Genomic DNA, 230,114 nt, shown 5'->3' with positions numbered 1-230,114 from the left:
GCAGTCGCGCCGATCGCTGGGAGCACAAGGTCGACAAGGCGCTGGAGCTGGTGCCGGCGCAGGTGATCTTGAGCGGGCTGATGTTTCTGCGCGGCCCGCAAACCGTCAACGAGCTGCTGACCCGCAGCGGCCGCATGCACGAGTTCGAAGACGCCGAACAGGTCGTGCATCAGCTCGAGCGCCTGATTGCGCGCGGTTTGGCGGTGCTGATCCCGCGTCAGGCCGGCCAGCGCGAAGACCGTTACACCCATGCCCTGGGCGATCCGGCGGACATCGAGGCGATCATCGCCGCGCGGCAGAATCCGGTGGAGCGCTCGGTGAGTGGCGTTTCGGTGGAGCGCATCGAAGAACTCGAAGCACGGATCGCCGCACTGGAAGAGCGCCTGGCGCGCCTCGAATAAACAGCACCGATCCCATTGTGGGAGCTTGCCTGCAAGCGATGAGGTCCGCCCCGCCACCGCAAGACTTAATCAGCTACGCGCAAACGCTACCGCCGCGGCAAACTGCGCTTCATTCGGGCGCACGCCGGTGTACAGCACAAACTGCTCCAGCGCCTGGATCGCAATCACTTCCAGTCCGGTGATGACCCGTTTGTCCTCGGCCCGAGCGCGCACGATCAACGGCGTTTCCGAGGGTATCGCCACCACATCGAATACTGTCTGCGCAGACTTGATGACTTCCGGCTCAAACGCCAGTTGCCCCGCTTCCGGCCCGCCGTCCATCCCGACCGGGGTCACGTTGATCAACATCTGCGGGCGCTCCTCGCCCAACTCTGCCTGCCAGCGATAGCCCAGCGAGTCCGCCAGCGCACGCCCGGCGCGCTCGTTGCGGGCGACGATCAGGCCGTTCTTGTAGCCGCCGTCGCGCAAGGCACTGGCCACCGCTTTGGCCATGCCACCGCTGCCACGCAGGGCGAAGGTCGATTCCTTGGGCACCGCATGGCTCTGCAGCAACTGGGCGACGGCGATGTAATCGGTGTTGTAGGCCTTGAGGTGGCCGTTGGTGTTGACGATGGTGTTGATCGACTGGATCGCTGCTGCCGAGGCGTCCAGTTCGTCGACCAGCGCAATGCAGGCTTCCTTGAACGGCATAGATACGCCGCAACCACGAATGCCCAGTGCGCGAATCCCGCTCACGGCGCCGGTCAGGTCTCGACTGCTGAAGGCCTTGTAATAGAAATTCAGGCCCAGCTGTTCATACAAATGGTTATGGAAACGCAGACCGAAATTGCCGGGCCGCCCCGACAGGGACATGCACAGCTGGGTGTCTTTGTTCGGGTTCATCTGCATGAAACTTCTCCTTCAAACGCACTTTCGGATAGACGGGATTAGCCAGCCCTGCGGGTTCTGAACGATCATGGGCCGTGTTTTAGAGGGCTTTCGCGGCGATCGTTCAACCGGGTAAAGAAACCGCTACAGACCTTACACAAAATTTACCCAGCGGCTGTGCTGATTTTGCCGATTTCACTGTCTCAGATGTATCCCCGCGACAATTGTGGGCCTGGTGCAGGCCCTGCCGCCGGGTCGAAGAACCGAGGATTTATCATGATTCGTAAACTTCCCATTATGGCTTTGTTGATCGGCGCGCTCGCGGTCACGGGTCAGGCAGAAGCGGGTGGTGGCCACGGCTGGCAAGGCCCTGCAGTGTTTGGCGCGATCGTCGGCTCGGCCATCATCGGCTCGGCACTGATCAATCAGGATCGGCCGGTGTATGTGCAGCAACCGGTGTATGTCCAGCCGCAGCCGGTTTATGTGCAGCAGCCGCCACCACCGGTTTATTACCAGCCGGCGCCGGTTTACGTGCAGCAACCGGTTTACGTGCAGCCCGCTCCCGTTTATTACGGCCCGCCTCGCGGGTATTACGGTCGGCCGCATGGGTATTACGGCGGTCCGCGCTGGTAACCGATACACGGAGCCCCGCTTTTTCAAGCGGGGCTTTTTTGTGGAGAGTGTGCGATCGGCTTTGGATTTGCGGTGGATTCGCCCCTCACCCCAGCCCTCTCCCCAAGGAGAGGGAGCCGATCTTCGTTGGCTTCGAATTTTGCGTTCGGCTCGGCATCTCGCATCGACGCATCTCTCGCATCCGCTTCGGTATCTCACGTCTACGTACCTCTCGCATCCCCCGCGATCAGTCCCCTCTCCCTCTGGGAGAGGGTTAGGGTGAGGGGCTTTTGATCTTTGACGGCGCACTTGCGATGGGCATTCGACCATTCGTCGCCCAACGTCTGAAAAAAATCTCGCCAAGGTCGCTGCGAGAACAGTTTATGCAGCTAAAGTCGGCATGATTGACTCGACCGTCATGGGCATTTCCACGAAACGGTCATGGTTTTGTCATGACGGAGCCGCAATCTGAATCCGTCCGCAAACAACAGGTTGATAACAACAAGGACGAGAATATGCCAACACAAAACCCGCACCGCATTGTCGGCCTGTGCACCTCGAGCAAGGTGTACAGCGCGCTGACCGAGCTCAAGCACCTGGAAGGTCACCGCTGCGCCAAGTTTCTTTCGCTGCTGGCGGAGAATCTGGTGCACAAAGGCTTGCTCAATGAGCGCGAAGTCATGCACATGCTCGATCAAGTGGTCGATTGAGGCAGTCCTCAACCGCATCAATGACCACTATCGAAAGCGTTGATTGTCCGTAGCAGCGGCGAATCTCTAAGGTAGCTCCATTGTTGAATGGAGGTACAGGTCATGGCTCAGGTTCAAATCATGTCGGTGGTCGGCAGCGCGGTTCCCGCTTCGCTCAGGGCGTCGGGGTTGCTTGCCTGCTGGTATCTGATGCGCGACGGCGAGGCGATCAGTGGTCCGCTCACCTCGTTACCCGCCGCACAAGCCTTGTCGCAGAAGATTGTCAGCGCGTCGTTCAATGCCTAAGGCAGTTGCACCTTGGGTTTGGTCTCGACGAACAACGCCCAGCTCGACAGGAACAGCGCGGCGATCAACGGGCCGATGACGAAGCCGTTGAGGCCGAACACCGCGAGGCCGCCCAGGGTCGAGATCAGGATCATGTAATCGGGCATTTTCGTGTCCTTGCCCACCAGGATCGGGCGCAGGACGTTGTCGACCAGGCCGATCACGAAAACCCCGAACAAGCCCAGCACCACGCCTTGCCAGATCATGCCGCTGAGCAGGAAGTACACCGCCACCGGCGCCCAGACGATCCCCGCGCCGACCGCTGGCAACAACGACAGAAACGCCATCAGCACCGCCCAGAGCAACGCGCTGGGAATGTCGAGAAACCAGAAAATCGCCCCGCCCAGTGCACCTTGCGTCACCGCCACCAGCACGTTGCCTTTGACGGTCGCACGCACCACCCGGTTGAATTTCAGTTGCAGGCGACGCTTGTGGTTTTCCTCCAGCGGCACGGCAGTGCGCATCTTGCGCGCCAGTTCCGGCCCGTCACGCAGGAAGAAAAACAGCAAGTACAGCATGATGAAAAAACTCACCACGAATTCAAAAGTGCCCTGGCCGAAACTGAACGCCTGAGTCGCCAGCACCTGACTGCCCTGCATGGCGGCCTTGACGATTTTCTCGCGCAGGCTGTCGAGTTCGCCCATGCCGAAACGGTCGAGCAGATGCTGAAAGTACGGCGGCAGGCTGTGCTTGAATTGGGCCAGATAGGCGGCAATGTCCAGCTCACCGCTTTCAATATTCTTGTAAACCGTGGCCCCCTCCTGCACCAGCAAAACGCTGACGATGATCACCGGCAGAATCGCGATGATCAGGCACAGGCTCAACGTACACAGCGACGTCAGGTTGCGCGGCCAGCCGAATTTGATTTGCAGCCTGCGCTGCACCGGCGCAAACAGAATGCCGAGAATCACCGCCCAGAACACCGCGCCATAGAACGGCAGCAGGATCCAGATGAAGGCCACCGTGACCAGCACCAGCAGCACTGTCAGGGATTTGAATTGAAGACTCTTTTCGTTCATGTCCGGTCCATGTCTGTCAGGCGTCACGCACGCCCCGAACCTTAGTCACCCGCGACGTGCGCGAGTGCCCTGTTTATTCGTTGAGCATAGATCCAGATCAATAAACCCTCGCTGCGCCTCGCTTACCCTGCCGCGCTTTTGCGACCGCCATCATGCACTCGACCCTCAGCGCCCCCGAACTGCTCGCCCCCGCCGGCACCCTGAAAAACATGCGTTACGCCTTCGCCTACGGCGCCGATGCGGTGTATGCCGGCCAGCCGCGTTACAGCCTGCGCGTGCGCAACAATGAATTCGATCATGCCAATCTGGCGCTGGGCATCCGCGAGGCGCAGGCGCAGGGCAAGCGCTTCTATGTAGTGGTCAACATCGCCCCGCACAATGCCAAGCTGAAGACTTTCCTCAAGGATCTTGCGCCGGTGATCGAGATGGCGCCGGATGCGCTGATCATGTCCGATCCGGGGCTGATCATGCTGGTGCGCCGGCATTTTGCGCAGATGCCGATTCACTTGTCGGTGCAGGCCAACACGGTGAACTGGGCGAGCGTCGAGTTCTGGCAGCAGCAAGGCGTCAGCCGGGTCATCTTGTCACGGGAATTGTCGCTGGAAGAAATCGGCGAAATCCGCGAGCAAGTGCCCGGCACGGAGCTGGAAGTGTTCGTCCACGGCGCGCTGTGCATGGCCTACTCCGGACGCTGCCTGCTCTCCGGCTACCTGAACAAGCGCGACGCCAATCAGGGCACTTGCACCAATGCCTGTCGCTGGAAGTACTCGGCACAGCAGGCCACGGAAAATCAGCTCGGCGAGATCGTGCAAACCTTCCAGCCCGAGCCGACCCTGGGCCTCGGCGCGCCCACCGATCAGGTGTTTCTGTTGCAGGAAGCCAATCGCCCCGACGAATTGATGCCAGCCTTCGAAGACGAGCATGGCACCTACATCATGAATGCCAAGGACCTGCGCGCCGTGCAGCACGTCGAACGCCTGACGCGCATGGGCGTGCATTCATTGAAGATCGAAGGCCGGACCAAATCGCATTTCTATTGCGCCCGCACCACTCAGGTTTACCGCCGCGCCATTGACGATGCAGTCGCCGGCCGGCCGTTCGACCGCAGCCTGATGAGTGACCTCGAATCACTGGCCCAGCGCGGTTACACCGAAGGTTTTCTGCGCCGGCATGTGCATGATGAATATCAGAACTATCAGCACGGCAGTTCGGTTTCGGAACGTCAGCAGTTCGTCGGCGAACTGACCGGTGAACGGCGTGAACGGCTGGCCGAGGTCAAGGTGAAGAACCGTTTTGCCGTGGGCGATCATCTGGAACTGATGACGCCCAAGGGCAACTTTCATTTTGACCTGCACGAACTGCAGAACCTCAACGGCGAAGGCATCAATGTAGCGCCGGGAGATGGGCACACGGTTTATCTGCCGATACCGGACGCGGTGGATCTGCGCTTCGGCTTGTTGATGCGCGATATCCATACGACCTGAGATCCCCGAGCAAACCCGATTCCCTGTGGGAGCGAGCCTGCTCGCGAAGCGGCCAGCCAATCCACCATCAACCTCAAGGCTCAGCGCCGATCATCCGACAACGGCGTCGGCTCATCCGCCGGCGGCACATTTTCCTCAGCGGCAGGGTCTTTCCAGTCTTCCGGCCGGTCAGCATCGCTCAAGGGATCGCGCCCCGGGTCCATGCCCGGCGGCGCGTCGTGATCGCTCAGGGTCGGCTCGTCGGTGCCGGGAACGCGGTGGGTCTGGTCGGTGGGCGCAATGCCGCCCGGAAACAGCGAATCGTCAGCCATGGTGCACCTCACAAAAACAGCGCCGGAACGTCCGGGCGTATTGTTTGGAGGCCCTTAATATGGGCGGCGTGCTACGCAGCAGACCAGCGGCATTTAACCCTGCGCGGAAAAGCGATCACGGCTGTTGGTCAGGTGCAGCCACATCGCCGCCCGCGCCGCTTCCGGGTCCTGACGCTTGATCGCGTTCAAAATCGCTTCATGCTCCAGATTGGCCAGTTGCCCGAGCTTGCTCAGATCCGCCGCGCCCCGTTCGGCCGCGTTGAGGCGGGTACGCGGAATCATCGCGCTGCCCAGGTGCTGCATGATCTCGCTGAAGCAGACATTGCCGGTGGCCTCGGCGATCAACAGGTGGAAGCGCCGATCCGCCTCGACACAACTGTCGTTGTTGTCCAGCAGCCGCTGATAGTCATCCAGCGCCTGACGCATCTGCAGCAGTTGCGGCTCGCTGCGCCGTTGTGCCGCCAGTGCGGCCGCCTGGGTTTCCAGACCGAGGCGCAGTTCGAGCATGCTGCGCACGCCCAGCGCCGTGTCGACATTCAAACGCAAGCCCTGCTCCGGCGCGCGTTCGATGACGAACGTGCCGATGCCGTGGCGGGTTTCCACCAGCCCCGACGCCTGCAATTTGGAAATCGCCTCACGCACCACCGTGCGGCTGACGCCGTGCTCCTGAACGATGGAATTCTCCGACGGCAACTTGTCACCCGGCGTCATCTGGCCGAGCAGAATGCTCTGGGTAAGCTTTTCCACCAGATCGTGTGCGAGGTTGTGGGCACGTTTGCGGGCGGGGGCGTCGAAGTCTTCTTGCATGATCGGGTCCGGTGATCGGGGCTTGCCGATCGTAGCACCGCGCGTGGCGTTGGCGGGACTGATTTTGCCCCTCTAATGCTACCAACTTGTATGACAACAGCAAAAAAACATCCGGAATATTCATCAAGCCTTCCGTCACCCAGCCGCGCTTTGAAAAGGCTAACAACGATGTACCCGCCGCGCAAAGACCAATAAATTCGGCTTAAACGGAGCAAAAAGCATAAAAACCACCTTACCAAGACGAAATTAATCACCCCACCCCACTTGTAGGACAAAAATTTTCAGTTGTATGATGTCTATCAACAACGCAGCACCCAAACCTACCCGCATAAAAATAATCAGTGGGAGAAAACCAAGTGAAAACCTCCGTCTCGGGGATGCACGAGGGTGTCGAGCCGACGCTCGCCTCGGCCATCTCGAAAGTCAAACGCCACGTCCTGCCGCTCTTCGTGATCATGTTCATCGTCAATTACATTGACCGGGTGAACATCGGTTTCGTCCGCACCCACATGGAACACGACCTCGGTATCGGTGCAGCCGCCTACGGCTTCGGCGCCGGGCTGTTCTTCATCGGTTACGCACTATTCGAAGTCCCTTCCAACATGCTCTTGCAGAAAGTCGGCGCGCGTATCTGGCTGACCCGCATCATGTTCACCTGGGGCCTGGTCGCCGCCGGCATGGCGTTCATCCAGAACGAAACCCACTTCTATATCCTGCGATTCCTGCTGGGTGTGGCAGAGGCCGGTTTCTTCCCCGGCGTGATCTATTACTTCACCCGCTGGCTGCCCGGCGCCGAGCGCGGCAAGGCGATTGCGATTTTCCTCAGTGGCTCGGCCGTGGCGTCGTTGATCTCCGGGCCGCTGTCCGGCCTGCTCCTGCAAATCAACGGCTTGGGCATGCACGGCTGGCAGTGGATGTATTTCATCGAAGGGATGTTCTCGGTGTGCCTGTGCGTGTTCGTCTGGTTCTGGCTCGACGCCAAGCCCCACGATGCGAAATGGCTGACCCGCGCCGAACAGGACGCCCTGGTCACGGCCATCGACGACGAACAAAAGGCCCGCGAAGCGGCGACCCCGATTCGACCGTCGCTGGGCAAATTGCTCAAGGACCGGCAGATCATTCTGTTCTGCCTGATCTACTTCTTCATTCAGTTGACCATCTACGCGGCGACGTTCTGGCTGCCGAGCATCATCAAGAAAATGGGTGAGCTGAGCGACGTGCAGGTCGGCCTGTTCAACTCGATTCCGTGGCTGCTGTCGATTGTCGGCATGTATGCGTTCGCCTCGCTTTCGGCGAAGTGGAAACACCAGCAGGCGTGGGTCGCCACGGCGCTGTTGATCGCTGCGGCAGGGATGTTCATGTCCACCACTGGCGGGCCGATTTTCGCTTTCGTGGCGATCTGCTTTGCGGCGCTGGGGTTCAAGTCGGCGTCGTCGCTGTTCTGGCCGATTCCGCAGGCTTATCTGGATGCCCGAATTGCTGCGGCAGTGATCGCGCTGATCAACTCGGTAGGCAACCTCGGCGGCTTCGTTGCGCCGACCACCTTCGGCTTGCTCGAAGAACACACCGGCTCGATTCAGGGCGGCCTCTATGGTCTGGCCGCGACCTCGATCATCGCTGCGATCATCGTCTTCGCCGCCCGCACCACACCAAAACCTGTTGCTGAAAACGCCGTGGCCGACGCCACGCCGAAACACGCCTGAATTCGTCTGCAAAGGAAAACCACAATGAGCGTACACGACACCGCCAAAGCCCCGATCATCACCGACATGCAGGTCATTCCAGTGGCCGGTCACGACGGCATGCTGCTGAATCTGAGCGGCGCCCACGGGCCGTTTTTCACCCGCAACATCGTCATCCTCAAAGACAACGCCGGCCACACCGGCGTCGGTGAAGTGCCCGGTGGCGAGCGCATTCGCCAGACCCTGGAAGATGCGCGCAATCTGGTGGTCGGCAGCCCGATCGGCACGTATCAGAAGATCCTCAACCAGGTGCGCAAGACCTTCGCCGACCGCGATGCCGGCGGCCGTGGCCTGCAGACGTTCGATCTGCGCATCACCATCCACGCTGTCACCGGCCTCGAAGCCGCCCTGCTCGACCTGCTCGGTCAGCACCTCGACGTGCCAGTGGCAGCGCTGCTCGGCGAAGGCCAGCAACGTGACGAAGTGAAGATGCTTGGCTATCTGTTTTACGTCGGCGATCAACGCGAAACCGACCTCGCCTATCGCAGCGAACCGGAGGCCGACAACGACTGGTTCCGCGTTCGTCACGAAAAAGCCATGACCGCTGAAGCCGTGGTCCGTCTGGCCGAAGCGGCGCATGCCACGTACGGTTTCAAGGACTTCAAGCTCAAGGGCGGCGTGCTCAGCGGCGATGCTGAAATCGAAGCGGTCACCGCCCTCGCCGAGCGCTTTCCCGATGCACGCATCACGCTTGATCCGAACGGTGCATGGTCGCTGAAAGAAGCGATCCGCCTGTGCCGCGATCAGCACTACGTTCTGGCCTACGCCGAAGACCCGTGCGGTGCGGAGAACGGTTATTCCGGGCGTGAAGTGATGGCCGAATTCCGTCGTGCCACTGGCCTGAAAACCGCGACCAACATGATCGCCACCGACTGGCGCGAAATGGGCCACGCGATTCAGCTGCAGTCAGTAGACATTCCGTTGGCCGATCCGCATTTCTGGACCATGCAGGGTTCGGTGCGCGTCGCCCAGATGTGCCACGAATGGGGCCTGACCTGGGGCTCGCATTCCAACAATCACTTTGATATTTCGCTGGCGATGTTCACCCACGTCGCCGCTGCCGCACCGGGCGACATTACCGCGATCGACACCCACTGGATCTGGCAGGACGGCCAGCGCCTGACCAAGGCGCCGCTGCAAATCGTCGACGGCTGCGTGCAAGTGCCGCAAAAACCGGGGCTGGGGGTCGAGCTGGACATGGATCAGGTGGCCAAGGCCCACGAACTCTACAAAGGCATGGGCCTCGGCGCGCGGGATGACAGCGTGGCGATGCAGTTTTTGATTCCGGGCTGGAAGTTCGATAACAAGCGGCCGTGTCTGGTGCGTTGAACGGAAAACCTGCGTTGAACAAGATTTTTTGCTTTGACAGATGAACCTGTGGGAGCTGGCTTGCCAGCGATTGCGGTGGGCCTGCCAGCATCAATGTGGGCCTGCCAGCATCAATGTTGGCCATGCCGGCCCCTTCGCTGGCAAGCCAGCTCCCACAGGGAATGATGTGAGTCAGGCAGAAATGTGTAACAGCCAGTTTTTGAACGCCATCATCGCCGCCGACTCGGGGCGCGACTGCAACCGCGTCAACCAATAGCTGCCGGTGGTGATCTCGACCGCAAACGGCTGGCAAATCACCTCTGCCGCCAGTTGCCGAGCGAACATCAGGGGCGGCGCCAACGCCACGCCACCTCCCTGAATGGCTGCCTCCATCATCGCCAATGACGAATCGAACATGATGCTTTGCGGCGGCGCGGCATGAGTTGCCAAGCCGGCTGCCTGAAACCACTGCGGCCACTCATCGGTGCGATAGGAACGCAGCAAGGTCTGCTGCAACAGGTCCGCTGGTGCATGCAATTGTCGAGCGATCTCCGGCACGCACAGTACCGACAGCGGCGCCTCGAGCAAACGCGTCGCCTCGATGCCATGCCACGCCCCCGCTCCGAAGCGAATCGCGTAATCCAGCCCTTCCGCCGCGACGTCCACGCGGTTGTTGTTGGTCGACAGCCGTAAATCTATGAGCGGATGTTTCGCCCGGAAGTCCGCCAGCCTCGGCAACAGCCAGCCCACCGCGAACGTGCCGACCGCGCCGACGGTCAACGTTTCGCGATACTGCCCACCGGCGAGGCGTTCGAGGATCTGTGCGATGTGATCGAAGGACGTGTTCAGCACCGGCAACAGGGTTTCACCTTCGCTGGTCAGCATCAGCCCGCGGGGCAGGCGTTTGAACAGGCTGACGCCAAGCTGCGCCTCAAGGCTTTTGACCTGATGGCTGACCGCGGCTTGCGTCACGCACAATTCCACGGCGGCGCGAGTGAAGCTCAAATGGCGCGCCGAGGCTTCAAAGGCGCGCAGTGCGTTCAGCGGCAATTGCGGTCGAATCATGCCCTACCCCAAATTTTTCTAATGGCTCGTGCGAGTTTTCATCGTTTGTCGTCGGCTGCCGAGCTGACTAGATTGGCGGCGCTGATCACCGACCTCACGAGAAAATCGTCCGCAGTGTAGCGGGATAACAACATCAACACTCATGGAGAGTGGTTCATTCATGTCATCCATCACTTCAAGCAAAGCCTTTTCCTGCGCAGCGTTCAGCCTGTTTTTCGGCTCTACGGCCTGCCTCGCCGCCGTACCTGACGATGCGCAGCTGCAAGCGCTGGTCAATGCAACGGTGACGCCGATCATGCAGCAGCAGAACATCGCCGGCCTCACCGTAGCGCTGACCGTCAATGGCAAGCCGCATTACTTTAACTACGGCGTCACCGCCAAAGACACCGGGCAAAAAGTCAGCGAGAACACCCTGTTCGAAATCGGTTCGATCAGCAAAACCTTCACCGCCACCCTCGCAGGTTTCGCCCAAGCCACCGGCAAGCTGGACCTGTCGACCAAGGCCAGCACACTCTGGCCTGAACTGCACGGCAGCGCCTTCGACAACATCAGCGTGTTGCAACTGGGCACTTACAGCGCCGGCGGCTTGCCGCTGCAGTTCCCGGCCGATGCGGATTCGCCTGAGACCATGCTCGGCTACTTCCAGCAGTGGAAACCGACCTGGCCGGCCGGCAGCCACCGCCAGTATTCCAATCCGAGCCTCGGCCTGTTCGGCTACCTGGCGGCAAAAAGCCTCGGCCAGCCGTTCGATCAAGCGATGACGCAAACCCTGCTGCCGATACTCGGTTTACAGCACACCTGGCTCAGCGTTCCCGCCGAACAAATGAGCCTGTACGCGCAAGGCTATGACAAGGACGACAAACCCGTGCGCGTCCGCCCCGGCGCCCTCGACCTGCAAGCCTACGCGGTGAAAACCAGTGCCGTGGACCTGCTGCGTTACGTGCAGGCCAATCTCAAACCTGAAACCCTGGCGTCCCCCCTGCCCCAAACCATCGCCAACACCCACACCGGTTACTACCGCGTCGGTGATATGACCCAGGGCCTGGGCTGGGAAATGTACCCCTACCCGATCAGCCTCGAACGCCTGCTCGCCGGCAACTCCACGGAAATGGCCATGCAGGCGCACAAGGTGCAATGGCTGAACCCACCGCAGCCACAACCCGAGAACGTACTGATCAACAAGACAGGTTCTACCGCAGGTTTTGGCGCGTACGTGGCGTTTGTACCGAGCAAAGACGTGGGCATTGCGATCATGGCCAACAAGAACTTTCCGATCGCGGAGCGGGTGAAGATTGCGCACAGGATTTTGAGTGCTGTGGCTGATTGAGCAGGAAAAAATCGTGGGAGCGAGCCTGCTCGCGAATCCCGGTGTGTCAGCCACCGATCAGGTGACTGACAGACCGCAATCGCGAGCAGGCTCGCTCCCACAGGGGATAGGGTTTATTCAGTTGAGTGCGTGATTAATCATCCGGCATTTCCGGCGGCTTGCTCGGTTTCGCCGGCTTGCTCGGCTTGGCGCCTTTCGCGCCTTTGGCAGGCTCCGGTTCGGCAGCGGCCGGGGCGGCCTGAGCGGCGGCTTCCTTTTCGGCCATCGGCATGGCGTCGATGGTTTCGAAAATTTTCGCCAGGCTCAAAGCCTTGGCTTCGTCACCCGAGGCGGAGAGTTTGGTCTCGCCGTCCTTGCCCACCAGAAACACTTTCGGATATGCCCCGGCGCCCAGTTTGAGCGAGCGCAGCAGCGCCATGGTGTCCTGTTGGCCCATGTCCTTGCCGTCGAGTTGGCCAGACATGTTGAGGATGGTGTAGACCTTGATGTTGCGGTCGGTGACGCCCTTTTTGTTGGCCGGGTCCTCCAGCGACTTTTTCAGGCTGACCCACACCGGGTCGACGGTGCTTTGTGCGATGACGACCAGCGGTCGGGCCCGGCCAACATCGCCGGCCAGCGGCGAATCGCTGTCGGCGGCGAACAAGGGACCGGCCATCGCCAGCAAGAATGTCAGGGTCAGTGACCTGATGAGCATGCGCATCTCCTTTTGATATCCACGCTCTACTGATTGCGCATCGCGGCGATTGTTCCGGTGCAGTCGGGCAAATATGTTTCGCCTTTCCCGAAGCTTAGGACAGACACGACATTGCGCAACCGTGAAGAGCGGCATGATCACCGCACGGATTTGCTTACCTGCTGTGGGCGCATTAGGGTGGCTGTTTTCGCTGATGAAATGGAGTTCACACGCATGCACATCGATTACTTATGCGATCACCCCGAATTGATTGAAGAACTGGCGACACTCAACTTCAACGAATGGGGCGAGTTTCGTCCGGGGCAAACCGTCGAGGACCGCATCGAACACATGCGCGAGTCGTGCGGCAAGGGCACCATCCCCAGCGTTGTGGTGGCGCTTGAAGGCTCGCGACTGCTCGGCGGCGCACTGCTGATCGAAAGCGATCTGAAGCTACGCCCGGAACTGACGCCTTGGTTGGCAGGGGTTTACGTAAAGACTGAAGAGCGTGGACGCGGTGTCGCCTCGCAACTGGTCAACCGGGTGGTTGAAGAAGCGACCGCGCTAGGCGTGCCGCAATTGTATCTATACACCGATGCCTCGCAGTCGCTGTACGCGCGACTGGGCTGGGAGGTGGTTGGAGATCTGGAGTACGAAAACCTGCCGGTGACGGTAATGAAGTTCGTCATACAGCACTGACTGTGCCGAGGCGATTGAGCCTCACTCCAGCGCTGAATCAAGCGCTGAGAGCAACTGCGCAGGATCCACCGCCCGGCTGCCGAGCTTGAGTGCACCGCTGACCAGTTCAACACTCAGCGTGACAGAAGCCCGGTCGCCGGGGTACTTGCGCAACAGCAGATCGATGCCATTGGCCGTCTCGTTAGCGGTTCCGATCAAATCCCACAGGCTGCCCGTCAGATCCAGCAGCACTTGCTCGCGCTGCCGATCGACCATGAGCGGCGCGTACAGCCAATGGCTCATGCGCATCTCACGCGGCTCAACGGTGATGACGAGGCGACCCTCGCAATGGACGGTGGTTTCAGTCATGGCTTGATCAAAACGCCAACTTGTACCCGATCAGCACCAGCATCGTCGCCAGGCATGGGCGCAGGACTTCGTCGGAGATGCGTCCGGTCAGGTGGCTGCCGAGCCAGATGCCGGGCAGCGAGCCGACCAGCAGAAAGCCGAGGACGCCCCAGTCCATGTTGCCCATGCTCGCGTGGCCGAGGCCGGCGACCAGGGTCAGGGGGACGGCGTGGGCGATTTCGGTGCCGACCAGGCGGCGGGTCGGCAGCAACGGGTAGAGGATGAACAAGGCGACCGTGCCGAGGGCGCCGGCGCCGATCGAGGTCAGGGCGACCATGGTGCCGAGGATCAGGCCGGTGATCACCGTCATCACATTGAGGCGCGTACCGCTGGGGTTGTAGTTGCCGCCGGCGCGTTTGTGGGCGAACTCGAGCAGACGCTTTTTAAAGAAGATCGCCAGCGCGGTGGCGAACAGCACGAAGCCCAGCGCCTGTTTGATGATCGCGTTCATCGCCTCGGGCGCGGTGTGCAGGGTACTGAGAAACCACAGGGTCATGGCCACCGCCGGCACGCTGCCGAGGGTCAGCCAGCCGGTGATGGCCCAGTCGATGTTCTTGTTTTTCCTGTGGACGAGGACCCCGCTGGATTTGGTAATGGCGGCGTACAGCAGGTCGGTGCCCACTGCGGTTGCCGGGTTGATGCCGAACCACAGCAGAATCGGCGTCATCAACGAACCACCGCCGACACCGGTCATGCCGACGATAAAACCCACCACCAGCCCGGCAATCACCAGGCCGAAATTTGCCAATTCCATTAAACCGTCCAGAAAAACGACAGGAAAAATCTGGCCCGCAGCATAGCGATTTTTCTTATAACCACATATATCGATGCGGTCTATCGTTATGCCATATCGAATCCACCGCCGATTTCCCTCTGTGGGAGCGGCGTTTTCCAAGATCAATGCAGCCGCCGCCCCGCCTTGAAGCTGTGGTTTCTGTTGCACCACACCGTGGCCAGGGCGATCAGCGACAGGATCAGCAGCGCCCACGGAAACGACATCGCCCCGGCCCGGTCCAGCAACACGCCGCCAAACAGACCACCGCCGGCAATCGCGACGTTCCATGAGGTGGTGAGCATCGCCTGCACCACGTCGACGTGGTCGCCCGCCGAGTCCGCTGCCGAGGTCAGCAACAACGTCGCCGAACCGCCGAACGACAGCCCCCACACCGCCATGCAGGCGTAAACAACCAGCGGTGATGGAGCGGCCAGCGCCAGCACCAGCGCCGTCACAGCGAACAGCGCGAGGCTGATCAGGGTCAGCTTGCGCAACCAGCGATCGACCAGCAGGCCGATGATCCAGATGCCCACCAGCGAGCACAGACCAAACACCAACAGCACCAGATCGACCCGGTCCGCCAGACCGGCCTGAGCCAGGAACGGCGCGATGTAGGTATACAGAATGTTGTGCCCGAGCATCCACGTCAGCACTACGAACAGCACCGGCCGCACACCCGGCAAGCGCAGCGATTCGAGCAAGGGCAGGCGTTCATCGCTGGCCTGGCCCGGACGATCCGGCACGGCGATGACGATCCACGCGGCCAACACCAGCGCCAGCGCCGACATGATCCCGAACGAGGCGCGCCAGCCGATCAGATTGCCCAGCCAGGTCCCGGCCGGCGTGCCCAGCGACAGCGCCACCGGGGTGCCGAGCATGGCAATCGCCAGCGCCCGCCCCTGCTGATGCACCGGCACGATACCGCGCGCGTAGCCGGCCATGATTCCCCATGACAATCCTGCCGCCATCCCGGCAAGGAAACGCGACGCCAGCGTCAGGCCGTAGTGAGTGGAAAACGTGGTCACCGTGTTGAACAACAGAAAACCGCCGACCGTCATCAGCAACACCCGCCGCCGTGGCCAGCCGCGCGTGGCCACGGTGAGCGGAATCGCTGCGACGATCGAACCCAGCGCGTACAGCGTGACGAGTTGCCCGGCGAGCACTTCGCTGACGTTGAGGCCGGCGCCGATTTGCGGCAGCAGTCCGGCCGGCAGGGTTTCGGTGAGGATGGCGATGAAACCGGTCATGGCGAATGCCAGTAACGCGGCGATGGGCAGTTTGTCGGCGCGGACGCTGGGGTCGACGCGGCTGAAATCGGCGCTCGCGGGGTCGGTCATGACGGATGCAGCTCCATTTGGATCAATCGAGGCGAGCGATTGTATACAAATTTTATTGCCGCGCCGCCATCCCTGTGGGAGCTGGCTTGCCAGCGATGGCGGTGGATCAGGCACTAAACATATTGACTGACCCGGCCCCATCGCTGGCAAGCCAGCTCCCACAGGGTTTGATGTGTAGGCTCATCACCGCGCTCACTGCACCGGCAAGAAATTCAAAAACAGCAAACTCTGCGCGTAATTCAAACCGATCCTGCGATAGCGCTCGTCGAGCATCTGCGTCAGCAGATCCAGACGCGCCACAATCTTGCTGAACTCGGTGGCGAAGCTCAGGTTGGTGCCCTCTTCCGAGATCTCATTGGAAAACAGCAGCGGCTGACCTTCCTTGTTCTGGCGCTGGGACAAAATCCACGTGGCTTTTTCGATATTGCGTGCAGCGTTGTGAACGAAGGTCGGGTTGATCGCGTCAGTCATGTAGAACTCGGTGCGATTGCCGTGCGCGGTGACCAGCATGCTGCCGATCGCATAGATGAACGCGCCGACGCGGTCGCCGAGAAATTCCGGGCTCATTGCGTAGCTCAGCGCGGCGAGGTCCTTGCGCCCGCCGAGCACCGGCAGCGGCTGTTGCTGCTCGACGGCCAGGCGCACTTGTTTCACCGCGGTATTGATGTTGAGAAAACCCGATTTGCGCAGCTCTTCAGGGTTGCGCAAGTACAGCTTGCCCATCAGGCGATAGAGGCTGTTGAGGTTGTCGCGCATGGCCAGCGTGGCCATGCGGTCGACGCTGGTCTGCAGAAATTCCTGCGGTTGACCCTCACGCATCTGGGTGATGAAGCCGTTGCCGTTCTGGTGGCTGCAACCGCTGAACAGCAGCGACGACAGGCAAGCCAACAGCAGGCAGGGCCGACGAAACAGAGAGACGATCAGGTTAAAAGCGCTCGGCATGAATTCTCGAACTGGCACATTCCGGTGCGACGGGAGTCACCGCATCCTGGCCATGGATAGAGCCGCCGATTGCGAAAAAGTGCAGTGCCCGGCGCGTGAACCGACCTTCGGCCAATCACACATCGCCAATTAGTCGGACTTTATATTTGCATTCACCATGATGTCGGCTATAAATCCTCTGTTAATTTTCCAATAGCATGACTAATTGCAGATTTCGAAAACAACAACAAAAAGGAAGGTCAACCATGCTTCAATCCCGTCACCTGCTTTCCGGCCTCGGACTGTCCCTGATGATCACTACCCTCTCTGCCAACGCGGCGGGCCTGACCGCCGAACACAAAGCCTTCGGCAAAACCAACGACGGCACCCCCGTCGAGCAATACATCCTGCGCAACAGCCACGGCATGCAAGCCACGGTCATCACGTACGGCGCGACCCTGCAATCGCTGAAAGTCGCCGACAAGCACGGCAAGTTCGACGACGTGGTGCTCGGTTTTGACGATGTGCAGGGCTACCAGAAAGGCACCGCGTATTTCGGCGCGACCATCGGCCGCTTCGGCAATCGCCTGGCCGACGGCGCTTTCGAACTGGACGGCAAGCGCTATCAAGTGCCGCAGAACGACAAGACCAACGCGCTGCATGGCGGCACCCAGGGTTTCGACAAGAGAGTCTGGAAAGCCGAGGAAACCAAGGACAAGGATTCGGTCGGCGTGACCCTGACCTATCTGTCGGCAGATGGTGAAATGGGTTTCCCCGGCAACCTCACCACCGAAGTGACCTACCGTCTGACCGATGCCAACGAGCTGCGCATCGATTACAAGGCGACCACCGATAAACCGACGGTGCTGAACCTGACCAACCACAGTTACTTCAACCTCGCCGGCGCCGGCAATGGCGACATTCTCAAACAGGTCGCTACGCTCAACGCCAGCCATTACACCCCGGTCACCGCCAAGCTGATTCCGACCGGCGAACTGGCGCCCGTTGCGGGCACGCCGATGGACTTCACCAAGCCGACGCCCATCGGCACGCACATCAAGGCTGACCATCCGCAACTGAAATTCGCCGAGCCGAAACAGGGTGGCTTCGACTTCAACTGGGCGCTGGACACCAAGGGTGATATCAGCAAAGTCGCCACCGAAGTCAGCGATCCGCAATCGGGCCGGCATCTGCAGCTGTTCACCAGCGAGCCGGGTGTGCAGTTCTACACCAGCAACTTCCTCGACGGCACGGTCAAGGGCAAGGGCGGCAAGGTGTATCCGCACTGGGGCGCGTTCACCCTCGAGACCCAGCACTACCCGGACTCGCCGAATCAACCGAACTTCCCGAGTACCCGCCTCGACCCGGGGCAGACTTATACCCAGAGCGTCGTGCTGAAGTTTTCCGCTAAATAACACCTCCCCAGATCGTTCCCACGCTCCCGCGTGGGAATGCAGCCGGGGACGCTCTGCGTCCCTTCTCGAGCCGGAACGCAGAGCGTGGGAACGATCTGGACTATCCTGCTGCCCCATTAAAGGAATCGACACACTCACATAAGGAGGTTTGCATGCGTACCCTCGAGTTGGCCGGCGTGCAGGTGCCGGTGATTGGCCAGGGCACCTGGCGCATGGGCGAGGACCGCTCGGCGCACAAGCGTGAAGTGACGGCGTTGCGCAGCGGCATCGAGCTGGGCATGACGCTGATCGACACCGCCGAAATGTACGCCGAGGGCGGTGCGGAAACGGTGGTTGGCGAGGCCATCACCGGTCTTCGCGATCAGGTGTTTCTGGTCAGCAAGGTCTACCCGCACAACGCCAGCCATAAAGGCATCCCGCAGGCCTGCGAGCGCAGCCTGCGCCGGCTCGACACCGATTACATCGACCTCTATCTGCTGCATTGGCGCGGCCAGTATCCGCTGGAAGAAACCGTCGAAGCGTTCGAACGCCTGCGCGAGGACGGCAAGATCGGCCGGTGGGGCGTGTCGAATTTCGACGTCGACGACCTCGAAGAACTCTCCAGTTCGCAATGCGCGACCAATCAGGTGCTCTACAACCTCGAAGAGCGCGGTATCGAATTCGATCTGTTGCCGTGGTGCCAGCACCAGCGCATGCCGCTGATGGCCTACTGTCCGATCGGCCAGGGCGGTGCCATGCTCGCCGAGCCGGTGCTCAAAGACATTGCCGCTCGTCACGGGGTCACCCCGGCACAGGTTTCGCTGGCGTGGATTCTGCGTCAGGATGGCCTGATTGCGATTCCCAAGGCTGTGCGCCCGGAGCACGTGCAACTCAATGCCCAAGCCGCGCAGCTGCAACTGGAGGCCGGGGATCTGGCGGCGCTGGACCAGGTGTTCCAGGCGCCACAACGCAAGCAGCGGCTGGCCATGGTCTGAGCCGCTGCGACTGGCGAGGGCTTCGCGATGAGAAGCACGGATCAGCACGACCCGTTCAACCTGCAACGTTTCATCCAGGCGCAAGACCCGGTGTTCGAGCGCGTCCAGCGTGAGCTTGGCGAGCGGCCGCAAGCGCAGCCACTGGATGTGGTTCATCTTTCCGCAGTTCGCCGGGCTGGGCGGCAGTGAGATGGCGCGACGTTTTGCCATTGGCTCGGCCGAGGAAGCGCAGGCTTATCTGATGCACGACTTGCTCGGCGCACGCCTGCGCACCTGCGCGCAATGGGTGCTGGCCGTGCAGCAGCGCTCGATCAACGAGATCTTCGGTCATCCCGATGATTTGAAATTCCACTCCTCGATGACCCTGTTCGCCCAGTTCGCTGGCGCGGACAGTGTGTTCGATCAGGCACTGGAGCGGTATTTCCACGGCATTCTCGATGAGTGGACGCTGCAACTGCTCGACTCAAAACAGGCCCAGTTGCCCGCCGATCAGGGTTGAGAAATCGTCATCGACGAACGGCAGAATCGCATCCGCCACCGGTTGCAGTTGCCGAGTGATGTAGTGGTCGTAATCGATGGCGGCGCGGCGCACTTCCAGCGGCTCCGGGCCGGCCAGCGTGATCACGTAGCTGATCCAGCCGCCGTTCTGGTATTGCCGCGGGCGCCCGTGCTCGGCGTTGTAGTCATCGGCAAGGCGCGCCGCGCGCACATGCGGCGGCACGTTGCGTTCGTAATCGTCGAGGGTGCGGCGCAGGCGTTTGCGATAGATCAGGCGATCATCGAACTCACCGGCCAGCGTCTTGCGCACATAGTCGCGCACGTAATCCTGGTATGGCTTGCGCTGGAAAATCCGTTGATACAGCTCCTGCTGAAATTGCCGGGCCAGCAGCGACCAGTCGGTGCGCACGGTTTCCAGGCCCTTGTAGACCATTTCTTCGCTGCCATCGGCGCGGGTGACAAGGCCGGCATAGCGTTTCTTGCTGCCCTCCTCCGCGCCGCGAATGGTCGGCATCAGAAAGCGTTTGTAGTGAATCTCGAATTGCAATTCCAGCGCACTTTCCAGCCCATATTCCTTGCGCACATGCTCACGCCACCAGTCGTTGACGTGCTGCACCAGCGCATGGCCGATCTGCGCTGCCTCCTCCTGGCCGTGCGGGCGCCGCAGCCAGACGAAGGTCGAGTCGGTGTCGCCATAGATCACCGCGTGGCCCTGCGCTTCGATCAACTGGCGGGTGCGCAACATGATCTCGTGGCCGCGCAAGGTGATCGATGACGCCAGTCGCGTATCGAAAAAACGACAACCGCTGGAGCCGAACACGCCATAGAACGCGTTCATGATGATCTTCAGCGCTTGCGACAGTGGCGCGTTGTGCTCGCGCTTGGCGGTCTCGCGGCCCTCGGCCACCCGCGAGACAATCGACGGCAGGCAGTGCCGCGTGCGTGAGAAGCGTGCGCCGCGAAAGCCCGGCACCGAATCGGCGTCGTCCGGGTGCTGCAAGCCTTCGATCAGCCCGACCGGGTCGATCAGAAAGGTGCGAATGATCGACGGATACAGGCTCTTGTAATCGAGCACCAGCACCGATTCGTAGAGCCCCGGCTGCGAGTCCATGACAAAGCCGCCGGGGCTGGCCTGCGGCGGATTGGTGCCCAGATTTGGCGCAACGAAACCCTGGCGGTGCATCAGCGGCATATACAGATGAGTGAAGGCCGCCACCGAACCACCGCTGCGATCCGCCGGCAGGCCAGTGACGCTGGCGCGTTCGAGCAAAAAGGTCAGCAGCTCAGTCTTGGCGAAGATCCGCGTGACCAGTTCGCAGTCCTTGAGGTTGTACTTGGCCAGCGCCGGTTTGTCCTCGGCGAACATGCGGTTGATTTCGTCCATGCGCTGGTATGGGTTATCGATGGCCTTGCCTTCGCCGAGCAGGGTCTGCGCGACGTTTTCCAGACTGAACGACGGAAAGCTCCAGGTCGCCGAACGCAGCGCTTCGATGCCGTCGATGATCAGCCGCCCGGCCGCTGAGGCGAAATAGTGATTGCGGCTGCCGTGCTCACGCCACTGCATTTCCTCGCCGCCACGGCCGATTTTCAACGGCACCCCGAGGCGTCGCGCATGCTGGTGCAGGATGCGCAAATCGAATTGCACGACGTTCCAGCCGATGATTGCGTCGGGATCGTGCTGCGCGAACCACTCGTTGAGCTTTTTCAGAAGCAGAGTGCGCGAATCGCAATATTCGAGATCGAAGTCGACGATGCTGGCGTCACCGTTCGGCGCGCCGAGCATGTACACCTGGCGCTGACCGCAGCCTTCCAGCGCGATTGAGTACAGCTCGCCGGTTTCCGTGGTTTCGATGTCCAGCGACACCAGGCGCAGCGTCGGCCGGTATTTGGGATCGGGTTTGAGCTGGGCATTGAGCAACATCCCGTCGGCATCGGCTGTACCGCTGAACACGACCGGCGCGGTGATGAAGCGCTCCATCAGATAGCGCTCCGGCGGGCGCACATCGGCTTCGAACACATCGACGCCGGCGCGGCTGAGGGCGGTTTCCAGGCGCATCAACTGGCCGTGTTGCTGGCAATACAGACCCAGCACCGGACGATGCTCGAAATCCTGCAGGGCCAGCGGGCGCAGTTCGACGTTCTTTTCGTCGTGCAACAAGCGCTCGGCGGCTTCGCGCTGCTCGGCGGGAATGAACGCCACCGACGGCTGATGCGGCAAGCGCACACGGCGCGGCCCGGCGTCGGTCGCCAGCCAGAACTCGACTTCGGTGCCGGCCGGCGTATCGCGCCAATGCCGGGTCAGGACGAAGCCCTGCGGTAAATCCACCACTGCAACCTCGGAATCTGGATAGACCGGCATTCTACCCGGCATTGCCGGAAATGACCTTGGCGATAAATCAGCGCTTGAACCGCAAAAACCCGGCAAATGGCGTTTTTTGCACGCTATCTGCCGCTTTGCCACCTTGCCCTGCGCGGCTGCGTCTACGATGCTTGGTGAACAACGACAACACCTGAGTAACCGCCATGAAGACCGTCGCCCAACTGCTCAAGCTCAAAGATCAGAAAAATCAGCAAGTGCATCAGGTCAGCCCCAATGACATGGTGTTGCAAGCGCTGGTGAGGATGGCCGAGAAAAACGTCGGCGCCCTGCTGGTGGTAGAAAACGCCAAGGTGGTCGGCATCATCAGCGAGCGCGATTACGCGCGCAAACTGGTGCTGCACGGTCGCTCATCGGTCGGCACGCCGGTGCGCGACATCATGGTCAAGGATGTGATCACCGTGGACACCAAACAAACCGTCGACACCTGCCTGGGCATCATGTCCGACAAACGCCTGCGTCACTTGCCGGTGGTCGAGGACGGCCAGTTGATCGGCCTGCTTTCGATCGGCGACCTGGTCAAGGAAGCAATTGCCGAACAGGCCGAGCTGATCAAACAGCTGGAGCAGTACATCCGCGGGGAATGATCCCTCCAGCATGATCGTTCCCACGCTCCGCGTGGGAATGCAGCCGGGGACGCTCCGCGTCCCAAAGCGTGACGCCGAGCGTCACAAGAGGCATTCCCACGCAGAGCGTGGGAACGATCAGGTTGCTCAGGTTGGCCAGTGCCGCGCAAACACCGGCGCCAGCACCGGGTGGCGGTCGATGCGTTGCAACCATGCGTAAAACCCCGGCCGCGTCTGCCGCAAATGCTCGCGGCTACCCTCCCAGCGTGTCACCACCGCCGCCAGCACATCCAGCGCCCCCGGCGTCTCGTCGTCCAGATACAGCTCGCCGGAGAACTGGTCGGCAAACAATTCCCAGCTGAAGTGCAAACGCCGGCGCGCGCCGTCGATCAGGTTCTGCCGTGCGCCTTCGTCGGGCGTGATCAACCAGCGCTCGGGGTAATCGATGATGCCGATGGCCGCATAACAATTGCTGACGATGTAGGCCAGGCCGCGAATTGCCTGGTCACGATCCGCCGCCTCGGCGGGCAGCAGACCGGATTGGGGAAACGTCAGCCCCAGGTGGATCAGAATCGCCGCGCTCTCGGTCATCGCGCTGCCGTCGGGCAGTTGCAAGGTCGGAATCTGTTTCAGCGGATTGAGTTTGGCCAACGCCTCGGCGGCCTCCGCACTGGCTTCGTTATCAATGAAGCGATAAGCAATCTGGCATAACTCCAGTGCCGCCTCGATCGCCGCGGCGCCAGAATTCTTGTGCCCATAGAGCTGGTACATAGCCAATCCCCCCGAAAAAACCTTTGCCACAGCGTAGATGCCCGTGGCCCGGGTGTAGAAATAATCTGCCGGTGTAACGGTTCTGGCACGGTTTTCCCATGCACTGCCGACTTGCGAATTCATACTTCGCACAACAGCGCTGGCGGTGCCCATCCCGCACCAAGAGCAATCATCGAACGCTATCCGCGTTCTTGTAAGGTGCGATACCGAACCAAAAGTTCGCGTATCCGGGCTGGCAACAAGGAGTTCACCGCGTGAATCTTCAAACGTTCTGCCGTATCACTCGCCACTATTATCTGTGCGCTCCAGGCCCGGTTCATCCGAACAGCCGCCCTGCTTACTTTATTACCTGACTTCAACTGCACGTCGTACTCGGCCATCTACTGGTTGGCCGACAGCGCGGTGCTATTTATTTTTAAATATGACGCAGCTGTACGAGGCGGTAATCGGCGCAACTACAGAATTGTCGAACAATAACTTCCAGCTAATTACCACTGCACCAAAAGCGTTCCAGCCGAATAACCAGACCAGCACTAGTGCATCGGTTTCCGTTAAACAAAAACAAGGAAAACAGCCTGTGACCCGCTAGAACATTGACCCGCACCAAATCAGTCCGCCGCGCACCAGCACGTGCACCGGCCGGCAGCCGCGCAACCGCTCTGTTCCGCTATTTAGCGCAATAAAGCGACAAGCCCGACTCGCCTTTGAAAAAGCCCCGCCCGACGGGGTAACGGCTCACTGCGCGCCATGACAAACGCCTGGTCATGAGCAAACTTATATAAATGCGACATGCGTAACAGCAGCGAAATAAGCGCGCTACGTTTGAGCAACATCTGGCACAACGGTTGCAATATGTAACAGGCATGAGACACCCAGCTGTGTTTTGAGCAATAGAACAACAACCATGGAATGGCGAATGAACAATCGAAGTCGAATGGCACTGAGCCAGTAAGTTTGCACAAGCCTTGTTAATTGGATAGTTCCACTATCGGCTTCTGCACACCTTGAAGAAAGTTGCATTCACCCACTCGAACATTCACCCGATGTTCGGACGGCGGCTTATTGCCCTTCATCTACCCGAGGGAGCTTTAATGAACGATGCGGTAAAGCACAAAACCCTGCCGGGGCCGTTGCGGGAAGCGCCGGTCCCGCCGCCAACGGGCAGGCCGGCCTTCACAGCCAATACCTCACGACCCGGCGGTCTGAATAAACAGCAGATGGTCTTGCTGGTGGCCGTGTCGGCGCTGATACACGGGGCTGCCTGGTGGTTTCTCCAGCAGTCCCGCACCGAGCCATTACCGACGCCGCCGCAGATTCCGGAAATGACCGTCGAGCTGACCAGCCCGACGCCACCGGCACCGCCGACTCCGGAACCGCCACCCCCGCCGCCTCCGCCACCACCGCCAGAGCCTGAACAACCGGTGGAAGACGAGGACGCGGTCAAGCCACCGCCCAAACCGGTGGAAAAGCCCAAGCCGATCGAAAAACCGAAACCGGTCGAAAAGCCCAAACCGGTGAAAAAGGTCGAGCCCGCGAAAGCGCCGCCGGCCCCGCCACAACCGGCCGCCCCTGCTGCACCGGCGACACCGAGCGCGCCGCCGGCACCCGCCGCCCCGCCCGCGCCAGTAAAAGAGTCGGCAGCGATTTCCGGCCTCGCCAGTCTGGGCAACCCACCGCCGGAATACCCGTCGCTGGCATTGCGACGCAATTGGGAAGGCAGCGTGGTGTTGCGCATTCAGGTGCTGGCCAACGGTCGCGCGGGTTCGGTGACGGTGACCAAATCCAGCGGCAAGCCGCAACTCGATGACGCCGCCGTCGCTGCGGTGAAGAACTGGAAGTTCATTCCGGCCAAGCGCGGTGACACACCGATCGACGGCTTCGCCACCCAGACCATCGATTTCAAATTGCCGCAATGACGGCGCAACCGACTCATAACTGATTAACGCAAGCGAGGTGTAACCATGAACGATTTGTCTTCGATGATTGTCCCCGGTGTCCTCTGGGGGCTGGTGCTGTTTTCCGTGGTCAGTTGGGCGATCCTGCTGGTCAAGTCGGCGCAGTACCTGCGCCAGAAAGCGCAGAACAAACAGTTCACCAAAGCCTTCTGGAGCGCGCCGGACCTGCTCACCGCCGCCGAACACGCCAGCCAGTATCCGGGTTCGCTGGCGCGCATCGCCAGCAGCGGTTTCGAGGCATTGCTGGTGGAAGAGTCGCCGCGCACCACGCAACAACTGGCGCACACCATCAACCGCTCTGATCGTCTGGAACGCAACCTGCGCCAGCAGATCCAGAAGGAACGCCGCTCGCTGGAAAACGGTCAGGCGATTCTCGCCAGCATCGGCAGCACCGCGCCGTTCATCGGCCTGTTCGGTACGGTGTGGGGCATCATGGAAGCGCTGAAAAGCATCGGCGAAACCGGTTCGGCCAGCCTTGAAGCGGTCGCCGGGCCGATCGGCCACGCGCTGATCGCCACCGGGGTAGGTATCGCCGTCGCGGTGCCGGCAGTGCTGATCTACAACTTCTTTCTGCGGCGCCTGAAGCTCGCTTCGGCGGACATGGATGACTTCGCCCACGACTTCGACGCCCTCGCCTCGCGCAGCGCGTTTTCCATCAGCCGTCAGGCCATTGCCAGCAAAATCACCAGCGCCGTGCGGGAGGCCAGCTGATGTCTTTCTCGACTCAAGACAGCGATGAAGTGCTCAGCGAAATGAACGTCACGCCGCTGGTCGACGTGATGCTCGTGCTGCTGGTGGTATTCATCGTCACCGCGCCGCTGATGACCAACGCGATCAAGGTCAACCTGCCGAAAACCGACGCCGTCGCCCCCGCCGAAAAGAAAGACCCGGTGGTGGTCAGCGTCGATCAGGACGGCAAGTTCTATCTGGCCAAGACTGAGCTGGCCCCCGAGTCGCTGGAAGCAAGCCTCAAGGAGGTCAAGGCCAAGGACGCCGACGTCCGCGTGCAATTGCAGGCCGACGCCGCCGTCAATTACGGCCAGGTGGCGAAAGCCATGGCCTCCATCGAGCGCTCGGGCATCAGCAAGATTTCGGTGATGACCACCCATTGAATGCGGTGCCGCGCGTGACTTGAACGTCGCACGCGGCACCGCTGAGCGAATCCCGTCGTAATCGGCCGACCGAAAAAACGCTACGCGTGTTCGGAGGGGATCGGCTTGCTTGAAGAAAGTGGTTTTCCGCACGCGGTATCACCGGTAGCGGAGCAATGAGCGGCTCACAAGGCCATTTCGATAACGTCTGATAAAAGTCGGAAACAACCATGCTGATGAACACTCCACGCTTCACGCTCAAACCCTTGGTGGCCACGATCTCTCGCCATCGTTTCGTTCCGCTGTATCTGGTGGCCATGGGCATGGGCGCCAGCACCGTGCAAGCGGCCGAGGACGACAATGCCAGCGCTCCGGCGGCGGCAGCGGTCGTCGCGCCCACCACGCAACTGCAACGGGTAGAAGTGACCGGTTCGGCGATTCGCCGGGTCGATGCGGAAACCGCGGTGCCGATCACCATTCTCAAGGCCGATGAGCTGCGCAAACAGGGCGTGACCACCACCGCCGAACTGGTCCAGCGCATCACCGGCAGCCAGTCGATCAACAACAGCGCAGGCTCCGTGGGCGCGGCGACTGGCGGCGCCTCGTTCGCCGACATGCGCGGCATCGGCGCGAACAAGACGCTGGTACTGCTCAACGGCCGGCGCCTGGCCAACAACGCCTTGTCGGGCACCAACTCGGCGGGCGGCGCTGTGGATCTGAACATGATCCCGTTTGCCGCCATCGAGCGTGTGGAAGTGCTGCGCGACGGCGCCTCGGCGCTGTACGGCACCGATGCGATCGGCGGCGTGATCAACTTCATCACCAAGAAATCCCTCACCGACGGCGCGTTGACCCTCGGCGGCGAAACCCCGACCCACAGCGGCGGTGGCGCGACCAAAGACATGAGCGCCAGTTGGGGTTACGGCGATCTGGAAGAAGACCGCTTCAACGTCCTCGGCGTGTTCAACTACAACAAGCAGCAGAACCTCGACGCCAACGACCGCTCGTTCGCCACCGACTACGCCCCCGGTCGCGGCCTCGATCAGACCTCCGGCACCGCGTTCCCCGGCAACTACAGCCAGAACGGCAACGCCACCAACCCGTTGGCCGCCAGCAACTGCAACGGTCCCAATCTGATCGCCCGCGACGGCTTGTGCCGCTTCAGCACCCGTGAATTCATCGACCTGGTGCCACAGACCGAGAAGACTTCATTCTTCGGCAAGACCACCGGCAAGCTCGGCGACGACCATAACGTCAACCTCGAATATTTCTGGTCGCGCAACAACAACGCCACCGCCGTCGGCCCGGCGCCGTTGACCGGTCTGAGCCTGGATTCGTCGTCGCCCTACTACCCCGGCAACGGCATCACCCCGGCGCCGACCGAGTTCGCCCTCGACCCGACACAACCGGTCGACGTCAACTGGCGTGAAACCGCCGCCGGCCCGCGTGAATCGAAGGATCAGAACACCAGTCAGCGTTTTCTGCTGAGCTTCGATGGCCTGGTCGCCGGTTGGGATTACAACGTCGGCGCCTCGTACAACCAGAACAAAATCGTCTCCAGCGTCACCAGTGGTTATGTCAGCGATCAGGCGATGATCGATGGTCTGGCCAGCGGTTTGCTCAACCCGTTCGGCCCGCAATCGGCGGCTGGTCAGCAGTACATCGATAACGCCGCGTATCACGGCGCCTATTCCACCGCGGTTGGCCGCGTGGCCGGGTTCGACGGGCGCATCAGCCGCGAGATCGGCGACTGGTTCGGCGCCGGCCCGTCCGGTCTGGCCTTGGGTGGCGAGTACCGCAAAGAGAAATTCCACCAGGACTACGAACAGTTTGCCGGCGACATCCAGAGCCTCGGCATCGACCCCAACGGCAGCGTCGAGGGTGACCGCAGCGTCAAAGCCGCCTACGCCGAAATCAACGTACCGGTGCTCGACAGCCTCGAACTGTCCGCCGCCGTGCGCCACGACAAATACAGCGACTTCGGCAGCACCACCAACCCGAAATACTCGTTCCGTTATCAGCCATTGAAAGAGTTGGTGGTGCGTGGCGCCTACAGCGAAGGCTTCCGTGCACCGTCGCTGTACGAACTTTATTCGCCGCGCAGCATCACCTTCACCCAGGGCTACTACAACGACCCGGTGCTGTGTACCGGCGGCGTGGTGCAACCGGGCGGCAACGGTGGACGCGATTGCGGTCAGCAGTTCCTCAACCAGATCGGCGGCAACGAAGACCTGGCCCCGGAAAAGGCGCGCAACGTGACCCTGGGCTTCGTCTATCAGCCGATCAGCAACCTCTCGGTGGGTCTGGATTTCTGGTGGATTCATATTTCCAACCAGATCCAGCCGTTTCCGGAATCCACCGTGTTCGATCAGGCCGGTTCCTATCAGGATCGCTTCGTGCGTAACGCCGACGGCACGCTCAATTACATCGTCACCGGCAACGCCAACCTCGGCATCGTCGAAACCAACGGCGTCGATGTGTCGCTCGACTATCGCTTCCCCAATACGCCGTACGGTCAGTTTGGCCTCGGCCTGCAAGGCACTTATGTCGATGAGTACGACTTCCAGAGCACCATCAAAGGCCCGTTCACCGACAAGGTTGGCGACTTTCAGGGTGACGGCGTAATCGCGCGCTGGAAGCACAACCTCACCGGCAGCTGGAGCCTGGGCGCGGCGCGGGCAGCGCTGACCAACCGCTTCACCACCGGTTACAACGACTACGACCGCGACACCCATTCGCGCGTGGCGTCGTATTCGGTGTGGGACCTGTCGGCCGGCTACACCTTCAACAAGGTGCTGGATGTCGATGCCGGGATGAAGAACGTCTTCGACCGCAACCCGCCGTTCTCCAACCAGGCCTACAACTTCCAGAGCGGCTATGACCCGCGCTACACCGACCCGCTGGGGCGCACCCTGTTTGCGCGCATGACGTACCACTTCTAAAGAACGAGCACCGCAAAACCCTGTGGGAGCTGGCTTGCCAGCGATGGCGGATTGTCAGTGAAATGAATGTTGACTGACTCACCGCTATCGCTGGCAAGCCAGCTCCCACAAGGGTTCCGTGACCATTCAGGGATTTTGGGGAGTGACTTCATGAGATTCATGCGCAACATCGCCGCCCTGCTGCTTGGCAGCGCGCTGCTGTGCTCCGGCCCCTCGGCGCTGGCCGCCGGCAGCCATTCGCTGACGGTGTACGGCGAGGCGCCGAAGTATCCGGCGAATTTCCAGCATTTCGATTTCGTCGATCCCAAGGCGCCCAAGGGCGGTTCGCTCAGCCGCGCGTCGATGGAAATCGGCCAATACAACTACATCACCCCGTATGCCGATCAGGGCATTTCCGTGGTGCAGGTCAACGACTGGGTGTATGCGCCGCTGGCGTTTCGCTCGCTCGATGAGCCCTACACCGTTTACGGTCTGGTCGCCGAGCAGCTCGAGCGCGATCCCGACGGGCTCTGGGTGCGTTTCACCCTCAACCCCAAGGCGCGTTTTGCCGACGGCACGCCGATCACCGCCGAAGATGTGCGCTACACCTTCAACCTGCTGATGACCAAGGGCAGCCTCAGTTATCGCCAGCAGTACGCCGATGTGCAGGACGTGCTGATCGAAGGCCCGCGGCAAGTGCGGTTCACCTTCAAGAACAACCTCAACCGCACGCTGGCGCTGGATCTGGCGACGATGCGCGTGGTGCCCGAACACTGGTGGAAAACCCGCGACTTTGCCAACGGCGGCGGTTTCGAGCCGCCGCTCGGCAGCGGCCCGTACCGGGTGAGCAAGGTCGACGCCGGGCGCAGCATCAGTTTCCAGCGCGACCCGGACTGGTGGGGCAAGGACCTGCCGGTCAGTCGCGGCCTGTACAACTTCGACACGCTGACGGTGAATTTCTACGGTGACACCGACGTCGCCCGGCAGCTGTTGCAGGCCGGCGCGTTCGACTACAACCGCGAGTTCTCCTCGTCCGGTTACGTCGTCGGCTACGACAGCCCGGCCCTGCGCGACGGGCGTCTGCAGCAAGCAATCCTCGCCCCGGAAAAACCCACCGCCGCCCAAGGCTTCGTGTTCAACCTGCAAAACCCGATCTTCAAGGATCGCCGCGTGCGTCAGGCGATCAGCCTGCTGTGGGATTTCGAATGGACCAACAAGCAGATGATGCGGGGCTTCTACGTGCGCCAGAACAGCTTCTGGCCGAAGAGTGAAATGGCCGCCACCGCCCTGCCCGACGCCGAGGAATTGCAGATCCTCGAACCGCTGCGCGGCAAGGTCCCCGATGAGGTTTTCACCACGGTGTATCAAGCGCCGAAAACCGACGGCAGCGGCTACATCCGCGACAAGCAATTGCAAGCGCTGAAACTGCTCGCCGAAGCCGGCTGGACGCCGCAACACAATCGCCTGGTCAACGCTGCCGGTGAGCCGCTGGAATTCACGTTTCTTGACGGTCAGGGCGGCTTCGATCGGATGCTGCTGCCGTTCAAACGCACCCTCGCGCAGATCGGCATCACCCTCAATCTGCGGCGCATCGATTCGGCGCAATACATCAACCGTCTCAACGCCCGCGACTACGACATGATCGTCACCAGTTTTCCGCGCAGTGGCGATCCGATCGTCTCTCCAGGCCGCGAGTTGTACAGCCTGTACGCCTCGCAAAGTGCCACGCAGGTCGGCAGTTCGAACTCGATGGTGCTGGCCGATCCGGCGGTCGATCAACTGATCGACGGGCTGGTCCAGGCCAACAGCCGCCAAGCCATGGTGCATTACGCCCGCGCCCTCGACCGGGTGCTGCAATGGGGTTACTACATGATTCCCAACTACTACTCCAAAGGCACGCCGACGGTATTTCAAAACCGCTTTGGCATGCCGGCCGTGCAACCGGCGTACGACGAAGGCCTCAACACCTGGTGGGAAGTCTCGGCCAGGCCGCTGACCACCCAGCAGATGCGCGCTCAGCTCGCGGGAGGCCAGTGACATGTTGCGTTATCTGAGTCGTCGCTTGCTGCTGATCATCCCCACATTGCTGTGCATTCTGGTGGTGAATTTCCTGATCGTGCAGGCCGCGCCCGGCGGACCGGTGGAGCAAGCCATTGCACGTCTGCAAGGTTTTGGCGGGCACAGCATGGGCGGTGGCGGCGAAGTCACCGCGGTGGGTGGCGCGGGCCGCAGCAGCCGTGGTCTGGACCCGGCGCTGATCGAAGAAATCAAACACCATTACGGCTTCGACAAACCGCTGCACGAACGCCTGTGGCTGATGCTGAAAAACTACGCGCAGCTGGATCTGGGCAGCAGTTTCTTTCGCGGCGCCAAGGTCACCGACCTGATCGTGCAGAAGCTGCCGGTGTCGCTGTCGCTGGGCTTGTGGGCGACGCTGATCACTTACCTGATTTCGATCCCGCTGGGCATTCGCAAGGCAATCAGAAACGGCAGCGCCTTCGATGTCTGGAGCAGCACGGCAATCATCGTCGGCTATGCGATGCCGGCGTTTCTGTTTGCCATTCTGCTGATCGTGGTGTTCGCCGGTGGCAGCTACGTCAACTGGTTTCCGGTGCAGGGGTTGGTCTCGGACGACTTCGACCAACTGAGCACGCTGGGCAAGCTCGGCGATTACCTCTGGCATCTGGTGTTGCCGGTCACCGCGCTGGTGATCGGCGGCTTCGCCACCCTGACCATTCTGACCAAGAACAGCTTTCTCAACGAGATCAGCCGCCAGTACGTGATCACCGCGCGGGCCAAAGGCCTGACCGAGCGCCGCGTGCTCTATGGCCACGTGTTTCGCAACGCCATGCTGCTGGTGGTGGCCGGGGTGCCGTCGGCGCTGATCGAGGTGTTCTTCGCCGGCTCGCTGCTGATCGAAACCATCTTCAACCTCGACGGCCTCGGGCGGATGAGCTACGAAGCGGCGGTGTCGCGCGACTACCCGGTGGTGTTCGGCGCGCTGTTTCTGTTCACCCTGTTCGGCCTGTTGATCAAGCTGATCGGCGACCTCTGCTACACCCTGCTTGATCCGCGCATCGATTTTTCGGCGAGGACTGCCTGATGTTCACACTGTCTCCTCTAGGCCGGCGCCGCGTCGCGCAATTCAAGGCCAATCGCCGTGGACGCTGGTCGCTGTGGCTGTTTGTCGGGCTGTGCCTGATTTGCCTCGGTGGCGAGTTGATCGCCAACGACAAGCCACTGGTGATCCGCTACCACGATGCCTTTTACTTTCCGATTCTCAGTGATTATCAGGAAACCGATTTCGGTGGCGAGCTGCCGTTTCAGCCGGATTACGCCAGCAATTACGTACACAAGCTGATCGAGGATCAGGGCGGCTGGATGCTGTTTCCGCCGATCCCGTTCAGCTACGACACGGTCAATTACGACCTTGCCGAACCTGCACCCAGTCCGCCCTCGGCGAGCAATTGGCTGGGCACTGACGATCAGGCCCGCGATGTGTTGGCGCGGGTGATTTTCGGCACGCGGATTTCGATTCTGTTTGCGTTGATCCTCACCGCCATCAGTGCGTTGATCGGCATCGTCGCCGGGGCGTTGCAGGGTTATTACGGCGGTTGGGTCGACCTGCTCGGGCAACGCGTACTGGAGATCTGGTCGGGGCTGCCGGTGCTGTACCTGCTGATCATTCTGTCCGGTTTCGTCTCGCCGAGTTTCTGGTGGTTGCTGGGGATCATGGCGCTGTTTTCCTGGCTGGCGCTGGTCGACGTGGTGCGCGCCGAGTTCCTTCGTGGGCGCAATCTGGAATACGTGAAAGCCGCGCGGGCACTGGGCCTGACCGATAACGAACTGATGCGTCGGCACATCCTGCCCAATGCGATGACCTCCACCCTCACCTACCTGCCGTTCATTCTCACCGGCGCCATCGCCACCCTGACCGCGCTGGATTTTCTTGGCTTCGGCATGCCCGCCGGCACCGCCTCGCTGGGCGAGTTGATCGGCCAGGCCAAGCGCAATCTGCAGGCGCCGTGGCTGGGGCTGACGGCGTTTTTCGCTTTGGCGTTGATTTTGTCCTTGTTGGTTTTTATTGGTGAGGCCTGCCGCGATGCGTTCGATCCCCGGAGCTGACATGACTGACAACCTGATTGAAATTCGCGACCTGCGCGTGGCGTTCGCCGGGCAGCCCGTGGTGCACGGGGTCAACCTCGATATTCGCCGTGGCGAGTGCCTGGCGCTGGTCGGTGAATCCGGCTCGGGCAAATCGGTGACGGCGCATTCGATCCTGCGCTTGCTGCCGGGCAACAACCTCAGCAGCAGCGGTTCGATCCGCTACAACGGCGTGGATTTGCTGCACGCCAGCGAGCAGCAGATGCGCGGCTTGCGTGGCAATCGCATCGCGATGATCTTCCAGGAGCCAATGACCTCGCTCAACCCGCTGCACACGGTGCAACGGCAGATCAGTGAAGTGCTGGAAATTCACAAAGGCCTCTAGGGCCGCGCCGCCCGCGCACGCACGCTGGAGCTGTTGGAACTGGTCGGCATCCGCCAACCGTTGCAGCGTTTGAAGGCCTATCCGCATCAGCTCTCCGGCGGTCAGCGGCAACGGGTGATGATCGCCATGGCGCTGGCCAACGAGCCGGAGTTGTTGATCGCCGATGAGCCGACCACGGCGCTCGATGTCACGGTGCAGCAGAAGATTCTCGAACTGCTGATCGAGCTGCAGCAACGCCTCGGCATGTCATTGCTGCTGATCAGCCACGACCTCAATCTGGTGCGGCGCATCGCGCAGCGCGTGTGCGTGATGCGTCACGGCGAGATCGTCGAACAGGCCGATTGCGCAACGCTGTTCAACGCACCGCAGCATCCTTACAGCCGCTTGCTGATCGAGGCCGAGCCGAGCGGCGCACCGGTGCCGAGTCAGTACGAGCACAACCTGCTCGAGGTTGATGATCTGAAGGTCTGGTTTCCCCTGCCCAAGGCGTTTTTCAGTCGCCAGCAGGACTACATCAAAGCCGTGGACGGGGTCAGTTTCACTCTGCAACGCGGCAAGACCCTGGGAATTGTCGGCGAGTCTGGTTCGGGCAAGTCGACGCTGGGGCAGGCGATCCTGCGTCTGGTCGAATCCGAGGGCAACATCCGTTTCGGCAACAAGCAACTGAGCCTGCTCAACCAGCGCTTGATGCGGCCGTTGCGGCGGCAGATTCAGGTGGTGTTTCAGGACCCGTTCGGCAGTCTCAGCCCGCGCATGTCGGTGCAGCAGATCATTGCCGAGGGCTTGCTGACCCATGGCATCGGTACCGAAGCCGAGCGTGAAGCCGCGGTGATCCGCGTGCTCGAAGAGGTCGGCCTCGACCCGCACAGCCGTCATCGCTATCCCCATGAATTTTCCGGCGGCCAGCGCCAACGCATCTCCATCGCCCGCGCGCTGGTGCTGGAACCGGCGCTGATCCTGCTCGACGAACCGACCTCGGCGCTGGACCGCACCGTGCAAAAGCAGGTGGTGGAATTGTTGCGGCAATTGCAGATCCGGCATGGGCTGACCTACCTGTTCATCAGCCATGATCTGGCGGTGGTGCATGCGCTGGCGCATGACTTGATGGTGATCAAGGATGGCAAGGTGGTGGAGCAAGGATCGTCGCGGGAGATTTTCGCCGCACCGCAACATCCCTACACCCAGGAACTCCTCAACGCCTCGGGCTTGAAGCCCGCTAAAGATTCCTGTGGGAGCTGGCTTGCCAGCGATGGCGTCGTGTCAGCTGACATTGCCGCCTCTGACCCACCGCTATCGCTGGGAAGCCAGCTCCCACAAGTTACAAGGTGAGCAAAAAAAAATTCAGGCACTGCATCCAATCGCCTCCGCCACGGGTAGTCCCTGTAACAGCCCACTTTTGTGCTGTCAGCGCTCTACCCTTTTCGGAGAATCATCGGATGAACATCACCCAGCTGATTGGCTTCACCGGTTTGCTCGCCGTCACCTCGACGACTTTTGCCCAGAGCAGTTATCCCGACACCATCAAAGTGCCGGACGGCCACAAGATCGCCATGGAAACCACCGGCGTCGGCGAGATCACTTATGAATGCCGCGACAAGCCGAACATGGCCGGCCAGACCGAGTGGACCTTCGTCGGCCCGAAAGCCGTGCTCAATGACCGCAGCGGCAAGCAAGTCGGCACCTACTTCGGCCCGCCAGCGACCTGGCAGGCCAAGGACGGTTCGAAAGTCACTGGCACGCAACTGGCCGTGGCGCCTTCGAGCCCGGGCAACCTGCCTTATCAACTGGTGAAAGCCAACCCGGCTGAAGGCAAAGGCGCGATGAGCGGCGTGAGCTACATCCAGCGCGTCGCGCTCAAGGGCGGCGTAGCCCCGGCCAGCGCCTGCACGATGGCGAACAAGGGCAAGCAGGAAGTGGTGAAATATCAGGCTGATTATATCTTCTGGGCGGCGAGCTAATCTTCAAAAGCACTGAAGATCCACCTGTGGGAGCGAGCCTGCTCGCGAATGCGCCAGGTCAGACAGAAATGCTTCGACTGACACTCCGCCTTCGCGAGCAGGCTCGCTCCCACAAGTAACAAGGCGTCTGGATGTTTGGGGAATGTCAGCTAGATTGCACACCATGCCTTTAGCCGAAGCCGATTTCGATTACCAAGCCCGTCTCGCCGCCTGTGCCCGCGGCGAGCGTGCGGCCCTGCACGATCTGTACGTGCAGGAAGGTCCGCGCCTGCTCGGCGTGGCCAAGCGGCTGGTGCGCGACACGGCACTGGCGGAGGACATCGTTCATGAAGCATTCATCAAGATCTGGAACGGCGCGGCGGGGTTTGATCCGGCGCGCGGTTCGGCGCGTGGCTGGATGTTCAGCGTGACCCGCCATCTGGCGCTGAACCTGTTGCGCGATCACGGTCGCGAAACGCCGTTCAGTGCCGAGCACGAAATGGCGGTCGAAGATCACGGCTTGGATGCCGCCGCACATTCGGCGCGCATCCACCGTTGCCTGGAACAACTGGAGCCGCAGCGGCGCACCTGCATCCTGCATGCGTATGTCGATGGCTACAGCCACGCGCAGATTTCGGCGCGCCTCGGCACGCCGCTGGGCACCGTTAAAGCGTGGCTCAAGCGCAGCCTCAATGCGTTGCGGGAGTGCATGGGATGAGCGGCGAATCGGCGCAGGAACGTGATGAACTGGCCAGCGAATACGTGCTCGGCACGCTGTCGTTCGAACAGCGGATCGAGGTGCAGCGACGCTTGCCCAACGAGCCCGAGCTGCGCGCGGCGGTGGACGCCTGGGAGCGGCGCCTGCTGGAACTGACCGATCTGGCCGAACCGCAGCAACCGTCGGCCCTGCTGTGGCCGCGCATCGAACGCAGCCTCAATCGTCTCACGCACAAAACCCCGGCAACGTCGTGGTGGAATCGGTTGCCACTGTGGCGCGGCTTGAGTGCGGCAGGCCTTGCTGCGACCTTGATATTGGGCACTATCCTATTGACCCAGACCCCGCCGAAACCGAGCTATCTGGTAGTGCTGGTGGCGCCGCAGGACAAGGCGCCGGGCTGGGTGATTCAGGCCAGCAACTCGCGAGAAATCCAGTTGATTCCGCTCGGCGTGGTCGAGGTACCGGCAGACAAGGCCCTGGAGTTCTGGACCAAAGCGGACGGTTGGCAAGGGCCGGTGTCGCTGGGGCTGGTCAAACCGGGCGAGGCCTTGTCGGTGCCGCTGGATAAACTGCCGCCGCTGCAACCGAACCAGCTGTTCGAGCTGACGCTGGAGGGCGCCAATGGCTCGCCGATCGGCAAACCGACCGGGCCGATTCAGGCAATCGGCCGCGCCGTGAAGGTGCTTTAAGGCTCTATCCCGCGGCTTGCAGCTACCATCATCGGCATCGATGTTCACCATCACGGCAATGAAGTTCTCAGAAAAAATTCCGGGCGTAACATCAGCTCCATACCAACCAACAACACCCCGGAGCACACCATCATGAAACGCCAGACTCTTCTCAGCATCGCTTTCTCGGTTTTCGCAGTTAACGCTTTTGCCGCTACCCCGGCCCACACGATGATCGCCGCCGACGGCTCGGATCGCCTGTACCAGAACGCTGTCGCCGCTGATGGCTCTGATCGTCTGCAAGGCAACACCGTCGCCGCTGATGGCTCCGATCGTCTGCAAGGCAACACCGTCGCCGCTGATGGCTCCGATCGTCTGCAAGGCAACACCGTCGCCGCTGATGGCTCCGATCGTCTGCAAGGCAACACCGTCGCCGCTGATGGCTCCGATCGTCTGCAAGGCAACACCGTCGCCGCTGATGGCTCCGATCGTCTGCAAGGCAACACCGTCGCCGCTGATGGCTCCGATCGTCTGCAAGGCAACACCGTCGCCGCTGATGGCTCCGATCGTCTGCAAGGCAACACCGTCGCCGCTGATGGCTCCGATCGTCTGCAAGGCAACACCGTCGCCGCTGATGGCTCCGATCGTCTGCAAGGCAACACCGTCGCCGCTGATGGCTCCGATCGTCTGCAAGGCAACACCGTCGCCGCTGATGGCTCCGATCGTCTGCAAGGCAACACCGTCGCCGCTGATGGCTCCGATCGTCTGCAAGGCAACACCGTCGCCGCTGATGGCTCCGATCGTCTGCAAGGCAACACCGTCGCCGCTGATGGCTCCGATCGTCTGCAAGGCAACACCGTCGCCGCTGATGGCTCCGATCGTCTGCAAGGCAACACCGTCGCCGCTGATGGCTCCGATCGTCTGCAAGGCAACACCGTCGCCGCTGATGGCTCCGATCGTCTGCAAGGCAACACTGTTGCAGAAGGCGGTGCTGATCGCTTGAACGAACTGCGCAACGCTTGAATGAAGGGCGTCACGCGCAACACCGCAGAAAAACCCGGCTCCCTCAGCCGGGTTTTTTATGTCTGGCGGTTTTACCCGGCCTTGGCCATGCAGCGTTTGTAGCGCTCGTCCACACGCTTGGCGAACCACGCGGTGGTGAGTTTGCGAGTGATCTTCGGACTTTGCAGCACAATCCCCGGCAATACCGCCCGCGGCAATGGCTTGCCTTCAGCCTGCTCGGCCAGTTCAAAAACCCGCTTGTAGAGTTTGGTCTCTTCGAATTCCAGGGTTTTGCCCTTTTCCAGTTGATCGCGAATGCTCGGGTTGCGCATGCCCAGTGATTTGCCGAGTGCGCGCACCGCCAGTTCCGTGCCGCCGGGCATGATCGAGTCGTAGCGGATCAGGTCGCCATCGAGCGCCAACGGGATGCCCGAAGCGCGGCTCACGGCATTCTGGAACGCCGCGTTGCGGCTGGCGTACCAACCGGCATTGAAATCGGCGAAGCGGTACAACGGCTCGCGGTAACTGACCGGATAACCGAGCAAATGGGCGATACCGAAGTACATGCCGCCGCGCCGACTGAACACTTCGCGGCGGATCGTGCCGTCCACCGGGTACGGGTAATCCTTGGCGTGCTGTTCGGCAAATTCGATGCTGACCTGCATCGGTCCGCCGGTGTGCACCGGGTTGAAGCCGCCGAACAAGGTGCGACCCATCGGCACCATGCCAATGAAATCATCGAAAATCGCACTCAGCTCTTTCTCGCTGCGCGCCGCATTCAGGCGTTCGCTGTAGCTCTTGCCGTTGGGCGAACGTACTTGCAGAGCACCGCTGACCAGCAGGCTGGGGATGTGCACTTTGGCGGCGCGGCGGTCGATTTCGTCGCGGGCGATCTTGCCCAGGCCCGGGACTTTCGGGTCGGCCTGAAAGGTCGACTCCTGCTCGGCCACGGCCAGCACTGAACACAGGTTCTGCGTGGTCGGGCTGATGTCCTGTGCGGCGAAGGCGGCGTAAATGTCCGTAGCCCAGCCCTGGCGGTCGGGGATTTTCGCCGGCAGCAGCCGGACGATTTCGGCCTTTACCTCGGCGGGTGGGCGTGGCAGCGGTTCGCCGCCACGCTGGCTGGCGCAACCGGCCAGTGCCAGCAAAGCCACGAGGGTGATCAGTAAGCGAGGGGTGTGCATGTTGCGGTATCCAGTCCGTTGAGGCGCCACCACCATACACAATCGCCGTCAAAACGTGGGCCGCGACCGGCGCGGACATACTGATTGCAAAACGTTACTGCGAACCTCTATCATTCGCGCCTGGAGTCGTATTAGCGCAAGGAGTTCCCGCGCCGCCCTTATTTTTTCCAACCGGCCGCGCGCCTCCAGGAATCGAACATGCCCACTCCAGCCCGACTCAGCGTGCCTTTTCGCCCGACGCTGCTCGCCCTGCTGTGCTCCCTGACCATCACTGCTTACGCCGCTGAAGGCGACAACAAAGCGCTGGTACTCGACGACGTCAACGTCAATGCCCAGGCTCCGGCACTGAATGCCCTGCCGCCGGTTTACGCCGGTGGGCAAGTCGCCCGCGGCGGCCAGTTGGGCGTGCTGGGCAATCAGGACATGATGGACGTGCCGTTCAGCGCCGCGTCCTACACCGAGCAACTGATTCAGGATCAACAGGCGGAAAACGTCGCCGACGTGCTGCTCAACGATGCCTCGGTACGCCAGGCCTCGGGTTTCTCCAACCAGGCCCAGGTGTTCATGATCCGCGGTCTGCCCCTCAATGGCGACGACATTTCCTATAACGGCCTGTACGGCGTGTTGCCGCGGCAGATCATTTCCACCGACGCTCTGGAGCGCGTGGAAGTGTTCAAAGGCCCGAACGCCTTCATCAACGGCGTGACCCCGACCGGCTCCGGTATCGGCGGCGGCGTCAACCTGCAACCCAAGCGCGCCGGTGACGAACCGTTGCGCCGCTACACCACCGACATCAACAGTGAAGGCCGCATCGGTCACCACTTCGACATCGGCCAGCGCTTCGGCGCAGACAACCGTTTCGGCGCGCGAATCAACCTGTCCCAGCGCGAAGGCGACACCGGCATCGACCACGAAAACCAACGCTCGAAACTGTTCGCCATCGGCCTCGACTACCGCGGCGATGCGCTGCGCCTGTCCGGTGATTTCGCGTACCAGAAGGAACGCGTCAACGGTGGTCGCAGCTCGGTCAACCTCGGCACCGCCACGCACCTGCCGGACGCGCCATCGGCTGACACCAACTACGCGCCGAAGTGGGGCTTTACCGAGATCGAAGACACCTTCGGCATGCTCCGCGCCGAGTACGACCTCAACGACAACTGGACCGCGTACGCCGCCGGCGGCGCCAAACACACCCGCGAAGTCGGGCGCTACAACTCGACCACCCTGGTAGGCAATAGCGGCGCGTCGTTCACCACCGGCTCGTTCGTGCCCCATGATGAAGACAACACCAGTGTCATGGCCGGCCTCAACGGCAAATTCAACACCGGCCCGGTCAGCCACAAACTCAACTTCGGCCTGACCGGTATCTGGGCTGAACAGCGCAGCGCTTATGATTTCGACCTGACCCGCTACGCCAACAACATCGATCACCCGATCACCACACCGGCGCCGGTCGGCAACTTCGCCGGCGGCGACCTGAATGATCCGGGCATCGTCGGCAAGACGTTCAACCGCAGCGTGGCGCTATCCGACACCCTCGGCTTCTTCGACGATCGCCTGCTGGTCACCGCCGGTCTGCGTCGTCAGCAACTGGTGGTGCAGGGTTACAGCTACGCCAGCTATGGCAGCGGCCCGCGTTCGTCGAGCTACGACGAATCGATCACCACGCCGGTGTATGGCGTGGTGTTCAAGCCGTGGGACCACGTGTCGTTCTACGCCAACCACATCGAAGGCCTCGCGCAGGGCCCGACCTCGCCGACCAGCTCCGGTGGCTTGCGGGTGACCAACGGCAACGAAGTCTACGCGCCGGCGCGCTCCAAGCAGACTGAAGTCGGGGTCAAGGTCGACATGGGCACCTACGGCGCTAGCCTGGGTGTCTATCGCATCGAGCAACCGAGCGATGGCTACTGCGAAATCACCAGCGCCAGCACCTGCACCTACGTGCGCGAAGGCGAGCAGGTCAACAAGGGCGTGGAAATGAATGTGTTCGGCGAGCCGATTCAGGGCCTGCGCCTGATCAGCGGCCTGACGCTGATGAACACCGAACTGAAAAACACCCTCAACGGCGCCAACGATGGCAATCACGCGATCGGCGTGCCGACCTTCCAGTTCAACGCCGGCGCCGACTGGGATGTGCCCGGCCTGCAAGGCGTCGCGCTGAACGCGCGGATGCTGCGCACTGGCGGTCAATACGCCGATGCGGCGAACAACCTCAGCCTGCCGACCTGGAACCGCTTCGACGCCGGCGCGCGGTATGCGTTCAAGGTGTCGGAGAAGGACGTGACGTTGCGCTTTGGTGTGGAGAACCTGGCGAACAAGCGCTACTGGGAATCGGCGCAGGGCGGCTACCTGACGCAGGGTGAACCGCGGGTGGCGAAGTTGTCCGGCACGATTGATTTCTGACCGCCACCGGAAGATCAACAGCCCCTCACCCTAGCCCTCCCGAAACGTCGGACCGCCCAGAGGGAGAGGGAACTGACCGAGGTGTGTTTGCGAATTGCGCCGGCCTGACATATCCAGCCGGACTCAGGACTTGAAAAGCCCCCGCCCAGCCCTCTCCCTCGGGAGAGGGCTGGGCGGGCGGCGTTCCGATGAGGGGCCCGGTCCTAATTCGCGCCACATACTCCCCGCCATACGCCAGGACAGCGCCCTCTTCGATCCCGTCCAGCCGACCAGACTGGCCTCCCTCCCCCGCTGATCCATACTTGCTCCACAGCAAAAAGAGGACAGCGCCATGAACCGCAGCGACGTTCTGATCATCGGCGCCGGCCCCACCGGGCTGGTGCTGGCCCTGTGGCTGAGCAAACTTGGCGTGCGAGCGCGGATCATCGATAAAACTTCAGCCCCCGGCACCACTTCGCGGGCGCTGGCGGTGCAGGCGCGCACGCTGGAGCTGTATCGGCAACTGGACCTCAGCGAGACCATCGTGCGCAACGGCCATCGGGTCGCGGCGGCGAATTTCTGGGTCAACGGCAAACCGCTGGCGCAGCTGCCGCTTAAGCGCATCGGCGAAGGCCTGACGCCGTACGCCTTCGTCGAAATTTTCCCGCAGGATGAACACGAACGGCTGTTGATCGAGCGCCTCGAAGACTATGGCATTGCGGTCGAACGCGACACCACGCTGGAAAGCTTTGCAGAAACTGGCGACGGCCTTACCGCACATCTGCGCCTGCCCAACGGCGAGCAGGAAATCTGTCAGGCCTGCTACCTCGCAGGCTGTGATGGCGCCCGCTCGGTGGTGCGCAAGAGCCTCGACAGCGGTTTCCCCGGTGGCACCTATCAGCAGGTTTTCTATGTCGCGGACGTCAAGGCCAGCGGCCCGGCAATGAATGGCGAGCTGCACCTGGACCTCGACGAAGCGGACTTTCTCGCGGTATTTCCGCTGGCCGGCGCAGGCCGTGCACGGCTGATCGGCACCGTGCGCGACGAGCGTGCGGATCGCGCCGAAACCCTGCAATTCAGCGACGTCAGCCGCCGCGCCATCGAGCATCTGAAGGTGCACATCGAAGACGTCTACTGGTTCTCGACCTACCGTGTGCATCACCGTGTCGCCGAGCACTTTCGCAGTGGCCGCACGTTTCTGCTCGGTGATGCCGCGCATGTGCACAGCCCGGCCGGCGGTCAGGGCATGAACACCGGGATCGGCGACGCGATCAACCTGGCCTGGAAACTTGCCGCGGTGCTCAGCGGCGGCGCAGAGGCAAGCCTGCTCGACAGCTACGAAACCGAACGCATCGCCTTCGCGCGGCGCCTGGTATCGACCACCGACAAGGTCTTCAGCTTTGTCACCGCCGAGGGGCGGCTGGCGGATCTGCTGCGCATGCGTGTGGCGCCGTTTCTGATCCCGAAAATGGCCTCGTTCGAAGCCAGTCGCGAATTCCTCTTCCGCACCGTGTCGCAAGTCACCCTCAACTATCGCGGCATGCCGCTGAGTTCAGGCGCAGCCGGGCATGTCCATGGCGGTGATCGCTTGCCGTGGGCTCATGATGGTGAGGGGGATAACTACGAACCGCTACGCCAGCCGTGCTGGCAGGTGCATGTCTACGGCGACACCAGCGACGAAATGATCGCCTGGTGCACTGAACATCATTTGCCGCTGCATATGTTCGACTGGCGCCCGGCGTTTGAAACGGCGGGACTGGCGCGCAACGGGTTTTACCTGCTGCGCCCGGATACGTACGTGGCGATTGCCGAGAACAGTGCCGATCCGAAGGTGATCGAACGGTACTTCCACGATCACGGGATCCGGCCGTTCTTCAACTGCACTTGACAAGGAACACCATGAATCCTGTGGGAGCTGGCTTGCCAGCGATAGCGGTAGATCAGTCAGCATGATTTTGTCTGTGCCGACGCCATCGCTGGCAAGCCAGCTCCCACAGGTTATGCGGTGTTGTTCAGATCCCGGCCAATGCCAGATCCATCGCGAAGTAGGTAAAGATCAGATCCGCACCCGCGCGCTTGATCGCGCCAAGGCTTTCGCGCACTACGCGATCTTCATCGATGGCGCCGGCCTGGGCGCCGAACTTGATCATCGCGTACTCGCCACTGACCTGATACGCCGCCAGCGGCAGGTTCGACGCCTGACGAATGTCGCGGATGATGTCGAGGTAGGCGCCGGCCGGTTTGACCATCAACGCATCGGCGCCTTCCTGTTCGTCGAGCAGCGACTCGCGCAGGGCTTCACGGCGGTTCATCGGGTTCATCTGGTAGCTTTTGCGGTCGCCCTTCAGCGCGCTGCCACCGGCCTCACGGAATGGCCCGTACAGCGCCGAGGCGAATTTGGTCGAATAAGCCATGATCGGAATCTGGGTGAACCCGGCCGCGTCCAGCGCCTGACGAATCGCCCGCACCTGGCCGTCCATCGCGGCCGATGGCGCGATCACGTCGGCACCGGCACGCGCTGCCGCCACGGCTTGTTTGCCGAGGTTGATCAGGGTCTGGTCGTTGTCGACTTCATGGTTGTGCATCACGCCGCAGTGGCCGTGATCGGTGTACTCGCAAAAGCACGTGTCGGACATGACGATCATTTCCGGCACGGCGTCCTTGGCGATGCGCGACATGCGCGAAACCAGGCCGTCTTCACGCCAGGTGTCGCTGCCGTTGCTGTCCAGATGATGCGAGACGCCGAAGGTCATCACCGACTTGATCCCGGCGCGCGCGTAACGCTCGATTTCGCTGGCCAGCTTGCGCTCGGGAATGCGCTGCACACCGGGCATGCTGGTGATTGGCACGAAGTCGTCAATCTCTTCTTCGACGAAGATCGGCAGGACCAGATCGTTCAGGCTGAACTCGGTTTCCTGGAACAGACTGCGCAGGCTCGCATTGCGGCGCAGACGGCGGGGACGTGCTTCGGGGAACTGACTGGACATGGGGCCTTTCCTGAAAACGGCGGGTGAGACGAAAGTCGTAGGGGGCGAAGCTTATGCCTTGCGGGTGTTGGGGTACAAACCTGGATCAATCAAGAGAGCGTTACCGGGTTCGCAATAATCTTCAGAACACACCTTCATTCCTTGTGGGAGCTGGTTTGCCAGCGATGGCGTCAAGTCAGTCACCCTTTATGTCGACTGTGCCGGCCCCATCGCTGGCAAGCCAGCTCCCACATGGGATATGTGAACACCTCAAAGTCAGGAGGGAATGGTGAGGCCGCGGACAACAGCAGGACGGGCGACAAACCGCTCCAGCACCCGCGTGACATTGGGGAAGTTCTCAATCCCTACCAGATCACCCGCCTCGTAAAAACCGATCAGGTTGCGCACCCACGGGAACGTGGCGATATCGGCGATCGTGTAACGCTCGCCCATGATCCAGTCACGCCCTTCCAGGCGCGTATTCAAGACGTTGAGCAGGCGTTTGCTTTCATCGACGTAACGGTCGCGCGGGCGCTTGTCTTCGTAATCCTTGCCGGCAAATTTGTTGAAGAAACCGAGTTGGCCGAACATCGGGCCGATCCCGCCCATCTGGAACATCAGCCACTGGATCGTCTCGTAACGCAGCGCGCCTTCCTGAGCCAGCAACTGGCCGCTTTTGTCGGCCAGATAGATCAGGATGGCGCCGGACTCGAACAGCGGCAGCGGCTGGTCGCCAGGGCCATGCGGATCGAGGATCGCCGGAATCTTGTTGTTCGGGTTCAGCGACAGAAACGCTGGCGAGGTCTGGTCGTTGGTGTCGAACCCGACGCGGTGCGGCTCGTACGGCAGGCCGATTTCTTCGAGCATGATCGAGACTTTCACGCCATTGGGCGTCGGCAGGGAATAGAGCTGAATCCAGTCAGGGTACTGCGCCGGCCATTTTTGGGTGATCGGGAACGCGGACAGATCGGTCATGGGAAGCATCCAGTCACAAATTAGAAGCCGATCATAAAACAGGCCCGCCGCAGCGCCTACACGAACCGTAACATCCTGTCGCTAACCTGCGCCCAAGCCCGCAAAGTCAGCCGTTAAAGTGCCGCGCGGCGGGCCGAATCGAACCAAACGGCCCAGGATGACTCTGAGCTATGCCTTTTTGCAGAGGACGCTGTTCACGACATGGAAAACACCCGGCGCCGGCAGCCTGCGGTGTAAAGGTTTGTCAGCCCTAACTGAATTTGCTGAAGAACTCTTTATTTCATGACGAACCTTATGCGTTTCGCCAAACGATTCAAACACCGTGCATACGTGGCCCTGCCCTCGCTGCTGGCCGTGACTGCGCTGGCGCTGTCGCTGGAGTCCAGCGAGAGTCGCGCGCAGCCGGCGGACGGCACGCAGACTCTGGTGTTCCTGCGCCACGCCGAGAAACCCGAAGGCGGCTTGGGTCAATTGAACTGCCAGGGCCTGAACCGCGCCATCGACCTGTCGACGCTGTTGCCGGAAAAATTCGGCAAGGCCGACTACGTGTTCGCCGCCAATCCGACGCGCAATGTCGAGGAAGGCGAGCTGGACAATTCCTACAGCTACATTCGCCCGTTGATGACCATCAGCCCCGCCGCGATCAAGCTCGGCCTGCCGGTGAACATCGAGTTCTCGGCCAATGACACCAGTGACCTGGCCCGCGAACTGCTGGACGAGAAGTACCACAACTCGACGATCTACACCGCCTGGTCACACGGCTATCTGCCGGAGCTGATCAACAAGGTCGCGGGCAACGCGGTCGGCAAGAAACAGAACATCACCGAAGACTGGGCGGGCAATGATTTCGACTCGCTGTATGTGCTGACCCTGACCTGGCACAACGGCAAAGCGAGCCTGCAGAGCCACAGTTACAAGCAGGGGCTGGATCATGGCAAGGACACTTGCCCGACCTGAGTTTGGTATCGCCTGATCTTGCCCTATCGCTGGCAAGCCAGCTCCCACAGGGTATGAGGGTGTGCATGAATGACCTGTACACCCACAATACCTGTGGGAGCGGGCTTGCCCGCGATGGGGCCAGCAAAAGCGCAATCAGACCCTCTGACTCACCCGCTCGCGCAAATAATCAATCACCGCCCCCGCTCCCCGGCAAACTCGATCCGCCCGCCCTTCTTCTCGCGCTGGAACACATACATCGGGTCGTAATACTCGCGCAGCAAGCCTTCGATCCAGCCGCGATGCAAGTCCACCGCGCCGCTGCGGGCCTGCTCGGCCAGTGCGTCTTCCATCATCAGAAACAGGCGTCGATGGCGCTCGCCACCCAGACGTTTCTGCACGTTGTTCAGGCTTTCGAGCAGGCGTTCGGCGAACAGCGTGAAACCCTCCTCGCCGTGGACCGCTGAAAACTCCGCCGCCAGATCGGTGACGTAATCACGCAGGATCCGCTCGACGCGATCCTCGAAGCGGTCCTCCAGCCAGACCATCGGGTACTGCTGCATGCCTTGATACAGCGGCAGCGGCAAGGCGCAGCTGCCGACCACCCGGCTCTCGTCCTCAAGCACGAACTGCTCGATACCGGCATCGCGTTTTTTCAGGATGTCGATGGCCAGACGGTTTTCGAAATCGATGTTCGACGGCTGCCCGGTCGCGCGTTTGCCGAAGCTCGAACCGCGATGATTGGCGTGCCCTTCCAGGTCCAGACCATTGCGCAGTTGCACCAGCACTTCGGTCTTGCCGGTGCCGGTCATGCCGCCGAGCAGAACGAAATCGCACTGGGCGATGGCCTGTTCAAGGGTGTCGATCAGAAAACTGCGCATCGCCTTGTAGCCGCCACCGACGCGCGGATAGTCGATGCCGGCCTCGTCGCGCAGCCATTGCTGGGTGATCTGCGAGCGCAGGCCGCCACGAAAACAATAGAGATAACCATCAGGATGCGCCCGGGCGAAATCGGCCCAGGCCTGGATACGCTCGGCCTTCACTGAGCCGGATACCAATTGATGGCCCAGTTCGATCGCCGCCTGCTGGCCGTGCTGCTTGTAGCAGGTGCCGATTTTTTGCCGTTCGGCATCGTTCATCAGCGGCAGGTTGACCACGCCGGGGAACGCGCCCTTGTGAAACTCGACCGGCGCGCGAGCGTCCATCAGCGGCCGGTCGTTGAGGAAAATGTCACGGTAGTCGGTGCAGTCGCGGAGCATCAAATCACCTCGACTGCGTTCGTCTGTCGCTCGACCAGCTCGCCGATTGGCGCAAGGCTCAGGCCCAGTTCGGCGGCAACCGCGAGGAATTCGTCGTTGCCCTCCGGCGTCACGGCGATCAGCAGACCGCCACTGGTTTGCGGGTCGCACAGCACGCGTTTGTGCAGCTCTTGCACGCGGCCGACCTGTTTTGCGTAACTGTCGAAATTGCGCAAGGTGCCGCCGGGCACGCAGCCCTGATCGAGGTAATACTCGACGCTGTCCAGACGCGGCACGCGGTCATAGGCGATGCGCGCGGTGAGCTGGCTGCCGTCCGCCATTTCCACCAGATGCCCGAGCAGGCCAAAACCGGTGACGTCGGTCATCGCGGTGACGCCGGCGAGTTTGCCGAAACGGCTGCCGGGCTTGTTCAGGGTGCACATCCAGTCGCGGGCCACGCCGACGTCGGCGGCGCGCAGCTTGCCCTTTTTCTCGGCGGTGGTGAGGATGCCGATGCCCAGTGGTTTGGTCAGGTACAGCAGACAACCGGCGGTGGCGGTGTCGTTGCGCTTCATGTGGCGCTTTTCCACCAGACCGGTTACCGCGAGGCCGAAAATCGGTTCGGGCGCATCGATCGAATGCCCGCCGGCCAGCGGAATGCCCGCCGCGTCGCAGACCGAGCGGCCACCGCGAATCACTTCCCGCGCCACTTCCGGCGCCAGCACGTTGACCGGCCAGCCGAGGATCGCGATCGCCATCAGCGGATCGCCGCCCATCGCATAGATATCGCTGATCGCGTTGGTCGCGGCGATGCGGCCGAAGTCGAACGGATCATCGACGATCGGCATGAAAAAATCCGTGGTCGACACCACACCGCGCTCGGCATCGATCTCGTACACCGCCGCGTCATCACGCGAGGCATTGCCGACCCACAGTTTGGGGTCGAGGTTCTGTGCGCCGCTGCCGGCCAGAATCACTTCCAGCACCTGCGGGGAAATCTTGCAGCCGCAACCGGCGCCGTGGCTGTATTGGGTCAGACGAATCGGCTCGCTCATGGGAGGGTCTCTGGCAATGAATGGGGCGGATTCTAGCAGAGCGCGGCGAGGGTCATCGGCGCAGGCGTCTGCCAAACGTCCTGGCGAACACCCTCGCTGCTAAAGAATTCTGTGCGGGTACACGTATCTGATCGATCCGTCATGAAATACCGCGAAAGCTCCGACATTTCAGCGCCTTGCCAAATCTGGTACGCCTTGTGCAAACGTTTGCTTGTCACCCATGCCAGCGTTTTCGTGACAAACCGTAATCGCCCACGGAACTGCGGGCCCGGATCCACAAAAAGGACTTTGCATGCACCTCGCCTCGTCTCATCGCGCACCGTTTTTGCGCACTTGCGCTGTTTCCTGCTACTGACCGGCGTTACCGGATTTCTCAGCCTCAGCGCTCTCGCGCAACCGGCGCCCGCCGAAGAATCCGCTCAGGGCGAGACCCTCAGCCCCGAGGCCAGCCCACCGAAAAAAGGTGCGTACCTGTCGGACTGGTACAACCAGGACCTGACCCTGATCGGCAGCAAGGACATCAGCTTCGGCCCGCAACCGGCCGACGACATTTATCTGGAATACGAGTATTTCGGCCGCAAAGGCCCGTTCGAACTCTACGGTTATGTCGACGTGCCGAAGATCTTCAACATCGGCAACAGCCACGACAAAGGCGTGTGGGATCACGGTTCGCCGGTGTTCATGGAGCACGAGCCGCGCATCTCCATCGACTACCTCGCCGGCCGCAGCCTGGCCATCGGTCCGTTCAAGGAATGGTACGTGGCGTTCGACTGGATCTACGACCACGGCAGCCGCAAGGAAAACCGCGCCAACACGCTTTACAGCGGCTTCGGCACCGACATCGATACGCACTCGCGGGTCAATCTGTCGGCCAACCTGTACGGTCGCTATCAGTGGGAAAACTACGGCGCGAGCAATGAGTATTCGTGGGACGGCTACCGCGCGCAGCTCAAATACATCATCCCCATCGATAAATTCAGCAACGGCGCGTCGCTGACCTACATTGGCTTCACCAACTTCGACTTTGGCTCGGATCTGCACAAGGACGACCCGGCGCGCACCGCCAACGCGACGGTGGCCACCAACGTCTTGCTCTACTCGTTCACGCACTTGCGCTTCACCCTGGTCGGCCGCTATTTCCATAACGGCGGCAACTGGGATGACGGCAGCGAGCTGAATTTCGGCGACGGCAATTTCCGTGCGCGTTCCAACGGCTGGGGTTACTACGCCGGCATCGGTTATCAGTTCTGACTCAAGGAGTTTTGCATGCAAGCCATAAAGCATTTGACCCTGGCCGGCGCGGCCCTGCTCGCTTCCACTGCATGGGCGAGCGAGGCACCGATTCAACCGAAAGTCGTGCTGATCACCATGTTCGCCCCTGAGGCGCAGCACTGGATCGATCGGCTCGAGCTGAAGCAGGAAATCCGCGTGCCGGGCCTATCCGCCGAATACCCGAACATTCGTTGCAACGCCCAGCAGGTGTGTCTGCTGACCACCGGCATGGGCCAGACCAACGCTGCTGCCTCGACCCTGGCACTGGCCCTGTCGCCGAAATTCGACCTGCGTAAAAGTTACTTTCTGATCGCTGGGATTGCCGGCATCAGCCCAAAACACGGCACCATCGGCACCGCCGCATGGGCGCATTATCTGGTCGAGTTTGGCACGCAGTGGGAGCTGGATTCGCGCGACGCCCCGGCGAGCTGGCCGACCGGTTATCTGGGCATCAACACCCAAGGCCCGAACGAAAAACCGCCGCTGGACTACAAGACCGAAGTCTTCGAACTCAACCCGACACTGCAAGCCAAGGCCTTCGCGCTGAGCCACAAAGTGGTACTGAGCGAGAGCAAGGAATCGGCGGCGTGGCGGCAGAAATATCCGTCCGCCCCGGCCAACCAGCCACCGGTGGTGACGCGCTGCGATACGCTGGCCGGCAACACCTGGTTTTCCGGCACGCGCCTGAGCGAACGAGCCGAGGTCTGGACCAGGCTGCTGACCGACAACAAGGGCGAATACTGCACAACGCAGCAGGAAGACAACTCCACGTATGAAGCGCTGCTACGCGCCAGCCGCGAAGGCCTGGTCGACGTGCAACGCCTCGCCGTGGTCCGCGCCGGCTCCGATTTCGATCGCCCGCAACCCGGCGGCAGCGAAGTCGACAACCTGCTCAAATACGCCGATCAGGGTGGGTTTGTGCCGGCGCTGGAAAATCTGTATCGGGCCGGTAACCCGCTGGTGCAGGACATTCTGGAAAACTGGTCGGCGTGGGAAAAAGGCGTCCCCGCCTCTTAAGGCCGACTCAGCCCCCTGTGGGAGCGGGCTTGCCCGCGATTGCGTCAGCTCAGGCAACCTTTCTCTCGCCTGTTCCATCGCCATCGCTGGCAAGCCAGCTCCCACAGGTTTCAGGTTGTTAGAGAAATTCGAAGTGAGTCAGGGTATGAGGATGATCTTGTCCCCGCCGCCCTGATTTACTTCGGCATACCGAGCGAGCCCTTCAGCCATCGGCACCTCGACCAGCCCCTGCGGCAACGGCAAACGATCCTCATCGAAAAACCGCCCGAACTGCTCAAGCATCGCCGCACACGCTTCAACGCCATACAACAACGAGTTGATCCCCACCACCGAACCGCCCTTGCGGTAAAGCGCCAGTGCTGGCAGCTGTACGTGGCCGTCTACCGGCGCGGCGATGATTGCAATGCGCCCGAACGTCGCCAACGCTGCCACCGACGCCGGCAGCCAGAAACCGGTGGTGTCGAAAATCACATCGGCGCCGCCGCGATACACCGCGTTGACCTGCGCACCAAGGTCTTCGGGTTGATCCAGCTGAATCGTCTGATACCCCTGCGCCTGCAACTCAGCCACTTGCTCGGGACGCCGCGCCGCAGCGAGCAACTGCGCGCCGCGCACTTTGGCCAGCGCCAACGCCGCTGTCGCCACCGCCCCGCCGCCAATCACCAACAAACGCGTGTCGGCGTTCACCAGACTGCGCTCCAGCGCATCCCAAGCGGTGGTGTACGGCACGCCGAGGCTGGCGGCCTGAGCGAAACTCAAGTGCGACGGTTTATGCGCGATACCGCCGGCCGGCAGTTTGACGAACTGCGCATGGGAGCCGTCGGCGAAAAAGCCCAGTTCACGGCCCGTTCCCCAGACTTCCTGACCGATCAGCGCTTGCGGCCCTTCGACCACCACCCCGGCAAAGTCCCGCCCGGGAATCCGTGGCAGCGTGGTGTAAGGAAAACGCCCGAGAACGTTTTTCACATCGCTGGGGTTGAGGCCGGCCGCTCTGATCTGCACAAGCACTTCATCCGGGCCCGGCACGGGTGTCGGCACCTCGGTGTAACGCAGGGAAGACAGGTCGCCGGTTTTATCGAATTGCAGAGCTTTCATGGAACGATCCACCAAAGAGAGGAAAATTCAGGACAACCAACCGGCGACGAGCTGCCGGCCCATCGGCCACAACTGTTCACCGGCGAGCATGCCGAGCAGGCCCACCAGCGCGATGGCCGGCGGGGCTGGAGAACGAACATCCAGTGCGCCGTACAACAGGCCGACGCCCAGGCCGATGGCGAGCGAAATCAGATAATTCATGGAGGCACTCCGCCGTTGAAAGGAATGGGCAGAGTTTAGGGAGGGGGACCGAAGGCTACCGGCCAAGGACTTCTGGATTTCGGCCAAACCCGTCGCAATCAGCGAAGAACCCTGTGGGAGCGAGCCTGCTCGCGAATGCGGTTCCTCAGCGCCGGATGAGCGTGCTGATACACCGCATTCGCGAGCAGGCTCGCTCCCACATTGGATTTACATCGGTCTGATTAATTGTGTTCCATCACAAATTGCGAAGGCGCCACCCCAGCTCACGCCGGAACATGTCACTGAAACTGCTCGGCGAGTAACCCAGCTCCCGCGCACCGCCACGCCCTGAATCAACTCCGCCACCGCCGTCGCCAGTTGCACCTGCCGCCGCCATTCGGCGAAGCCCATGCCGAGACTGTCCTTGAACAGCCGCGCGAGGGTGCGCACGCTGGCCCCGGCGTTTTCCGCATGCTGCTCGAACGGCAGCGCCAGCGACGGCGCCGCCATCACCGCCTGACACACGTTCATCAGGCGCCGATCGGAATCATCCGGCAGCGGGACCTTCAGTGAAGAACGCCGTGCGCGTCTGAGCTCGAGCAAGGCCAGACCGACCAGCGCCTCGTAGTATTCCGGGTCGCCACTGTCACCCTGCGCCACCAGGCCGACAATCAGCTCACGCAGCAAACCGCCGACCTCGATCACCTGCACCGTCGTATCCAGCGTCGCCGCCAACGCCGGGCGCAGGTAGATATTGCGCATCTGCAAATCCGACACCACGCGAATGGCGTGCGGCACACCCGGCGGCAACCACACGGCCCGCTGCGGCGGCACCACCAGCGCTTCGTGCGGCGTCTCGACCCACATCACCCCGCTCATCGCATACAGCAACTGCCCCCAGACATGCTCATGCGGCTCGATGAACAGCCCGCGCGGATAGGTGCGCGCCAGCGGTTGCACCGGCACATCGGGGTCACTCAGATCGGGGGGCGCAGCAAGGGCCATGGCAAGCATTCATCGGGGTTGGCGAAGGCGCCATGGTAACCAGCGCGCCCTACGCTCGCCAATCATCACTACCGTCGGACAATCCGACTGAATTTTCGCGACGCCCTGCGATCCGTTAATTACCACAGGGAGGAATACCGGCTTTATGAACAACGCAAAACTTTTTGTTATCGACTACACCCTTCACGGTACGCCCAAGTCGTTCATTATCCGCTCGGACAAAATGGACAATGCCGAAGCCTGGCACTGGGCGAGCTGCGACGCCGGCGTCGGCCGAATCCCGCGCTTTGGCCGTGAAAAGGTACAAAAGACCAGCAAACCGATGGCGGAAAAATTCGGCCTGGAAAACGTCACCTGGCGCCAGACCCATTAACCACCCGACCGCCCGCGGACCAGAGGGAAACGCTGATGGACATCCTTTACCACCCGGCGCGACTGGACTACGGCCTGACCACATTCTTCGGCCAGATCAGCAAAACCGTGGATTGTGAGGTTGGGCTCGAGACGGTTGCGAACGATCCTTACCGCTTCACCTTATGCGTCAAGGCGCCGGTGCCGGATGATCTGGACCAGGCGAAAATAGTCGTGGTGAAAGTGGGTGGGCGCACGCTTCAGGGCAGTGTTCGAGAGACGGAGCCTCTGCAGGATGGAGGGATGAAACTTCAGGTGGAGCCAGATTGATCAAAAGCCCCTCACCCTAGCCCTCCCGAAACGTCGGACCGCCCGTAGGGAGAGGGAACTGACCGTGGTGATTGGAAGAGGTACGCCGACATGACATACCGAGTCGAACTCAAGTTCTGAAGCCCCCACAAATCGGCTCCCTCTCCCTCGGGAGAGGGCTGGGGTGAGGGAAAATCCACCACAAATCCAAAGCCATGCGGCGCTTCTAACCACTCAACAATGAGCGTTAGCTCGAGTGCTTTTGATCTTGATCCACCAGCGACATCGGAAGGCTGAGCGCAGGGATTGATCCGGGCGTGGGAGCGCAGCGACCGTCTGGCGCAGCCAGACACAGCGGACGTAGGTGCAGCGAAGCAAACCGTAGCCGCTGCGCCCGGATCGATCCCGGAGCGAAGGGACCCGAGCCTGCGAGGGCCGTACGTAGGAGCTAGCGTTTTTTGCTTACTTTTTTAGGCGCTTGTAAAAAGTAAGTCGCCGTCAGGCGAAACCGCCAGCCGCGGCACCCGAAGCAACGGATATACACCCATCTCAGCAACCCAAAGAATCAATCCAGGCGCGAAGAACTCCGATACATAAACACCAGCGCCAACGCCAGACACCCCATCGCCAAAACCCGACTCGACGAAAGCTCGATCGCCGGATTGCCCAACCAGCCGAAATTATCGATCAACATCCCCATTCCCAACTGCCCGACAATCACCGCCACCGTCGCCACCGCCGTGCCCACCACCGGCACCGCACCGACCATCACCATCATGTACACCACGCCGAACAGGGCCCCGGTCAACTGCCACTTCGGCACATCGAACAAGCTCACCGCCTGCGCCGGCTCAAAGAAGAAAATCAACAACCCGGTCACCACCGCGCCCACCGCAAAGGTCAGCAGACTGCTGCGCAACACGCCAACCGACTCACCCAGGCGCCCGTTGATCGCCGCTTGCACGCTCAACACCGCGCCGGCCAACACCACCACGGCCAACAAAATCACCAGACCCATCACTCACCCCCGCGCAATCAGAATCAATGCCACCACAATCAGCCCCAAGGCCAGCCAACGCTCGCCATTGACCTTCTTGCGCGTCGCGCCAAACCAGCCGAAATGGTCGATCAGCACGCTCTTGCCCACTTGCCCCGAGAGGATCGCGATCATGGTCATGGCAATGCCGATATGCGGCGTTGCCAGGGTGAGCACCACCACATAGATCGGCCCGAGAAACCCGCCGATCAACTGCCAGCGCGGCAGCTCGGTCAGCGCCGGGCCTTTCTGCGGGCCGGCGAACAGCAGCAGCAAACACAGGATCGCCGCCCCGACGCCGAAGATACTCAGCGTCGCCCACAAGTGCCCGACCTGCTCGCCCAACGGCCCGAGCAGTCCGGCCTCTACCGACAAGCCCATGCCGGCCAGAATCACCAGCGGCAGCAACAACAAGCGCAACCCCGACTTTTTCACAGGCGTGGCAACAGCCACTTCATCCAGCGTCTGCATAAAAACTTTCCACTCGAAGAAACGATGGCGCGGATTATCGGTTGGCAGAGCTGTGCGATAAATGGGAGTATTCGGACAACACTTTTGCGCAGTTCGCACAGCAGGACACCTCATGCACGGGCTCAATGAACTGGGATTCAAGGCACTGCGGCTATTTGTTGCTGTGCTCGATCAGGGCAGCTTTTCTGAAGTCGCCCGCCGTGAAGGCGTGGCGCCCTCCTCGATCTCCCGGCAGATCCAGCTGATGGAGCAGGCGCTGAATCAGCAATTGCTCTATCGGCATACCCGCGCCGTTTCGCCGACCGAGGCCGGTCGCCTGCTCGGCCATCATGCGCGGCTGCTGCTGGCGCAACTGGAAGAAGCCGAGCAAGCGCTGCAGGAGCAGCAAAGCGAACCCACCGGCCTGGTGCGGATCAACGCTCCGGTGGTGTTCGGTCAGCGTCATCTGAGCCCGTGGCTGGGCACGTTGTGTGCGCGTTATCCGCAGTTGCAACTGGATATCCAGCAGACCGATCACTACGTCGACCCGTTGCAGGAAGGCGCCGACCTGCTGGTGCGCATCGGCCCGTTGCCCGATTCGAGCATGCAGGCGCGGATTCTGGCGCCGCATCGCTTTCAGGTCGCCGCGAGCCCGGCCTATCTTGCGCGCCACGGCACGCCGCAAAAGCCCGAGGATCTGGCCCGGCACCAATGCCTGGCCTACAAAGGCGCGACCGGCCAGCAGCGCTGGTTTTTCCGCCGCGATGGCGAGGACTGGACGCCGTACTCGGTCAAAGGCCCGATCACCAGCAACCACGCCGACACCCTCACCCAAGCCGCCGAACAGGGTCTGGGGCTGGTGATGTTTCCGTCATGGCTGATTGGCGAAGCAGTGCGCGCCGGCACGCTGGTGCCGGTGATGCGCGGGTATCAGGTGTCGAACAGCCTGGAGCCGCAGCAGATTGCGGTGCTGTGGCCGGGGAGTCGAAGGTTGTCGGTGAAGGTGCGGACGGTGATTGATTTCTTTGTTGAGTGTTTTGGTGAGGTTCCGTATTGGGACAGGCCTTGAAGATCAAGAGCCCCTCACCTAGCCCTCTCCCGGAGGGAGAGGGGACCGAATGGGGATGCTTGGGAAATACATCGACTTGAATCGCTTTGCTGAATCCATAATCGACTCGATTTCTCAGGTCGATGTATGGCGCAAGACAACTCGGTCAGTCCCCTCTCCCTCTGGGAGAGGGCTAGGGTGAGGGGCTTTTCAAGCGTCAGATCCGGAACTGCCCAACCAGCTTGCCCAACCGTTGCCCCAACTCCGCCAGACTGCGCGAGGTCTGCGCGCCGAGCTGCGTTTCATCGGCAACGCTATCCACCGCCACCGCAATCTGGTGCACGCTGCGGTTGATCTCTTCTGCCACCGCCGTCTGCTCTTCGGCGGCGCTGGCGATCTGTGCGTTCATCGAGTTGATCGTCGCAATCAGCTCGGCCATGGCATCCAGCGACGCCCCGGCCTGGTTGGCCTGTTGCGAAGTGCCGTCGCCGGCCTCGCTGGAACGGCGCATGGCCTCCACAGCCTGCTGCGTGCCGGCCTGCAGACGATCAATCATGCCTTGGATTTCCTGGGTGCTGATCTGCGTGCGGCTGGCCAGCGCGCGGACCTCGTCGGCGACCACGGCGAAACCACGCCCGGCCTCACCCGCCCGCGCTGCTTCGATTGCCGCGTTGAGGGCCAGCAGGTTGGTCTGCTCGGCGATCGAGCGAATCACCCCGAGCACACCGACAATCGAGGTCACGTCCTGCTGCAAGCTGTCCAGCGATACGCCACTGTTGCGAATGTCATCGACCAGCGCGTGGATCTGTTTGATGCTGCCGGCCACCACGCGTTTGGCGCTTTGACCTTCTGCGTCGGTCTGCTGCGCGGCGACGGCGGCGTTCTGCGCGCTCTTGGCGACTTCCTGTGCGGCGGCGGACATTTCGTTGATGGCGGTGGCGACCTGATCGGTCTCGTGACGCTGACGCTCCATCGCCTGATCCGAGCGCTGCGCCTGATCCGACACCTGAGTCACCAGCCCGGTCAGTTGCGTGGTCATTTCGGTGATCTGCCGCACCAGGCCGTGGATCTTGTCGACGAAGCGGTTGAACGAGCCGGCCAGTTCGCCAAGTTCATCCTGGCTGGTGATGTTCAGGCGCCGGGTCAGATCGCCCTCGCCTGCCGCGATGTCATCGAGGTTGGCTTTCATCAGGGTCAGCGGCCGCAGGATGGTGTTGGCCAGCAGCATCCCCGCCGCGGCGATCACCAGCAGCACCAGCACCGCCACGCCGACAATGCTCAGCACCACGCCTTGCACGCGTTCCTGGACCTGGGCTTCGACCTGCGCCACTTGCGCTTCGATGCCGTCGAGGTTGACCGAGGTACCGACGGCCATGTCCCACTTGGCCAGGTATTCGGTGTAACCGAGTTTCGGCACCAATACTTTCGCATTGCCTGGCAGCGGCGAGCTGTATTGCAGGTAGTGCGTACCGTCCTTCGCCACTTTTACCAGGCCGAGGTTGACGTAGACGCCATTCGGGTCGCGGTTGTCCTTGAAGCTTTTGCCCACGCCGTCGGGGTCGTTGGCCTTGAACAGGCGCACGATCTCCGAGTCGTAGGCGAAGAAGTAGCCGTCCTTGCCGTAGCGGATGCCCGACAGCAGCTTGATCGCCTGCGCGCGCGCCGCGTTGTCGCCGGGCGCGGCAGCGTCATACAGCGGCTTGATCGTGGTCATCGCCACGGCGACGTAACTTTGCAGGGTGGCTTTGGCGTCGCCGAGCAGGCGCTCGCGGGTTTGCTCGACTTCCTTGCGCGCCTGTTCCTGAAGGATGAACAGCGTGGTCAGGCTGATGACCAGAGCAAAGAGCAATACCGGAAGAACGGCGAGGGACAGGACTTTAGCCTTGAGGCTCAGGCGCATTGTAGGGGCTCACTCTTTTGATTTTGTTGGCGTGGTTAAAGGCTTTAACGGCACGCCGGGGCAAAAGTTGAGTCAGCAGGCACTGCGTGTCCCTGTGGGAGCGGGCTTGCCCGCGATGGCGGTGTGTCTGAAAGACGAATAACGAATGTGTCGACGCCATCGCTGGCAAGCCAGCTCCCACAGGGTTCAGGGGTTTACAGGACCATCGCGGCCACCCAGCCGAAGGCCAGCAGCGGCAGGTTGTAGTGCAGGAAGGTCGGGACCACGGTGTCCCAGATGTGGTGATGCTGGCCGTCGATGTTCAGGCCGGAGGTCGGGCCGAGGGTCGAGTCCGAGGCCGGTGAACCGGCGTCGCCCAGCGCACCGGCGGTGCCGACGATGCACACGATGGCCATCGGGCTGAAGCCCAGTTGCACGCACAGCGGCACGAAAATCGCTGCCAGAATCGGCACGGTGGAGAACGACGAGCCGATGCCCATGGTCACCAGCAAGCCCACCAGCAGCATCAACAGCGCGCCAACGCCTTTGCTGTGGTTGATCCACGCTGCCGACGATTCAACCAGGGTCTGCACCTGCCCGGTGGCTTTCATCACTTCGGCGAAACCGGAGGCGGCGATCATGATGAAACCGATCATCGCCATCATTTTCATGCCTTCGGTGAACAGGTCATCGGTCTCGCGCCACTTGACGATGCCGGACACCGAGAAGATCAGGAAACCCACCAACGCACCGATAATCATCGAATCCAGCAGCAGTTGGACGACGAACGCCGAGGCGATGGCCACACCGGCGATCAGCAGGCTCAACGGGTTGTAATGCACGGCGGTCTGCTCGACCTGCTCAATCTTCGCCAGATCGTAGACGCGCTTCTTGCGGTAACTGACGAATGCCATCACCAAGCCGAAAACCATGCCCAGCGCCGGGATGCCCATGGCGTGGGTGATGTTGATACCGCTGATGTCGACGCCGCTGCGCGCAACGTTGGCCAGCAGGATTTCATTAAGGAAGATATTGCCGAAACCCACCGGCAGGAACATGTACGGGGTGATCAGGCCGAAGGTCATGACGCAGGCGATCAGGCGGCGGTCGAGTTGCAGCTTGGTCAGCACATAGAGCAGTGGCGGCACCAGCAGCGGAATGAATGCAATGTGGATTGGCAGTATGTTCTGCGAAGCAATCGCCACCACCCACAACAGGCCGATCAGCAGCCATTTGACGTTGCCACCGCCGCTCGAATGTTGCCGGTCAACCATCGCCAGCGCCCTGTCGGCCAGCGCGTGGGCCAGGCCCGACTTGGCAATCGCCAGAGCGAAAGCGCCGAGCAACGCGTAGGACAACGCCACCGTGGCACCGCCGCCCAGGCCACTGTTGAACGCCTTGAGTGTGGCGTCCATGCCCAGGCCACCGGTCAGGCCGCCGACCAGCGCACCGACGATCAGCGCGATCACCACATGCACGCGGGACAGGCTGAGAATCAGCATGACGCCGACTGCTGCTATGACTGCATTCATTTTCACTACCTCGAAAAACACTGCGGTGGACAAACCGACCGCCAGACAGGATGAGTCCGCCAGAACTGCTCGGCGGAGCCAAAAGGGTCTTGTTAAAAGGGCGCGCACTGTGCCGCAAGCAGCCGCAAGCTGCAAGTTTCGAGCGGCAAGCTGAGCTGCTTTTGATCGTTCCCACGCTCTGCGTGGGAATGCAGCCCGGGACGCTCCGCGTCCCAAAGCGGACGCAGAGCGTCCATTGAGGCATTCCCACGCGGAGCATGGGAACGATCAACGCAGAGGGTGGGAACGATCAAGCTTTTAGCTTGAAGCTTGCCGCTTGCCGCTCAAGAAAGCTGTTTTTCAGCCGTTAGAGTGCAAAATCTCAGATATTTATCGAATAAGGATGTTTTCCATGTCGCTCAGACACCTTTCCATCCAATGGAAAATCACCCTGCTCGCCGGCCTCTGTCTGGCCGGTATCGTGACCCTGCTCGTCGGTCTTTCGCTGTATCGCATGGAGCACAGTTCCGCGCTGGTCAAGGCGTCGAGCATGGAGATGCTCACCGAGTCGGCGCAGGCGCGCATCGAGTCGCAGGGTGAGGTGCAAGCGGCGGGGATTCGTCAGCAGTTCATGGATGCCTATCAATACGGCCACGGCTTCTCGCGGCAGGTGCTGTTTCTGCGCGAACAGGCCGAGAAGCGTTTTCTCGATGCCTTCGATCTGCGCGAAGACATGACCCGTCAGGTCAAATCCGCATTGCAGGCCAACCCGGATCTGCTCGGCCTGTCGCTGGTATTCGAAGCCAATGCGCTGGACGGCAAGGACGAACTGTTCGCCGGGCAAGATGAGCTGGGCAGCAACGACAAGGGCCGTTTTGCGCTGTACTGGTCGCAGCCGACCCCGGGCAAGGTCCACTCGATGGCCCTGCCGGAAAGCGACATGAGCGACACCCGCACCGGCCCCAGCGGTCAGGCGGCCAACGCCTGGTTCACCTGCCCGCGCAGCACTCTCAAGCCGTGCGTGATCGAACCGTACTTTTACGTGATCGACGGGCAGAAAGTGCTGATGACCAGCATCGTCTTCCCGTTGCTGCTCAACGGCAAGGTCATCGCCTCGCTGTCGGTCGACATCAACCTCAACAGCCTGCAAGCGATCAGCCAGACCGCAAGCAAAAAGCTCTACGACGGTCAGACCGCCGTCAGCATCATCAGCCCTGCCGGCCTGCTCGCCGGTTACAGCGCCGATGCCGGCAAACTCAGCCAGCGTCTGGACGCCGTCGACACCAGCAGCGGCGCAGAGCTGCTGCGGCGTTTGGCGGCCAGCACGGGCGTGAGCAGCCTGCACAATGATGGGCAATTGAAAGTGCTGTCGCCGTTCCAGCCGATTCCGGGCGGGCCGGCGTGGGGCGTGCTGCTCGATGTGCCGGAAAAAGTTCTGGTCAGCCGCGCCGAAGCACTCAAGCAACAGCTGGACGCGAGCAACACCTCGGGCACGTTGATGGAGCTGAGCCTCGGCGGCCTCGCCGCTCTGCTCGGCCTGCTCCTGGTGTGGCTGATGGCGCGCAGCGTGACCCGACCGATCCTCGGCGTCGCGCACATGCTCGAAGACATCGCCAGTGGCGAAGGCGACCTGACCCGTCGCCTGGCCTATGACAAACAGGACGAACTTGGCCAACTGGCTGGCTGGTTCAACCGTTTTCTCGACAAGCTGCAACCGATCATCGCCGAAGTGAAACGCTCGGTGCAGGACGCGCGCAGCACCGCGGACCAGTCCTCGGCCATCGCCACCCAGACCAGCGCCGGCATGGAGCAGCAATACCGTCAGGTCGATCAGGTTGCGACCGCCTCCCACGAAATGAGCGCCACCGCGCAAGACGTCGCCCGTAGCGCCGCCCAGGCTGCCGAAGCCGCCAAGGATGCCGACCGCGCCACCCGCCAGGGCCTGACGGTGATCGACCGCACCACCGCCAGCATCGACACCCTCGCCGCCGACATGAGCGCGGCGATGCTGCAGGTTGAAGGGCTGGCGGCAAACAGCGAGAAAATCGGCGCAGTGCTGGAAACCATTCGCGCGATTGCCGAGCAGACCAACCTGCTGGCGCTCAATGCCGCGATCGAAGCGGCGCGGGCCGGTGAAGCCGGACGCGGTTTTGCCGTGGTCGCCGACGAAGTGCGCAACCTCGCCCGGCGTACCCAGGAATCGGTGGAGGAAACCCGCCAGGTTATCGAGCAATTGCAGAACGGCACGCAGGAGGTGGTCGGTTCGATGGGCAACAGCCATCGCCAGGCCCAGGGCAGTGTCGAGCAGGTCGGCCAGGCAGTGACCGCGCTGCGCCAGATCGGCGACGCGGTAACGGTGATCAGCGACATGAACCTGCAGATTGCCAGCGCAGCCGAAGAGCAGAGTGCGGTGGCCGAAGAGATCAACAACAATGTGGCGACGATTCGCGACGTGACCGAATCGCTGTCGGGCCAAGCCAATGAATCGGCGCGGGTCAGCCAGTCGCTCAACAGCCTGGCGAATCAGCAGCAGCGGTTGATGGATCAGTTTCGCGTGTAAGGCCCAGCGCGAAACCCAATGTGGGAGCGAGCCTGCTCGCGAAAGCGTCGTGTCAGACAGCAATCATTTGTCTGATCCTCCGCATTCGCGAGCAGGCTCGCTCCCACAGGGGATATAGGTGTTTGGGCAATCAGCGTTTAGGCAATTCGATCACTACCTTCAACCCACCCCACTCGCTCTCGCCCAGCACCAGCAACCCGCCCCACGTTTCGACGATATCGCGCACGATGCCCAACCCCAGCCCATGCCCGTCGGTCTGCTCATCCAGCCGCGTGCCGCGACTGAATACCTCGGCGCGCTGTTGCTCGGGTATGCCCGGCCCGTCATCCTCGACGCACAGCGCAAAGCCGTCGGTGCGCTCGATTACGCTCAAGCGCACCTCGGCGTCCGCCCACTTGCAGGCGTTGTCCAGCAGGTTGCCCAGCAGCTCAAGCAAATCCTCACGGTCCCAGGGCAGTTGCAGCCCGGCCGGGGCGACGTAGCTCAGCGCCAGGTGTTCGCCGTGGATCATGTTCAGCGTCGCCAGCAGCCCCGGCAGTTCCGCATCGCAATCGAACAGCGCGCCGGGCAGCGCATCGCCGGACAAGCGTGCGCGATTCAATTCGCGATTGAGGCGCTGCTGCACTTGCTCCAGTTGCTCGATGAGGACCTTGCGCAGTTCCGGGTGTGCATCGAGTTTTTCGCTCGACGCCACGCTCAACAGCACCGCCAGCGGGGTTTTCAAGGCATGGCCGAGGTTGCCCAAGGCGTTGCGCGAGCGCTTGAGGCTGTCTTCGGTGTGGGCGAGCAAATGGTTGATCTGCGCCACCAGCGGCTCCAGTTCCACCGGCACTTGATCATCGAGCTGTGAGCGCTGGCCCTGCTGCAATTGCGCGATCTGTTCACGCGCCCGTTCCAGCGGCTTCAAGGCGCGGCGCACGGTCAGGCGCTGCAACAGCAGAATCACCAGCAACGCCGTCAGGCCTGCGGCCAATCCGATCTGGCGCATGCGCTGGAAGCTTTCGCGCACCGGCGTGTAATCCTGCGCGACGCTGATCGAGATCGACTGGCCGAGGCGTCGATAATCCGAACGCAGTATCAGCAACTGTTGTCCGTCCGGGCCCAGTTGCAGATTGCTGTGCAGGCCGGGATGGTCGAGCAGCGGCAGGTCCTGATCCCACAACGAGCGCGAACGCCAGTGGCTGTCGGCAAAGTCGATACGGAAGTAATGCCCGGAAAACGGCCGCTGATAGGCTGGCGACAGATGCCGCTCGTCCAGCTGCAAGCCTTGCGGGCCGCGCACCAGCGCCACCAGCAGACTCTCGCTGTCGTTACGCAGACCTGCTTCGAGATAACGCTGCAACCCTGCTTCGAACAACCACAGACTGGTCTGCGCCAGCACCACGCCGACGATCACCATCACACTGATCAGACCCAGGCTCAAGCGGCGCTGGATCGACCTCACGAGGCTTGCCCGCCGAACAGGTAACCCTGGCCGCGACGGGTTTCGATCACGCTTTTGCCGAGCTTGCGACGCAGATGATTGACGTGGACTTCGAGCACATTGGAATCGCGCTCGGTTTCACCGTCGTAGAGGTGTTCGGCAAGGTGGCTTTTGGAGAGGATTTGTTCAGGGTGCAGCATGAAATAGCGCAGCAGACGGAACTCCGCAGCGGTCAGTTGAATATCGGCGCCGTCACGCACCACGCACTGACGCCCCTCGTCCAGGTGCAGACCGGCGGCCTTCAATGTCGGTTGATTGGCCTGGCCCTTGGAGCGGCGCAACAGTGACTGAATGCGCAGTTGCAGCTCTTCGGGGTGGAACGGCTTGGTCAGGTAATCGTCGGCGCCGGCCTTCAGGCCTTCGATGCGTTCGGCCCAGGAATCGCGTGCCGTCAGTATCAGCACCGGAATCGACAGCCCACCGGCGCGCCACTGCGCCAGCACCTCAAGCCCCGGCACGCCGGGCAGGCCGAGGTCGAGGATGATCAGATCGTACGGCTCGCTGCTGCCCTGATACACCGCGTCGCGACCGTCGGCCAGCCAATCGACCGCGTAACCTTGCCGCTGCAGGCTGGCGAGCAACTCGTCGGCCAGCGGTACGTGGTCTTCCACCAAAAGCAAACGCATCGATCAATCTTCCTTGTCTTTGACTAACTCGCCGGTGTCGGCCTTCAAGTGCAGCTCGCGCGCCACGCCCTCGACCGTCAGCAACTCGACTTCGTAAATGTAGACGTCGTGTTTTTCTTCCAGCTCGACTTCCAGCAGTTTGGCGCCTGGGTAACGATCCATGGCCTGCTGCAACACTTGCTCCAGCGGCAGGATCACGCCCTTCTCGCGCAGGCTCAGAGCTTCGTCCTGATCGAGGTCGCGGGCCATGGCCGTGGAGCAAAACAACACCAGCACCAGGGCCGTACGGCGGGTGGTGCGAACATTAAGCTTCATTACGTATCCTGATGATGCTTGAGCACTTTGCCATCGACCGCGTCCAATTCCAGATCCCATTTCTCGCCCTGCGGATCGCGCAATTCGATCTGGTAAATGTACTTGCCATATTTTTCTTCCAGCTCGGTTTCGGTGATTTCCGAGCCCGGGTGTTTGGCCAGCGCGATGGCGTTGAGCTTCTCGAAGGAGACGATAGTACCAGCGTCACGCAAACGAAGCGCTTCGTCAGGCCCCAGATCACGCGCAAATGCGGTGCCGGCAGTGAGGCAGATGATCGAGGCAGTGATCAGGGCAGTCAGGGTGTTCACGGGTGTCTCCAATTCTTATGGATTGCTTACGACAGGCACCTTAACGGGAGCAACTTAACTGAAACTGAATGGCCATCATTGTGCCTCTTCAGACGGTGCAGAACCCTGTGGGAGCGAGCCTGCTCGCGAAAAGCGTTCTTTCAGCCAGCACATTTGGTACTGAAACACCGCTTCGCGAGCAGGCTCGCTCCCACATGATTTTGCGTCTGACACAAAACCCATGAACACCTTGCCCCTGTAGGAGTGAGCCTGCTCGCGATAGCGGTCTTTCAGTCAGCCCATTTGGCACTGACACACCGCTATCGCGAGCAGGCGAAGGCCTACAAGGGCTCTGCAACATGTGCTTATAATTCGCAGCTTGCTAACGATCGAGGCCGGTATGACCGCCATCCACATCAAATTCCCCGCCCTCACCCTCAAGGCCGGCCCGCGGGCCATGGCGCGCATTCGTGCCCGGGGTCTGAACGCTGCCGACGTCGGCACCCTGCCCGGCGCGGCCGGTGGGCCTAAGGCGTTGGGGATTCAGGGGCTGGATCTGGCGCTGTTCGGTGAATGGCTGCCGAGTACGCCGCGCGAGCGGTCGCTGATCGGCGCTTCGGTCGGTTCCTGGCGCTTCGCCAGTGCCTGTCTGCCCGACGCCGCCGAAGGCCTGCGCCGCCTCGGGCATCTGTACGCCGAGCAGAATTTCAACAAAGGCGTGACCATGGCCGAGATCAGTCAGAGCTCGCAGCGCATGCTCAACGACCTGCTCGACGGCCGCGACGCCAGCATCCTCGACAATGCGCATTACCGCTTGAACATCATGGTAGTGAAAAGCCAAGGCCGTCTGGCCGAGGATCATCGCGGGCGACTCGGTCTGGCGCTGGGTTCGGTGATTGCCGACAACCTGCGTGGCCGGGCGCGGCTGTCGCGGCACTTCGAACGGCTGATCATCCACGACCCGCGCCTGGCGCCGCCGCTGCATGCGCTGGACGACTTCCCATCGCGCTTCGTCGCGCTGAACGCCGGCAACCTGCGCCAGGCCTTGCTGGCGTCGGGTTCGATCCCGATGGTCATGGAAGGCGTGCGCGATCTGCCCGGCGCTGGCGCGGGGACGTTTCGCGACGGCGGCCTGCTCGACTATCACCTCGACCTGCCCTACAGCGGCGACGGCATCGTGCTCTATCCGCACTTCACCGACCGGGTGATTCCCGGCTGGTTCGACAAGACCCTGCCGTGGCGCCGCGCCTCGGTGCAGCGTTTGCAGGACGTGCTGTTGCTCGCACCGTCGAAGGAATATCTGGCCCGCCTGCCTTTCGGCAAACTGCCCGACCGAAACGACTTCAAACGCTTCATGGGCGATGCGCCGAGCCGGCAGAAGTACTGGCACACGGCGATGGACGAAAGCCGCCGCCTCGGTGACGAATTTCTCGAACTGACGGCCAACGGTCGCCTCGCCGAGCACTTGCTGACCCTTTAGTCAGCACAGCCACAGACAAGCTGATAAACTCGCCGCCTGCCCGAATCGCTGCGGCGAACGCCATCTGAACAGAGTCAAAATACCGTGGAAATTTTCAAAGAGTTTACTTTCGAATCCGCCCACCGCCTGCCGCACGTCCCGGACGGCCACAAGTGCGGGCGTCTGCACGGTCACTCGTTCAAAGTGGCGCTGCACCTGAGCGGCGACCTCGACCCGCACACCGGCTGGATCCGCGATTTCTCCGAGATCAAGGCGATCTTCAAGCCGCTGTACGAGCGTCTCGATCACAACTACCTGAACGACATTCCCGGTCTGGAAAATCCGACCAGCGAAGTGCTGGCCAAATTCATCTGGAATGAAATGAAGCCGCTGCTGCCGGAACTGAGCGCGATCCGCATTCATGAGACGTGCACCAGTGGGTGCATCTATCGCGGCGAGTGATTATCACAGAGCGCTTTTTGTAGGGGGCGGTGTTGAGTCAGGAAATAAAGAACAGCCGCAAAGGCTGTTTTTTTATGCCTGCGCCGCCCTCCGTCGCTTCCTCTGACAGCCTCCAAATCCCCTGACACCGATCGTTCCCACGCGCAGCAAAGGAATGCCTCAACGGACGCTCCGCGTTCGGCTTCGGCATGGGACGCGGAGCGTCCCGGGCTGCATTCCCACGCAGAGCGTGGGAACGATCATGCACCGTGGCTCCCATATCGCGCACGGGCGTGGGAGCGATCATGCACGGACAAGCACCGTGGCTCCCACATTGCACACGGGTGCGCTCATCTGCACCGTTTTTGCGCCTGTCTGCGTCGTGTCGTCTATACATACCCCACCGAATCGGTATTTGGCACGACCGCTGCAACCCTCCCGCGTCTTCTCCCTTCCAGCAAGGACTGCCTCATGACGCAGAACGCTCCCGGCAACGATTACCCCCTCAGCGAAGTCCCGATGCACGCGCGCAAAGGCCTGGCCTCTACCGCGATGGTGTTACTGGGCTTCACGTTTTTTACCGCAACCATGTTTGCCGGCGGCAAGCTCGGCGTGGCGTTCACTTTCAGCGAGATGATCGCGGTGATCGTGGTCGGCAACCTGCTGCTCGGCCTGTACGCCGCAGGCCTGGGCTACATCGCCTTCAAGAGCGGGCTCAACTCGGTGCTGATGGGCCGTTTCTGTTTTGGTGAAGTGGGCAGCAAGCTCAGTGACCTGATTCTCGGATTCACCCAGATCGGCTGGTACGCCTGGGGCACGGCGACGGCGGCGGTGGTGATCGGCAAGTATTTCAATCTCAATGAAGCCACGGTGCTCGGCTTGATGGTGCTGTTCGGGCTGGGCTTCTGCGCCACGGCGTACATCGGTTATCGCGGGCTGGAAATTCTCTCGTACATCGCGGTGCCGGCGATGCTGTTGCTGCTGATGCTGTCGATGTGGGTCGCGACGGTAAAAGTCGGCGGTTTCGAAGGCTTGCTCAGCGTCGTGCCGACGGGTTCGCTGGATTGGTCGACCGCTATCACGCTGGTGTTCGGCACCTTCGTCAGTGGCGCGACGCAGGCGACCAACTGGACGCGTTTCTCGCGCTCGGCGCGAGTCGCAGTGCTGGCCAGCCTGATCGGTTTCTTTGTCGGCAACGGCCTGATGGTGCTGATCGGCGCCTACGGCGCGATCGTCTATCAGCAACCGGACGTGGTCGAGGTGTTGCTATTGCAAGGTTTCGCCATGGCCGCAATGGCTATGTTGTTGCTGAACATCTGGAGCACTCAGGACAACACCATCTACAACTTCGCCGTCGCCGGTTGCAACCTGCTGCGCACCAGCCGGCGCAGAACCGTGACCCTGGGCGGCGCGGTGATCGGCACGGTGCTCGCCTTGCTGGGCATGTACGACATGCTGGTGCCGTATCTGATTTTGCTTGGCACGGTGATTCCGCCGATTGGCGGGGTGATCATGGCCGACTTCTTCTACCGCTGGCGCGGGCACTATCCACGCCTGGCCGACGCGCGGTTGCCAGCGTTCAACTGGCCGGGGCTCGGGGCTTACGGGGTGGGCACCATTGCCGCGTTCAGTTCGCCGTGGGTCGCGCCGCTGGTAGGGATTGCCGCTGCCGCGCTAACGTATGTCATCGTCACCGGTCTGCTCGGCGCCCGTCGCGTCAGCGCACCACTACAAGATCTATAAAAGGATTCGCCTGATGCACATCATCAACGCCCGCCTGCGCAACCAGGAAGGCCTGCACGAACTGCACCTGGAAAACGGTCTGATCCACAGCATCGCCCGCCAGACCGAAGCGCCGACGCTCGGCCCGGAAGACCTCGACGCCGGCGGCAATCTGGTGGTGCCACCCTTCGTCGAACCACACATTCACCTCGACGCCACCCTCACCGCCGGCGAGCCACGCTGGAACATGAGCGGCACACTGTTCGAAGGCATCGAGTGCTGGGGCGAGCGCAAGGTCACCATCACCGAAGAAGACACCAAGACCCGCGCCAAGAAGACCATTCAGGCGCTGGCCGCGCACGGCATTCAGCACGTGCGCACCCACGTTGACGTCACCGACCCGCAACTCACCGCACTCAAGGCCATGCTCGAAGTGCGCGAGGAAAGCCGTCATCTGATCGACCTGCAAATCGTCGCGTTCCCGCAGGAAGGCATCGAGTCGTTCCGTAACGGTCGCGAGCTGATGGAAGAAGCGATCCGCATGGGCGCGGACGTGGTCGGCGGGATTCCGCATTTCGAGTACACCCGCGATCAGGGCGTCAGCTCGGTGAAGTTTCTGATGGACTTGGCCGAGCGCACCGGCTGCCTGGTCGATGTGCATTGCGACGAGACCGACGACCCGCATTCACGCTTCCTCGAAGTGCTCGCCGAAGAAGCGCGCAGCCGCGACATGGGCGCCCGCGTCACCGCCAGCCACACCACGGCGATGGGCTCTTACGACAACGCCTACTGCGCCAAACTGTTTCGCCTGCTCGGCCATTCCGGAATCAGTTTTGTCTCCTGCCCGACCGAGAGCATTCATCTGCAAGGTCGCTTCGACAATTTCCCGAAACGCCGTGGCGTGACCCGCGTCAACGAACTGCTCGAAGCCGGGATGAACGTGTGTTTCGGCCAGGATTCGATCGTCGACCCGTGGTATCCGCTGGGCAACGGCAACATCCTGCGCGTGCTCGAAGCCGGGCTGCACATTTGCCACATGCTCGGCTACCGCAACCTGCAAAGTGCGCTGGATCTGGTCACTGACAACAGCGCCAAAGCCATGCACCTGGGCGAGCGGTACGGGCTGGAACAAGGGCGCCCGGCGAATCTGCTGATCCTGTCGGCGGACAGCGATTACGAAGTGATTCGCAGCCAGGGCTTGCCGCTGTATTCGATTCGCGATGGCAAGGTGTTGATGAAGCGGCAGATGCCGGTGGTGGAGTTCAGCGGTGGTCTGAGCTGAAATGCTCTTGGGTAATCAACGCGGTCCCTTGTAGGAGTGAGCCTGCTCGCGATCGCGGTGGGTCAGCCGAGATATCTTTACCTGAGCCACCGCTATCGCGAGCAGGCTCGCTCCTACAGGATTTGTGGTGTACCGGGCTTTTGTGTTCGGCACAAAACCTGGGAGCCTGGCTTGCCAGCGATGGCGGCCTCGAATTCAGCCCATCAACCGCGCCGTCCCGAACAGTCTGACCCGCACTAACTGCCGGTCTTCAACCTCCAGCAAAACCGGCGCCGTGCCGCCGGGCATTACCACCTGCACTTCCCCCGCCACAACCCAACCCACCCGCCACGCCGCCGATGCCACCGCACTGGCGCTGGTGCCGGATGAGGCGGTCGGCCCTTCGCCCCGCTCGAACACCCGCGCGCTGATTTTCTGTACTGACTCCAGCGCCGCCCATTGCAGATTCACGCCTGCCGGGCAGGGATCTCCGGCACCGTTCGGCATGGCATAGGCGATTCGGGTCAAGCCTTCGTTCAACCTGGATTCATTCATTTGCTCATTGCTCGGTAATGCGCCGGGATCGCTGAGCAACGTCACGCAATGCGGATTGCCGATGCGCACGAACTGGCTGTGCGTCCAGGCCGGATCGAGCTGTGTCAACGGCGCTACGCGGCTGACCGCTCGCCCGTTGAATTGCACCTCTTCGACTGGCTGCGCGCCGACGGCATCCGGGCCGAAACCGGGCTGACCAAGGTCGAGCCAGAAGCCCCGAACAGCATCGACCGTGGCCGGTTTCACCGAGGTTTCCACAGCGTCGCCCTTATCGTGATGCACGCGTAACGCCGCGCCTGCCTCCGGCATCAAGCCTTGCTCGGTCAATGCCTGAGAGAAAATCGTCAGGCCGTTGCCACTGCGCTCGGCGAGGGTGCCGTCGGTGTTGACGATCAGCACGTCGAACGGCGGCGCGGCCTGGAACGGGCCGATCAGCAAGCCGTCGCTGCGGTGAGCCTTGCTGTTGACCGGGCGCTGGCCTGCGGGCCAGTCGCAGCAATAAGAGATCGCCGCGTCGCTCCATGTCTGATGCGAGGCGGCGCATTCGGAGGCGCTGGCGGGCAAGGCGATGCCTGCATCGCGCAAGGCTTCGGGTGAAACCACACCATAGATATTGCCTCGTGCGTCGTAGAACCGAGCCATCCCCACCTCTCTGTGCTTACGAAAATCCCACTGTAAACCGCAATCCCCTGTAGAAGTGAGCCTGCTCGCGATAGCGGTGTATCAGTCGAGATATTTTTACCTGACACACCGCTATCGCGAGCAGGCGAAGGCCTACAGGGTAGGATGTCCGCTGTTATGTCCCGAGCAGCCTGAGATCGAACCTCAGCACACCAGGAATGTCACTCGGGATGCAGTTGTTTTTTTACCAAGGATCAATATGACCAGCCTCAACCCCCAAGACACCTTCGTCCCCGGACGCCTGCAACAGATGTCCACGCGCGTGGCTTTTTTCATCGCCGGGCTCGGCATTGCCGCGTGGGCGCCACTGGTGCCTTATGCCAAGGCCCGGGCCGGTCTCGATGAAGGCACGCTGGGCCTGCTGCTGTTGTGTCTGGGCGTTGGCTCGATTCTGGCGATGCCGCTGGCGGGTATTCTGGCGACGCGCTTTCGGCTGCCGGCGCGTGGCCACCGGCGGTACGTTGCTGATCTGTGCGGCGCTGCCGTTGCTGGCGACCGTGTCGTCAATACCGGCGCTGATCGCCACGCTGTTCATGTTCGGCGCGGGTCTGGGTACGGTGGATTCGACGGTGAATCTGCAAGCAGTGATCGTCGAACGCGCCAGCGGCAAGAACATGATGTCGGGCTTTCACGGCTTGTTCAGCCTTGGCGGGATCGTCGGCGCGGCGGGCGTCAGCGCCCTGCTCGGCCTCGGCCTGTCGCCGCTGGCGGCCATGCTGGTGGTGGTCGCGCTGTTGATCGCCGCGCTGTGCAAATGCGTGCCGCACATGCTGCCCTACGGCAGCGAAAGCTCCGGCCCGGCCTTCGCCATTCCCCACGGCATCGTGCTGTTTATCGGCGGCATGTGCTTCATTGTCTTTCTCACCGAAGGCGCAGCGCTGGACTGGAGCGCAGTGTTCCTTGCACAGGAACGCGGGATCGACACCGCGTACGCCGGGTTGGGTTACGCAGCCTTTGCCTTGACCATGACCGCCGGCCGTTTGTTGGGCGATCGCATCGTCCGCCGTTTGGGCGCGACGCGGATCATTCTGTTCGGCGGGCTGACGGCAGCGGCCGGTCTGTTTCTGGCGACGTTCGCGCCGAGCTGGCAAGCCGCGCTGGTGGGTTATGCGCTGGTCGGTGCCGGTTGCTCGAACATCGTGCCGGTGCTGTACACCGCGGTGGGCAAGCAGACGGTGATGCCGGAGAGCATCGCGGTGCCGGCGATTACTACGCTGGGCTATGCCGGGATTCTCGCCGGGCCGGCAGTGATCGGTTTTGTCGCCCACGCCAGCAGCTTGAGTTTTGCCTTTGGCCTGATGGCGGTGCTGCTGGTCGCGGTGGCGATTGGCGGGAAAGTGCTGAAGGTTTGAAAGTCTGAAAAGCTTCGCGAGCAGGCTCGCTCCCACGGAATCTCAGTGAACCTGTGGGAGCGAGCCTGCTCGCGAAGAAGCCGACGCGGTCTGTCAGAACCCCACGCTGGCCTGTACAAAGAACGTCCTCGGCGCACCCACATACATCCCCGCATTGTTGTCGCTGGAGCGGGTGAAGTATTGCTTGTCGAAAACGTTCTTCACCCCGGCACCAAGCTTGAGGTTCGACAGTTGCGCGCCGAAGTCATAGCCGCCGCGCACGTTCCAGGTGACGTAGCCGGGAATGTTGCCGTACTGGCCGTCCGCCGAGCCTTCGGTGATGTAGTTGCCGTTGAAACTGCCGTCAGCGTTGACCCCGGTGCCCGGCGAGCGTTGTTGCGATTGGGCGAAGCCGTCGAGGTTGTACGTCCAGCGATCAATGTCGTAACGCAAACCGACCGTCGCCACCTGACGTGAGTAGAACGGCAGGTCACGGCCCTTGAACCCGGGAATCTCGCCCTCGTACACCGCACGGGTGTAAGTCACGCCGGCATTGGCGGTCAGGCCATCGAGGCGCGGGTCGAGTGCGGCCATGTCGTAATGCACCGAGGCTTCGATGCCCTGGTGCGTGGTCGCGCCGAGGTTGGTCCAGCCGACGTCGTTGCTGATGTATTGCAGCTCGTCGTCGAAGTCGATGTAGAACAACGTCACCTCACCGCCCCAGACGTCGTCGTTGTAGCGCGTGCCGATCTCGTAGGTCTTCGCTTTCTCCGGATTCAAACCGCTGGCGGTCTGGTCACCCGAGCCGCCCTGACCGAGCTGAAAGTACTGCAAGGCACCGAACGAGGTTTCGTAGTTGGCGAACAGTTTCCACGCATCGGACAGGTGATACATCACGCTCAACGCCGGCAGCGGTTCGTTGCTGTCGATGCTGCGGCGTTTTTCCTGCACCGGCCGGTTCGACGTGTCGAGCACCGGGCGGTCGTGCCATTCGGTGCTGATGTGTTCGAAGCGGATGCCGGGGGTGATCGTCCAGTTGCCGACATCGATCTTGTTGTCGACGTAGAACGCATTGGCCTCGGTGCCGCCGGTACGGTCCTGATAGACGTGACCGTCAGAGGTGCGGGTGACCACCGGTTGATTGTTCACCAGCGCCAGACGACTGGCTTCCTCGTGCATGCCTTCTTTGAGGTAGCGATAACCGACGCTGACTTCCTGGGTGGTCGGGCCGACATCGAACACATGCGACACCCGCGGCTCGATGCCGAAGGTGTAATAGGTGCGCGGGTAAGAGCTGAGGGTTTTCTGATCGCGCGCGGCAATCGTGCTACCACGGTAACTGTCGGAATAGTAGGTCAGCACTTCGGCCTGGGTGCGCTCGTCGATCTGGCGGATCCACTTGAACGACACGTCCTTGCGTCGGCCGCTGAAGCTGTCGTAATCGCGGTCGGACTGGAACGGCTTATCGTCGTACTGCTTCTGGGTCAGGCCGCCGGGCATGTCGGCGCTGGCGTCGTAATAGTGAAAGTTGAGGCTGAAATCGTCCTGCTCGGTCGGCGCCCAGTGGGTCTTGAGAATCACGTCATCGATGTCGTTGCCGTTGTTGCGCTCGCGGTAACCGTGGCCATTGACCCCGGAATACAGCAAGGCCATGCCGATGCCATTGTCGGCGGTGCCGCCAAGGAACGCCGTGTCGATGTGTTTCCAGCCGCCATGCTGCGAAGTCTCCAGCGTGGTGCCGATTTCACCGGTGGTTTTCTCCGGGATCGCGCGGGTGACGAAGTTGATCACCCCGCCGACGTTCTGTGGCCCGTAGCGCACCGAGCCGGCGCCGCGCACCACGTCGATGCTGTCGAGGTTGCCCGAAGAAATCGGCGCCATCGACAGTTGCGGCTGACCGTACGGCGCAAACGCCGCCGGCACGCCATCGATCAACACGGTGGAGCGCGGCGACAGGCGCGACGTGAGACCACGCACGCCGACGTTGAGGGAAATATCGCTGCCGCCGGTGCCGTTGGCGTCCTGCACCTGCACGCCCGGTACGCGCTTGAGCACATCACCGACAGTCATTGCGCCCTGCTCGACCATGGCTTCGCGGCGGATCACCGTGCGCGCGCCGGGATGGTTCTGCACCACGGCGGCGTTGGCGTCGCCGAGCCAGTCGCCGACCACTTTGATATCGGTCACGCCGAGTTCCAGCGGGCCATTGCTCGCAGCAGAGGTGGCGGCCGGCGACAGCGTCACCGAGCCCTCGCTGATCTGGTAATCCAGACCACTGCCCTGCAGCAACTGACGCAGCGCCTGCTCCGGAGAGAGATCACCGTCGACCGCCGGCGCCTGTTTGCCGGCCACTAGATCCGGGCTGAAAAACACTTGCAGCGAAGTATGCTGACCCAGTTCACTCAAGGCCTGGCCCAGCGGCTGCGCGCGAATATGAATGGCTTCAGCGGCGAATGCCTGCGGCATGGCAGCGCTGACCGCCAGCGCGAGGGCCAGCGGTAACCAAGGAAATTTTTTGTTGTTGGCGGTGGTGTTTTTCACGTCGTACAGAGTCCTGTGGATCGCAAGAGTGTGCGGCTGTTAATGCAAACCAGTTGCAGTTGAACAGGAAGACGCTGAACTCGGAAAAAACCTGAATTTTATTTTGCGATTATTTCCTGACGACCATCGGCCAGGCTGCGCACGGCCACCGGCAGGATGTTCGGCAGGGCTTTGAGCAAGGCATCGGTGTTGTCGGCGTTGAACACACTGGTCAGGCGCAGATTCGCCACGGCCGGGTCGGTGACCGTCAACGGACGCTGGCGATAACGCGATACTTCGGCCGCGACGTCGCTGAGGCTGGCGTTGTCGAACACCATTTTGCCGTTGCGCCACGCGGTCAGCTGCGCCGGATTGACCGCGTAGGCGGGGGCGACTTTGCCGTGGGCATCGACGTGCGTACCGAGGCCCGCCGTCAGACTGATGAATTGATCGCTCGGCGCGTCCCGCCCCTGCACCTTGACCGTGCCCTGCTCCACCGCCACACGGGTTTGCGCAGGGTCGCGGCGCACATCGAAACGCGTGCCGGTCACCGTGACCTTGCCGCTGTCGGTTTGCACGACAAATGGCCGCGATGCATCGTGCTCGACGCTGAACATTGCTTCGCCTTCGCGCAGTTCAATCAAACGGCGGTCCTGTTCATAGCGCACCTGCAAACGGCTGCGGCTGTTCAGATCGATCAGCGAACCGTCGGGCAAGGCCACGTGTTTGCGCTCGCCCAATGCCGTGGCGAATTCGGCGCTGTAGCCGCCCGGATGATTCAGCCCACTGAACAGACCCAAGCCGAGCGCCACCGCCAGCACGCTGGCGGCCACCGCGTAACGCAGCAACGACCGGCGCGCGCGTCGGCCTGGCGGGGGTTCAGCCAGGGCTTTGAGACGTGGCGCCGGGAGCAAATCGGCCGCCGACCACAAGCCCTGCAGCAACTGGAATTCGTCACGGTGCTGCGCGTGCTCGCTCAGCCAGGCGTCGAAGCGCTGCCGTTCTTCGGCACTGACGCCCGGCTCCTGCAAACGCACGAACCAGCGCGCAGCATCATCGCGCACCGTGCCCGGCCCGCACGCGCAATCACGGGTATCCGTCATGGAAGATCCTGTTGGGCTGGAGGAAAAATCGCCACCGCTCATGACTGCAAGCCATCGAGGCGATCGCGCAGATGCCGCAGGGTGCGGATCATATACTTTTCGACCATGTTCTTGGACAGCCCCAGGCGCTCGGCGATTTCTGCCTGGGTCAGGCCCTCGATCTTCTGCCAGACGAAAATCTTTCGGCAGTTGACCGGCAACTCGCTCAGCGCCCGCTCGATGGAATCGGCCAACTGGATCGCATGCATGTAATGCTCCGGGTCGCCGGACGACGACGCACTGTGCTCGATAGCCTGCGATTCCAGGGTGCCACGCCGGTCCTCACGCCGATAACCGTCAACCGCAATATTGCGCGCGGTCTGATGCAGATACGCCCGCGGCTGCTGCACCACCGCCGAATCGGCCTCGAGCACGCGCACAAAGGTGTCGTGCGCCAGGTCCTCGGCCTGCGCGCGATTGCGCAGACGCCGGGTCCAGGTGCCGATCAACTCTTCGTAATGCTCGAAAAAGCCGGGTCTGCGGGGACGCATGAGGTAGGAAACGGCGCAGTGAGGAAAGGGCGTGAATAGTAATGCTTCGTATTAAGGCGAAGCAATGAATTCCTCGATCGGGGTTATCTGACCGCACACAACACTGACGCAAGCGCGCTACCGTTCTGCCCTGTCAGGCCGCACCGACTCCGGTTTCTGTCACCAAACCGGCTTCGTCGCTCTGCACCAGATCGATCAGCCAGGTGCGAAAGGCCTCGACCTTTTTCGAGCTGGCAATTTCCACAGGCGACACCAGATAAAAACCCAGATCAGACTTGAGCTTGAGATTGAACGGCGCCACCAGCTTGCCGGCTTTCAGATCGTCATCGACATAGGTCGAGCGGCCGATGCATACGCCCAGACCATCAATGGCTGCCTGAACCGCCATCATCGCAAGGTCAAATGTGAGCCGTGTTCCCTCGGCCAGCTTCTTCGGTTGTCCGGCGGCGCTCAGCCACATGTTCCAGTCGTTACTGGTCATGCCGCTGACCTGCAACAAGGTGTGGTTGGCCAGATCGATCGGGCTTTTCAACGCTTTTGGCCCGGTGATCAACTTCGGGCTGCACACCGGAAAGATTTCGTCCGACATCAGCCAGTCGGCCCGCAGCCCTTTCCAATCGCCGAAACCGTAGCGGATCGCGGCGTCTATTCCACCTTTGCGGAAGTCGACCAGGTCGGTCGAGGCCGTTACGCGCACATCGATATTGGGGAACGCGTCCTGAAACGAAGCCAGGCGCGGCAGCAACCATTTCGAGGCGAGAGAAACCAGTGTGCTGATGGTCAGCGCACTGTTGTTGGTCGACTCGCGCAACATCTCCGTGGAATAGCGTAACTCATGAAAAGCCGAGCGGATGCCGGGCAAGTACGCGTGGCCTTCGGTGGTCAGCGCCAGACCGTCCTTGAGCCGCAGAAACAGCCGAACCCCGAGCTCGTCTTCGAGGCGACGAATCTGATGGCTGATGGCCGTTTGTGTGACGTTCAGCTCTTCGGCAGCCTTGGTAAAACTCATATGGCGCGCAGCCGATTCAAACGCTTTCAACCCGTTGAGAGAAGGAATCCTGACGACCATAAGGCTTCGTAATGCTCATGAGATTTTGTCATAAGGTAGCACCCAAGAAGTCCTTTGCAAAATGTTTCAGCGGTCGTCAATTCTAGCGCCGTTCGCCAAGCCACACGGGCCTGCGGACACCCCCTCAAAGGATGAGATCGCCATGAATAAAACCGTTGAAACCCATAACGACCCAATCGGAAAAACGCCACAGCTCAAAGCGCGCAATGCCTCGAGAATGGCTGAAATCAGCCGCCCGCATTTCGATGCTGCGTATGCAAAGGGACTGATGGGCGTTTCCTGCCGCGTGCTGGACAACCGCCGCATCGAAATCGCCACCAGCGGCAAGGAAGTGATCGACTACACCCGCTGCGGCTACCTCAATCTGGACGCCCATCCGAAGGTTCTCGCAGCGGCCCGGGCCTCGATGGATGACGTCCCGTCTACGCACTTTTCGGTTGCGCGTACACGGCTGACCGCGGAGCCGTTGGTGCGTCTGGAGGCGACCCTCGCCAAACTGTTTGACGTCAATGGTGTGGTGGTCTTTCCGACCGTGGCTGCCGCCAACATGGGGGCCCTGCCCCTGCTGGCGGCCGGGCTGTTCACCGCTGGCGAAAAACCGCTGATCGCTTTCGATCGTTTTGCTCACGTGACGTTGCAGTACCACATCCCGGTCCTGCGCGAAGAGACCGAGGTGATCGTCATCGAGCACAACGACCTCGAGCATCTGGAGCGGTTGTGCAAAAGCGGGCGCAAGGTGGCTTACGTCGGCGATGGTGCCTACTCGATGGGCGGCGCCGCGCCGGTTCGGGAACTGCGCGCCCTGCAAGACAAGTACGGTCTGTTTGTGTATCTGGACGACGCCCACGGGATTTCCGTGGTGGGTCAGCAGGGCGAAGGTTTCGTCCGTTCGCAACTCGACGGTCTGGACGAAAACACCATCGTGGCGGCGTCGCTGGGCAAGGGTTACGGCGCAGCAGGTGGTCTGTTGATGCTCGGTACGCAACATATCGAGAACTCGATCCGTCGCTATGCACCGACTTACGGTTTCTCCTGCGCGCCCAACATGGCGGCTGTGGGTGCTGCACTGGCGTCGGCGCAAATTCATGCCACACCGGAACTGCATAAACTGCAACGCGCGCTGCGCAACAACATGCAGCTGTTCGACAACCTGATCCCGACCGAAACCAGCGGCAGCGAATTGCCGATCCGCATCGTACGCATCGGTAACGAGGAACAGGCTATCGCCAAGGGCGAGTACCTGTTGCAGCAGGGCCACTACACGTCTGTCGTGTTCTTCCCCACCGTACCGCGCGGCCAGGCGGCCTTGCGCATGTCGATCACCTCGGCACACAACCCGGCCGACATCCTCGACCTGAGCCTGATGCTCAAAAGCAGCGATGCACAGCTGAGCCCCGGTGCAGACCAGGTCCAGCCTGCGCTGGCCGTTTGACTGACGTCGGACAGGGAGACTTCAACGTGAAGCGAACGGATCTGGCGGACACTTTCGTCACCGCAGTGACGGATTTCGATATCAACACAGCGTCCCTGAATGAGATTCGTGCCATTCAGGAACTCGTCTATGAGCGCAAAGTCGTGGCGCTGAAAAACCAGCGCTTGACCCCAGAGGGCTACCAGCAGTTCGCTGCGTGCTTTGGCGAACTGGAGCAGTTCAAGCTCAAGAACTACCACGACCCGGCGTACCCGAACATTCTGGTCATCAATAACCGCAACAGCGGCGGTGCAGTAGGCGCGCGCAAGTTGGGCAACATGTGGCACAGCGACTCCAGTTATCTGGCCGAACCACTGCCGCTGACGCTGCTGCATGCACAACAATTGCCTGAGGCGGGCGGCGACACGCTGTTCGTGGACATGCAATCGGTGTACGACGATTTACCCAAGGCTCTGTATGAGCAGGTCATTGATCGTCAGGCCGTACATGACGTGCGCTGGACGTACAAGGTCAGGGATGACGACGTCGGGGAATCGATTCAGGAAATTTTCACACGGCTTGAACAGAGCTTTCCCGCCAGCACCCATCCGACGGTTGCCGTGCATCCGCGCACCCGCCGTGAAAGCCTGTACATCAACCCGGGCTACACGTCGAGCATCAGCGGCTATTCGCAAGAACAGAGTCGGGCGTTGCTCGATGAGTTGTTCGCTTTCGCGCTGAATCCGCAGCGGGTCTTCAACTACCAGTGGGAGCCGCACGATTTGCTGATCTGGGATAACCGCTCGGTGTGGCATTGTGCGACCGAGCTGCCGCGCGATGCTCAGCGGGTGATGTTCCGCATCGGCGTCAATGACGGCGAGTTCTTTGCCCGGGATGTTTTACGGGAGCATGTTGCATGAGCCGCAAACGCGTATTGGTCGCCCATATTCTGGGCTACGAAGGCAAGCAGATGCTGCGCGAACGTGACGATATCGAAGTGGTGGAGTTCGCCAATACGATCGAGCAGGGTCAGTTCCGGGCCTTGCTCGAGAGCTTCGATGCCGTCCACGGCGTGATCCTCGGACTGACTCGCTTCGGCGCCGAGGAGCTGCGGCGAGCCCGGGGGCTACAGGTCGTTTCGCGGATTGGCGTCGGCTTCGACGCGGTGGACATTGCGGTGATGACGCAGGCGGCGATTCCAGTGATGGTATGCGCCAACGCCAACCACCGGGCAGTGGCCGAACATACGTTGGGGTTCATGCTGGCACTGGCCAAACGTACCGAGGCGCTCAGTCAACTGGTGCGCAGTGGCAACTGGCATCAGCGCTACGAACACCTGCCCGGCGAGCTGGAAGGCCGCGAAGCGCTGCTGATTGGTTGCGGCCGCATTGGCGCGCGTGTCGCCACCTTGCTGCTGGCACTGGGGATGCGCGTCAAGGTGTACGACCCTTATCTTGCCCCACAGCAACTGCCGCACGGCGTGCAACCGGTTGCCGTACTGGAGAACGCCCTGGCGAGCGCCGACTACGTCAGCCTGCACTGTCCGAAGACCGCTGAAACGGTTGGCTTGCTGTCTGCCGAACGCCTGGCCTTGATGAAACCTCAGGCGTTCGTCATCAACACCGCCCGTGGCGGCATTGTCGACGAACAGGCGCTGTATCAGGCACTGCTGGAAAACCGTCTGGCCGGCGCCGCGCTGGATGTATTCCTGCCCGAGCCACCGACGCACGGCAGCGGTTTGCCGAGTCTCGCCAACGTCATCTGTTCGCCGCATCTGGCCGGGGTTTCACGCGAAGCGGTCAGGCGCATGGCGACGCTGGCGGCCGGCAACGTGCTCGACATTTTTGCCGCTGAGCCCAATCCGCAGAACGTCATCAACCCGCAAGTGTTCAAGCGTGCGTTTCACCTGTCTGACGCCGAGTCAGCCAGCACGATCCCATACCCAACCTGATTTGAGAGCAATGGAATGTACTTACGCTATCAGCTTTTCGATGACCAACGCGACGCCATGATCCTGATCGCACGGATCATGATTCTGATCCTCTATGGCTACTTCGGCTTCACCTACGTCACTGATCACGGCAGCTTCGTCAGCTACCTCAAATCGGTGAACGCACCGATACCCGAGTTCACGGCCATCGTTGCCACCATCGTGGAGTTCTTCGGTGGCCTGGCGCTGCTGTTCGGCTTCTGGACCCGGCCGATTGCCGCGATCTTCGTGGTGTACACCATCGGAACGGGAATCATCGGCCACGCCTTCTGGAACAGCACCAATCCGGCCGATCACCACACGCTGTTCGTGCATTTTTTCAAGAACGTGAGCATCGCCGGGGGTTCCTCTTTCTTTGCCTGCTGGGGCCTGGAAAGTACTCGATCGACAAACGTTGATCTGCCAACGACGGGCGCGGCCATACGCCCGTCGTTTTTCCCTTTCTGTCCCTGCGGAGACCCAGAATGAACACATTGATTGAACCGGTTGCCGACTTGCGCGACTGGCTGGCACGTGCCGAAAAAATCGGCGAATTGCAGACCGTCTCGCCTGCGGTCAACCCGATTGAAGAAATGAGCGCCATCACTTACCTGCTGGCACGCCAGGGCAACTCGCCCGCGGTGCTGTTCGATCAGCAAGACTCACCACTGGGGTTGCGCCACCTGTGGAACATCTTCGGTCCAAGCGTGGCGCGCACCGCGATCACCCTCGAAGAGGCACCTGATACCCCGACCATGGCGCTGATACGGCGCACCAAAGACAAGCTCAGACACAGCATTGCCCCGCTGGAAATCAGCGCTGACGCCGCACCGATCTACCAGAACACGCTGACCGGCAATGACATTGACCTCACACGGCTGCCCATCCCCAAACATTGGCCCAGAGATGGCGGCGCCTACGCGGGTACGGCAGATGCTGTGTTCACCCGGGACCCGACATCGGGATACCTGAATGTCGGTACCTATCGGATGATGATTCAGGGGCCCCGCGAAGTCGGCTTGTCGCTGGCACCGGGCAAGGATGCGCTGCGGCACATTCATCAGGCATGGGCCAAGGGCGAAGCGCTGCCGGTCGCCGCCGCCTGGGGTGTCGACCCGTTGATGATGGTGGTGGGCTCGCAGTCCTTGCCACCGGGCGTCAGCGAATACGATTTCGCCGGTGGCATCAAGGGCAAGCCGATCGAAGTGGTGCGGGCCAGACATTCGGATCTGTTGATACCTGCCGCTGCTGAGATTGTCATCGAAGGCCTGATCCGTCCGGGCTCGACTCGCGAGGAAGGCCCCTTTGGCGAATTCACCGGTTACTACGGCTATAAGGACATTGACTGCCCGCTGATCGAAGTCACCGCCCTGCACTATCGCACCAGACCCATTCTCACCAACGCGTTGATGGCCGATTTTCCGTCGAACGAGCAAAGCGCGTTTTTCTCGACCATCCGTTCGGCCAAGATCTGGAGCGACCTGGACAAGCTCGGCATTCAAGGTATCCAGGGAGTGTATTGCCCGCCGGCCGCAGCGGGTGCGTTCGGCATGATCGTCATCAGTCTCGAACAGAAATACGCCGGGCACGCGGCACAGGCCCTGGCACTCGCCAGCCAGGTGCCCGGTGGCGCCTACATCAGCAAGTGGATCATTGCAGTCGATGAGGACGTCGACCCCACCGACATGAATCAGGTGCTGTGGGCAATGGCCACGCGCGCAACCCCCAGCGATGACATCGATATTTTGCGCAACACCCGTGGCTCGCCGCTGGACCCGGCGCAAAATCCACCGGAAAAACGTTTCTTCGGCTCCAAGGCGCTGATCAACGCCTGCAAGGATTACCGCAACATTCGCCATTTCCCGACTCGCACACTGTTGCGCCCCGCCGTCTATTCGCAGGTTAGTGCACGCTGGGCAGAACTGGGCCTGCCGGGCGAAGCCCCGCTGATCAGCGCATTCGATAACGCGGTGGATTGCCATGAGCAGTCCTGAGCGGCGCATCGTTGTTGGCATCAGCGGCGCCAGTGGCGTGATTTACGGAGTGCGTACGCTGATGCTGCTGCGCGAACTGGGCATTGCCACCCACCTGGTCATGACCCGGTCAGCGCAGGTCACCCTCGCCCACGAGCTCGATATGAAAGTGGCGGACGTCAAAGCGCTCGCCAGCGTCGTGCATGATCCGGCCGACATTGGCGCATCGATTTCCAGTGGCTCGTTCAAGACGCTGGGGATGGTCGTTACGCCGTGCTCGATCAAAAGCCTTTCGGAAATCTCCAGCGGCATCACCGGCAGCCTGCTCAGCCGCGCCGCCGACGTGACACTCAAGGAGCGCCGGCCGTTGATACTGATGGTGCGGGAAACGCCGTTGCACCTGGGCCATCTGCGCAGCATGACTCAGGTCTGTGAAATGGGCGGCATCGTCATGCCGCCGGTCCCGGCGTTTTATGCGCGACCGCAATCGATTCAGGAGATGGTCGACCATACCGTGGGGCGCATGCTCGATTTGCTGGGCCTGGAAACCGGGACGGTACGCCGCTGGAGTTGAACGTCGCACTGGCTGCCTCTTCGGCAACCGCGCCAGCGCGGTTGCCGAATCGCTCTTTAACAATCCGCAACAACGCAACATCGAAGCGTTTGCCCGCCGCTGGCCTTGGAGCAGCGGGCAAACGTGTTTCATCGATTCACTTACCGGCACGCTACAGCGCGCCGGTCAGCATTCACTGATCACATCGACTTCATCGGTGTAGAGCCGCATCACCGTCAACACCGCCGCCGCCAGAAATGACAGCGCAATGATCGACAGGGCGCCGGTCGAACTCCCCGATGCCTGCAGCGTGGCGCCGAGTACGGCGATGCCGGTCACCCCGCCACACTGGCGTGCAGCATTCAGTACACCGGAGCCCACACCGACCTTGCCACTGGGCACGCTGGCCAGACAAGCGCCGACGATCACCGGCAACGTCGCCCCGCCGAGGCCGATCAACACGCCACCGACTACCAGGCTGCCAGGATCGGTGCCGAACAAGGCGAGCAATGCCGCGCCGAGCGCGCCGCACAACATGCCAGCGGCGCCCACCGAGCGGGCTCCGCACACATTTGCCAGGCGCCCCGAAAGACTGGCCATCACCCCCGTCGCGATGGTCATCGGAATCATTGCAACGCCGATGTCCATCGGCGTCCGGCCCTGCCCCTGCAACACAAATGGCAAAACGAACAAGCTGCCGTAGTACGCCAGTGTTTGCAGAAACCCGGCACCAATCGCCGCAGAGAAGGTTCTGGATTCAAACAGATTCAGCGGCAACATCGGCTCGCGCTGCGCCCGTTGCGAATGGATAAATGCCATCGCCCCCGTCAGCGCCAGCAGCAACGTCGCGATGACCCAGGCATGTCCCCAGCCCCACACGGGTCCTTCGATCAACGCGAAAATCAGCGACACCAGCGCCACGGTCGACAGTGCCTGCCCCGCCCAGTCGATTGAACGGGGTTGAACGGCAATGTCACTGCCGCGTGAGGCGCAGCACAAAAGAGCGATCAGACAGAACGGCACGTTGAGATAAAAAATCGAGCGCCAGTCGACCCACTCCACCAACACCCCGCCCAGCAACGGCCCGCTCACCAGAGCGAGGGCCGAGATCCCGCCCCACAGAGCGACGGCCCGGGCTCGCGCCCTGGCCTCGGGATAGGCCTTGACCAGCAGCGCCATGGAGCTGGGCAGCATTAACGCCGCACCGATACCCTGGACGGCCCGCGCGGTAATCAGCCCAATGACGCCTTGGGCTGATCCGCAGGCGACCGATGCACCGGTAAACACTATCAAGGCAAACAAGAACACGCGTCTGGCGCCGAGACGATCGCTCAGCGCACCGGCCGACAACAGCAGGCTGGCAAACACCAGCGTGTAGGCACCGGCGATCCATTGCAGGCGATCCATTGTCGTTGCCAGATCGCGACCCATGCTGGGCAACGCGACATTCAGTGCAGTGACGTCCAGAGCGACCATGAACGAACTCAACGCCACGCCGAGCAAAACGGGCGCCGCCCAAACGGGCTTCGCCATGACTTCCATTGACAGGGTTTTGCTCACTTTCCAACACCTCACTGTGTATTCAAAAGCGATCCTGAGGCGATGCGCAGGCTTCGTAAAATTAAATATCGACTACCTGAACATAAGAGGAACTACTGAGATGATGAACCTCATGCATTGGCGACTACTGGTCGCAGTGGCCGACGCCGAAAACGTTTCGCGCGCCGCCGAGCGCTACGGCATTACCCAGTCCGGCGCCAGCCAGGCCCTGACGCAAATGGAGGAAGCGCTGGGAGTCAAAGTGTTCGTCCGGGATCGCCGTCAGACCACCGCAACAGCCATCGGCCAACAGATCATTGATCGAGCCCGTCGCATGCTCAGTGAATTCGAATCGATCCAGAACCTGGTGGACGCATCGCGCGGGTGCCATTTAGGACGCATCAAGCTCGCCAGTTTTCCTTCGGTGTTCGCCAGCCTCCTGCCGCCGCTGCTGCAAAGCTTCAGTCGACTGCACCCAGGCATCGAAATCGTCTCGCTCGAAGGCACTGATGAGGAAGTCGAACAATGGCTGGCCAACAGCAGCATCGATCTTGGCGTCGTGATGAACCCCTGCCCGTCCCGTGGTGCGCTGTTGCTGGGACGCGATTCGTGGGTGGCGGCGGTGCCTGCAACCCATGACCTGGCACGAAGATCGTCAGCCAGCACTGTGGCGCTTGAAGATCTGGTGCAAGAGCCGTTCATCCTGGCAACCGGTGGCTGCCACCTGAACGGTCAATCGCTCGTCGAGCGCGAGGGCCTCACGCTTGCAGACATCAAGATCACCGTGCGCGACTGGACCACTGCATTTGCGCTGATCAGCGAAGGCATGGGCATTTCCATCGTCCCGGCCTCCACACTGCCCGTGGACCGCCGAGGCATGCGGGTTTTTGAATTGAGCAAGCCCATTTACCGGGAGTTCGGGCTGGTGTGCTCGCCGACCGGCGAGCGCACGCCCTCCGCTCAGGCATTTCTCAATGAAATCCGCAAATCGACCTTGAGCAGTGAGATTCCGATGACGGTTCGCAGTACCGAAGCGAAAGTCGCCTGAGCCGACATAAGGGCTCCTAATGATGGGCGCATAAAATCGTAATTTTACCCCTCGGCATCATGACACCAATATGTCTGGAACAAGGTTCACAGCCGTTTCGCCGATGAAGCGGCCTTACGCTCGGGCACACAGTGCCCACCTGGAAGGAGATACACATGAAACTCTACTTTGCGCCCATGACCTGCTCCCTGTCGCCACACATTGTCCTGCGGGAGCTGGGCCTGCCTTTCGAGCTGATCCGGGTCAACAACAAGACCAAAGCCACGGCAGACGGCCGTGATTTTCGCGACATCAACCCCAAGGGTTATGTCGCGGCACTGGCGCTGGACAACGGCGAGATTCTGACCGAAGGACCGGCCATCGTGCAGTACCTGGCCGATCAGGTACCGGGTAATTCACTGGCGCCGGCCAACGGCACCTGGGAGCGTACGCGTCTGCAGGAGTTGCTCAACTTCATCACATCGGAGATCCATGGTGGCAGCGCACCGCTGTTCAATGCCGACCTCCCGGAGCCGGTAAAGGAAATTTTCCGCCAGAAACTGTTCAAGCGTCTGGATTACCTGAACAAGAACCTGGTGCAAAAAGATTATCTGCTGAACACATTCGGCCTGGCCGACGCGTATCTGTTCACCGTCCTGAAATGGCTGCCGTTCTTCAACATCGATATCAAGAACTGGCCAGAACTGGCCTCGTTCATGGAGCGTATCGAAGCACGTCCAAGCGTGCAGGCGGCCATGGCTGCTGAAGAGGCCACTCAGCCGGTTTAATCATGGATGACTGAAGCTGGTCGATGCCGGCTTCTGCCCAATTTCAATCAGGATGAAGTCTCCCTATGCAAACAATCGAACGCGTCCCAAGCGGCCACGCAGGACGTAGCCGCTCCTGCGCCTACGCCGATATCGTTTACACCGTTGCCACCAGCCCGGACACCTCGCTGGACATAGCCGGCCAGACTCGCAAAGCCCTTGCGGCACTGAGCAGCAGCCTTGAAAGCCTGGGTTCGCATGCCTCACGCATGCTGTCCGCGCAAGTGCTGCTGGCGGACATGAACAGCAAACCCATTGTTGATGAAATCTGGGCACAGTGGATCGGCGACAACCCTCATCACTGGCCCCAGCGGGCCTGTTTCGGTGTCGACCTCGGCGGCAGGCTGCTGATCGAAATCATCGTCACAGCGGCGCGGGGAGCGGCTGATGACGCATAACGATCAATCTGACCTGGTCATTCGCACGTGTGAGGCGCAACGCAGCGCCGCCATGCTGGGCGGCCACCTGGACATCTTCAGTCATTTGTTCCATCCGGACCTGACCTACATTCACTCCAGCGGCGCTGTCGACACGCTCAAAAGCTACCTGGAAAAATGCCGTGCCCGCGAGTTCATCTATCACACCCTCGACCATCGAATCGACAAAGTGACCCGGGTCGGCGACCTCGCCATTGCCTTGGGGGAAATGACCACCACCGTCACCTCCGCAGGAGTGCGAAAACATCTGCACAATCGCACGCTTACCGCGTGGCAAAAGACCGATGAGCAATGGCAATTGCTGGTGTATCAGGCGACACCGCTCAAGCCGCCAGAGATTCTCGAAGCCCTGTGAGCCGACAAGTGGGCGCCCGCACCGGTCGTGTGAACGACAAGGCCCTGCATGCGTTGGCGTACAGGGCCTGTCTATTGGCAACAGCTCGATGACCGATCTCGTGTCTCGTATCGCTTTCTACAACCTTACGGGCGGATCGCCAACAGCCACGCAAGGGCGGCGCACATCAGCAGGGTTGCGCCAAGCGCCTGGAACCAGCCTGCCAGGATCAGGCCCAAGCCAATCAGCACGTAGTACATCAAGCCCAGTAGTGCTCCAGCCGTGCCTAACCGATCTGCATATTCAGTCAACGCAGAGCCGAGAATGTTCGGGATCGCCATGCCGAACGCCAAGACCACCAGGAGCATCGGCAATACAAACGCGACATGGTTGTGCAGCAACCACACGCCCATGCCACCGAGTAACGCAGTGCCACTGGCGAGGCGGATCAGTTGCGACGGCTTGAACCCGTTGCTTAGCAGAAATTTGTTTAACCACGCCCCCGACCCCGAACCCAACGCGAGCAGCACACCGCTGTAGCCAAACCAGACAGGGTCTGTTCCCAGTCGCTCAAACATGAACGGCGCCAGGCTGTAATAACTGAACAGCGCGATGTTGAAAGACGCGATCAACAATGCAGAACGCCATATAGCAAAGTCGCGCAGCATGCGTGTGAGGGTTTCGAGCAGACCAACCGGAACGCTTGGTGCTGGACGGGTTTCCGCCAGTGCGCACCAACACCACAGCCACAGCAGCATTGCCAGCAACAGCAACGCGCTCAGTGCACCGCGATAACCCAACGCCTGAACCAGGCTGGCGCCGCTGAACAAGCCAATCGCCGGGCTGGCCGCCAGCGCGATGCCCATCAAGGAAAATACCTTGGCCAATTCGGCGCCGTTGAAGCGGTCGCGCAATACCGTTTGCGTGACCACCGAGCCCACCGCCGCGCCGAACGCCGCCGCCATCTGTGCGAGCAGCAAAGCGCTGAAGCTGCTGACCCAAAGACCTGAGAACGTCGCCACGACATACATCGCCAGCCCGGCGAGCATCGTCGGCCGTCGACCGATACGGTCACACAGGCGCCCCCACACCACGACTCCGGCAGCAAAGGCGAGGAAATACACGGACATGAATTGCGACGCGGCTTGCGCACCGACGTTGAACTGACGCCCGATATCGCCCAACGCAGGGCTATACAAGCTTTGGGCTATTTGCGGGAACGCCAGCGCGATCATCAAGAGCAGCAGACTTCGATGAACCATTCTTGGAAACTCCTCAGTTAACGGCGAAGAGTTTAAGAATTGACGACTGGCGTATTATCGGAACTTCGCCAATCTATCGTTGAAATCGGACATACCATGGCTTGGCTTCATGCCCACGCGCGTTTTGACCCAGATCGTTTCACCGCACCAGTGATCGGTATCGCTTCGACGCTGGGCGATCATGATTCAGGCTCGCATCGCCACCAGCGCGGGCAACTGCTTTACACGCGAGACGGCTGTACACGGATTATCCTGGCGCAGCATTTATGCTTGTTGCCACCGTCGCGGGCAGCGTGGATTCCACCCGGTATCAGCCATCGGGCGGTGATGCAGCGAAGCGTTGATTACCGCTCCATCTACCTGATCCCGCAGCTGTGTCAGGCCCTGCCGCAGCAGGTCTGCATCATCGAAGTCAGCCCTTTGCTGCGCGCGGTACTGGAACCCATGGCAGTCGCGGCGTTCGATACCGACTGGCAGCAAGGTCGATTCGTCCATTTGCTGGGCCTGTGCCTGAGCGAAATCGCTGAAGCAGCACAGCAACCGATGTTGTTGCCGTTGCCCCAGGACAAACGCCTTGCTCCGCTATTGAAAATGCTCACGCAACTGCCGCCGGAACTCCAGGTTCTGGAACAACAGACAGGCGCGAGCAGTCGCACCATCGGACGGATTTTTCAACGCGAAACCGGCATGAGCTATCAGCAATGGCGCCAACAATGGCGACTGATGCGCGCCATGGAATTGCTCGTTTCCGGACGCAGCCTCGGCTACTGCGCAAGCGCACTGGGCTTTGCCAGCGACAGTGCATTCATTGCGTTCTTCAAGGGCATGACGGGGAATACACCGGGGCATTGGCTCAAATGAAACAGCGGCCGATCAGTCAGCAATGTCGCAACTGATCAGCCACTTTTGACAAGGCCTCAAGCCTGCGGCATTTTTCGAAAGCCCACCGCCAAACGGTTCCAGCTATTGATAGTGCTGATCGCCACGGTCAGGTCGACCATTTCCTTCGGTGTGAACTGTGCGGCGACCACTTCGTAGTCTGCGTCCGGGGCATGAGTCAGGCTCAGTTGCGTCAGTGACTCGGTCCAGAGCAACGCGGCGCGTTCACGGTCGCTGAAGAACGGCGCTTCCCGCCAGGCAGTGACGGCGAACAGGCGACGCGGGGTTTCGCCGCCTTTGATCGCGTCAGCGGTGTGCATGTCGATGCAGAAGGCGCAGCCGTTGATTTGCGAGGCGCGCAGTTTGACCAGTTCAATCAGGGTCTTTTCCAGCGGCAGTTTGGACACTGCGGTTTCCAGCGCCATCATTGCTTTCAAGGCATCTGGGGAAGCGGTGTAGAAATCGGTACGAGGCTGCATGGTAACTCCGGGTCGCGAGTGAATGAATGTGTGACCACGGTAGCCCCCGCAGTGGCTTCCACAAATAGCCAATATCCGCGAAGTTCAGGAGGCCACTTGCCCGGCCGCCGACCACTCGTCAGCCAACTGGCACCAAGGCTTTCGCGCATCAGACCAATATCAGGTACATGCCTTTTTCAGGAGATGCACCATGATGACGCGCAAACTCACTTCCCTCTTGCTCGCCGGCCTGCTCGCCACCGCCTCGGCTGGCAGTTTCGCGGCGAATGACAGCACCGACGCTACCGGGACCAAATCCGGCGGCACCGGCAGCTCGACCATGCCCCCAGACAACACGCCGGGCTCGCCTTCGGCGGGCGACGGCTCCTCCGGTGGTTCCGTTGGCGGTTCGGGGAGCAATTCAGGCACCGGTTCCATGGGCACCGGTGTCGGCACTGGCACCGGCACCAACGGTGGCGCCAGCGGTTCAGGCTCCGGCGCGGGCGGTGGCACCGGTTCGGCCGGCGGCGGCACTGGCGGTGCGGGTGGTGGCTCGGGCAGCTGAACGAACAAGAGCCACCCCAGGTAGGTAACCCTCCCTTGTAGGAGTGAGCCTGCTCGCGATAGCGGTGTATCAGTAGACGTTTGCGCCACTGACCCACCGCTATCGCGAGCAGGCTCACTCCTACAAGGGTTGTGTTAGTCAGCGATCCGAGCGCATCAATTCGGCAAAGCCGCTGTCCAGCGACAACACTGCCGCGCGATTGCGGCCGGCATTTTTCGCCTGATACAACGCCGCGTCCGCGCGCTGGATGAAGGCTTCCGGGCTGTCATTGCCGCTCGGTATGAACGCATAACAACCCAGACTCACCGTCAGGTACCCGGTCGGCGAGCCGCTGTGAATGATGTGCTTGTCGATCACGCTGCGACGAATCTGCCCGGCGATCGCCAGCGCACCGTTGATGTCGGTGTCCGGCAGCAACACCGCAAATTCTTCCCCGCCGTACCGCACCGCCAGATCGGACTTGCGCTGGCAACACGTCCTCAGCACCTGGGCGACCTGCGTCAGGCACTGATCACCGGCAACATGTCCGTAGGCATCGTTGTAGCGTTTGAAAAAATCGATATCGAGCATGATCAGGCTGACCGGACTGACCTGCCGCGCGCCACGGGCGAATTCGATTTCCAGCGAGCGCTCGAACAAACGCCGATTGGCCAGCCCGGTCAGGCTGTCGTGCGTGGCGATCTGCTCCAGCGCCCGTTGCGCCTTGCGCAGGTTTTTCTCGATTCGCTCGCCATCGCGCACTTGATGGATAAACACCCAGCCGAACAGGCCGATGCCGAGAATCACCAGCGCGACGATCACGCTCGACTGAAACGCGCGCTCATACCAACCCTGAAGAATCGTATCCCGCGAGGTCGCCGCCGATACCACTAATGGATAAGACGCCAACTGCCGATAGCCATAAAGCCTTTCGGTGCCGTCGACGTAAGAATCAAGCATCGCGGTGCCCGCCGTGGCATTGGGCAGCAGCGTTTGAAAAATCTGCCCACGCGCCACCGAGGTGCCAATCAGCGACTCATCGAATGGCCGCCGTGCAAGCAGCGTTCCGTCAGTCAGGGCGAGGAACATGATGCCGTTGTCGTCGAGGCTGAAGCTTTTGAAGAACTGATCGAAGTACGACATCTTGATGCCGGCCAGCAACACGCCCTCGAAATGGCCGGCATGATCATTGATGCGCTTGGAGATCGGGATGATCCATTCGCCATTTTCGCGGCTGCGAATCGCCGGCCCGATGTGCGCCAGCGTCGACACGTTCTGCTGGTGAAACTTGAAGTATTCTCGGTCGGCAACACCATCGCCACGCGGCAGATTGGCAAACGAGGTGATCACCCACTGCCCGTCGCGATCGAACAGAAAGATGCCGTGCAACTGCGTCAGTTGCTGCGCACGCCGAGCGAAGATGCGCTGCAAACGCGGCTTTTGCGCAGCACCGTAACCATCATCCTCGATCCAGTCGACCAAGCTGGTCATCACCAGGTCGGCCGCCAGGAACGTATCCTCGGCCTGCTGCGCCATCGCCCGGGTCAGATTGCTCGAAGCCGCCTGCGCCACCGCCAGATCCTGACGCTGTGACTGCTGCAGTTGCAGGTACAACAGACCGGACAGGCACAGGCTTACCGCGACGATAAACAGCACGGCTGCTTTACGTAACGGCAAGCGTTTAAGCGCACCGGGGGCGTGTTGCTGATCGGGAATGGGGAAAGGCAAAAGCAAGTCCTGGGCAGATACGACGAGGGCGCCAGTGGAAAAACCCTTATGTTTTATGAGCGTAGCCCAGCGGCATGTCCCCGGCAAACGCAGCGCTCATGCCTGTTATATCGGCGTGTGTCAGGAATGGATGATCGCGTTTCGTCGATTTATTTTGCGGCTTGGGCGGGTGGATTTTGCGGCTGCAGGAAGTGAGCGATCGTGGGGAGTTCGCGCCTGAACTCCCCGTTTTTTTTTCAGCGGGGTTTGTTGATTTCCCGCAGCAGATCGGCGACGGGGATGTGCAGGGTGTTGGAGTAATAGGGTTTGTAACCGTAGGCGGTGACCACGACTTTGCAGGGGATTTGTTGTTTGTTGGACAGGAGGTGGTTGAGTTCTGCTACTGAGAGATTCCTTTCAGAACTGCGGTCACTGGAGGTTTCGACCATGAACGCGCGGGTCAGATAAGAAAACGTCCCCGTCTGCTGCGCATTCTCATCCGATCGTATCAAGCCAAAAGCGGAAAACTGCATGGCTTTACCCATTGTAAAATCGTGGTCATCGGCTAATGCACAACGCAACATGCCTGAAACCATCCCGACACGTTCGCCGCGTCCAAAAAGATCGAGAACGTCGATATCCGATTGATATCTGATGTCGTATAAAAGCGTTTTTTCGCGTTTAACAGAAACAAAATCAATGTTGGCCGGGGGCTTTGTGTGGTCTTTCGCACAGCCGGAACCCAAGGCTATAGCAACAAAAAGGAAGACTTTATACACGGCTAGTCCTAACGAAATACGCGAGAGATGGCGGTGCCTTCCTCGCTACTGCTATCAAGGTCTATTTATTTGGTCCTTTTGGGGGCGCAAGCATGCGGGAAATGCGCTGGTGCTTCAAACCTTCAGGCAAAAAAAGGCGCCTGATAGGGCGCCTGTTTTTTATCACTGATACCGCTCGACTTAGCGCGACGGCGGCACCCGAATGTCGCCCGCCCGGCACTGGGTTTTCACGCCTTTGCCGCACGCCGCGAACTGTAGATCCTTGCCCATGCACACGCGTACTTCCGACAGTTCCGGGCCACTGCAGATCACTGCAACACCATCGGCCGGAATCCCTGGGTTGGCCTTGCGAAACAGCTGGGCAATTTCCTGCGCCTCGAAGTAATACGAGGTGCTGAACGGTTGCAGTTCTTCCGGGATTTTCACCGCCGCCACGGCTTTGTCTGCTTCATCCAGATACCCCATCGCGCCGAGGCCGCTGCACGTGCCGTGCTTGGACCATTCGTGGTCGAGCAGTTTTTTCGTTGGAAACAGTGTCAGGCCTTTGCTGGTTTCCGACGCCGACAATTTCGTCAGCGGTGGGCAGGATTGCGGCCAGCCACCCGCGACATATTGCGGCCACAGCCCATGCAGCACGAAGCCGTAACCCTTACCGGAACACTGCACATCATCTTTATGGGTCAGGCAAAAGGTCGGCGACCACGACAGCGCCAGCAGGTAGTAGTCGAACACCCCCGCCACCGATTCCGCTTGAGCCTTGCTTGATTGCGATTGCCGCGCCGAACTCAGGCTTATGCTACCGGCCGTCAGTGCAATCACTGCGAAAATTGTAAACAGCTTTTTCATCTACCCACTCCTTGGGACGCCTGCGTTAATGGTTTCGCTCCGGACCCGACCGGGCCAACGCTGATTTCGCCACGCTTGTGTTGCAAGCGCATGACGCAAGGCAAAGCCTGACGTCTTCGCAGGGTCTACGATTAACAGGCAGACATCCAACCAAGGGATCCGACATGAGTAAAGCAGACGAACTCGCCGCCAAACTCAAGCACGTCCATGCTGACGACATTACTTGCGCTGAGCTGGAAATCGATTGCTGGCCCGCTCAGGTGTATGACTTGTACCATCGCATCGAAGCCTGGTTACAGCCCGTCACCGAGGTCGGACTGAAGATCCGGCGCAATCCTACGCATGTTTGCGAAACTTCACCGGACGGCGAAGCCCATGACTACGCCATCGACCAACTGATCATCGAGGCCAATCACCACAGCCTGACCTTCGATCCGATTGCGCGTTTTACCGAAGATGGCTGCGGACGGGTGCAAATCATTGTGCCGGGGCGGGATCATTCGTTGCTGCGCACGGTTGATGAACATCACGAAAGTCATTGGTGGTTGCAGTCGGTCGAGACCGGGCAGGAGCCGGATGCGATTGCATTGACGGAGAACAATCTGTTGCAGGTGGTGCAGGAAGGGTTGGGGCTTTGATTCGCACCTTACGCGCCACCGGGACGCCCTGGTCAACATGGCTTGCGCGCTGAACCTGTCAAAACTGTAATCCGCGCCTCAGCCAACTGAAAGCTGGCGCTGGTTAGCCTTCCCGTCATGAGTCAAACGGGGATTTTCAGCGCATGCCTTCCAACACTTCACGCCGCACGTTCGTCAAAGGCCTTGCCGCCGGCAGTTTGCTGGGCGGTCTCGGTCTGTGGCGTACGCCGGTCTGGGCGCAGAGCGCTGCCGGGTCGGTCAACGAGCTGAGCGGCCGCGAATTCGAGCTGTTCATCGGCGAAACCGCAGTCAACTTCAGCGGCTCCCCACGCACCGCATTGACCATCAACGGCAGCCTGCCCGGCCCACTGCTGCGCTGGCGCGAAGGCGACACCGTGACGTTGCGGGTGCGCAATCGGCTCAAGGAGAGCACGTCGATCCACTGGCACGGCATTCTGCTGCCGGCAAACATGGACGGCGTGCCAGGCCTGAGCTTTCACGGCATCGAACCCGGTGGCATGTACGTCTATCGGTTCAACATCCGCCAACACGGCACCTATTGGTATCACAGCCATTCAGGGTTGCAGGAGCAGGCCGGCGTTTACGGGCCGTTGGTGATCGACGCCCGGGAACCGGAGCCGTTCCATTACGACCGTGACTACGTGGTGATGCTCAGCGACTGGACTGACGAAGCCCCGGCCAGCCTGATGCATACCCTGAAAAAACAGTCCGACTACTACAACTTCCACAAACGCACCGTCGGCGACTTCATCAACGATGTCAGCGAAAAAGGCTGGGACGCCACCCTCGCCGATCGGAAGATGTGGGCGCAAATGAACATGAACCCCACCGACATTGCTGACGTCAGCGGCGCCACCTACACCTTCTTGATGAACGGTCATGCGCCGGATTCCAACTGGACCGGCCTGTTTCGCCCCGGCGAAAAGCTGCGTCTGCGCCTGATCAACGGCTCGGCCATGAGCTATTTCGACGTGCGCATTCCCGGCCTGAAAATGACCGTGGTCGCAGCGGACGGCCTGCATGTCAAACCGGTCAGCGTCGATGAACTGCGCATCGCGGTGGCCGAGACCTACGACGTTATCGTCGAGCCGGATGCCGAGGCCTACACCCTGTTTGCCCAGGCCATGGACCGCACCGGCTACGCCCGCGGCACTTTGGCCACCCGCGCAGGACTGTCAGCCCCGGTGCCCGCGCCGGACCCGCGACCGTTGGTAACGATGGACGACATGGGCATGGGCGGCATGGATCACGGTTCGATGGACATGAGTGACATGGCCGGTATGGATCACTCCGCCATGGGACCGATGCAGGCCCATCCCGACAGCGAAAAAAACAATCCGCTGGTGGACATGCAAGCCATGACCACCGCGCCAAAACTCGACGATCCGGGCCTCGGCCTGCGCAACAATGGCCGTCGCGTGCTGACCTACGCCGACCTGCGCAGCACCTTTGCAGACCCGGACGGTCGCGACCCGAGTCGCACGATCGAATTGCACCTGACCGGGCACATGGAAAAATTTGCCTGGTCGTTCAACGGCATCAAATTTTCCGATGCCGAGCCGCTGCGCCTGAAATATGGCGAGCGTATCCGCCTGGTGCTGGTCAACGACACGATGATGACCCACCCCATCCACCTGCATGGCATGTGGAGCGACCTGGAGGACGAAAACGGCGATTTCCAGGTGCGCAAACACACCATCGACATGCCGCCCGGCACGCGCCGCAGTTATCGCGTGACGGCCGACGCACTCGGCCGTTGGGCCTATCACTGCCATCTCCTTTATCACATGGAAATGGGCATGTTCCGCGAAGTGCGGGTGGAAGAATGAAGGGGCCGCTCATGACTCGATTCACCGCGTTGTCTTTACTGCTGATCGGCAGCCCGGCGATGGCTGCAGGCGACATGCCGGGTATGGATCACAGCCAGATGTCGGGCATGGATCACGGCGCGATGCAGAGCATGGACGACGGCATGATGCAACCCGCCGCCCCCACCGAAAGTCGCACGCCGATCCCGCCACTGACCGATGCCGACCGCGCCGCCGTGTTCAGCAATGCTGGCGGCCATCAGGTGCACGACAGCGCGATCAACAGCTATTTCCTCGCCGACAAACTCGAGTGGCAGGACGCCGATGACGGCAGCGCCCTGGCCTGGGATCTGTCCGGCTGGGTCGGTGGCGATATTGATCGTCTGTGGTTGCGCTCCGAGGGCGAACGCAGCAACGGCCAGACCGAAGACGCCGAACTCCAGGCGCTGTGGGGCCACGCGATTTCGCCGTGGTGGGAGGTGGTCAGCGGCGTGCGGCAGGATTTCAAACCCGGCGCGCCGCAAACCTGGGCCGCGCTCGGTGTGCAGGGCATGGCGCTGTACAACTTCGAGGTCGAAGCCACGGCATTTCTTGGCGAGGGCGGCCAGAGCGCGCTGCGCCTGGAAGGCGATTACGACATCCTGCTGAGCAATCGGCTGATCCTGCAGCCCACCGCCGAAATCAACGTCTACGGTAAAAACGATGGGCAACGCGGTATCGGCTCGGGCCTCTCCAACACCGAAGCCGGCCTGCGTTTGCGCTATGAAATCCGCCGCGAATTCGCGCCCTATATCGGCGTGACGTGGAACCGCACCTACGGCAACACCGCCGACTACGCCCGCGCAGAAGACGAGGAGCGTAGCGAAGCGCGCCTCGTGCTCGGCGTGCGGATGTGGTTCTGAAAACACCTATAAAAACCATCCGGAGCTCTTGCATGCGCACTTTGAAATTCAGCCTCGTATTCGCCAGCGGATTGCTCCTCAGCAGTCTCGCCGAGGCGCACCCGAAACTGCTCTCGTCGACCCCGGCCGAAGGTGCCGAAGGCGGCGCCCCCGGGAAGATCGAATTGCACTTTTCCGAGACCCTGGTCACGCAGTTTTCCGGGGCCAAACTGGTGATGACCGAAATGCCCGGCATGGCCCACCCGCCAATGCCCATGAAAGCCAAAGTCAGCGCCGGCAGCGACCCGAAATCCATGCTGATCACCCCGCTCGCGCCACTGCCCGCCGGTACTTATCAGGTGCAATGGCGGGCGGTGTCTTCCGACACGCACCCGATCACCGGCAACGTCACGTTCAAAGTGAAGTGAGCGATGGCTGAACTGATCAACATCGTCCTGCGGTTTGCGCTGTATGTGGATGTGCTGTTGCTGTTCGGGCTGGCGTTGTTCGCGTTGTACAGCGCTGATTCGGCGTTGCGGTTTCGGCCGATGTTGCGGGGAATGGCGCTGATTGCAGCGCTTTTATCGGTGGCAGGATTGCTACTGATGACCAGCACCATGAGCGGCGAAACCGCGATCGCGGCACTGTGGCCACACCTGCAAATGATGTTGCGGGAAACCGACGTCGGGTTCGCCTGGGCAATTCGAATCGCCGCGCTGACGGTGCTGTTGATCAGGCCAGGAGCGTGGCTTGCATCGATTAGCGGCGGTGTAGCCCTCGCCTCCCTGGCCTGGAGCGGGCATGGGGCGATGGACGAGGGAGCGCTGCGGTTCTGGCATTTTTTCAGCGACATCCTGCACCTGCTGGCGGCGGGCGCGTGGCTCGGGGCGATGCTCGCGCTGCTGCTGATGGCGCGGGGACGGGGCGATGCGCCGCGTCTTCGCCTGTTGATTGCTGCGGTCAAACGCTTTGAATGGGTGGGCGCTGCGATAGTGCTGACGCTGACGATCACTGGCGTGATGAATTACCTGTTCATCGTCGGCCCCAAGCTGAATGACGTAGTGCTCAGCACCTACGGGGTGCTGCTGACGATCAAGGTTCTGCTGTTTGCGCTGATGTTGCTGCTGGCGGCGCTGAATCGCTTTCATCTCGGGCCCGCGCTGAAGCAAGCGCTGCGCGATGGAGACGCTACGCTCACGGTAAATGCATTGCGCCGCAGCGTCAGGTTGGAATTGGCACTTGCCCTGCTGATCGTGGCACTGGTGGCGTGGCTGGGCACATTGAGTCCGGAAGCGGGATGACACCCGCGAAAGGCACTCAGTACACTGAGCCACCTCCCCCTGCAAAGTGCGACTTCAATGACAACACTAAAAAGCACGCTGACCTTCTGTGGCCTGTTGACCCTGACCGCCGCCGCTCACGCCGAGACCGCTGCAACCCACCTCGACAGCATCCAGCAACAAGGCGCGCTGCGTGTCTGCACCACCGGCGACTACAAGCCCTACACCTTCAAACGCGCCGACAGCGAATTCGAAGGCATCGACATCAGCATGGCCCGCTCGCTGGCCGACAGCCTCGGCGTCAAAGTGCAGTGGGTGCAAACCACCTGGAAAACCCTGATGCCGGACATGCAGGCCGGCAAATGCGACATCGGCATGGGCGGCATCTCGGTCACCCTCGAACGGCAGAAAAAAGCCTACTTCAGCAACACCCTCGACACCGATGGCAAAATCCCGCTGGTACGCTGCGACGACGTCAGCAAGTACCAGACCGTCGAGCAGATCAACCAACCCAACGTGCGCCTGGTCGAACCCGCCGGCGGCACCAACGAAGCCTTCGTCCACGCCTTCCTGCCCAAAGCGCAACTGGCCCTGCACGACAATGTGACGATCTTCCAGCAACTGCTCGACAACAAGGCCGACGTGATGATCACCGACGCCTCCGAAGCGCTGTATCAGCAGAAACTCAAACCGGGACTGTGCGCGGTGAACCCGCATCAATACATGCAATATGGCGAAAAGGCTTATCTGCTGCCGCGCGATGACATCAGCTGGAAACTGTATGTCGATCAGTGGCTGCACCTGAGCAAAGTCACCGGCAAGTATCAGAAGACCCTGAGCGAATGGATTGCCGTGCCTGATGCGCAATAAGGCTTAGTCGTCGTGCAGCATGCCGGAACTGTATTGGTTAAGGCTGCTGCCGATGCTGTTGCCGCCGAACTTCAGGGTGTTGGCGTTGTGCTCTTGTGGCGACTGACAGTGGCTGGAGAAACAACTGGTGGTGGTCAGGCCGCCCGCTCCCGAACAGGCACTCAACATCGATACCGCTGCAGCAATCAACAGCACTTTGAAGACAGTAAGGCGCATGGGACGATTCCTCTCGGGATGAACAGCGACAATCTTGTCTCAGCATCCTAGGCCTGCGCCGCATACAGAAATATGAAACTTTGCTGATCGACAGCGGCGGTTCAGGGTTGCCTGCCCGCTAGTCCTTCCACTGATTTGAATCTTGTCGCAGGCCACCGCTGCGGCAATTGCGCAATCACCGCCTTGAAAGCGTCCTTTACCCTGAAAGTGACGGCTTCGGTTATCGGTTATCAGTGAAAGACTGTGCCAATCCTCGATCGATCGGACGAAAACCATATTCCGGTGACCTTACCGGTAATGTCTTCGACTGCGACCTGCCCCATAAAGCGGCTGTCGTTACTGCTGTCGCGGTTGTCACCGAGCAGATAAAAATGACCTTTCTCGACCACCGTCTGCGGCGTTTGCAGATAACGAGGATCCTTCACGCGCTCTGGCGGCGCGAAGAACAGCCCCATGTTTTCACCGTTGCGAATGACCTTACCGTCAACAATCGAAGGTATCGCCACCCACTGCCGCCACACGTTTGACCGCCTCCGTGCCGTTGTAGCGATAAGTCACAATGTCGCCCACCTGCGGCGCGTCGATGCGCATTTTGGTCACGATGTAGTCACCATTCGAAAGAGTCGGAGCCATCGAGCCAGAGGGGATGAAGTAAGTCTTGAACCCCAGCGTCGGGCCGCGCAATGGTCCCAGAATTACCAGCGTGAGAATTACCAGCGCCACCACGTAAAGCACATGGAAACGGGTGCCGGGGCTGTTCACCGGACGGTCGTTTCTGCGCACGGATATAGCTGCTGCCGTGGCCGAGCCGAGTTTAACCAGGACGATAAAGATAGCGAAAACATAGAGGCCCACTGGCGTCGCAGGCACACCGCAAACACCGAGCAAAATAACACCGAGATAAAGCAACGCAGCAACACGCAGCGCCCATTTCACCTGACCGGCATAGACCAGACCCCAGCCGGCCACCAGGCACGACATCACGAATGCTTGCAGCGGCAGCTTTGGCTTATCAGGAGCAGACATAAATTCTCTTCACGTAAATAGATGACAAACAAGCGCCCGGCCTATTTAGCCAATAGAGCACTATGGGCAATGGGAATGGAGTTATTGAGCGGAAACATAACCCGTAGAACGCAACTGCAGGCTGTGCTTGTACCAAGCTTGGGGCGATATAGCTTCCATTGTGCCGCGACTCCAGAGTAAAGGCGCGGAATGCTACTAAATGGCTATTATCGTGTCCATTTGCCCCCATTTCCGCGGCTGCTTTGCATGGTGCGAACAGCCCCTCCGTGGCAATGGCTGAGCCTTTCGCCACGAAGGGAGCTGATTTACGCCTTCACCTCAACGTTATCCAACGCCTGATTCACAGCCAACTCCCCCAGCATCACTACCTGCGCAATGCCCAGCGCGGTTTTGCGGTGCGCGGGGTCGAGTGCTGCGGCGAAGTTGTTGAGCATTTCCGACGCGGAACTCAGCGTTTCACTGGCATTGGCCAATAGAGATTCGGAGTCGTACTTGGGGTTGGCGAGGTACATGCGCTCGGGCTCGTTGACGCTGGACATGATGTGGTTGGGCGGGAGGAGATAGTGATCGAGCGCGCGCTCGGCGGCTTCGTGGAGTTTTTTGGGGTTGAGGGATTCGTAGGGGGATGCGGGATCGGTTTCTGGCGGATTCGGTGTTGGTTTGAACATGGTGTAACTCCTGACGGATAAACGAAAAGGAGCCATCACTCTCGCTACCAAACGAAGGGTGGAGGCCATACGCAGGTTGGTAGACCGGTCGTCAGGAACCCCGGCGCATCCGAAGACGCCCCGCGCATGACCACCATAAAACGAAGACGAGAAACGCCCTCGAAAGACAGTAGTCTTGTGCTTCTGACGGAGACGGGCTACCAAACCCGATCACTGGTTTTCAGTGACATAGGGACGATAGAACCTGCGGGCTAGAGGCACAAGCCGGGGGATTCTGTCTTAGGTGTAGGGGGAGGCGCAAGGGAGTGTAGGCTCAGGACTGCAGGAACAGGCTTCATTTAAACAGACGCATTTTTTCTGTTTGGAAAGGCTCTACGAGCAGTCTTGTAAGGTAGGATATCAATACAAAACACAGAGTACTGAGCAAGCAGGAACAACGGGGACGGATTTATTTATCATCTAAAAATAAACAAACAAATCTATCCCTTTCTACTGTTAGCGAGGCGTGTTAAACGCCGAAGTACCAAACTCAGAAAGATTCGACCGGTTTTTTGGTCTGCTCAACAAGCTTGTTCTCGTCAAGTTTCGGGAAAGAAAACTTGATCATGATGACCGATTCCTCGCCCTCGCCCGTGACTATCAGATCAGCCCCCCTGACATTCGCAGGCGCGGCTGCCATCAAACCAGAAACGCTAGGGGTCCCTTTGATCGAGGCGGCACCCTCAATAAACGAGTAGGTTAGATTATTGGCGTTTAGAGCAACACTTTCGTAGTTGGTGAGTTTAGCGGTGTACTCATCCTTGCTTTTAGCTTTTGCCGCCAGATCGACAAGATCCAGCATGGACTTGCCGTCAGCCAGTGCGACCAGACCGAACGACTTGGCCAGCGCACCGATGGCACGCCCGAACAGTTCACGCTCATAGGGCGCGAACAGGGAAACCATAATCAGCTTGTCACCGCTGAACACCAAGCCGGCGGTGAATTTCTGGTCAATGAAATCCACGTCATCAATACACCGGGCGGGCGCGCCCACCTCTTCTGAGCAATCATAGTAACCGCCAGCCTCGGTGTATTTCGTGATTGGCGTGTCGTAGCCGTAGCTCTTGAACAGGTTGTCAGCTGCAACGGCACTCTGCATAGCGCCAACGAGGCCGGCCAGGCAAAGCACTAACGTATGGATTTTTTTCGACATGGATTCCGTTCCTGCAAGGATGTGGACATTGATAGCCACATGCTATCAACCCTGCATCGGATTTGTCTCGCTCAATCCAATGCAGGTCGAGCAAGCTCAGCAGGTCCAGAAGTAGGACGCAGTAAACCCACTTTGCCATTCCTGCCCCCAAGCCCCCTCCTCCCATTCCTGATAAACTCCCCCACCTCCCAGCCACACCGATTCCGTACCCCTAATGTCCCCTATTCCCGCCACACCCGCCCCACTCTCTCGCCGTTTCTCCGTCGCCCCGATGATGGATTGGAATCACTGAGTCTACAGCGCCCGCAGCGCTTGGCTTACAGCGCAACCTAAAAAATGCCGTACCACTTTTGTACCACCAAGCTTAGCCAGTCCATGGAAACGGAATGTGCAAATCGTTCGATTGCACGGTGGTTACCAACCGGCACGCTTCATTCAGCGGACTTGCTCTCCCGAAGTTTCACGCGAACTCTATGACCCCGGCCCCCTTCGCCGTGAAGAGGATAAAAAACAGATACCCTCCTGTCGCCTTCTGCGAGATGTAATCGGACTGGTCAGCTAAGCCTATCCATTGATCTCCGACTTCAAAGCGATACGGGATACGTTGAGCTTGCGATGGTTGGTTGATTACGAAGCTGTCGGACGGCCTCCGGCGCGTAACGTATGCTCGCCACCAAGAATCAAAATACATACCTCCCAAATTTGTGATGGTCGTGGGTTGGTCTCCGACATTCCGTGCTGTTATGGAAATGTATGTATTCGGGTCCTCAACAGGACCGCCGTAGATCCTCACCCCAGCCGTAGCGGACATATCTATCTTCGCTCCAGAAGCTAGCCACTTGTAAGCGTCCCAGCCTAGAACGAAGGTAGAAACCACGGCCGCATATGCGGCAAGCCCAAGCGTCAATAATTCGTTGGTATTAAACGCGTATGGTGCTACGGAAGCCAAAGCCATTGCAGTACTCCGTTTTAGAGAAATAAGGTTACGCCACGATTTCTGGGCACGCTGCCAAACGTATAGCCTGACCTCGACCAACTACCAACTCTAGCCTGCGCTGGCCACCATAACGCCAGGCGTCTGCATGTGAAGAGTCTGTCGCTCCAATCCCCAGCACTTCCTACAAGCGTTTTCGCACGGGCAAATACGACGTGCCTGAAGACGTCCGTTTATCATCTGCGTCAGTGAGTAGCGCGGCCATTGGCTGTAACGCTTATAGGTGGTTCCCTTTTTTCGGGAAAGGCATCGGAAAAAGGTAATTTGGGTAAGCCGAACAATCAATCAGGCTGAGAGCCTTGTTTTTACTGGGCTGCAAAGGATCGGCATGAAGTAATTTCAGAGTAATGTTGAGGTAAGGTAATTACCTTTTAAGGAAGTAATATTTGTTTTTCTACATCCTTTATAAATCAACCACTTACCGCCACATTACCTTTTTCATTACTCAAAATTACTTTCCAAAGTAAGCCAGCAAAGCCAATGAATACGGGGCTTTCGCCGGTGTCCCGATATTCGAATTACCACATTACTTTTTTCCGACGGCGTTCCTGAAAAAAGCCGCATCGAAAGGTATCGCCCAACTGCCTTCCGCTTCGCCAGGTCCGCCCTGTCAGACACCCATCCTTCGCAGGGATCCGCAGGCTTTTTGACCTTCGACGCCACTACTACAGAGCCCGGCGGTGGGAGCGCTCGGCCAGGTGCAGGACTGCGGAAAAAAAGACCCATTTAGCCCGCAGGCGAGGTGGGGGGACGACAGCGCGCGCCAGATGCAATGCCGGGCGGGACTTCATGCGCCGTTTGGCGGTCTCACTAATTTGAGAGTCGGGCTCCCCCGCAGTTTTAGGTGACTTTCCGAGTCTGTGACGCCGTATCAACGCAACAACACCGCCAGGTGACGAAAATCACGACGAGCACGGTGTTTGCTCAGTATGATGCGAATGAGCTCTTTAGAAGCGTCGTAGGCGCAGCAGGCGGCGAAGAGTGAAGGATCGTTTTTGTTGATGCGTAGAGAAGGAGCAGGCGTCTTGGAGGAGACTGAAAAGATCTATAGGGCAACGACAACAACAAGTCGAAAATACCCAAAGCGTCTTACAGAGTACATTGAGGCATTAGTCAAGCGTGGTAGGACGATAGAAGCTAAATATTTTTTCTTAGAGCTATGCAAAGTAAGTCCCAACCATGAAAAGACGATACGTCTAGGCTATACAATCGCCATCGCCACCTTTGACAATGATTGGGTTTACAAATATGACAAGCTTTTAACTGACTCAGCACAAAATGTAACCGAGGTACTTTGGTTTCGTTTGCGATACTATCAATCTCAAAACAATATCGCAGCCTGCGAAAGCACAAGCCGCGAGCTACTTGAAAGACGACTAACCTCTGAGCAACTATCTACTGTAATTGAAGTCTGCATTGGCCGACAGAACTATACGATAGCGGTGCCGTTAGCAAAATATTTATCAAAAAACCGCATAGGGCTTACTCCCCAATTCGACAAATGGTTCTGGCAAATAGTTATAACAAGACTTGCGAACACCCTTACGAGGTGCAAATGACCAGTTTTTTGATAGTAAAGATTTTGGACGACCGAAGCATAATGCTTCCTTCAACTCTCAATTATGGTCGCGTAGAACTTCGTTCATATTCGGCGGACACCCAGCTCGAAAGTATTGCATTTGAAAAATCCGCATCTGATAACGGGCTAGACTTTAACAAACACAAAGTTTGCGCGAGAATTGCAACAATAATAGAATGTGAAACACATAGTGAAGCCATCCACTCTGCCGACACTGCGTTCCTCGAGGTTCTAGACTTCACCTCGACTGAATTTTCGATATCTGCAATAAAGACATCTCGAATTGGTCTCATAAAGGACTTGGCTTCGGGCGAAATTACCCCTATTACCCGGTCGGGTTTTCATCAATCCATGTCTTTCGTAATGCGCCAAGGAACTATACAAAATATCGACACCACCGTTTATTTGCTCTCACTTAAAAATGAGCTATGCGACCGATACAGGCGCTCGCTCCATTGGGCGAGAAACAGCAAAAATGAGACAAACCCTCAATTAAAAATCATATTTTTATGGTTCGCCCTTGAGGCATTATTGAAAGCAGACGAAGCTGACAACTGTGTGGAAAGCTACATTAGACTATTTCTAGGCTTCCCAAACGGACAACAACAATGGATCGTATCCCCGATAACTAAAGCCAAATTAGAGAATCACGCTAGATACAAATACTGGCAAAAAGAGCTAATTGATACGGTTAAAGAAATTCGAGACTTTCGGAACAACTCCGTCCACTCGGGGTTCCGAAGCGTGGACTTTTCAAAAGAAAAACTAGAACTATTTAGCTCAATTATGATTTTTGCAGTAGGCAGGTGCCAAGCAGGCGTAATGCAAGGTTTGCTTGGCAATTTAGAAACACTATCCGATTTCAAAGAATATGCAGTCCCAATCTTTGAAAACAATACCAACTTAATTAACGACATCCACAACAATGTCATTTACTCCTTAGATCACCCCATGCTTTATTAATCGCACCATCTTCCTCACAACTCATCGCTCTGTTGTTAAGTGAAAGGAATTACGTTACTGGGGCGACTTCGTATGTTTTGAACCTCACAATTTCTTCACCCAACCAATCGTTCAGCTGGGTCATTCGCGTCTGGATTGGCTCCAGCTCATTGGCGGCGTAGATCTGCGCTGCCTCCCGAATCGATCCAAACCCTCCCGCGTTCTGCGGAACAATCCCCATCAACTGCGGCGGTATACGCAGGCTCGCCAACACATCATCCCGCGTCTGATTTTTGATTGAGTTGAATTCATCCTTCGCCGCCACCTCGCTGACCGGGATCAGCTGAATCCCGTCCTTTTTGCCGGTCGGTGAGTAAACGAACAAATTCCGGAAATTGCCTGGCCCTTTGGATTCCTTCAGTGCCTTGCGCAACGCATCAATGTCCGCCTCGGTCTGCGCCGCGTCCGTCATGTACAAAATGAACCCCGCATGACTGCCGTTCTCATAGTACTTGCGCCGAAAGAGCGTCGCCGACTCGTTCAGCAACGCCGACTGCAAAGCGCTGATCCACTCCGGCAGCCCATAAATCTCCTGATGCAGATCCGCCTCACGGAGGTGAAAAATGCTGTCCGGCTCAAACGCATGCTCATCCTTCCACCCCCGCACCTGGTAAAACTGCCCATCCGGCCCCGCACGCATGTACTTGGCCAGCGGCGTTTCCAGTTTGCGCACCCCGCCCAACCGCGAGCGGCGCCCTTCAAGGTAGCCATTGCCTAGGCACAGGAAGTCCAACGCAAACTGCTCAAACGAAGCCCGCGACAGCAGCGGATGCGGGATAAACGTCTTGCTCAACAGATTGCGTTTGAACATCAACCCCGAATGCAAATGCACGCTCGCCCCTATCGACCGGGCGAGCCCATCCAGCGACAGCGGCGGCTCATACCAACGCCCGTTGAACCAGCACTCCAGATAGTCGAAAACCTCCCGACCACCCAGCACCGGCGTCGGCTCGCCGAAGGAAAACACCTGAGTCCCGGCGCCGGCGGCGGGTGTGGTCGCGGGCAACGTCTGGTGGGCCATTTGTTCGGTCATCAGTAAATCTCCATACGCCCGGTGTTGGCAGTGGTCTGCCCCTCAAGCGGTTCGTGGTGCAATGCGTGAAAGAGCGCCCAGGCCAGGTCGGCGTGGCCGGTGTTGTCGTTGCGGCCGGCGGTGTAGGTGTACTGGCGTCCGCCGGCTGTGACGGTTTTGCGGATCGCCATCAGCGACTGGGCCATGTCGGTCCAGCCGGCATCGAATTCGAGCCGGCCCTTGTGGATCACGTCATAGGCCTTGAGTACCAGGCGTGTTTTGACTTCGGGTGAGTAGCTGAAGGTGGTGACCGCCGGGAAGAACTGGCGCACCAGCTGCGCCACGCCACTGCCCAGACCTGTCACGTCGATGCCGATGTAGGTCACCCAGTAACGGTCGCAGACGCTCTTGATGAATGCGGCTTGCGCGGCGAAGTCCATGCCCCGGAACTGGTGGCGTTCAAGGATGCGGAACTTGCCGCCTGGCACCAGCGGCGGCGCGACCACGACCATGCCGGAACAGTCGCCCGTCTCAGCCGGGTCGTAACCGATCCAGACCTGACGGTCGCCGAACGGGCGCATGGCAAACGGTTTGTAGTCCTCGGCCCACTCGACCCAGCTGTCCACCATGCACGACTGCAACAAGGTCAGCGGGAAGATGCTCGCGCCGTCGTCGACGAACTCACACATCAGCAGGTTGGCGAACGCCTCGGGACTGTATTCGCGGCGCAGCTCTTCGATGTCGAACAGATCGCACCCGCCCCGCTCCGCGTCCAGAATCGTGACGATCTGCCGCCACAACCGATCCTCACAGAACCGGCCCTGCTGGAGCGCGCCGTGGGACACGTCCACCTTCGTATGCTGCGCGGCGGGCTTGCCCTTGTTGAAGCGCTCGCCCGTCCAGAAGGTGTAGGCCTCATGGGCCATGCTCGACGGCGTGGAAAAGTAGGTCTTGCGCCACTTTTTGTGCATCGCCATGCCCGAAGCGACTTTGTTCAACTCCTCGAACTTGAACGTCCAAAAGAACTCATCGAAGTAGAAATTGCCGTGATAGCCCTGGGCGGTACGCGCGTTCGTACCGAGGAAAAACAGCTCGGCCCCGTTGGGTAAAACGATGGGATCGCCAGTCAGCTCGACGCCGATAATCTCGCGGCAGAACGCCTGAATGTAGCCCCGGAACAGGTAGGCCTGGTTCTTCGAGGCCGACAGGAAAATCTGGTTTCGCCCGGTGTCCAGCGCATCAATGAACGCCTCGCGGGCGAAGTAGTAAGTCGCACCGATCTGCCGGCTCTTGAGAATGACGCGGGTGCGCTGATTGCCAGCCCGGTACCAGTCTTTCTGATAGTCGAAACAGCCATCAATGAAGGCCTCGCGCAGCAGCTCGATCTGGTCTTCGTCAATCTCGTTTTTGACCGCCTTCTTCTTCGGCTCGGAGTTGCGCTTGGCCAGGTTCGGGTTGAGGTCGGTTTCGGAACCGCCCCCTGAAAACGTTGAATCCGCGCCTGCCGCTCCAACTGCCGGTGCAGCAGATCAATCTCTTTGAAATCGCCCCCGCTTTTCCCTTCCTTGAGGATCAGTTGCACCAACCGCGCTTCCAGCGCCCCGCCGATGCGTTCGACGTTATCTGCCCGGTCCCACTCATCGCGAGCCTTCCAGCTGTGTAGCGTTTTTTCCTTTTCGCCCGTAGCCTCGGCAATCTCGCAGATGCGCCAACCCATCCAGTAGAGAAACTTGGATTGGCGGCGGGGGTCGATAGGCAACAGTTCGGTCGTAGTCATGGCCGCGATGCTGCCGCCCGCGCCCGCGACTCAATAGCGCTGCCCCTTGTACCGCCCTGCCCTACAGTCCCGCCTCATTGCCGCAACTCGCGCGCGTCACGACCATGCCCTTCATCGCAACGCACTGGCTCACCCAACAGCAGGCGCCCCAAGCAATGAGGATTCCCGGCATGAAGAAATTTCGCAGCAACTGGTTCCGCGTGGCCGTCGAGGGCGCTACCTCCGACAAGCGCATCATCAAACGTACCTGGCTGGAACAGGCTGCGAAGAACTTCAACCCATCCACCTACGGCGCCCGCATCTGGCTGGAGCATTACCGTAGTGTGATGCCGGACAGCCCATTCAAGGCTTACGGCGATGTGCTGGCCGTGAAGACCGAAGAAGTGGACATCAACGGCCAGAAGAAACTGGCGTTGTTTGCCCAGGTTGAGCCGACGTCCGATCTGATCGCCATGAACAAGGCGAAGCAGAAGATTTACACGTCCATCGAAATCGACGACAGCTTTGCCGATACCGGCGAGGCGTACATCGTCGGGCTCGCGGTAACCGACTCCCCGGCCAGTCTCGGCACCGATGTCCTGACGTTCTCCGCGCAGAAGCCAGACGCCAACCCGTTCAAGGATCGCCACTATTCCGCGACCTCGATGTTCACCGAAGCGCTGGAAACCGAGCTGACCTTTGAAGAAATCGAGGACAAACCAAGCCTCGGCGCTCAGCTGTTCAGCAAGGTGCAAATCCTGCTCGGCGGCAAACAGGCCAAGGATGACGCCGAGTTCTCGCAGATCAGCCAAGCCGTCGAAGCCGTCGCCGAGCACGTCAAGGACCTGCCGGACCAACTGACCGCCGAGAAGAAATTCTCCGCCGGCCTGAACACCCGGCTGGACCAACTGAGCAAGGACTTCACCGAGTTGAAGACCAAGCTCTCCACCACCCAAGACCACAGCCAAAAGACGCGCCCTCCGGTAACCGGTGGCGATAACTCGGTCGTGACCGACTGCTGACAGTCAGCCCCACCAAAGCCCCGAAAAACGAAGGACGATCACCATGCGTAACGACACACGAGTTCTGTTCAACGCTTACCTGCAACAGCTGGCCCAATTGCACGGCGTGAGCGACGTCACCACCAAATTCACCGCCGCACCGAGCGTTGCCCAGACGCTGGAAACCCGTATTCAGGAATCCAGTTCGTTCCTCAGCTCGATCAACATTTACGGTGTATCCGAGCAGTCCGGCGAAAAAATCGGCATCGGTATCGATGGCACGATTGCGAGCACTACCGACACCACCGTGAAGGATCGCGAACCCCGTGACCCGAGCAGCCTGGACAATCGCGGGTACACCTGCACGCAAACCAACTTCGACACCGGCCTGCGTTACCAGAAGCTGGATCAGTGGGCTAAGTTCAAAGACTTCCAGGCGCGTATTCGCGACGCGATCATCAAAGCCCAGGCACTCAACCGGATCATGATCGGCTGGAACGGTACCAGCCGTGCCGCCACGTCGAACCCGGCAACCAACCCGCTGTTGCAGGATGTCAACATTGGTTGGCTGCAAAAAATGCGTACCGAAAACGAAGCCCGCGTCATGGCCGAAGTAGCGGCGGGCAGCGGCAAGATCGAAATCGGCGCCGGCAAGGACTTCGAAAACATCGACGCCCTGGTCATCAGCATGGTCAACGAATTCATCGACCCGTGGTATCAGGAAGACACCGATCTGGTGGTCATCTGCGGCCGTCAGCTGTTGGCCGACAAATACTTCCCGATCATCAACAAAACCCAAGCGCCGACCGAAATGCTCGCTGCTGACATCGTGACCAGCCAAAAGCGTCTGGGCAATCTTCCGGCCGTTCGCGTGCCGCACTTCCCGCCCAACGGCCTGTTGGTGACTCGCCTCGATAACCTGTCGATCTACTGGCAGGAAGGCACCCGCCGCCGCACCGTCGTCGACAACGCCAAACGCGACCGCATCGAGAACTTCGAATCGGTCAACGAAAGCTATGTGATCGAAGACCTTGGCTGTGCCGCCATGGCCGAAAACATCACCCTGGCTTGAGGCCGACGACCATGACAAACCCTTGCCGTCGTCATTTTCAACGCGTCACTGCCGCCAAGGAGGCGGCCGCCGTTGAACCCACGCAAACCATGGCCGGCGCCACGGCCTACGAACATCAGCTCAACCAATTGCTGCAAGACCGCCTGCGCCTGAAACAGGTGCAGTCGAACCAGGGCAAGGCCGAACTCAAGCGTCAGCTGCTGCCCGAATACATCCCCTACGTGCAAGGCGTGCTGGACGCTGGCCAAGGCGCTCAAGACGAAGTGCTGACCACCATCATGGTCTGGCGCTTCGATGCCGGCGACTTCACCGGAGGCCTCGACATCGCCCAATACGTGCTGCAACACAAGATGGTCATGCCGGACCGCTTCGCCCGCACGCTGGGCTGTCTGGTCGCCGAAGAAGTCGCGACCGCCGCATTCAAGGCGCAGAAGGTCGGCGAGCCGTTCGACCTGGCCGTCCTGCACCGCACCGCCGAACTGACCGACGCCGAAGACATGCCCGACCAGGCACGCGCCAAGCTGTTCCTCGCCATGGGTCGCGCCACGGTGGAAGGCCTCACCGACGATCAGCCCGGCCAACCGGGACAAGTTCAAGCCGGCATCGACCTGCTGAAAAAAGCCATCGACCTGCACGACGCCTGCGGTGGCAAAAAGGATCTGGAGCGGGCCGAACGCCTGCTCAACAAACTCGCTGCCGCTGGCAGCTAACCGAGCGTCCCCACGCACCCCGCCGGCTCGGGGCGGATCGGCCAGGCCGCTCCTCCTGAACGTGAAGCCCCGACCACCGGCGACCTACAACAGAGCGCAGATTCATGAGCGGATTCGTAGCGGGCGGCACCGGTGCCCCGGCCCCGAGCGGCCACATCAACACCGACCCCTTCTGGCCATCGATCGACCTCGACGATGTGCGCGGCACTTTGCGCATCGACTCCAGCGTCACGCCGATCCGACTGGAAACCGCGACCATCGCCGCGGCCATCAGCGTGAACCGCGAGTTCGCCACCTGGCGCCGCGCCAAACAGGCCGAAGGCTATGCCACGCTCGCGGACGTCCCAGCCGAGCAGATCGAGGACAAATCTGAACTCGTTCACCTCTACCAACGGGCGATCTATGCCGCGACCGGCGCGGAGATTTGCGAGCGTTACCGCTCCTACGACAGCACCAACAGCGGCAACCAGAACGCCGAAGAACTGACCCCTAGCATCGACGAACTGCGCCGCGACCAGCGCTGGGCTGTGCGCGACTTCCTCGGCCTCGGCCGCACTACCGTGGAGTTGATCTGATGGCCGTCAGCATCCGCGCCCAACAAAACGACACCGTCGATGCCCTGTGCTGGCGTCACTACGGCCGCACCGCCGGTGTCACCGAAGCAGTACTCGAAGCGAACCCCGGCCTTGCCGACCACGGCCCGACCTTGCCGCAAGGCCTCCTGGTGCAAATGCCAGAAGCCCAAGCCGCCGCCCCGCAACGGCAGATGGTGAACCTATGGGACTGAACTGCCCGCACCGCGCCCTTGAACCCAACCACTCTGGATCATGGAATGAAACGCATGCCTGACCGTCCCGACACTTGGGCCTGGCTCGCCGCCTGGCTCGAACAGAACTGGCCCGCCATTTACTCCGGCCTGCTGGCCGTGATCATCGCAAGCCTTCGTGTGATCTATGGCGGCGGCACCGTGCGCCGGATGGTGATCGAGGCTCCTCTCTGCGGTGCACTCGCGCTGTCCGCCAGCCACGGACTTTCGTTGCTGGGCATTCCGGCCACCACCGCGCCGTTCTTCGGCGGTGTGATCGGGTTGCTCGGCGTCGAGGGCACGCGGGCTGCCGCCAAGAAGATTTTCAACCGCAAGGTAGAACAGCTATGACGCCCCTTCGCCACGGTGACCGCTCGCAAGCGGTGCGCAATCTGCAAAAGAGCCTCAACCAACACGGCGCCAAACTGAACGTCGATGGTGATTACGGCGACGCCACGGAACACGCCGTGCGCGCCTATCAAATCAAGGTTGGTTTGGTGGCTGATGGCGTCGCCGGCAGCAAAACACTAAGCGCGCTCACCGGCACCGACTGCCAGCAGTTGCTGAAAAACGCCGACCTGGTCAACGCTGCCGAACGCCTCAGCGTGCCGCTGGCCAGCGTATACGCAGTCAATGAGGTGGAGTCGAAAGGAGCCGGCTTCCTCGACAACGGCAAACCGGTAATCCTGTTCGAGCGGCACATCATGTATCGCCAACTGGCGAAGGTTCGCCGCGAAGGCGACGACCCCGCCGCGCTCAAACGCCACGCTGATCAGTTGGCCGCAACCAACCCGGCCATCGTCAATCCGAAATCCGGCGGCTATGCCGGCGGAAGCGCCGAACACCAGCGCCTCGCGACCGCTCGCCTGATCGACGACACCGCCGCGCTGGAATCCGCATCATGGGGTGCGTTCCAGATCATGGGCTTTCACTGGCCGCGCTTGGGCTACAACAGCGTGCAGGAATTTGTCGCCGCAATGAGCGCGGGAGAATCGCAGCAATTCGACGCGTTCGTCCGTTTCATCGAGACCGATCCGGTACTGCACAAGGCGCTGAAGGGGCGCAAATGGGCCGAGTTCGCCAAGCTCTACAACGGACCGGACTACCAGCGAAACCTGTACGACATCAAACTTCAGCGCGCCTACGAACGGCACGACGACTGCGGTTGCGGGCAGGCGGTGGCGGCATGATCGACTTCGACGCGGTGCAGCGGCTGAATGTCCAGGACGGTGATCTGCTGGTAGTGCCAGAGAACAGCGATCAGCAGGACATGGTGCAGCTGCGCGACGCGCTCCGCATCCAGAACCCTCAGCGCAAAGTCATCATCGTGCGCGGCCCCATCCAACACATGGACGTCGGCGACATGAATCAGCTTGGCTGGTACCGGGCGTGAGCATCCTGCGGCAGGCCTTGCTCGGCGTTGCATTGCTTGCAGCGCTGGGACTGCTGATCTGGAACCAGGAGCTGCGCATCAGCGGGGCGAATAAGGAAACCCGGCTGGCCGAGAAAGACGCCAGCCGCGCTCAAGAACAAGCCGAGCACAACCTCGCGAACGCCAACGCGTTGCGCGACACCCTGCAACAGGAACGCAACGCCCAGACCACCCTGCGCGCGCAACAGGATCAGCTGCGCCAAGGCCTGGCAAAGCGCGAACTCACCATCGAGGCTCTGAAACGTGAAAACGCCGACCTACGCAATTGGGCTGCACAGCTTTTGCCTGATGCTGCTCGCCGGCTGCGCGAGCGCCCCGCCCTCACCGGTGCCGACGCTTATGGTCAGTGGCTGTCCGGCCGTGGTGCCGTGCACGCTCCCGGCGACCAGCCCGCGCAGTAACGGCGATCAGCTCACCGATCAGGATCGCGTCGAGGCCGCGTGGGCAGACTGTGCGAGCCAGGTGGACATGATTTACCAACATCAGCAGGCCCGACCATGAACAAGCCCGACAGCCTGAAAGCCCACCTCCTCGCCACGGTGGCCGAACTCAAGCACAACCCGGACCGACTATTGATCTTCATCGACAACGGCAAGATCCGCTGCACTGCCGCGCAGACGCTGTCGTTCGAGTACAGCTTCGACCTGCAGGTCATCCTCACCGACTTCGCCGGCCATCCCGACAGCGTCATGTTGCCGCTGCTCGGATGGTTGAGCGTTCACCAGTCCGAGTTGCTGGAGAACCTGAGCAAGGCCGCAGACGGCATTCAGTTCGAGGCTGACATTCTCGACAACAGCAAAGTGGATATGAGCCTGACACTGCCGCTGACGGAGCGTGTGGTGGTGGGCAAGGATGATCAGGGCAACACCACCGTCCGACATCCCGGCGAGCCGCAACGGGCTGCTGACTTTCTTGATCCGAATTGGATACCTGGTGCGCAGGGCACTGGAAGCGAATGGGTTTTACCGAAATGACCAACAAACTCGAAGCATTGGAGGACTGGGCGGCGGTTTTGCTGGGACAGCTGGAACCAGCATCACGCAACAAACTGGCACGCAGCGTTGGCCAGGCATTACGTCGCAGCCAGCAGCAACGAATCATTGCCCAGCAGAATCCAGATGGCAGCAAGTATGCGCCGCGCAAGCAGCGGAACCTGCGTGGTAAACAGGGGCGGGTGAAGCGGAAGATGAAGATGTTTCAGAAGCTGCATACAGCCGACTTTCTCAAAGTACGAGGTGATGCGAACACTATCAGTGTTGGCTTCACCGGGCGGATCGCCCGGATCGCCAGAGTACATCAGTACGGTTTGAAGGATCGTGCTGAGCGAGGAGCAACTCAAGTGAAATACGACGAGCGAGAAATCATCGGGCTCACCAATAAAGATTTAGACCTGATACGCGACGGCTTGCTAAGGCATCTAACTTAAAGATCTTCAACCGTTATAAACTCATCATCCACCTCTAGCGGCTTCGGAGACTTGTACAAAACAGACCGAATAACAGTCCCCTTGAAACCCAACTTCTTTTCGAAGTAGAACTTAAATGCATCAACAAGCTCTCCCGGCGCCCTCGGATCAAGCAAAATCCTATCAATTAGCTTATGAGGATCAATCTTAACAGCGATCCCATCTTTAGCATTAACACGCTTTTCATCGGGGCAAAATATGGTTGCACGCCATTCACTTTCGTGCCGAAAAGCCTCGCGCTTCATATACAGAATATCTACAGCCCGTTTTATCTTGAAGTTTTCTCGCAACTCCGCAGCGATTTTTCTTGCTTCAAAGTTGAGATCAGCCTGTGATTTATAGTCAACCTCTCCGAGTCGAAACCTATACCCCTTGTCTCTAACAAACGTTTTGACAGCAGCGTTAAGTTTTTTGTCCGTAGTTGAGATTCTTACTCCCATTCCATTTTGCGAGTATATCCGCCACATAGCATCGGAGATCCCCAATTGACACCAGCACTGAGCAAAAAGCGCATGGGACCTAGAGTGGCTTATGCGACGCTCATACGGATCATCCCATTTGCTTGGGTTCGCAAAATACAGTTCCCCACGTTCAAATATTTGAACTACGCGCGTGAAATCCAAAATGCGATAAAGCCTTTTCGGACCGTCTTCAGTGCTTGTCATTAAAACTCCATTTGGAAGGATCCATTGAGTGGGACTTTAGCATCCTCGGTTGTAGCACCTAAGCATACAAAGGCGCAAAGCTGCACGCTCGCGCGAGTAGCGCCACCATCGGCGCCATGAACGACTTAGCCACCCTCGCCCGCCTGATCGAAAACCTCATCCGCCTCGGCACCATCGCAGCCGTCCAGATGAAGCCCCCGCGCGTGCAGGTCAAAACCGGAACTCTCACCACCGGCTGGCTCCCATGGGTCGTCGCCCGAGCCGGCGCCGACCGCGAATGGAACCCGCCCACCGAAGGCGAGCAAGTCATCCTGTTCAGCCCATCCGGTCAACTCGGCAACGGCGTGGTCCTGACTGGCCTGTTCAGCGACAACATCCCGGCCAATGGCGACCGCGAAGGCCTGCACCGTTGCACCTACCGCGACGGCACCGTCATCGAGTACGACAGCGTCGCCCACCACCTCAACGCCACGCTGGCCGAAGGTGGTACCACAAACCTGGTCAGCACCGGCGGCATCCACATCGTTGGCCCGATCACCCACGAAGGCGATTACACCCAGACCGGCAACCAAAACGTCACTGGTCTGGTCACCGTGTCCGATGATGTCATCGCGGCCGGAATCAGTCTGGTGAAGCACCTGCACGGCGGTGTCATGGCCGGCGGCGCGAAAACGGGGAAGCCAGAATGAACCGAGAAACCGGCGCAGCTCTCAGCCTGGTCGAACACATCGCCCAGTCCATCACCGACATCCTGACCACCCGCATCGGCACCCGCGTCATGCGCCGCGAATACGGCAGCCTGCTCCCTGAGCTGGTCGATCAGCCGTTCAACGACTTCACTCGTTTGCAGGTCTACGCGGCCACCGTCATGGCGCTGATGCGCTGGGAAACCCGCATCAGCCTCAGCCGTATCCAGTTCATCGGCGCGAATCTTCAGGGCCAAGCGTCACTGGAGTTTGAAGGCACCATCGTCGACAACAACCAGCCGCTTAGCCTGAGCGTGCCTCTGCAACTGGGGGCAGCGTATGAATACGTTTGTCGCCATCGACCTCGGCCAACTGCCTGCGCCGCAGATCGTCGAACAGATCGACTACGAACAGATCCTCGCCGAGCGCAAGGCCTACGCCGTCAGCCTCTGGCCGATCGAAGAACAACCCGAGATTGCCGCCCGCCTCAACATGGAGTCGGAGCCGCTGACCAAATTACTCGAGGAAAACGCCTACCGCGAAACCGTCTGGCGTCAGCGGGTGAACGAGGCATCGGTTGCCAACATGCTGGCTTTGGCCAAGGGCACCGACCTCGAACAGCTCGCCGCCAACTTCAACGTGAAGCGCCTGGTCATTCAGGCTGCAAACCCAACAGCTGTGCCGCCCCTCCCCAAGCTAATGGAAAGCGACGACAGCCTGCGCGAGCGTGCGCAAATGGCATGGGAAGGCCTCAGCACCGCCGGCCCGCGCAACAGCTACATTTTCCACGCCCGGTCCGCTGACGGTCAGGTCGCCGACGCTACCGCCGAAAGCCCGGCCCCGGCCGAAGCCGTGGTCACAGTGCAATCCGTGCTGGGCGATGGCACCGCGTCGCCGGCACTGCTCGACAAGGTCAAAACGTACCTCAGCGACGACGACCGCCGCCCCGTCGCGGATCGCCTGACCGTCCAGGGCGCGGAGGTCATCAACTACCAGATCAAAGCCAGGATCTACCCATTGAGCAACGGCCCGGAAACCGAATTGGTCCTCGCAGCAGCCGAAGCCCAGTTGCTCCAGTTCGTGCATCAGCGCCGACGCCTGGCACTGGAGGTTTCCGAATCCATCGTGCACGCCGCGCTGCACGTCGAGGGCGTGCGCAAGGTCGTGCTGGAAGACTGGGAAGACATCGTCGCCACCAAGTACCAGGCGCCGTATTGCACGAGCGTGGAACTGACATTGGGGGTGGAGTAATGACCTATCAGCCACTGCTACCCGGCAACTCGACACCACTGGAACGCCAAGCCGCGCAGGCTTTGGCAGACATCCAGCGCGTGCCGATTCCGTTGCGCACGCTCTACAACCCTGACCAGTGCCCCCTGCCCTTACTGCCGTATTTGGCCTGGGCGTTTTCAGTGGATCGCTGGGACAGCAAATGGTCAGAAGCCGCCAAGCGTGCCGCGTGCAAAGCCGCCTATTACGTGCACTCCCACAAGGGCACCATCGGCGCATTGCGCCGAGTGGTAGAACCGCTGGGCTATCTGATCGAGGTAGCGGAATGGTGGCAGACCGTTCCACCTGGCACGCCGGGCACCTTCGCGTTGCGCATCGGCGTTCTGGACTCCGGCATCACTGAAGCGATGTATCAGGAACTGGTCTGGCTGATTGACGACGCCAAGCCACTCACCCGCCACCTCACCGGCCTCGACATCATTCTTGAAACCCGACTCGACGCCTTCGTTGGCTTCGCCGTTTACGACGGCGACGAAATCGACGTGTATCCCTGGAACAACCCGGACATCGACGTATCCGTCCGGGGTTACACCGGCGTGAGCCTCTACACCCTCGACGAACTGGACGTGTATCCCCATGGTTGATCAGAACTCTATATTCGGCGGCATGCTGACGACGCTGGGCGCCGCCAAGAAAACCAATTGCGACGCCCTCGGGATTCCGTGGGAACCGCGTTACATGCTGATTGGCGACGCCAACGGCACAGACCCAGTGCCAAGCCCGACACAGACCAAGCTGATCAATCAGCGGTACCGCGCCCAGCTCAATCAGCTGCGTGTTTCGCCGACCGATGAAAATGTCCTCATCGCCGAGCTGGTGTTGCCCCCAGACGTTGGCGGGTGGTGGATCCGCGAACTGGCGCTCGAAGACAAAGATGGCGTGTTCTCGGCCGTCGCCAACGTAGCGCCAAGCTACAAGCCATTGCTCGCACAAGGTTCCGGCCGTAACCAGGTCGTGCGGATGCACATCATCACCAGCGGCACGTCGAACATTCAGTTGAAGATCGACCCGTCGGTAGTGTTGGCAACCAGAAAGTACGTCGACGACTCAATCAAGACGCTTTACAGCAAGGCCGAAATCGAAGCCATGATCGCCGAGGCTTCCGCTCTACCGGTAGGCACAATGGCTGCGTTTCCGGTGAACAAGATCCCGCCTGGGTTTCTGGAGTTGGACGGCAGCCTCAAGAGCATTGCTGTCTATCCAAGTCTGGCCGAATTCCTTGGTACAGCCTTCAACCAAGGTAACGAGGGAGCCGACAATTTCCGCTTGCCGGAATCGCGAGGCGAGTTCCTGCGCGGCTGGGACCATGGGCGCGGTGTTGATGCTGATCGTGGGGTGGGTACTTATCAGACGGATGACTTCAAGTCACACTTTCACAATCCCTTATTTGCGACTGGCCCTGTGACTACTGCTGCCGGTGCTGTCTTGGGCATTACTAACTCTGGTGCGGGTGATCGCGGCGGGACCGGGGCGCAATACGCGGGCAACGGCGGGGGATCAACCTATATATCGTCGGTAGGCGGCACCGAAACCCGTCCGCGTAACTTGGCGGTTATCTGGTGTATCAAGGCGTGGAACGCGCCGATCAATCAGGGAAACATCGACATTGCCGCGCTGGCGGCTTTGGCGACGCAGGCCACGGAAATCAAGCTGGGAACGGCCAAGATCGCCACGCAGGCGCAGACCGATGCCGGTGCGGACGACGCGACAATTGTCACGCCTAAAAAACTGCGCTGGGGGTTTGCTGCTCAGATTGCGGGCAATGGCTCCTCTTCTTACGTCGTATTCCCGAGCTGGCTGGGAGGGGTGATCCTTCAGTGGGGAACCACGACCGTCATCAACTCCGGCGCGAACCTCACCGTTCCTTTTCCGGTCGCCTTCAACGTCACACCGGTCGTTCTTCTGACCTACGCCAACGCAGCAAACGATGCGACAAACGGGCAGGCCTTCGTGGCGCAATCGCGACTGTTCCAGACGGCACAGATGATCGTGCGAAACCTCGGCCCGGCGGTTGCGCAATATTTTTATTTGGCTATTGGCCGCTAAGGGCTTGGGAGGCACGCAATGAAATATGCAACGTTTGACGGCAATGGGGAGCTTTCCGGGCGCTATGATTCTCGCATCAATCACGCAATCCCACCCGACGCGATCGAGCTGCCTGAGGCGTTGTGGTTGGCAACTATCAGGGAGGCCGATGGGGTTTGGTGTCTGATTGATGGGGTAATCGAGAAACGCCCTCTTACGGTTGTCCCGCCTGACTACGGCAAAATTGTCGCGGCAGAACGTTTCAAGCGCGAGGCGGTTGGCGTTGTGGTTTCAGGTATGCAGATCGAAACAACTCGCGACAGCCAGGCGCTGATTGCCAGTACCGGATTGTCTGCCGTTCTTGATCCTGAATACCGCTGCAACTTCAAGACGGTGACGGGCTTTGTCGAAATCGGCGCCGCGCAAATCATTGAGATTGCCAAGGCTGTTCGCGCGCACGTTCAAGCGTGCTTTGACCGCGAGCTGGCTTTGCTGCGTGCCATTGAGGCCGGCGAATACCGCGATGAGATGCTGACCGAGGGCTGGCCAGACTCCGCCGCCTTGTAACCCCTTCCGCTACAACCCCGTGCGCTCGCCCATCCGGCGCGCGCGCGGCAGCCTGTGCACTGTCATCCCATTTACTGCGCAGGCAAATCCATGGCCGATTATCTTCACGGCGTGCGGGTGCTCGAACTCAACGACGGCACCCGCCCCATTCGCACCATCCCCACCGCCGTCATCGGCATGGTCTGCACGGCCGACGATGCCGACGCTACCGTTTTCCCGCTGGATACGCCGGTGCTGCTCACCAACGTGCAGACCGCCGTCGGCAAGGCCGGCACTACCGGCACCCTCGCCGCCAGCCTGCAAGCCATCGCCGACCAGACCAAACCCTACACCATCGTCGTGCGTGTCAAAGCAGGCGCCACCGAGGCGGAGACAGCCAGCGCGTTGATCGGCACCACCACCGCCGATGGCAAATACACCGGCATGAAAGCGTTGCTCGCCGCCAAGGCAAAAGTCGGCATGGTGCCGCGCATCCTCGGCGTGCCAGGCCTCGACAGCCAACCGGTGGCTACCGCTCTGGCGAGCATTGCCCAACAACTACGCGCCTTCAGTTATGTCAGCGCTTGGGACTGCAAAACCAAGGAAGAAGCCGTCGCCTATCGCGAGAACTTTGGCGCCCGGGAGGTCATGGTGATTTGGCCAGACTTCCAGAACTGGGACACCGTCACCAGCGCCACGGTGAAAGCCTCGGCCGTCGCCCGCGCCCTCGGCCTGCGCGCCAAGATCGATCAGGAAGTGGGCTGGCACAAAACCCTGTCCAACGTCGCGGTTAACGGGGTTACCGGCATTAGCGCCGACGTGTTCTGGGATCTGCAAAACCCGGCCACCGATGCCAATTACCTCAACGGCAACGAAGTCACCACTTTGATCAACGAGGGCGGTTTCCGCTTCTGGGGCAGCCGCACGTGCAATGACGATCCGCTGTTTGCTTTCGAGAACTACACCCGCACCGCGCAGATCCTCGCCGACACCATGGCCGAAGCGCAGATGTGGGCCGTGGACAAGCCCATGCACCCGTCCCTGGTGCGCGACATGATCGAAAGCATCAAGGCCAAGTTCCGCGAAATGGTCGGCAGCGGCTACCTGATCGGCGGCGACTGCTGGTATCCGGAAGACATCAACGACAAGGACACCCTCAAGGCCGGCAAGCTGTACCTCGACTATGACTACACGCCCGTGCCGCCGCTGGAAGACCTGACCCTTCGCCAGCGCATCACCGACCGCTACCTGATCCAGTTCGCCAGCAAAGTGAACGCCTGAATCGGCGCTCCCCTGCGGGGGAGTCCGTACCCCGGAGACCAACGCCATGGCAATGCCTCGCAAACTCAAAAACATGAACCTGTTCAACGACGGCAACACCTACCAGGGCGTTGCCAAGAGCGTCACCCCGCCGCCGCTCGGTCGCAAGATGGAAAGCTATCGCGGCGGCGGTATGAACGGCCCGGTCAAGGCAGACCTCGGCTTCTCCGATGACGGCATCCAGTTCGAATGGAAAACCGGCGGGCTGGATCTGATCGCGCTTCGGCAATTCGGCAGCGTCAACGCGTCCGGCGTGCAGCTGCGCTTTGCTGGCTCTTTCCAGCAGGACGACACCGGCGAAATCAGCGCTGTGGAAATCATCGTGCGTGGACGTCACGAAACCATCGAGATGGGCGACGCGGCGCCTGGTGAAGACACCGAACACAGCATCACCACCACATGCAGCTACTACAAGCTGATCGTCGACAACGAAGACATCATCGAGATCGACTTGCTCAACTTCATCGAGAAGGTCAACGGCGTGGACATGCTGGAGAAACAGCGTTCTGCCATCGGCCTTTGACCGCCCCCTAAATCCCTTAACTGGAGCAACACATGAACACCGAAGACACCAACACCGAAGCCCTGCCGGCAGTCGATGACAACACCGTCACCCTCGACACGCCCATCGTTCGCGGCAAGTCCTACATGACCAGCCTCACCCTGCGCAAACCGTCATCCGGTGAACTGCGCGGCGTGCACCTGGTGGACCTGCTGAACCTCGACGTCGCCGCCCTGCTCAAGGTGTTGCCGCGCATCACCTCGCCAAGCATCACCGCCACCGAAGCCGCCGGCATGGACCCGGCCGATCTGCTGGCTTGCGGCAACAAGGTTGCGCATTTTTTGTTGCAGAGGTCGGTGAAGACGGACGCCTCCCTCGTTGCGTAGAGGACGCCATGGCCGATCTGGCCGTGGTCTTTCACTGGGCGCCGGCTGATATGGATCAGCTCGGCCTGCAAGAACTGATGGACTGGCGCGAGCGCGCCAGGGTGCGGAGTTCCACCGATGGCGAATGACTTAAAACTTCAGGTACTGCTCAACGCGATTGACCGGGCGAGCGGCCCCCTGAAGGCCATCGACAAGGGCAGCATCGGCGCTGCCCGCGCACTCAAGGACGCGCGCGACCGTCTCAAGGAACTCAACGCCCAGCAAAAAGACGTCAGCGCCTGGCGCACTCAGCGCGCCGCCGCTGAACAGACCGAAACCGCCCTCACCTCGGCCCGCGACAAAGTGCGCGCGCTCAGTCAGCAGTTTGCCGCTACGGGCGTTCCCACCAAGGCTCTGGCCAAGGACTTTCGCACCGCCGTGCGTGAAGCCCAGCGGCTCAAGGAACAACACCAGCAGCAGTCCGAACAATTACAGACACTGCGTTCGAAGCTATACAGCGCAGGGATCAGCACCAAAGACCTCGGCACCCACGAACGCCAATTGCGCGAGCAGATCGGCGCCACCAACATCACGATTAGCGAACAGGGCAAGCGACTGGTCGCGTTGAATGCCCAGCAGAAACGCATGGCCACCGAGCGCGCCAAGCTGGCGAAGACCCAAGGCCTTGCCAGTGACATGGCGGTCAACGGTGCGGCCGGGTTGGGCGTTGGTTACGCGGCCAGCCGCCCCATAGCCAAAGCCGTGGGCGCATTTGCACCGAACGAAGACTCCGCCACGCAGCTGAAAGTGTCGATGATGGACAACACCGGCAAGGTCGCCGAGGACTTCCAAAAGATCACCGACCTCGCCACCAAACTCGGCGACCGCTTGCCTGGTACCACCGCCGATTTTCAAGAAATGATGACCATGCTGCGGCGCCAAGGCCTCAGCGCGCAAAGCATCCTCGGCGGTACCGGCGAAGCCGCCGCGTACCTGGGCGTGCAGTTGAAAATGCCGGTGGCCGAAGCCGCCGAGTTCGCCGCCAAGATGCAGGACGCCACGCGCACGTCCGAGAAGGACATGATGGCGCTGATGGACACCATTCAGCGCGGGTTCTACTCCGGTGTCGATTCAACCAACATGCTGCAGGGCTTCAGCAAGATCGCCCCGGTGATGGACACCATCAAGAAATCCGGTATTGAGGCTGCCAACGAACTGGCCCCGTTGCTGATCATGATGGATCAGGCCGGCATGGAGGGTGGTGCGGCCGGTAACGCCTTCCGCAAAATCTTTCAGGCGGGCTTGAACAAGGACAAGGTCGACGACGTCAACAAAATCCGCCAACTCAAGGGCCAGAAAATTCAATTCAGCTTCACCAACAAGGAAGGCAACTTCGCCGGGCTGGAGAATCTGTTCGCCCAGGTCGAAAAGCTGAAGGCGCTGAACGACGAAGACCGTACCGAGACCATCAAGGACTTGTTCGGTGATGACTCGGAAACCATGACCACCCTGAACACCATGATGAACAAGGGGCTGGCGGGTTACAAAGAGGTGCAGCAGAAGCTCCAGAATCAGGCGGACCTGCGCACGCGCGTCAACGAACAACTCAGCACCTTGACCAACGTTATGGAAGCCGCCGAAGGCAGCTTCACCAACGCCATGGCGGAGTTCGGCGCCGCGGTTGCCCCTGAACTGAAGGAGTTAATCAACACCCTCGGCGCAGTCGCCAACAACGTCGGCGCCTGGGCGCGAGAGAACCCGGAAACTCGCCGGCGGCTTGGTCAAAGTCGTGGCACTGGTGGCGGGTCTGTCCTTCGTGTTCGGCGGCTTGGCCATCGGCATGGCCAGCCTGCTCGGCCCATTTGCCGTGATTCGTTACGGTATGGCGATGTTCGGCATGCAGGGTGGTGGCACGCTGAGAATCATGCAAAAGCTCGCCCCGACCATCACCGGTCTGGCCCGCAATGCACTCCCCATGCTGGGCCAAGGCCTTCGCACGCTGGCCAGCACACTCAGCGGCGCACTGGTAACCGCCCTCCGAACCGTCAGCATTGCCCTGTGGGGCCTCGCCACCAACCCGGTGGCGCTGGCCATCGGTGCCGTCGTTGCAGTGCTCGCCGGTGCGGCTTACCTGATCTACAGCAACTGGGACGCGGTGAAACTCTACTTCAGCGACGCCTGGACTGAGATCAAAGCCGGCTTCAGTGGCGGCATCGGTGGCATCATCACCACACTCGCCAACTTCAGCCCCATCGGTCTGATCTACCAGGCCTTCGCTGGCGTACTGAGCTACCTCGGAGTGGATCTGCCGAGCCGCTTTACCGAGTTCGGCAACATGCTGGTCAACGGCCTGGTCAACGGACTGCTCGCAGGGTTGGGCCAGATCAAAAACGCCGTCAGCTCAGTGGCTGATTCAGCCATCAACATGTTCAAGGAAAAGCTCGGTATCCACAGCCCGTCTCGCGTGTTCACCGCACTCGGCGGCTTCACCATGGCCGGGCTGACCCAAGGTCTGCAAGGTGGCCAGGATGGCCCGCTGGGCGCCGTCGCCGACATGGGTAAACAAGTCGTGTCTGCCGGGCAACGTGCGCTCGGCGCCGTGGCTGGCCCGCTCGGCGCCATTGGGCTGCCGCAGTTGCCGACCGGCGCCGCCGCATCCTCTTCAGTGTCGATCGATAATCGCGCGCCCATCAGCCCGGCGACGGCCGCTGCCTACGACAGCCACGACACCTACGAAATCAACATCCACACCACGCCCGGCATGGACGAGCGCGCCATCGCCCGCGCCGTGCGCGCCGAGTTGGCCCGCGCCTCCAGCGAAAAGAGCGCCCGCCAGCGCAGCAAACTGTCCGACTTGGAGTAACCCGCCATGATGCTTGCCCTGGGCATGTTCGTTTTCAGCCTCTCCACCGCCGCCTACCAGGAACTGCAACGCCAAACCGAATGGCGCCACGCCAGCAGCAACCGCGTCGGCGCCGCGCCGGCCCGCCAGTTCGTCGGCCGTGGTGATGACTCCATCACTCTGCCCGGCATCATCCTGCCGGAACTCGCCGGCAGCGCCCTAAGCCTCGACGCCTTGCGCTTGATGGCCAACACCGGCAAGGCATGGCCAATGGTCGAAGGCAGCGGCCGCATCTACGGCCTGTGGATCATCGAAAGCCTGAGCGAAACCAAGACTATTTTCTTTCGCGACGGAACGCCGCGCCGAATCGAATTCACCCTCAGCCTCAAGCGCATCGATGACGACCGTATCGACCTGATCGGCGCCGGTACCAGCGCAGGCGTCAGCATCATGAGGGCGCTGCTGTGATCGATGCCGCCCTCTCCCGCGTCACCGGTTTTCTGGACAAGACCATCGAGCGCTACAAACGCGAGGCGGCCTACCCGGTGCCAGCCTTCCGCATCACGGTGGACGGCAATGACATCGCCCAACTGATCAGCCCGCGCCTGATGAGCCTCGACCTGACCGACAATCGCGGCATCGAGGCCGATCAACTGAGCATCACCCTCAGCGACCACGACGGACTGCTCGCCATCCCGCCCAAGGGTGCGGTGATTCGGCTGTGGCTCGGCTGGAGTGATACCGGACTGGTCGACAAGGGCACTTACACCGTTGATGAAACCGAGCATTCCGGCGCGCCCGACGTGCTGAGTATCCGCGCCCGCTCGGCCGACCTGCGCAAAGGCTTGAAGACCAGACGCGAACGCAGCTGGAGCAACACCACGCTTGGCGACGTACTGGGCGATATCGCCCTGGGCAACGGACTGACCGCAACCATCGCCGGCGCCCTCGACGGTTTGCCCATCCTGCAATTGGACCAGGCCAACGAATCCGACGCCAACCTGATCAGCCGTGTAGGCGAAGAGTTCGACGCCGTGGTCACCGTCAAAGCCGGCTGCCTGCTATGCCTACCCGCCGGCGGCGGCAAGACAGCAAGCGGCGCCGAATTGCCCCACATCACCCTCACCCGCACCGATGGCGACCAGCACCGCTACCTGCAAGCCGACCGCGACAGCTACGACGGCGTGCGGGCTTACTTTTACGACGTGAACAGCGCCAAGAAACAAGAAGCTATCGCCGGCGGTGGCGAAAACCTTAAGGATCTGCGGCACACCTACAGTGACCGACAGTCAGCCCTGCGCGCCGCGCGGGCCGAGTTCAATCGCCTACAACGTGGCAGCGCGACGCTCAGCTATACCCTGGCCATGGGCAGACCGGATCTGATACCTGAGTTGACCTATACGTTGGAAGGTGTGAAGCCTGAGATCGACGAAATCATTTGGTACGGCGGAAATGTGCAACACACGCTCAGCGCAGATAACGGTTACACCGTCAGCCTTGAGCTGGAGAGCAAGTTACCGGAGGACACTGTTGAGGATCTGGCAGAGGAGAATAAAGGAGACTTCACGGGAATCATCGCGTACTACCGTGATAAGAAAACCGGAAAGGAGAAGAAAATGTCGGCTGGGGATCAAACCAAGCCGCGGCGGTTACGTTGGTTGTATGCCACAGAGAAGACGGCCAAGCGGGCAGTAGATCGCGAATGGAAGAAACTTCAATAGCGGCAATGTGCCATTCTGCTATTGTGGTACTGGATATCGTAAAAATGGAAAATAGCCATGTCTGAAAACTCACAAGAAGATCTCGAAAGCAGCCTGGTTACTCTCGAGGAAAAGCTACCAGCGCTGGTTCAGACTCAGAATCCGTTCTGGAAATCTACACCACAGTTTCAAACACTCCTGACAGAAAGCGGAGTTCCGGGTGGCGTAAAACCCACGAGTGCAGCACGAAGATTCACGCCTGAAAGTCTAACCTACCTTCGGCTAATCTATATATATGGAGACAAACCAGAAAAGATATCTAAGGACACTACAGTAACCATAAAAGTTTCGGGTAGAGAGCCCTACCAGGCAGCCATACAGTACAATCAGTCCTATGCTTTTGTTTGGGTTCAACGTTTTTGCGAGTGGTTTGAGATATCTAGCACGACACTACTTCTGAAACCACAAATCAAAAAAATCGAACTGTACGGCGCAAACCAAGATCAACTAGTAAAATATGCAGAAGACATTGAAGCAGTCATTGAATTAAAACGGACAATTGCGCAATACAAGCTTGATGCGAAATCAGAAATCTCAGACGCCAACGACCTGATTGCAGGAGTCCATGCTGCAAAAGCCGAACTCGAAGCAGAAATAGAATCACTATCCACCCTTCAACAAAAAACAAAAGCAGAAAGTGAAAAAGCGCTGGCAACTTTAGAAAGCTCGAGAATAAAACTTCAGCAAATCGAATTAGAGACAAAACATTTCGAGAGCAAATCCGTAGAAGCAAAAAACAATACAGAACAACTTACACAACAGGCAGAAAACTTAAATAAAAACATCGCCGATTTAAAGACACAACTACAGAAGCTTACCAACGATAGAAACCTTATTTCTGACGAGTATGGACCTTACGTAGAAGAGGGAAAATCACAAGCAAAGATTTACTCCGCCTTAATAGCACTCCCATTACTAGCGATAATCTTTTCAACCTATCAAGTTTACGTTGGCGCTGGAAATTTACTCACAGCCGAATACAAATCAGCAATTGATGTACTTGCAGCCTTTATCCTAAGAATTCCATTCGCAGCAATTTTCGGCCTCGCCATATTTTATAGTTGGAAGCTTGCATATTCAATGATACAGAAAATATTCAAAATTCATGGTGACAGATTGACTCTCGCCAAGCTTCTAGTAGTTGCACGCGAAACGGTGCACTCATCTGCAAAACACCTAAACATAACCGACCATGAAAAATTCCAAGAACAAACAGCTCTTAAGATAGAGGTATTAAAAAGCCATATGGCAAGAGACTTGAGCGAAGACTTTTCTTACAAACCTATCTCAGCGCAAAAAAACACCACATTAAATAATGTTCAAGACGCTGTTAATGATGAAGTTGAAATTAAAGATGCCGCCACCCCTTAGCAACGTCGATTTCTTCTTCGTGATATAAAAATAAAACCCGGTTTGAGGCCGGGTTCTTTTAGTTATTAGGTTAATACAAGTCTAAAAGAACCAGAACCCCTCCCGCCTTACCTCATCGCGCATACGCTAACGACTACCAGATTTTAGAACCATCTCAACATGACCAATCTTGACTATTACAGCGTCACCAAAGCCTAACGAACCAAATCAAATTTCACATTGACTTTAGTGAGCTCGAGCATTTCAAACACTTTCAGACTATAAAAAATATTATGCCGCGAAAGCGCAGCATCAAATCCAGCATACGAGCTAACTGCCAAATATAACCTTAAAGCAAGGGTAGCTGTCTCGATCACATTGTCAATATTTTCATCAGCCCCACGAATCATCGAACGAAAAACTTCCTCATCACGCTCATACTCACAATAAACTGATGGAGCCAAACGAATAGTCAATACATTTAGCACTATTTGAAGGTCTTTTAGAAAATCTGCCATCTCAAAAGCCCCAGGATAGCTCATCGCTCCCTGTATATTCTCTTCCATCCTTTGAAATCTTTGGCTAAGTATTAGCCATGAACCAGTTAACTTCTGTTCAAACTCTAGCGATCGAAAGCTATTCTTAGGGAATAGCCTTATGTAAAGATACCCTACATCCACGAGCACTTCACTTGAATCTCTGTTATTTGATTCTATCTCTCGAAAGTTCTCTACAAGCTTGTAAAAACCCTCTCGATGCTTAAGGAAATTACCAAACCTGTTATTACTCACAGCCTCAGAATATTGCTTCTGCCCATTTTCGATCTGAACAAATGCTTCTTTTGACCTTTGAATAGCGGCCACCATAGCAACTAGTGGGAGAGACAGCCCTGAAATAGTGATTGGAACCTTATAAACCTCAATGAAGTAATTGATACAAATAGTAGACAAACATACACCACCTAGCGAAGAGTTCACCCCGATAACCACTCCAAGCCCCAACCCCAAAACTATTGGTGTAGCGAGAGCCAGCCAAAAAGAGACCGTTTGAGAGAGAGGTTTATGACCTATATCTGCCGCCACCTTAGAATTCATTGACATAAATTGAAGACCCTAAACAAAACATACTATTAGACCAACCTCAAAGCCCCGGCAAAGCACCGGGACCCTTTCTTACTAACTCCGCCTTACTTCGATGACTGCACAAGCGCCTCCATGATTCTCAGCACATCTTGGCGCTGCTGGTCATCTAGCTGCGCAAGAAGGTGCAAAAAGAGGTGCTCCAAAGGGGTAAGGTTTTCCATCGTACGTACTCCATTTCCTTGTGATGGGCAGGGCACTTTTCGCAGCACCTGAACCGCCCGGGAGTCACCCATTCTCAGCACGTTTTTTCTGTGCCACCAGCCCCTACAAATCATTTGGGTCTGGAGTAAATGGGTGTCGCCTCCCAGATGGATGCTCCCGAACCTATGCACCACGTTGGAAATGTAAGTAGCAGTTGCCCAAGCCTTACAGCGCTGGCGAACGAGGTGGAAGCGTCATATAGGCACCGTTCTCACCCCATCCCTGCAAGTTTCCCTTTGCGTCGACCACGTAGTACTCGCCGAAGCTGTTTTCAGGCTCATCCAGGCGCAGCCCACCATCCGGAAGCTTCTTCGCCTGATAGCTCTCTGTATTTTTTTCCACCGTTAGGGAAAATTGAGTCGATGGCGTATTTGCCGTTTCGCTTGTACAGAACCATCACGTGGCCAAGTGCACCATCACGTAACCAACTGCCAACCTTGTCGGGGTAAGTCTTCAGGTCGAGAGCTTGCAAGTGCTGATAGTCCTGGGCGCTGAGGCCGATGAGGGAGCTTTTGTAGTCAGGATCAAAACTGGCATTGGCCCAGTACGCCTTGTCGTTTTGACCTTCGATCCTGAAGCCGATGAATGTCGTCTTGGGCTTGGACTTCGTGTCGGCACGAACGGCCTTGGCCACTTCAGCCAGCTCCGCGTCACTTACACGCTTGGGTAAGACGACTTCAACTTTACGAGGTCGTCCCTCTTGGAAATCGTCTTTAGTGATCGTGTAAGCCTTCGTCGCAACACTCTGCGTTACCTTTTCGACAGGCTCGTCCTTGTTACCCCTTGAGCACATCGACACTGTCACAGCGATGATGATTACCAGAATGACAAACCCGCCGATCTTCTGGCCCAGGGTGACTCCCGGATCGGCAACGCCACAGCTGGGGCAAACCTTCGCTGAAATATCTACTTTGTGTTTGCAAGACTTACAGGGCTTCAAAGCCATTCGAACCGCTCCTTTCTATATCCATGAAAAAGCCGGCCATCGTGGCCGGCGTGTTGCGCCTACACACCTGAGCAGTCATTGCCCAAGTCAGTCGTTCTCTTTTTTCCCATCAATGCTCGCGGCTTTTGCAAAAGCCGAAACCATACGAAGCAGCACCTCTCGATCCAAGTCCGTGACGCGCTGATAGAACTCAAGAAATTTTGCCGTGTCGGGACTGATGCTTTCGACCGTTGTGGGCTTGCGCTCACCGGTCACCACATACAACACGTCGACTCCCTTCTCAGCCACGGCGGCTAGATAGGTCGCATCGGGGCTACGTTCGCCTTTCTCGTAGTTGTATTGGCTGTTTTTTGAGGCACCAGCCTTAGCTGCGAAATCGGTTTGATTGAAGCCCAACCGTTCGCGTTCTTCTTTCAGGCGATCACCAATTCCCACAAATGTCTCCATAGCGATTTGACATTCCCACATTCATGGGAAATACTTCGCCTGTCATCACACGAAATCACACGAAACGAGACTATGCCGAACGGATACCCCACGGAGCAAGCGTGCCAAGGCGCCCGCGAGCGCCTCGCGCATCAAGGTCTATCTGCCAAGGATTGGGCCGATCAACACAACCTCACGCCTTCTACGGTGTATGCCGTGCTGAACGGACAGAAGAAATGTCTGCGGGGCGAGTCTCATCGCGCCGCTGTGCTGCTCGGTATCAAAGACGGCGTGATTGAAAACTAAGCCTGTTGGCTCAGGGAGGAAACCAGAAGATGAAACGCCCAGTTCTAGCCAACAGGAAAGACGTAGTCAGTGCAGTGATCGGCGCCTATCAGGGAGGCCGCATCTATGCCGCTGCTGACTTGGGAATGCCACTCAAAAAGTTCGACAACCAGGCTTATGAAAACGCCGGCAGCCGACCGCTGAGCGACGACCACATTCATCGCCTCGAACAGGTAGCAGGAACAACCTTCCTGCCGGATTACATCGCAGCCAAATACGGCGGAATGTTCGTCCCGCTGACAGCATCGGCGGATCTGGACAACGTCGAGTTGTACAACCGGTCAGTCAAAGCCGCCGCCAAGCGCGGGATGGTTGATCAGATCATTGCCAAAGCACTCGACGACGGTGTCATCGAGTCCTGCGAAGCCCAAGCAATCATCAACGCTCTGATGCACTACATGTCCGCCCGCTACGCCGAAGTGCTGGCCACCATTCAACTGCACGGTCGGGGGATCGCTGGGTGAGTACATACAAACTGGTTTGCCCGCACTGCCTCGGCCGCATGCGTATCCGCACCAGCGAAGGCACACACATTTTCCTGCGCGTGGCCTATCTGCAATGCACCAACGAGGCCTGCGGCTGGTCGGTGCGTGCTGAGTTCGAGATGACTCACGAAATGAGTCCCAGCGGCATGGCCAATCCATCAGTGCGTTTGCCCATCGCTGACATCGCCTTGCGCCGCGCCGCGATGAAAACCGCCAACGATCAACCCGACCTGCTCGACCAAATGGAAATGGAGTGTGCGCAATGAACCACGATCAGTTGACCCACGACTACCGCAGCAGCATGCAGCGCGCCGCGTTCGCTTACCTGCAACGGCACGAAGCGCAGTACCTGGTGGACTCGGATCTGCTCTATGAAAACTGCGTTCGCCACCTGGCCACGTCGCTGGAGGTGCCTGTCTTTATGGCGGAGCGCCTGGTGCACAACGCCTGGACTGAATTGCAGGTGATCAATCAGCGTAAGTGGATCGGCGTGGACTGGGGCAACAGCCCCGGCTGCACGGTCGTGCACTTGATCGACACCCGGGCCGATCTGCGCTACCCGGTACCGGCGAGGCTGCTGCCGCAAAGCCTGCTCGCCCAGCGCGGTTCCGCGCACAAGCACCACCCTCAGTAACCCCTATTTAAACAACCCCGCCCTGCCCCGCTTCCCGTGGGTTTGGGTGAGCTTTGCCTGAAATCCGAGGTGGATCATGGAAATCGACATCGCCATCACCGCAAAACTGCCCCGTGCACAGGCCGAAGCCCTGCTCCAGGCACTGCGCGCTCAGTACTCGATGCAGTTCAACGAGTACTGGTATGACGATCGCTTTCGCATGATTCCCGAGGGTTTACGGCACGGCTCGCTGCTGTCGGCCTTCCCCGTAATGGCCGCGCAAAAACGCCTGATTGGCGCCCTTAAACACAGTCTCGGCGAAGTGAAGTAAGCCCCGATGAACATGAAACACGATTTGCGCGCCGACATTCTGCAACGCCTTGAATCCGACTACGGACTCAAACACAAAGCTGGCAAATACATGCGCCAGGGCGAATGCCCGGCATGCAAGAAAAAGGAGCTGTATGCCTTCCACGATGACCCGTGGATGATCCGTTGCGGCCGCGGCAAATGTGGCCAGACCTGGCATGTCAAAGAAATCTACGAAGACCTGTTCGAAGACTGGAGCAAGCGCGCCCCGGCCAGCGAGCAACACCCCAGCGCCACCGCTCGTGCCTACCTGGAATTTGCCCGGGGCTTTCGGCTCGATCTGATTCAAGGCTGGTTCACGCAGGAAACGTATTTCTCCGGCGAACTGAATGCCGGCAGCGCAACGGTGCGCTTCGCGTTGGAGAAAGGTGGCTACTGGGAGCGCCTGATCGACCGGCCGCACCGGTTCGGCAAGATGAAAGCGCGGTTCAAGCCTGGCGATAGCCCGCGTGGGTACTGGTGGTGCCCGCCATGTGTCGAGCTGCTGGACGTCAAAGAGCTGTGGATTGTCGAGGGCATCTTCGACGCCATCGCTCTGGTGCATAACGGCATTGCAGCCGTGTCGGCAATGTCGTCTGCCTTCTTCCCCGAGGAGTCTCTGAAAGAGCTGGCCCGACAACGCGGCGGTAAATTGCCCAAGCTCATTTGGGCATTGGATAACGAACCCGGCGCGCACAAATACACCAAGCGTTGGGTGCGTCAGGCTCGCGCCCTGGGTTACGAATGCGAAGCGGCACAGATTCCCCAATCGGACAGCCGCAAGGTGGATTGGAACGACCTGCATCAGCGCTGGGCATTCATCGATGGCGAGAGCGAACGTGCCGAGCAGATCGACAAGGACCTGGCCACCGCTCGCTATCACGGCTCCCTGTTAATCGCCGAAAGCGCGTCTGAGAAAGGCGTGCTGATGTACGAATGGCGCGAGCGCCACGAATTTCACTTCGGCTTCGACAGCCGGCTCTACTGGTTCAAGATGGACTTGGAGAAATTCAACAAGGCCATGCAGGCGCTGGAGTCCTCCGAGCGCCACGAAGACCAGTTGCTCAACGAAAAGCAGCGTCGCGAAAAGGCCCTACGCCAATGCGGCGGCGTGGTGGAAATCGCCAACTGCTACCCGCAGGCGCTGTACTTCCAGCGCAACGAAGTCACCGACGAATCCTGGTACTACTTCCGCGTCGATTTCCCGCACGACAGCGGCAGCGTCAAAAACACCTTCACCGGTGGCCAGGTTGCGGCCGCCAGCGAGTTCAAGAAACGCTTGCTCAGCATGGCCGCCGGCGCCGTGTTCACCGGCAGCGGGCAGCAACTCGACAAGATCATGAAAGATCAGTTGTTCGGCCTCAAGACCGTCGAGACCATCGACTTTATCGGCTACAGCAAATTGCACGGCTGCTATGTGTTTGGCGACCTCGCGGTACGCGGCGGCATCGTCAGCGTGGTGAACAAGGAGGACTTTTTCGAGTTCGGCAAGCTGCGGCTGAAGACGCTGCAGAAGTCGATCGCCATGCACATTCAGCGCGACAGCAAGCAGTACCGCACCGACTGGCTGCCGATGCTGTGGCTGTGCTTTGGCGCCAAGGGCATCGTCGCGCTGGCGTTCTGGTTTGGCTCGCTGTTCGCCGAGCAGATCCGCGCGCAGTACAAGTCCTTTCCGTTCCTTGAGGTCACCGGTGAAGCCGGCGCCGGCAAGACCACGCTGCTGACTTTCCTGTGGAAACTGCTCGGCCGCGAGCATGAAGGTTTTGACCCGTCGAAATCGACCCGTGCCGGACGCCAGCGTGCCATGGGCCAAGTCTCCAACATGCCGGTCGTGCTGATCGAGGGCGATCGCAACGAGCCGGATAAAGCGCACGCCAAGGGCTTCGACTGGGACGAACTGAAAGACTTCTACGGCGGCGGCACGCTCGGCACCAAGGGCATGAAAACCAGCGGCAACGAGACCTACGAACCACCGTTTCGGGGCGCGATTGCGATCAGTCAGAACGCCGATGTCAGCGCCTCAGAAGCGATCCTGACCCGGATTATCAAATCCCACTTTGCGCGCCCGGAAGTCACCACCGAGAGCCGCGCGGCCGCCGACAACCTGAACCTGATCCCGGTTGAACAGTTGAGCCACTTCCTGCTGCTCGCCGTGCGCGCCGAAGCGCAGGTGATGGCCAAGTTCGCCGAACGCGTGCTGGTCCATGAGCAGCAGCTGCGCAAGCTCAAAGAAATCCGCGTGGAACGGATCATCAAGAACCACAGCCAGTTGATGGCCCTGGTCGATTGTCTGCGCCTGGTTTGCCCGCTGGATGACAACCACGTCGCTACGACACACCAAGCACTGATGGTCATGGCGCTGGAGCGACAAGCCGCGATCAGTGCCGACCATCCGCTGGTTGCCGAATTCTGGGAAGTCTACGAATACCTCGAAAGCCTGGGCGAAGGCCCGCAGGTCAACCACAGCACCGACCCTAAACTCATCGCCATCAACCTCAACGAGTTCGCCGAAAAGGCCAGCGAGCATCGGCAGAACCTCGCCGACCTCAAGACCCTGCGCGGGCTGCTGGTCAACAGCCGCAGCCACAAATGGCTGGAATCCAACAAGGCCGTTTACAGCGCCGTGCGCGCCTCACAAGCGGCCGGCAACGCGATGTTCAACAAACCCACCACTGTGCGCTGCTGGATTTTTCAGAGCGCGTAATCCGCTGTAACCAAAGGAGCTACACCGATGCAAAACGAACTGAAAACCGCTATCCGCTTCGAGAATTTCTGGGAAGCATTCGGCCCACGGGGCGTTATTGCCCTCGCGTGGTGGATGGGTGCAAGGCACGCTGAAGCCATCCGCGAAGAGCAAATGAGCTTTCCGATTTTGCACATCGAAGGCGCAGCCGCCAGCGGCAAGTCCACCTTGCAGACCTATCTGTGGAAGCTGCTCGGACAGGACAACTTTTCTGAGTGCGACCCTTACCGCGCAACACGCTTGGGGCGTCTACGCACGCTCGCCAACACCGGCAATGGCGTTGCGAGTTTCTACTGTGAACCTTCGCACACTGACTCTGACTTTGATTGGGATGAGCTTCGACCGCTGTTCAACAGTGGAAATGCTCTCTACTGCAGCACGCAAGGTGTCGAAAACATCACGTTCAGTGGCGCCGTGATGATCTCCAGCCATTTCCCTCCCAAGTGGAGCGAGGCGTTCGAGAGTCGGGTTGTGCGTATCAGGCTGATGGGGTGCCACACGGCCGATGGCAGAAGCAACGTAGCGCTTCTGAACTCACTCACAGCCGAGCAAGGTGGTGCGTTTTGCAAGGCGCTGGATCAACGCGCCGCGCAAACCGTCAGCACCGTGAACAGGCTGGCTAATGCCTACGCCGCCACTCTTCTCGAACAACATCCCGAACAATTGAGCCGCCGAGCCGCCAAGAACGGCGGGCAGCTGATGGCACTGGTGGATGTCCTCAGTCTGTTGCTGGGCCTATCGGATGAACAACGGCGCCGCTCTTTGAATGTGGTCACGGACTGCATTCATCCGGAATTCATTCCCTACTGAATCTCGCTCGGGATTTACTCCAGGCGCTGCAACGCCGGAGCCTCCAAAGGAGAAGCACCATGCAAGTACAACCCACTATCGGCGCCGACGCGTTGAAGGCGATCAGCGAACGATTCGCCGCAGAAGAGCGCGAGCGCCCTGCAATCCGAGCCGCAGGTATCGCCGCCCTGCATCGCCTGCTGCCGGTTGCTCAGCGTTGTTCAGGGCAAAGCCGAATCGTCGGGCGCTTCCTGCTCAGTCTCTACAACGGCCAAGTATTCCCGTTCGCCCTGACCGATCTACGCGGTCTCGATACAGCCCTCTTCAACGACTGTATCGCTCTGCTGCACATGGATCAGCGCCCCGAAATGGAGGTGCACGAGTACATCGATAACGGCCACGCGATCTGGTCACAACTGAAAAAAGATTGGGCTGCACAAGAAATCTGAACACCGGTCAAGCCGGAAAAAGAAGTGGTGCCGAGGGGCTGCAACCCCTCGGCACCGACCACCCCAAAGGAGAAGCACCATGCAAGCACAAAACCCAAGTGGCAGCGGCACAGAGGCTATCACGAACACCTTCAACGTCGGTGATGACGTGAATTATGTGGTCGGCCGCAGCACTGGCCACAGCGTCAGTTTCAGCGTGCGTGAAGGAACCATCGCGGAAATCTCGGCCGGTGTCGCCATCGTCAAATCCCGCAACGGGCGCCGCTCAACTCAGCCTCTGAACAAGCTCACGCACCAAGGCCAGCGGAACGCCCTCACTCGCGCATTACTCGGGGAGGCTTGAGCGTGGACGTCTCAGCAACGAAACGCACACGCCCTCCCATGGCAAGCCACCGGCTGGACCTGCCGAGCCGATGTGACATTTGCGGGAAAGCTCGATCGACTCGCAAGCACCAGGTTTGTAGCCGGATCCGGCAGCAGCGCAAGGCTGACGAATGGGCCGAGCTGATGGCGGCGCGGGCTGAAGCGAAGAACAACCAACCTCGGCGCTACGCGCGCTGAACTGAATCACGGGGCGAACAACGGGGAGCTGCAACTCCCCATCGTCCGAAAAGGAAGGAAGCACCATGCAAATACCAAAACGGATAGAACCGAATGTTTCGCAGCAGGAGGCCGCGCTATGACGGTTTTCCTGTTGCTGTACCTATGCGCGGATGCGTCTCGGACGGATTGCCAAGTGTTTCCAGCGCAACACTGGATTGGCGATACGGCATATGAACAGTGCCTCGAGGCTGTTCCTGGACTCACCAAAGCCCTGACTGCAACCAACCGTCAACGGCACAGATTCGTCTGCGAGATCCAGACGGAGGTCGCGAAGCCGGCGGAAGAAATAGCCCGGCCGAGGTTCATTCACCAATCGTTTCGGATGTGAGGGCAGCATCATGAACACAGCATTTATTTTGATGGCCCAGTACGACGGCCAGGCAATAATTCCGCTTGATCGGGTGTGCCGGGACTACTTCACGCATCTGACGCCCGACATGTTCCAGCGCAAGGTGTTGAGTGGTCAGATCAAAATCCCGATCACCCGGCTGGAGCCGAGCCAGAAGTCCGCCAAGGGCATTCACATCGGCGACCTGGCGGCTTACCTCGACCTTCAACGCGCCGCCGCTGTGAAAGAAAACAACCAGCTCAACGGCTTAAAACCCGCCTTTTGAGCCACTTCATTGATGCGGCGCCCAGTTGGACGGGCGCCCTCAATATCTTTTCGTGCCACTCCCACCCTACATACCGATCACCCTTACCGCGCAGGTGGGTGTAGCGTCGCAGCGAATTCCAGTCTCTGTGCCCCGACACGCTCGCCACGCGCGGAATGTCCCAGTCCATTTCAAACAACCGGCTGACACCTTCATGCCGAAGGTCGTGAAAGTGCAGGTCAACGACTTCAAGAAACTTGCAGGCCTTCGCCCAGGACGTGGAAATAGACTCAGGGCTGTACGGGAAAATGTCTTCGCCGGCCTTCGGCATCGTTTGGAGGATCTGCCACGCTTCATCAGGCAAGTAACACCAGACGTCGTTGCCGATCTTCTGGCCGGGGTTCTTCATGTCCCGAACCAGGACTCGCTGGCCAGCCTCGTCGACGTCCGCCCAGCGAATGCGCGTAATCTCATCGAGACGGCGGGTTGAGAACAACGCGAAGCCGACGACCTTCAGCATGTTGGTGACACTTGGCCGCCGGGCCTGCATATCCTCGTAGTGCGTCAGGATCTTACCCAACTCATCCAATGTCGGACGGCGGTCCCGCTCGCGGCTCTTGAGGTTGTAGCCGAGCTTGCGCAGCACTCGCCGGGCGCCACCCATGGCCAGCGGATCGACCTGATAGCCCCATGCGTCCCGAGCGATAGAAAGCACAGCGCCGAGGTGCGCGAGGTCGTTGCCGGCGGTTTGCGGCAGGACGCCTCCACCTTCGCTACTCATTCGCCAAAGGGCGAAGTCCACCAGGCACTGCGTATTGATGTCGGTGTCATTGAGCTTGCCGAAGTAGCTGGCGCCGATGGCCGTCAGCGTGGCCTTCTTGGTTTTGCCCAGCGGCCGCGCCTTTTCAACTTCGCGCAGGTACTGGTCGATCATTTCTTTAGCGGTGGCGCCTTTGCGGCTTGCCCGCTCGATCGCACCTGGTTCATCCAACTCCGATTGACGCTTGCGCGCCCACGCCTGGGCGGCCTGTTTCCGGGCGAAGGTCTGGCTCTCTTGGTAGACTTGCACCCCATCACGCTTGAGTCGGATCTGAGCGGTGTAGCTCACAGACCCATCCGCCAGTTTTCTTGCCCTGATAGCTGCCATATCGAAAGTGGTACGCGTCGGTTTTGAAGTGGTACATCGTACCACCGAGACCTGAAAAACGCCTGAAAACGCCCAAAAACACGCCGAATACACGTTGAGTAAAATGGTACAGAATCAGAGCTTTAGCCCAGTAATACCAAGGCCTACGCTGTCTCGGCGGTTTAGTGTCGCCCCCATGATGGATTGGACGGACCGCCATTGTCGTTTCTTCCTACGCCTGCTGTCGAAGAACGCCCTGCTCTACACCGAAATGGTCACCACCGGTGCGCTCCTCAACGGCGATCACGAACGCTTCCTCCGTCACAACGAAGCCGAGCACCCTCTTGCGCTGCAGTTGGGCGGTAGCGTTCCGTTGGACTTGGCCGCCTGCGCCCGCATGGCCCAGGAGCACGGTTACGACGAGGTAAACCTAAACGTCGGCTGCCCGAGCGATCGCGTACAAAACAACATGATCGGCGCGTGCCTGATGGGCCATCCGCAACTGGTGGCGGATTGTGTTAAGGCGATGCGTGATGCGGTGTCGATTCCGGTGACGGTGAAGCATCGCATCGGCATCAACGGTCGGGACAGTTATGCGGAGCTGTGTGATTTCGTCGGCACGGTGCGCGATGCCGGGTGTACCAGTTTTACCGTGCATGCGCGGATTGCGATTCTCGAGGGGTTGTCGCCGAAGGAGAATCGCGACATTCCGCCGTTGCGCTATGACGTGGCGGCGCAGCTGAAGGCGGATTTTCCGGAGCTGGAGATTGTGCTGAACGGCGGGATCAAGACGCTGGAGGCCTGCCATGAGCATCTGCAGACGTTTGACGGTGTGATGCTCGGGCGTGAGGCTTATCACAATCCGTATTTGCTGGCGCAGGTGGATCAGCAGTTGTTTGGCAGTTCGGCGCCGGTGATCAGTCGGGCTGAGGCGTTGGCGCAGTTGCGTCCTTATATTGCCGAGCATTTGCTGGCCGGTGGTTCGATGCATCACATCACGCGGCATGTGCTGGGCCTGGGCACGGGTTTTCCGGGGGCGCGCAAGTTTCGTCAGTTGCTTTCGGTGGATATTCACAAGGCCAAGGATCCGCTGGCATTGCTGGATCAGGCGGCTGAGTTGCTTGAAGGGCGTTGATGCCCTTCCCATCACTTTAGCCAGGCGGTAGAACCGCCTGGCTTTTTCTTCAGGCTGCCGCAGCAGCGGTCCAGTTCACCCAGCCAAACACCCACGTCGCCAGAATCAACAACCCAAAACCGATCCGATACCAGGCGAACGCGGCGTAGCTGTGGTTAGCAATAAACTTCAGCAAACCGCGCACGGCGATCATGGCGAAGATGAACGCGGTGACGAAGCCGAGGGCGAAGACTGGCAGGTCGTTGGGCTGGAACAGCTCGCGGTATTTGTAGCCGGAGTACACGGCGGCGCCGACCATGGTGGGCATGGCGAGGAAGAACGAGAACTCGGTGGCGGCTTTGCGCGACAGGCCGAACAGCAGGCCGCCGATGATCGTTGAGCCGGAGCGCGAGGTGCCGGGGATCATCGCCAGGCATTGTACGAAACCTATTTTCAGCGCGTCGGACCAGCGCATGTCGTCGACGTGTTCGACGCTGATCACATGGCTGCGTTGTTCGGCCCACAGCATCACGATGCCACCGACGACCAGTGCCACGGCGACGGTGATCGGGTTGAACAGGTATTCATGAATGGCGTCGGCGAACAGCACGCCCAGGACAACGGCCGGCAAAAACGCGATCAACAAGTTGAGGGTGAAGCGTTGTGCATTGCGCTCGGTGGGGAGGCCTTTGACGATGTCGAAGATCTTCGGCCGAAACTCCCAGACCACGGCGAGGATGGCGCCCAGTTGAATAATGATGTTGAACGCCATTGCGCGCTCACCGCCGAACTCCAGCAAGTCGGCGACGATGATCTGGTGGCCGGTGCTTGAAATCGGCAGGAACTCGGTCAGGCCTTCTACCGCGCCTAATATCAACACCTGGAAAAAAGTCCAGAAATCCATTAATCCTCCATCAGAGCGCTCTTTGAGAGCGACCGGTCAACTGCACTCAGGAATTGAGTATCGGAAATAAAGATTGGCACGCCATTACCCATTGCCTGACGCGGCGCCGGCAGAATATGTCTTATCAAAAGCCACACTCAAGTCATGTTAGTAATCGTCGGCCGACGAACTACTCAAGAATAAATTTAGTGCTGGAGTGGAAAAAAGTTGGTGCGCACAATAAAGTGTGATCCAGCGCACAGTCTATTGGATGGCAATACAGTGGCAAAGCGACATAAATAAAGCTGTCGCAATACGCTCAAAATAGTGGCACCATTGCATATCGCCATCATCTAAGCCGTAGTTCACTCTCTCGAGAAAATCAACTAAAAGCCTGAAAAGCTTACTTATTGTTAGAAATCTCGCGAGGCACGTCTAAAATCCGCGCAAATGTTACCAATTGTCAGTCACAGATGAGAACCGGTGCTTTAACATCCCGATGTCAGCACCTAATTCGAGTCAATGCACGATGCTCTCAGCGAACTTGGCGACTAGAAGCCCGCGCCCGACAAATGACGAACCCGGTGTTCTTACTCTGGGGCGTACCCGTGGCGTGGCCGAACATTTTAGAACGCTAATCGCCCAGCATGTCCGCAGCGATATGGCGCTTGAAGCCAGTGCCTACGCTAGTTCATATAACTTTAATGAACATGTGGGATCGTACCGGGCAATATTCCTGATTATCGATAGCCCACAGGCTCTCGAGGACAATCTTGCGCTTGTGGAAAATCTACGCAGCGATAACTTGAAGCCAATTATTTGCGCGGTTATCACCGGTCGCGGCGCCTTCAACAAGATCAAGTACTATCTGGCGGGTGCTGATATTTGTATCAAACTCAACACGCTTTCCGACGACGGTACCGAGTTACTGGCGGAGTTCTTTGCCAGTGAAGAATGGCAGCGCAACATCAGTCTTACGCTTGATCCGACGCGCATTTGCCTGATGGACAAGAGCAAGAAACTCGATATTTCGTTTGCCGAGATGAAGATTCTCGAAGCCTTTGCGCAAACCGGCAATCACATCCTGAGCCATGATGAAATCGCCGGCATCATGGGCCTCAATACCAATTTCTACGACCCTCGGGCGCTGGAAAAATCAATCAGTCGCTTGCGTGGAAAAATCAAGGACATGTATGGTACAAACGCGATTCAGAGCATTCGCGGCTACGGCTATCGCCTGCTGCGGGGTCTGATATCGACTGCCTGAGTCTCGGGCAGCCAATCCCTTTTGCAACGTACGAAGGATCGTCCAATGCAGCCATACAGCTCCTTTTCTGCTCCGCTTCTGTTTGAAATCAAGCAATTGAATGAGCGCGTCAACACGACCCATAACAATAAAACTCCATAACATAGCAGCAGTTCGAGTGGAATTTATCGAGGGCCAATCTTGGGCCCAGACCCTGCCTATCGATTACTTCCGAGGAAGCTATTGCTCGCCTGCCGATTTTCTTTTAGCCAATTTTGGTATGTATTCAGGAGAGAGACATGGAAACCAGTACAACCCTCCCAAGGAAATATTTTGTTGTCGTGACTCACAGTACAACGTCGCAACGTGAACTGGAGAGCATCCTTTCCAGCGAACGTTTCAACTCGTTTGGCACGTCGCAGGCACAAATGTTTGTTGAAGGTGTTGCTTCGCCCTCCTCCGCGCCAATGGTGATGGAGTTCACATATCCGCACATCAGTCGAAAAAATGTCGCGCGCAGTATCGAGCATGATACTCAGCGAATTCTGGCCACACTTGAATCGGAATGGCTGGCCGCGCAATCGGCAAATACGTTCCAGCACAACTCTGTCATTACCGGCGATATCAGCAACATGCCCCCTGCCGTTCAAAGTGATATGCCGGATAGCGCAACCTGGCATCTTGACCCGGATCAAGGCGCGCTGATCAAAGAAGACATAGAGATCAGTCTGACCGGGCTGGAAACTGCACTGGTGCGCAAAATGCTCAGCCATGAAGAGCGTGTTGTCAGTCGTGATGACTTGATCATCAGCATCGGTCGCGAACCGGAACAATACCGTGGCCTGGAAATGTGCCTGAGTCGCCTGCAAGACAAATTCAAAAGCGCCAGCAACGGTGAGCGTTTGTTTCGCGCGGTAAGAAATCGCGGTTATTGCCTTATCCAGGACATCGTCGCGTAAATAACGCCGACTTCCTCCCATAAAACAAACAGAACAAGTGCGATTACAAAAACAACAAGAGCACTCTGTTTGGCTTTATCCCTCCTTGAGTTGTATCTTCCCTGCCTCCAACAGTACCAAATACCCCACCGCACTTTCACCCCCTGCTCTGCGACCTTTTCTAACAGGCGACTATTTAATTATTAAAATAGTTGGCACTGTGCCATCTTGTTAGAACTCGTCAGACACCATTCCCGGCAATAACTTAGTCTATTGACTGACGACAGTTCGGCATATCGATGTTGTTACCTCAGGACACTCGCTACAACAAAAACAATAAGTCTGCATAACAACTCGGATTTCAACTGTTGAAACCTGAATGGACGTCTTTTGGGGATATTCGTATGGATCTTTCTCTCAGTATCAATCGAAACACGGGCCTCAAGGGACTGACCTTTTGGGGCCAATGGGCACTCGCTCAAGCGTTCGTGGTCACGCTGCTGTTTATCCTGGCCGAGCAGCACACCGGTACGGTCGCGTTCTATTACCGAATGTGCGCAACGCTGGCCGTGCTGGCCTCGGTTCCGGCCTACACGTTCACCGGTGTCTATCGCAAACGCGACAACTACCTGACCGGCCTGGGCCGGCTGTTCATGGGCTGGTCGATGACCATGGCGGCGCTGGCGTGCATTGCGTTCGTCTGCCAGGCCGATGAGCTGTTTTCGCGTCAGGTGATTCTGAGCTGGGCGGTGTATGGTTTCCTCGGTCAGGCTTTTCTCTACGCACCGTTGCATGCGTTTTCCAAGTACTACCAACGCTCGCGTAAAAGCGAACACAAGACGTTGATCGTCGGCACCGGTGAACTGGCGCTGGGTCTGGCGAAAAAGCTCAGCCTGTTGGAAAACCTGCCGCTGGTGGGGCTGGTCAGCAACGGCGATGTGACCACATTGGGCTCTGATGCCCCGCGCGTCGTCGGCGCACAGGAACAGCTGCTCGACCTGATCGCCGCCCATGACATTCGCCGCTTGTACATCACCCTGCCGCTGTGCGAAGCGGCGAAGATCGAGGCGATGTACGTCGATCTGCTGGGTGCCAACGTCGATGTGGTGTGGGTGCCGGATCTGAACAGCCTGACGCTGCTCAACCACTCGGTGAAAGTCGTGGACGGTCTGCCGGCGATCTACCTGAACGAAAGCCCGCTGACCAGCCGCCCGACCGCCGCACTGAGCAAGAGTCTGGTGGAGAAGGCAGTGGCGTTTCTGGCGATCATCGCGCTGAGTCCGATCCTGCTGATTATCGCGCTGGCGGTGAAGCTCAATTCCCCGGGTCCGGTGTTTTTCAAGCAGGACCGCCATGGCTGGAACGGCAAGGTGATCAAGGTCTGGAAATTCCGCTCGATGCGTGTTCACGATGACCGTGATGTGAAGCAGGCCAGCCGCAACGACTCGCGCATTACCGCTGTCGGCCGCTTTATCCGTCGCACCTCGCTGGATGAGTTGCCGCAACTGTTCAACGTCCTGCAAGGGCACATGGCCCTGGTCGGCCCACGCCCGCATGCGGTCGCGCACAACAACTATTACTCGGGGAAAATCCTCGCGTACATGGCGCGCCACCGAATCAAACCGGGCATCACCGGCCTCGCCCAGATCAGCGGTTGCCGTGGTGAGACCGACACCATCGACAAGATGCAGAAGCGTGTGGAGATTGACCTGCAGTACATCAACAGCTGGTCGTTGTGGCTGGATCTGAAGATTCTGGTGAAGACACCGTTTACGTTGCTGTCGAAGGACATTTACTGAGGTTCAGGGTTGTACATGCAAGGGGACGAAAGTCCCCTTTTTTGTGGGCGGGATTTGAGGGTGGCTTGGGACTGTGGCCTGACGAATAACCCGTGTAGGAGTGAGCCTGCTCGCGATGGCGGTGTGTCAGGCAACATGAATGTGACTGGACTGACGCTATCGCGAGCAGGCTCACTCCTACAGGGATTTGGGGTGAGTCGGGACATGTGGCTTGGCAAATAACCAATGTAGGAGCGAGCCTGCTCGCGGTGGCGGTGTGTCAGGCAACATGAATGTGACTGGACTGACGCTATCGCGAGCAGGCTCATTCCTACAGGGGATCTGTGTTGTAGCGGGGATCAGCGTCTACTCGGTTATCTTTTCGAAATTGCGATAGAACATATCGCCTTCCCGGCTATCGGTCATCGAATGCAATTGATAGCTGCGATTGAGCCTCGCGCCGCCGTCTCGGGTCAGGGGGCCCAGACCAGGTTGGCGCGGCGCATGGTCGACATGCTCATCATTTCGTCGAACGGGATCGACAGGTACAGGCCCTTGTCGAAGCTACCTTCGCCATATTCGGCGCTGCTGGCGGTGGTGATCGTCGCCCAGGCGCCGACGCGTACGCCGTTGAAAAACTCCCGCGAGATATCCACCGTCGTGCCCCAGTCCCCAGCCAGATAGCGACCGACACTGACCGCCGCCAGCGTGTCGAACGGCAGGTCGGTGTAGCCGGTGATGTGCCCGGTCACCACCGAGTAATCGCGCAAGGCAAAACCCTGATCGAAATCGCGTTGACGCACCCAGTTCAGGTCCGCGCCCAGCGACCAGCGCTCGCCCGTCGGGCGGAACAGCACCTCGGCGCCAACGCCGGCAAACATCGACTCCAGATAACCACCGTAAACCATGCCATACAGGTCTTTATCCAGTTGCTCGGCATGGCTGACCTGAAACAGCGGCATGGTCGTGTTGGACGTGGTCAGGTACTGACGCAGATCGGTTCGCACACGAGGCAATCCACTTGGCGCGTCGTAGCTGAATTTATCGAAGTTGTTCGCCAGGTTGGCGCTGAGCAAGCCGCTCCACCAGGTGTTGCGGTTGAAGCGATATTCGGCGTCGGCATCGGCGCTGAATTGATAGAGCAAGCCATCCGGGCCACCGACGTTCTGCTTGAAGCCCAGACCCACGCCATAGCTGAAATGCTGCGGCGCCTCGGTGTAGAGGGTCGTCTCGTTGTGCGGCATCGCCGGGTTGATTTCGGTGGTGCGGTGCAGCGACTCCAGCGGTTCCTCGTTGTTGATCACTTCGCGGAAGGTCTGGCGCGGCAGGCTGGTTTCTTCCAGCGGCAAGTCATAGCGCTTGTTGACCACGGTGAACCAGTCGATGTCGTCGTTGACGCTGTTATCGAGAATCCGGCTCGCCCGCCCAACGGCTTTGGACGAATGGAAATACCGCTGCTGCTCGCCGTAGACGATCAGCTCGGAATCACGCTGGGCGATGCGCTCGACCTTGTAGCCGGCGTTCTGCTGCAAGCGCCTCGATACGTCGGCCCAATTGACCTGCTCCATCGTCGCGGTCGGGGCTTTCGCCGGCAGCGGTTCCGGGGTCGGGTCGTAGGTTTTCGCCGGGGCTTTGCGGCTGACGAAATTGGTGTGAAAGGTCACGCCGAACATCGCTGTGTTGCCGCGTTCCCACGCCGCGCTGACGTCGATCGAGTCGGTGACTTTGAATACTGCGCCGAGGTTGATCGGCGAGTCCTGCTTGATCTCGTTGTCCTTCGGTTCGTTTTTGTAATCGTTGCCTTCGAACTCGAGCTTCAGACTGAGGCGATCCCACGGTGTCTGATAGCTCACGCCACCGAACAACGAAGGCCGGCCACGAAAGTACGAGCCCGAGTTGACGTCACCGGTGCCTTCTAGCGCAGGCCGGGTATCGAAGCGACTGCTGACGTATCCCAGCGGGTTGTCAAAGTCGCCGCGATTGCCGATATAGCCCCAAGCGATGCCGGCGCTGAAATCGAAATTGTCGAAGCGTTTGTTGGCGACGAAAAATTCACTGGAGAACAAACCGGTACCACCGATATCCCGGAAGCCCAGCGCCACTTCCGGCGCCCAATGGCTTTCCTGCCACAGCCGGACTTTGGCGTCGACCGCCTTGTCCTTATAGCTTTGGCTGCCACTCAGGGCCTCCGAGCCGTACGGCCGGTTGGTGATCGCGGTGTAGCGAAACGAGCCCTCGAGCCAGTCCAGCGGTTGCAACGACACGCTGTAGCGGCTGTACGGATCGGTGCGGTTGGCGTTGACGCTCAACTCCCCCGCCGGGGCCATGCGCGCGGTCGGCGTCTGCCACAGGCCGGTGCCACCGAAGTCATTCTGGGTAATGCGCGGCTCGGCGTGCGCCAGACCGCAGGGCAATAACAACACAGCTGCAAAACGTAACTTCAACGAACCACCTCGGCCAGCTGCGTGGCAATGAATTCGGCCAACTGCTGATTCAGTTCAGGAAGAGGCGGATCAAGATCATCATTTTTCAGCGGCACCAGAATCTTGCTGCCGGCCACCGGGAATTGCCCGGACTCGCGATTCCAGTGAGCAATGCCCACGCGTCGCGACACGCCGTTGGGCTGGATCAGCCACAGATAATCGGCTTCGGCATCGTCGAGAATCGAACAGCCCTGCAGGTACTCACGCGCCTCCTGCAACGGCTGATACGGCAAGTGGCACGGCGCGGCGACGGCGCCCAGCACTTGCACTTCATCGACCCTTTTCGGATAGACCAGACGATCGCCATCCTCGAGACGAATGTTGCGCGCGAAACCGGTTTCCACCGCGACCGGGTCGAGATCGGCGATCTGCCGACCGGTCACCGGCATCTGCCGCACGTCTTCAGCGACACGCTGCGCCAGCGCCACACGGCTCGGTTTGTCGAACAGCACGGCCATGCGCTGCAGCACCTCGAGATCGAACAGCACACCGACCTTGAGCCGCGTTTGCTGTTCGATCAGCGACTGGCGCAGCAAGCCGCCGGCGAGCCAGTAACCTTCGGCGTTCGGCACGGCCTCGCTGATCACATCGAGCAAGCGCCCGCCGGGTGGCAGCGGGATCGGCCCGGGATTGGCGACATCGCCCGATACGGTGACAGCAGCCTGGCTGACACCGGTCATCAGGATCAGACCCGCGGACCACAATCTCAGGCCCTTCACGGCAGGTGCCTGCGAGCAGGCGTCAACTGCACGACCTTCACGCGCAACTGCGTCGTCAGTTGCTGCTCGCTCTGCAGAATGAAACCGTCGCGCGGATCGACCCAATAATGATTGGTCGCGCGCAAGCCGATGGCCGGCGCGTCAATCTGCTCATCGACCCGCAGCACGGCGTATTCCTTGTCGAGTATATTCAGGGTAGTGTCCGAGCGGCGGCTGAAGCGGCTGTTGACGATCACCCCGACTTCCTGACCCTTGTACAGATCAATCCAGCGACGCGTGGTGAAGCCGTCGGCGACGTGATGCAGGCCGCGCTTGAACGGCGAGTCATCGGCCAGACGCGTGCCGTCCAGATCGCCTTCCAGGCCCAGGCCAATGCTGCGCACGGCAAGGCCATCGCGCAGCAGCAGGACTTGCTTGCCGGAGGCGACCCAGAACTGCAGGTCTTCGCGCTCGCGCATCAGCGCCAGCACGCCGGAGCCGGACGGCGTGGTCAGCTTCAGTTGCGGGTAATTGACCGCGGCCACTTCCGCGGCCGTCACGTCCACTTCGTCCGGGCCGACCACTGCGGCTTTGAGGTTGTTCAGCGACGCGCTCATCAGCGGATTACAGCCACTGAGCAACACCGCCGCGCACAGGCAGACGCCAACTTTCAACGTATTCACAGTCGGCGACCTTATTTGCTGTTGTTACTGTATTCGCTCCAGTTCTTCGCCGCGGAAGCCCCGGTGCCGACAATCGATGCCGACGGCACCAACTGACTGATGAAGCGGTTCCAGCGCGTGACGTTGGCCGGGCCAACGTAGACCACGTCCTGCGGGCGCACCTGAAAGTGCGAGGCCAGCGCCATGGCGGTCGGCGATTCGGCTTCCAGCTGATAGATCTTCGCCGGCTCGACATCGAGGTTTTCCACGCCACGAATGACGTACACCGCGTTACCGTTGGAGCTGGTCTGGCTCAAGCCGCCGACCGAGCCGAGCACGTCGGAGAGGTTCATCGTCGCCGTCTTGAAGCTCAACGCGCGCGGCTGGTTGACCTCACCCATCACGTAGATGCGCTTGTTGTCGTTGTACGGCAGATACAACTGGTCGCCGCCCTTGAGGAAGACGTTCTGCAACTCGGAATCCTGTTGATTGAGCGCGTCGAGATTGAGCGGATACGTGCGCCCGTTGCGCGTCAGCAACAGCCCGGACAGATCGGCGTTGTTGGTGTCGATACCGGCCGAGCCGAGGGCTTCGACCACACTCAGCGGGTTGGTGGAAATCGCTTGCGGGCCAGCCTTGGTGACCGCGCCGGTAACCACGACTTTCTGGCTGGCAAAACGCAGCACGGCGACGTCAACCTGTGGCTCGGCAATGAACGCCGACAGGCGCTGCTCGATGTCCGCGCGCAGTTGCTGGATGGTGCGGCCGGCGGCCTGCACTTCCTTGATGAACGGGTAATACAGCGTGCCGTCGGAACGCACCAGACGGCCGTTGGCATCGATCTGTTGCTGCGCGCCGGACGGGGCCGTCAGCTCCGGGTGATCCCACACGGTGATGTACAGCACGTCGTTGTTGCCGATGCGGTACTCGGCGGGGGTCGCCAACAACTCCGCCGGCAGCGACTCGTGCTTTTGCGTCGCGCGGTTCATGGCGATCAGCTTCGGCGTGATCGGAATCAGCTCGACCCGGCTGCTTTCACTCGCGCCCTGGCGGGTGATGTCGCTGGTGCTGAGGTATTGACCGGGGGAAAACATGCAACCTTGCAAAGCGAGACTTGCCAACATTAAAAGATAAACACTACGAGTCATAATGGCACTACGCTATTCAAGGGCGAATCCAAAAACAAAGTCACCCGACTTGCGTCGGGCGACCCTGTACTGCACTAACAGAACTTCCTGTTAGTTATGCGTGCCGGTTGTACCGGTGGTACCCGTCGTACCGGTGGTACCGCCGTTGGCACTGCCACCGCTGTTGGACGCCGCTACAGCACTGGCAACCATTGCAGTACTCGCTGCGGGCGCTTGAGAAGCCGCCACACTGCCACCTACATTGGTTACCGCTGTCAACGGCGCTTCAGCGGCGGCAGCCCAGTTGCTCAACATCGTCAACAGGGCAACTGCCATCACTTTTTTCATATCAACTCCTTTCTAACATTCGACCTGTTAAAAAACCGGCCTGTGTTAGCGGTGGTAGAGTTCAAGTCCGCAAAAAGCGCGAACAAGATCCGTTGTTCTTTCACAGTCAAACGCAACTGATAAAAGTCGAACGGCAGGCTTATATCTACGGACTTGCAAAAGGCATTGCCAGTGTAATTTCCCGACGTTATCTAACAACCTGACTGAAAATAACATTGGACTAATTGGCCATCATCGCGAGTAGCCATTGGGATGATTGGATTGCCAGCGCCAGGTATCGGCGACCATGTCCTGCAAGTTGCGCGTGGCTTTCCAGCCAAGTTCTTTCGCCGCTTTCGAAGCATCGGCAAAACTTTCGGCAATGTCACCGGCGCGACGCGGCATCATCCGGTACGGCACCGGGCGCCCACAGGCCTGTTCGAATGCCTGCAGCACTTGCAGCACGCTGTAGCCATCGCCGGTGCCGAGGTTCCAGGTGTGAATGCCGCTGCGCTCGCCGATCGACTGCAACGCCTTCAGATGCCCGTCCGCGAGATCGACCACATGGATGTAATCACGCACCCCGGTGCCGTCGACCGTTGGGTAATCGTTGCCGAAGATCGACAACTCTTGCAGGCTGCCGACCGCGACCTGGCTGATATACGGCACCAGATTGTTGGGAATGCCGTTGGGGTCTTCGCCCATGTGGCCGCTGTGGTGCGCGCCGATCGGATTGAAGTAGCGCAGCAAGGCAATGCTCCAGCGCGGCTCGGCCCGGCTCAGATCACGCAACACGTTCTCCACGATCAGCTTCGACTGGCCGTAGGGATTGGTCGGCGTGCCGGTCGGGAAATCTTCGCTGATCGGCATCTGCTCAGGCTCGCCATACACCGTGGCCGAAGAGCTGAACACCAGCCGGAACACCCCCGCCGCCGCCATCGCCTGACACAGCGTGACGCTGCCGCCGACGTTGGTTTCGTAGTATTCGAGCGGCTTGCGCACGCTTTCGCCCACCGCTTTGAGCCCGGCGAAATGCAGCACCGCTTCGATCTGATGCTCACGGAAGATCCGGTCGAGCAACGCGCGGTCGCAGACATCGCCGCGAATCATCCAGGCACTCTTGCCGCATATCGCTTCCACGGCATGCAGTGCCGCATCGCTGCTGTTGCAAAGATTATCCAGAACCACAACTTCATAACCTGCTTCAAGCAATGCAAGTGTGGTATGCGAGCCGATATAGCCGGCGCCACCCGTTACCAGAATCTTCATAGCGCGGTCCGTCTTTTGGATAAGTGACAAGTAACGTGTCAAGCCTTGTTTATCGAACCTGTGTCACAGTCGACACAAACAAGGCGACAACAACCGAAAACAAATTCAGTTCAATGACTGGCAATAAATATTTTTGCAGGTCACACTGTATTGCCGTTACTTATTAGCACTCCCGGCGCACTCATCACTATCAACAGATACCGACTAAAAATAACTAACAAGGCACTTACCGACATCCTCTAACATTGTCGGCTTTTAGCTGCCTGATCATTGCAATGAATAACCTGACTCGGGTATTAAAGTAAGCCTTCAATCCTTATTGAAACTTGCCGCCTGCTCAGGTGTGCAACCGTCGCCTGTGTTCCATGACTGTCCAGGATACTTTTATGATTCGTAAATGTTTGTTCCCCGCTGCCGGTTATGGCACGCGTTTTCTGCCGGCCACCAAAGCCATGCCGAAAGAAATGCTGCCGATCGTCAACAAGCCGTTGATCGAATACGCCGTTGAGGAAGCGCGGGACGCCGGGCTGCAACACATGGCCATCGTCACCGGGCGCGGCAAGCGTGCGCTGGAAGACCATTTCGATATCAGCTACGAACTCGAACACCAGATTCGCGGCACTGAAAAAGAGAAATTCCTCGCCGGCACCCGCGAGCTGATCGACACCTGCACCTTCTCCTACACCCGTCAGGTGGAAATGAAAGGCCTCGGCCACGCAATTCTCAGCGGCCGCCCGTTGATTGGCGACGAGCCGTTCGCCGTGGTACTGGCCGATGACTTGTGCCTGAACCTGGAAGGCGACGGCGTGCTGTCGCAGATGATCCAGCTGTACAAGAAATTCCGTTGCTCGATCGTCGCCATCCAGGAAGTCCCGGCCGACCAGACTCACAAGTACGGGGTAATCGCCGGCGAGCTGATTTCCGAAGGCATCTACCGGGTCAACCACATGGTGGAAAAACCGGCACCGCAAGACGCGCCGTCGAACCTGGCGATCATCGGTCGCTACATCCTCACGCCGGATATTTTCGACCTGATCGCCGACACCCAACCGGGCAAGGGCGGGGAAATCCAGATCACCGACGCGCTGATGAAGCAGGCGCAGAACGGTTGCGTGCTGGCCTACAAATTCAAAGGCCTGCGCTTCGACTGTGGTGACGCCGAGGGTTACTTGCAGGCGACCAACTTCTGCTACGAAAACGTTTACCTCAAGGGCCGCTGAGACGGCTCAAGCATCGCCGATTCACTCATTATTTCAGGCAGGCAAGCATGAACATTGCACACTATTCAGCAGAGATTGAACGTGAGGTGGACAACCTTGGAATGATGAGCTGGCTGTCGCGCCATCAGCCGTTGCCCAGCGCCAACGAAACCTGGCTGGGCACGATTTTGCTGGTGGAGCGGATCGGCGTGTTTCCGGCGTCCGGCGATATTCGCCGGCCCATGCGTGATCCCTATCCCCTGCTCGCGCATTTGAAAACGCTGTATGGCGAGCAGGCGCTGGAAATGGATGACCGCGATGGCCTGAAAGTGATCTTCAGTGACTGGCGCTTTCGCGTGCGGATCTGCTGCAACGACCCGGCGATCATCATCAACGTCGAAACCCGCTGTGATGCGCGATTGATGCCGCAGAAGCTCGCCGAATTGCTCGACCAGGTCGACGCCTGCACACAGAACTGATCGTTCCCACGCTTTGCGTGGGAATGCATGCTGTGACGCTCTGCGTCACCCGGCGAAGGGACGCGGAGCGTCCCGGGCGGCATTCCCACGCAGAGCGTGGGAACGATCATCGTGAGGCAGCGGTGCAGTCAGTCTTGCCCCCCCATGATCCAGCCGTAGAAATAATCGGCAATCACCTTGCCGCCCGTGGCCGGCAGCGGATGAATCTTGTCCGGGCCGATCATCGCCGCGGCGTAGCGTTTGACGTCGGGGCCGAAGGCGCATTGCAGGTTGGCAAACCCCAAGTGCTGCTCACGCGCCCACGGTTCGAGCACTTGCGCATACGCTGCCATCGGGTAAGCGCTGGAACGTGTGGTGTCCTGGCGCATGACCAGGTTGATGCTCGCCGCCGGTTGAATCTCACGAAGCATGCCGACCAGACCCTGCACGTTATGCAAATACTGCTCGGGCTTCACACCGAAGCCCTGGTCGTTGCCGCCCAGCATGATCAGATAAACGTCGGCGGGGATTTTCGCTACCGCCGCTTTCCACTGCGCCTGCCATTGTCGATCAGCGTGATAAAAATCCGCCGACGCCGCACCCGATGCCGCCAGTTTCGACACGCGAATGCCGGGCTGATCGTTGCGCATCCACAGCCCGAACAAAGTCGGCGCGCCTTTCTGCACTTCGAGCCTGAACGACCAGTCTTTCGCCGTCGACAGGCCGGCAAGCGGCACTTCCTGCACGCCTGAACCTGCAAGTTTCAACGGTTGCCAGTCTTGCGCGGGTGACCAGCGATAACGCAACTCGCTCGGTTCGCCGTTGCCCAGATACAACAGCTTCGCCTGAGTGACCGCCGTATCGATGCGCGGCGTTGGCTTGGCATCCACCTGCAGCCAGGCGCCGGCGCGGCCGGTGACGGTGCGGCTGTCGGGGCTGGCCTGGCCGAGCTCGGAGACTTTCCAGCCGCCACCAAAGTATTGATCGCTGCTGCGGGTGTATTTGAAGTGCGTGCCGCCGAGTGCCGCGCCGTGGTTGAAACCGACGTAACCCGGCCCGGCAAAACCCGTCTCGCCGGCCACCCGTTGCACCAGTTTGTTCAGGTAGAAATCCTGCCCGGCGGTGTAGCTGTCGCCGATCACCGAGACCGACAACACCTTGCCGGCCTTGCCCTCGCGCCACTGGGCAAAGCGCTCACGGGCGTCGCCGACCTGAATCACCGATGCAGAAACGGGTTGGGCATTATCAACTGCCACCATGCAAAATTTCCTTCAGTCTGGAATGGCCCCCGCGCGAGCAGGCTCGCCACAGGATCCTGAGTCATCCACAACATGTGTTCATGTCATGAAACCTGTGGGAGCTGGCTTGCCAGCGATGGCGGTGGGTCAGTTATCAAATCTGTGTCTGACAGGTCGCTATCGCTGGCAAGCCAGCTCCCACAGGGTTTTGTGTCGCCCACACATTCAATGTGGGCGAGCCTGCTCGCGAAGCTTTTAGCTGCTCTGGGTTTGCACCACTGGAGCGATGACCGCCGCTGGTTTCTTCCTGGTCGCTTTCTCACCGAGGAACAACACCGAGGTGAAGTTGAACCGGCTGAAAATCATCGCCAACACTACCGGCCCGAGCAAACCAACACTCAACCCGCCCAGCACCAGCAGGCTCTCATCCTTCACGCCGAGGCGCCCCAGGACAAACCGCGAAGTCGCCGCGAACAGCACATGAAACAGAAAAATCGCATAGGAATAACCACCGAGCCAGGTCAGCGCTTTCGAACGCATGTCGCTGGACAACAACGCAATGCACGACACACACCCCACCGCCAGCCCGATCAGGCTGCGCCGATCAACGATCAACTCGCGATCGATCGCTGCGACGTACAGCAGCGTCAGCGAGATCAGCACAAACAGCAGCGGCCCGAGCACCTTGAAGCGCTGCTTGAGAACATCGACATTTTCCTGGCCGATCATCCCCGCAACAAAAAACGGCAGCAGGTAAATCGCACCGTTGATGCCGAACGCATCGAGCGGCAACGGCGGCAGCAGAAACAACAGCGCAGCAAAGACAAACAGGCCATACAGGCGCGTCGCCGAACGCAGCAGACCGCGCCACTCCAGCAGGCCGACGAAGATGAAAATGATGAACACCGCCTGGAGAAACCAGAAGTGGTTGATCGGCACCCAGAACGACAGCAACGCGTCGATCACGCCGACATCCTTGTTCACCCCTGGCCCCACCGCTTGCAGCACCGAGAACGGCACGCCGACGCAAAACAGCGGCACGATCAAACGGCGCACCTTGCCGCTGAAGAACGCAGCGAAGTCATTGCCACGGATCTTGTAGATCGAATAGATGTAGCCCGAGATGAAGGTGAACAGCGGCATGCGCACGTACACCATCGAGTCGGCGATAACCCGGAACGGCGAGCCGATATCGATCTTCAACCCACCGCCCAGCGGCCCGATGACGTGGTACAGCACCAGCAACAGGCACGCCAGGCCACGCAGGGTTTCGATCTCCAGGGACTTTTTCTTGCTCGACATACAGCACCTGCCTCAATTCAGAATTCGGGATTCAACCTGCACCGGCTTGTTCGCTCGCAGCATCAAGCCGAGGCCGACGAACAGCACCGGCACCACCATCGAAAAATGCCGGGCGAAGGAACCGAAGTCCGGCTCGAACAGGCCTTGCACCAGCAGGAACGCCAACGGGATCGCGATCAGTTCCTTGGGTTTGGTCTGGATCGGCGCGCCCTTGTAATCGGTCGAGGTGATGACTTTGAACAGCAGCAGCGCGGTCATGATCATCAGCGCAACGAAGATCACCTGACCCGGCCCGGACAGCAGAATCAGCTCCACCGGGAACGACAGCCGGAAGAAAATGATCATCGAGTCCAGCGCCTGCGAGACGAAATCACTGCCACTGAGCCACGAGACGATCAACGACTTCGAGCCCTCCTCCCCCGCCGTGCGCAGTTCGTTGTTACTGGCGCGAATCGACGACACCGGAAAACCCAGGGCGATCTGGATCGACATGGCCACCGCGAGGTAAAACAAAAACAACATCAGGAAGAACGTCGTGCGCGACACGTACTTTTTCATCACGCAGACGCCGACCCACGACAGCGAAAACAGAATCCAGTACGGCCGGATCAGCACGCCGTAAATCACCGCCGAGAGGAAAAAACCACCGCGATATTTGCGTGTCAACGAGCTGAGCAGAATGCTCAATACCGCCACCGAGACGATGATTTCCTTGGTCAGGTTCTCGAGGAAAAACGAACGCACGATGCCCCACAGACACAACGTGCCGAAGATCGTCAGCGGCATGCGCCGAAACACCACCACCGGAATCGCCGTGAGGAAAAAATTGCAGAACATGCCGTAGGCCCAGGCATTGGTCAGGTTGATCCCGGTGGGCCGCAGCAGGAACGCCGAGCACTCGTAGGACGAGCGATCGGGCGAGAACGGGTTCCAGAAATTGCAGTTGTCGGCGCGCGCGTAAGACGACCACAAAGTCATCGCATCCGGCCCCGGATCACGCGGGACCAACAGCGGCATCGCCACCGACAAAAACAACCCGGTAAACAGGATCAGAAACGAAATCGAGGAATCGAGTCGCTTGCCGCGAAACTCGATGCACGGCAACTTCAAGCCCATGACAACGCAGCCTTCTTCGCCGCGGTGACACGGGTCAGCAGCGCGATCACTGCAAGCTGCACGACGACGGCGAAGACGTTGCCCCACGCCGCGCCATAAATCGAGTAGTGCTTGATCAACACGTAGCTGACCGGTACCGAAACCAACAGGCAGATCGCCGCGCTGGCCAGCGACACCCGGCTGTTTTTCGAAGCAATCAAACCGCCCCAGACGATGTCGCCGATGGCCCGCAGCGCAAAGGAAAAAATCAGCACACCGAGAATCGCGTTATCCGGGCGCGGCACGCTGGTGGCGACGTAATCGAGCACCAGATTGAAAAACACGTAGATCGCTACAGCCACAACGGCGGACACCAGCAGCGAGCGCATCACCCACTTGTTCACGAACAATTGCTTGACCGTGAACGCCTGCTGATCAGCCTGAAAGCGCTTGGCCAACACCGGAATCCCGACCACCGCCACCACCGCATACGACAACGCTTGCAAGGTGTTCGCCGCCGACCACGCGTACACGTATTTACCAAGGCTGGCGTAGGGCTCCAGATCGATGATCAGAAAGCGCTCGGCGTACTGACTCAGCGCGATCAACCCGGTGCCGAGGTAGAACGGCAGCCCGGCCTTCCACACGGTGGCGGTCTCCAGCACTGCCGCTTCCCGGCCCTGGTGGACCCGCGCCATGATCAGGTAACCAGCGACGATCACCAGCACGTTGGCAGCCACCCACAGCCACAACACGCTGGCGATGCCCGCGACCCAGCCGAGCATCATCCCGGCCACCGCCAACACCGCCCACAGACCGGTCTTGATGAAAAACAGCAAGGCCCCAGCGGTGGCTTTCTGTGCGGAAAACACGAAGGAGTTGATCTCGAACGACAGGTGCTCGGTGAGCAATACCAACGTCACGCAAAGGATCAGCGCAGCGCTCGCTTCGACCTGCTGAAACAGCGAATAGATCAGCACCGTGACCACCGACAACAGCAGCCCTACTGCCAGATACAGCAGCAGGACTTTGTCGACCACCCGACGCGAACTGCCGCCCACACTGATCAAACGATTGATCTCGGAACTGAACCCGACACTGTAGAACTTCGACGCGATCAGCGACGCCGCTACCACCACGCCGTAAAACCCCAGCGCCTCGTAGCCCAGGTAATGGGTGATCGCGAGCACCAGCAGAAACTTCGCGCCCAATGCCCCGCCGCGAAGCAACAGGCGAAATATCATCGAACGACACCCTTGATGATCTCGTCCATGGCCACGGTTTTTGCCTCGATCTCGCGGCAGGTGTCGGTCAGGCGTTTGCCGAAATCCGCCAAGGCATTCGGCGCGTAAACCGTGTTGATGATGGTGTCGACGTCGATGTCACCGCCGTTGATCACCCAGTCGTCGACGCCCATGTCCTGATAGGCGCCAAAACCTTTGCGCTCGTAGCTGATGTGGTACGCCGGCACGCCGGACAGCAGCGATTCGATGGCGCCGTGCAGACGCACCGAGATCACCAGGTCCGGTTGATATTTGGCGATCGTGGCTTTCAGCGACAGCAGATCTTCGGTGATGCCCAGTTCGCGATAGAACGCGCCGTCATCGTTGCCACGCACCGCGCTTTGCACGGCGCAGACCACTTTGCTTTTGTTCTTCAGGCGCTGCAGAAGTAACTTCAGATTGGCGACGTAAGCGACTTTCTTTTCCTTGCTCCACTCCGGCGGCTTGCGCAGCACCACGCACACCGTGGCTGGCGACGCGGCGCAACGGGTGAACTTGGGCTGCTGGAGAATCTTGCTGGCCAGCGACTGCACCGCCAGATCCGGCGCGCGGTAGACGTTTTCGCAGGCGTCGAAAATCGCCGAGGAGCGATTATCGCGGACGAACACCGCGTCAGCGCTGGCGTAGTGCTCGACGATCTTGCTGCTTTCGCCATGGAACGGACCGATGCTCTGCGGCAGGTACACCGACGGCACCTTGCTGAGAATCGCGGTCTCCAGTTGTTTGGCGTGGCCGATCTTCAACTTGATGTGTTCGAAGGCGCTTTTCGAGCGCATGTAACCGCCACCGACGCCAACGATCAGGTCGGTCTTTTTCAACAGATCCGCGAGCCCGGCGTAGGACTGGTTGAGAAACACCGCCTGCTTGACTCGGCCCAGGCCTTTGGCGGCCATCACCGGCGCGTCGAAGCGCGGGTGCGGCAGGTAGTTGAAGGAGTCCGGGTCGGAGGCGACAACACTGATCGCGGTGTCTTCGCCAAAGTTGCGCTGCACCAGCGCGATTGCCAGGTCGACGAGCAAACCGTCACCGGAGTTGGAGGCGCTGTAGCCATGCAAAATCGTTACGTTCATAAGCGTGAGTTCTACTTAATAAGTGGGAGCGCGATACAGGTCGTAGGTCTGGCGAATCATCAACGCGGCGCTGAAACGCTCGCGGACGATGCTCCGGCCTTCGTTGCCGAGGTCGAGCAGGCGCGGTTTCTGGATGATCGTCAGCACATCGGCGAGCGCCTGGTGGTCGCCGCTGGGGAAGACGTAGCCGGACACTTCGTTGGTGACCAGTTCCGGCAGCGAAGTGCAGTTGCTGGCAATCACCGGCAAGCCCATGGCCATGCCTTCCAGCGGCACCATGGCAAACCCTTCCCAGCGACTGGGCACGATCAGCGCATCGGCTTTTTGGTACAGCGCCTGCACTTCACTGGGCGTTACCCACGGCAGGTATTCGACCGAGTCCATCGGCGGGCAATCCACCGAATCCTCGTTTACCGCACTGCCGACCACCGTCAGTTTGAGGTCCTTGCGCTGGACTTTGGCGAAGGCCTTGAGCAGTACGTCGAAGCCTTTCTGATAATCGAGACGGCCGACGAACAGCAGATGAATCGGCTCGGTACCCGCGGCTTTCGGCGCGTCATCCTTGTGATGGATGCCGTTGTAGATCAGCTTCATGCGCTTGCGCTCGATGCCGAACCGCGCGGCTTTGTCGAGTTCGTACTGGCTGACGCAGATGATCACGTCGGTGACTTTTTGCAGCACCCGCTCGATCCACGCATAGACCTTCTGCTTGGTCGGCGAGCTTTCCATCAGGAACGAAAACGCGTGCGGGCAATAGACGATTTGCGGCTTGCGCCACGGTCGCAACAACACGCAAACACAGCGCCCGATCACCCCGGAAAACGTGCTGTGCAGATGCACCACATCGGGTTTTTCCTTGATCAGCACCTGGCTCAGCCGCCAGGCGAAACGCAACAGCGACGGCACGTTGCGGCCGCTGCGGGCGAAGGTGCGAATCTGCGGTGGCGCGATGCCGTGCAGTTCTTTTTCCTGATCCTCGGGGACCAGATACACCAGCTCGTAGTTCGCCGCGTCGCCTTCGGGAGAAGCCGAAATCGTGCGGATCACCGTCGCGACGCCACCTTTGATCGTCTCTGCCACGTGCAGTATTTTCTTCACAACTCACCCACTTCAAACAGGAAAGGACAATCGCCAGATTTCAGGATTTGTCGGACGCGTATTCGTAGTTGTAATAGCCGTAGCCACCGTTGCCGTAGTAGCTGGCGGCACGCTTCTCGACGCCGTTGAACACCGCCCCTTTGAGCTCGATGCCGTTCTGCGCGAAACGGCGGATGGTCAGTTCGATTTCCTTCGCCGGGTTCACCCCGAAGCGCGTGACGATCAGGCTGATCCCGGCTTCACGGCCGACAATCGCCGCGTCGGTGACCGCCAGTAGCGGCGGCGTGTCGATGATCACCAGGTCGTAGCGCTCGCTCAGTTCCGCCAGCAGGTCGCGGAAATTGGCGTGCATCAACAGTTCGGAAGGATTCGGCGGGACCTGGCCGCGACTGATGAAATGCAGGTTGTCGACTTCGACGGTGTGGATCGCCTCATCAATGCTGCAACGCTTGACCAGCAGGTCGGACAAGCCGTTGGTGATCGGCGTGTTGAGGGTCTTGTGCAGGTGACCTTTGCGCATGTCGGCATCGATCAGCACCACGCGCTGGCCGCTCAAGGCCATGACCGCCGCGAGGTTGGACGAGACGAAGGTCTTGCCGACCTGCGGGCTCGGTCCGGAAATCATGATGCGGTTGTTGGTCGAATCGAGCCCGGCGAAGTGCAGGCAGGTGCGCAGGCTGCGAATCGATTCGATCGACAGGTCAGTCGGATTGCGCAGCGCCAGCAGATACGCCGGTTTGTCGACGCCGTCGCGGGCGCGCCCTTTTCGGCCGTCTTCTTCCTCTTGCAGCGCGCTGTAGGGAATCGACGCGTACACCGGCAAACCCAGTTGCTCGATGGCCTCTGGACCTTCCAGCCCGCGGCTGAGGGATTTGCGCAGCAGCACCAGCGCGACGCCGACGAAGGCGCCAAGGAACGTGGCGATCAGCACGATCAGCGGCTTCTTCGGCTTGACCGGGCTGGTCAGGTCGACATCGGCGGTATCGACCAGGCGCACGTTACCCACCGCACCGGCGCGGACGATGTCCAGCTCCTGGGACTTATTGAGCAACTGCGTGTAGATCTGCGAGGCGACTTCGACATCGCGGGTCAGGTTGAGCAGTTCCTGCTGGGTCGCCGGCAAGTCCTGGACTTTGCCTTCCAGCGACTTCTGTTGCTGGGTCAACTCGCCGATCTGGCTCATCAAGGCGCGATAGGCCGGATGCTGTTTGGTGAACTTGCGATCGAGTTCCGCCTGCTGCATTTTCAGTTCGGAGATGCGCGTTTCCAGCGCCACCGACTGGCCCAGCACCGACTGGGTTTCCAGCGAGATGTTCACGGTCTTGCCGTGGGTCTGATAGGCGTTCAGCGCATCGCTGGCCTTGGCCAGATCACGCTTGACCTGCGGCAACTGACTCTGCAGAAACGCCAGGCTCTGCGCCGCTTCCGCCGAGGTCCGACGCACGTTCTGCTCGACGTACAGCGCGGCGATCTTGTTGAGGATCTTCACCGCTTCAGCCGCATCGGAACTGGCCAGCGCCAGACGGATGATCCCCGACTCCTTGCCCTGCTCGGAAATATCCAGCGCGTCCTGATAGCCCTGAATCGTCACAATCCGCGGATTGCGCACCACTTCAAAGTTCGTACCGGGGTTGGCCGACAATTGTGTGATCAGGCCTTCGACGTCGTCCTGGGCGAACGCTTCACCAGCGCGGCCTTCAACCAGCAGGTTGTCGTTGTCATCGAACAGCTGGAAGCGTTGTTGCTCGCCAGCGATCAGCGTGAGTTTCTTGCCAAGCAATTCCTTGGGCAGATTGAGCCGGGCGAATTCCAGGCGCTCGCCACCCCAGGCGTAGCTGTTGAAACCGAAGCGCGGCGCGGCGACGCTGGTCTCGGTTTCGCCGCGAAAACGCCGGGCAAGAAAACCGCCAATCATCGGGAAGGTTTTCGGCGTGACGTCGATGTCCAGACGCAGGTCGTCGACGGTTTTGCCGATCACCGCGCGGGATTTGATGATGCCGATTTCGGTCACGGACGGCGATTGCCCACCGAGCATGCTGTTGAGGTCGGAGAAACCGAGCATGTCGTTCTTTTTCGGCTCGACCTGCACCAGCGCATTCGCCAGGTACACCGGCGTGGCCAACACCGCATAAGCCACGCCGGCGACCATGAAGGCGCCGGTCAATGCGCCGATCAACCACTTCTGATCGATCAGGCTGCCGAATATGCCGAGCAGATCAATACTGTCTTGATCATTGTCACGGGTGCCGATTACTGACGGTAACTGCATAAGTCTGTTCTTACCATTGACTGTTCTGAAGAATATGGGTCATTGCCCGAGGCGCTTTGCCCATGAACTAACTGCGTCTTCAATCAATGCGTGAGCATGAATAAAAGCGGCCTTGCCTTGACGATACGGATCCTGTATTTCGCGCTCGCTTTGCCACTTGCCAAGCAGAAACACTTTGCCCCTGGCATGCGAGGCAATCTTCAGTACTTGATTGACGTGCTGTTTTTCCATGACCAGGATCAGGTCCGAGTCATTGACGATATCTGCGGTCAGTTGCCGTGCCTTGAAACTCTCTGCGCTGTGCCCGTGCTCTTCGAGAACCTGCCGCGCAGACGCCTCGACGCCTTCGCCAACCCGTGCCGAGAGGCCTGCGGAGGCCACGGAGATGGCCGAGGAACCCAGCGCATTGCGCAACAACAGTTCTGCCGTCGGACTCCGGCAAATATTGCCCACGCAGACAACGAGGATCTTTTTGAACAAGGTTTTACTTTCCTCTGTAATGTCAAACGGCCAATATCCCGAGAGCATTCGATTGGACCCTCAAGATCTTTCTGCACTCGGAAATAGATTCGCCCTGTTAGTCCCGAAGTATTAAGTACCACAGCGTTTAAAAGCGCCCCAACCACAATTAGCGGACTAAAAATAACTGTGATTTTCGAGCGTTTGTTTTCTGACAAAAAATAACATTCGTGCACTAAGTGCCAGCACTCCGTTCGAAAACTCAGTAACACGATGATCAATTCGCAGTTGTCATTTCTCTTCGGGAGAGCAGACATGAAAACCAACCGTCTCCAACGCGCCGGCGCCTTGACCCTGATGCTGCTGGGCGCGACCACTCAGGCCCAGGCCAGCGAACTGTTTCCCAACCTACCAACGAGGACCATTGGCGTTCAGGTAAAAATCCAGAGCTTCACCGCCGCTGATGCGGAGCAGATCAAAGCCGCCGGTTTCAGCTTCGTGCGCTTCGGCGTGTGGAGCGACAGCCTCAGCGCCAGGACTTATCAGCAACAAGTCAGCAACGCCTTCGCCGCCGCCAAGTCAGCCGGGCTGCCGGTGCTGCTGACCGTGCGTGCGATCAAGGCGCTGCCGGCCACAACGCCCGCCGAGCTGACGAGCGCCGGTGAAACCTTCGCCAAAGCCGTCAACGGCCTGCAGCAGTCGTACAGCAGCCAACTGGTGGCGATCGAGCTGTGGAACGAGCCGGACCTGGAAACCTATTGGCCGACGCGCAATTTCTCCACGACCTTTGTGCCGTTCATGAGCGGCGTGTGCCAAACCCTGCAGGCACAACCACAGCTGACCCCGGTGGTCGGTTTCGGCTTCGCCCGGCCACCGAGCGCCGGTTCGGCGTCAACCACGGCGCTGAGCCGCATCGTCAGTGACTACCCGCAGTGTCTGGACGCGGTGTCCTATCACCCTTACGGCATGACGGCGACGCAGATCAGCAATGCGCAGACGTTCATTCAACAGAATTTCAATCTGCCGGGCGTGATCAGTGAATGGGGAGTTTCGGCGCTCGCCTCGAACGGGGGTGTCGAGGGGCAGGCCAGCAAGATCAACGCATTCATCGCCGACGTTAAGCGGCTGAACATCCCGCTGACCTCCATTTATGAATGGCGAAACAGTGACACCGGCAGTAACGATCGCGAGAAGAACTTCGGCCTGCTGACCTCCGACGGTCAGCCGAAACCCGCGCGACTGTCGGTCGAAGCGCTGTTGAATGCCGAGTAAGCCTTGGGCGACCGATCTGTTCGCAGGTCGGTTGCTTTGAACCTGTGCGCGGTTTTGGCATCGTATTCATCGGTACCACGCCCCGCCATTCAAACAATCGTTTTCAGGTTGTTGCCGCAGGGGCCATCGAGACACGCAACCGCCCTTGAGTGGCTGTCAGCGCTCGGGTAATGTCACCAGACCCACAGGACAGAGCACGCCCATGACTTCCAAGCTGGAACAACTCAAACAATTCACCACCGTGGTTGCCGACACCGGCGACTTCGAAGCGATCGCCCGGGTCAAACCGGTCGACGCCACCACCAACCCTTCCCTGCTGCTCAAAGCGGCGGCCATTCCGGCCTACGCCGAGCTGCTCAACGCCTGCGTCAGCGATTGCAAGGGCGATGTCGGCCTGGCCAGCGACCGCTTCGGCGTTGCCGTAGGCCAGGAAATCCTCAAGGTCATTCCGGGCCGTATCTCCACCGAAGTGGATGCACGCCTGTCGTTCGACAAGGATGCCGTGCTCAAACGCGCCCATCGCCTGATCGAGCTGTACGACAAGGCCGGCATCGGCCGCGACCGCGTGCTGATCAAGATCGCCTCGACCTGGGAAGGCATTCGCGCCGCTGAAGTGCTGGAAAAAGAAGGCATTCAGACCAACCTGACCCTGCTGTTCTCCTTCGCCCAGGCCGCCGCCTGCGCCGACGCTGGCGTGTTCCTGATTTCGCCGTTCGTGGGCCGCATCTACGACTGGTACAAGAAAGCCAACGGCAACGACTACACCGGCGCCGATGATCCGGGCGTGCAGTCGGTCACCCGCATCTACAACTACTACAAGGCCAATGACTACAAGACCGTGGTCATGGGCGCGAGCTTCCGCAACCTCAGCCAGATCGAACAACTGGCCGGTTGCGACCGCCTGACCATCAGCCCGGACCTGATCGACAAGCTGGCCGCCGACACCGGCAAGCTGGAGCGCAAACTGGCACCAGGCAACGCCGGCGAAGCGCGTCTGAGCCTCAACGAAGCGCAGTTCCGCTGGTTGTCCAACGAAGACGCGATGGCCACCGAGAAACTGGCTGAGGGCATTCGTCAGTTCGCCCGCGACCAGGAAAAGCTCGAGGCGCTGTTGCAGGCCAAGCTGTGAACTGAGTTGGTGTAATGCAAAAAGGGCGAACCCTCACGGGTTCGCCCTTTTTGTGTCTGTCGGAAAATTTTCGTTGCTCTTGCGACCGCTTTCGCGAGCAGGCTCGCTCCCACATGTGGATTTGTGGTCGACGCTGATCCAGTGTGGGAGCGAGCCTGCTCGCGAAGAGGCCGGCCCAGACACCATCACTTCATCAGATCAATGCCGCTCGAGGGCATTCACCAGGTCATGAAACGCTTCCCGATTGGAATCGTTCAGGCCCATGAGGATCTTGTGCGCTTCGAGCACCTTGATCCGCACCACTTCTTCGGACTGGTCCTGATCCGGCAGATCGTCCAGGCACTCCGGGCATGGCACCGGGTGGTTGACGATGTTGAACACCTGCTCGAACCCCATCGACTGCAGCAGCCGGGTGATGTCTTCGTGGGTGGTGACGACAGTCGGCAACAGGCCGACCTTTTGCCGCGACAGGATCGACAGCTTGGCCAACAGGCCCAGCGTCGTGCTGTCGATGCTGCGGGTTTCGGTCAAATCGATCACGATCGCGCTGAAATTCAGCGCGGTGAAGATTTTCTCAATAGTCGCATCCAACGCCGAACACAGGGTCAGGCGAACTTCACCGACGAACTTCAGGACGAAGGTGCCGTCCTGCTCGGCGAACTGGATTCTACCGGTACTCATTAAAGATTCCTGCTCAACACCAACAGGGCGATATCATCCGGCATCTCCCCTAGCGTGGCCAATCCAAACACTTGCCGCAGACCATCCAGGCTGCCGCCCGCCGACTTCACCCGTTGGGGCAAAGCGGCTTCTTTTTCTTTGAGCGTCGGTTCTGGCAAAAGGTCCAGAATGCCATCCGACATCAGCGTCAGGCTGAACGTCGGCGGCAGCTCAAGCACGTGGTCTTCGTAGGTGGCTTCATTGAACAGCCCCACCGGCAGACCACGGCCTTCGAGATAACGAACACTGTCAGGCGTGTACAACACAGGCAACGGCAGATGGCCGCCGATGCTATAGGTCAACAAACCGGTCTCCTCGTCGATGACTCCACCGACCATTGTGACGTGTTTACCCAGCTTACAACTGATCAGCCCCCGGTTGATATGACCGAGCACTTCCGAAGGCTTGAATTCCGGCAAGGTGCCGTTGCGCTTGGATTCGAACAGCAAGCGCGTGGTCATGAACTTCAACAGCACGGTCACGAACGCTGAAGACGCGCCATGGCCGGAAACGTCCGCCAGATAAAACGCCACACGGCGCTCGTCGACGCGGAAATAGTCGACGAAATCCCCCGACAGGTACAACGACGGGATGATCTGGTGGGCAAACTGAAACTCGTCAATGCTCCACGGGCTTTCCGGCAGCATGTTCATCTGCACCTGGCGACCGGCGTTCTGGTCTTCCTGGAGCAGATTAAGGCTGGCCTCAAGCTCGCGATTGGCCTTTTCCAGCTTCTCGCGGTAGCGCTGGTTTTCCAGCAGCAGGCGCGCACGATCCAGGGCTCGACGCACGGAATGCTCGAGCACCGCCAGATCTTCGAGAGGCTTGATCAGGTAATCCGCCGCGCCCAGGCGCAGGGCCTCGACCGCGTCGTTCATCACGCCGGCACCCGAGACGACGATCACCGGCGTTTGCGGTGAGCGCTCGGTAACCTGACGAATCAGTTCGAGACCGCCCATCTGCGGCATGCGCAGATCGCAGATGACCAGGTCGGGCGTTTCTTGCTCGAATACCTGAAGACCCTGTTGACCGTTGCCGGCCTGCAGGACGCTGAAACCACTGTCTTCCAGATAGGCCGCGAGACTCGCGCGCACTACCTCGTCATCATCGATAATCAGCAGCGTGGCACTGGTTTTTGGCATGTGGGCAAACGGCGCCAGAATTAGGTTGGCGTAGGTGGCGAGGCCTCGGGCCCTGCGCAGACTACTGGATTCGCTTTCTAGCCTCTCTGCTGCAGCGCTTTCAAGCATTTGCCTTGCACGCGGTTTTAAACAGAGGTGCCCTTCTAAGGCGCAGACGGTACTCCCATCCGCAGAGCGTTTCAAGCGTGCGCCGATGGTCGCTTGACGACTTTGTTTGTCAAAGCACCGAGAGTTATAAGAACGGCCGGAAGCGTAACCGGATGGAAGGTCGTCCTATCGGACCGAGCCTGCTTCACAGACAAAAAAGGCGACCCTGAGGTCGCCTTCCTGTTTACCGCCCGAAATCAGAAATCGTCTTCGACCTGACCATCCTTGACCTTGAACTCGCGGTTCTGCAGGTAGGCGTTGCGGATGAACGTGTACTTGTCGCCGCTGATCAGCTTCTCGCTCGACAGCAGGCTCGCGCGGGTATCGACGATGTTCAGGCCGAAGATCGAGTTGCGGGTCGGCACGTGGTCGATGTAGCGGTACATGCCGGTGTAGCTGTCGACATACTTGGAAGGCGCATCACGCAGCGTGCTCGGGCCCATCAGCGGCAGCATCACGTACGGACCGCTGCCCACGCCCCAGTAGCCGAGGGTCTGGCCGAAATCTTCGTCGCTGCGGTTCAGGCCCATCTTGGTGCCGACGTCGAAAAAGCCGAGCAGACCGAACGTGGTGTTGAAGATCAACCGCGCCGTATCGACGCCAGCCGCCGCCGGTTTGGCCTGCAGAATGTTGTTGGCCAGGTTGGTAACGTCGCCGACGTTGCGGAACATGTTGTGAATGCCGTCTTCAACGAACTGCGGCGTAACGAATTCATAACCCTGCGCCAATGGCTTGAGCGCGTAGGTATCAACGAAGTCGTTGAACTGGAAGATCGGACGGTTGACGCTTTCCCAAGGATCTTCTTCCGTGGCTGCCTGGCTGGCCAACGGCGCCAGCGACAGGCCGGCATAGACACAAAGCTGAGCGAGTGGATGGCTCAAGCGCATAGAAAAAACTCCTTGGATTGTATCGTCGCGGACGTCGCGGTCCGGGCATTAAGGCCGCTAGTATAAGCGTAAACGCCGGTTTGGACAGTCTGGTCGATGCAGCGGTCTGTAGGATCTTTCCGTACGGGTCGTTCACGTCGTTGTCATCCAATTGTCACCGACGCGCCCTAGCCTGAGCGTTATTTCAGGGACGTTGCCATGACTCACGCCGAAACCTTGCCCCTCGCCGCCTCGAGCCTGACTGCCGTACTGTTTGGCCTGAGCGGTTGCCTGGTGGATTTCGGCGCTCGCGCAGGGCAACGGACGGGCGCCCTGCCCGAGCACGCCGAGGCCACGCCGGGTGCGCTCGACAGTTTGCGCAGCTTGCAGCGCCAGCAGATTCCCTGTGCCTGGCTGGATGAGCTGCCAGCTGCTGTGACGCAGTCGTTATCCGCCACGCTGCCGTCCTGGATCAAACCGGCGCAATATTCGGCAACAACAATTCCATGGCCAGCTCCCCATGCCTGCTGGCAAGCGCTGATGGTGTTGAACGTCGAAAGCCTTGATGGTTGCGTACTGGTCAGTGGCGAACCGCGATTGCTGCAGTCAGGCCTCAATGCTGGGCTGTGGACCATCGGCCTCGCCTCCTGCGGTTCACTCTGCGGGCTGGCGCCTGTGGAATGGCAGGCCCTGGGCCAAAAAGAGCGCGAGCTGTTGCGTGGCAAGGCGACGATGCAACTGTTCGCACTGGGCGTGCATTCGGTAATCGATCATCTGGGCGAGCTCGACACCTGTCTGGCGGACATCAACCTGCGCCGCCTCAAAGGCGAAAAGCCCTGATCGGGATCATGCAGGTTTGGCGTGAGTGGATTAATCTAAAGGTCAGTCACCGACCTTTGGCGCGCGGCTGCGGTCAATGCCAGTGCCTATTGATAAAAGGAAACCACCATGCCCGCCCGCGAATTGCAAGATCAACTCAACACCCTGCGCGAGCAACTGGATTCGAATCCGCCGCTCTCTGAAGAAGAACGCACACATCTGCATGAACTGATGGCGCAGATCGAATCGGAAATCCAGCTGGAAAATCAGCTTCAGGACAACAACTTGGTAGACGGCGTGAACCTGGCTGTGGAGCGCTTTGAAGTGGAACACCCGACCATCGCCGGCACCCTGCGCAACATCATGAACACCCTGGGCAGCATGGGCATCTGATCCCCCGCCGCACAAAAAAGCCCTGCCAGCGATGGCAGGGCTTTTTCATGTCTACGATTTGCAAAGCAGTCCCTTGTGGGAGCGAGCCTGCTCGCGAATGCGTCGTGTCAGTCGACATCATCGTTAAATGACACAGCGCATTCGCGAGCAGGCTCGCTCCCACATTGGATATCGCACATTCCGGATCTTTATTGACGCACGAGGCGGTGGTTCGGCAGCTGTACGCTTTCGGTGCTGCGATACGGGTTGATATCCAGCCCACCGCGACGCACGTAACGTGCAAACACCGTCAGCTTTTCTGGTTTCAGAAGACGCTGCAGGTCGAGGAAAATCCGCTCGACACACTGTTCATGGAAGTCCGAATGCTGGCGGAAGCTGACGATGTACTCGAGCAGGCTGGCGTGATCCAGCGCCGAGCCGCGATATTCCACCACCACGCTGCCCCAGTCCGGCTGGCTGGTTACCGGGCAGTTGGACTTGAGCAGATGGCTGTGCACGCTTTCTTCGACGATGCGCGAATCGTCGCAGCGCAGCAGTTCCGGGCGCGGATGTTCGTAGTTGCTGACGCTGATATCCAGATCGTCGATGCACACACCCGGCAACGCCACAACGCCCTCCGCTTCAACCTCTTTGAGGCTGCGAACGCGCACGCCCACCGGTTTGCCGGCAGCGGCGGACAAGTCCTTGACCAGGGTTGCCTCGAGCGTGGCGATATTAGCGAACGACGTCTGGTTCAGCGAATTCAGATACAGCTTGAACGACTTCGATTCGATGATGTTCGGCGAATCGGCCGGGATGCTGAATTCGCCAATCGCCACCACCGGTTTGCCCGAGGGCAACAGCCACGACAGTTCGAAGCAGTTCCAGAAATCCACGCCTTTGTACGGCAGGGTTTCGGCGGTCAAACCCAGCTCGGCCCATTTCGCAGTGCGCGGGATCGGGAACAGCAGGGACGGCGTGTACGTGGCGATGTATTCGCTGGATTTGCCCAGCGGCGAATGTTCGGCTGCGGGATGCATGGCGGAAACCTGACTGAAGAATCAGCGGATTCTACCAGCCTTTGCCCGCGCCTTTGAGTGCTTACTGACTGACAGTCAATTTGCCGACCATGCCGGCCTGATAATGACCAGGAATGTTGCAGGCAAATTCCAGACTCGTCGCCTTGTTGAAGGTCCAGGTCAATTCAGCGGTCTTGCCCGGCTCGACCAGCACGCTGTTGGGATCGTCGTGCTTCATGCCGTGGCCCATCGCTGCGTGGTCCATGCCGGGCATATCGTGGGACATCTCCTTGATGCCGGTAGGCGTAAGCGTGCCGCTTTGCTGCATCTGCAACATTTCCTGCTGGTGTCTGGCATGCATCGCGGCGTCACCGAGGTTGAATTCGTGCAGCAACTGGCCCTTGTTCACCAGCACAAAACGAATCGTCTCACCGGCCTTGATCTGAATGGCTTTCGGATCGAACGACATATCACCCATGACCACCTCGACGCTGCGAGAAGCCTGGGCGGCCGACGCTGGTTGACCAAAGTCGTAGGTGTGCGCCGGCGCCGCCCATACCGGTGCGCTCAGCGCCAGCAGAGCGGCGCTCAACATCAGGGACTTACGCAAAAACATACTCATGCTCCAACAAGATAAGGTTCAGCCTGTGGGACACTCTAGCCGCCGTGCGCTGGCACTCACCTGACAGGCAGATTACAACTTTGTCAGGTTGGCGCCCGGCGCAACCGCCCAAGGTATAACGCTATCGTTTGCACACAGGAAAACACCCGAGCCGCCCATGAAACTGTTGATCGTCGAAGATCAAGCGAAAACCGGCCAATACCTGCGCCAGGGCCTGACCGAGGCCGGGTTCAACACAGAGCTGGTGGCTGACGGCAACAGCGGACAGCAAATGGCGCTGAGCGGTGATTACGCCTTGCTGATTCTCGACGTGATGCTGCCGGGGCGCAGTGGCTGGCAGATTGTCCAGGCGGTGCGCAGTGCCGGACTGGACACACCGGTACTTTTTCTCACCGCCAAAGACGCGGTGGAGGACCGGGTTCATGGCCTCGAACTCGGCGCTGACGACTACCTGGTCAAGCCCTTCGCCTTTTCCGAACTGCTCGCGCGGGTGCGCAGCCTGTTGCGCCGCGGCAGTGCCGCACCACAGGAAACCAGCCTGCAACTGGCCGATCTGCGCCTGGACCTGATCCGTCGCCGTGTCGAGCGCGGCGGCCAGCGCATCGACCTGACCGCCAAGGAATTCGCCCTGCTGGAAATGCTCCTGCGCCGCCAAGGCGAGGTGTTGCCCAAATCGCTGATCGCTTCGCAGGTCTGGGACATGAATTTCGACAGCGACACCAATGTCATCGAAGTGGCGATCCGCCGTTTGCGCCTGAAGGTCGACGACGACTTCCCCGACAAGCTGATCCACACCGTGCGCGGCATGGGCTACGTGCTCGAAGAGCGTGGCGCCTGATGTGCAGGCTGTCGTTGAGTACGCGTCTGGCTCTGTTGTTTGCTGCATGCACTGCGGTGGTATCGCTGTTCGCCGGCGTGCTGTTCGATCGCGCCAGCGAGGCGCACTTTATCGAACTCGACCAGCAGCAACTTGAGATCAGGCTCATCGGCCTGCGCCGCGCCTTGCAGGATATTCAGCCCGCCCAACGCGACGCGCGCCTGGCAGATGAGCTGAGCCGCCAGGCCGATCTCTCGCTGCGTATCACCAGCGGCGACGGTCAGCACTGGTATGACAGCTCGGCACAGATACCAAAAAATCTGCCATTACAACCCGGCCTGTCGACGATCAGCACTGACGGCACCGATTACCGCGTCCTGCGCGCCCCGCTCTACCCGGACACAGCGGATTCTCCGCAATTGACCCTGCTGCTGGATATCACCCACCACCAGCACTTTTTGCAACGCATGCAGCGTCTGATCTGGCTGACCATGGGGTTGTCAGCGCTGGCCACTGCGCTGCTCGGCGCCTGGGCGGCGCGCAGCGGATTGCGGCCGTTACGGCGCATGAGCGCGGTGGCTCGGGGGATTTCCGCACAGTCGCTCAACGCCCGCCTGCCAGAAACGCAAATGCCACCCGAGCTTGCCGAACTGGCCCACAGCTTCAACGCCATGCTCGTACGCCTCGACGACTCGTTTCAGCGGCTCTCGGCGTTCTCGGCCGATATCGCCCATGAGCTGCGCACGCCGCTGTCGAACCTGCTGACCCACACCCAGGTGACCCTCACCCGCCCTCGCCCGCTCGAAGACTATCGCGAAGCGCTGCACAGCAACCTAGAAGAACTGCAATGGATGGCGCAACTGGTCAACGACATGTTGTACCTGGCAAAGGCCGATCACGGCTTGCTGGTGCCCAAACGCGAAGCGCTGGAATTGGCGGATGAAAGCGATGCGCTGCTGGAGTTTTTGCGCCGCTGGCAGAGGACGCCGGGATTGAGTTGAGTCGCGAGGGTCAAGCGCGAATCGACGGTGATCGCGGCATGTTGCGCCGCGCGTTGTCGAATCTGCTGGATAACGCGCTGCGGTTTACCCCGGCAGAAGGTTATGTGCGGTTGAGCATTGCCGATCAGGTGAACGCTGTCCGCGTTTGCGTCGAGAACAGTGGAGAAGGAATTTCAAAGGAGTTGCTGCCACGTTTGTTTGACCGTTTCTATCGGGCCGACCCGGCGCGGCAGGAAGGCAGCAGTGAGCATGCGGGGTTGGGGTTGGCGATTACCCAATCGATCATTCGCGCCCATGGCGGGCAGATCCATTGCGAATCGGAAGCCGGGGTGACGCGATTCGTGATTGAGCTGCCCCGAGCCTGAGGCCAGCAAGTCAGGCCTGCTCGCGAAAGCGGTTGATCGTTCCCACGCTCTGCGTGGGAATGCAGCCCGGGACGCTCTGCGTCCCTCCAAAGCCGAACGCGGAGCGTCCGATGAGGCATTCCCACGCAGAGCGTGGGAACGAGCCTGCCAAACTCAGGAATATCTCAACGCGTGAGCCGGCTCGATCTTCGCCGCCCGCCACGCCGGGTACACCGTCGCCAGGAAGCTCAGAACAAAGCCCGCCGAGCAGATCAACAGCACATCACCGCCCTGCAATTCCGAAGGCAGGTTGCTGACGAAATACACGTCCGAACTGAAGATGTGCTGCCCGGTGACGCGCTCGACCCAGCCGACCATTTCGCTGACGTTCAGCGCGGCAATCACGCCCAGCACGCCGCCGATAATGGTGCCGACAATCCCGATCACCGTGCCCTGGACCATGAAGATCGCCATGATCTGCCGTGGCGTGGCGCCGATGGTGCGCAGGATGGCGATGTCCGCGCCCTTATCGTTCACCACCATGATCAGCGTGGCGATGATGTTGAAGGCCGCCACCGCAACGATCATCAGCAACAGCAGGCCGATCATGGTCTTTTCCATTTTCATCGCGCTGAACAGGCTGCCCTGGGTGTGGGTCCAGTCGTCAGCCTTGAACTCGGCGCCCAGGCCAGCGGCGATGTCCGAGGAGACCTTCGGCGCGGCGTAGAGATCCTTGACCGCCAGGCGCACGCTTTGCACCTGATTCGGCTGCCAATGCTGCATGGTCGCGGCATCGGCGACGTGAATCAGGCCCATCGAGCCATCCAGTTCTGCGCCAACCTTGAACACGCCGACCACGTTCAAGCGCTGCATGCGCGGGGTGATGCCGCCCGGCGCAGTGCTGACTTCCGGAACGATCAGGGTGATTTTATCGCCGACATTCAGACGGAAACGCCGCGCCGTGATTTCACCGATCACCACGCCGAACTCGCCAGGTTTCAACGCATCGAGACGACCCTGCACGATGTGCTGGGCGACGATCGAGACCTTGCCTTCCTGCGCCGGATCGACGCCGCTGATCTGGATCGGCTGCATCGAGCCCTTGTAGGACAGCATGCCTTCCATCTCAGTGAACGGCACGGCGGCGGTCACTTCCGGATTTTTCATCGCGGCGGCGGCCACCGGCTGCCAGTCGTCGATCGGCTTGACGCCGACGATGGTCGCGTGCGGCACCATGCCGAGGATGCGCGAGCTCATCTCGCGCTGAAAGCCGTTCATCACCGACAGCACCACGATCATCGCCAGCACGCCGAGGGCGAGGCCGATCATCGAGGTCATCGAAATGAACGAAACAAAGCGATTGCGGCGCTTGGCGCGGGTATAGCGCGTGCCGATAAAGATCGATAACGGTCTGAACATTCGCTGGGGCACCGTAAATAAATAAAAGACCCGGCGCCGTTACGGGCGCCGGGTTTCAGCCAGTCAGATGGGGGTCAGGCAACCTTCCTGCAATTGCAGGACGCGGTCCATCTGGCGGGCCAGATTCATGTCGTGAGTCACCACCAGAAACGCCGTGCGCATCGAAGTGCTCAACTCCAGCATCAAATCCTGAATGCCTTCGGCCGTGTGCAGATCGAGGTTGCCGGTCGGCTCATCGAGCATCACCAGGCCAGGATTGTTCACCAGCGCCCGGGCGATGGCCACACGCTGGCGTTCGCCGCCGGACAGCTCGGACGGTTTGTGTTCGAGGCGATGGCCGAGGCCGACACGTTCCAGCAAGGCCGTGGCGCGCTGACGCGCTTCGGGGATCGCCGTCTTGCCGATCAACAGCGGCATGCAGACGTTTTCCAGCGCGGTGAATTCCGGCAGCAAATGGTGGAACTGGTAAACGAAACCGAGGGCGCGGTTACGCAGCAGGCCACGCTTCTTCTCGCTCAGCGCCGAGAGTTCTTCGCCGTCGAGCCAGACGCTGCCCTGGGTCGGTGTATCGAGGCCGCCAAGCAGGTTGAGCAAGGTACTTTTGCCCGAACCCGACTTGCCGACGATCGCCACCCGCTCGCCCGGATGCAACTCCAGTTGCAGGCCGGCCAGCACTTGTACCGACTCCGGGCCTTCTTCATAGGATTTGCCCAGGTTGCGGCAGCTCAGGATTGCTTGTTCACTCATGCCCGACTCACTCATAACGTAACGCCTCCGCCGGCTGGGTGCGCGCGGCACGCCAGGCGGGATACAGGGTGGCGAGGAAACTCAGGACCAACGCAGCGGCGCAGACCATGACCACGTCCTGGCTCTGCACCTGCGAAGGAAGATAATCGATGAAATACACGTCAGCATTAAGGAATTTGTGGCCGATCAGGCCTTCCAGTGCGGCAATGGCCGCGCTGACGTTGAGCGCGGCGAAAATCCCGACCACCGCGCCGATGGCCGTGCCGACCACGCCGATCACCGTGCCCTGCACCATGAACGTGCGCATGATCGTGCCCGGCGTCGCACCCAAGGTGCGCAGGATGGCGATGTCGCCCTTCTTGTCGTTGACCACCATCACCAGCGTGGAAATGATGTTGAACGCGGCGACGGCAACGATCAGCAGCAACAGCAGGCCGATCATGGCTTTTTCCATGCGGATCGCCTGATACAGATTGCCGTGGGTGCGGGTCCAGTCGCGGGCGTAATAACGGTCTTCGCCGAGTTGCTGGGCAATGTTCCAGGCCTCGCGCGGGGCCTGGAACAGGTCGTCGAACTTCAGGCGCAGGCCCTGCACCTGATCGGCTTTCCAGCGATGCATCTTCGCCAGATCCTGCAGGTTGGTCACACCCAGATAGCCGTCGAGTTCACCGGCGCCGACGTGGAAAATGCCGACTACGGTGAAGCGCTTCATGCGCGGGAACATACCGGCCGGGGTCACGCTGACTTCCGGCGCGACGAAGGTCACCTTGTCACCGATGCCCACGCCCAGCTTGGTCGCGGCCTTGTCGCCGATGACAATGCCGAAGCTGCCCGGCGTCAGGTCATCGAGTTTGCCCTGCTTCATGAAGTTGTCGATGATCGACACGTTGCGTTCGAGCGCCGGGTCGATGGCATTGAGCAGGACTTTGGAAACCTGACCGTTATTGGTCAGCAGGCCCTGCATCTGGGTGAACGGCGCTACTGCCGCCACCTGCCGATTCTGTTTCACCTTGGCGGCGAGGCTCTGCCAGTCGTTGATCGGCTCGCCGGTTTCCAGGGTGGCGTGGGGCACCATGCCCAGCACGCGGGTGCGCATTTCATGATCGAAGCCGTTCATCACCGACAGCACAACAATCATCACGACCACGCCAAGGGCGAGCCCGATCATCGAAGTCAGGGAAATGAAGGACACAAAATGATTGCGACGCTTTGCACGGGTATAACGCGTGCCGATAAATACGAAGAGAGGTCTGAACATGTCGGGGCTTGTTCGGAGGGAAAAGGAACGTCCTTGTGGCGGGGGTCGATAACCAGCTTTACACTCAGACCACCGCCGCTACCATGGGTTCGCCATGTCGACATTAGATGAAGAAGATCGCCGCGAATACTACCGTATCGAGGACATGATCGCACTGGAAATTCGGCCCCTGTCCGCTCCCGAAGCCGCAGGCCAGGAAGTGTTGCAGGATGCTTCCCCACTCTTCAACCTGCTCAGCGAACTGCACCTGAGCGAATTCGAGTCGCAGCACCTGTTGCGCCAGATCAGCGAGCGCGACCGCGCCATCGCTGCGTTCCTCAAATCACAGAACAAACGCATCGACCTGCTCAGCCAGGTGGTCGCCCTGACCGTGCTCGGCCACATCGGCGAGCCGCAACCGGTGATCATTTCCGAAGGCGGCATCGAGTTTCAGTACCCGACACCGGTCGCCACGGGCGCACACCTGTCGGTGAAACTGGTGCTGATGCCGCAGGCGCTGGGCCTGTTGCTGCGCGCCCGGGTGACGCACTGTGACCCCAAAGGCGATGGCTACGACGTCGGCACCGAGTTCGAACACTTGACCGACGCCCAGCGCCAGTTGCTCGCCCGCTATATCTTGCAAAAGCAGGCCCAGGAACGACGCCTGGCCCGCGAACAGAACGAATCAGGCATATAACTTAAGGAAGCACCGTGACCCTTATCTACGGCCACCGCGGCGCCAAGGGCGAAGCACCGGAAAATACCCTGAGCAGTTTTCAGGCCTGTCTTGCACACGGCGTGCGCCGCTGCGAACTGGATCTGCACCTGTCCAAGGACGGCGAGTTGATGGTCATTCACGACCCGACACTCAAGCGCACCACTGACCGGCGCGGCAAGGTGGTCGAGCACACCGCTGCCGAGCTGGTCACCTATGACGCGCGCAAGGGCGGGCCGGGCTGGGTCAAACCGTGCCCGATTCCGACGCTGGAAGAGCTGTTCGAGAGGTGTGATTTCGAGCATTGGCAGCTGGAAGTCAAAAGCGCTTCGCGCACCCGCGCGGCAACCACCGTGCTGGCGATTCGCGAAATGGCTCAGCGCCATGGCTTGCTCGACAAGGTGACGATCACCTCAAGCTCACGGGAAGTGCTGAAAGCGGCGCTGGATCTGGTGCCGGATGTGTCGCGTGGACTGGTGGCCGAATACGCCTGGCTCGACCCGTTGAAGGTCGCGGCGAGCTATGGCTGCGAAATTCTCGCGCTGAACTGGACGCTGTGTACGCCGGAACGCCTGCAGAAGGCGCAGCGTCAGGGCCTGCATGTGTCGGTGTGGACCGTCAACGAGCCTGCGCTGATGCGCAGACTCGCCGACTTCGGCGTTGACAGCCTGATTACAGACTTTCCCGGTTTGGCCACTGCCACCCTTGAGAATTGCTGAAATCGGTCTCCCCGGCCGGCTCAGGCCACCGGCCGGAGCCCGTCAAAAAAGCCGGTTGAGGCCGTCGTACGCCGCTACCCGATAGGCTTCGGCCATGGTCGGGTAGTTGAACGTGGTGTTGACGAAATACTTCAGCGTGTTCAGCTCGCCCGGCTGGTTCATGATCGCCTGACCGATGTGGACGATCTCCGAGGCCTGATAACCGAAGCAGTGCACGCCCAGCACTTCCAGGGTTTCGCGGTGGAAGAGGATCTTCAGCATGCCTTGCGGCTCGCCGGCGATCTGCGCCCGCGCCATGCTCTTGAAGAACGCCTTGCCGACTTCGTACGGCACCTTGGCCTGGGTCAGCTCCTGCTCGTTCTTGCCGATCGAGCTGATCTCCGGAATGGTGTAGATGCCGGTCGGCACGTCGTTGACGAAGCGCCAGCTGCCGTTGTCGACGATGCTGCCAGCGGCCGAGCGACCCTGGTCGTGGGCGGCACTGGCCAGGCTCGGCCAGCCGATCACGTCGCCGGCACCGTAGATGTTCTCCACGCAAGTGCGGTAGTTCTGGTCGACTTCGATCTGGCCACGGCTGTTGACCTTGACGCCGATGTTTTCCAGACCCAACTGATCGGTGTTGCCCGTACGGCCGTTGCACCAGAGCAAGGCGTCGGCCTTGATCTTCTTGCCGGACTTGAGGTGCAGGATCACGCCGTTGTCGACGCCTTCAACGCGGTCGTAGTCCTCGTTGTGGCGCACGGTGATGTTGTTGTTGCTGAAGTGGTAGCTCAACGCCTGGGAGATTTCCGAGTCGAGGAAGCTCAGCAATTGCCCGCGGTTGTCGACCAATTCCACCAGCACACCCAGACCACTGAAGATCGAAGCGTATTCGCAGCCGATCACGCCAGCGCCGTAAACGATCAGTTTGCGCGGGGTGTGGCCGAGGCTGAGGATGGTGTCGCTATCGTAGATACGCGGGTGGTGGAAATCGATGTCCGCCGGGCGATACGGACGCGAGCCGGTGGCGATGATGATGTGCTTGGCCACCAGTTTTTCTACCACGCCATTGCCGCAGACCACTTCGATGGTCTGCTCATCGGCGAAGCTGCCGGTGCCGAAGAACACGTCGACACGGTTACGGGCGTAGTAGCCGGTGCGCGAGGCGACTTGCTTGGAAATGACTTTTTCGGCGCTTTTCAACACATCCGGGAAGGAGAACCAGCGTGGCTCGCCGATCGCGCGGAACATCGGGTTGGTGTTGAACTGCATGATCTGCCGCACCGAGTGACGCAGTGCCTTGGACGGGATGGTGCCGAGGTGGGTGCAGTTGCCGCCGACCTGGCGACGGCTGTCGACCATCGCGACCTTGCGCCCCGCTTTGGCGGCGTTCATTGCCGCGCCTTCTCCCGCCGGGCCGGAACCCAGTACCACCACGTCGTAGTTGTAGACAGCCATGCGTACTCCTCAGAACAGGCCGCGGTGCCAGCAGCACCGGCGGCTAAATCACGCCGAACGGCGGCGCGAAGGAACAATTGGGGGCCAGTACAGAACCCGGACACAGTCTATAGAAGCGTCAACGCCGCGCACATTAACCCTTGGTCGCGTCGTAGGCTACTTTTGCCTGCACTACAACGCCAGCTTTCGTCTTGTCTTCAGTCAGTTTTTTTCGCCGACGAACTGAGCAAATGCCTGACTGCTGCGAGTGACGAAACCTGTATCGGCACGCAAGACAAAGAATGCAGCAATGTCATGCTTTTGGGCATAGTCCCGCGCCCTTTGCGGGCCGAGAATCAGCAACAGCGTCGATAGTCCATCGGCCATCAACGCTGAAGGATGAATCACCGTGACGGACGCCAGGTCGTGTAGGACGGGCGCCCCGCTGCGGGCATCAAAGGTGTGGGAATAGCGCCGGCCGTCTTGCAGAAAATAGTTACGGTAGTCGCCAGAGGTCGAGACCGCGTACCCGTCGATAGCAATGACGAGCTCAGCGACCTGCTGATCATCGCGGGGTGCTTCCAGCGCAATGCGCCAGGGCGAACCGTCGGCTTTTCTGCCTTGCGCCTTCAGCTCGCCCGTGGCTTCGGCCAGATAATTGTCAATGCCCAGCGCTTGCAGCCTGGCGGCGATGGTATCCACCGCATAACCGGCGGCGAGGCTGTTGAAGTCGACTTCGACGGCCGCGTCCTTGCACAACCGCTCGCCGTCGATGCGCAGATGTTGGTGGCCGACTCGCTGCATCACCTCGGCGACCGCAGCGCTGGCGGGGATCTTTTCCTGCCGGCCTTGCGGACCGAAGCCCCACAGATTCAGCAATGGCTCGACGGTGAGGTCGTAGGAACCTTCGCTTTCAACCGCAAGCTTTTCGCCGACCCGGATCAATTCGAGCACCGACGCCGGCATGGTCCGACAAGTGTTGGCCGGCAAAGCGTTGAAATGCTCAATGTCCGAATCAGCGCGGTAAGTCGACAACAGACGGTCGACTTCGCCGAGGATCCCTTCCACTTCGCGACGAACTTGTGCGGGGTCGGCAAGCCCGGCGTGGCGCACATATTTGACCGACCACGTGCTGCCCATGGTCGCGCCGCCGACCGCCTCCAGGGTGTCGCCATTGCCGCAGCCGGCCAACACCGCCGCCAACATCACAAGCCCCGCCCAGCGTCCAGTTAACAAATCTTCATCTCTGCACAAAACCATGGCGGCCATTATGAACTACAGCGCCCGCGCGCTCCTGCCGGGCGGCACGCCTTTTTATAAAATTGAAACAGTGAGTAACCGACCATGTCCACCACCCCGGGCACCGGCAAAGCGATCTTTCGCGTTGTCAGCGGCAACTTCCTCGAGATGTTCGACTTCATGGTCTACGGCTTTTATGCCACGGCCATTGCCAAGACCTTCTTTCCCACCGACAGCGCCTTCGCGTCGCTGATGCTATCGCTGGCGACCTTCGGCGCCGGTTTCCTGATGCGCCCGCTCGGGGCGATTTTCCTCGGCGCCTATATCGACCGTCACGGTCGGCGCAAAGGCCTGATCATTACTCTGGCAATGATGGCCGCCGGTACGGTACTGATCGCCTGCGTGCCGGGTTATGCAACGCTCGGCGTTGCCGCACCGCTGCTGGTGCTGTTCGGCCGTTTGCTGCAAGGCTTCTCGGCGGGCGTCGAGCTGGGCGGTGTTTCGGTGTATCTGGCGGAAATTTCCACGCCGGGGCGCAAAGGTTTCTTCGTCAGTTGGCAGTCCGCCAGCCAGCAAGCGGCAGTGGTCTTTGCCGGACTGCTCGGCGTCGGCCTCAACCATTGGCTGAGCCCCGAGCAGATGGGCGACTGGGGCTGGCGCGTGCCGTTCCTGATCGGCTGCATGATCGTCCCGGTGATCTTCGTCATTCGCCGTTCGCTGGAGGAAACACCCGAGTTCCAGGCCAGAAAACACCGCCCTACCCTGCGCGAAATTGTTCGCTCGATCGGGCAGAACTTTGGCATCGTCATCGCTGGTATGGCGCTGGTGGTGATGACCACGGTGTCGTTCTACCTGATCACCGCCTACACGCCGACCTTCGGCAAGGCCGAACTGCACCTGTCCGATCTCGATGCGTTGCTGGTGACGGTGTGCATCGGCTTGTCGAACTTCTTCTGGCTGCCGGTGATGGGCTCGGTGTCCGACCGGATCGGGCGCAAGCCGCTGCTGCTGGCGGCGACGATTCTGGCGATTCTCACCGCTTACCCGGCGCTGTCGTGGCTGGTGGCGAATCCGAGTTTCAGCCATTTGCTGATCGTCGAATTGTGGCTGTCGTTCCTGTACGGCTCGTACAACGGCGCGATGGTCGTGGCACTGACCGAAATCATGCCGGTGGAAGTGCGCACCACCGGGTTCTCGCTGGCCTACAGCCTGGCGACTGCGACGTTCGGCGGTTTCACCCCGGCGGCGTGTACTTATCTGATTCATGTGCTCGACAACAAGGCTGCCCCGGGGATCTGGCTCAGTGGCGCGGCGGTGTTGGGGTTGATTGCGACGCTGGTGTTGTTCCGTGGTAACCGGCATGAACTGCGTACGGCGCAGGCAGCCATCCCAGACGGCGCCCGATAGGACGCCATCGCACCATCGTGATCGTTCCCACGCTCTGCGTGGGAATGCCTCAAGGGACGCTCCGCGTTCCAATGGGACGCAAAGCGTCCCGGGCTGCATTCCCACGCAGAGCGTGGGAACGATCACGCCACAAACAAAAACGCCCCGACACAAGTCGGGGCGTTTTCATTGACCGCTAAGGCTTAGCGCGGGAATGCAGGCGGATTTACATCAGCCATGTCTTCCATCACGCGAACCACCTGGCAGCTGTAGCCGAACTCGTTGTCGTACCAGACGTACAGTACAACGCGGTTGTCCTGAACGATGGTCGCTTCGGCGTCGACCACACCGGCGTGGCGCGAGCCAACGAAGTCGGTGGACACCACTTCCTGCGAATTGACGAAGTCGATCTGCTTGTGCAGCTCGGAGTGCAGCGCCATGTAGCGCAGGTACTCGTTCATTTCTTCACGGGTGGCGGCTTTCTCAAGGTTGAGGTTGAGAATGGCCATCGACACGTTTGGCGTCGGAACGCGGATCGCGTTACCGGTCAGCTTGCCGGCCAGCTCAGGCAGGGCCTTGGCAGCAGCGGTGGCAGCACCGGTCTCGGTGATCACCATGTTCAGCGCGGCGCTGCGGCCACGGCGATCGCCCTTGTGGAAGTTGTCGATCAGGTTCTGGTCGTTGGTGTACGAGTGAACGGTTTCGACGTGACCATTGATGATGCCGAACTTGTCATTCACCGCTTTGAGCACCGGCACGATGGCGTTGGTGGTGCAGGAAGCAGCGGAGACGATCTTGTCATCAGCGGTGATTTCACCGTGGTTGATGCCGTGCACGATGTTCTTCAGCTTGCCTTTGCCAGGCGCAGTCAGCACAACGCGGTCGATACCCGGGCACGCCAGGTGCTGACCGAGGCCATCGGCGTCACGCCATACACCGGTGTTGTCCACCAGCAGCGCGTCTTTGATGCCGTACTGGGTGTAATCCACCTCGGTCGGGTTCTTCGCGTAGATCACCTGGATCAGGTTACCGTTGGCGGTGATGGTGTTGTTTTCTTCGTCGATGGTAATGGTGCCGTTGAACGAACCGTGTACCGAATCGCGACGCAGCAGGCTGGCGCGTTTGGTCAGGTCGTTTTCGGCGCCTTTACGCACGACGATGGCGCGCAGACGCAGGCCGTCGCCACCACCGGTTTTTTCGATCAGGATGCGCGCCAGCAGGCGGCCGATACGACCGAAGCCGTACAGCACGACATCGGTACCTTTACGTGCGGAAGCGTTCTGCTGACCAACCACGTCAGCCATTTCTTCGCGAACGAACTGCTCGGCGCTGCGGCCATTGCCTTCGTTACGGAATTTGAACGCCAGCTTGCCCAGATCCACCGAAGCCGCGCCGAGCTTGAGCTCGCTCATGGCTTTGAGCAGCGGGAATGTTTCGTGGACGGAGAGTTCGCTGTCGTCGGAAGAACGGTGGCGAGCAAAGCGGTGGGCTTTGAGAATCGCGATGACAGACTGGTTGATCAGACTGCGGCCATAGATCGAGCTCACCACGTTGTTATTGCGGTAGAGCTGACCGATAAGCGGAATCATCGCTTCTGCGAGTGCTTCACGGTCGATCCATTCACCAAGACACTGGTCGGGCTTCTGAGTCACGGTAACCTTCCACATGTAGGGGCAGAAAAAAGGGGCTACATTATGCCGCCGACAACCTGCCGTAGCAATGCGCGCTGGTCGCGCAATCGGTAACAAATTTCCGTTCAAAAAAATTACGCCCCGCGCCAGCCCAGTAAATCCGCGGCCTGCAGCGCAGTCAATTTTTCGACGAGTGTTAGACGATGTCTGTAACCCTCCGTAACACCACCCGGTTTCGGCACTACATAACCCTCTAAAAACGGCTCGTTTTTATGGTTACCACTACATTTCGTCAAAACAGCGAAGATAGACGTAGTCTGCAACTGACAGCCGGCACCCGACGCCGCTACAATTACCGACTTTGTCGCAAAGCCTGGAGCTCAACCTTCCGTGCCTGTTCTGCGTCTACCGCTACTCCCTGCCGAGGCAGGCAAACAGCACTGGGGCAATCTGCCCGGTGCTGCCCTCAGTCTGGCGATTGCCGAGGCTGCCAGCGCTGCCAAGCGCTTCACCCTGCTACTGACCGCCGACAGCCAGAGCGCTGAACGACTGGAACAGGAGCTGAGTTTCTTCGCCCCGGATTTGCCCGTTCTGCATTTCCCCGACTGGGAAACCCTGCCCTACGACCTGTTCTCGCCGCACCAGGACATCATTTCCCAGCGCATCGCCAGCTTGTACAGGCTGCCGGAACTGGCGCATGGCGTGCTGGTGGTGCCGATCACCACGGCCTTGCATCGTCTGGCGCCGACCCGATTCCTGCTCGGCAGCAGTCTGGTGCTGGATATCGGCCAGAAGCTCGACGTCGAGCAGATGCGCGCGCGGCTCGAAGCCAGCGGCTATCGCTACGTCGACACGGTGTATGAGCACGGCGAATTCACCGTGCGTGGCGCACTGATCGATCTGTTCCCGATGGGCAGCAAACTGCCCTATCGCATCGATCTGTTCGACGACGAAATCGAAACCCTGCGCACCTTCGATCCGGAAACCCAGCGTTCGATCGACAAGGTCGAGTCGGTCAAGCTGCTGCCGGCGCGGGAATTCCCGTTGCAGAAAGATGCGGTCACCCGCTTCAAGGCGCGTTTCCGTGAGCGCTTTGACGTCGACTTCCGCCGCTGCCCGATCTTTCAGGACCTGAGCAGCGGCATCACCCCGGCCGGTATCGAGTACTACCTGCCGCTGTTCTTTGACGAAACCTCGACGCTGTTCGATTACCTGCCACAGGACACGCAAGTGTTTTCGCTGCCGGGTATCGAGCAAGCGGCGGAGAATTTCTGGAACGACGTGCGCAACCGTTATGAAGAGCGCCGCGTCGACCCTTCGCGTCCTTTATTGCCACCGGCCGAACTGTTCCTGCCGGTCGAAGACTGCTTCGCCCGTCTGAAGAACTGGCCACGCGTGGTGGCCAGTCAGCAGGACGTGGAAACCGGCGTCGGCCGCGAACGTTTCCCGGCGCACGCGCTACCGGATCTGGCGATCGAAGGCAAAGCCACGCAACCGCTGGCCGCGCTCGCCGCATTTCTCGACGAGTTCCCCGGGCGCGTGCTGTTCACCGCCGAATCCGCGGGCCGTCGCGAAGTGTTGCTGGAGTTGCTCGAACGCCTGAAGCTGCGGCCGAAAACCGTCGACAGCTGGCCGGATTTCGTTGCAAGCAAGGATCGTCTGGCGATCACCATCGCGCCACTTGATGAAGGCATGGCGCTCGACGACCCGGCGCTGGCGCTGGTCGCGGAAAGTCCGCTGTTCGGTCAGCGCGTCATGCAGCGCCGCCGTCGCGAGAAACGCAGTGATGTCAGCAACGACGCGGTGATCAAGAACCTCACCGAACTGCGCGAAGGCGCGCCGGTGGTGCACATCGACCACGGCGTCGGCCGCTATCTGGGCCTGACGATCCTGGAAATCGACAATCAGGCTGCCGAATTCCTCACCCTGGAATACGCCGAGAACGCCAAGCTCTATGTGCCGGTGGCCAACCTGCACCTGATCGCGCGTTATACCGGCAGCGACGACTCGCTGGCGCCGCTGCATCGCCTCGGCTCGGAAACCTGGCAGAAAGCCAAGCGCAAAGCCGCCGAACAGGTGCGTGACGTCGCCGCCGAACTGCTCGACATCTATGCACGTCGTGCCGCCCGAGAAGGCTATGCGTTCGCCGACCCGAAAGCCGATTACGCGACGTTCAGCGCCGGTTTCCCGTTCGAAGAAACCCCCGATCAGCAATCGACCATCGAAGCGGTGCGCGAAGACATGCTCGCGCCGAAACCGATGGACCGCCTGGTCTGCGGCGACGTCGGCTTCGGCAAGACCGAAGTGGCGATGCGCGCGGCGTTCATTGCCGTGCACGGCGGTCGGCAGGTGGCGATTCTGGTGCCGACCACCCTCCTCGCCCAGCAGCACTACAACAGCTTCCGCGACCGCTTCGCCGACTGGCCGGTGACCGTTGAAGTGATGAGCCGCTTCAAGTCGGCCAAGGAAGTCAACGCGGCGATCGCCGATCTGGCCGAAGGCAAGATCGACATCGTCATCGGCACGCACAAGCTGCTGTCGGACGATGTGAAGATCAAGAACCTCGGGCTGGTGATCATCGACGAAGAACACCGTTTCGGGGTGCGCCAGAAAGAACAGCTCAAGGCCCTGCGCAGCGAAGTCGACATCCTGACCCTGACCGCGACGCCGATTCCGCGCACGCTGAACATGGCGGTGTCAGGCATGCGCGACCTGTCGATCATCGCCACGCCGCCGGCGCGACGCCTGTCGGTGCGCACCTTCGTCATGGAGCAGAACAAGAGCACGGTCAAGGAAGCCCTGCTGCGTGAGCTGCTGCGTGGCGGTCAGGTGTATTACCTGCACAACGATGTGAAGACCATCGAGAAATGCGCCGCCGACCTCGCCGAACTGGTGCCTGAAGCCCGCATCGGCATCGGCCACGGGCAGATGCGCGAGCGCGAACTCGAACAGGTGATGAGCGATTTCTATCACAAGCGTTTCAACGTGCTGATCGCCTCGACCATCATCGAGACCGGCATCGACGTGCCGAGCGCCAACACCATCATCATCGAGCGCGCCGACAAGTTCGGCCTGGCGCAACTGCACCAATTGCGGGGCCGAGTCGGCCGCAGTCACCACCAGGCGTATGCCTACCTACTGACCCCGCCGCGCCAGCAAATCACTTCGGACGCGGAAAAGCGCCTGGAAGCGATCGCCAACACTCAGGACCTCGGCGCCGGCTTCGTGCTGGCCACCAACGACCTGGAAATCCGCGGCGCCGGCGAATTGCTCGGCGATGGCCAGAGCGGGCAGATTCAGGCCGTGGGTTTCACCCTGTACATGGAAATGCTCGAGCGCGCGGTGAAATCGATTCGCAAGGGCGAGCAGCCCAACCTCGATCAACCGCTTGGTGGCGGCCCGGAGGTCAATCTGCGCGTACCGGCGCTGATTCCGGAAGACTATCTGCCGGATGTGCACGCTCGTCTGATTCTGTATAAACGCATCGCCTCCGCCACCGATGAGGAAGGCCTGAAAGATCTGCAGGTCGAGATGATCGACCGTTTCGGCCTGCTGCCGGAGCCGACCAAGAATCTGGTGCGCATCACCGCACTGAAATTGCAGGCGGAAAAGCTTGGCATCAAGAAAGTCGACGGCGGCCCGCAAGGCGGCCGCATCGAGTTCGAGGCACAGACGCCGGTCGACCCGATGACCCTGATCAAACTGATCCAGACGCAGCCCAAACGCTACAAATTCGAAGGCGCGACGATGTTCAAGTTCCAGGTGCCGATGGAACGCCCGGAAGAGCGCTTTAATACTGTAGAGGCGCTGTTTGAGCGCCTCCTCCCGAAAACTGTTTAAGGACGCCCAATGCGCCTGTTTCGCTCGCTGACTTTGCTGCTGACTTTGGTAGCCCCTGCGGCATTTGCCGATGACACCTATCAGGTCGAAATGATTCTGGTGCGCCAGAATGCCGTACCCGCCATCGTCAGCCGCGCCGCGCCGGAAGACTGGGCCGCCGGCGCACAGCGTTTGAGCGATGACAGCCAACGCACGCCAGCGTTGAACGACGTGGTCAGCAAGCTCGGCGCCAGCGGCGATTACACCGTGCTGATGCACAAGGCCTGGCAGCAGACGCTGGGTGAAGCGCCGGCCAAGGTCGCGGTCAGCGATGGCAAGGAACAATTCGGGCAGTTCCCGATCGAGGGCACGCTGGAGATGAAACTCGGCCGCTTCACCGATGTGAGCGCTGATTTCTGGGTCAATCAGATCGATGCCAATGGCCTGGTCACGGCCAGTGAGCGCTTGAAACAGGACAGCCACACCAAGAACGGCCAACTCAACTATCTCGACAATGGCCACCTGGCCCTGCTGATCAAGATCACGTCCCTGACCGCGCCTGCACCCCGGCAAGCGCCTGAAGCCATTCCGGACTGATCGAAGTCCTTATGCCCCCGCCTCTGAGTAAACCGCTGGCGCCCTCGTGGGTCAGCCGGTTCAAGGAACAAAGCCTGGAGCGCGGTCGTCGCTACGCCCTGGAGAACCGCGTGCGCATCGCTCAGGTCGGCGATGCGACCATCACCGCCAGTTGCGAAGGCTCTGGCGGTAGCGTCTACCGTCAGACCATTCACTTGCGCGAGTCGGCCAAAGGTACCTTGTTGCTGGTCGACGCCGGTTGCACCTGCCCTGTTCGCAACAACTGCAAACATTGTGCGGCGGTGCTGCTGAAGGTGCAGGAAACCCTCGACTACCCCGCCGCCGCCAAAGACGCCGAGTTGCTGGAAAAGCTCCAGGCCGTGCTGGAAAACCGCGGCCCGAAGGCTCCGCCGCAGGTGCTGGTCGACAACGTGCAACCGTTGCCACGCCTGTGGCTGGCCAGCGTCGAGTTCAGCGCCTTTGAGCCACGCAACGGGCGGATGCAGCGCTATATCCAGCACCGCGCGGCGCTGTCGTTCAGCTATCTGGACGAGTACGTCAGCGGGCAGAAAAACAGCGACATCCTGATTCGCCAGGACACCCAGACCCTGCGCGTCAAACGCCACCCGGACGTCGAGCAGTCCTATCGCGAGCACTTGCGCATCCTCGGCTTTCGCATCGCCACAAGGCAGAGCAAAGCCCTGCCGGAAAGCGCCGGCGAACTGTATGAAATGGTCAACGACAGTGCCTGGCTGACCTTCACCCTCAACGACCTGCCGAAGTTGCGCAGTCAGGGCTGGGAACTGCAGATCGATGAGGAATTCGGCTTCGATCTGACCGCCGTGGATGACTGGTACGCCACCGTCGAGCAGGCGCCGGAGCGCGACTGGTTCGATCTGGAACTGGGCATCATCGTCAACGGCGAACGCCTGAGCCTGCTGCCGATTTTGCTCAACCTGATGCGCTCGCACGCGGAAATCCTCAACCCGGAACGTCTGGCCCGCCGTCGCGATGACGAGCTGATTCTGGTCAACATCCCACAACGCAACAGCGAGCACGGGCCGCTGCAAGTAGCGCTGCCGCTCGGCCGTTTGAAGCCGGTGTTGATGACGTTGGGCGAGTTTTATTTACAGGAGCCGGGCGAAACCACCCTGCGCCTGAGCAAGGCCGATGCCACGCGCCTCAATTCGCTGGAAGGCATTCCACTGCTGTGGGAAGGCGGCGAGCAGATCCGCACCTTCGCCCAGCGTTTGCGCGACATCCGCGACTTCAGTGCTGAAGCGCCAGAGGGTCTGAACGCAACCTTGCGCCCCTATCAGCTCGAAGGCTTGAGCTGGATGCAATCGCTGCGGCAACTGGAAGTCGGCGGCATTCTCGCGGATGACATGGGCCTGGGCAAAACCCTACAGACCCTGGCGCATATTCTCAGCGAGAAAAACGCCGGGCGCCTTGATCGGCCGTGCATGGTGGTGATGCCGACCAGCCTGATTCCCAACTGGCTCGACGAAGCCGCGCACTTCACGCCGCAATTGAAGGTGGTCGCACTGTACGGTGCCACTCGCAAAAAGCACTTTGATCACCTCGCAGATTTCGATCTGATCCTCACCACCTATGCGCTGCTACCCAAGGACGTCGAACGTCTGGCGAAACAGCCGCTGCACATACTGGTGCTGGATGAGGCGCAATACATCAAGAACCCCAACAGCAAAGCCGCACAGGCCGCCCGCGAGCTGAACGCACGCCAACGCCTGTGCCTGAGCGGCACGCCGCTGGAAAACCACCTCGGCGAACTGTGGTCACTGTTCCACTTTTTGCTGCCGGGCTGGCTCGGGGACGTGAAAAGCTTCAACGCCGATTACCGCGTGCCGATTGAAAAGCGCGGCAGTGAAGTCAGGCTTCAGCACCTCAACGGCCGGATCAAACCGTTTCTGCTGCGCCGCACCAAAGAGCAGGTGGCGACAGAGTTGCCGCCGAAAACCGAGATCATCCACTGGGTCGATCTCAACGAAGCGCAACGCGATGTTTATGAAACCATGCGCCTGGCCATGGACAAGAAAGTCCGCGACGAGATCACCCGTAAAGGTGTGGCGCGCAGCCAGATCATCATTCTTGAAGCGCTGCTCAAGCTGCGTCAGGTCTGCTGCGATCTGCGCCTGGTCAACGACGCCACCCTGCCTGCCCGTGGCAGCACCTCGGGCAAGCTCGACAGCCTGATGGAAATGCTCGAAGAGCTGTTTGAGGAAGGTCGGCGCATTCTGCTGTTCTCGCAGTTCACCTCGATGCTGGCGTTGATCGAAGACGAACTGAAAAAACGCAAGATCGCCTACGCACTACTGACCGGGCAGACCCGTGATCGGCGCACGCCAGTGAAGGAATTCCAGAGCGGCAAGCGTCAGATCTTTCTGATCAGTCTGAAGGCTGGCGGTGTGGGGCTGAACCTGACCGAGGCGGACACGGTGATCCACTATGACCCGTGGTGGAACCCGGCGACCGAAAATCAGGCGACAGACCGGGCGTACCGGATTGGCCAGGAAAAACCGGTCTTCGTGTACAAGATGATTGCTCGCGGCACTGTGGAAGAGAAAATTCAGCACCTGCAAAAGGAAAAATCCGACCTCGCCGCGGGCGTGCTGGATGGGCGCAAGGCCGGGGACTGGAAATTGCAGAGCGATGATATTGAAGCGTTGTTTGCGCCGTTGCCGGACAAGCTTGAGAAGCGTTGAAATTCGCGTCGCTGGTTAGATAGCTATCGCTGGCAAGCCAGCTCCCACAGGGTTATGAGCTGTACACAAAATTGTGATTCAACTCGATACCTGTGGGAGCTGGCTTGCCAGCGATGGGGCCATCCGATATTGCGCAGTCACTCAGGGCTCAACCCTTGGACACAGGCAACGGCGCAAACAGCGCCTCGATATCACTCTGCTCCAATTTGAAACCACCCGTCGTTCCACCCTCCAGCACCGCCCCGGCCAGCGCCGCCTTCTCCTGCTGCAGCGCCTGGATTTTTTCTTCCACCGTGCCCCGGGCAATCAGCTTGTAGACGAACACGGGGTTGTTCTGCCCGATGCGATACGCCCGATCGGTGGCCTGATTTTCCACCGCCGGGTTCCACCACGGATCAAAGTGAATCACCGTGTCGGCGGCGGTCAGGTTCAAACCGGTGCCGCCGGCCTTGAGGCTGATCAGAAACAGCGGCACCTTGCCGCCCTGAAAATCCTTGACCGGCGTGCGTCGATCGGTAGTGTCGCCGGTCAGCAATGAATAGCCGATCCCGCGCTGCTGCAATTCCTGCTCGATCAATGCGAGCATCGAGGTGAACTGCGAGAACAGCAGAATCCGCCGCCCTTCGCCGAGCAACTCCTCAAGCATTTCCATCAGACTGATCAACTTGCCGCTGCCGGAACGCAGCGCCTTGGCCGTCAGCGGCGTGTTGATCAGCCGCAGGTCACAGCAGACCTGACGCAGCTTGAGCAAGGCATCGAGAATGATGATCTGGCTGCGCGCCACGCCACTGCGAGCGATTTCGTCGCGGACCTTTTTATCCATCGCCACGCGCACGGTTTCATAGACATCGCGCTGACCATCGCTGAGTTCGACCCAGTGGACGATTTCGGTTTTCGGCGGCAGCTCGGTGGCGACCTGATCTTTCTTGCGGCGCAGCAGGAACGGTTTTATCCGCGCGGTCAGGTGCTGCATGCGCCCGGCATTGCCGTGTTTTTCGATCGGCGTGCGGTAGTCGCGATTGAAGGTTTTGCTGTCGCCCAGCCAACCCGGCATCAGGAAGTGGAACTGCGACCACAGCTCGCCCAAATGATTTTCCAGCGGCGTGCCGCTCAGGCACAGGCGCTGACCGGCCTGCAAATCGCGGGCAGCCTGGGCGGCCTTGCTCACCGGGTTCTTGATGTTCTGCGCTTCATCGAGAATCAGCACGCTCCACGGCTGCGGCTGCAGCACTTCCAGATCCCGTGGCAACAACGCATAGGTGGTCAGCACCAGATCGTATTCGCTCAGGCTGGCGAAATCCTTCTGCCGGGCCGATCCGTGCAGCGCCAGCACCTTCAATTGCGGGGTGAAGCGCTGCGCCTCGTCCAGCCAGTTGGGAATCAGGCTGGTGGGCATGACCGCCAACGCCGGTTGATCAAGGCGCCCGGCCTGTTTTTCCGTCAGCAGATGCGCCAGGGTCTGCAGGGTTTTGCCCAGCCCCATGTCATCGCCGAGAATGCCGCCCACCCCCAGTTCGCGCAGGGTCTGCATCCAGTTCAGGCCTTCGAGCTGATATGGACGCAACTGCGCGTTGAGGCCGGCAGGTGCAGCGACCGGCGTGTAAGTCGATTCGCGCAGGCGTTGGGCGAAACTGCGCAGGCGTTCGCCGCCCTGCCAGGTCAGCGGCACCCCGTCGAGCAGTGTCAGACGCGCCGCGTCCGGAGCGCTCAAGCGCAAACTTTCAACGCGACGGCCACCCAGATACAACTCACTCAGCGTGGCCATCAGCGGTTTGACCCGACCGTAAGGCAGTGCGACTTTGCCACCGTCGGCAGCATCAATGCGCCCGCCTTTCAACTCAACCAACAGCAGCTCATCGTCACCGCGCTCTGCCAGGGAAACAGGATCGAGTAAATGCGGCTGGCTACGCAGCAGATGCAGAAGAATCGGCAACAGGCTGTGGCGCTCGCCATTGACGACAATGCCCAATTGCAGATCGAACCATTGCCGACCGGTATCTTCTTCGATCTCGGCGTACCAGTCTTCGACCGGTTCCACGTTGAAATGGAAATTGCTGCTGACGTCGACCTCCCAGCCAGCATCGCGCAAGACCGGGACGCCCTGCTGGCTAAAGATCAGCCACGCAGAATCATCGGGCAGCGTGAACATCTCACCCGGAAGATCGATGCTGCTTTTGCGTGAGGCTTTCTTGAAGCCGTGTTTTTGCAGTTGTTGACGCAAGGCTTTTTCGGCGGCCGGTTGGCGCTGAATCCGCTGGGTTTCGGCGCCCGACAGGATCATGACTTCCGGGTTGCGATCCTGCACTGGATGGCCGTCGTAGGTGAACAGCAACGCGGCGCGGTGCTCTGGCACGTATTCCCAGCGCGTGTAGCGTTGACCACTGACCAGCATCAGATAACCTTGCGGAGCCACATCCTCGACGATCCGCTCCGTCAGTTTGTGCGGCGGCGCCACTTTGGTCGCTGCGCTCATGCGATGGCTGAACTGCAACGCCTGGTGCGCCGGAATCTCAGGCGCCAATGCCAGGTGGCAGGCCAGCTTCTCATCGAGATCATTGAGCAACGGCCCGATCTGGCGTTGCTCGCGATCCAGATAATAAAGCGGCTCCAGCGCGAGCACGGTTTCCACCGGTGCCTCAGCGCTTGTCCATTGCGGGCGATAACTGCCGTCAGCCTGCTCAGCCCAGGCAAATTGTGCACTGCGGCTGGCACCCGCCGTCAGCGGCTGCAAGGTTTGAAAATCGAGAAACAGCCGCGACGTGCGCAGGAGCATTTCCAGCAGTTCGGCTCCGCTGCTGCCCTCCAGCGGATAGCCGCTGTAATAGGCGTGATGGGAGTGCATCGCCACCAGCAACCGGGCAATGCGCAGATCCTGCTCGGTCAGGTAACCGGGCTGGCGCATCAGCAGGTCCGACAGCGAGTACAACGGTTTGACGTCGCGCAGCTCACCGCTCTTGAGCTGATAGACCTTGAAAATATCCAACTGCCACTTGCCCGCAACCGGTGAAGCCTTCAGTTGATAAAACAGCCGCGTGCTCGCCGCTTGCGAAGTTTCCTCGGCAGGCTGGGCGGTCGCGGGAATGGTGGACAGCCAATGCTCGAGTGAGCGACCGAGCTCAACCGAGGCCTCGTGCCCGGAGGCTTCGCTGACATTCATATCCAGACAATAAAGCACCGCTGCACAATGCTTGCAGTCGAAGCCGACCGGACATGAGCAATAGCAACGCAGGCCGCCCCCGCCTCGGTGCCGGGCTATGGAAAGGGTTTGCTCATAGGCCGTCTGATTGGACCCGACGCAGAATGCGGTGATTTGCCGGTCATTGACTTCGAGGATCTCGACGCGATCCTCAAGCGCATAAGCGCGAGCCTTGGCCAGCGCATTGCTAGTGAACGTGTCGGTCCACGGCAGCGAAAGGATTTCCTCGATAAGCGCGCTCATGAACAGTCCTTAGCCGGCCAATACCCGCGCCAACGTCGATTTGACCTTGCCCATGCCAGCGTGCAGTGCCTGCTCGATCTCGGCCATGGTGATGACTTCGGTCGTCTTGCCCGCCGCCGGGTTCACCACCAATGCCAGACAGGCATAATCCAGGTCCAGTTCTCGCGCCAGCGCGGCTTCCGGCATGCCGGTCATACCGACGATATCGCAGCCGTCACGCTCCAGGCGCACGATCTCGGCGACCGTTTCCAGACGCGGCCCTTGGGTGCAGGCATAAACGCCCTGGTCGCTGTACTCGCAGCCTTCGGCGGCCACAGCGGCGATCAAGCGCTGACGCAACGCTTCGCTGTAGGGAAAGCTGAAATCGATGTGGGTGACGTGTTCCAGGTCATCGGCGAAGAAGGTGTGCTCACGACCGCTGGTGTAGTCGACGATCTGGTGCGGCACACAGAAATGCCCGGTGCCCATCGCCGGATGAATCCCGCCCACCGCGTTGACCGCGATGATCGCTTCGGCACCGGCCTGCTTCAGGGCCCAGAGGTTGGCGCGGTAGTTGACCTTGTGCGGTGGAAAGCGATGCGGATGGCCGTGACGGGCGAGGAACAGCACTTCCTTGCCGGCATACTCGCCAATCTGCACCTCGGCCGAAGGTGCGCCATAAGGCGTGTCCACCGTCAGCGACTGGCGAATGCTCAAGCCTTCGAGCTGCGTCAGCCCGGTGCCACCAATGATTGCGTAAACGGTCATAGCGAAAATCCTTAATCGATCAGTTGAGCGTCTTTGAGCGCGCCGATGGCGGTCAGCCAACGCGGATCCTGACGATAATCGGTACTGGCGAAGGCCTGACCACGCATGCGCGCAATGCGCGCGGACGGTTTGACCTTCAGGCGCTGCGCGGCGCTGAGCGCGAGTTCGGCGGCGGCGCGGTCGTTGCACACAAGGCCCATGTCGCAACCGGCGGTGAGCGCGGCTTCGATGCGGCTGGCGGCATCGCCGACCACGTGAGCGCCGGCCATCGACAGGTCGTCGCTGAAAATCACCCCGTCAAACTGCAATTCGCCGCGCAGGATGTCCTGCAACCAGCGGCGAGAGAAACCGGCCGGCTGCGCATCGACTTGCGGGTAAATAACGTGAGCCGGCATTACTGCGGCCAACTGTTTGCTGAGCCTGGCGAAGGGCACCAGGTCGTTGGCGCGGATCTCTTCGAGGCTGCGCTCGTCGGTCGGGATGGCCACATGTGAATCTGCCTCGGCCCAGCCATGACCAGGGAAATGCTTGCCGGTGGCGGCCATGCCGGCGCTGTTCATGCCGCGAATGAATGCTCCGGCGAGCAAGGCGGCGCGCTCCGGATCGCCTTCGAACGAACGGGTACCGACCACGGCACTGCGCTGATAATCCAGATCGAGCACCGGGGCAAAGCTCAGGTCGAGACCGACCGCCAGCACTTCGGTGGCCATGATCCAGCCGCACTGCTCGGCCAGATATTCGGCGTTCGGGTTGTCGGCGATGGCGCGCATCGCTGGCAGACGCACGAAGCCCTGACGCAGACGCTGCACCCGACCGCCTTCCTGATCCACCGCCAGCAGCAGATCCGGGCGCACCGCGCGGATCGCCGCGCTGAGCTCGCGTACTTGCCGCGGATGCTCAATGTTTCGGGCAAAAATGATCAGGCCGCCCACTTCGGGCTGGCGCAACAATTGGCGATCTTCGGCCGTCAGCCAGGTACCGGCGACGTCCACCATCAACGAGCCTTGCAGGCCAGCAGTCATAGAAATTCCTTGGAGACAGAAAACCCGATCGACAGCCAGTTGCTGCCGTGAGCAGCGCTCGGCAGGTCAGTGACTTTTCTGTTGATCGGGTTCAGAACGAGAATCGGCATGGGCGGCTAGCTTAGCGGATCCCCGCTGCCGCGCCCACCCGTGTGCGGTCAAACCTTGGCGGCGACCGGTGTCGATTTGCTGCGCGGACGCAACTGCGCGGTGGCCATGGCTGCGTCGGTGACGCCGGTTTCCGCGCGCATGCCGGCGGCGAGGAATGGCACCATCAGGCGCATCACTTGCTCGATCGAAGTATTGACGCCGAAATCGGTCTCGGCAATCGCCCGCAGGGCCTTGATGCCGGACATGCTGAAAGCGGCAGCGCCGAGCATGAAGTGCACGCGCCAGAACAGCTCGATCGGTGGAATACGCGGTGCTGCTTCATTAACCAGCAACATGTAGCGACGAAATACCTTGCCGTACATGTCTTCGAGATACCGGCGCAAATGACCCTGACTCTGACTGAAGGCGAGGCCGAGCAAACGCATGAAGATCGACAGGTCGTTGCCGCTGCGGGGCTGAACCACCAGAGCTTGCTCGACGAGAATTTCCAACAGCTCTTCGAGGGTCGGCTTGTTGTCAGGCTTGGCCTGGCGCCGCTCCAGCTCTTTGTCGAGACTGATGCAGAACGGCCCGAGGAAGCGCGAGAACACCGCTTGAATCAGCGCTTTCTTCGAGCCGAAGTGATAGTTCACCGCTGCCAGGTTGACGCCGGCCTTGCTGGTAATCAAACGCAATGAGGTTTCCGCGAAACCTTTCTCCGCGAACAACTGTTCGGCAGCATCAAGAATGCGTTCAACGGTTTCCGACTGGGCCATGGCTACTCCGCCTGACAAACACTTGTTTGAAACATACGTTTCAGCCTATGCAATGTCAAGCCTGCCGGTTCGTTTTGGGAATGGTCGGTCAGCTATTTAACCACACAAGCCCGGCGGATTAAAAAGCGTGCCTGCCGACCGTCTGGCGGCGTGCCGAAAAACGGTCATTGCCAAGCTCGCTTCACTGTATATAATCCCAGTCACTGTATAAAAAGACAGAGCGATCAATATGCTAAAGCTGACGCCACGCCAAGCCGAGATTCTGGCCTTCATCAAACGCTGCCTCGAAGACAACGGCTATCCGCCAACCCGCGCGGAAATCGCTCAGGAGCTGGGTTTCAAATCGCCCAATGCCGCTGAAGAACACCTCAAGGCGCTGGCCCGCAAGGGCGCCATCGAGATGACCCCCGGCGCTTCTCGCGGGATTCGCATTCCAGGCTTCGAAGCCAAACCCGACGACTCCACTCTGCCGATCATCGGCCGGGTCGCCGCCGGCGCGCCGATCCTCGCCCAGCAGCACATCGAAGAATCCTGCAACATCAATCCGGCCTTTTTCCATCCCCGCGCCGACTACCTGCTACGCGTACACGGCATGAGCATGAAGGACATCGGCATTTTCGACGGTGACCTGCTGGCAGTCCACACCACGCGCGAAGCACGCAACGGTCAGGTCGTCGTGGCCCGTATCGGCGATGAAGTGACGGTCAAACGCTTCAAGCGTGAAGGCAGCAAGGTCTGGCTGATTGCCGAGAACCCGGAGTTCGCTCCCATCGAAGTCGACCTGAAGGATCAGGAACTGGTGATCGAAGGCTTGAGTGTCGGCGTCATTCGCCGCTAATAGGAGGCTTTATGCAGTTCCCACATCCCCCTCAGCAAACACAACTGCCTTTGTTCGAAGCGTTTCTGGCGCAACCGTTGGCGCCGATCCTGAAAGACGTGGTCGAGCGCCCATGGACTGCCGAACCTGAAGTATTCAGCGAGCTGTCACTGCGTGGTGCTGCCGGGAACTGCCTGAATCTTCTTGCCCCGATCCTTCGCGAACTCAGTGAGGATCAGGATGCGCGCTGGCTGACATTGATCGCACCACCTGCGAGTCTGACGCAAACCTGGCTGCGGGACGCCGGACTGAACCGCGAACGCATTCTGTTATTGCAGCCGCGGGGCACGCAAAGCGCTCAGCAACTGGCGTGCGAAGCGTTGCGGCTGGGTCGCAGCCACACAGTGGTGACCTGGCTCAATCCGCTGAACGCCAGTTTGCGCCAGCAATTGATCAGCGCCGCCCGTACAGGCGATGCGCAGAGTTTGAATATTCGATTGGGTTGATCGCTGTTACACGCGCTGTGTGAAGCGCAGGGCTTCTCCATGGATAGAGAAGCCGATCTGAAGCGGTAATGCCTGATGATGAAAACAGGCCAGGATCAATGAAGAACCCGCGGCCCTTCTTCCTTATCAAACTCGCCTTCGACCATGCGGCCGGCCATTTGCACGCCGACGCTCAACATCGCCTTGGCGATTTCGACATGCTGACCCTGCAGGAACGCTTTGGCATCCTCGGAGAAATCCAGTGTCACCAAAGAACCTTCGTCCTCAGCCCTGCGCAGTTCGATTCGGCCGTCTGGTAACTCGACAATTTCTAGAAAGGACGTTGGCATAAAAGTCTGTTCTCCACGAAAGGCAGGCATTATATAGACATCATTCGGGCTTCGCTCAGGATCTTGACCAGTAGCATGTTTCAGATTGCCACCGCGTCAATCGCCGTCAGCATTCATTCAGGCCTTCGCGAAAACGAATGGCCAGGCCTTTCAGATTCTGCCGCCAGCTCTCCAGCTCCTCACGACTCAACTCCTCCGGCGCCTGCTCTTCATCCAGATTGATCATCTGAATCAATGGCTGCGTCACGTCGCCCTTGGGTTTGTGCGGCACTCGCGGTGGCTGAAACAACGCCGAATGCGCTGCCAGCAACTTTGCCAGCCAGGTTTCCGGATTACCCGCCAGCTCGACCATTTCCGCCAGCTCCGGAATGGCAATCGACTCTAGCACTTCACGGGTCAGCAACATTTCTGCGCGCGGCGCATTCGCCTGCGGCAGGCGATAGAAACCAGCGATCTCATGGCAAAGCCCCAATAAAGCACCGTAGAGGTGAAAGAGCGTTGATTCACGCCCGGCCTGTATCAGCGCCAGCGAATTCATTGCCCGTCCTTCCTCGGCGCGAGCCAGGGCTTCCAGCGACAGGCCGGCGAAATAGATCTTCTGGTTGGTGCGGGTATAGAGTTCGTGAGCCATGACGGCAGCCTCCACGACGAAATAATTGCTTCACACAGGCCGGACAGTGTCATGGATCAGCCGATCCGACCGCAAGCACAAAACAAAAAGGCCGCATGAAAACCCGAGGGTTCACATGCGGCCTTTTCAGTGCCGGACTAACGCTTACTCAGCCTTGGCCTTCGCGCTGCGCTTGTCTTCCACCGTCCACTTGCCACCGTCGTAATACGCTTTCCAACCGGTCGGCTTGCCGTCGACTTCGGTCTGCACGTATTGCTCCTTGGTCTTGCGGCTGTAGCGGATCACCGCTGGCAGACCATCAGGATCCTTCTGCGGTGCTTCGCAGAGGAAGTGGTACTTCGGATCGATCTCGTCCTTGTGCGGCAAAATCTCGATCACCAGCGGAGCACGGGTCTCGCGGTTTTTCGGGAACTGACTGGCCGCCAGGAACAGCCCGGATGCACCGTCACGCAGGATGTAGGTGTCGTTGACCTTTTCGCATTTCAGCTCAGGCATCTTCACCGGGTCCATCTTCGGTGGCGCCGCGTCACCGCTTTTCAGCAGTTTGCGAGTGTTCTTGCAAGTCGGGTTGGTGCAACCGAAGAACTTGCCGAAACGGCCGGTCTTTAGTTGCATCTCGCTGCCACACTTGTCGCACTCCAGACTCGGACCTTCGTAGCCCTTGATCCGGTAGCTGCCCTCTTCGATTTCGTAGCCGGCGCAATCCGGGTTGTTACCGCAGATGTGCAGCTTGCGCTTCTCGTCGAGCAGGTAGGCATCCATCGCCGTGCTGCAGATCGGGCAACGGTGTTTGCCGCGCAGGACCAGCGACTCCGACTCACCTTCGTCGTCCGCCGCGATCTCGTCACCTGGCACCAGATTGACGGTAGCCTTGCAACGCTCTTTCGGCGGCAGGCTGTAGCCTGAGCAACCGAGGAACACACCGGTCGACGCGGTACGGATCTGCATCGGACGGCCGCAGGTGGTGCACGGAATGTCGGTCATGACCGGCTGGTTGGCACGCATGCCGTTGTCCGGATTTTCGGCTACTTCGAGTTTCTTTTTAAAGTCGCCGTAGAACTCGTCCAGCACGCTTTTCCAGTCGCGCTCGCCTTGAGCCACGTCATCGAGGTTCTCTTCCATGCCGGCGGTGAAGCCGTAGTCCATGAGGTTCGAGAAGCTTTCGGACAGACGCTCGGTGACGATGTCGCCCATCTTTTCCGAATAGAAACGACGGTTGTGCAGGGTCACGTAACCGCGATCCTGGATGGTCGAAATGATCGCCGCATAAGTCGAAGGACGACCGATACCGCGTTTTTCCATTTCCTTGACCAGGCTGGCTTCCGAGTAACGCGCCGGCGGCTTGGTGAAGTGTTGCGACGGATCGAGCTTGATCAGCTTCATCACGTCGCCCTGCGCCATGTCGGGCAGCACGTCATCATCGCCAGGCTTGGCAATTTGCGGCATGACGCGGGTGTAGCCGTCGAACTTGAGGATGCGGCCCTTGGCACGCAGCTCGAAGTCGCCAGCGCCGACGCTGACGGTGGTCGACAGGTATTGCGCCGGCAGCATCTGGCAAGCGAGGAACTGGCGCCAGATCAGCTCGTAGAGGCGTTCTGCATCTCGCTCCATGCCTGCCAGCTTGCTCGGAATGGTGTTGGCGTCAGACGGACGAATCGCTTCGTGCGCTTCCTGTGCGCCTTCCTTGCTGCTGTAGACATTCGGCGCTTCCGGCAGGTACTTCTTGCCGAACTCTTCCTCGATATAAGTACGCGCCATCGCCACGGCATCAGCCGAGAGGTTGGTCGAGTCGGTACGCATGTAAGTGATGTAGCCGGCTTCGTACAGACGCTGGGCCATCATCATGGTTTTCTTCACGCCGAAGCCCAGGCGGTTGCTCGCCGCCTGTTGCAACGTCGACGTGATGAAGGGGGCCGACGGTTTGCTGCTGGTGGGTTTGTCTTCGCGCTTGACGATGCTGTAGCTGGACGCCTTGAGCTTCTCCAGCGCAGCCATGGCCTGGGCTTCGTTCAGCGGCTTGAAGGCTTCGCCCTTCTCGCGTGCCACTTCGAAGCGCACGGTCGAGCCCTTGGTGGTGCCGAGATCGGCATGCACTTCCCAGTACTCTTCCGGGTTGAACGCACGGATTTCCCGTTCACGCTCAACGACCAGTTTCACCGCAACCGATTGCACACGACCAGCGGACAGGCCACGGGCGATTTTTGCCCAGAGCAGTGGCGAGACCATGTAGCCGACGACGCGATCAAGGAAGCGGCGCGCCTGCTGCGCGTTGACTCGATCGATGTCCAGCTCGCCCGGCTCGGAGAAGGCCTCCTGAATGGCCTTCTTGGTAATTTCGTTGAACACCACGCGCTTGTAGCGGCTGTCATCACCACCGATGGCTTCGCGCAGGTGCCAGGCAATGGCTTCCCCCTCGCGATCCAAGTCGGTTGCGAGATAGATGGTGTCAGCATCCTTGGCGAGCCGGCGCAGCTCTTCGATGACCTTCTCTTTACCCGGAAGGATCTCGTACTGGGCCTTCCAGCCATGATCGGGATCGACACCCATACGCGAGACGAGCTGCTTGCGCGCTTTCTCTTTCGGCGTGAGTACCGGAGCTTCACCCGCGGCAGCCTTGCCACGCTTGGCGGCTGGCTCTTTGCTGGCGCTAGCCGAACCGCTGGTGGGCAGGTCTCGGATATGGCCGATACTCGACTTCACCACGTATTGGTTACCCAGATACTTGTTGATGGTCTTGGCCTTAGCCGGGGATTCCACAATGACCAGCGATTTGCCCATGGATCAGAAAATTCCTGAATTCTAGAAGTGAAAGGCGGTTGGCGCCTGACGCGGCACCGCTATATATAGTTGATACAAGGTGAGGTCAAGCACAGGGTTGTCTGCGCCCTCGCCTCATGCCTTGTCAAAAACGCTCGGTTCGACCTGCACCAAAGCAAAGCGTGGCACCTGCTCGCCGTCAACCTCGACCGACTCGACAAACATGCTCAGCGGGCGCACCCAAAAGCCGTAATCGCCATACAGGGCTTGGTAAAAGACCACTTCTTCTTCGGTTTCAGAGTGCCGCGCAACACTGAACACACGGTACTGCGGACCTTTGTAATGTTGGTAGAGCCCAGGTTGTATCGGCATGCTTCGGCCCTCACTGAAATTTTTTCAAAATAAAATAAAAAACCCAAAAACAAAAACCGGGGCACTGGGCCCCGGCTTCCATCGACGAGACGCTTAAACGCGTTCGAAGACGGTGGAGATGCCTTGGCCGAGACCAATGCACATAGTGGCCACCCCGAAGGTGCCGCTATTCTGCTTCATCACGTTCAGCAAGGTGCCGGAAATACGTGCACCGGAGCAACCGAACGGGTGACCCAGGGCGATCGCGCCGCCGTGCAGGTTAACCTTCTCGTTCATCTTGTCGAGTACTTTCAGATCTTTCAGCACTGGCAGAGCCTGTGCAGCGAAAGCTTCGTTGAGCTCGAAGAAGTCGATATCGTTGATGCCAAGGCCCGCACGCTTCAGGGCTTTTTGTGTCGCCGGCACTGGACCATAGCCCATGATTGCCGGGTCCACACCCGCCACTGCCATCGAACGGATTACCGCCATTGGCTGGATCCCCAGGTCCTGGGCACGCTGCGCCGACATCACGATCATGCACGAAGCACCATCAGTGATCTGCGACGAAGTACCGGCAGTCACGGTGCCGCCCTTCGGATTGAATGCCGGCTTGAGCGCCGCCAGACTTTCCAGGGTGGTTTCCGGACGAATGGTTTCGTCGTAGTCGAACAGTTTCAGGAAACCGTTCTCGTCGTAGCCCTGCATCGGGATGATTTCGTCTTTGAACTTGCCTTCCACGGTTGCCTTGTGGGCCAACTGGTGGGAACGCACGCCGAAGGCGTCCTGCTGCTCGCGAGTGATGCCGTGCATTTTGCCGAGCATTTCAGCGGTCAGGCCCATCATGCCCGAGGCTTTCGCCGCGTACAGCGACATGTGCGGGTTCGGATCGACACCGTGCATCATGCTCACGTGGCCCATGTGCTCGACGCCACCGACCACGAACACGTCACCGTTACCGGTCATGATCGCTTGCGCAGCGGTGTGCAGCGCGCTCATCGACGAGCCACACAGACGGCTGACGGTCTGGCCAGCCGAGGTGTGCGGAATCTGGGTCATCAGCGACGCCATGCGCGCAATGTTCCAGCCCTGCTCCAGGGTCTGGTTGACGCAGCCCCAGATCACGTCCTCGACTTCAGCCGGATCGACCTTGGCGTTGCGTTCCAGCAGTTTGCTGATCAGGTGCGCCGACATGTCTTCGGCGCGGGTGTTGCGGTGCATGCCGCCCTTGGAGCGGCCCATCGGAGTACGACCGAAGTCGACAATCACGACGTCTCTAGGATTCAAGCTCATAAGTTCACTCTCACTCTAGTTGGGGGCGCTTAACCGAAGAAGCTCTGGCCGTTCTTGGCCATTTCGCGCAGCTTCGCGGTCGGGTGGTACAGCGCGCCCAAATCAGCGTACTGGTCAGCCAGGGCAACGAACTCGGCGACACCGATCGAATCGATGTAGCGCAGCGCACCGCCACGGAATGGAGGGAAACCGATACCGTAGACCAGACCCATGTCGGCTTCGGCGGCAGTTTCAACGATGCCGTCTTCCAGGCAACGCACGGTTTCCAGGCACAGCGGAATCATCATCCAGTTGATGATGTCTTCGTCAGTGACTTCGCGCTGCTCGTAAACGATCGGCTTGAGCACTTCGAGCACCGAAGGATCGGCAACTTTCTTCTGCTTGCCTTTCTTGTCGGCCTCGTAGGCGTAAAAGCCCTTGCCGTTCTTCTGGCCCAGGCGCTTGGCTTCGTACAGCACGTCGATGGCCGAGCGACGGTCATCCTTCATGCGATCCGGGAAACCTTCCGCCATCACGTCACGACCGTGGTGGCCGGTGTCGATGCCGACCACGTCCATCAGGTACGCCGGGCCCATTGGCCAGCCGAATTTTTCCATGACCTTGTCGATGCGCACGAAATCGACACCGGCGCTGACCAGCTTGGCGAAACCGCCGAAGTACGGGAACAGCACGCGATTGACCAGGAAGCCCGGGCAGTCATTGACGACGATCGGGTTCTTGCCCATTTTCTTGGCGTAGGCAACGGTGGTGGCAACCGCCAGCTCACTCGACTTCTCGCCACGGATCACTTCTACCAGCGGCATCATGTGCACCGGGTTGAAGAAGTGCATGCCGACGAAGTTTTCCGGACGCTTGAGGGCTTTCGCCAACAGGCTGATGGAAATGGTCGAGGTGTTGGACGCGAGGATGGTGTCCTCTTTTACCTGACCTTCGACTTCAGCCAATACGGCTTGCTTGACCTTCGGGTTCTCGACGACCGCTTCGACAACCAGATCGACGTGACCGAAGTCGCCGTAGGACAGGGTCGGACGAATGCCGTTGAGCACTTCCGCCATTTTCGCGGCAGTCATGCGACCTTTGTCAACGCGGCCAACCAGCAGCTTGGCGGCTTCGGCCAGGCCTTGCTCGATACCGTGCTCGTTGATGTCCTTCATCAGGATCGGCGTGCCTTTGGACGCCGACTGATAGGCGATACCGCCACCCATGATGCCGGCGCCGAGTACAGCGGCCTGCTTCACGTCTTTGGCGATTTCGTCGTAGGCCTTGGCCTTTTTCTTCAGCTCCTGATCGTTCAGGAACAGGCCGATCAAGCTCTGTGCAGCCGAGGTCTTGGCCAGTTTGACGAAACCGGCGGCTTCGACTTCCAGCGCCTTGTCACGACCGAAGTTCGCGGCTTTCTGGATGGTCTTGATCGCTTCGACCGGCGCCGGGTAGTTCGGGCCGGCCTGACCGGCCACGAAACCTTTGGCCGTTTCGAAAGCCATCATCTGTTCAATGGCGTTCAACTTGAGTTTTTCAAGTTTCGGCTGACGCTTGGCCTTGTAATCGAACTCGCCGGAGATGGCGCGCTTGATCAGTTCAAGGGCCGCTTCGTGCAGCTTCTCAGGGGCAACCACGGCGTCGACGGCGCTGACTTTCAGGGCGTCTTCAGGGCGGTTTTCCTTGCCTGCGGCAATCCACTCGATCGCGTTGTCGACACCGATCAGGCGCGGCAGACGCACGGTCCCGCCGAAGCCTGGGTAGATGCCCAGTTTGACTTCCGGCAGGCCGATTTTGGCTTTGGTCGACATGACGCGATAGTCAGCCGCCAGGCACATTTCCAGACCACCGCCGAGGGCGATGCCGTTGATGGCCGCTACGGTTGGCACGTTGAGGTCTTCGAAATCGCTGAAGATCTTGTTGGCTTCGAGATTGCCAGCAACCAGCTCGGCATCCGGCAGCTTGAAGTTGTCGACAAATTCGGTGATGTCGGCGCCGACGATGAACACGTCCTTGCCGCTGCTGACGATCACGCCCTTGATCGAAGCATCTGCCTTGATGGTGTCTACGGCCTGACGCAATTCATTCAGGGTTAGACGGTTGAACTTGTTGACGGACTCACCCTTGAGGTCGAATTTCAATTCGACGATGCCACTTTCAAGAGCGTTAACCGTGATGGCTTTACCTTCGTAAATCATCAACTGATCTCCACGATATGGAAGCTGAACAGTACACGTCGGACGCAGGCGAATGGCTCGGCAGGACGCTTTTTCGTCAATGCTAACGCCAATCCACCCGGCACACCCGCCAACGCGATAGTCGGGATTCTGTAGGAGCAGTCTGTAAGACAAACGCTCAATTCATACGCCCGTTTGATTTGGGTACGTCACCTTCTCGGAATTCCCGGCAATTGTCAATCGCCCAAAATACCGGTTGAAATGCGACTTTGCGGTCATTTCTGTAGGACGAAGACCTGCAACACGCACTTGCATGTCCAGCCATTCATAGAATCAATAATTAGAAAAATCGCCCTAATCCGTCGCAGCCTTTGTTTAAAGGGCTACGCTGGTGGGACTACAGAGAAATACACAGCGCGCTTGAAACCGCTTTAGCCGAAAAAAACATTTCCGGCCTGCCTGGCCAACCCCGCCCGATGAATCATGTCGGGCTTTTTAATGCGCGTCTGCCGGCCTTTTCACACCGTTGCAGTGCGAAAAGTCCGCAGGTCATGCCAGCGCTTTCAGTGTTGCGTCAATATCCTGCAAAACCGCAGCGTCACCCTTCTCGCCCCAATACAGCGCAATCATCTGCTTGTCGGCGTCGACCTTGAAAACATTGCCCGGCAATTTTTCGAAATGATTGAGCACTGCACGGTCCTCGCAGATTTCCTGCCACTGGTTGACCCACACTCCAGGCGATTTCTGCCAGTACGTCCAGCAGGCCGACTGATTGCTTCTGCGCGGCCGATAATATTGTGCACACGGGTTCGGCGGCTGCTGCGTCAGCCAGTGCGGCCATTCCTGTGGTGCCAATTGCATGGCCAGACCAATGCGCCGCGCCTCCGCGCGCAATGCGATACGCCCGCTTTGCGCGCGCGATGGCCGCAGCCAGGCCAGCGGACTTAAAACCACCAGCAGGATTGACACCACCAACCAGACCGTCATATCTCTATTCCCCATTCTCGGTGAGCGCCATGTGTCACTTTGGAACCATTGCGCTCGAAACCAGCCATACTTACCACTATTGAAACCTCAGGAGAGCACCTCATGCCCTACCACCACATCCTGGTCGCCGTAGACCTGACCGAAGAGTGCGACCCTGTGATCCACCGCGCCCGTGAGCTTTCGGTCAGCAACGGCGCCAAACTGTCGCTGGTGCATATCGTCGAACCGATGGCCATGGCGTTCGGTGGCGACGTGCCGATGGATCTGTCACAACTGCAACAACAACAGTTCGATCAGTCCAAACAACGCCTCGAGAATCTGAAATCGAAATATCCCGACCTCAAAGACGCCGACTGCCAACTGACCTTCGGCCAGCCACGTCAGGAAATCCATCACTTCGCCAAGGCTGAGCAATGCGATCTGATCGTGGTGGGCAGTCATGGCCGGCATGGTCTGGCGCTGCTGCTGGGCTCGACCGCCAACGACGTACTGCACGGCGCGCCGTGCGATGTGCTGGCGGTGCACCTTACGAAGCGCTGAAACACGGCCCCATGCAGGAATGAGCCTGCTCGCGATAGCGTCCTGTCAGCGACTAACATGTCGAATTTCAGGATGCTATCGCGAGCAGGCTCACTCCTACAGGAGAGCTGCGCTTACATATGAAAAGCCCGGCGCTCATCACTGAGCGCCGGGCTTTTTCATTTCCGGATCAATCAGGCATCCAGCTCAGCCCAACGCTCCACCAGTGCATCCAGCTCGGCCTGCAACTGCTCCAGCGAAGCGATGACCTTGGCGGTTTCCGCCGGCGGACGCTGATAGAAACCGGCCTCAGCCATCTCCGCTTCGACCGCCGCGATCTGCTGTTCCTTGGCGTCGATATCGCCCGGCAAGGCCTCCAGCTCGCGTTGCAGCTTGTAGCTGAGCTTCTTCTTCGCCGCTGGAGCCGCAGCGGCAGGCGCCGCCACCGGTGCCGGCTCAGCGGTGACCACCGCCGAATTCAGGTCAGCCTTGCCCGATTTGCTTTCGGTCACGCCCAGCAGACGTGGCGAGCCACCCTGGCGGATCCAGTCCTGATAGCCACCGACGTATTCACGCACCTTGCCTTCACCTTCGAAGACCAGGGTGCTGGTGACCACGTTGTCGAGGAATGCCCGGTCGTGGCTGACCATCAGGACCGTGCCGTTGAAGGTCAGCAGCACTTCTTCGAGCAGTTCGAGGGTTTCGACGTCGAGGTCGTTGGTCGGTTCGTCGAGCACCAGCAGGTTCGCCGGTTTGCTGAAAAGTTTGGCCAGCAACAACCGCGCACGCTCACCACCCGACAGCGCCTTGACCGGCGTGCGCGCACGCTGCGGGCTGAACAGGAAGTCACCGAGGTAGCTCAGGACATGCCGGCTCTGGCCGTCGATGTCGATGAAGTCGCGGCCTTCGGCGACGTTGTCGATCACGGTCTTTTCCAGATCCAGCTGATGGCGCAACTGATCGAAATAGGCCACATCGATGCGCGTACCCTCTTCAACCTTGCCGCTGGTCGGTTGCAGACCGCTGAGCATCAATTTCAGCAAGGTAGTCTTGCCGGTACCGTTGGCGCCAAGCAGACCGATACGGTCGCCACGCTGCAACACCATCGAGAAATCCTTGATCAGGAACGGCCCGCCCGGGTGAGCAAAACTCACATTCTCGAGCACCATCACCTGCTTGCCGGACTTGTCGGCGGTTTCCAGCTGAATGTTGGCTTTGCCGGTACGCTCGCGACGTTCGCTGCGCTCTACACGCAAGGCTTTCAGCGCACGTACGCGGCCTTCGTTACGGGTGCGACGGGCCTTGATGCCCTGACGGATCCACACTTCTTCCTGAGCCAGACGCTTGTCGAACAGCGCGTTGGCGGTTTCTTCAGCCGCCAGTGCAGCTTCTTTGTGCACGAGGAAACTGGCGTAGTCGCCATTCCAGTCGATCAGGCCGCCGCGGTCCAGTTCGAGAATGCGCGTGGCGAGGTTTTGCAGGAAGGAACGGTCGTGCGTGATGAACAGCACGGCGCCCTGAAAATCCTTCAGTGCCTCTTCGAGCCAGGCAATCGCCCCGATATCGAGGTGGTTGGTCGGTTCGTCGAGCAGCAGCAGATCCGGCTCGGACACCAGCGCCTGGGCCAGCAGCACGCGACGACGCCAGCCGCCGGACAGTTCGGCGAGAGTCTTGTCGGCCGGCAGTTGCAGGCGGCTGAGGGTGCTGTCGACCAACGTCTGCAAGCGCCAGCCATCGCGGGCTTCGAGGTCGTGCTGAACATGCATCAGCTTGTCCAGATCGGCGTCGGTGACGATGTTCTGGCTCAGGTGATGATATTCGGCGAGCAATGCGCCGACGCCATCGAGGCCTTCGGCAACTACGTCGAAAACGGTCCGCTCGTCGGCCACCGGCAATTCTTGCGGCAATTCGCCGATTTTCAGACCGGGGGCACGCCACACCGAGCCGTCATCGGGCTTCTGGTCGCCCTTGACCAGTTTCATCATGCTGGACTTGCCAGTGCCGTTGCGGCCGATGATGCACACCCGCTCACCACGGGCGATCTGCCAGGACACCTTGTCCAACAACGGCATAGCGCCGAACGCAAGGGACACATCGCTGAATTTGAGCAGGGTCATGAGCTTCTCCAAAAACCGGGCGCGCATTCTACCTGAATCAGCGCTCGCGCAGGCCGGCAATTTGTCTGTGGAAGCACTCTGCACAACATTTGTTGCGAACTTGTGCTGTGAGCCCTGCAAAGCTTTCGCCGCTTGCTGGCAAAAGGCTAAGCTACAGGCAATTCAGTGCTGACCGAGGTCGGCACTTGTCATGATTTCTCTGCCCGGATGTCTCATGCGCAGTCGCCTTTTCAGTGTTTTGTCCTGTTTGTTGTTCACCGCCGCTGCCGCTCAATCCGCCCAGGCCGTGGACCTCTCCACCCAACGCCAGTATTACGATGAAGCCAAGCGCGCGCTGGCCAAGGGCGATACCGGCCCGTATTTCCGTTACAGCCAGGCGCTGGCCGATTATCCGCTGGAGCCGTATCTGGCCTACGACGAGCTGACCGCGCGCCTGAAATCGGCGAGCAACGCCGAGATCGAGAAGTTTCTCGCCGAGCACGGCGATCTGCCTCAGGCCAACTGGATGAAACTGCGCTGGTTGCGTTGGCTCGCTGACCGCGGCGACTGGGCAACCTTCGTCAAGCATTACGACCCGAAGCTCAACTTCACCGAACTCGACTGCCTGAACGCGCAATACCAGATCAGCCACGACAAGAAGGCCGAGGGTTACGCCAACGCGGAAAAACTCTGGCTGACCGGCAAATCGCAACCGGCGGCATGTGACGCGCTGTTTGGCATTTGGGCGGCTGACGGCCAGCTCACCGAACAGAAACGCTGGGAGCGCACCAAACTCGCCGCGCAAGCGCGTAACTATCCGCTGGCGAACAGCCTGATCAACGGCTTGACCACCCTCGCCCCGCGCGGTCGTTTGCTGGTCGATGTCGCGCAAAAACCCGAGCTGCTCAATCAGCCGTCGCGCTTCACCCCGGCCGATGAGCCGATGTCAGACGTGGTCAGCCTCGGCCTGCGCCGCCTCGCCCGTCAGGACCCGGACAAGGCCATGGCCCTGCTCGACGGTTACGCCAGCAGCATGCACTTTTCCCGTGACGAAAAAGTCGCGATCGCCCGCGAAATCGGCCTGACCCTGGCCCGTCGTTTCGACAGCCGCGCCCTTGATGTGATGACCAAGTACGATCCGGAGCTGCGCGACAACGCCGTTTCCGAATGGCGCTTGCGCCTGCTGCTGCGTCTGGCCCGTTGGGATGACGCCTATGAACTGACCAAACGCCTGCCGCAGGATCTGGCCACCACCAACCGCTGGCGCTACTGGCAGGCGCGCAGCCTCGAACTGGCCCAGCCGCAGAATCCGCAAGCCCAGACGCTGTACAAGAACCTTGCGCGCGAGCGTGACTTCTATGGCTTCCTCGCCGCTGATCGCTCGCAATCGCCGTACTCGCTGAACAACAAGCCGCTGGTGCTCAGCCAAGCCTTGATCAACAAGGTGCGCAACACACCGGGCGTGCGTCGTGCGCTGGAATTCCACGCTCGCGGGCAAATCGTCGACGGTCGCCGCGAGTGGTATCACGTCAGCCGGCATTTCAACCGTGACGAAATGGTCGCCCAGGCCAAACTCGCCTATGACCTGAAATGGTATTTCCCGGCCATCCGCACCATCAGCCAGGCGCAATATTGGGACGATCTCGATATTCGCTTCCCGATGGCCCACCGCGACACGCTGGTGCGTGAAGCCAAGGTGCGTGGCTTGCACTCGAGCTGGGTGTTCGCCATCACCCGTCAGGAAAGCGCTTTCATGGACGACGCCCGCTCCGGCGTCGGCGCCAGCGGCCTGATGCAATTGATGCCCGGCACGGCCAAGGAAACCGCGCGCAAGTTCAGTATCCCGCTGGCCTCGCCGCAGCAGGTGCTCGATCCGGACAAGAACATCCAGCTCGGCGCCGCTTACCTGAGCCAGGTACACAGCCAGTTCAACGGCAACCGCGTCCTCGCCTCCGCCGCCTACAACGCCGGCCCGGGCCGCGTGCGCCAGTGGCTGCGCGGCGCCGACCACCTGAGTTTCGACGTCTGGGTGGAAAGCATCCCGTTCGACGAAACCCGCCAGTACGTGCAGAACGTGCTGTCGTACTCGGTGATCTACGGCCAGAAGCTCAACTCGCCACAGCCGCTGGTGGATTGGCATGAGCGGTATTTCGACGATCAGTAAGAACGAGCTGAGGCCGAGTCATGAAAAATGCCCGTATCGTGAGATACGGGCATTTTTGTTGAATCGCTCGAAGCCTTATTTTCGTTTCAATCTGGAGGCGGTGGCTGTTCCGCGATCAGTCAGGCGATATCTCTGGGTCGGGCTTTTCGGATTTTCCGGATCAGACATTTCTATCAAACCAGCCGCCAAGGCTGGTTTGAGATAGTTGGTTCTGAAAGTGGCTCTATGTGTCAGACCGATCTCAACCATCAGCTCGCTGGTTCTCATAGAGCGATGTTCAAGCATCAGCAATAACCTTTCTACTGGGTCGGTTACTGGGTCGGTTACTGGGTCGGTCACCGTCTCGGAACCAATCGCCTCACGCAGCGAAATGTTCAATGCCTGCAGCATGTATTCAACGAACGGCGTGGCCTCGGCCATCCGGTCAGCCGCCGACAGCGCTGCGTAATAGGCATCCTGCTCCTCGCGTATGACCGCCTCAACAGGCAGATAAGCCAGTACCGGTCGCCATTGACTGAGTATCAACGTTTGCCACAACCGACCCATTCGCCCGTTTCCATCAGCAAACGGATGGATGAATTCGAATTCATAATGAAAAACACAGCTGGTGATCAACGGATGCCAGTCCGACTTGTCGAGCCATGCCAGCAGATCGTCGATTAGCGCAGATATCCGGCTCGGCGGCGGGGCCATATGAACCAATTGATCACCGCGATAAATCCCTACGCCCGCCCGACGCAGGCGCCCGCATTCATCAATCAACCCCTGCATCAATAACTCATGGGCTCCAAGCAAGTCGGCCCTGTTGGCTGGCTGCCAATGCGGCATAGCTTCATAAGCCGCGAAAGCATTGCGCACTTCCTGGATTTCTTTGGGCAACCCTAGCACCCGACGTCCTGCGAGAACGGCGGTGACCTGCTCGATGCTCAGTGTATTGTTTTCAATCGCAAGAGAAGCCTGGATTGTTCGAATACGATTGCTGCGGCGTAGTTGCGGCGTCTGCCTGTTGTCGTCCACAACCGAGAGCTGACCGATTTGTTCGCTGATTTCCGCAATCAGGGCGATCATTCGGGCGGTGAGAGTCAACGGCGGTTGATAACGACTCATGTGTCCATCCAGGCATTCAAACAGGCCGCCATAATGCCCGATCCACGCACCTTTGATCACAGTTGATCAGTGATTCCGTTTCCATCATTAAACTGCAACGCCGCCAACCGCGCATACAGCGCATTGCTGGCAATCAGTTCCTGATGCGTGCCTATCGCCACAAGCCTGCCCTGATCCATTACGGCAATCCGGTCGGCATTCTTGACCGTGGCCAGACGATGGGCGATCACCAGCGTGGTGCGGTTGTGCATCAGCCTGGGCAGGGCTTGCTGGATCAGGTGCTCGCTCTGCGCGTCGAGGGCGCTGGTGGCTTCGTCCAGCAGCAGGATCGGTGCGTCGACCAGCAAGGCGCGGGCGATGGCCAGACGCTGGCGCTGGCCGCCGGAGAGGCCGAGGCCGCCATCGCCCAGGTGCGTCTGGTAGCCGTGAGGCATCTGTTCGATAAAGTCATGAGCATGGGCGATGCGGGCGGCTTCCTTGACCTGCTCCAGCGTCGCCGTCGGGCAGCCGTAGCGGATATTCTCCTCGACGCTGCCAAAAACAGCGCCGGTGTTTGCGAGACGAGGGCAAAGCAACGGCGCAGATCCAGCGGATCAAGGCTTGTCAGCGGCACGCCATCGAGCAGGATCTGCCCCGCCAGCGGATCGTAGAAACGCAGTAACAAGTCATACACCGTGGACTTGCCCGCACCGGATGGGCCAACCAGAGCGAGGGTTTCGCCCGCTTTCACGGTCAGATTCAAGCCGTCGACCGCATAGCTTTCTGGACGCGAGGGGTAGGAAAAACGCACATCCTTGAGTTCCAGCTCACCGCTGACCCGCGCCGGCAAAGTCACCAGCCCGGTCGTGGGTGGCTGGATGATGTTCTCCGAGCGCAGCAGTTCGGCGATGCGTTCAGCGGCACCTGCCGCGCGCTGCAGTTCGCCGATGACTTCGCTCAGGGTGCCGAATGCGCTGCCGACGATCAGGCTGTAGAAAACGAACGCTGCCAGTTCGCCTGCGGAAATCCGCCCGGCCATGACGTCCATGCCGCCCACCCACAACATCACCGCCACCGCGCCGAGCACCAGCACGATAACCAGCGTAATCAGCCACGCGCGCTGAAAAATCCGTTTGCGCGCAGTCTCGAACGTCTGCTCGACCGTCGAGGCAAAACGCTGTTCGTCCTGTATTTGATGGTTATAGGCCTGCACGGTTTTGATCTGTCCGAGGGTTTCTGAAACATAGCTGCCGATATCAGCGATCCGGTCCTGGCTCAGGCGCGACAGATTGCGCACGCGTCGGCCGAACAGCAGAATCGGCGCGATCACCAACGGCAGTGCGATCACCACGATGCTGGTGAGTTTGGGGTTGGTGATGAACAGCAGCACCACGCCGCCGATCACCATCAGCAAGTTGCGCAAAAACAGCGACAGCGAAGAGCCGATCACCGATTGCAACAGCGTGGTGTCGGCGGTCAGGCGCGACTGGATTTCCGAGCTGCGGTTGTTCTCGTAAAAGCCCGGATGCAAATACACAAGATGGTTGAACACCTGGCGGCGAATGTCGGCGACCACGCGCTCGCCAATCCACGAGACCAGATAGAAACGCGCGAACGTGCCCACGGCCAGCCCCAGCACCAGCAGCATGAAAATCCCGATGGACTGGTTGAGCAGGTGCGGCGATCGGGTCATGAAACCCTGGTCCACCAGTAGTTTGATGCCCTGCCCCATCGACAAGGTGATGCCGGCGGTAACGATCAGGGCGAGCAGCGCGCCAAAGGCGTGCCAGCGATACGGCAGGAGAAAATGACTGGTCAGACGCAAAGCGCGCCGGTGCCGGGAAGTGAGCATCGAAATCATGTAATTCACATCTGCGCTGGGTAAATAGGGCCTGCCTGTAACCGAGATGGGGTGGAACTCTGTAAATCACAATGAGTCAGGTTAAATATGCCCGTGATCTCAGGATGCTAGAAACGATTGGTCTAAGGTTGCGGTTGAGACGAGCGGCCATTTCTGTTTGAGTAAAGATGCCGTTCGCCAACCGACCACAGGGAGTTGTCACAGCCTGGTCACGCGGCGGTTTTAATCTAGGCACACAACCTGATGAGGAGACAGGCCATGTCCTTGCAACACAGCAGCGAAGACAAGATTGAAGTGATTCGCACCAAACCCGGCCAAGCTCTGGGTTGCTCGATTATCGATAAGGACGGGCGTGAAGTACCGATCACTGAAGACATGATCCAGGACGCGTGCCGCGAACTGGAAAAGCGATTGGTCAAGCCTGCCGAACAAGAGTGATATAGCCACCGCATTCCTGACCCGGCCCTGTTTGCCGGGTTTTTTATGACTGCAATTCAGGATCGGGTTGCGGCCTTCGCGAGCAGGCTCGCTCCCACGTGGATATCTCATTCACTGAAGATCCCTTGTGGGAGCGAGCCTGCTCGCGAAAGCGTCGCCTCGGTTTTCTAGACTGCCACGGCCCCCAGCGCCGCGACGATTTGCGCCAATGCCGGCGCGTCCCCTTCAATCCGCACCTGCAAGCCTTCAATCTCGCGCCGCACCGGATATCGCTTGCGCAGCACATCAAACGCCGCACGCTGCTCAGCGACATTGCCTACCAGGCTGCGGCGAAAATCCGCATCGTCGCGACGCGGGTCGTACACGCCCCGACACAACATCGCCAGCGCCCAGGCCGGATCGCTGTCGGCGTGCAGCGTCACCTGCGACAACCACGGCACCGGCAGCAGATCGCTGAGCTGAATGCTCGCCGGCTGGCCGATGAAAGTGCAATACGCCTGATAGATCTGCGCCGTACCGCGCTGCTTGCCATCGAGGCTGTAACCGGCGATGTGCGGGGTTGCCAGCACGCAGAGCTCAGCTAAAGCGACGTCGACCTCGGGTTCATCCTCCCAGACATCGAGCACGGCTTGCAGGTCTTCACGATCCAGCAGCACCTGACGCAGCGCGGCGTTAGCCACCACCGGGCCGCGTGCGGCGTTGATCAACCATGCGCCGGGCTTGAGCTGGCGCAAACGCTGCTCATCCAGCAGATGCCAGGTTGCGTCTTCACCGCTACGGGTCAGCGGAGTGTGCAGGCTGATCACATCGCACTGCTCGATGATTTCATCGAGGCTAACGTAATCGCCGCCTCCGGCTGCCTGACGCGGCGGGTCGCAGACTTTTACAGCCCAGCCGAGGCCCTTGAGCACCTTGATCAAACGCCCACCGACCTCACCTGCACCGACAACGCCGTAGGTGCGTCGAGTCAGATCGACACCTTCGATTTCAGCCAGGGTCATCAGGCTGCCCAATACATAATCGACCACGCCACGGGCATTGCAGCCCGGCGCGCTCGACCAGGTAATGCCGGCTTGATTGAAGTAGTCCAGATCCAGATGATCGGTGCCGATCGTGCACGTGCCGACAAAGCGCACCTTGCTGCCCTCCAGCAGCGCTCGGTTGACCTGGGTCACCGAGCGCACGAGCAGTACGTCGGCCTGCTCGACCGTCGCACGGTCGATGGCACGGCCGGGTACTCGGCGGATCTCGCCGAACCCGGCAAAAAAGGCATCGAGCAGCGGGATATTTTCGTCGGCAACAATCAGCATGGCGGGCTCCTTGGGCGGATCGGCAGTTTAGGTGCAGATCGACCGCCGGACCAGCAGACATTGTGCTTACAAATCCGCTACGAGGATTTTTCCTGACTGCAACGTCAGCGGCGTAGAATGCGGCGCCTTGCGCATCAACACCTGTGGACGTCTTGCCTGTGAATTCCGTTACTGATCAACCTGTCGCCGTTAGCCTTTCTCGCCCTGCGCGGATTCGCCTGGAGCTGAAAACCCTGCTCGCCCTGGCCTTGCCGATCATCATCGCGCAACTGGCGACGACCGCCATGGGCTTTGTCGATGCGGTGATGGCCGGGCGTGTCGGGCCGAAAGACCTGGCGGCAGTGGCGTTGGGCAATTCGATCTGGGTGCCGGTGTTTCTGCTGATGACCGGCACGCTGCTGGCGACCACGCCGAAAGTCGCCCAGCGCTTTGGCGCTGGCACGCACAGCGAGATCGGCCCGATTGTCCGTCAGGCCCTGTGGCTGGCGCTGGTGGTCGGCCTGATCGCCACGGCGATGCTGCTTGCGGCCGAGCCCGTTCTGCACTTGATGAACGTCGATCCGGAACTGATCGGCCCGTGCATGCAATATCTGCACGGCATCGCCAGCGGGCTGCCAGCGGTGGCGTTCTACCATGTGCTGCGCTGCTTCAGTGACGGCCTGGGCCGCACGCGGCCCGCGATGGTGCTGGGCCTGTGCGGTCTGGCGCTGAACATTCCGCTGAACTACATCTTCATTTATGGTCATTTCGGCTTGCCGGCCATGGGCGGCGTCGGCTGCGGTTGGGCCACGGCGATTGTGATGTGGGTGATGGCACTCGGTCTGGCCGGCTACGAGCGCTGGGCTCCGGCGTATCGCTCAAGCGAGCTGTTCAGCCGTTTCGACTGGCCACAATGGGCGGTGATCAAGCGTCTGCTGGCGATCGGTCTGCCAATCGGCATTGCGGTGTTTGCCGAATCGAGCATCTTTGCGGTGATCGCCCTGCTGATCGGCAGCCTCGGCGCCACGGTGGTCGCCGGGCATCAGATTGCGCTCAACGTCAGTTCGCTGGTGTTCATGATCCCCTACTCGCTGGGCATGGCCGTCACCGTGCGCGTCGGTCAGGCGCTGGGGCGTGAGGAGCCGCGTGAGGCGCGGTTTGCCGCCGGTGTCGGCATGGCCACAGCATTGGCCTATGCGTGCCTGTCAGCGAGCATGATGCTGGTGCTGCGTGAGCCGATTGCGGCGATCTATACGGCTGATCCGACAGTGATCCATATCGCTGCGATGCTGATCGTGTATTCGGCGCTGTTCCAGTTTTCCGATGCGATCCAGGTCACCGCCGCCGGCGCCTTGCGCGGTTATCAGGACACGCGGGTGACGATGATTCTGACTCTCTTCGCTTACTGGGGGATTGGTTTGCCGGTGGGTTACGCCCTCGGCCTGACCGACTGGCTCGGCGAACCACGCGGCCCGAGCGGTCTGTGGCAAGGTCTGATTGTCGGCTTGAGCTGTGCAGCGCTGATGCTGTCGATCCGCCTGACCCGCAGCGCGCGCAAGCGCATCCGCATCAGTCGCTCGGCTGGCTGAACACTTTCTACCGCAACAAAAATGTGGGAGCCAGCCTGCTGGCGATTGCGGCAGATCAGTCACAGAGATATGGACTGATTTGCCGTCATCGCCAGCAGACTGGCTCCCACACTTGTTTTGGCGTTGGCCTCGAACTCAGGCCTGCTTCTTGCGAATCCAGTACAGGTAAGTACCGGCGTCTTCGTGCTTGCCGACCAGTTCATGGTCGAGGAACACGCAGAATTTGGGAATATCGCGCTGGGTCGACGGATCGGTGGCGATGACCTTGAGCAGGCCGCCAGGCACCAGATCACGGATGTGCTGGTGCAGCATCATCACCGGCTCAGGGCAATTGAGGCCGGTGGCATCGAGGGTACCGTCGACCGGGGTATCGATCATTTCACTCATGGTTTACTCCTGAAACAGGCCGGCATTGTCGCGCATTGCCGGGTGTTCGGTCACCTGCGTTGTTACGCCACACTCCGGTGGGAGCGAGCCTGCTCGCGAAAGCGCTGGGTCAGTCAATGATGTGTTGACTGACAGATTGCCTTCGCGAGCAGGCTCGCACAGGGTTTCGTGTTGCGTCAGCGCGATCTGGCTTTCTTTGTGTCATGCCGGCGCAAATGGCAGGTCACTTCTTCGCGATCGTGATACAGCTGTTTGCAGCCAATGTCGACTTTGATCCCGCGCGCCTTGAAGCCGTCGGCAATGCGCTCAAGCAAACGCTTCACTTCGGCATAACGCTGTTTCATCGGCAGCTTCAGGTTGACCACCGCCTCACGACAATGGCCCTCGCCGATCCACTCTTCGAGCATCGCCGCGTTACGCGCCGGCTTTTCGACGATGTCGCAAACCATCCAGTCCACCGGTTGCTTGGGCTTGAAGGTAAAGCCGTCAGCCATCAGGTGCTGAACCAGCCCCGTGTCCATCAGGCTCTCGGCCATCGGGCCATTATCGATAGCGGTTACCAGCATGCCGCGATTGACCAGTTGCCAGGTCCAGCCGCCGGGCGCGGCGCCGAGGTCGACACCGGTCATGTCGCTGTGCAGACGGTCTTCCCATTGATCTCGTGGAATGAAATGGTGCCACGCTTCTTCCAGTTTCAGCGTCGAACGGCTCGGCGCCTCGCGGGGGAATTTCAGCCGGGGAATGCCCATCGGCCACATCGCCGAGTTACCAGCGTCGGCCATGCCGAGAAACACCTCGCGACCACTTTTGAAGGTCAGCAGCAGGCGCGGCTTGCTGGCATCGTCGATCAGTTTTCCCGCAGCAGTCAGGGCTTTGCGCAGTGGGCCTTCGAACTTCTTGCAGAAGTTCGACAGTTCCTTGCCATCGTTGGTGTCGACCACTTCCAGCCACAGGCTGCCACAGACCGGGAAGTCGGCCATGTGCGCGAGGATCACGCTGATGCGGTCGGTTTCCGGCAAATCGATGAAGAAACCGCGCGCCCATTGCCGCGGGAAAATCAGCTCGGCGAAACGCTGGCCGCGCATCAGGCGCTCGGCGCCGTCTACTTCGGTGCAGACAAACTCGGCGTACGCCGTGGCCGCTTTGGCCTTGGCGTAACCGGCGACGTTCAACTGGGCGGCGAGGTCGGAAATCTCCGAACAGACTTCGCCTTCGAAGCCTGGCCGGCAATGCATGAATAGGGTGTTCATTGTTACTCCTGGGCAAAGGACGAGGATTGGTCCTCTGCGCGCTGCTCAAGCCTTGCGTCACAGCAAAGCCTGTCACGAAAACCGGCGCATGATAGCCGATGTTGGAACCTTGGTTCTCGCCACAGAGTCCAGTTATTAGCCAGCTATTCAAAACAGGGCTAGGTTTAATGCTCTGTCCGTTTCCTCAGTCCGTAGCCGTGCGGACTCAAAGGAGTGCTCGTAATGCCGTCCCTCGATAGCCTGAAAACGCTCAAAACCCTACAAATCGACGACCAGACCTACCACTATTTCAGCCTGCCCGATGCCGCGAAGAGCCTCGGCGATCTCGACAAACTGCCGATGTCGCTGAAGGTGTTGCTGGAAAACCTGCTGCGCTGGGAAGACGAGAAAACCGTCACCAGCGCCGATCTCAAGGCCATCGCCGCATGGCTCAAGGAGCGCCGCTCCGACCGCGAAATCCAGTACCGCCCGGCGCGCGTCCTGATGCAGGATTTCACCGGGGTACCCGCTGTCGTCGACCTCGCCGCCATGCGCGCGGCGATGGCCAAGGCCGGCGGCGATCCGCAGCGGATCAATCCGTTGTCGCCGGTGGATCTGGTGATCGACCACTCGGTGATGGTCGACAAATTCGCCTCCGCCAGCGCATTCGAGCAGAACGTCGACATCGAAATGCAGCGTAACGGCGAGCGTTATGCCTTTCTGCGCTGGGGTCAGAGCGCCTTCGACAATTTCAGCGTGGTGCCGCCGGGCACCGGGATCTGCCATCAGGTCAACCTCGAATACCTCGGGCGCACCGTGTGGACCAAGGACGAGGATGGGCGCACTTATGCCTTCCCCGATACATTGGTCGGCACTGATTCGCACACCACCATGATCAACGGCCTCGGCGTACTCGGCTGGGGCGTTGGCGGGATCGAAGCGGAAGCAGCAATGCTCGGGCAACCGGTGTCGATGCTGATTCCGGAAGTGATCGGTTTCAAACTCACCGGCAAGCTCAAGGAAGGCATCACCGCCACTGACCTGGTACTGACGGTCACGCAGATGCTGCGCAAGAAAGGCGTGGTGGGCAAATTCGTTGAATTTTACGGTGATGGCCTCGCCGACCTGCCGCTGGCGGACCGCGCGACGATCGCCAACATGGCCCCGGAATATGGGGCGACGTGCGGGTTCTTCCCGGTCGACGAGGTCACACTGGACTACCTGCGCCTGTCCGGGCGGCCACCGGCCGTGGTCAAACTGGTCGAGGCGTACACCAAAGCGCAGGGCCTGTGGCGTCTGCCCGGTCAGGAGCCACTGTTCACTGACAGCCTGGCGCTGGACATGGGCAGCGTCGAAGCCAGTCTCGCCGGCCCGAAACGTCCGCAGGACCGCGTGTCGCTGCCCAATGTGGCGCAGGCGTTCAGTGATTTTCTCGATCTGCAATTCAAACCCACCAGCAAGGAAGAAGGTCGCCTGGAAAGCGAGGGCGGTGGCGGCGTCGCAGTGGGCAACGCCGATCTGGTCGGTGAGGCGGATTACGAATACGAGGGCCACACCTATCGGCTGAAAAACGGCGCCGTGGTCATCGCAGCGATCACTTCGTGCACCAACACCTCCAACCCGAGCGTGATGATGGCTGCCGGGTTGCTGGCGAAAAAGGCAGTGGAGAAAGGCTTGACCCGCAAGCCGTGGGTGAAAAGTTCGCTGGCGCCGGGTTCGAAAGTGGTCACCGACTACTACAAGGCCGCCGGTCTGACGCAATACCTCGATCAGCTCGGGTTTTCCCTGGTCGGCTACGGCTGCACTACCTGCATCGGCAATTCCGGACCACTGCCTGAGCCGATCGAGAAAGCCATTCAGAAAGCCGACCTCACCGTGGCCTCGGTGCTGTCCGGCAACCGCAACTTCGAGGGCCGCGTGCATCCGCTGGTGAAAACCAACTGGCTGGCCTCACCGCCGCTGGTCGTCGCCTATGCCTTGGCTGGCAGCGTGCGCGACGACATCAGCAGTGAACCGCTGGGGCAAGACCAACAAGGCAATCCGGTGTATTTGCGTGATATCTGGCCGAGCAGCCAGGAGATCGCCGACGCGGTGAATCAGGTCAACACCGCCATGTTCCACAAGGAATACGCCGAGGTGTTCGCCGGCGACGAGCAGTGGCAAGCGATCGAAGTGCCGCAAGCGGCGACCTACGTGTGGCAGGACGATTCGACTTACATTCAACACCCGCCGTTCTTCGACGATATCTCCGGGCCGCTGCCGCAGATAGAGGACATCAAAGCTGCGCGCGTATTGGCACTGCTCGGCGATTCGGTGACCACCGACCACATCTCCCCGGCCGGCAACATCAAGGCCGACAGCCCTGCCGGGCGCTATTTGCGCGAGAAAGGCGTGGAACCGCGTGACTTCAACTCCTACGGCTCACGGCGCGGCAACCACGAAGTGATGATGCGCGGCACGTTTGCCAACATCCGTATCCGTAACGAAATGCTCGGCGGCGAGGAAGGTGGCAACACGATCTATATTCCGACCGGTGAGAAACTGGCGATCTACGACGCGGCCATGAAATATCAGGCATCGGGAACGCCGCTGGTGGTGATTGCTGGCCAGGAATATGGCACCGGCTCCAGTCGCGACTGGGCGGCCAAAGGCACCAACCTGCTCGGCGTCAAAGCGGTAATTGCCGAAAGCTTCGAGCGGATCCACCGTTCGAATCTGGTGGGCATGGGCGTACTGCCATTGCAGTTCAAGCTGGACCAGAATCGCAAGAGCCTCAACCTGACCGGCAAGGAAACCTTTGAAATCCAGGGCCTGAGTGGTGTCGAGCTGACACCGCGGATGAATCTGCCGCTGGTGATCACTCGCGAAAATGGGCGTCAGGAGAAGATCGAGGTGTTGTGCCGCATCGATACCTTGAATGAGGTGGAATACTTCAAGGCTGGCGGAATCCTGCATTACGTGTTGCGCCAGTTGATTGCTTCGTAATATCTGCTGAAACAGAAACACCGCCATCTGGCGGTGTTTCTGTTTCAGCCCGGCACTTTCCTGCAGGCGAAAAAAAACCCGCCGAAGCGGGTTTTTCCCAAGACCATTATCGACTCCCTGTCGGCAGCGATCCTTGCAATGGTCGATCGTCCTTGATCCTGAAACACTCCCTGTGTCTCAGTTGATGTGTGTAGATTACCCAGTGGATCCAATCAGCAATAGTCGCAAAAGCTACCAAAGCGTGTAAGACATTCGCCATAGAAGCCCTTCCGAAAACCCTTAGTCGCGTCAGGCACCACCGCTTTCACGGGCCTTGGCGCTTTCAGCAAGGAAATGCTCGAGTCTGCTCAGTTGCTCTTCCCAGCCGCGACTGTCCATGTAATAGGCCTCTTTCTGGCGAATATCGGGGATATGGGCAAATCCGGATTCAGAGACTTTCAACAGCGTGCCATCCTCGAAATCTTCCAGCTCGAATCTGACCAGCGTGGTCGGCTCCTGGGAGTAATCGATTTTCGGATTGACCGCATACGGATGCCAGCGGAACGAAAAAAGCTGCTGTGGCTCGACCCGCTCGATCAATACATTCCATAAGACGTGTTCATAACCCGGATAGGTGACCTGCCCCTGCGTCCATTCCCCGGCAATGAAGCGGCGACCCTCCAGCGCCACGCCAAACCACTGGCCAAACGCCTCGGCATCGACCAAGGCACGCCAGACATGCGAACGCGGCGCCTTGAGCGTGATCTTGCGTTCGAAACTATTGGGTACTGGCTTCATACGTCACCTCCTGTTCTGAACACTAGGCTTGTATGACCACATGTCCAATGTGAAGTTGTATCAAAGCGGTGCAAGTCATTTGTAAAAGGAAACATCCTGCTGCGTTTTTTTTGCCAGTGACACGACGCATGCCCAGCCCGTTTCGCAGCGAGGCTGGTACCTTTGCCAGCGACATGAATGAAAAAGGATTGCGTCATGCTGCCATCCCTTGCCGATCGTTATCGCGGCGCCCTGCTCGGTCTGGCGTGCGGCGACGCCGTCGGTACTACGGTTGAGTTCAAACCACGGGGATCATTCCCACCGTTGACCGACATGGTCGGTGGTGGCCCCTTCCACCTTGAAACCGGTCAGTGGACCGATGACACCTCGATGGCGTTGTGTCTGGCGGAAAGCCTGCTGATCAAAAATGGATTCGACGCGGTTGATCAGATGGGCCGTTACCTCAATTGGTCGCAATGGGGTTATCTCAGCTCAACCGGTGAGTGTTTCGATATCGGCACGACCGTCAGCCAGGCGCTGGCAAAGTATCAGCAAACCGCCGACCCCTTTGCCGGCTCGACCGACCCATACAGCGCCGGTAACGGTTCGCTGATGCGCCTGGCTCCGGTGGTGCTGTTCTATTTTCCCGATGTCCAGCAGATCCAGACATTTGCTGCCGACAGTTCACGAACGACCCACGCCGCCCCGGAAGCCGTTGAGTGCTGCCAACTGTTGGCCGGCCTGATCGCTAACGCACTTGCAGGCGCAAGCAAAGCAGAGCTGCGCCGGCTGTCATCCGCCAGCTTCTCGCAGCCCAAGGTCGCGGCCATTGCCCGTGGCGATTACCTCAGTTTGTCCGAGGCGGATATCAAAGGCAGCGGCTACAGCGTGCAGTCTCTGGAAGCGGCACTGTGGTGCTTTCAGCGTACGGACAGCTTCGCAGCGGCGATACTGCAAGCGGCCAACCTTGGCGATGACGCCGATACCACTGCCGCAATCACCGGTCAGTTGGCCGGCGCCCATTACGGCGTACAGGGCATACCTGCGCATTGGCTCGCGCAGCTGCACGATGGTGCAGAGATTGCCGCTATCGCCGACCGTTTGCTCGCAGCTTGCCGATTGCGGCCGACTGAATAAACGCGGCGCAACCGCTACACTGCTTGCCACTTGACCTTCGCTACAGCGAGATTTGACCATGTTCCCACGTCTGCTTTTGATCCTGTCGCCGCTTCTTTTCTCCCCGCTCGTCGATGCCGCCGTTGACTGCGCGAATGCCAGCGATCAGGCGACGATGAATCAGTGCGCCGGGCAGGATTTCAAAGCGGCGGACAAGGAACTGAACACGGTGTATCAGCAGATCACCGCACGTTTGAAGAACAATCCTGATGGCAAAAAACTGCTGGTCAGTGCGCAGCGGGCGTGGATCGGGTTTCGCGATACCGAGTGCAAGTTCTCCGCATCGGGCGTTGCAGGAGGGAGCGTCTATCCTTTGATTTACAGCAACTGCATGACCAGCATGACGAAAACGCGGGTTGAAGCGCTGAAGCAGTATCTGAAGTGCGAGGAAGGTGACATGAGCTGCCCGGTGCCGGGCGCCTGAAACAGCTCTGAATCACAGACCCGCTCCCCAGTCGAAATGCTTGCACTGTGGGCGAGCCTGCTCGCGAAGCTGTCAGCCAGATACCGACCACTGAACGATCAAACGTGCGGATCCCCCGGTGCCTTGCTTGGCGCTGCGTACTGCGGCTTGAGATGACCGTCCTGATCGAGCAACCAGGCATCCATGATCTGCCGCACCACAGGTCCGGCGACACGACCACCGGCCTCGCCGTTTTCAATCATTACCGAAATGGCGATCTTCGGATGTTCGGCCGGGGCAAACCCTACAAACAAAGCGTTGTCGCGATGGCGTTCGAGGGTTTTCTCACGGTTGTAGCGCTCACCCTGCTTGATCGCCACCACTTGCGCCGTACCACTCTTGCCAGCGATGCGGTATTGCGCACCCGCCGCGGCCGCGCGGGCAATGCCCCGGGCATCGTGCATGACCATTTGCATGCCGTGGTTGACCTGCTCCCAATCGCGCGGGTCCTTGAGCAGAATGTTCGGCATCGGATGCTCGTCGACTGGCGCGACGCCATCGACGGTCTTGGCCAGGTGCGGACGGTTCCACACGCCTTTATTGGCGATCAATGCGGTGGCCTGAGCCAGTTGCAGCGGCGTGACTTGCATATAGCCCTGGCCGATGCCGAGGATCACGGTTTCGCCCGGAAACCATGCCTGGCGCCGTGTGGCACGCTTCCACGCTTGCGACGGCATGAGGCCGGGCGACTCTTCAAACATGTCCAGCGAGACTTTCTCACCGAGGCCGAACATCGCCATGTAATCGTGGAGACGATCGATGCCGAGCTTGTGAGCCAGATCATAGAAGTAAGTATCGTTGGAGCGCATGATCGCGGCGTCCATGTCCACCCAGCCGTCGCCGCTGTGGTTCCAGTTGCGATATTTGTGATCGAAATCGGGGAGCTGGTAGTAACCGGGGTCGAAGACGCGGGTCTGCGGTGTCACGACGCCGGCGTCGAGTCCGGCAATGGCCACTTCTGGCTTGATCGTCGATCCCGGTGCGTAGAGCCCGCGCAGCACTCGGTTGAACAGCGGCCGGTCAATCGAGTCGCGCAGTGCCGAGTATTCCTTGGAGCTGATGCCGGTGACGAACAGGTTCGGGTCGAAGCTCGGATTGCTGACCATCGCCAATACTTCGCCGGTCGACGGATCAAGCGCTACCACTGATCCACGACGATCACCCAGCGCGGCTTCAGCTGCTTCCTGCAGTTTGACGTCGAGGCTGAGCACGATGTTTTTGCCCGGCACCGGATCGGTGTGTTTAAGCACCCGAAGCACCCTGCCCTGTGCGTTGGTTTCTACTTCCTCGTAACCGACGTGGCCATGCAACTGCGCTTCGTAAAAACGCTCGATGCCGGTTTTACCGATGGACTGAGTGCCACGGTACTCGACCGAATCCAGCGTTTTGGATTCTTTTTCGTTGATCCGGCCGACATAGCCGATCGAGTGGGCAAAATGTGCCCCGAGCGGATAGTCGCGAACAAATTGCGGCTCGACATCAATGCCTGGCAGACGAAACTCGTTGACGGCCAATACTGCGATTTGCTCTTCGGTCAGCTCATAGAACAGCGTCACCGGAGTAAAGGGGTGACGGGACTGTTTCATCGCTTTGTCGAAAACCGCGCGATCCTCTGCAGGCAAATGCAGGAGGTTGATGACCTCGTTCAGCTCTTGATTGACGTCGCTGGCGCGCTCGCGGGTGATCGTCAAGTTGAAGCTGGGACGGTTATCGGCAAGCACCACGCCGTTGCGGTCGTAAATCAGGCCGCGCGTAGGCGGGATCGGCAATACGTGGACGCGGTTGTTTTCAGAGATGGTCGAGTGGTAGTCGAACTCCACTACTTGCAGTATGTACAGGCGCACGACCAGAGCGCAGCTGATTGCAAAGACGAACAAGGCGCAGGCAATCAAGCGTTTGTTGACCAGACGCGTCTCTTTTTCGTGGTCCTTGATCGGGATGGCTTCAGGCATTTCTACAGCAACTCTTAAACATGAATGAATGCCGATCCGTGGGCATGTCCGTAAAAAACGAGCTGCACCATACCAAAAACTGTCCTGCGACTTCAGGACGTTTTATTTAAGAACGAGCGGAGCAATCCATCGGCAAAGCTTTACCGCAGGCAAAACAAAACCCCAACTGCTTTCGCAATTGGGGTTTCGGAATTTAATCTTGACGATGACCTACTCTCACATGGGGAAACCCCACACTACCATCGGCGATGCATCGTTTCACTGCTGAGTTCGGGATGGGATCAGGTGGTTCCAACGCTCTATGGTCGTCAAGAAATTCGGGTACTGAGTCGTGACCAGATGGCCTCGCTTCAGCAAATTGGGTATGTGACAGCCAGGTGTTTGTGAACTTCGAACTTTCGGTTCGTTTCGTCTTCACACACCGCAATCTGGCTCTTAAGCGCAAATTGCTTGGGTGTTATATGGTCAAGCCTCACGGGCAATTAGTATTGGTTAGCTCAACGCCTCACAGCGCTTACACACCCAACCTATCAACGTCGTAGTCTTCGACGGCCCTTCAGGGAACTCAAGGTTCCAGTGAGATCTCATCTTGAGGCAAGTTTCCCGCTTAGATGCTTTCAGCGGTTATCTTTCCCGAACATAGCTACCCGGCAATGCCACTGGCGTGACAACCGGAACACCAGAGGTTCGTCCACTCCGGTCCTCTCGTACTAGGAGCAGCCCCTCTCAAATCTCAAACGTCCACGGCAGATAGGGACCGAACTGTCTCACGACGTTCTAAACCCAGCTCGCGTACCACTTTAAATGGCGAACAGCCATACCCTTGGGACCGGCTTCAGCCCCAGGATGTGATGAGCCGACATCGAGGTGCCAAACACCGCCGTCGATATGAACTCTTGGGCGGTATCAGCCTGTTATCCCCGGAGTACCTTTTATCCGTTGAGCGATGGCCCTTCCATACAGAACCACCGGATCACTAAGACCTACTTTCGTACCTGCTCGACGTGTCTGTCTCGCAGTCAAGCGCGCTTTTGCCTTTATACTCTACGACCGATTTCCGACCGGTCTGAGCGCACCTTCGTACTCCTCCGTTACTCTTTAGGAGGAGACCGCCCCAGTCAAACTACCCACCATACACTGTCCTCGATCCGGATAACGGACCTGAGTTAGAACCTCAAAGTTGCCAGGGTGGTATTTCAAGGATGGCTCCACGCGAACTGGCGTCCACGCTTCAAAGCCTCCCACCTATCCTACACAAGCAAGTTCAAAGTCCAGTGCAAAGCTATAGTAAAGGTTCACGGGGTCTTTCCGTCTAGCCGCGGATACACTGCATCTTCACAGCGATTTCAATTTCACTGAGTCTCGGGTGGAGACAGCGCCGCCATCGTTACGCCATTCGTGCAGGTCGGAACTTACCCGACAAGGAATTTCGCTACCTTAGGACCGTTATAGTTACGGCCGCCGTTTACCGGGGCTTCGATCAAGAGCTTCGCGTTAGCTAACCCCATCAATTAACCTTCCGGCACCGGGCAGGCGTCACACCCTATACGTCCACTTTCGTGTTTGCAGAGTGCTGTGTTTTTAATAAACAGTCGCAGCGGCCTGGTATCTTCGACCGGCATGAGCTTACGGAGCAAGTCCTTCACCCTCACCGGCGCACCTTCTCCCGAAGTTACGGTGCCATTTTGCCTAGTTCCTTCACCCGAGTTCTCTCAAGCGCCTTGGTATTCTCTACCCAACCACCTGTGTCGGTTTGGGGTACGGTTCCTGGTTACCTGAAGCTTAGAAGCTTTTCTTGGAAGCATGGCATCAACCACTTCGTCACCCAAAGGGTAACTCGTCATCAGCTCTCGGCCTTAAGATCCCGGATTTACCTAAGATCTCAGCCTACCACCTTAAACTTGGACAACCAACGCCAAGCTGGCCTAGCCTTCTCCGTCCCTCCATCGCAATAACCAGAAGTACAGGAATATTAACCTGTTTTCCATCGACTACGCTTTTCAGCCTCGCCTTAGGGACCGACTAACCCTGCGTCGATTAACGTTGCGCAGGAAACCTTGGTCTTTCGGCGTGGGTGTTTTTCACACCCATTGTCGTTACTCATGTCAGCATTCGCACTTCTGATACCTCCAGCAAGCTTCTCAACTCACCTTCACAGGCTTACAGAACGCTCCTCTACCGCATCATCCGAAGATGATACCCGTAGCTTCGGTGTAT

General features: G+C 59.8%; 205 protein-coding genes, 2 rRNA genes and 14 pseudogenes (2 of these 221 only partly in view). 123 read left to right on the top strand and 98 right to left on the bottom strand.

Annotated features, from left to right (window positions below; translation table 11 throughout):
- A protein-coding gene (locus M0746_RS07365) for a YceH family protein (RefSeq protein WP_258448660.1) crosses the window boundary here: on the top strand, positions 1-401 show its 3' portion. The gene continues 244 nt to the left of window position 1, outside the view; 401 of the gene's 645 nt are visible here — the last part of the coding sequence; the start codon falls outside the window, past its left edge; it ends in the stop codon at positions 399-401.
- 69 nt (positions 402-470) lie between these two features.
- Here the strand turns inward: M0746_RS07365 and M0746_RS07360 are convergent, their stop codons facing one another.
- Positions 471-1,289: a shikimate 5-dehydrogenase gene (locus M0746_RS07360; protein WP_258448659.1), complete on the bottom strand. Its 819-nt coding sequence runs from the start codon at positions 1,287-1,289 to the stop codon at positions 471-473.
- Between the two features lie 255 nt (positions 1,290-1,544).
- Here M0746_RS07360 and M0746_RS07355 point away from each other — a divergent pair, with 255 nt between their 5' ends.
- The 3 genes from M0746_RS07355 to M0746_RS07345 all read left to right on the top strand — a co-directional run bounded on the left by M0746_RS07355 (position 1,545) and on the right by M0746_RS07345 (position 2,875).
- Positions 1,545-1,901: a hypothetical protein gene (locus M0746_RS07355; RefSeq protein WP_090284519.1), complete on the top strand. Its 357-nt coding sequence runs from the start codon at positions 1,545-1,547 to the stop codon at positions 1,899-1,901.
- Positions 1,902-2,395: 494 nt separating this feature from the next.
- Positions 2,396-2,590 (top strand): hypothetical protein, encoded by a 195-nt coding sequence (locus tag M0746_RS07350; protein WP_016984641.1) that lies wholly within the window; start codon positions 2,396-2,398, stop codon positions 2,588-2,590.
- A gap of 102 nt (positions 2,591-2,692) precedes the next feature.
- Positions 2,693-2,875, top strand: coding sequence for a hypothetical protein (locus tag M0746_RS07345; RefSeq protein ID WP_090284520.1), 183 nt, complete (start codon positions 2,693-2,695; stop codon positions 2,873-2,875).
- On the opposite strand, the gene M0746_RS07340 is transcribed toward M0746_RS07345, so the two are convergent.
- Positions 2,872-3,933 (bottom strand): AI-2E family transporter, encoded by a 1,062-nt coding sequence (locus tag M0746_RS07340; RefSeq protein WP_258448658.1) that lies wholly within the window; start codon positions 3,931-3,933, stop codon positions 2,872-2,874. The genes M0746_RS07345 and M0746_RS07340 overlap by 4 nt on opposite strands.
- A gap of 152 nt (positions 3,934-4,085) precedes the next feature.
- Here M0746_RS07340 and trhP point away from each other — a divergent pair, with 152 nt between their 5' ends.
- Complete coding sequence (trhP, locus tag M0746_RS07335) at positions 4,086-5,417, top strand: prephenate-dependent tRNA uridine(34) hydroxylase TrhP (RefSeq protein ID WP_258448657.1); 1,332 nt, start codon at positions 4,086-4,088, stop codon at positions 5,415-5,417.
- 80 nt (positions 5,418-5,497) lie between these two features.
- Here trhP and M0746_RS07330 read toward each other — a convergent pair whose 3' ends face one another.
- Both M0746_RS07330 and M0746_RS07325 read right to left on the bottom strand, forming a co-directional pair.
- Positions 5,498-5,728 carry a hypothetical protein gene (locus tag M0746_RS07330; RefSeq protein ID WP_258448656.1) on the bottom strand — a complete coding sequence of 77 codons (231 nt, stop codon included), beginning with the start codon at positions 5,726-5,728 and terminating at the stop codon, positions 5,498-5,500.
- A 93-nt stretch (positions 5,729-5,821) separates the two neighbouring features.
- On the bottom strand, positions 5,822-6,535 hold the full coding sequence (locus tag M0746_RS07325) for a FadR/GntR family transcriptional regulator (protein ID WP_258448655.1): 714 nt from the start codon (positions 6,533-6,535) through the stop codon (positions 5,822-5,824).
- Between the two features lie 356 nt (positions 6,536-6,891).
- Between M0746_RS07325 and M0746_RS07320 the strand changes: the two genes are divergently transcribed.
- Together M0746_RS07320 and gudD are read left to right on the top strand one after the other, a co-directional pair.
- Positions 6,892-8,238, top strand: coding sequence for an MFS transporter (locus M0746_RS07320; protein WP_258448654.1), 1,347 nt, complete (start codon positions 6,892-6,894; stop codon positions 8,236-8,238).
- Positions 8,239-8,262: 24 nt separating this feature from the next.
- Positions 8,263-9,606, top strand: a complete 1,344-nt coding sequence (gene gudD, locus M0746_RS07315; protein ID WP_258448653.1) for a glucarate dehydratase — start codon at positions 8,263-8,265, stop codon at positions 9,604-9,606.
- A 171-nt stretch (positions 9,607-9,777) separates the two neighbouring features.
- Here the strand turns inward: gudD and M0746_RS07310 are convergent, their stop codons facing one another.
- Positions 9,778-10,650: a LysR family transcriptional regulator gene (locus tag M0746_RS07310; protein WP_208940550.1), complete on the bottom strand. Its 873-nt coding sequence runs from the start codon at positions 10,648-10,650 to the stop codon at positions 9,778-9,780.
- A gap of 160 nt (positions 10,651-10,810) precedes the next feature.
- On the opposite strand from M0746_RS07310, the gene ampC reads away from it, so the two are divergent.
- Positions 10,811-11,977: a class C beta-lactamase gene (ampC, locus tag M0746_RS07305; RefSeq protein WP_258448652.1), complete on the top strand. Its 1,167-nt coding sequence runs from the start codon at positions 10,811-10,813 to the stop codon at positions 11,975-11,977.
- Between the two features lie 133 nt (positions 11,978-12,110).
- On the opposite strand, the gene M0746_RS07300 is transcribed toward ampC, so the two are convergent.
- Positions 12,111-12,671, bottom strand: a complete 561-nt coding sequence (locus M0746_RS07300) for a DUF4174 domain-containing protein (protein WP_258448651.1) — start codon at positions 12,669-12,671, stop codon at positions 12,111-12,113.
- A 213-nt stretch (positions 12,672-12,884) separates the two neighbouring features.
- Between M0746_RS07300 and M0746_RS07295 the strand changes: the two genes are divergently transcribed.
- Positions 12,885-13,349, top strand: a complete 465-nt coding sequence (locus M0746_RS07295; RefSeq protein ID WP_258448650.1) for a GNAT family N-acetyltransferase — start codon at positions 12,885-12,887, stop codon at positions 13,347-13,349.
- 21 nt (positions 13,350-13,370) lie between these two features.
- On the opposite strand, the gene M0746_RS07290 is transcribed toward M0746_RS07295, so the two are convergent.
- The 4 genes from M0746_RS07290 to M0746_RS07275 all read right to left on the bottom strand — a co-directional run bounded on the left by M0746_RS07290 (position 13,371) and on the right by M0746_RS07275 (position 16,790).
- Positions 13,371-13,697 (bottom strand): hypothetical protein, encoded by a 327-nt coding sequence (locus tag M0746_RS07290; protein ID WP_258448649.1) that lies wholly within the window; start codon positions 13,695-13,697, stop codon positions 13,371-13,373.
- A 7-nt stretch (positions 13,698-13,704) separates the two neighbouring features.
- On the bottom strand, positions 13,705-14,490 hold the full coding sequence (locus tag M0746_RS07285; protein ID WP_258448648.1) for a sulfite exporter TauE/SafE family protein: 786 nt from the start codon (positions 14,488-14,490) through the stop codon (positions 13,705-13,707).
- Between the two features lie 143 nt (positions 14,491-14,633).
- Complete coding sequence (locus M0746_RS07280) at positions 14,634-15,848, bottom strand: MFS transporter (protein WP_258448647.1); 1,215 nt, start codon at positions 15,846-15,848, stop codon at positions 14,634-14,636.
- A gap of 192 nt (positions 15,849-16,040) precedes the next feature.
- The gene (locus tag M0746_RS07275; RefSeq protein WP_258448646.1) at positions 16,041-16,790 is read right to left on the bottom strand and encodes a hypothetical protein; all 750 of its coding nucleotides are present in this window, start codon (positions 16,788-16,790) and stop codon (positions 16,041-16,043) included.
- Positions 16,791-17,035: 245 nt separating this feature from the next.
- On the opposite strand from M0746_RS07275, the gene M0746_RS07270 reads away from it, so the two are divergent.
- The 3 genes and pseudogenes from M0746_RS07270 (at position 17,036) to M0746_RS07260 (ending at position 19,657) form a co-directional block, all read left to right on the top strand.
- Entirely contained in the window at positions 17,036-18,184 is a 1,149-nt protein-coding gene (locus tag M0746_RS07270; RefSeq protein ID WP_258448645.1) for an aldose epimerase family protein, read from the top strand.
- A gap of 152 nt (positions 18,185-18,336) precedes the next feature.
- Positions 18,337-19,158, top strand: coding sequence for an aldo/keto reductase (locus tag M0746_RS07265; protein WP_208940541.1), 822 nt, complete (start codon positions 18,337-18,339; stop codon positions 19,156-19,158).
- Between the two features lie 27 nt (positions 19,159-19,185).
- Positions 19,186-19,657, top strand: a pseudogene (locus M0746_RS07260) (DUF1810 domain-containing protein).
- Here the strand turns inward: M0746_RS07260 and M0746_RS07255 are convergent.
- On the bottom strand, positions 19,622-21,982 hold the full coding sequence (locus M0746_RS07255) for a DNA polymerase II (protein WP_258448644.1): 2,361 nt from the start codon (positions 21,980-21,982) through the stop codon (positions 19,622-19,624). The pseudogene M0746_RS07260 and the gene M0746_RS07255 overlap by 36 nt on opposite strands.
- Positions 21,983-22,179: 197 nt before the next feature.
- Between M0746_RS07255 and M0746_RS07250 the strand changes: the two genes are divergently transcribed.
- The gene (locus M0746_RS07250; RefSeq protein ID WP_258448643.1) at positions 22,180-22,620 is read left to right on the top strand and encodes a CBS domain-containing protein; all 441 of its coding nucleotides are present in this window, start codon (positions 22,180-22,182) and stop codon (positions 22,618-22,620) included.
- Positions 22,621-22,746: 126 nt separating this feature from the next.
- Here M0746_RS07250 and M0746_RS07245 read toward each other — a convergent pair whose 3' ends face one another.
- The gene (locus M0746_RS07245; RefSeq protein WP_208940537.1) at positions 22,747-23,370 is read right to left on the bottom strand and encodes a glutathione S-transferase N-terminal domain-containing protein; all 624 of its coding nucleotides are present in this window, start codon (positions 23,368-23,370) and stop codon (positions 22,747-22,749) included.
- Between the two features lie 1,091 nt (positions 23,371-24,461).
- Here M0746_RS07245 and M0746_RS07240 point away from each other — a divergent pair.
- From M0746_RS07240 to M0746_RS29170, 12 genes and pseudogenes are all read left to right on the top strand, one after another.
- Positions 24,462-25,286, top strand: a complete 825-nt coding sequence (locus M0746_RS07240) for an energy transducer TonB (RefSeq protein WP_258448642.1) — start codon at positions 24,462-24,464, stop codon at positions 25,284-25,286.
- 63 nt (positions 25,287-25,349) lie between these two features.
- On the top strand, positions 25,350-26,036 hold the full coding sequence (locus M0746_RS07235) for a MotA/TolQ/ExbB proton channel family protein (RefSeq protein ID WP_446731291.1): 687 nt from the start codon (positions 25,350-25,352) through the stop codon (positions 26,034-26,036).
- Positions 26,036-26,437 carry an ExbD/TolR family protein gene (locus tag M0746_RS07230; RefSeq protein ID WP_041477201.1) on the top strand — a complete coding sequence of 134 codons (402 nt, stop codon included), beginning with the start codon at positions 26,036-26,038 and terminating at the stop codon, positions 26,435-26,437. The genes M0746_RS07235 and M0746_RS07230 overlap by 1 nt, the downstream gene beginning before the upstream one ends.
- Positions 26,438-26,646: 209 nt before the next feature.
- Complete coding sequence (locus M0746_RS07225) at positions 26,647-29,358, top strand: TonB-dependent receptor (protein ID WP_258448640.1); 2,712 nt, start codon at positions 26,647-26,649, stop codon at positions 29,356-29,358.
- A gap of 150 nt (positions 29,359-29,508) precedes the next feature.
- A complete protein-coding gene (locus M0746_RS07220) occupies positions 29,509-31,374 on the top strand; it encodes an extracellular solute-binding protein (protein WP_258448639.1) in 1,866 nt (621 codons plus the stop codon).
- Between the two features lies 1 nt (position 31,375).
- Positions 31,376-32,440, top strand: a complete 1,065-nt coding sequence (locus M0746_RS07215) for a microcin C ABC transporter permease YejB (protein ID WP_258448638.1) — start codon at positions 31,376-31,378, stop codon at positions 32,438-32,440.
- The gene (locus tag M0746_RS07210) at positions 32,440-33,462 is read left to right on the top strand and encodes an ABC transporter permease (RefSeq protein ID WP_258448637.1); all 1,023 of its coding nucleotides are present in this window, start codon (positions 32,440-32,442) and stop codon (positions 33,460-33,462) included. The genes M0746_RS07215 and M0746_RS07210 overlap by 1 nt, the downstream gene beginning before the upstream one ends.
- A gap of 1 nt (position 33,463) precedes the next feature.
- A pseudogene (locus M0746_RS07205) lies at positions 33,464-35,155 on the top strand (ABC transporter ATP-binding protein).
- Positions 35,156-35,262: 107 nt separating this feature from the next.
- Positions 35,263-35,784 (top strand): DUF3455 domain-containing protein, encoded by a 522-nt coding sequence (locus M0746_RS07200; protein ID WP_258448636.1) that lies wholly within the window; start codon positions 35,263-35,265, stop codon positions 35,782-35,784.
- Positions 35,785-35,947: 163 nt separating this feature from the next.
- On the top strand, positions 35,948-36,481 hold the full coding sequence (locus M0746_RS07195; protein WP_258448635.1) for a sigma-70 family RNA polymerase sigma factor: 534 nt from the start codon (positions 35,948-35,950) through the stop codon (positions 36,479-36,481).
- Positions 36,478-37,170, top strand: a complete 693-nt coding sequence (locus M0746_RS07190) for an anti-sigma factor (RefSeq protein ID WP_258448634.1) — start codon at positions 36,478-36,480, stop codon at positions 37,168-37,170. Before M0746_RS07195 ends, M0746_RS07190 begins: the two co-directional genes overlap by 4 nt.
- 132 nt (positions 37,171-37,302) lie before the next feature.
- Positions 37,303-38,172, top strand: coding sequence for a hypothetical protein (locus M0746_RS29170; protein WP_342454852.1), 870 nt, complete (start codon positions 37,303-37,305; stop codon positions 38,170-38,172).
- Positions 38,173-38,243: 71 nt separating this feature from the next.
- Here M0746_RS29170 and M0746_RS07180 read toward each other — a convergent pair whose 3' ends face one another.
- Positions 38,244-39,335: a DUF1615 domain-containing protein gene (locus M0746_RS07180; RefSeq protein WP_258448633.1), complete on the bottom strand. Its 1,092-nt coding sequence runs from the start codon at positions 39,333-39,335 to the stop codon at positions 38,244-38,246.
- 198 nt (positions 39,336-39,533) lie between these two features.
- Here M0746_RS07180 and M0746_RS07175 point away from each other — a divergent pair, with 198 nt between their 5' ends.
- Together M0746_RS07175 and M0746_RS07170 are read left to right on the top strand one after the other, a co-directional pair.
- Positions 39,534-41,738: a TonB-dependent receptor gene (locus M0746_RS07175; protein ID WP_258448632.1), complete on the top strand. Its 2,205-nt coding sequence runs from the start codon at positions 39,534-39,536 to the stop codon at positions 41,736-41,738.
- Positions 41,739-42,069: 331 nt separating this feature from the next.
- A complete protein-coding gene (locus M0746_RS07170; protein WP_258448631.1) occupies positions 42,070-43,605 on the top strand; it encodes an FAD-dependent monooxygenase in 1,536 nt (511 codons plus the stop codon).
- Positions 43,606-43,729: 124 nt separating this feature from the next.
- Here M0746_RS07170 and hemB read toward each other — a convergent pair whose 3' ends face one another.
- Positions 43,730-44,704: a porphobilinogen synthase gene (gene hemB, locus M0746_RS07165; protein ID WP_208940522.1), complete on the bottom strand. Its 975-nt coding sequence runs from the start codon at positions 44,702-44,704 to the stop codon at positions 43,730-43,732.
- Between the two features lie 255 nt (positions 44,705-44,959).
- Positions 44,960-45,658 carry a glutathione binding-like protein gene (locus M0746_RS07160; RefSeq protein ID WP_208940521.1) on the bottom strand — a complete coding sequence of 233 codons (699 nt, stop codon included), beginning with the start codon at positions 45,656-45,658 and terminating at the stop codon, positions 44,960-44,962.
- Positions 45,659-45,940: 282 nt separating this feature from the next.
- Here M0746_RS07160 and M0746_RS07155 point away from each other — a divergent pair, with 282 nt between their 5' ends.
- A complete protein-coding gene (locus M0746_RS07155) occupies positions 45,941-46,615 on the top strand; it encodes a histidine phosphatase family protein (protein WP_258448630.1) in 675 nt (224 codons plus the stop codon).
- 135 nt (positions 46,616-46,750) lie between these two features.
- On the opposite strand, the pseudogene mnmH reads toward M0746_RS07155, so the two are convergent.
- Positions 46,751-47,853 (bottom strand): annotated as a pseudogene (gene mnmH, locus M0746_RS07150) (tRNA 2-selenouridine(34) synthase MnmH).
- Positions 47,853-48,887 (bottom strand): selenide, water dikinase SelD, encoded by a 1,035-nt coding sequence (selD, locus tag M0746_RS07145; protein ID WP_258448629.1) that lies wholly within the window; start codon positions 48,885-48,887, stop codon positions 47,853-47,855. Before selD ends, mnmH begins: the two are co-directional and overlap by 1 nt.
- Positions 48,888-49,220: 333 nt before the next feature.
- Between selD and M0746_RS07140 the strand changes: the two genes are divergently transcribed.
- Positions 49,221-50,138, top strand: a complete 918-nt coding sequence (locus M0746_RS07140) for a nucleoside-specific channel-forming protein Tsx (RefSeq protein WP_446731260.1) — start codon at positions 49,221-49,223, stop codon at positions 50,136-50,138.
- 15 nt (positions 50,139-50,153) lie between these two features.
- Positions 50,154-51,176 (top strand): purine-nucleoside phosphorylase, encoded by a 1,023-nt coding sequence (locus M0746_RS07135; RefSeq protein WP_258448627.1) that lies wholly within the window; start codon positions 50,154-50,156, stop codon positions 51,174-51,176.
- A 138-nt stretch (positions 51,177-51,314) separates the two neighbouring features.
- Here M0746_RS07135 and M0746_RS07130 read toward each other — a convergent pair whose 3' ends face one another.
- The 3 genes and pseudogenes from M0746_RS07130 to M0746_RS07120 form a co-directional block, all read right to left on the bottom strand.
- Positions 51,315-52,271, bottom strand: a complete 957-nt coding sequence (locus M0746_RS07130; RefSeq protein WP_208940515.1) for a quinone oxidoreductase family protein — start codon at positions 52,269-52,271, stop codon at positions 51,315-51,317.
- A gap of 27 nt (positions 52,272-52,298) precedes the next feature.
- A complete protein-coding gene (locus M0746_RS07125; RefSeq protein ID WP_258448626.1) occupies positions 52,299-52,472 on the bottom strand; it encodes a XapX domain-containing protein in 174 nt (57 codons plus the stop codon).
- A gap of 221 nt (positions 52,473-52,693) precedes the next feature.
- A pseudogene (locus M0746_RS07120) lies at positions 52,694-53,456 on the bottom strand (AraC family transcriptional regulator).
- A gap of 145 nt (positions 53,457-53,601) precedes the next feature.
- Between M0746_RS07120 and M0746_RS07115 the strand changes: the two are divergent.
- The gene (locus M0746_RS07115; protein WP_090284584.1) at positions 53,602-53,829 is read left to right on the top strand and encodes a DUF6555 family protein; all 228 of its coding nucleotides are present in this window, start codon (positions 53,602-53,604) and stop codon (positions 53,827-53,829) included.
- A gap of 35 nt (positions 53,830-53,864) precedes the next feature.
- Positions 53,865-54,137, top strand: coding sequence for a hypothetical protein (locus M0746_RS07110; RefSeq protein WP_258448625.1), 273 nt, complete (start codon positions 53,865-53,867; stop codon positions 54,135-54,137).
- 544 nt (positions 54,138-54,681) lie between these two features.
- Here the strand turns inward: M0746_RS07110 and M0746_RS07105 are convergent.
- On the bottom strand, positions 54,682-55,134 hold the full coding sequence (locus tag M0746_RS07105; RefSeq protein ID WP_258448624.1) for a DMT family transporter: 453 nt from the start codon (positions 55,132-55,134) through the stop codon (positions 54,682-54,684).
- Between the two features lie 3 nt (positions 55,135-55,137).
- On the bottom strand, positions 55,138-55,623 hold the full coding sequence (locus M0746_RS07100; protein ID WP_258448623.1) for a DMT family transporter: 486 nt from the start codon (positions 55,621-55,623) through the stop codon (positions 55,138-55,140).
- Between the two features lie 112 nt (positions 55,624-55,735).
- Between M0746_RS07100 and M0746_RS07095 the strand changes: the two genes are divergently transcribed.
- Positions 55,736-56,671 carry a LysR family transcriptional regulator gene (locus M0746_RS07095; RefSeq protein ID WP_258448622.1) on the top strand — a complete coding sequence of 312 codons (936 nt, stop codon included), beginning with the start codon at positions 55,736-55,738 and terminating at the stop codon, positions 56,669-56,671.
- A 196-nt stretch (positions 56,672-56,867) separates the two neighbouring features.
- Here M0746_RS07095 and M0746_RS07090 read toward each other — a convergent pair whose 3' ends face one another.
- Positions 56,868-58,550: a methyl-accepting chemotaxis protein gene (locus tag M0746_RS07090; RefSeq protein WP_258448621.1), complete on the bottom strand. Its 1,683-nt coding sequence runs from the start codon at positions 58,548-58,550 to the stop codon at positions 56,868-56,870.
- A gap of 194 nt (positions 58,551-58,744) precedes the next feature.
- Positions 58,745-60,061 (bottom strand): Na+/H+ antiporter family protein, encoded by a 1,317-nt coding sequence (locus M0746_RS07085; RefSeq protein WP_258448620.1) that lies wholly within the window; start codon positions 60,059-60,061, stop codon positions 58,745-58,747.
- A gap of 382 nt (positions 60,062-60,443) precedes the next feature.
- Between M0746_RS07085 and M0746_RS29410 the strand changes: the two are divergent.
- Positions 60,444-61,742 (top strand): annotated as a pseudogene (locus M0746_RS29410) (HAMP domain-containing protein); the annotation flags it as partial.
- A 102-nt stretch (positions 61,743-61,844) separates the two neighbouring features.
- Entirely contained in the window at positions 61,845-62,600 is a 756-nt protein-coding gene (locus M0746_RS29405) for a methyl-accepting chemotaxis protein (protein WP_423815359.1), read from the top strand.
- Between the two features lie 130 nt (positions 62,601-62,730).
- On the opposite strand, the gene M0746_RS07075 is transcribed toward M0746_RS29405, so the two are convergent.
- Genes M0746_RS07075 through M0746_RS07060 form a run of 4 tightly spaced genes read right to left on the bottom strand, consistent with a single transcriptional unit; the run spans position 62,731 to position 65,332 of the window.
- On the bottom strand, positions 62,731-64,044 hold the full coding sequence (locus M0746_RS07075) for a sensor histidine kinase (RefSeq protein ID WP_258448618.1): 1,314 nt from the start codon (positions 64,042-64,044) through the stop codon (positions 62,731-62,733).
- On the bottom strand, positions 64,041-64,709 hold the full coding sequence (locus tag M0746_RS07070; RefSeq protein ID WP_203418735.1) for a response regulator transcription factor: 669 nt from the start codon (positions 64,707-64,709) through the stop codon (positions 64,041-64,043). The genes M0746_RS07075 and M0746_RS07070 overlap by 4 nt, the downstream gene beginning before the upstream one ends.
- Before the next feature lie 3 nt (positions 64,710-64,712).
- A complete protein-coding gene (locus M0746_RS07065; protein WP_208940505.1) occupies positions 64,713-65,024 on the bottom strand; it encodes a PepSY domain-containing protein in 312 nt (103 codons plus the stop codon).
- Positions 65,024-65,332, bottom strand: a complete 309-nt coding sequence (locus tag M0746_RS07060) for a PepSY domain-containing protein (RefSeq protein WP_258448617.1) — start codon at positions 65,330-65,332, stop codon at positions 65,024-65,026. The genes M0746_RS07065 and M0746_RS07060 overlap by 1 nt, the downstream gene beginning before the upstream one ends.
- 379 nt (positions 65,333-65,711) lie before the next feature.
- Between M0746_RS07060 and M0746_RS07055 the strand changes: the two genes are divergently transcribed.
- The 4 genes from M0746_RS07055 (at position 65,712) to codA (ending at position 70,215) form a co-directional block, all read left to right on the top strand.
- The gene (locus tag M0746_RS07055) at positions 65,712-66,791 is read left to right on the top strand and encodes a patatin-like phospholipase family protein (protein ID WP_258448616.1); all 1,080 of its coding nucleotides are present in this window, start codon (positions 65,712-65,714) and stop codon (positions 66,789-66,791) included.
- A gap of 84 nt (positions 66,792-66,875) precedes the next feature.
- Positions 66,876-67,232, top strand: coding sequence for a 6-carboxytetrahydropterin synthase QueD (gene queD / locus M0746_RS07050; RefSeq protein WP_007915588.1), 357 nt, complete (start codon positions 66,876-66,878; stop codon positions 67,230-67,232).
- A 450-nt stretch (positions 67,233-67,682) separates the two neighbouring features.
- Complete coding sequence (gene codB, locus M0746_RS07045) at positions 67,683-68,954, top strand: cytosine permease (RefSeq protein WP_208940502.1); 1,272 nt, start codon at positions 67,683-67,685, stop codon at positions 68,952-68,954.
- Between the two features lie 13 nt (positions 68,955-68,967).
- Positions 68,968-70,215, top strand: a complete 1,248-nt coding sequence (gene codA, locus M0746_RS07040) for a cytosine deaminase (protein WP_258448615.1) — start codon at positions 68,968-68,970, stop codon at positions 70,213-70,215.
- 195 nt (positions 70,216-70,410) lie between these two features.
- Here the strand turns inward: codA and M0746_RS07035 are convergent, their stop codons facing one another.
- A complete protein-coding gene (locus tag M0746_RS07035) occupies positions 70,411-71,391 on the bottom strand; it encodes a diaminopimelate epimerase (protein WP_258448614.1) in 981 nt (326 codons plus the stop codon).
- Between the two features lie 238 nt (positions 71,392-71,629).
- Here M0746_RS07035 and M0746_RS07030 point away from each other — a divergent pair.
- Positions 71,630-72,782 (top strand): annotated as a pseudogene (locus tag M0746_RS07030) (MFS transporter).
- Between the two features lie 93 nt (positions 72,783-72,875).
- On the opposite strand, the gene M0746_RS07025 reads toward M0746_RS07030, so the two are convergent.
- The 4 genes from M0746_RS07025 to M0746_RS07010 form a co-directional block, all read right to left on the bottom strand.
- Complete coding sequence (locus tag M0746_RS07025) at positions 72,876-75,302, bottom strand: TonB-dependent siderophore receptor (protein WP_258448613.1); 2,427 nt, start codon at positions 75,300-75,302, stop codon at positions 72,876-72,878.
- Positions 75,303-75,400: 98 nt separating this feature from the next.
- Positions 75,401-76,384, bottom strand: a complete 984-nt coding sequence (locus M0746_RS07020) for a FecR family protein (protein WP_258448612.1) — start codon at positions 76,382-76,384, stop codon at positions 75,401-75,403.
- Between the two features lie 38 nt (positions 76,385-76,422).
- Positions 76,423-76,914 carry an RNA polymerase sigma factor gene (locus tag M0746_RS07015; RefSeq protein WP_258448611.1) on the bottom strand — a complete coding sequence of 164 codons (492 nt, stop codon included), beginning with the start codon at positions 76,912-76,914 and terminating at the stop codon, positions 76,423-76,425.
- 133 nt (positions 76,915-77,047) lie between these two features.
- On the bottom strand, positions 77,048-77,983 hold the full coding sequence (locus M0746_RS07010; RefSeq protein ID WP_258448610.1) for a transcriptional regulator GcvA: 936 nt from the start codon (positions 77,981-77,983) through the stop codon (positions 77,048-77,050).
- Between the two features lie 142 nt (positions 77,984-78,125).
- Between M0746_RS07010 and M0746_RS07005 the strand changes: the two genes are divergently transcribed.
- The 6 genes from M0746_RS07005 to M0746_RS06980 are packed head-to-tail and all read left to right on the top strand — an operon-like array spanning position 78,126 to position 83,910.
- Complete coding sequence (locus tag M0746_RS07005; RefSeq protein ID WP_258448609.1) at positions 78,126-79,415, top strand: aminotransferase class I/II-fold pyridoxal phosphate-dependent enzyme; 1,290 nt, start codon at positions 78,126-78,128, stop codon at positions 79,413-79,415.
- 26 nt (positions 79,416-79,441) lie between these two features.
- Positions 79,442-80,314 carry a TauD/TfdA dioxygenase family protein gene (locus tag M0746_RS07000; protein ID WP_258448608.1) on the top strand — a complete coding sequence of 291 codons (873 nt, stop codon included), beginning with the start codon at positions 79,442-79,444 and terminating at the stop codon, positions 80,312-80,314.
- Entirely contained in the window at positions 80,311-81,345 is a 1,035-nt protein-coding gene (locus M0746_RS06995; protein ID WP_258448607.1) for a hydroxyacid dehydrogenase, read from the top strand. Before M0746_RS07000 ends, M0746_RS06995 begins: the two co-directional genes overlap by 4 nt.
- A 15-nt stretch (positions 81,346-81,360) precedes the next feature.
- Positions 81,361-81,852 carry a DoxX family protein gene (locus M0746_RS06990; RefSeq protein WP_258448606.1) on the top strand — a complete coding sequence of 164 codons (492 nt, stop codon included), beginning with the start codon at positions 81,361-81,363 and terminating at the stop codon, positions 81,850-81,852.
- On the top strand, positions 81,849-83,357 hold the full coding sequence (locus M0746_RS06985; RefSeq protein ID WP_258448605.1) for a UbiD family decarboxylase: 1,509 nt from the start codon (positions 81,849-81,851) through the stop codon (positions 83,355-83,357). The genes M0746_RS06990 and M0746_RS06985 overlap by 4 nt, the downstream gene beginning before the upstream one ends.
- On the top strand, positions 83,344-83,910 hold the full coding sequence (locus M0746_RS06980) for a UbiX family flavin prenyltransferase (protein ID WP_208940489.1): 567 nt from the start codon (positions 83,344-83,346) through the stop codon (positions 83,908-83,910). Before M0746_RS06985 ends, M0746_RS06980 begins: the two co-directional genes overlap by 14 nt.
- A gap of 165 nt (positions 83,911-84,075) precedes the next feature.
- On the opposite strand, the gene M0746_RS06975 is transcribed toward M0746_RS06980, so the two are convergent.
- Positions 84,076-85,422: an MFS transporter gene (locus M0746_RS06975; RefSeq protein WP_258448604.1), complete on the bottom strand. Its 1,347-nt coding sequence runs from the start codon at positions 85,420-85,422 to the stop codon at positions 84,076-84,078.
- Between M0746_RS06975 and M0746_RS06970 the strand changes: the two genes are divergently transcribed.
- The 4 genes from M0746_RS06970 to M0746_RS06955 all read left to right on the top strand — a co-directional run bounded on the left by M0746_RS06970 (position 85,364) and on the right by M0746_RS06955 (position 88,074).
- Positions 85,364-86,476 (top strand): LysR family transcriptional regulator, encoded by a 1,113-nt coding sequence (locus M0746_RS06970; RefSeq protein ID WP_308418084.1) that lies wholly within the window; start codon positions 85,364-85,366, stop codon positions 86,474-86,476. The two genes, M0746_RS06975 and M0746_RS06970, sit on opposite strands and share 59 nt — an antisense overlap.
- Positions 86,477-86,631: 155 nt before the next feature.
- Entirely contained in the window at positions 86,632-87,243 is a 612-nt protein-coding gene (gene gstA / locus M0746_RS06965; RefSeq protein WP_208940487.1) for a glutathione transferase GstA, read from the top strand.
- A gap of 65 nt (positions 87,244-87,308) precedes the next feature.
- Positions 87,309-87,680 (top strand): Rid family hydrolase, encoded by a 372-nt coding sequence (locus tag M0746_RS06960; protein ID WP_208940486.1) that lies wholly within the window; start codon positions 87,309-87,311, stop codon positions 87,678-87,680.
- Positions 87,670-88,074 carry a nuclear transport factor 2 family protein gene (locus tag M0746_RS06955; RefSeq protein ID WP_208940485.1) on the top strand — a complete coding sequence of 135 codons (405 nt, stop codon included), beginning with the start codon at positions 87,670-87,672 and terminating at the stop codon, positions 88,072-88,074. Before M0746_RS06960 ends, M0746_RS06955 begins: the two co-directional genes overlap by 11 nt.
- Before the next feature lie 125 nt (positions 88,075-88,199).
- Here M0746_RS06955 and M0746_RS06950 read toward each other — a convergent pair whose 3' ends face one another.
- The gene (locus tag M0746_RS06950; protein ID WP_258448603.1) at positions 88,200-89,315 is read right to left on the bottom strand and encodes an MFS transporter; all 1,116 of its coding nucleotides are present in this window, start codon (positions 89,313-89,315) and stop codon (positions 88,200-88,202) included.
- 96 nt (positions 89,316-89,411) lie between these two features.
- Here M0746_RS06950 and M0746_RS06945 point away from each other — a divergent pair, with 96 nt between their 5' ends.
- On the top strand, positions 89,412-90,176 hold the full coding sequence (locus M0746_RS06945; protein ID WP_258448602.1) for an AraC family transcriptional regulator: 765 nt from the start codon (positions 89,412-89,414) through the stop codon (positions 90,174-90,176).
- A 56-nt stretch (positions 90,177-90,232) separates the two neighbouring features.
- Here the strand turns inward: M0746_RS06945 and M0746_RS06940 are convergent, their stop codons facing one another.
- A complete protein-coding gene (locus M0746_RS06940) occupies positions 90,233-90,673 on the bottom strand; it encodes a carboxymuconolactone decarboxylase family protein (protein WP_258448601.1) in 441 nt (146 codons plus the stop codon).
- Between the two features lie 190 nt (positions 90,674-90,863).
- Here M0746_RS06940 and M0746_RS06935 point away from each other — a divergent pair, with 190 nt between their 5' ends.
- Positions 90,864-91,217: a hypothetical protein gene (locus M0746_RS06935; RefSeq protein WP_258448600.1), complete on the top strand. Its 354-nt coding sequence runs from the start codon at positions 90,864-90,866 to the stop codon at positions 91,215-91,217.
- 138 nt (positions 91,218-91,355) lie between these two features.
- On the opposite strand, the gene M0746_RS06930 is transcribed toward M0746_RS06935, so the two are convergent.
- The 3 genes from M0746_RS06930 to M0746_RS06920 form a co-directional block, all read right to left on the bottom strand.
- Complete coding sequence (locus tag M0746_RS06930; RefSeq protein WP_258448599.1) at positions 91,356-92,924, bottom strand: sensor domain-containing diguanylate cyclase; 1,569 nt, start codon at positions 92,922-92,924, stop codon at positions 91,356-91,358.
- 236 nt (positions 92,925-93,160) lie between these two features.
- Positions 93,161-93,682: a hypothetical protein gene (locus tag M0746_RS06925; RefSeq protein WP_258448598.1), complete on the bottom strand. Its 522-nt coding sequence runs from the start codon at positions 93,680-93,682 to the stop codon at positions 93,161-93,163.
- Between the two features lie 180 nt (positions 93,683-93,862).
- The gene (locus M0746_RS06920) at positions 93,863-94,528 is read right to left on the bottom strand and encodes a ribonuclease T2 (RefSeq protein ID WP_208940479.1); all 666 of its coding nucleotides are present in this window, start codon (positions 94,526-94,528) and stop codon (positions 93,863-93,865) included.
- A gap of 164 nt (positions 94,529-94,692) precedes the next feature.
- On the opposite strand from M0746_RS06920, the gene M0746_RS06915 reads away from it, so the two are divergent.
- The 6 genes from M0746_RS06915 to M0746_RS06890 all read left to right on the top strand — a co-directional run bounded on the left by M0746_RS06915 (position 94,693) and on the right by M0746_RS06890 (position 100,026).
- A complete protein-coding gene (locus M0746_RS06915) occupies positions 94,693-95,166 on the top strand; it encodes a hypothetical protein (protein ID WP_208940478.1) in 474 nt (157 codons plus the stop codon).
- Positions 95,167-95,309: 143 nt separating this feature from the next.
- The gene (locus M0746_RS06910; protein ID WP_258448597.1) at positions 95,310-97,016 is read left to right on the top strand and encodes a copper resistance system multicopper oxidase; all 1,707 of its coding nucleotides are present in this window, start codon (positions 95,310-95,312) and stop codon (positions 97,014-97,016) included.
- Positions 97,017-97,027: 11 nt separating this feature from the next.
- Positions 97,028-97,897, top strand: coding sequence for a copper resistance protein B (locus M0746_RS06905; RefSeq protein WP_258448596.1), 870 nt, complete (start codon positions 97,028-97,030; stop codon positions 97,895-97,897).
- Positions 97,898-97,929: 32 nt separating this feature from the next.
- Positions 97,930-98,304 carry a copper homeostasis periplasmic binding protein CopC gene (gene copC, locus M0746_RS06900; RefSeq protein WP_258448595.1) on the top strand — a complete coding sequence of 125 codons (375 nt, stop codon included), beginning with the start codon at positions 97,930-97,932 and terminating at the stop codon, positions 98,302-98,304.
- A 3-nt stretch (positions 98,305-98,307) separates the two neighbouring features.
- Positions 98,308-99,177: a copper homeostasis membrane protein CopD gene (gene copD, locus M0746_RS06895; RefSeq protein WP_258448594.1), complete on the top strand. Its 870-nt coding sequence runs from the start codon at positions 98,308-98,310 to the stop codon at positions 99,175-99,177.
- A gap of 57 nt (positions 99,178-99,234) precedes the next feature.
- A complete protein-coding gene (locus M0746_RS06890; RefSeq protein WP_258448593.1) occupies positions 99,235-100,026 on the top strand; it encodes a transporter substrate-binding domain-containing protein in 792 nt (263 codons plus the stop codon).
- A 3-nt stretch (positions 100,027-100,029) separates the two neighbouring features.
- Here M0746_RS06890 and M0746_RS06885 read toward each other — a convergent pair whose 3' ends face one another.
- The 5 genes and pseudogenes from M0746_RS06885 to M0746_RS06865 all read right to left on the bottom strand — a co-directional run bounded on the left by M0746_RS06885 (position 100,030) and on the right by M0746_RS06865 (position 104,083).
- Entirely contained in the window at positions 100,030-100,242 is a 213-nt protein-coding gene (locus M0746_RS06885; RefSeq protein WP_258448592.1) for a hypothetical protein, read from the bottom strand.
- Between the two features lie 230 nt (positions 100,243-100,472).
- Positions 100,473-101,223, bottom strand: a pseudogene (lepB, locus tag M0746_RS06880) (signal peptidase I).
- 350 nt (positions 101,224-101,573) lie between these two features.
- Positions 101,574-101,936 (bottom strand): DUF6124 family protein, encoded by a 363-nt coding sequence (locus M0746_RS06875; RefSeq protein ID WP_258448591.1) that lies wholly within the window; start codon positions 101,934-101,936, stop codon positions 101,574-101,576.
- A 529-nt stretch (positions 101,937-102,465) separates the two neighbouring features.
- On the bottom strand, positions 102,466-103,128 hold the full coding sequence (locus M0746_RS06870; protein WP_116030722.1) for a hypothetical protein: 663 nt from the start codon (positions 103,126-103,128) through the stop codon (positions 102,466-102,468).
- A gap of 460 nt (positions 103,129-103,588) precedes the next feature.
- Positions 103,589-104,083, bottom strand: coding sequence for a hypothetical protein (locus tag M0746_RS06865; protein ID WP_258448590.1), 495 nt, complete (start codon positions 104,081-104,083; stop codon positions 103,589-103,591).
- 1,064 nt (positions 104,084-105,147) lie between these two features.
- Between M0746_RS06865 and M0746_RS06860 the strand changes: the two genes are divergently transcribed.
- A complete protein-coding gene (locus M0746_RS06860; RefSeq protein WP_258448589.1) occupies positions 105,148-105,681 on the top strand; it encodes a hypothetical protein in 534 nt (177 codons plus the stop codon).
- Positions 105,678-106,664, top strand: coding sequence for a HEPN domain-containing protein (locus M0746_RS06855; RefSeq protein ID WP_258448588.1), 987 nt, complete (start codon positions 105,678-105,680; stop codon positions 106,662-106,664). The genes M0746_RS06860 and M0746_RS06855 overlap by 4 nt, the downstream gene beginning before the upstream one ends.
- 49 nt (positions 106,665-106,713) lie before the next feature.
- On the opposite strand, the gene M0746_RS06850 is transcribed toward M0746_RS06855, so the two are convergent.
- Positions 106,714-107,724 (bottom strand): phage portal protein, encoded by a 1,011-nt coding sequence (locus M0746_RS06850; RefSeq protein WP_258451447.1) that lies wholly within the window; start codon positions 107,722-107,724, stop codon positions 106,714-106,716.
- A gap of 11 nt (positions 107,725-107,735) precedes the next feature.
- Positions 107,736-109,492, bottom strand: a pseudogene (locus tag M0746_RS06845) (terminase ATPase subunit family protein).
- A gap of 170 nt (positions 109,493-109,662) precedes the next feature.
- Between M0746_RS06845 and M0746_RS06840 the strand changes: the two are divergent.
- The 12 genes and pseudogenes from M0746_RS06840 to M0746_RS06785 all read left to right on the top strand — a co-directional run bounded on the left by M0746_RS06840 (position 109,663) and on the right by M0746_RS06785 (position 115,917).
- On the top strand, positions 109,663-110,493 hold the full coding sequence (locus M0746_RS06840) for a GPO family capsid scaffolding protein (RefSeq protein WP_258448587.1): 831 nt from the start codon (positions 109,663-109,665) through the stop codon (positions 110,491-110,493).
- A gap of 43 nt (positions 110,494-110,536) precedes the next feature.
- Positions 110,537-111,544: a phage major capsid protein, P2 family gene (locus M0746_RS06835; RefSeq protein WP_258448586.1), complete on the top strand. Its 1,008-nt coding sequence runs from the start codon at positions 110,537-110,539 to the stop codon at positions 111,542-111,544.
- An 11-nt stretch (positions 111,545-111,555) separates the two neighbouring features.
- Positions 111,556-112,254 (top strand): phage terminase small subunit, encoded by a 699-nt coding sequence (locus tag M0746_RS06830; RefSeq protein WP_258448585.1) that lies wholly within the window; start codon positions 111,556-111,558, stop codon positions 112,252-112,254.
- A gap of 104 nt (positions 112,255-112,358) precedes the next feature.
- On the top strand, positions 112,359-112,829 hold the full coding sequence (locus M0746_RS06825; RefSeq protein WP_258448584.1) for a head completion/stabilization protein: 471 nt from the start codon (positions 112,359-112,361) through the stop codon (positions 112,827-112,829).
- A complete protein-coding gene (locus M0746_RS06820) occupies positions 112,829-113,041 on the top strand; it encodes a tail protein X (RefSeq protein ID WP_160769727.1) in 213 nt (70 codons plus the stop codon). The genes M0746_RS06825 and M0746_RS06820 overlap by 1 nt, the downstream gene beginning before the upstream one ends.
- Before the next feature lie 45 nt (positions 113,042-113,086).
- Positions 113,087-113,410: a phage holin, lambda family gene (locus M0746_RS06815; RefSeq protein WP_258448583.1), complete on the top strand. Its 324-nt coding sequence runs from the start codon at positions 113,087-113,089 to the stop codon at positions 113,408-113,410.
- On the top strand, positions 113,407-114,249 hold the full coding sequence (locus M0746_RS06810; protein WP_258448582.1) for an N-acetylmuramidase family protein: 843 nt from the start codon (positions 113,407-113,409) through the stop codon (positions 114,247-114,249). The genes M0746_RS06815 and M0746_RS06810 overlap by 4 nt, the downstream gene beginning before the upstream one ends.
- The gene (locus M0746_RS06805) at positions 114,246-114,452 is read left to right on the top strand and encodes a hypothetical protein (RefSeq protein WP_258448581.1); all 207 of its coding nucleotides are present in this window, start codon (positions 114,246-114,248) and stop codon (positions 114,450-114,452) included. Before M0746_RS06810 ends, M0746_RS06805 begins: the two co-directional genes overlap by 4 nt.
- Positions 114,449-114,814: pseudogene (locus M0746_RS06800) on the top strand (Rz-like lysis system protein LysB); the annotation flags it as partial. The gene M0746_RS06805 and the pseudogene M0746_RS06800, both read left to right, overlap by 4 nt.
- A complete protein-coding gene (gene lysC, locus M0746_RS06795; RefSeq protein ID WP_342454850.1) occupies positions 114,735-114,992 on the top strand; it encodes an Rz1-like lysis system protein LysC in 258 nt (85 codons plus the stop codon). The pseudogene M0746_RS06800 and the gene lysC, both read left to right, overlap by 80 nt.
- A complete protein-coding gene (locus tag M0746_RS06790; protein WP_258448579.1) occupies positions 114,989-115,465 on the top strand; it encodes a phage tail protein in 477 nt (158 codons plus the stop codon). Before lysC ends, M0746_RS06790 begins: the two co-directional genes overlap by 4 nt.
- Complete coding sequence (locus M0746_RS06785; protein WP_258451446.1) at positions 115,462-115,917, top strand: phage virion morphogenesis protein; 456 nt, start codon at positions 115,462-115,464, stop codon at positions 115,915-115,917. The genes M0746_RS06790 and M0746_RS06785 overlap by 4 nt, the downstream gene beginning before the upstream one ends.
- Here M0746_RS06785 and M0746_RS06780 read toward each other — a convergent pair.
- On the bottom strand, positions 115,914-116,621 hold the full coding sequence (locus M0746_RS06780; RefSeq protein ID WP_258448578.1) for a DUF2971 domain-containing protein: 708 nt from the start codon (positions 116,619-116,621) through the stop codon (positions 115,914-115,916). The genes M0746_RS06785 and M0746_RS06780 overlap by 4 nt on opposite strands.
- Positions 116,622-116,737: 116 nt before the next feature.
- Here M0746_RS06780 and M0746_RS06775 point away from each other — a divergent pair, with 116 nt between their 5' ends.
- The 14 genes and pseudogenes from M0746_RS06775 (at position 116,738) to M0746_RS06710 (ending at position 129,328) form a co-directional block, all read left to right on the top strand.
- Entirely contained in the window at positions 116,738-117,310 is a 573-nt protein-coding gene (locus M0746_RS06775; protein WP_258448577.1) for a phage baseplate assembly protein V, read from the top strand.
- Positions 117,307-117,645 (top strand): annotated as a pseudogene (locus M0746_RS06770) (GPW/gp25 family protein); the annotation flags it as partial. The gene M0746_RS06775 and the pseudogene M0746_RS06770, both read left to right, overlap by 4 nt.
- A 1-nt stretch (position 117,646) precedes the next feature.
- The gene (locus M0746_RS06765) at positions 117,647-118,558 is read left to right on the top strand and encodes a baseplate J/gp47 family protein (protein WP_258448576.1); all 912 of its coding nucleotides are present in this window, start codon (positions 117,647-117,649) and stop codon (positions 118,556-118,558) included.
- Positions 118,558-119,181, top strand: a complete 624-nt coding sequence (locus tag M0746_RS06760; RefSeq protein WP_258448575.1) for a phage tail protein I — start codon at positions 118,558-118,560, stop codon at positions 119,179-119,181. Before M0746_RS06765 ends, M0746_RS06760 begins: the two co-directional genes overlap by 1 nt.
- Positions 119,174-120,643, top strand: a complete 1,470-nt coding sequence (locus tag M0746_RS06755; RefSeq protein WP_258448574.1) for a phage tail-collar fiber domain-containing protein — start codon at positions 119,174-119,176, stop codon at positions 120,641-120,643. The genes M0746_RS06760 and M0746_RS06755 overlap by 8 nt, the downstream gene beginning before the upstream one ends.
- Positions 120,644-120,661: 18 nt before the next feature.
- Positions 120,662-121,189, top strand: coding sequence for a DUF4376 domain-containing protein (locus M0746_RS06750; protein ID WP_258448573.1), 528 nt, complete (start codon positions 120,662-120,664; stop codon positions 121,187-121,189).
- A gap of 90 nt (positions 121,190-121,279) precedes the next feature.
- On the top strand, positions 121,280-122,449 hold the full coding sequence (locus M0746_RS06745) for a phage tail sheath protein (RefSeq protein WP_258448572.1): 1,170 nt from the start codon (positions 121,280-121,282) through the stop codon (positions 122,447-122,449).
- 46 nt (positions 122,450-122,495) lie between these two features.
- The gene (locus tag M0746_RS06740; protein ID WP_095189078.1) at positions 122,496-123,011 is read left to right on the top strand and encodes a phage major tail tube protein; all 516 of its coding nucleotides are present in this window, start codon (positions 122,496-122,498) and stop codon (positions 123,009-123,011) included.
- A gap of 32 nt (positions 123,012-123,043) precedes the next feature.
- Positions 123,044-123,376: a phage tail assembly protein gene (locus M0746_RS06735; RefSeq protein ID WP_258448571.1), complete on the top strand. Its 333-nt coding sequence runs from the start codon at positions 123,044-123,046 to the stop codon at positions 123,374-123,376.
- Positions 123,377-123,384: 8 nt separating this feature from the next.
- Positions 123,385-123,504 (top strand): GpE family phage tail protein, encoded by a 120-nt coding sequence (locus tag M0746_RS06730; RefSeq protein WP_041752072.1) that lies wholly within the window; start codon positions 123,385-123,387, stop codon positions 123,502-123,504.
- Positions 123,494-126,218, top strand: a pseudogene (locus M0746_RS06725) (phage tail tape measure protein). Before M0746_RS06730 ends, M0746_RS06725 begins: the two are co-directional and overlap by 11 nt.
- A gap of 6 nt (positions 126,219-126,224) precedes the next feature.
- Positions 126,225-126,665, top strand: coding sequence for a phage tail protein (locus M0746_RS06720; protein ID WP_150694807.1), 441 nt, complete (start codon positions 126,225-126,227; stop codon positions 126,663-126,665).
- A complete protein-coding gene (locus tag M0746_RS06715; RefSeq protein ID WP_258448570.1) occupies positions 126,662-127,918 on the top strand; it encodes a phage late control D family protein in 1,257 nt (418 codons plus the stop codon). The genes M0746_RS06720 and M0746_RS06715 overlap by 4 nt, the downstream gene beginning before the upstream one ends.
- Positions 127,919-127,975: 57 nt before the next feature.
- Positions 127,976-129,328, top strand: a complete 1,353-nt coding sequence (locus M0746_RS06710; RefSeq protein ID WP_258448569.1) for a hypothetical protein — start codon at positions 127,976-127,978, stop codon at positions 129,326-129,328.
- Positions 129,329-129,522: 194 nt separating this feature from the next.
- Here the strand turns inward: M0746_RS06710 and M0746_RS06705 are convergent, their stop codons facing one another.
- From M0746_RS06705 to M0746_RS06695, 3 genes are all read right to left on the bottom strand, one after another.
- Complete coding sequence (locus M0746_RS06705) at positions 129,523-130,407, bottom strand: hypothetical protein (protein WP_258448568.1); 885 nt, start codon at positions 130,405-130,407, stop codon at positions 129,523-129,525.
- Positions 130,408-130,927: 520 nt separating this feature from the next.
- Positions 130,928-131,596 (bottom strand): zinc ribbon domain-containing protein, encoded by a 669-nt coding sequence (locus M0746_RS06700; RefSeq protein WP_258448567.1) that lies wholly within the window; start codon positions 131,594-131,596, stop codon positions 130,928-130,930.
- An 87-nt stretch (positions 131,597-131,683) separates the two neighbouring features.
- Positions 131,684-132,031 (bottom strand): helix-turn-helix domain-containing protein, encoded by a 348-nt coding sequence (locus tag M0746_RS06695; RefSeq protein WP_201138300.1) that lies wholly within the window; start codon positions 132,029-132,031, stop codon positions 131,684-131,686.
- An 84-nt stretch (positions 132,032-132,115) separates the two neighbouring features.
- Between M0746_RS06695 and M0746_RS06690 the strand changes: the two genes are divergently transcribed.
- The 10 genes from M0746_RS06690 to M0746_RS06640 all read left to right on the top strand — a co-directional run bounded on the left by M0746_RS06690 (position 132,116) and on the right by M0746_RS06640 (position 139,011).
- The gene (locus M0746_RS06690; protein WP_150694802.1) at positions 132,116-132,328 is read left to right on the top strand and encodes a DNA-binding protein; all 213 of its coding nucleotides are present in this window, start codon (positions 132,116-132,118) and stop codon (positions 132,326-132,328) included.
- Between the two features lie 29 nt (positions 132,329-132,357).
- A complete protein-coding gene (locus M0746_RS06685; protein WP_095189088.1) occupies positions 132,358-132,831 on the top strand; it encodes a YmfL family putative regulatory protein in 474 nt (157 codons plus the stop codon).
- The gene (locus tag M0746_RS06680; protein WP_038979812.1) at positions 132,828-133,118 is read left to right on the top strand and encodes an ogr/Delta-like zinc finger family protein; all 291 of its coding nucleotides are present in this window, start codon (positions 132,828-132,830) and stop codon (positions 133,116-133,118) included. Before M0746_RS06685 ends, M0746_RS06680 begins: the two co-directional genes overlap by 4 nt.
- Positions 133,115-133,486: a hypothetical protein gene (locus M0746_RS06675; RefSeq protein ID WP_258448566.1), complete on the top strand. Its 372-nt coding sequence runs from the start codon at positions 133,115-133,117 to the stop codon at positions 133,484-133,486. The genes M0746_RS06680 and M0746_RS06675 overlap by 4 nt, the downstream gene beginning before the upstream one ends.
- Before the next feature lie 76 nt (positions 133,487-133,562).
- Positions 133,563-133,796: a hypothetical protein gene (locus M0746_RS06670; protein ID WP_086793340.1), complete on the top strand. Its 234-nt coding sequence runs from the start codon at positions 133,563-133,565 to the stop codon at positions 133,794-133,796.
- A gap of 6 nt (positions 133,797-133,802) precedes the next feature.
- Positions 133,803-136,517, top strand: coding sequence for a bifunctional DNA primase/helicase (locus M0746_RS06665; protein WP_258448565.1), 2,715 nt, complete (start codon positions 133,803-133,805; stop codon positions 136,515-136,517).
- 27 nt (positions 136,518-136,544) lie between these two features.
- Positions 136,545-137,366, top strand: a complete 822-nt coding sequence (locus tag M0746_RS06660; protein WP_258448564.1) for a hypothetical protein — start codon at positions 136,545-136,547, stop codon at positions 137,364-137,366.
- A gap of 59 nt (positions 137,367-137,425) precedes the next feature.
- Positions 137,426-137,794, top strand: a complete 369-nt coding sequence (locus tag M0746_RS06655) for a DUF7673 family protein (RefSeq protein WP_258448563.1) — start codon at positions 137,426-137,428, stop codon at positions 137,792-137,794.
- Between the two features lie 79 nt (positions 137,795-137,873).
- Positions 137,874-138,137, top strand: a complete 264-nt coding sequence (locus M0746_RS06650; protein WP_258448562.1) for a hypothetical protein — start codon at positions 137,874-137,876, stop codon at positions 138,135-138,137.
- 598 nt (positions 138,138-138,735) lie between these two features.
- Complete coding sequence (locus M0746_RS06640; protein ID WP_160769755.1) at positions 138,736-139,011, top strand: pyocin activator PrtN family protein; 276 nt, start codon at positions 138,736-138,738, stop codon at positions 139,009-139,011.
- Here the strand turns inward: M0746_RS06640 and M0746_RS06635 are convergent.
- Positions 138,986-140,137, bottom strand: coding sequence for a site-specific integrase (locus M0746_RS06635; protein WP_258448560.1), 1,152 nt, complete (start codon positions 140,135-140,137; stop codon positions 138,986-138,988). The two genes, M0746_RS06640 and M0746_RS06635, sit on opposite strands and share 26 nt — an antisense overlap.
- 103 nt (positions 140,138-140,240) lie before the next feature.
- On the opposite strand from M0746_RS06635, the gene dusA reads away from it, so the two are divergent.
- Positions 140,241-141,251, top strand: a complete 1,011-nt coding sequence (gene dusA / locus M0746_RS06630) for a tRNA dihydrouridine(20/20a) synthase DusA (protein ID WP_258451445.1) — start codon at positions 140,241-140,243, stop codon at positions 141,249-141,251.
- 49 nt (positions 141,252-141,300) lie between these two features.
- On the opposite strand, the gene M0746_RS06625 is transcribed toward dusA, so the two are convergent.
- Positions 141,301-142,134: an undecaprenyl-diphosphate phosphatase gene (locus M0746_RS06625; RefSeq protein ID WP_258448559.1), complete on the bottom strand. Its 834-nt coding sequence runs from the start codon at positions 142,132-142,134 to the stop codon at positions 141,301-141,303.
- 508 nt (positions 142,135-142,642) lie between these two features.
- On the opposite strand from M0746_RS06625, the gene M0746_RS06620 reads away from it, so the two are divergent.
- The 3 genes from M0746_RS06620 to M0746_RS06610 all read left to right on the top strand — a co-directional run bounded on the left by M0746_RS06620 (position 142,643) and on the right by M0746_RS06610 (position 146,096).
- The gene (locus M0746_RS06620) at positions 142,643-143,380 is read left to right on the top strand and encodes a winged helix family transcriptional regulator (RefSeq protein WP_208940433.1); all 738 of its coding nucleotides are present in this window, start codon (positions 142,643-142,645) and stop codon (positions 143,378-143,380) included.
- A 278-nt stretch (positions 143,381-143,658) separates the two neighbouring features.
- The gene (locus tag M0746_RS06615) at positions 143,659-144,318 is read left to right on the top strand and encodes a winged helix-turn-helix domain-containing protein (protein ID WP_258448558.1); all 660 of its coding nucleotides are present in this window, start codon (positions 143,659-143,661) and stop codon (positions 144,316-144,318) included.
- A 383-nt stretch (positions 144,319-144,701) separates the two neighbouring features.
- A complete protein-coding gene (locus M0746_RS06610; protein ID WP_208940431.1) occupies positions 144,702-146,096 on the top strand; it encodes an undecaprenyl-phosphate glucose phosphotransferase in 1,395 nt (464 codons plus the stop codon).
- Between the two features lie 345 nt (positions 146,097-146,441).
- On the opposite strand, the pseudogene M0746_RS06605 reads toward M0746_RS06610, so the two are convergent.
- The 6 genes and pseudogenes from M0746_RS06605 to galE form a co-directional block, all read right to left on the bottom strand.
- Positions 146,442-148,519 (bottom strand): annotated as a pseudogene (locus M0746_RS06605) (YjbH domain-containing protein).
- Positions 148,516-149,277, bottom strand: a complete 762-nt coding sequence (locus M0746_RS06600; protein WP_258448557.1) for a capsule biosynthesis GfcC family protein — start codon at positions 149,275-149,277, stop codon at positions 148,516-148,518. The pseudogene M0746_RS06605 and the gene M0746_RS06600 overlap by 4 nt, the downstream one beginning before the upstream one ends.
- Positions 149,274-149,939 carry a YjbF family lipoprotein gene (locus M0746_RS06595; protein WP_090284669.1) on the bottom strand — a complete coding sequence of 222 codons (666 nt, stop codon included), beginning with the start codon at positions 149,937-149,939 and terminating at the stop codon, positions 149,274-149,276. The genes M0746_RS06600 and M0746_RS06595 overlap by 4 nt, the downstream gene beginning before the upstream one ends.
- An 11-nt stretch (positions 149,940-149,950) precedes the next feature.
- Positions 149,951-151,012, bottom strand: a complete 1,062-nt coding sequence (locus M0746_RS06590) for a polysaccharide biosynthesis/export family protein (RefSeq protein ID WP_093099929.1) — start codon at positions 151,010-151,012, stop codon at positions 149,951-149,953.
- Between the two features lie 144 nt (positions 151,013-151,156).
- Complete coding sequence (locus tag M0746_RS06585; RefSeq protein ID WP_016775457.1) at positions 151,157-151,393, bottom strand: hypothetical protein; 237 nt, start codon at positions 151,391-151,393, stop codon at positions 151,157-151,159.
- A gap of 231 nt (positions 151,394-151,624) precedes the next feature.
- A complete protein-coding gene (galE, locus tag M0746_RS06580) occupies positions 151,625-152,641 on the bottom strand; it encodes a UDP-glucose 4-epimerase GalE (protein ID WP_258448556.1) in 1,017 nt (338 codons plus the stop codon).
- Positions 152,642-153,027: 386 nt separating this feature from the next.
- On the opposite strand from galE, the gene galU reads away from it, so the two are divergent.
- Both galU and M0746_RS06570 read left to right on the top strand, forming a co-directional pair.
- Positions 153,028-153,861: a UTP--glucose-1-phosphate uridylyltransferase GalU gene (galU, locus tag M0746_RS06575; protein ID WP_203418767.1), complete on the top strand. Its 834-nt coding sequence runs from the start codon at positions 153,028-153,030 to the stop codon at positions 153,859-153,861.
- 47 nt (positions 153,862-153,908) lie between these two features.
- Positions 153,909-154,319: a mannose-1-phosphate guanylyltransferase gene (locus M0746_RS06570; RefSeq protein WP_258448555.1), complete on the top strand. Its 411-nt coding sequence runs from the start codon at positions 153,909-153,911 to the stop codon at positions 154,317-154,319.
- A 128-nt stretch (positions 154,320-154,447) separates the two neighbouring features.
- On the opposite strand, the gene M0746_RS06565 is transcribed toward M0746_RS06570, so the two are convergent.
- From M0746_RS06565 to M0746_RS06530, 8 genes are all read right to left on the bottom strand, one after another.
- Entirely contained in the window at positions 154,448-155,557 is a 1,110-nt protein-coding gene (locus tag M0746_RS06565; protein ID WP_258448554.1) for an SGNH/GDSL hydrolase family protein, read from the bottom strand.
- A gap of 234 nt (positions 155,558-155,791) precedes the next feature.
- Positions 155,792-156,838 carry an acyltransferase family protein gene (locus M0746_RS06560; protein ID WP_258448553.1) on the bottom strand — a complete coding sequence of 349 codons (1,047 nt, stop codon included), beginning with the start codon at positions 156,836-156,838 and terminating at the stop codon, positions 155,792-155,794.
- A gap of 12 nt (positions 156,839-156,850) precedes the next feature.
- Entirely contained in the window at positions 156,851-157,954 is a 1,104-nt protein-coding gene (locus M0746_RS06555; RefSeq protein ID WP_090284683.1) for a hypothetical protein, read from the bottom strand.
- On the bottom strand, positions 157,945-159,177 hold the full coding sequence (locus M0746_RS06550; RefSeq protein WP_258448552.1) for a phosphoribosylaminoimidazole carboxylase: 1,233 nt from the start codon (positions 159,175-159,177) through the stop codon (positions 157,945-157,947). The genes M0746_RS06555 and M0746_RS06550 overlap by 10 nt, the downstream gene beginning before the upstream one ends.
- Complete coding sequence (locus M0746_RS06545) at positions 159,174-160,286, bottom strand: polysaccharide pyruvyl transferase family protein (protein WP_258448551.1); 1,113 nt, start codon at positions 160,284-160,286, stop codon at positions 159,174-159,176. The genes M0746_RS06550 and M0746_RS06545 overlap by 4 nt, the downstream gene beginning before the upstream one ends.
- A gap of 15 nt (positions 160,287-160,301) precedes the next feature.
- Positions 160,302-161,384, bottom strand: a complete 1,083-nt coding sequence (locus M0746_RS06540; protein ID WP_342454848.1) for a glycosyltransferase — start codon at positions 161,382-161,384, stop codon at positions 160,302-160,304.
- A gap of 40 nt (positions 161,385-161,424) precedes the next feature.
- Complete coding sequence (locus M0746_RS06535; RefSeq protein ID WP_258448549.1) at positions 161,425-163,653, bottom strand: polysaccharide biosynthesis tyrosine autokinase; 2,229 nt, start codon at positions 163,651-163,653, stop codon at positions 161,425-161,427.
- Positions 163,654-163,692: 39 nt separating this feature from the next.
- A complete protein-coding gene (locus tag M0746_RS06530; RefSeq protein WP_208940419.1) occupies positions 163,693-164,133 on the bottom strand; it encodes a low molecular weight protein-tyrosine-phosphatase in 441 nt (146 codons plus the stop codon).
- Positions 164,134-164,427: 294 nt separating this feature from the next.
- Between M0746_RS06530 and M0746_RS06525 the strand changes: the two genes are divergently transcribed.
- Complete coding sequence (locus M0746_RS06525) at positions 164,428-165,384, top strand: glycoside hydrolase family 5 protein (protein WP_258448548.1); 957 nt, start codon at positions 164,428-164,430, stop codon at positions 165,382-165,384.
- A gap of 202 nt (positions 165,385-165,586) precedes the next feature.
- Entirely contained in the window at positions 165,587-166,513 is a 927-nt protein-coding gene (gene tal, locus M0746_RS06520) for a transaldolase (protein ID WP_093099902.1), read from the top strand.
- Between the two features lie 198 nt (positions 166,514-166,711).
- Here tal and rssC read toward each other — a convergent pair whose 3' ends face one another.
- From rssC to M0746_RS06505, 3 genes are all read right to left on the bottom strand, one after another.
- Positions 166,712-167,194, bottom strand: a complete 483-nt coding sequence (gene rssC, locus M0746_RS06515) for an anti-sigma factor antagonist RssC (protein WP_258448547.1) — start codon at positions 167,192-167,194, stop codon at positions 166,712-166,714.
- Complete coding sequence (rssB, locus tag M0746_RS06510) at positions 167,194-168,375, bottom strand: two-component system response regulator RssB (RefSeq protein ID WP_090284699.1); 1,182 nt, start codon at positions 168,373-168,375, stop codon at positions 167,194-167,196. Before rssB ends, rssC begins: the two co-directional genes overlap by 1 nt.
- Before the next feature lie 344 nt (positions 168,376-168,719).
- A complete protein-coding gene (locus M0746_RS06505; protein WP_258448546.1) occupies positions 168,720-169,409 on the bottom strand; it encodes an MlaA family lipoprotein in 690 nt (229 codons plus the stop codon).
- Between the two features lie 198 nt (positions 169,410-169,607).
- On the opposite strand from M0746_RS06505, the gene M0746_RS06500 reads away from it, so the two are divergent.
- Entirely contained in the window at positions 169,608-170,228 is a 621-nt protein-coding gene (locus M0746_RS06500) for an HAD family phosphatase (protein WP_258448545.1), read from the top strand.
- A 108-nt stretch (positions 170,229-170,336) separates the two neighbouring features.
- On the top strand, positions 170,337-170,600 hold the full coding sequence (locus M0746_RS06495; RefSeq protein WP_208940414.1) for a DUF4404 family protein: 264 nt from the start codon (positions 170,337-170,339) through the stop codon (positions 170,598-170,600).
- A 188-nt stretch (positions 170,601-170,788) separates the two neighbouring features.
- Here M0746_RS06495 and queF read toward each other — a convergent pair whose 3' ends face one another.
- Positions 170,789-171,619, bottom strand: coding sequence for an NADPH-dependent 7-cyano-7-deazaguanine reductase QueF (queF, locus tag M0746_RS06485; protein ID WP_258448544.1), 831 nt, complete (start codon positions 171,617-171,619; stop codon positions 170,789-170,791).
- Positions 171,620-171,680: 61 nt separating this feature from the next.
- Complete coding sequence (gene copI / locus M0746_RS06480) at positions 171,681-172,214, bottom strand: copper-resistant cuproprotein CopI (protein WP_208940412.1); 534 nt, start codon at positions 172,212-172,214, stop codon at positions 171,681-171,683.
- A gap of 163 nt (positions 172,215-172,377) precedes the next feature.
- On the opposite strand from copI, the gene M0746_RS06475 reads away from it, so the two are divergent.
- Both M0746_RS06475 and M0746_RS06470 read left to right on the top strand, forming a co-directional pair.
- Entirely contained in the window at positions 172,378-173,058 is a 681-nt protein-coding gene (locus M0746_RS06475) for a heavy metal response regulator transcription factor (RefSeq protein WP_258448543.1), read from the top strand.
- Positions 173,058-174,403 (top strand): annotated as a pseudogene (locus M0746_RS06470) (heavy metal sensor histidine kinase). Before M0746_RS06475 ends, M0746_RS06470 begins: the two are co-directional and overlap by 1 nt.
- Positions 174,404-174,556: 153 nt before the next feature.
- On the opposite strand, the gene M0746_RS06465 reads toward M0746_RS06470, so the two are convergent.
- From M0746_RS06465 to M0746_RS06455, 3 genes are all read right to left on the bottom strand, one after another.
- The gene (locus M0746_RS06465; protein WP_093099888.1) at positions 174,557-175,801 is read right to left on the bottom strand and encodes a lipoprotein-releasing ABC transporter permease subunit; all 1,245 of its coding nucleotides are present in this window, start codon (positions 175,799-175,801) and stop codon (positions 174,557-174,559) included.
- A gap of 63 nt (positions 175,802-175,864) precedes the next feature.
- Complete coding sequence (lolD, locus tag M0746_RS06460; protein WP_093099885.1) at positions 175,865-176,563, bottom strand: lipoprotein-releasing ABC transporter ATP-binding protein LolD; 699 nt, start codon at positions 176,561-176,563, stop codon at positions 175,865-175,867.
- On the bottom strand, positions 176,556-177,806 hold the full coding sequence (locus M0746_RS06455; RefSeq protein ID WP_258448542.1) for a lipoprotein-releasing ABC transporter permease subunit: 1,251 nt from the start codon (positions 177,804-177,806) through the stop codon (positions 176,556-176,558). The genes lolD and M0746_RS06455 overlap by 8 nt, the downstream gene beginning before the upstream one ends.
- A 94-nt stretch (positions 177,807-177,900) precedes the next feature.
- On the opposite strand from M0746_RS06455, the gene M0746_RS06450 reads away from it, so the two are divergent.
- Together M0746_RS06450 and M0746_RS06445 are read left to right on the top strand one after the other, a co-directional pair.
- A complete protein-coding gene (locus M0746_RS06450) occupies positions 177,901-178,482 on the top strand; it encodes a PilZ domain-containing protein (RefSeq protein WP_258448541.1) in 582 nt (193 codons plus the stop codon).
- Positions 178,483-178,496: 14 nt separating this feature from the next.
- Complete coding sequence (locus tag M0746_RS06445; protein ID WP_258448540.1) at positions 178,497-179,219, top strand: glycerophosphodiester phosphodiesterase; 723 nt, start codon at positions 178,497-178,499, stop codon at positions 179,217-179,219.
- A gap of 42 nt (positions 179,220-179,261) precedes the next feature.
- On the opposite strand, the gene sthA is transcribed toward M0746_RS06445, so the two are convergent.
- Positions 179,262-180,656: a Si-specific NAD(P)(+) transhydrogenase gene (sthA, locus tag M0746_RS06440; protein ID WP_090284726.1), complete on the bottom strand. Its 1,395-nt coding sequence runs from the start codon at positions 180,654-180,656 to the stop codon at positions 179,262-179,264.
- A gap of 201 nt (positions 180,657-180,857) precedes the next feature.
- Positions 180,858-181,904 (bottom strand): FAD:protein FMN transferase, encoded by a 1,047-nt coding sequence (locus M0746_RS06435; RefSeq protein ID WP_258448539.1) that lies wholly within the window; start codon positions 181,902-181,904, stop codon positions 180,858-180,860.
- A 75-nt stretch (positions 181,905-181,979) separates the two neighbouring features.
- Here M0746_RS06435 and tcuC point away from each other — a divergent pair, with 75 nt between their 5' ends.
- The gene (gene tcuC / locus M0746_RS06430) at positions 181,980-183,281 is read left to right on the top strand and encodes an MFS transporter (protein WP_208940406.1); all 1,302 of its coding nucleotides are present in this window, start codon (positions 181,980-181,982) and stop codon (positions 183,279-183,281) included.
- Positions 183,282-183,463: 182 nt separating this feature from the next.
- Here tcuC and M0746_RS06425 read toward each other — a convergent pair whose 3' ends face one another.
- Entirely contained in the window at positions 183,464-184,927 is a 1,464-nt protein-coding gene (locus tag M0746_RS06425) for a glyceraldehyde-3-phosphate dehydrogenase (RefSeq protein ID WP_016775482.1), read from the bottom strand.
- A 354-nt stretch (positions 184,928-185,281) separates the two neighbouring features.
- Between M0746_RS06425 and mfd the strand changes: the two genes are divergently transcribed.
- From mfd to M0746_RS06410, 3 genes are read left to right on the top strand one after another with little or no spacing between them, the layout of a single operon-like run.
- Positions 185,282-188,731 carry a transcription-repair coupling factor gene (gene mfd / locus M0746_RS06420; protein ID WP_258448538.1) on the top strand — a complete coding sequence of 1,150 codons (3,450 nt, stop codon included), beginning with the start codon at positions 185,282-185,284 and terminating at the stop codon, positions 188,729-188,731.
- Positions 188,732-188,740: 9 nt separating this feature from the next.
- Positions 188,741-189,307, top strand: a complete 567-nt coding sequence (locus M0746_RS06415) for a CsiV family protein (protein ID WP_208940404.1) — start codon at positions 188,741-188,743, stop codon at positions 189,305-189,307.
- Between the two features lie 11 nt (positions 189,308-189,318).
- On the top strand, positions 189,319-192,009 hold the full coding sequence (locus M0746_RS06410; protein ID WP_258448537.1) for a DEAD/DEAH box helicase: 2,691 nt from the start codon (positions 189,319-189,321) through the stop codon (positions 192,007-192,009).
- Between the two features lie 148 nt (positions 192,010-192,157).
- Here M0746_RS06410 and M0746_RS06405 read toward each other — a convergent pair whose 3' ends face one another.
- The 4 genes from M0746_RS06405 to M0746_RS06390 form a co-directional block, all read right to left on the bottom strand.
- Positions 192,158-195,448, bottom strand: a complete 3,291-nt coding sequence (locus M0746_RS06405; RefSeq protein ID WP_258448536.1) for a DEAD/DEAH box helicase — start codon at positions 195,446-195,448, stop codon at positions 192,158-192,160.
- Positions 195,449-195,457: 9 nt separating this feature from the next.
- The gene (locus tag M0746_RS06400; RefSeq protein WP_258448535.1) at positions 195,458-196,195 is read right to left on the bottom strand and encodes an S-methyl-5'-thioinosine phosphorylase; all 738 of its coding nucleotides are present in this window, start codon (positions 196,193-196,195) and stop codon (positions 195,458-195,460) included.
- An 11-nt stretch (positions 196,196-196,206) separates the two neighbouring features.
- Positions 196,207-197,205 carry a beta-N-acetylhexosaminidase gene (gene nagZ, locus M0746_RS06395; protein ID WP_258451444.1) on the bottom strand — a complete coding sequence of 333 codons (999 nt, stop codon included), beginning with the start codon at positions 197,203-197,205 and terminating at the stop codon, positions 196,207-196,209.
- A gap of 170 nt (positions 197,206-197,375) precedes the next feature.
- Positions 197,376-198,083: a TetR/AcrR family transcriptional regulator gene (locus tag M0746_RS06390; RefSeq protein WP_090284742.1), complete on the bottom strand. Its 708-nt coding sequence runs from the start codon at positions 198,081-198,083 to the stop codon at positions 197,376-197,378.
- 229 nt (positions 198,084-198,312) lie between these two features.
- Here M0746_RS06390 and lexA point away from each other — a divergent pair, with 229 nt between their 5' ends.
- Together lexA and sulA are read left to right on the top strand one after the other, a co-directional pair.
- On the top strand, positions 198,313-198,921 hold the full coding sequence (lexA, locus tag M0746_RS06385) for a transcriptional repressor LexA (protein ID WP_090284744.1): 609 nt from the start codon (positions 198,313-198,315) through the stop codon (positions 198,919-198,921).
- An 11-nt stretch (positions 198,922-198,932) separates the two neighbouring features.
- Positions 198,933-199,406, top strand: a complete 474-nt coding sequence (gene sulA / locus M0746_RS06380) for an SOS-induced cell division inhibitor SulA (RefSeq protein WP_258448534.1) — start codon at positions 198,933-198,935, stop codon at positions 199,404-199,406.
- A gap of 95 nt (positions 199,407-199,501) precedes the next feature.
- Here sulA and M0746_RS06375 read toward each other — a convergent pair whose 3' ends face one another.
- From M0746_RS06375 to M0746_RS06345, 7 genes are all read right to left on the bottom strand, one after another.
- Complete coding sequence (locus M0746_RS06375; protein ID WP_003226592.1) at positions 199,502-199,735, bottom strand: hypothetical protein; 234 nt, start codon at positions 199,733-199,735, stop codon at positions 199,502-199,504.
- Positions 199,736-199,841: 106 nt separating this feature from the next.
- The gene (locus M0746_RS06370) at positions 199,842-200,366 is read right to left on the bottom strand and encodes a DUF6586 family protein (protein WP_258448533.1); all 525 of its coding nucleotides are present in this window, start codon (positions 200,364-200,366) and stop codon (positions 199,842-199,844) included.
- Between the two features lie 144 nt (positions 200,367-200,510).
- Positions 200,511-203,144, bottom strand: a complete 2,634-nt coding sequence (gene topA, locus M0746_RS06365) for a type I DNA topoisomerase (protein ID WP_258448532.1) — start codon at positions 203,142-203,144, stop codon at positions 200,511-200,513.
- Between the two features lie 114 nt (positions 203,145-203,258).
- A complete protein-coding gene (locus tag M0746_RS06360) occupies positions 203,259-203,495 on the bottom strand; it encodes a DUF1653 domain-containing protein (RefSeq protein ID WP_208940396.1) in 237 nt (78 codons plus the stop codon).
- Between the two features lie 93 nt (positions 203,496-203,588).
- The gene (gene fadA, locus M0746_RS06355; RefSeq protein WP_007910465.1) at positions 203,589-204,764 is read right to left on the bottom strand and encodes an acetyl-CoA C-acyltransferase FadA; all 1,176 of its coding nucleotides are present in this window, start codon (positions 204,762-204,764) and stop codon (positions 203,589-203,591) included.
- Between the two features lie 29 nt (positions 204,765-204,793).
- Positions 204,794-206,941 (bottom strand): fatty acid oxidation complex subunit alpha FadB, encoded by a 2,148-nt coding sequence (gene fadB / locus M0746_RS06350; protein ID WP_258448531.1) that lies wholly within the window; start codon positions 206,939-206,941, stop codon positions 204,794-204,796.
- A gap of 528 nt (positions 206,942-207,469) precedes the next feature.
- Positions 207,470-207,907, bottom strand: coding sequence for a hypothetical protein (locus tag M0746_RS06345; RefSeq protein WP_258448530.1), 438 nt, complete (start codon positions 207,905-207,907; stop codon positions 207,470-207,472).
- Between the two features lie 102 nt (positions 207,908-208,009).
- Between M0746_RS06345 and M0746_RS06340 the strand changes: the two genes are divergently transcribed.
- A complete protein-coding gene (locus tag M0746_RS06340) occupies positions 208,010-208,447 on the top strand; it encodes a universal stress protein (protein WP_258448529.1) in 438 nt (145 codons plus the stop codon).
- A gap of 173 nt (positions 208,448-208,620) precedes the next feature.
- Here the strand turns inward: M0746_RS06340 and M0746_RS06335 are convergent, their stop codons facing one another.
- Positions 208,621-210,543, bottom strand: a complete 1,923-nt coding sequence (locus M0746_RS06335; protein ID WP_208940392.1) for an ATP-binding cassette domain-containing protein — start codon at positions 210,541-210,543, stop codon at positions 208,621-208,623.
- A 214-nt stretch (positions 210,544-210,757) separates the two neighbouring features.
- On the opposite strand from M0746_RS06335, the gene M0746_RS06330 reads away from it, so the two are divergent.
- The gene (locus M0746_RS06330) at positions 210,758-212,686 is read left to right on the top strand and encodes a transglycosylase SLT domain-containing protein (protein ID WP_258448528.1); all 1,929 of its coding nucleotides are present in this window, start codon (positions 210,758-210,760) and stop codon (positions 212,684-212,686) included.
- Positions 212,687-212,761: 75 nt separating this feature from the next.
- Here M0746_RS06330 and M0746_RS06325 read toward each other — a convergent pair whose 3' ends face one another.
- Positions 212,762-213,793, bottom strand: coding sequence for a Fic family protein (locus tag M0746_RS06325; protein WP_258448527.1), 1,032 nt, complete (start codon positions 213,791-213,793; stop codon positions 212,762-212,764).
- A 56-nt stretch (positions 213,794-213,849) separates the two neighbouring features.
- Positions 213,850-215,633, bottom strand: a pseudogene (locus M0746_RS06320) (ABC transporter transmembrane domain-containing protein).
- Between the two features lie 258 nt (positions 215,634-215,891).
- Between M0746_RS06320 and M0746_RS06315 the strand changes: the two are divergent.
- The gene (locus M0746_RS06315) at positions 215,892-216,071 is read left to right on the top strand and encodes a PA1571 family protein (protein ID WP_258448526.1); all 180 of its coding nucleotides are present in this window, start codon (positions 215,892-215,894) and stop codon (positions 216,069-216,071) included.
- Between the two features lie 167 nt (positions 216,072-216,238).
- Here M0746_RS06315 and pdxB read toward each other — a convergent pair whose 3' ends face one another.
- Entirely contained in the window at positions 216,239-217,381 is a 1,143-nt protein-coding gene (gene pdxB / locus M0746_RS06310; protein ID WP_258448525.1) for a 4-phosphoerythronate dehydrogenase PdxB, read from the bottom strand.
- A gap of 158 nt (positions 217,382-217,539) precedes the next feature.
- Here pdxB and M0746_RS06305 point away from each other — a divergent pair, with 158 nt between their 5' ends.
- Positions 217,540-218,949, top strand: a complete 1,410-nt coding sequence (locus M0746_RS06305; RefSeq protein ID WP_208940386.1) for an MATE family efflux transporter — start codon at positions 217,540-217,542, stop codon at positions 218,947-218,949.
- A gap of 135 nt (positions 218,950-219,084) precedes the next feature.
- Here the strand turns inward: M0746_RS06305 and tusA are convergent, their stop codons facing one another.
- Both tusA and rlmM read right to left on the bottom strand, forming a co-directional pair.
- The gene (gene tusA / locus M0746_RS06300) at positions 219,085-219,336 is read right to left on the bottom strand and encodes a sulfurtransferase TusA (RefSeq protein WP_258448524.1); all 252 of its coding nucleotides are present in this window, start codon (positions 219,334-219,336) and stop codon (positions 219,085-219,087) included.
- A 176-nt stretch (positions 219,337-219,512) separates the two neighbouring features.
- Complete coding sequence (gene rlmM, locus M0746_RS06295) at positions 219,513-220,586, bottom strand: 23S rRNA (cytidine(2498)-2'-O)-methyltransferase RlmM (protein WP_258448523.1); 1,074 nt, start codon at positions 220,584-220,586, stop codon at positions 219,513-219,515.
- 222 nt (positions 220,587-220,808) lie between these two features.
- On the opposite strand from rlmM, the gene acnA reads away from it, so the two are divergent.
- Positions 220,809-223,550: an aconitate hydratase AcnA gene (gene acnA, locus M0746_RS06290; RefSeq protein WP_258448522.1), complete on the top strand. Its 2,742-nt coding sequence runs from the start codon at positions 220,809-220,811 to the stop codon at positions 223,548-223,550.
- A 288-nt stretch (positions 223,551-223,838) separates the two neighbouring features.
- Here the strand turns inward: acnA and M0746_RS06285 are convergent, their stop codons facing one another.
- Positions 223,839-224,327 carry an SRPBCC family protein gene (locus M0746_RS06285; protein ID WP_093099856.1) on the bottom strand — a complete coding sequence of 163 codons (489 nt, stop codon included), beginning with the start codon at positions 224,325-224,327 and terminating at the stop codon, positions 223,839-223,841.
- A 195-nt stretch (positions 224,328-224,522) separates the two neighbouring features.
- Between M0746_RS06285 and M0746_RS06280 the strand changes: the two genes are divergently transcribed.
- Both M0746_RS06280 and M0746_RS06275 read left to right on the top strand, forming a co-directional pair.
- The gene (locus M0746_RS06280) at positions 224,523-225,443 is read left to right on the top strand and encodes an ADP-ribosylglycohydrolase family protein (protein ID WP_258448521.1); all 921 of its coding nucleotides are present in this window, start codon (positions 224,523-224,525) and stop codon (positions 225,441-225,443) included.
- Positions 225,444-225,501: 58 nt separating this feature from the next.
- On the top strand, positions 225,502-225,906 hold the full coding sequence (locus tag M0746_RS06275; RefSeq protein WP_258448520.1) for a lysozyme inhibitor LprI family protein: 405 nt from the start codon (positions 225,502-225,504) through the stop codon (positions 225,904-225,906).
- A 98-nt stretch (positions 225,907-226,004) separates the two neighbouring features.
- On the opposite strand, the gene mrdA is transcribed toward M0746_RS06275, so the two are convergent.
- From mrdA to M0746_RS06260, 3 genes are all read right to left on the bottom strand, one after another.
- A complete protein-coding gene (gene mrdA, locus M0746_RS06270; protein ID WP_208940380.1) occupies positions 226,005-227,897 on the bottom strand; it encodes a penicillin-binding protein 2 in 1,893 nt (630 codons plus the stop codon).
- 197 nt (positions 227,898-228,094) lie between these two features.
- Positions 228,095-228,210 (bottom strand): 5S ribosomal RNA (gene rrf / locus M0746_RS06265).
- Between the two features lie 148 nt (positions 228,211-228,358).
- Positions 228,359-230,114 (bottom strand): 23S ribosomal RNA (locus M0746_RS06260) (it continues 1,138 nt past the right edge of the window).

This window comes from Pseudomonas sp. S11P7 (assembly GCF_023195435.1).
Lineage (GTDB): Bacteria > Pseudomonadota > Gammaproteobacteria > Pseudomonadales > Pseudomonadaceae > Aquipseudomonas > Aquipseudomonas fluorescens_G.
The sequence above is the reverse complement of the archived record's forward strand: the minus strand, read 5'-3'. Positions and strand labels throughout refer to the sequence as shown.

Bases quoted from the DNA above. Each gene is read 5' to 3' on its own strand.
- M0746_RS07155 (WP_258448630.1), top strand. From the start codon at position 45,941: ATGACGAACCTTATGCGTTTCGCCAAACGATTCAAACACCGTGCATAC.
- M0746_RS06465 (WP_093099888.1), bottom strand. From the start codon at position 175,801: ATGTTCAGACCGTTATCGATCTTTATCGGCACGCGCTATACCCGCGCC.
- M0746_RS06610 (WP_208940431.1), top strand. From the start codon at position 144,702: ATGGATCTTTCTCTCAGTATCAATCGAAACACGGGCCTCAAGGGACTG.
- M0746_RS06525 (WP_258448548.1), top strand. From the start codon at position 164,428: ATGAAAACCAACCGTCTCCAACGCGCCGGCGCCTTGACCCTGATGCTG.
- M0746_RS06950 (WP_258448603.1), bottom strand. From the start codon at position 89,315: ATGGTTCATCGAAGTCTGCTGCTCTTGATGATCGCGCTGGCGTTCCCG.
- M0746_RS06955 (WP_208940485.1), top strand. From the start codon at position 87,670: ATGACGCATAACGATCAATCTGACCTGGTCATTCGCACGTGTGAGGCG.
- M0746_RS07190 (WP_258448634.1), top strand. From the start codon at position 36,478: ATGAGCGGCGAATCGGCGCAGGAACGTGATGAACTGGCCAGCGAATAC.
- M0746_RS06275 (WP_258448520.1), top strand. From the start codon at position 225,502: ATGTTCCCACGTCTGCTTTTGATCCTGTCGCCGCTTCTTTTCTCCCCG.
- M0746_RS06810 (WP_258448582.1), top strand. From the start codon at position 113,407: ATGACGCCCCTTCGCCACGGTGACCGCTCGCAAGCGGTGCGCAATCTG.
- M0746_RS06815 (WP_258448583.1), top strand. From the start codon at position 113,087: ATGAAACGCATGCCTGACCGTCCCGACACTTGGGCCTGGCTCGCCGCC.
- M0746_RS06720 (WP_150694807.1), top strand. From the start codon at position 126,225: ATGATGCTTGCCCTGGGCATGTTCGTTTTCAGCCTCTCCACCGCCGCC.
- M0746_RS06285 (WP_093099856.1), bottom strand. From the start codon at position 224,327: ATGAAGCCAGTACCCAATAGTTTCGAACGCAAGATCACGCTCAAGGCG.
- M0746_RS06985 (WP_258448605.1), top strand. From the start codon at position 81,849: ATGAACACATTGATTGAACCGGTTGCCGACTTGCGCGACTGGCTGGCA.
- M0746_RS06360 (WP_208940396.1), bottom strand. From the start codon at position 203,495: ATGCCGATACAACCTGGGCTCTACCAACATTACAAAGGTCCGCAGTAC.
- M0746_RS07210 (WP_258448637.1), top strand. From the start codon at position 32,440: ATGTTCACACTGTCTCCTCTAGGCCGGCGCCGCGTCGCGCAATTCAAG.
- M0746_RS07070 (WP_203418735.1), bottom strand. From the start codon at position 64,709: ATGCGTTTGCTTTTGGTGGAAGACCACGTACCGCTGGCCGACGAGTTG.
- M0746_RS07125 (WP_258448626.1), bottom strand. From the start codon at position 52,472: ATGAATTATCTGATTTCGCTCGCCATCGGCCTGGGCGTCGGCCTGTTG.
- M0746_RS06805 (WP_258448581.1), top strand. From the start codon at position 114,246: ATGATCGACTTCGACGCGGTGCAGCGGCTGAATGTCCAGGACGGTGAT.
- M0746_RS07265 (WP_208940541.1), top strand. From the start codon at position 18,337: ATGCGTACCCTCGAGTTGGCCGGCGTGCAGGTGCCGGTGATTGGCCAG.
- M0746_RS06655 (WP_258448563.1), top strand. From the start codon at position 137,426: ATGCAAGTACAACCCACTATCGGCGCCGACGCGTTGAAGGCGATCAGC.
- M0746_RS07350 (WP_016984641.1), top strand. From the start codon at position 2,396: ATGCCAACACAAAACCCGCACCGCATTGTCGGCCTGTGCACCTCGAGC.
- M0746_RS06330 (WP_258448528.1), top strand. From the start codon at position 210,758: ATGCGCAGTCGCCTTTTCAGTGTTTTGTCCTGTTTGTTGTTCACCGCC.
- pdxB (WP_258448525.1), bottom strand. From the start codon at position 217,381: ATGCTGATTGTTGCCGACGAAAATATCCCGCTGCTCGATGCCTTTTTT.
- M0746_RS06315 (WP_258448526.1), top strand. From the start codon at position 215,892: ATGTCCTTGCAACACAGCAGCGAAGACAAGATTGAAGTGATTCGCACC.
- codB (WP_208940502.1), top strand. From the start codon at position 67,683: ATGACGCAGAACGCTCCCGGCAACGATTACCCCCTCAGCGAAGTCCCG.
- M0746_RS06615 (WP_258448558.1), top strand. From the start codon at position 143,659: ATGGAAACCAGTACAACCCTCCCAAGGAAATATTTTGTTGTCGTGACT.
- M0746_RS06885 (WP_258448592.1), bottom strand. From the start codon at position 100,242: ATGCGCCTTACTGTCTTCAAAGTGCTGTTGATTGCTGCAGCGGTATCG.
- M0746_RS06400 (WP_258448535.1), bottom strand. From the start codon at position 196,195: ATGACCGTTTACGCAATCATTGGTGGCACCGGGCTGACGCAGCTCGAA.
- M0746_RS07275 (WP_258448646.1), bottom strand. From the start codon at position 16,790: ATGCCGAGCGCTTTTAACCTGATCGTCTCTCTGTTTCGTCGGCCCTGC.
- M0746_RS07295 (WP_258448650.1), top strand. From the start codon at position 12,885: ATGCACATCGATTACTTATGCGATCACCCCGAATTGATTGAAGAACTG.
- M0746_RS07310 (WP_208940550.1), bottom strand. From the start codon at position 10,650: ATGATTCGACCGCAATTGCCGCTGAACGCACTGCGCGCCTTTGAAGCC.
- hemB (WP_208940522.1), bottom strand. From the start codon at position 44,704: ATGTCCAGTCAGTTCCCCGAAGCACGTCCCCGCCGTCTGCGCCGCAAT.
- M0746_RS07055 (WP_258448616.1), top strand. From the start codon at position 65,712: ATGACCGCCATCCACATCAAATTCCCCGCCCTCACCCTCAAGGCCGGC.
- M0746_RS06980 (WP_208940489.1), top strand. From the start codon at position 83,344: ATGAGCAGTCCTGAGCGGCGCATCGTTGTTGGCATCAGCGGCGCCAGT.
- lexA (WP_090284744.1), top strand. From the start codon at position 198,313: ATGCTAAAGCTGACGCCACGCCAAGCCGAGATTCTGGCCTTCATCAAA.
- sthA (WP_090284726.1), bottom strand. From the start codon at position 180,656: ATGGCTGTCTACAACTACGACGTGGTGGTACTGGGTTCCGGCCCGGCG.
- M0746_RS06675 (WP_258448566.1), top strand. From the start codon at position 133,115: ATGAACCACGATCAGTTGACCCACGACTACCGCAGCAGCATGCAGCGC.
- M0746_RS07235 (WP_446731291.1), top strand. From the start codon at position 25,350: ATGATTGTCCCCGGTGTCCTCTGGGGGCTGGTGCTGTTTTCCGTGGTC.
- M0746_RS07330 (WP_258448656.1), bottom strand. From the start codon at position 5,728: ATGGCTGACGATTCGCTGTTTCCGGGCGGCATTGCGCCCACCGACCAG.
- M0746_RS07115 (WP_090284584.1), top strand. From the start codon at position 53,602: ATGAACAACGCAAAACTTTTTGTTATCGACTACACCCTTCACGGTACG.
- tcuC (WP_208940406.1), top strand. From the start codon at position 181,980: ATGTCCACCACCCCGGGCACCGGCAAAGCGATCTTTCGCGTTGTCAGC.
- M0746_RS06405 (WP_258448536.1), bottom strand. From the start codon at position 195,448: ATGAGCGCGCTTATCGAGGAAATCCTTTCGCTGCCGTGGACCGACACG.
- acnA (WP_258448522.1), top strand. From the start codon at position 220,809: ATGCCGTCCCTCGATAGCCTGAAAACGCTCAAAACCCTACAAATCGAC.
- M0746_RS06960 (WP_208940486.1), top strand. From the start codon at position 87,309: ATGCAAACAATCGAACGCGTCCCAAGCGGCCACGCAGGACGTAGCCGC.
- M0746_RS06370 (WP_258448533.1), bottom strand. From the start codon at position 200,366: ATGGCTCACGAACTCTATACCCGCACCAACCAGAAGATCTATTTCGCC.
- M0746_RS06835 (WP_258448586.1), top strand. From the start codon at position 110,537: ATGCGTAACGACACACGAGTTCTGTTCAACGCTTACCTGCAACAGCTG.
- M0746_RS06855 (WP_258448588.1), top strand. From the start codon at position 105,678: ATGACCAGTTTTTTGATAGTAAAGATTTTGGACGACCGAAGCATAATG.
- M0746_RS06870 (WP_116030722.1), bottom strand. From the start codon at position 103,128: ATGTCGAAAAAAATCCATACGTTAGTGCTTTGCCTGGCCGGCCTCGTT.
- M0746_RS07095 (WP_258448622.1), top strand. From the start codon at position 55,736: ATGCACGGGCTCAATGAACTGGGATTCAAGGCACTGCGGCTATTTGTT.
- M0746_RS07130 (WP_208940515.1), bottom strand. From the start codon at position 52,271: ATGAAAGCTCTGCAATTCGATAAAACCGGCGACCTGTCTTCCCTGCGT.
- M0746_RS06995 (WP_258448607.1), top strand. From the start codon at position 80,311: ATGAGCCGCAAACGCGTATTGGTCGCCCATATTCTGGGCTACGAAGGC.
- M0746_RS06325 (WP_258448527.1), bottom strand. From the start codon at position 213,793: ATGAGTCGTTATCAACCGCCGTTGACTCTCACCGCCCGAATGATCGCC.
- ampC (WP_258448652.1), top strand. From the start codon at position 10,811: ATGTCATCCATCACTTCAAGCAAAGCCTTTTCCTGCGCAGCGTTCAGC.
- M0746_RS06535 (WP_258448549.1), bottom strand. From the start codon at position 163,653: ATGCAGTTACCGTCAGTAATCGGCACCCGTGACAATGATCAAGACAGT.
- gstA (WP_208940487.1), top strand. From the start codon at position 86,632: ATGAAACTCTACTTTGCGCCCATGACCTGCTCCCTGTCGCCACACATT.
- M0746_RS06640 (WP_160769755.1), top strand. From the start codon at position 138,736: ATGAACACAGCATTTATTTTGATGGCCCAGTACGACGGCCAGGCAATA.
- M0746_RS06650 (WP_258448562.1), top strand. From the start codon at position 137,874: ATGCAAGCACAAAACCCAAGTGGCAGCGGCACAGAGGCTATCACGAAC.
- M0746_RS07215 (WP_258448638.1), top strand. From the start codon at position 31,376: ATGTTGCGTTATCTGAGTCGTCGCTTGCTGCTGATCATCCCCACATTG.
- M0746_RS06790 (WP_258448579.1), top strand. From the start codon at position 114,989: ATGAACAAGCCCGACAGCCTGAAAGCCCACCTCCTCGCCACGGTGGCC.
- M0746_RS06280 (WP_258448521.1), top strand. From the start codon at position 224,523: ATGCTGCCATCCCTTGCCGATCGTTATCGCGGCGCCCTGCTCGGTCTG.
- rssC (WP_258448547.1), bottom strand. From the start codon at position 167,194: ATGAGTACCGGTAGAATCCAGTTCGCCGAGCAGGACGGCACCTTCGTC.
- rssB (WP_090284699.1), bottom strand. From the start codon at position 168,375: ATGCCAAAAACCAGTGCCACGCTGCTGATTATCGATGATGACGAGGTA.
- M0746_RS06850 (WP_258451447.1), bottom strand. From the start codon at position 107,724: ATGGCCCACCAGACGTTGCCCGCGACCACACCCGCCGCCGGCGCCGGG.
- M0746_RS29170 (WP_342454852.1), top strand. From the start codon at position 37,303: ATGAAACGCCAGACTCTTCTCAGCATCGCTTTCTCGGTTTTCGCAGTT.
- M0746_RS06625 (WP_258448559.1), bottom strand. From the start codon at position 142,134: ATGGATTTCTGGACTTTTTTCCAGGTGTTGATATTAGGCGCGGTAGAA.
- M0746_RS06375 (WP_003226592.1), bottom strand. From the start codon at position 199,735: ATGCCAACGTCCTTTCTAGAAATTGTCGAGTTACCAGACGGCCGAATC.
- M0746_RS06875 (WP_258448591.1), bottom strand. From the start codon at position 101,936: ATGTTCAAACCAACACCGAATCCGCCAGAAACCGATCCCGCATCCCCC.
- M0746_RS07280 (WP_258448647.1), bottom strand. From the start codon at position 15,848: ATGACCGACCCCGCGAGCGCCGATTTCAGCCGCGTCGACCCCAGCGTC.
- M0746_RS06450 (WP_258448541.1), top strand. From the start codon at position 177,901: ATGTCGACATTAGATGAAGAAGATCGCCGCGAATACTACCGTATCGAG.
- M0746_RS07345 (WP_090284520.1), top strand. From the start codon at position 2,693: ATGGCTCAGGTTCAAATCATGTCGGTGGTCGGCAGCGCGGTTCCCGCT.
- M0746_RS07015 (WP_258448611.1), bottom strand. From the start codon at position 76,914: ATGCGTCCCCGCAGACCCGGCTTTTTCGAGCATTACGAAGAGTTGATC.
- M0746_RS06560 (WP_258448553.1), bottom strand. From the start codon at position 156,838: ATGTCGAGCAAGAAAAAGTCCCTGGAGATCGAAACCCTGCGTGGCCTG.
- sulA (WP_258448534.1), top strand. From the start codon at position 198,933: ATGCAGTTCCCACATCCCCCTCAGCAAACACAACTGCCTTTGTTCGAA.
- M0746_RS06910 (WP_258448597.1), top strand. From the start codon at position 95,310: ATGCCTTCCAACACTTCACGCCGCACGTTCGTCAAAGGCCTTGCCGCC.
- M0746_RS06700 (WP_258448567.1), bottom strand. From the start codon at position 131,596: ATGGCTTTGAAGCCCTGTAAGTCTTGCAAACACAAAGTAGATATTTCA.
- M0746_RS07170 (WP_258448631.1), top strand. From the start codon at position 42,070: ATGAACCGCAGCGACGTTCTGATCATCGGCGCCGGCCCCACCGGGCTG.
- M0746_RS07355 (WP_090284519.1), top strand. From the start codon at position 1,545: ATGATTCGTAAACTTCCCATTATGGCTTTGTTGATCGGCGCGCTCGCG.
- M0746_RS07300 (WP_258448651.1), bottom strand. From the start codon at position 12,671: ATGCTCATCAGGTCACTGACCCTGACATTCTTGCTGGCGATGGCCGGT.
- fadA (WP_007910465.1), bottom strand. From the start codon at position 204,764: ATGAGCTTGAATCCTAGAGACGTCGTGATTGTCGACTTCGGTCGTACT.
- tusA (WP_258448524.1), bottom strand. From the start codon at position 219,336: ATGAGTGAAATGATCGATACCCCGGTCGACGGTACCCTCGATGCCACC.
- M0746_RS06840 (WP_258448587.1), top strand. From the start codon at position 109,663: ATGAAGAAATTTCGCAGCAACTGGTTCCGCGTGGCCGTCGAGGGCGCT.
- M0746_RS07160 (WP_208940521.1), bottom strand. From the start codon at position 45,658: ATGACCGATCTGTCCGCGTTCCCGATCACCCAAAAATGGCCGGCGCAG.
- M0746_RS07220 (WP_258448639.1), top strand. From the start codon at position 29,509: ATGAGATTCATGCGCAACATCGCCGCCCTGCTGCTTGGCAGCGCGCTG.
- M0746_RS07005 (WP_258448609.1), top strand. From the start codon at position 78,126: ATGAATAAAACCGTTGAAACCCATAACGACCCAATCGGAAAAACGCCA.
- M0746_RS06620 (WP_208940433.1), top strand. From the start codon at position 142,643: ATGCTCTCAGCGAACTTGGCGACTAGAAGCCCGCGCCCGACAAATGAC.
- galE (WP_258448556.1), bottom strand. From the start codon at position 152,641: ATGAAGATTCTGGTAACGGGTGGCGCCGGCTATATCGGCTCGCATACC.
- M0746_RS06710 (WP_258448569.1), top strand. From the start codon at position 127,976: ATGTCTGAAAACTCACAAGAAGATCTCGAAAGCAGCCTGGTTACTCTC.
- M0746_RS07195 (WP_258448635.1), top strand. From the start codon at position 35,948: ATGCCTTTAGCCGAAGCCGATTTCGATTACCAAGCCCGTCTCGCCGCC.
- M0746_RS06760 (WP_258448575.1), top strand. From the start codon at position 118,558: ATGACCTATCAGCCACTGCTACCCGGCAACTCGACACCACTGGAACGC.
- trhP (WP_258448657.1), top strand. From the start codon at position 4,086: ATGCACTCGACCCTCAGCGCCCCCGAACTGCTCGCCCCCGCCGGCACC.
- M0746_RS06755 (WP_258448574.1), top strand. From the start codon at position 119,174: ATGGTTGATCAGAACTCTATATTCGGCGGCATGCTGACGACGCTGGGC.
- M0746_RS06785 (WP_258451446.1), top strand. From the start codon at position 115,462: ATGACCAACAAACTCGAAGCATTGGAGGACTGGGCGGCGGTTTTGCTG.
- M0746_RS06970 (WP_308418084.1), top strand. From the start codon at position 85,364: ATGAACGAACTCAACGCCACGCCGAGCAAAACGGGCGCCGCCCAAACG.
- M0746_RS06825 (WP_258448584.1), top strand. From the start codon at position 112,359: ATGAGCGGATTCGTAGCGGGCGGCACCGGTGCCCCGGCCCCGAGCGGC.
- copC (WP_258448595.1), top strand. From the start codon at position 97,930: ATGCGCACTTTGAAATTCAGCCTCGTATTCGCCAGCGGATTGCTCCTC.
- M0746_RS06435 (WP_258448539.1), bottom strand. From the start codon at position 181,904: ATGGCCGCCATGGTTTTGTGCAGAGATGAAGATTTGTTAACTGGACGC.
- M0746_RS06335 (WP_208940392.1), bottom strand. From the start codon at position 210,543: ATGACCCTGCTCAAATTCAGCGATGTGTCCCTTGCGTTCGGCGCTATG.
- M0746_RS06685 (WP_095189088.1), top strand. From the start codon at position 132,358: ATGAAACGCCCAGTTCTAGCCAACAGGAAAGACGTAGTCAGTGCAGTG.
- selD (WP_258448629.1), bottom strand. From the start codon at position 48,887: ATGAGCGAGCCGATTCGTCTGACCCAATACAGCCACGGCGCCGGTTGC.
- M0746_RS06730 (WP_041752072.1), top strand. From the start codon at position 123,385: ATGGCCGATCTGGCCGTGGTCTTTCACTGGGCGCCGGCTGATATGGAT.
- M0746_RS07100 (WP_258448623.1), bottom strand. From the start codon at position 55,623: ATGCAGACGCTGGATGAAGTGGCTGTTGCCACGCCTGTGAAAAAGTCG.
- copD (WP_258448594.1), top strand. From the start codon at position 98,308: ATGGCTGAACTGATCAACATCGTCCTGCGGTTTGCGCTGTATGTGGAT.
- M0746_RS06915 (WP_208940478.1), top strand. From the start codon at position 94,693: ATGAGTAAAGCAGACGAACTCGCCGCCAAACTCAAGCACGTCCATGCT.
- M0746_RS06690 (WP_150694802.1), top strand. From the start codon at position 132,116: ATGCCGAACGGATACCCCACGGAGCAAGCGTGCCAAGGCGCCCGCGAG.
- M0746_RS06820 (WP_160769727.1), top strand. From the start codon at position 112,829: ATGGCCGTCAGCATCCGCGCCCAACAAAACGACACCGTCGATGCCCTG.
- M0746_RS06890 (WP_258448593.1), top strand. From the start codon at position 99,235: ATGACAACACTAAAAAGCACGCTGACCTTCTGTGGCCTGTTGACCCTG.
- tal (WP_093099902.1), top strand. From the start codon at position 165,587: ATGACTTCCAAGCTGGAACAACTCAAACAATTCACCACCGTGGTTGCC.
- M0746_RS06555 (WP_090284683.1), bottom strand. From the start codon at position 157,954: ATGGGCTTGAAGTTGCCGTGCATCGAGTTTCGCGGCAAGCGACTCGAT.
- M0746_RS06935 (WP_258448600.1), top strand. From the start codon at position 90,864: ATGATGACGCGCAAACTCACTTCCCTCTTGCTCGCCGGCCTGCTCGCC.
- M0746_RS06780 (WP_258448578.1), bottom strand. From the start codon at position 116,621: ATGACAAGCACTGAAGACGGTCCGAAAAGGCTTTATCGCATTTTGGAT.
- M0746_RS06740 (WP_095189078.1), top strand. From the start codon at position 122,496: ATGGCAATGCCTCGCAAACTCAAAAACATGAACCTGTTCAACGACGGC.
- M0746_RS06865 (WP_258448590.1), bottom strand. From the start codon at position 104,083: ATGGCTTTGGCTTCCGTAGCACCATACGCGTTTAATACCAACGAATTA.
- queF (WP_258448544.1), bottom strand. From the start codon at position 171,619: ATGCATCCCGCAGCCGAACATTCGCCGCTGGGCAAATCCAGCGAATAC.
- M0746_RS07240 (WP_258448642.1), top strand. From the start codon at position 24,462: ATGAACGATGCGGTAAAGCACAAAACCCTGCCGGGGCCGTTGCGGGAA.
- M0746_RS06765 (WP_258448576.1), top strand. From the start codon at position 117,647: ATGAATACGTTTGTCGCCATCGACCTCGGCCAACTGCCTGCGCCGCAG.
- M0746_RS06570 (WP_258448555.1), top strand. From the start codon at position 153,909: ATGAACATTGCACACTATTCAGCAGAGATTGAACGTGAGGTGGACAAC.
- M0746_RS07225 (WP_258448640.1), top strand. From the start codon at position 26,647: ATGCTGATGAACACTCCACGCTTCACGCTCAAACCCTTGGTGGCCACG.
- rlmM (WP_258448523.1), bottom strand. From the start codon at position 220,586: ATGAACACCCTATTCATGCATTGCCGGCCAGGCTTCGAAGGCGAAGTC.
- M0746_RS06505 (WP_258448546.1), bottom strand. From the start codon at position 169,409: ATGCGCTTGAGCCATCCACTCGCTCAGCTTTGTGTCTATGCCGGCCTG.
- M0746_RS07360 (WP_258448659.1), bottom strand. From the start codon at position 1,289: ATGCAGATGAACCCGAACAAAGACACCCAGCTGTGCATGTCCCTGTCG.
- M0746_RS06415 (WP_208940404.1), top strand. From the start codon at position 188,741: ATGCGCCTGTTTCGCTCGCTGACTTTGCTGCTGACTTTGGTAGCCCCT.
- M0746_RS07010 (WP_258448610.1), bottom strand. From the start codon at position 77,983: ATGGTCGTCAGGATTCCTTCTCTCAACGGGTTGAAAGCGTTTGAATCG.
- galU (WP_203418767.1), top strand. From the start codon at position 153,028: ATGATTCGTAAATGTTTGTTCCCCGCTGCCGGTTATGGCACGCGTTTT.
- M0746_RS07340 (WP_258448658.1), bottom strand. From the start codon at position 3,933: ATGAACGAAAAGAGTCTTCAATTCAAATCCCTGACAGTGCTGCTGGTG.
- topA (WP_258448532.1), bottom strand. From the start codon at position 203,144: ATGGGCAAATCGCTGGTCATTGTGGAATCCCCGGCTAAGGCCAAGACC.
- M0746_RS06920 (WP_208940479.1), bottom strand. From the start codon at position 94,528: ATGAAAAAGCTGTTTACAATTTTCGCAGTGATTGCACTGACGGCCGGT.
- M0746_RS06340 (WP_258448529.1), top strand. From the start codon at position 208,010: ATGCCCTACCACCACATCCTGGTCGCCGTAGACCTGACCGAAGAGTGC.
- M0746_RS06830 (WP_258448585.1), top strand. From the start codon at position 111,556: ATGACAAACCCTTGCCGTCGTCATTTTCAACGCGTCACTGCCGCCAAG.
- M0746_RS06945 (WP_258448602.1), top strand. From the start codon at position 89,412: ATGGCTTGGCTTCATGCCCACGCGCGTTTTGACCCAGATCGTTTCACC.
- M0746_RS07200 (WP_258448636.1), top strand. From the start codon at position 35,263: ATGAACATCACCCAGCTGATTGGCTTCACCGGTTTGCTCGCCGTCACC.
- M0746_RS06735 (WP_258448571.1), top strand. From the start codon at position 123,044: ATGAACACCGAAGACACCAACACCGAAGCCCTGCCGGCAGTCGATGAC.
- M0746_RS07035 (WP_258448614.1), bottom strand. From the start codon at position 71,391: ATGGCTCGGTTCTACGACGCACGAGGCAATATCTATGGTGTGGTTTCA.
- M0746_RS06940 (WP_258448601.1), bottom strand. From the start codon at position 90,673: ATGCAGCCTCGTACCGATTTCTACACCGCTTCCCCAGATGCCTTGAAA.
- M0746_RS07105 (WP_258448624.1), bottom strand. From the start codon at position 55,134: ATGGGTCTGGTGATTTTGTTGGCCGTGGTGGTGTTGGCCGGCGCGGTG.
- M0746_RS29405 (WP_423815359.1), top strand. From the start codon at position 61,845: ATGGAGCAGCAATACCGTCAGGTCGATCAGGTTGCGACCGCCTCCCAC.
- M0746_RS07180 (WP_258448633.1), bottom strand. From the start codon at position 39,335: ATGCACACCCCTCGCTTACTGATCACCCTCGTGGCTTTGCTGGCACTG.
- M0746_RS06670 (WP_086793340.1), top strand. From the start codon at position 133,563: ATGGAAATCGACATCGCCATCACCGCAAAACTGCCCCGTGCACAGGCC.
- M0746_RS06660 (WP_258448564.1), top strand. From the start codon at position 136,545: ATGCAAAACGAACTGAAAACCGCTATCCGCTTCGAGAATTTCTGGGAA.
- M0746_RS07085 (WP_258448620.1), bottom strand. From the start codon at position 60,061: ATGAATGCAGTCATAGCAGCAGTCGGCGTCATGCTGATTCTCAGCCTG.
- dusA (WP_258451445.1), top strand. From the start codon at position 140,241: ATGGTACAGAATCAGAGCTTTAGCCCAGTAATACCAAGGCCTACGCTG.
- M0746_RS06590 (WP_093099929.1), bottom strand. From the start codon at position 151,012: ATGTTTTCCCCCGGTCAATACCTCAGCACCAGCGACATCACCCGCCAG.
- M0746_RS07090 (WP_258448621.1), bottom strand. From the start codon at position 58,550: ATGCGCCTGAGCCTCAAGGCTAAAGTCCTGTCCCTCGCCGTTCTTCCG.
- M0746_RS07325 (WP_258448655.1), bottom strand. From the start codon at position 6,535: ATGCAAGAAGACTTCGACGCCCCCGCCCGCAAACGTGCCCACAACCTC.
- M0746_RS06745 (WP_258448572.1), top strand. From the start codon at position 121,280: ATGGCCGATTATCTTCACGGCGTGCGGGTGCTCGAACTCAACGACGGC.
- M0746_RS06750 (WP_258448573.1), top strand. From the start codon at position 120,662: ATGAAATATGCAACGTTTGACGGCAATGGGGAGCTTTCCGGGCGCTAT.
- M0746_RS06585 (WP_016775457.1), bottom strand. From the start codon at position 151,393: ATGAAAAAAGTGATGGCAGTTGCCCTGTTGACGATGTTGAGCAACTGG.
- M0746_RS06500 (WP_258448545.1), top strand. From the start codon at position 169,608: ATGACTCACGCCGAAACCTTGCCCCTCGCCGCCTCGAGCCTGACTGCC.
- M0746_RS06390 (WP_090284742.1), bottom strand. From the start codon at position 198,083: ATGGCCCAGTCGGAAACCGTTGAACGCATTCTTGATGCTGCCGAACAG.
- copI (WP_208940412.1), bottom strand. From the start codon at position 172,214: ATGTTTTTGCGTAAGTCCCTGATGTTGAGCGCCGCTCTGCTGGCGCTG.
- M0746_RS06905 (WP_258448596.1), top strand. From the start codon at position 97,028: ATGACTCGATTCACCGCGTTGTCTTTACTGCTGATCGGCAGCCCGGCG.
- fadB (WP_258448531.1), bottom strand. From the start codon at position 206,941: ATGATTTACGAAGGTAAAGCCATCACGGTTAACGCTCTTGAAAGTGGC.
- codA (WP_258448615.1), top strand. From the start codon at position 68,968: ATGCACATCATCAACGCCCGCCTGCGCAACCAGGAAGGCCTGCACGAA.
- M0746_RS06565 (WP_258448554.1), bottom strand. From the start codon at position 155,557: ATGGTGGCAGTTGATAATGCCCAACCCGTTTCTGCATCGGTGATTCAG.
- lolD (WP_093099885.1), bottom strand. From the start codon at position 176,563: ATGAGTGAGTCGGGCATGAGTGAACAAGCAATCCTGAGCTGCCGCAAC.
- M0746_RS06410 (WP_258448537.1), top strand. From the start codon at position 189,319: ATGCCCCCGCCTCTGAGTAAACCGCTGGCGCCCTCGTGGGTCAGCCGG.
- M0746_RS06550 (WP_258448552.1), bottom strand. From the start codon at position 159,177: ATGATATTTCGCCTGTTGCTTCGCGGCGGGGCATTGGGCGCGAAGTTT.
- M0746_RS07065 (WP_208940505.1), bottom strand. From the start codon at position 65,024: ATGAAGCTTAATGTTCGCACCACCCGCCGTACGGCCCTGGTGCTGGTG.
- M0746_RS07110 (WP_258448625.1), top strand. From the start codon at position 53,865: ATGGACATCCTTTACCACCCGGCGCGACTGGACTACGGCCTGACCACA.
- M0746_RS06990 (WP_258448606.1), top strand. From the start codon at position 81,361: ATGTACTTACGCTATCAGCTTTTCGATGACCAACGCGACGCCATGATC.
- M0746_RS06495 (WP_208940414.1), top strand. From the start codon at position 170,337: ATGCCCGCCCGCGAATTGCAAGATCAACTCAACACCCTGCGCGAGCAA.
- M0746_RS06475 (WP_258448543.1), top strand. From the start codon at position 172,378: ATGAAACTGTTGATCGTCGAAGATCAAGCGAAAACCGGCCAATACCTG.
- M0746_RS07245 (WP_208940537.1), bottom strand. From the start codon at position 23,370: ATGTACCAGCTCTATGGGCACAAGAATTCTGGCGCCGCGGCGATCGAG.
- M0746_RS06705 (WP_258448568.1), bottom strand. From the start codon at position 130,407: ATGTCAATGAATTCTAAGGTGGCGGCAGATATAGGTCATAAACCTCTC.
- M0746_RS07290 (WP_258448649.1), bottom strand. From the start codon at position 13,697: ATGACTGAAACCACCGTCCATTGCGAGGGTCGCCTCGTCATCACCGTT.
- M0746_RS06975 (WP_258448604.1), bottom strand. From the start codon at position 85,422: ATGGCGAAGCCCGTTTGGGCGGCGCCCGTTTTGCTCGGCGTGGCGTTG.
- M0746_RS06425 (WP_016775482.1), bottom strand. From the start codon at position 184,927: ATGTGGAAGGTTACCGTGACTCAGAAGCCCGACCAGTGTCTTGGTGAA.
- M0746_RS06635 (WP_258448560.1), bottom strand. From the start codon at position 140,137: ATGGCAGCTATCAGGGCAAGAAAACTGGCGGATGGGTCTGTGAGCTAC.
- M0746_RS06775 (WP_258448577.1), top strand. From the start codon at position 116,738: ATGAACGACTTAGCCACCCTCGCCCGCCTGATCGAAAACCTCATCCGC.
- M0746_RS07270 (WP_258448645.1), top strand. From the start codon at position 17,036: ATGCTTCAATCCCGTCACCTGCTTTCCGGCCTCGGACTGTCCCTGATG.
- M0746_RS06665 (WP_258448565.1), top strand. From the start codon at position 133,803: ATGAACATGAAACACGATTTGCGCGCCGACATTCTGCAACGCCTTGAA.
- M0746_RS07250 (WP_258448643.1), top strand. From the start codon at position 22,180: ATGAAGACCGTCGCCCAACTGCTCAAGCTCAAAGATCAGAAAAATCAG.
- M0746_RS07135 (WP_258448627.1), top strand. From the start codon at position 50,154: ATGCAAGCCATAAAGCATTTGACCCTGGCCGGCGCGGCCCTGCTCGCT.
- M0746_RS07175 (WP_258448632.1), top strand. From the start codon at position 39,534: ATGCCCACTCCAGCCCGACTCAGCGTGCCTTTTCGCCCGACGCTGCTC.
- M0746_RS07230 (WP_041477201.1), top strand. From the start codon at position 26,036: ATGTCTTTCTCGACTCAAGACAGCGATGAAGTGCTCAGCGAAATGAAC.
- M0746_RS07020 (WP_258448612.1), bottom strand. From the start codon at position 76,384: ATGACGGATACCCGTGATTGCGCGTGCGGGCCGGGCACGGTGCGCGAT.
- M0746_RS06545 (WP_258448551.1), bottom strand. From the start codon at position 160,286: ATGAACGTAACGATTTTGCATGGCTACAGCGCCTCCAACTCCGGTGAC.
- M0746_RS06455 (WP_258448542.1), bottom strand. From the start codon at position 177,806: ATGTTCAGACCTCTCTTCGTATTTATCGGCACGCGTTATACCCGTGCA.
- gudD (WP_258448653.1), top strand. From the start codon at position 8,263: ATGAGCGTACACGACACCGCCAAAGCCCCGATCATCACCGACATGCAG.
- M0746_RS06345 (WP_258448530.1), bottom strand. From the start codon at position 207,907: ATGACGGTCTGGTTGGTGGTGTCAATCCTGCTGGTGGTTTTAAGTCCG.
- M0746_RS07285 (WP_258448648.1), bottom strand. From the start codon at position 14,490: ATGGAATTGGCAAATTTCGGCCTGGTGATTGCCGGGCTGGTGGTGGGT.
- mrdA (WP_208940380.1), bottom strand. From the start codon at position 227,897: ATGCCTGAAGCCATCCCGATCAAGGACCACGAAAAAGAGACGCGTCTG.